Source organism: Ideonella sp. BN130291, assembly GCF_036231905.1.
Taxonomy (GTDB): domain Bacteria; phylum Pseudomonadota; class Gammaproteobacteria; order Burkholderiales; family Burkholderiaceae_C; genus CAMLIZ01.
Map to the genome: position 1 here is coordinate 1 of NZ_JAZARE010000003.1, position 225,467 is coordinate 225,467.

The following is a 225,467-nucleotide window of genomic DNA, read 5'->3' on the forward strand; positions in this document are numbered from 1 at the left end:
GCAAACGAGCTGCCAGAGCGCCAAGCACATGCCACTTCCCTTTTGCCAGAGCGGCGAACAAGCGCTGAGATGGTGCGTTGGGATTTCATGCGGCCGGGCGCCTAACGTTCGACATGAGCGGCAGCCGGAGGCTGTCCGCTCGATGGAGGGGTTAGATGCATGGTGAACAACGGCACAGCAGCCTCTCGAAGTGCTGAAGACCACACGATACCGCGCCTATCCTTGCCGCTAAAGCCTCGGTGCCACAACGACAAGCCAGCCTGACCGCAGCGCTCTTCTTTCGAGCCGATGTGTCGCAACGACCAGCGCTCGTTCAAAACGGCAGCTACGCGCCCTTCTGCTTTGGCGCGCTTGCAATGCGGCCCGCGCAACAGAACTCTCGCCACGGCACCGCGTCTCGTGTACATGGCATCTAACGTTCGACATGAGCGGCGGCTTCAAGCGCAGCTTGAAGACGTCCGCTCGATGGAGGGGTTATGCCACTCACAGCCACCGCGGGACCTTCTGTTGATACGCAGCGTATTGACTCCCAAAGCGCTCCAGCAGCGCACGCTCCTCAGGCCGAACCTGGAAGCGATTGATGTAAAGCACATACACGGGCACAAGCAAGGCAGCCAACGCATTGGACAAGAAGACCGCCCACCCTGCCAACTGCAAGAGGCGACCGAGGTACATTGGATTTCGGGTGTAACGATAGATGCCTGCGCTCACCAGTGCGGATGAGCCAGAGGGACTAAGGGGATTGATGGTGGTTCGGGCGCGAACGAATGACAGCTGGGCAATGGCTCGCACCGCAAAGCCAGCGACAAACAGGGCAAGGGTTCCGGCAACGCGATAGACGGCAGGCAACGCGAGATTGGGCGTGACTGCCGCAACAACCCACATGAACAGCGCGATCACCAGCGCTACCACCGGCGGCGGGACCTTCAGCTCAAGCGCGCTCACGGATCTGAGGGGCATAACGTTCGACATGAGCGGCAGTTGGCGGCTTGCCGACAACTGTCCGCTCGATGGAGGGGTTAGCCCCCTATTGGTGGAGTGTTCGCGACATGCCGATGCTTCCATAGGAAAACGATGGCTCCAATGGGAATGCAAAACGTGAGGCCCCACGGACCGACCCAGCCCGCCCGACCGAACCCAGCACTGAACAGATTGAAGGAAAGCGGATTGATTGATACGGCACCCGACGACCAGTTCAGAGTGAACGCGCAAAAGCCGAGCAGGGTGAATATGGCCCACAGCCACTTTCGACGGATACCTTTGGTGCGCAGACACTGCACGAACGCGTAGACGGACAACGCGAAAGCCGAAAGTGTGAATAGAAAGAAGGCGTAGTGCATTGCACCTTTGCCTTGGAACGTGAACGCGTTGAGTTGAGCCATTGGCGCTGGAAGCGGCTCGACGTTAAGGCGGAGGATACGGAAACTGCCTGCTTCTCCCGTCAGCTGCGCAGAGACCACGAACCATTTTGAGGACGGGTAGGCATACTCCGCCGCGACCGTTGCAGTGCGCGGGCCATTCGTGCTGACTCCCACACGCCAAGCGACTGGTTGTACCGCGGCCACTGCCTCTGCTGGTAATGCGGCGGCGGTTCGTTCCAACGCGGAACGAACGTCCGGCTCGACCAACTTTGGATCAAGTTGGCTTTCGATAAACGCAAATTCTCGGACAGCGAGCTTGTCGACGACAACGCGCAGAAACTGAGCTTCGGGCGTCTTGTTGAAGGCCTCGGGCGTTTGGGGAACACCACAGGCTGATAGCACGCATGCAAGCAATGGAATGAGGGCACCGAGTCGCATAAGGGGGCTAACGTTCGACATGAGCGGCGGCTTTGGGCTGGCGCAGCCAGCTCAGAGCCGTCCGCTCGATGGAGGGGTTAGGCGCCATCGACATCAATCAAGAACGATGCCCCATTTATAGCGGATGGCTTGCAGGAGCACTAGCCAAGTTAGCCCAGCAAAGAAGAGAGCACCTGGAGCCACAAACATAGGCACGATCTGTTGGTGAAGTGCAGGACGGCCCTTGATTTCAGCATCGAAGTTTTGAACACGCTGGATCATGTGTACGTGGTCAATCGCGTCATTGCTGCCGTTCATCAACCGCCATGCACCAAGTAACAGACAGAGCGCGCCCACATACGAGCCAATGTTGATGAGTGAAGGAACGCTACGACCAGCGAACAACGTCAGCACTACCGTAGCAATTGCACAAGTTCCAACAACGACAAGATACCGCTTCAAGTGCTCCATCAGACCCTCCTACGTTTTGATTAACTATCCTTTGGCGCCTAACGTTCGACATGAGCGGCGGCTTGCAGACGGCGCAGCCGGCTGTAAGACGTCCGCTCGATGGAGGGGTTAGCCGCCACGGTGCGCCTCGCCCCCCAACGGAAGAAGAGCCTGGGGAAGAAGAGCCGCTGACACCGCGCCAGCAAGACTGCCAAGAACGGCGATTAGAAAGCCGGTGCCCGAGAAATGCGTGCGAAGAACCAGGCTAGAGAAGAACTGCCACCCGAAAACGGCCACGAAACACGCAGCCCCAAGGGCTGCAATGCCGAACCGATTGACCTGCCGCCCTTGAACTTTGGACAAACCAAACAAGCTCGCAGCAAACAGCACCGACGCAACAGTTGTAGGCAACTTGACCTCGACGTATAGACCACCCAACTCGCGCATGTGAAACGGAAGCACTGCGGTTGAAGACGCCGACACGACCGCCCAGAAGCAAACGAAAGCGACGACTGGAGCGACCGCTGCAACGAAGCAGGCGGCTCCGCTTGACCTAGCCAGCGCGCGGGCGTTGTTCATGGTGGCTAACGTCGGACATGAGCGGCAGCCGAAGGCTGTCCGCTCGATGGACTGGTTAGGCTAAAGCGTGAAGCGGAGCCTTGGCGCACCAGAGGGCAAATACCTTCGCCACCGAACAAGACCATCAAACGCATAGCTCAGCGGCCTGACCAGACAAAGAAGGCAGCATACGAGAAAGCGCCCGGCTCGTGCCGGACCACGAAGAACGCTGCGCGGTGCACCTGGTTCTCGCGTGTGGCTGCCAAGCGCGCACCACAGCAGCCTTGCCAGACAAGGAATGCAGCGCAGCACATGCGCTCGACTCAACGCACCTCACCGCCAGGCTGCCAGAGCGCAGACCACGCGCTACTGCCCTTTTGCCAGAGCGCTGGACAAGCGCTGAGATCGTGCGTTGGGATTTCATGCGGCCTGGTGCCTAACGTCCGACATGAGCGGCATGACCCGGCTTGCCGGGGCATGTCCGCTCGATGGAGAGGTTAGGTGCCGGCCTCACGCGAGCGCTCCCTGCACGACTGCCGGACCGAAAACAAACGACGCGCTCCGGATAAGCCCTTGCTCGACCAAGTAGATGCAGACGAGTTCAATGTTGCCTGGGCCTTCTGGGAACGTCCGCGTTACGTCCTCGTGGTCGATGACCACACTGCCCATGACCGCGCGCTTGATGAGCTTGGCATGCAAATTCGGCTCGGTGAAGCGAGGGGCGGTGCGAGCCCGGATCTCAGCGCGACCGGAGGCGAGCAACTTCCCGGGATGCTCGTATTGCTTTGCGTCCGGCGCGTAGGTTGCGAGCCAGGCGTCAAGGTCTTTGGCGTTGTAGGCGTCGAGCTGACGTTGAACGACAACCTCAGGGGAAGACCAGCTTGGCATCGGAATGCTCGGAGTAATGAGGCTCGGATCGTAGCGCCGACCTGAGGCACCTAACGTTCGACATGAGCGGCGGCCGCAAGTGGGCGAAGCCCGCTTGTGGACGTCCGCTCGATGGAGGGGTTAGGCCACGGTGCGCTCACAACGTGCGACGACGACGTGCAATGCGGACTCACTAGTCTTTCCCTCCGGAAATGAGCTGCAGGATACCGGCCAGAAGCAGTGCAGCAGGCAGGACAACAAATGCCGCCAACAGCGCCCCCACAAACCCGCCAAGTACCAGCAAAGCGAGCGTGTCATTCAGTGGACCGCATCCGCTACAACCTGCGCCCTCATCGCATTTGCAGCCAGGAATAACAAACTGAAGGAGAAGGCCGACTAAGAAGCCGACAACTGGCACGGCGACGGCCCCCACGCCCAGTTTCACAATGGTGGATGGAGCGCTCATGGTGATTCGGGGCCTAACGTTTGACATGAGCGGCAGGCGACAGACGGCGAAGCCGGCTGTTGAGTGTCCGCTCGATGGAAGGGTTAGCCGGCACTGCGCCCAGCAGGCCAGTGCCAAAGCCACAGCGCTTGTGGCTCGGAAGATGGCCTTGCTTCCCTATGCAGTGCAAGTTCTGACTTGACTCCGCCCTGTAGCGACTGTTCCAGTTCATTTGCAAGTATGGATGCTGACTGCTCCGACAGCCGTACGTGAGCAGTGCTATGAGCGAATCGAACGAGCAGTGGGGAGGCTGTATAGGTGCGTTCGAAGTCAATCTTCCACCAGCTGCCGAAGTTCACTCCTGATGTGTATAGATCAAACCAAGCACGGCCGTCCGGAAGGCTGCATTGGTGGTGCAGAAGATCAGGGTTGCCGCGCGCCAAGCTAAGAAGTTGGCTCCGAACGTAGTCGCGGCCCTCGTCAGACAGCGCTATGTGAAGACCGCGCCATTGACAAATTGGGTCTTTGGCGCGAAGAACAAGAATTCCGGATTGGGTCGCAAGTTGTTCAAAGTAGTCGTAGGGCGTGATGTCTCCGATCCAGTTCTGAATCTGCTCGCGAGACGGAAGAGACTTCACTTTTGCAGGCTAACGTTCGACATGAGCGGCATGACCCGGCCTGCCGGGGCATGTCCGCTCGATGGAGGGGTTAGGTTCCATACGGAGCCACAACCTCGACTTTGATTCTGTTCGGGTCTTCACAGAACATCGCGTAGTAGTTGGGCCCGCCCGCATGAGGATGACGCTCCTTGTATAGCAAGGTGTAGCCGTTGCTCTGCACCCACTCGGCGATTTGATCGACCTGCTCGCGCGATTGGGCGTGAAACGCGAGATGGTTTAGGCCAACTCGCTTGCGGTGGAACCCGAGTGACAGGTGCGGCTCCTCTGCCTGAACCAGAACGATGTACGTTTCTCCGAGGATCATGCTGACACCGTTCGAGAACCGCTCCACCTCGTACCCGAAGTGAGCCAAGAACGGCTCCCAAAACGCGCACGACTCCTGGAGAGACGCTACGTAGACTTCGACGTGATGGAGAGCGCCCGGTGTTGCCATGGAACCTAACGTTCGACATGAGCGGCATGACCCGGCTTGCCGGGGCATGTCCGCTCGATGGAGGGGTTAGGTGCATGGTGAACAAAGGCACAGCAGCCTCTCGAATCGCTAAAGACCACACGATACCGCGCCTGCCTTTGCTGCTAAAGCCTCGATGCCACAACGACGAACCAGCTTGGCCGCAGTGCTCTTCTTTCGAACCGATATGTCGCAAGGAGAGGCGCTCGTTCAAGCTTTCGCAAACCGCACTTTCTCTCTGAGCGCTTGCAGCCTCACCCACGCAACGCCACCCTCGCGAGGGCACCACTCTCCGATGACATGGCACCTAACGTTCGACATGAGCGGCAGCCGAAGGCTGTCCGCTCGATGGACTGGTTAGGCCGAGGCGTGCAACGGAGCTTTGGCGCACCAGAGGGCACACGCTTGCGAAACCGAACAGGAACGTCAAAGGCATAGCTCAACAGCCTGACCAGACAAACGAGGCAGCATACGAGAGAGCGCTTGGCTCGTGGCAGGAACGCCTCGCGGTCCACGTTGCTCTCGCGCGCGGCTTCCAAGCGCGGACCACAGCAGCCTTGCCCAACAAAGAAGGCGGCGCATCACACGCGCTCAGTTCAAGGCGGCTCACCATCAGGCTGCCAGAGCATTGAACACGCGCTGCTGCCCTTCTGCCAGAGCGGCGAACAAGCGCTGTGATCGTGCGTGGGGTATTCATGCGGCCGGGCGCCTAACGTTCGACATGAGCGGCATGACCCGGCTTGCCGGGGCATGTCCGCTCGATGGAGGGGTTAGATGCTTGGCGAACAACGGCACGGAACAGCCCCGGTTGAGTGGTGAACAGACTGAACGATAGCGCCGCCCTCGCCTGGTGGAAAGCCTCGGTGTGCGAACTGCTCGCCACACCAGCCGAACGCTACTACTTCTGCGAGCCGATATGTCGCAACGAAGGCCGCTCGTTGACCACCCGACGACAAGCTCGCCAGCCTTACACGCTCTGTACAAAGCGGCGCGAAGAACAAACCCTCTCGCTGCGCCCACGCTCTTCGAACAACGTGGCATCTAACGTTCGACATGAGCGGCAGACGCAAGCGGCCGAAGGACGCTTGGGGCTGTCCGCTCGATGGAGGGGTTAGGTGCCAACCCTTCGCTTGAGCCTCCACTTCTTGGCAAGCGAGGGAACGACAACTAGCCACTGGATTAGACCGACGAGCAAGTAGACGCCCCACATGAACAGGTAGAACGTCGGATGGTGATCCCATGCAACGCCAAAGTAGACCCCAAACGGCAACGTTGCGACATCTGATCCAACGAACACTAGCAGGCCGAACGGGAAGGTTAGCAGAGTCATCCAAAAGTTCAGGCCCACATGAACGTCCTTGACATCCGCTGGCGATGGACTCGTGAGACCAAAGTAGAGAACCCACAAACATGCGGTAAGCCACAACGGAAGGAGGACAAGGCGAGGTCGCATGGCACCTAACGTGTTGTAGCCCCCATTGTCTCCTCCCACCCCTCCGCACGTCACCGTCCGCTTGCTCCGCACTCCCGTCCACCGTCCTCATAACACCTTCTCCGTACACCCGCTTCTTCCGCTTGCGACAAACACTTAGCACTCGTACACTGTTTTTTCATCCAGTCTATCGCCCCAGCAAAGTGGACAACCCCAACGCCCCACCACCGCGCTTGCTGCAGCAAGTCTCCGAGCGCGCTCGGTACCTGCATTACAGCTTGCGCACCGAGCAGGCGTATGCCTTGTGGGTGCGGCACTTCGTGCGCTGGGCGGGCATGCGGCATCCGTCGCACCTGGGGCGCACCGAGGTCGAAGGGTTCTTGAGCTATCTCGCCAATGAGCGGCGCGTCTCGCCGTCCACGCACCGGCAGGCGCTCAATGCGCTGGTGTTTCTCTACCAGGAGGTGCTGGGCATCCAGTTGCCCTGGCTGCAGGAGATCGGGCGTCCGTTGGCCAAGCGGCGGTTGCCGGTGGTGATGACGGTGCCGGAGGTGCAGCGCCTGCTGTCCCACATGAGCGGGGACACCGGCCTGGTGGCACGCCTGCTCTATGGCAGCGGCATGCGCCTGCTGGAAGGCGTGCGCTTGCGGGTGAAGGACGTGGACTTCACGCGCGGCGTCATCATCGTGCGCGACGGCAAGGGGGGCAAGGATCGGGTGGTCATGCTGCCGCGCTCGCTGGAAGCGCCCTTGCGCGAGCAACTGGCGCGCGCAAGGGTGGATTACGAAAGCGACCGCGTGCGTGCCCGGGCGGGCGTGCACCTGCCGCATGCGCTCTCGGTCAAGTTTCCCCGCGCTGCGCAATCCTGGAGCTGGCATTGGGTGTTTCCTTCGCGCAGCCTGTCCATCGACCCGCGCACCGGTGATGAGCGCCGGCACCACCTGCATGAAAAGCGGCTGCAGCGTGACTTGAAGGCCGCCGTGCAGCGGGCCGGCATTGACAAGCCGGTGACGGTGCACACGCTGCGCCATTCCTTCGCCACGCACCTGCTGCAGGCGGGCACCGACATCCGCACCGTGCAGGAACTGTTGGGCCACAGCGATGTGAGCACGACCATGGTCTACACCCACGTGCTCAAGATCGCCGCCGGCACCACCCGCAGCCCGCTGGACACCCTGCCAGCCGAGGCGGCCGCGCCCGCGCCCACCAGCGACGACGATGGCAACGACAACAGCGACCGCGGCATTCTCCCTGGCGGTCCGTCGGGCCCCTGGCAGGTGCGTGAACCCGCGCCCGCATGGCCGATCTTCCACGCGGTGTCTTCACGCGCGGGCGCGGCGCACTGCCGGGCCGCGCTCGCCTGACGCGCGTTCTGCCGTGGGGCAGCCCGTCCGCAGGCCCGTGCAGCGCCCGTGCGCTGCAGCCGTTTGCCAGCCGCGCTACCCTGCCCTTCCGACACCGCCGAACGGAGACGCCGCCATGCCAAGCAACGACACCCTGGAACGTTTCATCGCCCGGGTGGAATCCAACGCACATGCCGAAGCCTGCGAGGAGTTTTACACCGAACACGCCAGCATGCAGGAGAACCAGTCGCCGCCCCGGGTGGGCCGGGACGCGCACGTGGCCAACGAGCGCAAGGTGATGGCGCGGGCCCGCTCCGTCAGCTCCACCTGCGTGCGGCCGGTGTTCGTCAACGGCGACCATGTGGTGATCCGCTGGATCTTCCGCTTCGAGTGGCTGGATGGCACCGTCACCCGTATGGAGGAGCTGGCCTACCAGCGCTGGGAGGGCGAACGCATCGCCGAGGAAACCTTCTTCTACGACCCGGCCCAGCGTGTGCCGCGCGCTCCCTCCGACACCACCGGGGCGTGATCGTTCGGCCGCCTCGGGCGGCACAGCCGTCCGGCTGGTTCGTTGTGCCGCCTCAGCGGCCGGCGCGGCCCAGCCGTCCCGGCCCACGCAGCAGCCGCTCCCCCAGTTCGAACACAGCCTGCGTCAGCAGCGCCAGCACGGCGGCCGGTATCGCGCCCGCCAGCAGCGCCGCGTGGTCGTTGAGCGCCAAGCCGGTGGCGATGCGCTCACCAAAGCCACCCGCGCCGATGAAGGCCGCGATCGTGGCCGTGCCCACCGTGATGACGGCCGCGGTTTTCACGCCCGCCAGGATCACCGGCGCCGCCAGGGGCAGGTCCACGCTGCGCCAGCGCTGCCAGGGCGTCAGGCCGAGTGCAGTGCCGGCCTGGCGCAGTCCCGCGCTCACCTGTGCCAGGCCCGTGGTGGTGTTGCGCACGATCGGCAGCAGCGCGTAAAGCGACAAGGCCACCAGGGCCGGCACCGTGCCGATGCGGCCCAGCAGCGGGATGAGCATCGCAAACAAGGCGAGCGACGGAATGGTCTGCAGCAGGCCCACCGCGGCCATCACGCCTTGCTCCAGCCGGGGCAGCGCGGCCGCGGCCGCACCCAGGGGCACGCCCACCAGCGCCGCCGCCAACACCGCCACCAGCACGAGCTGCAGGTGTTGCGCCGCCAGCCGGCCCAGGTCCTCGCCCCACAGCCGGGCCCAGAGCCCCGCGCGCTGCTGCGAGCCGGCGCGTGCAGGCGCCACAAAATCCTGCGCGATCTCCGCAAACGGCCGGCCGCGCAGCTCCGCCTCGCCGTTCATCGCGATCATGGCGGCCGCGGGGATGCGGCCCTCCAGCCGGCCGATCGCCGCCCACGCCTGCGGAAAGCGCCGGGCCACGTCCAGCCGGTACAACAGCACCGCGTCATAGCGCGGAAAGTAGGCCGCATCGTCCTCCAGCACGCGCAGGCCGAGTTCGGCGATCTTGGCGTCGGTGGAATAGATGTCCGTCACCGCGATGCGGCCGCTCGCCAGCGCCTCGTAGGCAATCCCATGGTCGATGCCCACCGGCCGCTGCGGCAGCCGGTAGCGCGCCGCCAGGCCGGGCCAGCCGTCCGCGCGGCCGATGAACTCATGCGACAAACCCAGCACGAGCTCGGGACGTGCACGCAGGTCGCTGATGCGCTGCAGCCCCAGGCGCTGCGCGAGGTCGGCCTTGAGCGCCAGCGCATAACCGTTCACAAAACCCAGCGGCACCGCCACGCCCAGGCCCAGCGCCGCCAGCTCGCGCTGCATCGTCGCCATGTCGGTGGGCTTGGCGTGTTTCAGGATCTCGGCGTCAAGGGTGCCCAGGTACTCCGGGTACACGTCGATGGCGCCGGCCTTCAACGCCTCGAACACCACCGCGGTATTGCCGAGGCCCTGGCGGTGCTCGGCAACGGTGCCTTGCGCCTGCGCCGTCTGCTTGACGATCTCACCCAGGATGTAGGACTCGGTGAAGCGCTTGGAGCCCACCACCAGGCGGCCTTCGTCGGCGCCCGCCGTGCCGACCCACCCGATCGCGAGCACGCAAGCGAACGCATGAACGAGCACGGACCGAATGGCAACAGGCATGGCGCATTCTGGCCCGAGCTGCGCGCACTTCGCCAGCTCGGTCACTCAGTCACCCGGTCACCCAATGAATCAGTCGCCAGAGCACTCAGCGCATCGTTCCAGCGCGGATCCGGCTTTGCCGGGCCGCCAGCGGCGCCCCCTTGAGGGGGAGAGGGCGCCCGAGGGGGCAGCGCCGCAGGCGCTCCGGGGTGGGCCCTCCATCTCCGGGGGTGGGCCATTCAATATGCGTCGACCTTGCCCGTCACCGGCAGCACGATGCCGGTGATGTAGCCCGAGCACACCGGCGCGGCGAGGAACACATACGCCGGCGACAGCTCTTCGGGCTGGGCCGCGCGCTTCATGTCCGTGTCCGCACCGAACTGCGCCACCTTGTCCGCCGGCTGGTCGGCCGGGTTCAGCGGTGTCCACACCGGGCCGGGTGCCACCGCGTTGACGCGGATGCCTTTGTCGATCACGTTCTGCGCCAGCGACTTGGTGAACGCGTGGATCGCGCCCTTGGTGGTGGAATAGTCCAGCAGCTTGGGGCTGCCGCGCAGGCCCACCACAGAGCCGGTGTTGATGATGGAGGCGCCTTGCTTCAGGTGCGGCAGCGCGGCCTTGGCCATGTGGAAGTAGCCGTAGATGTTGGTGCGCATCGTTTCGTCGAAGCGCTCTTCGGTCAGGTCTTCCAGCGACTCGGCATGCTCCTGGAACGCGGCGTTGTTCACCAGGATGTCGAGCTTGCCAAACTGCTGCACCGTCTGCTCCACCGCCTGCTTGCAGAAGGCCGGGTCCTTCACGTCGCCGGGGATCAGCAGGCAGCGGGTGCCCTCGGCCTCGATGCAGCGCTGCGTCTCTTCGGCATCGGGCTGCTCGTCGGGCAGGTAGACCAATGCGACGTCCGCGCCCTCGCGCGCATACAGCACCGCCACCGCGCGGCCGATGCCGGAGTCGCCGCCCGTGATCAGCGCCGCCATGCCGCGCAGCTTGTTGCTGCCTTCGTAGTCGGGCGCCATGAACTGCGGCTTGAGCTGCATCTCGGCCTCGATGCCCGGCTTGGCATGGTGCTCGGCAGGCAGCTTGCCCGGCTGCTCGCGCGCGCCCGCCTGCACCGGCTGCTTCTTCTGCTGCGATTGCTCTTCGCCCTTGGCGGCAGAGTGTTCGCCGTCGCGTGCGTCCTGCTCGCGCTGGATCCGGCGTTGCTTGTCGGCCGTGCCGTCGGCGGACTGGCTGGTCGGTTTGCCCTTGTTGGCCATGGGATCTCCTTCATCAACTGCTGGGGGTCAACCCCTGCAGGGCAGCAGTCGACGTGCCCAGGCCCGTGTGGCCCACATCGGCGAAACAAAGGTTTCAGATCGGCGGCGGCAGCGCCTTCAGGCCCAGCCAGGCCACGCCGATCACCGCGTTCACCGGCACGCTGATCGCACCGGGCACGTAGAACAGCACCGACAGCACCGGCGAATTGAGCACCCATTCCACCAGCGCACCCAGGCCGTAGAGGATGGCGCCGCACCACAGCCAGCGCCGCATGTAGGTGAGCAGCCAGTGCGCCTGCGCCTGGTTGTGGCGCCACGCGGCTGCCCGCTCCAGCAGGTTGCCGCGGCTCACGTCGCGAAACAGCCAGCTGAAGAAGAAATAGCGATACAAAAGGGTGCGGAATGCGAGCGAATGCACGGACCGTTCTTCCTGCGCAGAAGCTTCCTCTGAACAGCGCGGCCCGTCACCAGGCCACTGCAAGCTGAGCAAGGCAAACCGTGTGCGAGGCGGCCTGCCAGGTGCTCAGGTGTCGCGCAGGCGGGCGCGCGCCTCGGCCGCCGTCTCGTACACGTGCGGCGCCACGCCACGCGCGGCCAGCGCCGGGCCCAGCTTGGCGCGCAGGAAGCCGCCGGTGCTGTAGCGGGTGACGTTCAGGTAATAGCGGTCGCACAGCTCGCGCACCATGGCGGCCCACAGGTCCTGCACCTCCGGGTCCAGGTGGAAGTGGTCGTAGTTCACCACCGCAAACACCTTGTGGCCCAGCGGCCGCAGCCTGCGTTCCACCTCGTGCCGCACGGCCTGCACGTCGTCGGGCGTGCGGATGGCCAGGCGCTCGAAGTTGATGAACAGTGTGCGCTGCTCGGCGTTGTAGGCCAGGCGTTCGGGCAAGGGCCGCATCAGCAGGCGCGCACGCAGGCCCATCGGCCCTTCGGCAAACAACTGCGTGTCCATCAGCGCCGGCGCTCGCTCGATCACCGGAGTGAAGCCCATCTGCGCCAGGATGTCGCGCTCCAGGTCCACGCCGGGTGCGATTTCCACCAGCGCCAGCCCGCGTTCATGCAGGCGGAACACGCAGCGCTCGGTGACGTACAGCACCTTCTGCCCGCGCTTGAAGGCCTCGCGCCCGCTGAAGGTGCGATGTTCCACCTGCGGCACGAACTTCTGTCCGCCTGCGCCTTCGCCCATCGTGCAGAAGGTGCCCACGAACACCACCTCCTTGGCGTTCTGGCTGATGTTGATGAAGCCGCCCGCGCCCGCCAGGCGCGAGCCGAACTTGCTCACGTTCACGTTGCCTTCGGCATCCGCCTGGGCCAGGCCGAGGAACGCGATGTCCAGGCCACCACCGTCGTAGAAGTCGAACTGATAGGGCTGGTCGATGATGGCCTGCGGGTTCACCGCCGCGCCGAAGTTCAGGCCACCGGCCGGTATGCCGCCAATGACACCCGGCTCCGCGGTGAGCGTGATCAGGTCGATCACCCGCTCCTCGGCGGCCACCGCGGCCACACCTTCGGGCATGCCGATGCCCAGGTTCACCACGCTGTTGGGCTTGAGCTCCAGCGCGGCACGGCGCGCGATCGTCTTGCGCGCGCCCGGTGCCATCGGCGCCACCTCGGCCAGCGGCGCACGCAGCTCGCCGGCGAAGGCGGCGCTGTAGTCGGTGGCAAAGGTCTGCGGGTGGTACTCGGGCTTCTCGGCCACCACCACGCAGTCCACCAGCACGCCGGGGATCTTGACCTCGCGCGGCTTGAGCGAGCCGCGTTCTGCCAGCCGCTCCACCTGCACGATCACGATGCCGCCGCTGTTGCGCGCGGCCATGGCGATCGCCAGCGCCTCCAGCGTGAGCGCCTCGCGCTCCATGGTGATGTTGCCGTCGGCATCCGCCGTGGTGCCCCGCACCAGCGCCACGTCGATCGGGAAGGCCTTGTAGAAGAGGTAGGGCTCGCCGTCCAGCTCCATCAGGCGCACCGGTGAGGTGGTGGTGCGCGCGTTCACCCGGCCACCGCCAAAGCGCGGGTCCACGAAGGTGCCCAGGCCCACGCGCGACAGATGGCCCGGCTTGCCGGCCGCGATGTCGCGGAACAGGTGGCTGATCACGCCCTGCGGCAAGTTCCACGCTTCGATCTCGCCGGCCACCGCCAGCTTCTGCAGCGCCGGTACCAGGCCCCAATGGCCGCCGATCACGCGCGCCACCAGCCCCGCATGGCCCAGGTGGTTCAGGCCCCGGCCCTTGCCGTCGCCCTGACCGGCGGCATACACCAGCGTCAGGCCGGTGGGCGCGGCGGTGGCGAGAAAGCGCTGCTCCAGCGCCACGGCCAGGTTTTCCGCAAAGCCGATGCCCACGAAGCCGCCGGTGGCCAGCGTGTCGCCATCGGCGATGAGCTGCACCGCGTCGGCGGCGCTCACCACCTTGCCTTTGTCGCCGCCGGTCACGCCGGCCAGCCGAGAATGGACGCTGTTGTGTTGCACGATGTGGCCTCCTCGGAACCATATTCGGGGAAGCGCCTCTTTTGATCTTGCGGGCAAACCCCACATGCACGGCAGGTCAGGCCGGTGGATTGCCTGAAAACGCCTGAACCCCAGGCAGGAGTCCAAGTGATGAGACAGTTATTGGTCGGTGTGTTGATCGCGGTGCTGGGCGCCAGCATGCTTGCGCCGGCGGCCGACGCGCGGCGGCTGGGCGGTGGCACCACCTCCGGCATGAAGCGCACGCTGCCGCCGCCCCGCACGCCGCAGCAGACCACCCCGCCGCAGCAGCAGGCGCAGCCCGGGCAGCAGGCCGCCGCACCGGCTGCCGCGCCCGGCGTGGCCGGTGCCGCCGCCGCAGCGCCCCGGCGCTCCTGGATGGGCCCGATCGCCGGCATCGCTGCCGGCCTGGGCCTGGCAGCGCTGTTCAGCCACTTCGGCATGGGCGCGGGCCTGGCCAACATGGTCACCATCCTGTTGATCGCGGCGCTGGCGTTCGTGGCCATCCGCTTCCTGCTGCGGCGCTTCCTGCCAGGGCGTCAGCTCGCCGGTGCCGCACCCGGCCTGCAGCGCGCGGGGGTGGAACCACGCATGGTGGAGCCCACGCCGCGCAGCTTCGACAGCCCCGCTTTCGGCGGCGCGCGTGAAGTGCCGCCGCCCGCCAACAGCGTGTCCTTGCCGCCCAACTTCGACGTGGCCGGCTTCGAGCGCGCCGCAAAGTTGATCTTCATTCGCATGCAGGCGGCCAACGATGCGGCCGACCTGGACGACCTGCGCCGCTTCACCACACCGGAAATGTTTGCCGCTGCCCGGCTGGACCTGCAGGATCGCCAGGGCCGCACGCAGAAGACCGACGTGGTGCAGCTCAACGCCGAGGTGATGGACCTGGCGCGCGAGGACGGCCGGGACGTCGTCAGCGTGCGCTACCACGGCCTGATCCGCGAAGACGAAGGCGGCACGGCCCAGTCCTTCGACGAGGTGTGGCACCTGGTGCGCCCGGCCGATGGCAGCGCCGACTGGGCCCTGGCGGGAATCGCGCAGCACGCCTGAGGCCGCCGCCATGCTGCTGGCCTGCCCCGCCTGCCTCACCACCAACCGGGTCCCGCAGGAGCGGCTGCTCGAAGAGCCGGTGTGCGGCCGCTGCGGCGTGGCGCTGATGCCCGCGCAGCCGGTGACCCTCACCGACGCCAGCCTGGCGCGTTACCTCGCCGGCACCGAGCTGCCGGTGGTGGTGGACTTCTGGGCGGCCTGGTGCGGCCCCTGCAAGACCATGGCGCCGCACTTCGCCAGCGCCGCCGGCCAGATGCCGGAGGTGCGCTTCGCCAAGGTGGACACCGATGCCTCGCCGCAGGCCAGCGCGCGCTACGGCATCCGCAGCATCCCCACGCTGATCCTGTTTCGCCAGGCTCAGGAGGTGGCGCGAGTGTCCGGTGCCCTGCCCGCCGGTGAGCTGATGAGCTGGCTGCGGCGCCAGGTGGGTGCCAGCGCCTCGCACTCCGGGCAGAGCAGCCGGTAGGGCTTGCGCAGCAGCTCGTCAGGTTCCAGGTCGCGCTCGCAGTCGGCGCACACCCCGTAGCGCCCCGCCTGCACCGCGTCCAGCGCCTGGAACACCTGGTGCAGCAGGCCGGCCGCCGCATCGCGCGTGCGGCCCGCCTCAGTGCCAGCGCCTTGCAGCTGCTGCTGCAGGCTGGATGCTGTATCCCACAACCGGCCCTGCAACAGGGCCAACATCATGGTGTTCATCCGAACCTCCTGATGGGGGAGCCGCTGGAGGCACCGTGGCCGGGTGCGCAGCGGCAGGGGATGTCCATCGTGCGCTTCCCCGGACACTTCGGCATGCGGGACAACCCGGCACTCCAAAGGGGGAGCCGATGCGGCGATGATGGCGGGATGACGACGCCCTTCCTCAATCTCTACAGCCACGGCTTCGCCCGCATGGCGGTGGCCGTGCCGCGCTGCCGGGTGGCCGATCCGGTGTTCAACGCCGAGCAAACGATTGCCCTGTTGCTTGACGCTGCGCAGCAAGGCGCCGCGCTGGTGGCGTTTCCGGAGCTCGGCCTGTCGGCCTACACCTGCGACGACCTGTTCCACCAGCGTGCCCTGCTGGACGGCTGCGAGGCGGCGCTGGCCCGCGTGGCCGAGGCCAGCGCGCAGTGCGACACCGTGGCCATCGTCGGCCTGCCGCTGCGGGTGGACCATTCGCTCTTCAACTGCGCGGCCGTGGTGCATCGCGGCCGGGTGCTGGGCATCGTGCCCAAGACCTATCTGCCCAACTACGGCGAGTTCTACGAGGCGCGCCAGTTCAACGCCGGCGACACCGCGCTGTCCAAGGAGATCCGCCTCAACGGGCAGATCATTCCCTTCGGCACCGACCTGCTGTTCGAAAGCAGCACGCTGGCCAACTTCAAGTTCCATGTCGAGATCTGCGAGGACGTGTGGGTGCCCATCCCGCCCTCCTCCTTCGCCGCGATGGCAGGCGCCACCGTGCTGGTGAACCTGTCGGCCTCCAACATCACGGTGGGCAAGTCGGAATACCGGCGCCGGCTGGTCAGCCTGCAGTCCGCACGCTGCATCGCGGCCTACCTGTACTCGTCGGCCGGGCTGGGGGAGTCCACCACCGACATGGCCTGGGACGGCCAGGCGCTGATCTGCGAGAACGGCGACCTGGTGGTCGAGTCCGAGCGCTTCGTGGACGGCTCGCACCTGATCACCGGGGACGTGGACCTGGAGCGCATGGTGCGCGAGCGCATGCGCCAGACCAGCTTCGGCCAGTCGGCCGCCCACCACAAGGCCGAGCTGCAGCGCTTTCGCACGGTGAGCTTTGAACACGCGGTGCCCGGCGGCGCGCTCGCGCTGCGGCGCCACCTCGAACAGTTCCCGTACGTGCCATCGGACCCGGCGCTGCGCGACGAGCGCTGCAACGAGGTCTTCAACATCCAGGTGCAGGCGCTGCTGCAGCGCCTGGCCGCCACCGGCATCCAGAAGCTGGTCATCGGTGTGTCCGGCGGGCTGGATTCCACCCACGCGCTGCTGGTGTGCGCCAAGGCGATGGACCGTCTGGGCCTGCCACGCAGCAACATCCTCGGCTTCACCATGCCGGGCTTTGCCACCAGCTCGCGCACGCTGGACCAGGCCTTGCGACTGATGGCCGCCATCGGCTGCTCGGCGCAGCAGGTCGACATCCGTCCCAGCTGCGAGCAGATGCTCAAGGACCTGGGCCACCCGTTCGCCGAGGGCAAGCCGCAGTACGACATCACCTTCGAGAACGTGCAGGCCGGCGAGCGCACCAGCCACCTGTTCCGCCTGGCCAACTTCCACAACGGCATCGTGGTGGGCACCGGCGATCTCTCCGAGCTTGCGCTCGGCTGGTGCACCTATGGCGTGGGCGACCACATGTCGCACTACAACGTGAACGCCAGCGTGCCCAAGACGCTGATCAAGCACCTGGTGCGCTGGGTGGCGGACAGCCGCCAAGTGGGCGCGCAGGGCAGCCAGGTGCTGATCGACATCCTCGACACCGAAGTGAGCCCCGAGCTGGTGCCGGGCGACGAAGCGGACCAGCCCGGCCAGAGCACCGAGGCCTCGGTGGGCCCCTACGAGCTGCAGGACTTCCACCTCTACTACACGCTGCGTTTCGGCTTCGCGCCGTCCAAGGTGGCCTTCCTCGCGCACCATGCATGGGGCGAGCGCTATCCGCTGGCGGAGATCAAGCGCCACCTGAAGAACTTCCTCTGGCGCTTCTTCAAGACCAGCCAGTTCAAGCGCAGCTGCGTGCCCAATTCGCCCAAGGTGGGCTCCGGCGGCTCGCTGTCGCCGCGCGGCGACTGGCGCGCGCCCAGCGATTCGGAAGCCGCCGTGTGGCTGGCGGACCTGGAGCGTGTGCCCGAGGCCTGACCACAAAGCACCCACCGTGTCGGCGCTTGCTGACAGGGCACGGGTGTTGCCCTGAAGGGGCAGACGCCGCGGCGCTCCAGCCGCAGCCCGGAGCGCCATGTCTGCCCTTCCTCCTGAGCCCGATTCCCCGAGCCGGCCCGCCGATGCCTGGCGCGCCTGGCTGTCCTCCTGGCGCGGCCGCGACGCCCTCTGGTACGTGGGCGCGCTCTTGCTCGCGCTGCTGGTCGGCGGCGTGCTCTACATCGCCGCGCTGGTGCCCCTGACACCTGGCATCGAGGACCTGAAGCAGGTGCAGACCGTCAAGCCCAGCGTGCTGCTGTCGGCCGACGGCAAGACACTCGCCACCTTCCGCCGCACGCAGCAGGAGCCGGTGAAGCTGGAGCAGGTGTCCCCGCATGTGGTGCAGGCCCTGCTGGCCACCGAGGACCGGCGCTTCTACGACCACCATGGCCTGGACATCCGCCGCACCTTCAGCGCGATGTTCCACACGCTCAAGGGCGACACCCAGGGCGGCTCCACCATCACCCAGCAGCTGGCACGCAACCTGTTCCCCGAGGACATCGGCCGCTCGCGCAACCTGCACCGCAAGTTCAAGGAGATGGTGACCGCGCTGCGCATCGAGCGCGTGTACACCAAGCAGCAGATCCTGGAGCACTACCTCAACAGCGCGCCCTTCCTCTACAACGCGGTGGGCATCGAGATGGCCGCGCGCACCTACTTCGACAAGTCCGCCAAGGCGCTGGACGCCGCCGAAGCCGCCACGCTGGTGGGCATGCTCAAGGGCACGCACTACTACAACCCGGTGCTGTTTCCCGAGCGGGCGCAGAAGCGTCGCAACCTGGTGCTGCAGCAACGGGTGAAGGCCGGTTCGCTCACCGAGGCGCAGTACGCGCAGCTGAAGGACGAGCCGCTGCATGTGACCCTGAAGCGCCAGGAAGAAGACCTGGGCGAAGCGCCCCACTTTGCGGCCTACGCGCGGCGCTGGCTGCTGGAATGGGCCGAGGCGCACGACGTGGACCTGTACAGCGATGGCCTGGTGATCGAGACCACGCTGGATTCGCGCCTGCAGAAGGCGGCCACCCAGGCGGTGGAGCGCCAGGCCAAGCTGCTGCAGCAGGTGGCGGACGTGGAATGGGGCGCGGCCGGCATCCCCACATCGACCTCGCCCGAGGCCTATGCCGGCATGGGCAAGAAGACCGAGCCCTTCCGCCACTTCTTCAGCAAGCGCCCCGACCTGCTGATGGCCTTCCTGCGCGAGTCGCCCGAATACAAGAAGGCGCGCCAGGCTGGCGCCACCGACGCGGCCGCCTTGCAGTCGCTCAAGGCCAACCCCGCGGTGCTGACCCGGCTGCGCCAGGACAAGACGCGCCTGGAGGCCGGCTTCATGGCCATGGACCCGACCAATGGCGAGATCAAGGCCTGGGTCGGCAGCCGCGATTTCGAACATGGGCAGTTCGACCATGTGGCCCAGGCCATGCGCCAACCGGGCTCCACCTTCAAGCCCATCGTCTACGGCGCGGCGCTGGAAGCCGGCGTCGGCCCGGAGCGGGCCTACATCGATGCGCCGGTGGAGGTGCGGCTGGACGCGCGCACCGTGTGGCGGCCCACCGACATGCATGGCTCCACCGGGGCGATGATGACCTTGCGCGACGGCCTGGTGTATTCCAAGAACACCATCACCGCGCAGGTGAGCCAGGAGGTGGGTGTGCCACGCATCGTGAGCCTGGCGCGCGCCATGGGCGTGGACCAGAGCAAGCTGGACCCGGTGCCCTCGATTGCCCTGGGCACCAGCCCGGTGACCCTGTTGGAGATGGTGAACGCCTATTGCACGATCGCAGCGCAAGGCGCGCGCCACAAGCCGGTGTTCGTGCGCCGCATCACCGGCCGCGGCGGCGAGGTGCTGGCCGAGTTCGGTTCGGAGACCGCGCGGGCGATGTCGCCCGACACCGCCGTGGACCTGATCGACATGATGCGCGGCGTGGTCAACCAGGGCACCGGCACCATGGTGAAGACCCGGTTCGGCCTGGTGGCCGACATCGCGGGCAAGACCGGCACCACCCAGAACAACACCGACGGCTGGTTCATCCTGATGCATCCCAACCTGGTGGCCGGCGCCTGGGTGGGCTTCGACGACCAGCGTGTCACCATGCGCAGCGACTACTGGGGCCAGGGCGGCCACAACGCGGTGCTGCTGGTGGGTGACTTCTTCCGCGACGCGCTCAAGGGCAAGCTGCTGGACGCCAAGGCCAGCTTCCCGCCGCCGCGGCGCCCGCCGGTGGTGACCACCTATGTGCCGCCAGCGGATGTGGAAGACAGCTACGGCGCCATCGACGACGTGGTGCCCGGCTCACCGGCACCGGCCGTGACGGTGGGCATGCCGGTGGAGCGCAGCACCAGCTCGGCCGGCGTGGTGGTGATCGGTGACGGCCCCGGTGTGGAGGCGATGCGTCGCAGCAGCGGCCCGCCCAAGAGCGCGGAGGAATTGGATCGCTTGTTCGGCCGCGGCAATGGGGCCTCCGGCGGCGCCGTGTCCACCAGCGGCACCGAGGCCAGCCAGCCGGCACCCACGGTGGAGCCGGCTTCCAGCAGTGATGGCGGCAACCCGCCGTCGAACTGAACATCGCGGTGAACACGGCATGTCACGCGGGCCGGCGCCGATTGCGGTGCACTGCGCTTGCCGTTAACGTGCTGCCAAGCACTTCGCCTGGACCTGCGTGATGCCCACCAGCGCCCCTTTCGACCTTGCCACCTTGCTGCGCGGCCTGGACCGCAGCGATCTGGGCATTGCGCTGTACGACCCCCAAGGCGAGCGCCAGTACGCCAACCGGGCTTTCCAGGCGCGGCACCCCGGCGCGCCGCCGGCCCAGGACGCGTCGCTGCACGAAACCCACTTCGATGGCTGGCGCCTGGTGGTCGACACCACGCCACCCGCCGCCACCGCGCAGGCCACACCCGCGCCGGCGCCGGCCGATGAGCCGGTGCTGCGCCGCGCCGCCGATGCGGTGGCCGAGGCGCGCGCACGCCATCGCCCCTTCACGCTGTCGCTGGTGATGCTGGATGAGGCGGCCGACCTTCCCACGCTGCACCGTTTTGCGCGCCACTGCCAGGGGCACCTGCGGCCAGGCGACCACCTGGCCCTGCGGCCGCAAGGTGAGCTCCTGCTGCTGCTGCCGGGCGCCGGCGCCCACATGGCCGCCAGCGTGATCCAGCGCCTGCGCTACTCGCTGCGCCTGCAGCCGGCGGCCGGCGGCCATGCGGACCCCCACACCACCTTCTGCGCCGGGCTGGCCGAACTGTCCGACGGCGAAGACGTGGACGCCCTGCTGCAGCGCGCCCGCCAGGCGCTGGCCACCGCCCGCCGCAAGGGCCGCAACAGCTCCGCGCTGGCACCACCCCCCTGAATCGCAACCGGCAAGGGAATGGGGCTTGCCTGACCCGGTTGACCCGCCAAAGCAGTACCGCCCCCGCCCCATGGATTGCAGTCTCCTGATCGGCCACCAGCTCGAGGCACTTCACCGGCTGACCCAGGCGTTGCAGGACGCCGAGGGCGATGCACTCGACCAGCAGGCCTGGCGCGAACTGCGCGACCGCGCCGCGGCCCATTTCCACATGCGCGAGCAAATCGTGCTGCCAGCTTTGCAGCGGCGCGGCTGGAAGGGCCTGAACAGCGAGGCCCTGGCCGCCCACATGGAGCTCAAGCGGGCGCTGGCCGCGCTGTGCATCTGCTCACCCGGGGAGCCGGATTTCGACCGCGTGCTGGCCGGCTTTGCCGACCGGCTGGCGCAGCAGCGCCTGGCCGATGAGCTGTGGACCGTGCCCACCCTGCGTCGCCTGATGAGCGCCGAGGAACGCCGCCTGATGTGCGAGGAGATCGAGCAGCTGCAGGACACCATGGTCCCGCCGCAAGAGCACTACCTCTGGTCAGCCGCCCGTGGCGACGGTGGCCCCGGCACCACGGTGGTGGAGGACGCCTCCCTGGTGCTGCGCTCGCTGGGCGATCCCGCCGCAGAGGCGGCGGTCGGCTGAGGCGGCGCCGCCGTGCCGGCTGGCTGGCTGATCACCGCCCCGTAACGCATTCGGCCATCAGCCGCAGCAGCGCCTGGGGGTCCAGCGGCTTGACCAGGTGCGCATCGAAGCCGGCACGCTCGCTGCGGGCGCGGTCCGCGGGCTGGCCGTAACCCGTGACCGCGACCAGCTGGCAGGGCGCGCCCTGCAGGCGGCCGCGCAGCTGGATGGCCAGCTCATAACCGTCCATCACCGGCAGGCCGATGTCCAGCAGCGCCACGTCGGGGGTGAAACCGTCCAGGGCCTCCAGTGCGGCAGCCGGGTCGTTCACCACCTTGACCCTGTGGCCCTCGGCGGCGAGCAGCTGGCCCAGCAGCTCGGCAGCGTCCAGGTTGTCGTCCACCACCAGCACCCGCGCGCCACCCGCCTCGGCCCCGGCATGGGCAGCGTGCAGTGCTTGCGTCGCCCCCCGCGCCGTGCCGCGGCGCTCCAGCGGCAGGCGCACGGTGAAGCAGCTGCCCCGGCCAGGGCCTTCGCTGTGGGCGTGCACCTCGCCGCCATGCATTTCCACCAGCGACTTCACCAGCGCCAGGCCCAGGCCCAGGCCGCCTTCCTTGCGCTCGATGCCGCGGCGGCCCTGGAAGAACATGTCGAACAGCTGGGGCAGCATCTCGGGCGAGATGCCGATGCCGTTGTCCTGCACCGTGACCACCACCCGCTCGCCCTCGCGGCGCGCCTGCAGGTGCACGTCGCCGGCCTCCGGCGTGTAGCGGGCGGCATTGGTCAGCAGGTTGGACACCACCTGCGCCAGCCGCACCGGATCGCCGTCGCAGCGCAGGCCGTCGGGCGGCACGTCCATCGTGAAGCGTTGGCGGCGCTGCTCCAGCAGCGGGCTGGCCATCTCCACCGCCTTCATCAGCACCTCGGCCATCTCCACCGGCTGGCGCCGCAGCTCCACCTTGCCGGTGGTGATGCGCGACACGTCCAGCAGGTCGTCCACCAGGCGCGTGAGGTGGTCCACCTGGCGTTCGATGATCGCCTGCTCGCGCGTGGTGGTGCTGTCGCCGCGCATCTTCATCAGCTGCAGCGCGGTGACGATGGGCGACAGCGGGTTGCGCAACTCATGCCCCAGCATCGCGAGGAACTCGTCCTTGGCGCGGCTGGCGGCCTCCAGCTCGCGCAGCAGCTGCTCGCGCTCCTGCGCGGCACGCAACTGCGCCGTCACGTCGCGGGTGAAGCAGCGGGTGTAGCGCAGCTCGTCACCATCGAAACACGCGTTCGAGTGGATGCAGACATGGCGGATGGAGCCGTCCTTGCAGCGCAGCTGCGCCGGCTCGTCCAGCAGGGTCTCGCCCGACCGCAGGCGCTGCAGGATGCGCTGTATGCCGGGGGTGTCGGCGTGGAACTCGCTGATGTGATGGCCGATGTATTCCTCCGGCGCGTAGCCCAGCAGGTCCAGCTCGGCCCGGTTGGCCCACAGGATGGTGCCGTCCGGCCCCACCCGGTGCAGGCACTCGACCGCGTTCTCCAGAAAGTCCATCAGCTCGTTCTCGCGCTGGCGCAAGGTGGCTTCGGCCTGGCGCCGGCGGGCCACTTCGGCCTCCAGCGCCGCGCAGCGCTGCTGCAGCGTGGCCAGGGCCAGCGGTGCGCCGCTGCCGCTGATGATGCCGGGCAGGGTTTCCACCGGCCGCACATGGCGATGGGTGGCGCACACGGCGCGGAAGCTGGCCGCATGCTCCTCGCTCGCAAACAGCTGCATCGGATAGGCGCAGAAGAGCGAAAAGCGATGCAGCTCGCCCAGCTGGTTCCACATCTCCTCGAGCCGCACCGCCGCGTCGTACCGGCCGTCAGCGCACAGCAGCGCCACCATTTCGCCGAAGGCGCGCACCTCGCGCGAGCCGGCAGCGGCGGCCGCCACCACGCTGCCCACCACCTCGCCGAACAGGCGCGCGTCGGGCATGCCGTCCACGATGAAACGGTCCAGCGTCTCGCGCGCGTCCAGCATGGTCAATTCACCGCCATGCCAGCCGGGCTGGCCCTTGGGGCGGCCGATGCCGCTCAGGCGCTTGTGCAGCTGGGCCCGGTGCTGCGGCGTGGCAATCACGATGGCCGCATCACCCGCACGCAGCGCGACGTCCAGGAAATCGGCCACTTCAGCAACGAGGAAGGAATCCTTGTCGTAGAAACGGACGAGGTGGTCGCCAGTGGGCTGGAGGGCGGCGTATGCGCCCTCGGCAGGGTTCAGCAAGGAAATCTCCGGTTGCAGTTCGAGAAGGCAAGCGGCATGCCGCACTGGCGCCGTTCTTGCTTGTAACCAGGCCGACAAAAGGACTGACCTGAGGCATGACAGACCCTGTATGCACCGTGCTCGTCGCCGATGACGACACGATGAACCGCCTGGTGGCGGTGGAGTCGCTGAAATACCTGGGCGCCCAGGCGACGGCCGTGAACACCGGCGTGGAGGTGCTGGAGGCGATGGCGAAGGAGAACTTCGACCTGCTGCTGCTGGACGTGCACATGCCCGACATGACCGGCATCGAAGCCACCTTGCGCATCCGGGCGCAGGAACGCGCCAGCGGCGCCCGCAGGCTGCCCATCGTGGCCTTGACGGCCAGCGCCACCGCCAAGGACCAGCAGACCTGCCTGGACGCCGGCATGGACGGGGTGCTCACCAAACCCTATCGCATCGAACAGCTGGACCAGGTCCTGAAGGAGTGGTGCGGCAAGCGCTGAGGCCGCGCCCTCGGCGCAGGCCCTTGCCGCGGCAGGCCGGGCGGCCTGCCGCTCAGGCACCGTCGGCCCCACCGGTGCGCTGACCGGCCTTGGCCGCCGCCGCCTTGCCCTTGCGCTCGGCGCGCTCCGTGCCCCGGCGCCACTGGGAAATCATGTCCGCCAGCAGCCGCGGATCGGCAGGTTTGACCAGGTGGCAGTCAAAACCTGCCTCCTCGGCCTGCTGCTTGTCGCCCTTCTGCCCGTAGCCGGTGAGCGCGATCAGCAGGGCCTCGCGGGTGGGCACCATGCCGCGCAGCCGGCGCGCCACCTGGTAGCCGTCCAGCAGGGGCAGGCCGATGTCCAGCACCACCACGTCGGGATGGAAGGTGGCCGCGCTGGTGAGGGCCTGCTGTCCGTCGGCCACGGTCTGCACCACATGGCCTTCGATCTCCAGGTACATGGCCACCGTGTCGGCCGCGTCCAGGTTGTCGTCCACCACCAGCACCCGGCAGGCACCCGCTTGCGCGCCGGCCTGGCTGCTGGTGGTCACCGGTTCGGTGGGCTGCACTTCGCTCAGGCACGGCAGCGTGACCACGAATTCCGAGCCATGGCCCTGGCCCGCGCTGCGCGCGACCACGGTACCGTTGTGCAGCTGCACCAGGCGCTGCACCAGCGTGAGCCCGATGCCCAGGCCGCCCTGGCTGCGGTCCAGCGAGCGCTTGCCCTGCTCGAACAGCTCGAACACATTGGGCAGCAGCTCCGGCTCGATGCCGATGCCGTTGTCGCGCACCGAGATCTGGGCCTGCCCGTCCTCGGCCGTGAGCATCAGCTGGATGCTGCCGCCCTCGGGCGTGTACTTGGCGGCGTTGTTGAGCAGGTTGGACACCACCTGCGACAGCCGCGCGAAGTCACCCCGCAGCCACACCGGCTGCGGCGGCACCTGCACCTGCAGGCGGTGGCCGCGTGCATCAAGCAGCGGCCGCGCGGTTTCCACGCTGTGCGAGAGCACCGTCTGCAGGTCCAGCGCCTCCTGCTGCAGCACGATCTTGCCCTGGCTGATGCGGGCCACGTCCAGCAGCTCTTCCACCAGCCGGGTCAGGTGGTTCACCTGCCGGTCGGTGACGTCGGTGGCCCAGATGAGCTTGGCATCGGGCGGGGCCACGCGGCGGATCACCTCCACCGCATTGCGGATGGGCGCCAGCGGATTGCGCAGTTCATGCGACAGCATCGCGAGGAACTCGTCCTTGCGCTGGTTGGACTCGCGCAGGCGCGCTTCGGCCTGGCGCCGCTCGTCGATCTCGACTTCCAGCGTGCGGTACAGGCGGGCATTCTCGAACGCGATGGCCGCGCGCCCGGCCAGCTCTTCCAGCATCGGCCAGTCCCGGGTGTCGCCCTTGCCAGCCACCAGCAGCGCGCCCAGCACCCGGTCACCATGCACCAGCGCAAACACCGCGCCGGCCGGCAGGCGCAGCGGCGCCATGGCGGCCGGGGTGGGTTCCAGCGCGCTGAGCTCCGGCGTCTCGGGCTGGTGCAGGTTGATGCGCACCCGCCCACCCAGCACCTCCTGGAAGGCCTGGCGCGCGGACACGGGCAGCTCGCTGAACGCATGCTCCACCGTGGCGGGCCTGCCGGTGCCGCTGGAGCGGCACACCAGGGCCTGGAGCGGCGTGTCGCCCGCTTCGGCCAGCACCAGCACTGCGCTTTCGGCCACCTCGGGCACCACCAGCTCCAGCAGCTGGCGCCGCGCCACCTCCACCTCCAGCGAGCCGCTGAGCACCCGGCTCACATGCGACAGGAAGTTGGAGCGCCGGGTGTTCTCTTCCGCCGCCCGCCGCGCCGCTTCGGACGCGGCCAGGGCCACCCGGTGCTCGGCCTGCCGGCGCACGCGCCGCTGCATGATGTGCAGGTCGACGAACACCTTGACCTTGCTGCGCAGCACCTCCGGCACCACCGGCGACAGGATGTAGTCCACCGCGCCCAGCGAGTAGCCGCGGTGGGTCTGCATCTCGTCCGCATAGGCGGTGATGAAGATGATGGGCGTGTGGGCCGAGCGTTTGTACTGCCGGATCAGGCTCGCGGTTTCGAAACCGTCGATGTCCGGCATGTTCACGTCGAGCAGGATCACCGCGAACTCGCGGTGCAGCACCTCGCGCAGCGCCTCGGCCCCCGAGCGCACGAACACCAGGTTCTGCCCCAGGTCCTCCAGCAGGGTGCCGAAGACCAGCAGCTTCTCCGGCAGGTCGTCGACGATCAGGATGCTCGACTTGTCGTCGGGCTCTCCTTCCGCCAACGGCTGCAGCGGCTGCAAGGGCATCGGCACTGTCGTCATCGGGTTCACCGGCAGAGCCAGCCTCGCAGCACCGCCAAGAGGTTGCTCGGGTCCACCGGCTTGGACAGGTAGTCCCAGGCCCCGGCCTCGATGCACTTCTGGCGGTCGCCCTTCATCGCCTTGGCGGTTACTGCCACCATCGGCAGCTCCTTGCCGCGCGGCAGCTTGCGGATCTCACCCATGGTGGTCAAGCCGTCCATCTCCGGCATCATGATGTCCATCAGCACGATGTCGATCGTGGGGTCGCTCTCCACCAGGCGGATCGCCTCGCGGCCGTTGTCGGCGGAGACGATCACCATGCCCTGGTCGTCCAGCACCGTGGCCAAGGCAAAGATGTTGCGCATGTCGTCGTCGACGATCAGCGCCTTCTTGCCCTCGAGCGTGCGGTGGCCGCCATGCACCGCCTCCACTGCCTGGCGCTCCGCCTCGGACATCGAGGCCGGATTGCGGTGCAGGAAGAACGCGGTGTCGTCCAGCAGCGTGTTCATCGAGCGTGCCTCGCGCAGCGCAAAGCCGCCGGTCTGGCGCGACCACGCGGTGCCGTCCACCTGGCCGTCGTTGTAGAGCACCACCGGCAGCTGCTGGGCCCCGCCGCGCTGCTCGATCGCGTCCAGCACGTCCTCCGGGCCCACGCCGGAGATGGTGCCGTCGACCACCAGGCAGTCGGCACCCGGCAGCGCCTTGCGGGCCTCGTCGCCGGAGTTCACCACCCAGGCCTCGACGTCGTTTTCCAGGCTGCCGAGCAGCTCGCGCCGCGCCGGGCCGTCGGGCATGGCCACCAGCAGCTTGCGCACCGGCCGGTCCACATACTGGTGCAGCCGCGCAAGCGCGTCCACCACCAGGTCCTTGGACTGCAGCGGCTTGGCAAGGAAGCCCACCGCACCGGCCTGCAATGCGCGATCGCGCGAGTCGTCGGTGGACACCACGCACACCGGGATGTGGCGGGTTTCCAGGTCGGTCTTCAGCCGGTCCAGGATGCGCCAGCCCTGCATGTCGGGCAGGTAGATGTCCAGCGTGATGACGGAAGGATGGAACTCCTTGGTCATGGACAGCGCGCCCGCGCCAGTGGTGCTCACCAGGCCCTTGAAGCCCGTCTCGCGGGCCGCCTCCAGCAGCACCTTGGCGAAGCCCAGGTCGTTCTCCACGATCAGCACCACGCGGTCGCCGGTGGTGATCTCGTGTCGGTCGTCGCCCGCCACGTTGAGGAACACACCGTCGTCGGCTTCCTGCGCGTCGGTGCCGTCCATCTGCCGCGCATCCAGGCGCGAACTGCTGGCGCTCTGGGCCGACTTCCAGTGCAGCTCGCCGCGCTGCACCACGTCCAGCGCCGGGGTGTCGGCGCCGGACATCTGGCGCTGGGCGGCCTCCTGCTGGTTGCGTGCATGGCGCTGGTTGCGCGACGGCATGTAGCTGGCCGGCAGGTAGAGCGTGAACGACGAGCCCTTGCCCGGTGCACTGACCAGGCGGATCTCACCGCCCAGCAGCTTGGACAGCTCGCGGCTGATCGCCAGGCCCAGGCCAGTGCCACCGTACTTGCGGCTGGTGGAGCCGTCGGCCTGCTGGAAGGCCTCGAAGATGATCTGCTGCTTGTCCGGCGAGATGCCGATGCCGGTGTCGGTGACCGTGAACGCGATCACCTGGCTGGCACGGTTCAGGTCCTCGTTGTCGGGCGACCAGCCGCTGGTGGCCTGCGCCACCGCGAAGGTCACGTTGCCCTGGTGGGTGAACTTGAAGGCGTTGGACAGCAGGTTCTTGATGATCTGCTGCAGCCGCTTCGCGTCCGTGACCATGGTCTTGGGCAGCGGGCCGTTGGCGTCGATGATGAAGTCCAGGTGCTTGGACTCGGCGAAGTGGCGGAAGCCGCGTTCGATGGAGCGCATCAGGTCGTCCACCCGCAGCTCGCTCACGTCCACCGCCACCGTGCCGGACTCGATCTTCGACAGGTCGAGGATGTCGTTGATCAGCATCAGCAGGTCGTTGCCCGACGAATGGATCGTCTTGGCGAACTCCACCTGCTTGCCGGAGAGGTTGCCCTCGGGGTTCTTGCAGAGCTGGTCACTCAGGATCAGCAGCGAGTTCAGCGGCGTGCGCAGTTCGTGCGACATGTTGGCCAGGAACTCGCTCTTGTACTTGGACGTCAGCGCGAGCTGCTCGGCTTTTTCTTCCAGCGCCTGGCGGGCCTGCTCCACCTCGCGGTTCTTGCGCTCCACTTCCTCGTTCTGGTGCGCCAGCAGGCGGGCCTTTTCCTGCAGCTCCTCGTTGGTCTGCTGCAGTTCCTGCTGCCGGCTTTGAAGCTCCTGCGCCAGGCTCTGCGACTGGGTCAGCAGGTCCTCGGTTCGGGTGTTGGCCTCGATCGTGTTGATCACGATGCCGATCGATTCGGTCAGCTGGTCCAGGAAGGCCTGGTGCGCCGGGTTGAAACGCTCCAGCGAGGCCAGCTCCATCACACCGCGCACCTGGCCTTCGAACACGATCGGCAGCACCAGCACGTCCATGGCCGCGCTTTCGCTCAGGCCCGAGGCCACGCGGAACGCTGCGCTGGGCACGTTGGTGAGCAGGATCTTCTCCTTGTCCAGCGCGCACTGGCCGACCAGGCCCTGGCCGAGCGCCACCTCCTTGCCGTGGGTGAGCTGGCCACCCGAGGCATAGCTGGCGAACAGCTTCAGGCGCGAGGTGTCCTGGTGCGTGTTCATCACGTAGAACTCGGCCTGCTGTGCGCCCACCACCGGCGCCAGCTCGGACAGGATCATCTGGCCCACCTGCACCAGGTCACGCTGGCCCTGCAGCATGCGGCTGAACTTGGCGAGGTTGGTCTTCAGCCAGTCCTGCTCGGTGTTCTTCTGCGTGGTGTCCTTCAGGTTGCGGATCATCTCGTTGATGGTGTCCTTGAGCGCCGCCACTTCGCCCTGGGCCTCCACCGTGATCGACCGTGTCAGGTCACCCTGCGTCACCGCGGTGGCCACTTCGGCAATCGCTCGCACCTGCGTCGTGAGGTTGGCCGCGAGCTGGTTCACGTTCTCCGTCAGGCCCTTCCAGGTGCCCGAGGCACCCGGCACCTTGGCCTGGCCGCCCAGCTTGCCTTCCACGCCCACCTCGCGTGCCACCGTGGTCACCTGGTCCGCAAACGTCGCCAGCGTGTCGGTCATCGAGTTGATGGTCTCGGCCAGCGCGGCGATCTCGCCCTTGGCCTCCACGGTGAGCTTCTGCTTCAGGTCGCCGTTGGCCACGGCGGTCACCACCTTGGCGATGCCTCGCACCTGGCCGGTCAGGTTGCCGGCCATGAAGTTCACGTTGTCGGTCAGGTCCTTCCAGGTACCCGACACGCCCTTCACCTGGGCCTGGCCGCCCAGGCGGCCTTCGGTGCCCACCTCGCGCGCCACGCGGGTCACTTCCGCCGCGAACGACGAGAGCTGGTCCACCATGGTGTTGATCACGTCCTTGATCTGCAGGATCTCGCCCCGCACGTCCACCGTGATCTTCTGCGTCAAGTCACCGCCGGCGATGGCGGCCGACACCTTGGACACGTCGCGCAGCTGCACCGTGAGGTTGGACGCCATGGAGTTCACCGACTCGGTCAAGTCCTTCCAGGTGCCTGCCACGCCCTGCACGTCGGCCTGGCCGCCCAGCTTGCCTTCGGTACCCACTTCCCGCGCCACGCGGGTCACTTCCGCCGCGAAGCTACGCAGCTGGTCCACCATGGTGTTGATGGTGTTCTTCAGCTCCAGGATCTCGCCCTTCACGTCCACCGTGATCTTCTTGGAGAGGTCACCCGCGGCCACCGCGGTGGTCACTTCCGCGATGTTGCGCACCTGAGAGGTCAGGTTGCCGGCCATGAAGTTCACCGACTCGGTCAGGTCCTTCCACGTACCCGCCACGCCCTGCACGTCGGCCTGGCCGCCCAGCTTGCCTTCGGTACCCACCTCGCGTGCCACGCGGGTCACTTCCGCGGCGAAGGATCGCAGCTGGTCCACCATGGTGTTCACGGTGTTCTTCAGCTCCAGGATCTCGCCCTTCACGTCCACCGTGATCTTCTTGGAGAGGTCACCGGCGGCCACCGCCTTGGTCACGTCCGCGATGTTGCGCACCTGAGAGGTCAGGTTGCCGGCCATGGAGTTCACCGAGTCGGTCAGGTCCTTCCAGGTACCCGCCACACCCTGCACGTCCGCCTGGCCACCCAGCTTGCCTTCGGTACCCACTTCCCGCGCCACGCGGGTCACTTCCGCCGCGAACGAGGAGAGCTGGTCCACCATCGTGTTGATGGTGTTCTTCAGCTCCAGGATCTCGCCCTTCACGTCCACGGTGATCTTCTTGGAGAGGTCACCCGCCGCCACCGCCTTCGTCACGTCGGCGATGTTGCGCACCTGGGACGTGAGGTTGCCGGCCATGAAGTTCACCGACTCGGTCAGGTCCTTCCACGTGCCGGCCACGCCCTGCACGTCAGCCTGGCCGCCGAGCTTGCCTTCGGTGCCCACCTCACGCGCCACGCGGGTCACTTCCGCGGCGAAGCTTCGCAGCTGGTCCACCATGGTGTTGATGGTGGCCTTGAGCTCCAGGATCTCGCCCTTCACGTCCACCGTGATCTTCTTGGAGAGGTCACCCGCGGCCACCGCCTTGGTCACGTCGGCGATGTTTCGCACCTGCGACGTCAAGTTACCGGCCATGGAGTTCACCGAGTCGGTCAAGTCCTTCCAGGTGCCAGACACGCCACGCACTTCCGCCTGACCACCCAGCTTGCCTTCCGTACCCACTTCCCGCGCCACGCGGGTCACTTCCGCCGCGAACGACGAGAGCTGGTCCACCATGGTGTTGATCGTGGCCTTGAGCTCCAGGATCTCGCCCTTCACGTCCACCGTGATCTTCTTGGAGAGGTCACCCGCGGCCACCGCCTTCGTCACGTCGGCGATGTTGCGCACCTGGCTGGTCAGGTTGCCGGCCATGGAGTTCACCGAATCGGTCAGGTCCTTCCAGGTGCCCGCCACGCCCTGCACGTCGGCCTGGCCGCCCAGCTTGCCTTCGGTACCCACTTCCCGCGCCACGCGGGTCACTTCCGCGGCGAAGCTTCGCAGCTGGTCCACCATGGTGTTGATGGTGTTCTTCAGCTCCAGGATCTCGCCCTTCACGTCCACCGTGATCTTCTTGGAGAGGTCACCCGCGGCCACCGCGGTGGTCACTTCCGCGATGTTGCGCACCTGAGAGGTCAGGTTGCCGGCCATGAAGTTCACCGACTCGGTCAGGTCCTTCCAGGTGCCGGCCACGCCCTGCACGTCGGCCTGGCCACCCAGCTTGCCTTCGGTACCCACCTCGCGCGCCACACGGGTCACCTCAGCCGCAAACGATCGCAGCTGGTCCACCATGGTGTTCACGGTGTTCTTCAGCTCCTGGATCTCGCCCTTCACGTCCACGGTGATCTTCTTGGACAAGTCACCGGCGGCCACCGCCTTCGTCACGTCGGCGATGTTGCGCACCTGGGACGTCAGGTTGCCGGCCATGGAGTTCACGGAATCGGTCAGGTCCTTCCAGGTGCCCGACACGCCTTCCACCCGCGCCTGGCCGCCCAGGATGCCTTCGGTGCCCACCTCGCGCGCCACCCGCGTCACTTCGGACGCGAAGGACCGCAGCTGGTCCACCATGGTGTTGATGGTGTTCTTGAGCGTGAGGAACTCGCCCTTCACGTCCACGTCGATCTTCTTCGAGAGGTCGCCCTTGGCCACCGCGGTGGTCACGTCGGCGATGTTGCGCACCTGGTCGGTCAGGTTGCCGGCCATGGAGTTCACCGAGTCGGTCAGGTCCTTCCAGGTGCCGGCCACGCCCTTCACCTTGGCCTGGCCGCCCAGCTTGCCTTCGGTGCCCACCTCGCGCGCCACGCGCGTCACTTCGGCAGAGAAGTTGCCCAGCTGCTCCACCATCTTGTTGATGGTCTTCGCGGTGCGCAGGAACTCACCTTCCAGCGGCCGGCCGTCCACCTCCAGCGCCATGCTCTTGGAGAGGTCACCCTGAGCCACCGCACCGATCACGCGGGCCACTTCGGAGGTGGGGTGCACCAGGTCGTCGATCAGCGAGTTGATGCAGTCGATCGACGCGCCCCAGAAGCCGCGGTTGGCGCGCAGCGAGGCGCGCTGCTTGAGCTTGCCTTCCTTGCCCACCACCTGCTGCAGGCGTGAGAGTTCGGCGGCCATTTCGGCGTTCTGCTCTACCACCTCGTTGAACACATCGGCCACCTTGCCGGCCACGCCCTGCCAGTGCAGCGGCAGCCTCACCCCGGCATCGCCATTGCGCAGCGCCGTCAGCGCCGCCAGCAAGGCGTTGAGTTCGTCTCCGGAGGCGATGTTCGGGTCTTCCAGGACTTTCATGCGCGTGTTCCCAATCGAGGTCGTCAAGAGATTGGAGGTGCGATCTCGCACGCGCGCAAGGCGGGCCATCCCGGTCGTGTGGGAACCCTGGCTGCGCCACGGACGTGCGGTGATCTTCCCTCCCAAGGGGGCCAATATGGCAAGTCCCGTGCCACTGCGCCAGGCGCAGCCAAAGGCATCGGCAGCCAACGGCCGACCCAGGCAGACCCGTGCAGGTGGAACCGGTTCCCTCGATTCAAGCGGCAGAAAGCGCCCACCCGCTTTGCAGGTGGCCGGCAAAATTTGCCGGCAACGGGCGCCGCCGCCGGCGTGTCAGCCGGCGGTGCGGATGGGGATCACGCGCGAGCGCTCAGCCGAAGGCGCTGTGACCGGCACGGATGCGACGGGCGTCGCACAGCCCTTGCAGCTGCTGCAGTCGCTGCAGCCGCCGCTCGTGGCGAGCACGGCTTCCAGGCGTTGTGCCTGCTCGGCGCGCAACCCCAAGCGCTGCACCAGACCTGCCATCAGCTTGCGGCGGGCTCCTGCCGGCAGCAAGCTCCACACGCTGTAGAGCGCGGCGCTCGCCACGATGAAGGCCACGATGAGGTGCTGGACCATCTTCAGGCTCCCCAGGCCAGCGCCAGCCGGTAGGTGATGAACGAGGCGGCGTAGGCCAGCGCAAACAGGTAGCCGGCCATCATCAGGGGATAGCGCCAGGTATTCGTCTCGCGCCGCACGGTGGCCAGCGTGGAGATGCACTGCGGCGCGAACACGTACCAGGCCAGCAGCGACAAGGCGGTGGCCACCGACCAGCTGCCGCCCAGCATGGGCGCCAGCTGCTCGGCCACGTTGTCACCGGCCGCGGACAGCGCGTACACCGTGCCCAGCGCGCCGACCGCGACTTCGCGTGCGGCCAAGCCGGGGATCAGCGCGATGCAGATCTGCCAGTTGAAGCCGATCGGCCGGAACACCGGCTCCAGCGCATGGCCCAGCATGCCGGCCAGGCTGTACTGCACCGCGGGGCCGGTGGCGCCGGCGGGCGGCGACGGGAAGGTGGAGATGAACCACAGCACGATCATCAGCGCGAGGATGATGCCGCCCACCCGCTTGAGGAACACCCGCGCGCGCTCCAGCAGCCCGACGGCCAGGTTGCGCAGGATGGGCAGCCGGTAGGCCGGCAGCTCCATCAGCAGCGGCGCCTGAGCCTTGCTGTGGCGCAGGTGCTTGAAGGTCCAGGCCACGCCCATGGCCGACAGGATGCCGGCGAAGTACAGCGCAAACAGCACCAGGCCCTGCAGGTTGAACAGCCCCAGCACCTGGCGCTGCGGGATGAAGGCGCCGATCAGCAGCGCATACACCGGCAGGCGCGCCGAGCAGGTCATCAGCGGCGCGATCATGATGGTGACCAGGCGGTCGCGCCAGTTGCTGATGGTGCGCGTGGCCATCACGCCGGGGATGGCGCAGGCAAAACTGGACAGCAGCGGAATGAACGAGCGCCCCGACAAGCCCACCGAGCCCATCACGCGGTCGAGCAGGAACGCTGCGCGCGGCAGGTAGCCGGAGTCTTCCAGCGCCAGGATGAAGAGGAACAGGATCAGGATCTGCGGCAGGAAGACCAGCACGCTGCCCGCCCCCGCGATCACGCCGTCCACCAGCAGGCTGCGCAGCAGGCCCTCCGGCATGGCGCCCTGCAGCAGCCCGCCCAGGCCTTCCATGCCGGACTTGATGGCGTCCATCGGCCACTGGGCCCAGCTGAACACCGCCTGGAACATCAGGAACAGCAGCACCGCCAGGATGGGCAGGCCCCAGACCGGGTGCAGCACCACGCGGTCGACCGCGTCGTCCACATGCGTGTCGACCACCGGCTCGCGCACGGCGGCCTGCAGGATGCGGCGCACCTGGGCCTGCGTGGCGAGCACATCCTGTACGGTGGGCGCGGCCCACGGCGCGGGCGTGGCCAGCGCCTGGGCCGGCACATGCGCCTCCAGGTGCGCCACCAGGGCGCGGGCGCCGTCGTGGCGCACGCCCACGGTTTCCACCACCGGCATGCCGAGCTCGCGCTCCAGGGCCGCGCGGTCGATCTGGATGCCGCGGCGCCGGGCCACGTCGCTCATGTTCAGCGCCACCACGATCGGCAGGCCGAGCTTCCGCGCCTCCAGCACCAGGCGCAGGTTGAGCTTGAGGTTGGTGGCGTCGGTCACGCACACCAGCAGGTCGGGCAGGTCCACGTCGCCGCGCGCGCCGGTGACGATGTCGCGCGTGATGGCTTCGTCGGCGCTCAGCGGGTTGAGGCTGTAGGCGCCCGGCAGGTCCAGCACGCGCACGCGCCGGCCCGAGGGGGTGCGCAGCAGGCCTTCCTTGCGCTCCACCGTGACGCCGGCGTAGTTGGCCACCTTCTGGCGGCTGCCGGTGAGCAGGTTGAACAGCGCCGTCTTGCCGCAGTTCGGGTTGCCCAGCAGGGCGACGTGCAGGTCAGTCATGTGGACCCCCGGCCGCCTGGCGGCCGCCCCCCGAGGGGGCTCGTGACGCGGCCGGGCAACCCGTCCGCGTCACGCCCATTTGCCGTGGCTGCCCCTGCCCGCTTTGCGGGCTGTCCCAGGGGGACGGCGGCGGTCTCTACCTGGATGAAGGCCGCTTCGAAGCGGCGCAGCGCGAACGTGGTGTGGCCCAGGCGAACGGCGATGGGCTCGTCGCCCGGCTGACCGCGCGCGATCACGCGCAGGCGTTCGCCGGGCAGGAAACCGATTTCGATCAGGCGCAGCACCAGCTCATCGTCCTGAGCATGGGCAGGCGCGATCACTTCAGCCACGGTGGCTTCGGTGCCGGTCGGCAGGCTGCTCAGGGGAAGGATGGACATCACGCCAGGTTGCGGCCGGCAACGGTGCGGCCCTCACGAATGAGAATAATTCTAAATTAGATTGCCGACAATGACGGCCATCAAGCCCAGGGGTGATTCACCCTGGGTTTGCGGCATCTCCTCACGCCAGGCAGTGCGCGCCCGGGACGGCCTAACCGACCATGTTCTCCGGCCGCACCCAGCGGTCGAACTCCTCCGCGCTCACATGACCCAGCGCGAGCGCGGCCTCGCGCAAGGTGCTGCCTTCCTTGTGCGCCTTCTTCGCGATCTGGGCGGCCTTGTCGTAGCCGATGTGCGGGTTCAGCGCGGTCACCAGCATCAGCGAGCGCTGCAGCAGCTCATCGATGCGCGCCTGGTTGGCCGCGATGCCGGCGGCGCAGTGTTCGTTGAAACTTGCCATGCCGTCTGCGAGCAAGCGCACCGACTGCAACAGGTTATGGGCCATCATCGGCCGGTACACGTTGAGCTCGAAGTTGCCGGAGGCGCCGCCGAAGTTCACCGCCACGTCGTTGCCGAACACCTGGGCGCAGACCATGGTGAGCGCCTCGCACTGGGTGGGGTTCACCTTGCCCGGCATGATGGAGCTGCCCGGCTCGTTCTCCGGGATGGTGATCTCCCCCAGGCCGCTGCGCGGGCCGCTGGCCAGCCAGCGCACATCGTTGGCGATCTTCATCAGGCCGGCAGCCAGGGTCTTGAGCGCGCCATGGGCGAACACCAGCGCATCGGCCGCGGCCATCACCTCGAACTTGTTGGGTGCGCTCACGAACGGCAGGCCCGTCAGGCGGGCGATGACGTCGGCCACCCGGTAGGCGAATTCCGGATGCGCGTTCAGCCCGGTGCCCACGGCCGTGCCGCCCTGGGCCAGCTCGTACAGGTGGGGCAAGGCGGACTGCACGTGCTTGAGCCCATGGTCCAGCTGGGCCACGTAGCCCGAGAACTCCTGCCCCAGCGTGAGCGGCGTGGCGTCCTGCAGGTGGGTGCGGCCGATCTTCACGATGCCGGCGAACTCCAGCGCCTTCGCATGCAGGGTGTCGCGCAGCACCCGCAGCGCCGGCACCAGCCGCTGCTCGATGGCACAGGCCGCGGCCACGTGCATCGCGGTGGGGAACACGTCGTTGGACGACTGCCCGCGGTTGACGTCGTCGTTGGGGTGCACGAGGCGCCCTTCCCCCCGCTCGCCGCCCAGCAGCTCGCTGGCGCGGTTGGCGATCACCTCGTTCAAGTTCATGTTGGTCTGGGTGCCCGAGCCGGTCTGCCACACCACCAGCGGAAATTCGGCGTCATGCCGGCCGGCGAGGATCTCGTCGGCCGCGGCGATGATGGCGTCGGCCTTGTCGGGCGGCAGCTGGCCCAGGGTGCGGTTCACCTCGGCGGCGGCGCGCTTGACCTGCGCCAGCGCGAGGATCAGCTCGCGCGGCTGGCGCTCGCTGGAGATGCGGAAGTTCTGCAGCGAGCGCTGCGTCTGCGCGCCCCACAGTGCGGAGGCCGGCACCTCGATGTCGCCGAAGGTGTCGCGTTCGATGCGGTGTGCGTCCATGGCAATGGTCCTCAAGCGTTGATCCGGCTGGCGACCCGCCAAGCGGCCAGGGCCACCAGCGCATTCAGCAGCGTGCCCCAGGCCACGTCCACCAGCACCAGCGTGGCAGGCCAGCCCTTCAGCGTAGCGAGGTTGGTCATGTCGTAGGTGTAGTAGGTGAAGAAGCCGTACAGCGCGCCCCACAGCAGCGCGTCACGCCCACGCCCCGATCGCAAGGCAGGCAGCACGCCGAACAGCAGCAGCCCCACCAGGTAGACGGCGTAGAAGGCCACGCCCGCGCTCCAGAGCGGGGCGGGCAACAGCAGCGGCCCGAGTTGCGCCTGGTACCAGCCCTTGGCAAACAGCCCCAGCCACGCCAGGTCCAGCGAACAGAACACCAGCACCGCCACCAGGTAGGCAGCCCCCGCACGAATCCACATCAGCGCCTCCAAGCCGGACAGCCACGCACCCGTAAGCAGTGCAGCCGCTGGTAAGGCTTACCTCATGCGAAGGGGCGCGATCAGATCCTGCCCATCAGGAACAACACAAGAACGATGAGCAGGGCCACGCTCAGGATACCGCTGGGTGCATAGCCCCAGCCGTGGCTGTACGGCCAGTTGGGCAGGGTGCCGATCACGAGCAGCAGCAGCGCGATCAGCAGCAGGGTGGCGACGGACATTGTGGTGAGTTCTCCCTTTGTCAGCAGATACGCACACGGCGTGCCCGGTGGCACACCGGTGTCGGCGGATCCCCACAACGCTGCGCCGGTATGGAGCTTGCAGTGAAGCAGCCAACGTCTGGACGAAAGGATGCCCACGCCCTGCGCGCTCTGCACAGGCGCGATCGCCTGACCCCCATGGCCAACGACAAGCTCGCCCGCTACCGCGCCAAGCGCGACTTCAAGGTCACCTCCGAGCCCGGCCCGGCACTGGGCAAGAGCGGCAAGACCCTGAGCTACGTGATCCAGAAGCACTGGGCCACGCGGCTGCACTACGACTTCCGGCTGGAACTCGATGGCACGCTGCTCAGCTGGGCCGTGCCCAAGGGCCCCAGCCTGGACCCGGCGGACAAGCGCCTGGCCGTGCATGTGGAGGACCACCCCATCAGCTACGGCGGCTTCGAAGGCACCATTCCCGCCGGCCAGTACGGCGCCGGCAAGGTGATCGTCTGGGACCGCGGTACCTGGACACCCGAGGGCGACCACCCGCAGCGCGACTACCACGCCGGCAAGATGAAGTTCCGCCTCGACGGCGAGAAGCTGCAGGGCCGCTGGACCCTGGTGCGCACCCGCCGCAGCGAGGACGAACGCCAGGAGCAGTGGCTGCTCATCAAGGAGCACGACGAGTTCGAGCGGCCGCATGCGGACTACGACATCACGGTGGCCCTGCCGGACAGCGTGATCCAGCACCCGCTGAAAGCCCAGGCGCATGAGCGACCGGCGGCCAAGGCGGCTGCCACGCCGGGGGCTGCTGCATCACCCAAGGCCGCCGCATCACCCAAGGCCGCCACTACCACCAAGGCAGGCGCCCTGCGGGCCGCCGACCTCGACGGCGCGCGCAAGGCCCCGCTGCCCACCAGCCTCTCGCCGCAGCTGGCCACGCTGGTGACCGAAGCACCACGGGAACGCGATGGCTGGCTCTATGAACTCAAGCTGGACGGCTACCGGATGCTCGCCCGCATCGACAAGGGCGAGGTGCGCCTGATCACCCGCGCGGGCAACGACTGGACCGACAAGCTCAAGCCGCAGGCCGAGGCGCTGAAGAAGCTCAAGCTCGCGAGTGCCTGGATCGACGGCGAGATCGTGGTGCTGGACGAGGACAACCGCCCCAGCTTCCAGCTGCTGCAGAACGCGTTCGAACACGCACGTGCCGGCAGCATCAGCTTCGTGGCCTTCGACCTGCCCTATGCCGACGGGCATGACCTGCGCAGGGTGCCGCTGCGCCAGCGCCGCGACCTGCTGCGCCAGCTGCTGGAGCCGCACCTGAGCGAGCGCCTGCGCTTCAGCGAGGAGGTGCAAGGTGCGCCCGAGCAGCTGTTGCAGGCCGCCTGCGGCCTCAAGCTCGAAGGCCTGATCGGCAAGCGCGCCGAAGGCACGTATGTGGAAGGCCGCACCAAGGGCTGGATCAAGCTGAAGTGCCAGCAGCGGCAGGAGTTCGTGATCGTCGGTTTCACCGAACCCAAGGGCTCACGCAGCGGGCTGGGCGCGCTGCTGCTGGCGGTGCACGACCACGGCGCGCTGCACTACGCCGGCCGCGTGGGCACCGGCTTCGACACCCAAGGCCTGCTCGCGTTGCGCAAGCAGCTCGATGCGGTGGAGACCAAGACCTCGGCCGTCGCCAAGGACCCGCGCGCCAAGCCGGCCGGCAACGAGGTGGTGCACTGGGTGAAGCCCGAGCTGGTGTGCGAGGTGGCCTTCGGCGAATGGACCGGCGACGGCTCCATCCGCCATGCCGTGTTCCAAGGCCTGCGCTCCGACAAGCCGGCCCGCGAGATCTCCAAGGAGAAAGCCGTGTCCCCACCCGATGCTCCCTCCACCCCGCGCGGCAAGGGCAGCGCGCCGGTGGTGCATGGCCTGAAGATCAGCAACCCCGACCGCGTGCTCGACCCGGCGAGCGGCATCACCAAGCTGGAGCTGGCGGAGTTCTACGAGCGCGTGGCGCCGCAGATCCTGCCGCACCTGAAGGCCCGGCCGGTGGCCCTGGTGCGCGCGCCCGACGGCATCACCGGCGAGCTGTTCTTCCAGAAGCACCTGCAGCAGCTCACCATCCCCAAGATCCGCCGCCTCGGGCCGGAGATCGACCCGCCGCATCCTTCGCTGATCGTGATCGACAACCCCACCGCGCTGGTGGGCGCGGCGCAGATGGGGGTGGTGGAGCTGCACACCTGGAATGCGGTGTACACCAACATCGAGAAACCCGACCGCATCGTGTTCGACCTGGACCCGGGCGAGGGCGTGGCCTGGGCGCAGATCGTCGAGTCGGCGGAGCTCACCAAGACCTTGCTCGACGAGCTGGGCCTGGTGAGCTTCCTCAAGACCAGCGGCGGCAAGGGCCTGCACCTGGTGGTGCCGCTGCAGCGCCGCCACGACTGGGATTTCTGCAAGGACTTCTCCCAGGCGGTGACCCTGCACCTGGCGCGCACCCTGCCCCAGCGCTTTGCGCCCAAGATGGGCGCCAAGAACCGCGTCGGCAAGGTGTTCGTCGACTACCTGCGCAACAACCGCGGCGCCACCTCCGCCTGTGCCTTCTCGGCCCGCGCCCGGCCCCACATGGGCGTGTCGGTGCCCGTGGCCTGGGATGAACTGGTGGAGCTGCGCGGCGGCGACCACTGGACCGTGCGCACCCTGCCCCAGCGCCTGGACGACCTCAAGGGCCACGACCCCTGGGCCGACTACGAAAAGAGCCGCCAGACCCTCACCGCCGCCAACCGCATGCTGCGCGACGAGAACCCCGCAGTGGGCGACGAGGACGACGACCAACCGCTGCCCCCGCCCACTGCGAGGGTGGGCACGCGCAACGCAAGAGCCCCCCGCCAACGCTGAGCACAAGCTGCCGGGCGCATCCCAACCGCGCCGGGCACGCCGACAGCCCCGCGGGGACAGGCCGAAGCCCAGGGGGAGCAGCCGTGAAAGACGAGCGATGCGCGTGCGGGTTTCCCGCGCGCGCATCGAGCCCCCATGGGGGGCGGCTGCCAGGCAGCCGGGGGCCAACAGCGATAAAAAAAGCGGGCCCGTAGGCCCGCTGGAATGCACAGCATCGATCCCCCGATCACGCACTCACTGGCGCGCCGTGCTCCTGCGCCACACGAGGCCGCCGATCACACCGAGGCCAGCGAGCAGCAGCAGATAGGTCTGCGGCTCGGGCACCGGCGGCGTGGCCACGTTGGCAATGAAGAAGGTCTCGAAGCCGCCCTGCGCGTTGTGTGCGCCGGCCGACAGACCAATGAGGTTGGCGCCGAAGTTGCCGCTGAAGGCGGCGGACTGGGCAGCCAGGATGGACGTGGCATCCAGCGCGAACACGGCGTCCGGCTGGCCGATGCCTTGTGTGGTGGTGCTGAACACCTGCTGCGCGGCCAGCGTGGTGTTGAACAGCACGCCGCCGGTGGGGCTGTAGATCGTGAGCACCAGGTCGCTCAGCGTGATGCCGCTGCCGCCGGGCTCGTTGGCATTGAAGACGATGCGCAGGTTCTCGGCGGACGTGAGCCCGAGTGAATCCAGGCTGAGCAGCTGCGTCTGCGATGCCCCCTTCTTGGCGTCGCCGCCGATCACCAGCTCGCCGGCCGCGGTGAGGCCAACGCTGCCATTTTCAGTACCGTCGCGACGGTGGCCCTGCAGCGTGAGCACGGTGTTCACCGCGCCAACGCCGGTGCCGTGCAAGTCGATCGGGGCGGTGGGCACCAGCGCAGCCTGCGCGGCGCCTGCTACCAGCAGGCTCAACGCGGTGGCCAGGCGGATGGCAAGCGGCTTCATGCAACTCCTTCTTGGGTAGTGAACGCGGGATCCCCCGCATGACAACTCCATGCTAGGCGCGCTTCAGCACCACAGAAACCCCGTGAGCCGGTGGACTTGCGCAGGGGGTTTGGGCATGGGCGTTGCGCAGCTGCAGGCTTTACCGCAGCAAGGGCCGACGCGGCTGCCGCACACCGCCTCAGGCTGAGAACAACGGCCGCAACAGCGTCACCGCCAGGCCCACCGCGGCACAGGCCGCCAGCAAGGGCATCACACCCACCTTGAAGCGGAACAGCGCCAGGCCCGCCGCCACCGCCACCGTGGCGGACACCGCATCGAAGCGGCCCTGGAAGCCCTGGGGCCACATCACGTGGTACGCGAAGAACAGCGCGAGGTTGAGGATGACACCCACCACCGCGGCGGTGATGGCGGTCAGCGGCGCGGTGAAGCCCAGCTTGCCATGCGTGGCTTCGACCAGCGGGCCGCCCGCGAGGATGAACACGAAGGACGGCAGGAAGGTGAAGAAGGTGACCACGGTGGCTGCGAGCGCACCCCCGAGGAACAAGGCGTCCGGCCCGACCACCTGCTTGAGCCAACCACCGACAAAACCGACGAAGGCCACCACCATGATCAGCGGGCCGGGGGTCGTTTCGCCGAGTGCGAGCCCGTCGATCATCTGCGCGCCGGAGAGCCAGTGGTGCTGCTCCACCGCGCCCTGGTAGACGTAGGGCAGCACGGCGTAGGCGCCGCCAAAGGTGAGCAGCGCCGTCTTGGTGAAGAACCACCCCATCTGCGTGAGCGTGTGCTGCACGCCGCCGTGCGCCAGCAGCAGCCCCATGGCACCCAGCCACAGGGCCGCGGCCCCGATCAGCACCTGGGCGAGCCAGCGGCGCGAGAAGCGGGCATGCGCCGGCGTGGGCGTGTCATCGTCGATCAGCGCCGGGCCATAACCGTGCTTCGCGGCTCCATGGCCACCCCCCATTGCAAACACGCCGGGCGCGCCCCGGCCGCCCACATGGCCGATCAGCCCGGCGGCCAGCACGATCGCGGGGAACGGTGTGTCGAACACGAAGATCGCGACGAATGCAGCCGCCGCGATGCCCCACAACCAGCGGTTCTTCAGCGCGCGCGTGCCGATGCGATGGGCCGCATGAACCACCAGCGCGGTGACCGCGGGCTTGATGCCGTAGAACAGCCCCGCCACCACCGGCACGTGGCCGAAGGCGAGGTAGATCCACGACAGTGCGACGAGGATGAACAGCGAGGGCAGCACGAACAGTGCGCCGGCCGCAAGGCCACCGGCCGTGCGGTGCATCAGCCAGCCGATGTAGGTGGCCAGTTGCTGCGCCTCCGGCCCGGGCAGCACCATGCAGTAGTTCAGCGCGTGCAGGAAGCGGTTTTCGCTGATCCAGCGCCGCCGCTCCACCAGCTCGGTGTGCATGATCGCGATCTGCCCCGCGGGGCCGCCGAAGCTGATGAAGCCCAGCTTGAGCCAGAACCGCAGGGCCTGCGCAAAGCTCACGGCAGCCGGCCGTGCGGGCATGTCGGGCACCACCGTGGGTGTGGCCAGGCTCATGGGTTCTCAAGCGGTGTGCCGGGCATCGGGCCCACCGCGCATGGGATGACGATGCCGGCATTACATCAGCCCACGGCGGGGCTGCGCGGGCCTCATCGGTCGCGCGCGGCTCCGGCCTGCGCCCTCAAGGCGCCCATCAGCCTCGGCACTTCGGCAGCGAGCTCGCGTGCCAGGTAGCCCAGCGGCCCGACGCGTTCGGCCAGCCGTTCGCCGGCCCGTGCATGCAGCGCCACGCCCCAGGCGGCCGCCTGCGCCGGCGGCGCGCCGCGTGCCAGCAAGCCAGCCACCAGGCCGGCCAGCACATCGCCCGAACCGGAGGTGGCCAGGCCCACATTGCCCCGTGCATGGCGCCAGCAGTCGCCGCCGGGCGTGGCAATCCAGGTCTCGGCCCCCTTGAGCGCCACCACGCATTGCCACTGGTGGGCTGCGCGCAGGGCGGTGTCGCGCGGGTCCTGCACCAGGGCCTCCTTCGCCTGCCCGAGCAGATGCGCCATCTCGCCGGCATGCGGCGTCAGCAGCGTGTGCGGGCCCAGCGCCGCCGGCGCGTCGCCGCCCTCGCGCACCGCCGCCATGGCCGCGGCATCCAGCAGCAGCGGGGTGTCGCCCAAGGCGGGCCGCAGCGCACGCACCAGCCGCACCGCCGCGGCCTCCGGCACCATGCCAGGGCCGACCAGCACCGCCGCTGTGCCGGCCAGCACGCCGTGCAGGCGTTCCAGTGCCTGCTCCGCCTGCAGCTCGCCGCGCTCGTCCTCCACCAGGCCGATCACGCGCGCTTCGGGCAGGCTGGCGGCCACCCAGGGCGCAATGCAGGCCGGCGTGGCCACCACCAGCTTGCCGGCGCCGGCACGCAAGGCGGCCGTGGCGGCCAGCACAGCAGCACCCGGCATCTCGGCGCAGCCGGCGATCACCAGCACGCGGCCGCGTTCCTCCTTGTCCGCACCATCGTCCGGCTCGGGGAGCGGCCAGGCCCGCAGCGCCGCATCGTCCAGCTCGTGTTGCCGCGCGCTCATGGCTTGGCCGCCGCCGGCGCATCGGGCTCGGCGGTCACCGGCGTGCCCTGGGCCTCCAGCGGCGCCACGAAGTTGGCCTGGCGCAGCACCAGCTTGCCGTGGCGGCCCTGGGTGCGATCGAACTCGTAGAGGGTGACGCCGCAGTTGGGCACGTCGGCCTGGCGGTCGATCTCCAGGATCTGGCGTTCGTCCAGCCGCTCCAACAGGTAGCGCAGGCAGTTCACGATCACCTGGTGCGCCACGATCAGCACCCGTTCGCCACGGTACTCGCGCGTCAGCGTGTCCAGCAGGCTGCGCAAGCGCAGGATCACGTCGCACCAGCTTTCTCCGCCGGGTGGGCGAAAGTAGAACTTGCCGACATGGCTGCGCTGTTCGGCCAGGTCGGGGTAACGGTCGCGGATGCCCTCGCGGGTCAGGCGGTCCAGCAGGCCGAATTCCTTTTCGCGCAGGCGCTCGTCGATCACCACGCTCAGGTCGCTGCGGTCCAACGCGCCGTGCGCCAGCACCGCCTCCATGGTGCCCACCGCGCGAAGGTAGGGCGATGCCATCAGCACATTGGGCCGCTGCGGCGCGGGCAGGCCGGCGACCCAGCGCGCCAGCGCGACCGCCTGCTGTTCCCCCAGCGGCGACAGCGGCACGTCCATGTCGCGGTGCGCGATGTCGATCACCTTCAGCCCGGCGGCTTCGGCGGCGTCGCGCGCCACGTTGCCCGCGCTCTGGCCATGGCGCGCCACCCACAGTTGCTGTGGCCATTTCTGCTCGCTGCTCGACATGCCGCCACTTCAGCCAGCGGCATGCCCGCGGGCCTGGAATGCGGATTGCCCAGCACGTCCAATTGCAAGGGATTGGCCATGATGAAACAGGGACGACGAAAACGGGTGCTGGTGGTCGACGACAACCGGGACGCCGCTGACACGCTGGTGATGCTGCTGCAGGCCGAAGGCTGCGACGCCGAGGCCGCTTATGGCGGGGACCAGGCGCTCAGCATGGCCGAACGCACCTGCCCGGACGTGGTGGTGATCGACCTGTTCATGCCGATGATGAGCGGCGACGAGCTCGCGCGCCGGTTGCGCGCCGGCCCGCGCGGCGACGACATGGTGCTGGTGGCCCACACGGCGATGAGCTCGGGCCTGCACCACGAGGCGATCGTGGACGCCGGCTTCGACCACCACCTGGTCAAGCCCGCCGCGCTGGACGACCTGCTGGCGCTGGCTGCGGACGATCCCGGTGCCCTGCCCGCGCTGTCGGGGCACAGCTCACCGCGCTGGCAACGCGCACAGCACAGCGGGCACACCGCCTAGGCTCAGAAGCTCGGCGCCGGCAGCAGCCGGCGCAGGTGGCGCTCCAGCCCGGCCAGGTCCAGCGGCTTGGGCAGGTGGGCATCCATGCCGGCCTGGGCGCAGGCGTCCTGCGAGGTGGTGTCGGCCGTCGAGGCCACGATGGGAAACGGCGGGATCGCGCCTTCGCGCTGCAGCAGGCGCAGGCGCCGCGTGGCCTCCAGCCCGTCCATGCCCGGCATGTGCAGGTCCATCAGCACCAGGTCGGGCGCCATGCGCATGCAGCTGTCGATGGCTTCCAGCCCGTCGCTGGCGGTGTCCACTTCGAAGCCCAGCACCTGCAGCATGCCGGTGGCCACCATCTGGTTCACGGCGTTGTCGTCCACCACCAGGGCGCGGCGGCGGTGCTCGAACCCGAGCGGGCTGGGCTGGGTATCGCCCGAAGGCGCATGCGGCTCGCCGGCCACCCGCTGGGTGATCTGGCGCAGTTCGGCGGGGCTGAAGGGATAGGGCCGCAGCTCGATGTCGCGCTCGTTGCCGGCCTGCTCCAGCGTGGGCGATCCCGGGGTAGCGGCCAGCACCACCTGGGTGGCAGGGGGCAGCAGGGCCCAGAGCCAGCGCAGCCGCGGCAAGGTCAGGCGCGCGCTTTCGCAGGCGAGCACCAGGGCCGGACGGCTGTGCGCCTGCGGCATGTGTTCGAGCTCGGCAGCCGCCTCTTCCACGCTGGAGAAGATGCGCGTGGCCCAGCCCAGGCGCTGCAGGCGCCGCTCCATGGAACGGCCGGTGTCCATCGCCTCGCAGATCAGCCAGGCGCGCGCACCGGCAGCGTCGGGCTCCGGCGCCGGCTCGCGCGCCTGCGGGTCGGCCGCCTCGAACTCCTGCTCCAGGCACAGCAGGGATCCTTCCTTGGGGTCGAAGCTGAAGCGCAAGCCCGCGCCCGTCCAGGCACAGATGCCCACCAGCGGCGCCTCTTCGGGCGCCCGCAAGGCCTGGTCCGTCATCGTGTCGACTCCCTGCAAACCGAGTTCACCGAATACCTGGCGCCACACCGCGGCGCTGGCGTAGTGCCCGCTCGCGGCGGCGGCAACGCTGGCCTTCCACCGCCCGGAGGGCACGCGCTCGACCTGTGCGGCAAAAAACACAAACCCGCCGTCCAGCAGATCGATGGCCGCACGGAACACCTGCTCGAGCGAGCGGGCCATCTGCAGGCGGTCGACGCGCAGCTGCACCGGCGGGCCGGTGTAGTCGAACAGCACCGACAAGCCCTTGTTGTGTGCCAGCCCTACACCCTGGCGCGCTGCGTGGGTGAACAGCTCTGCAAAGTCAAGGGCGGTTTCCAAGATGCCGGGCTCCCCGGAGGCGGACAACGACAACACGCAAGAGCCGTGCCGATGCGGGCAGGGCTTCACGCGTTCCTGCACTGAAGCCGCCCGGGAAGGGGAAGGCAACGGCAGTGCCGCAACCAGTGTGCCACTGTCCGGCGTGCGGCTTGCCGTGAGGCGGCATGGACACCACAGCCGTCTTGTTGCGCGACACCCTGCAATACCTGCTGATGCCCTTGTGGCTGCTGGCCGGCTTTGCCGACTGGTGCTGCCACCGGGCGCAGCGCATCGAGCGCACCGCCGGCCTGAAGGAAGCGCTGCTGCACTGGCTGATGCTGGCCGAGATGGGCGTCGCGGTGGCGGCCGCCGCGCTGCTGCAGGTGAACGCCGCGGTGCTGGTGCTGATGCTGGCCGCCTGCGTGGCCCACGAACTGACCACCTGGTGGGACCTGGCTTATGCCACCCGCCACCGGGCCATTCCGCCGGTCGAGCAATGGGTGCACAGCCTGCAGCTGGTGCTGCCCTGGGCCGCGTGGGTGGCGTTGGTGCTGCTGCACTGGCCCCAGGCGATGGCAGCGGTGGGCCTGGGCACGGCCGCGCCGGACTGGAGCTGGCGCCTCAAGGCACCCGCGCTGCCATGGGCGTACCTGCTGTCCGTGGCCTTGGCGGGGCTGGTGCTGGTGGCCGGGCCGTTTGCCGAGGAAACCTGGCGCTGCTGGCGCGCCGATGCCGCGCGCGGGCGCAGCCAGCGCGCGGCCCGGTGAGCACGCCCTCAGTGGATCCAGTGGCCGTCGTCGCGACGGCGCAACCAGGCGGCGCCCACCGCCATGGCCACCGGCGCCGCCATCGCCAGCAGCACGCCGCCACGATGCGAATGCTCGCGCTCCAGCGGCGGCGGTGTCATGTTCAGCGGCTCCAGCCCATCGTCGTCGCCCGGCAGCGCAGCCTCGGCGCGGCCCAGGGCACGGCCCACCCAGCCGCGCAGCTGCGCCGTCAGGCCGTGCAGGCGCTCGGAGGCGTCCTGCGAGCCGCCCTGCACCTGCTCCACGGCAGCGTCCTGCCATTGCGCCAGGCGCTCGCCCAGCGCGGCGCGGCGACGGGGGCCCTGCCGCGGATCAAGGAAGTAGACCGCTGCGGCGCCCGCGCCCAGGGCCACCAGGGCCAAGGTGAGTTTCTTCATGGCTCGTCTCCTTTGGATGCTGTTGCAGTCCGGCAAGCACCACGCCCGCCGGCCGGCGCGGGCACGGCGAGGTCAGCGGCGCCGCTGCGCCATCAAGCCGCCCAGGACCAGGCCGACCCCGAAGCTCAGGTACACCGACACCAGGGCCGGCGTGGACAACCGGCGCTCGAACCCGGGGGTGAACCGCTGCGGCACCAGCCGCAGGTCCACCAACGCAGCCGCCGCGGTGATCACCGCCGCATCGAGCACCGCGCTGGCCGGCGTAGGCTGGCGCCGGCGCGCCTGCAGCAGCCGGTAGAAGCCGGCCCACATCAGCGACGACGCATGGTGGATCGCGCTGCCCAGCGCGGTGTAGCGCAGGCTGGTGCGGTTGCGGTGCAAGGCCTCGCGGCCCCAGACCCAGTGGCTGGGCGCGTTCAGGGGCGCCATCGCGTGGCCGGTTTCGCGCCGGCCGCGCCAGGCGAGCACCACCCCGGACAACACACTGGCCAGGCTGCCGTCGATCAGCACACGCTGCAGGGTGCTCAGGTTCACACGGGACATCGGTGACATGCGTTTTCCTTTGTGCGCGTGGTGCCGGAACCGCGCTTGCCTGCAAGCAAGGCAACCACCGTACCCCACGATGCACCCACCCCCACGGCCGCGCCCTTCCGCCCCCTGCGAGGCGGCCCCATGAAGCTGCTGCTCACCGGTGCCACCGGTTTCATCGGGCGCCGCCTGCTGGCCGCCCTGCTGAACCAGGGCCATGAGGTGGTGTGTGCAGGCCGCAGGCCGGCCGGCCAGGGCGCCGCCTGGGTGGCGATGGACCTGGCACAAGCGCCGCCCGCAGTGGCGTGGCTGCCGCACCTGCGGGGGGTGGATGCGGTGGTCAACCTCGTGGGCATCTTCCGCGAGAGCGCCACCCAGCACTTCGACGCGCTGCATGCGCGCGGCCCCATCGCCTTGTTCGACGCCTGCGTGCAGGCCGGCGTGCCGCGCGTGGTGCAGCTGTCGGCACTGGGCGCCGACGCGCAGGCCGCCACGCCATACCACCTGAGCAAGCGGCAGGCGGACGAGCACCTGCTGGGCCTGCCGCTGCATGCCACGGTGGTGCAGCCCTCACTGGTGTTCGGCGAGGACGGGCCCAGCGCCGCGCTGTTCCTGCGCCTGGCCACCCTGCCCCTGCTGCCGCTGCCCGCCGGTGGACGGCAACTGCTGCAGCCGGTGCATGTGGACGACGTGGTGGCTGCCCTGCTCGCACTGTTGCAGGCACCCGCGGGCAGCTCGCAGGGCCGCATCCCGCTGGTGGGCCCGCGCGCCCTGACGCTGGCCGCTTACGTGCACGCATTGCGCCGCGCGCTGAACCTGCCCCGCGCAGCCGCTTTCCCGGTGCCGGCGGCCTGCGTGGCACTGGCCGCCCGCATGGGTGACCGCTGGCCCGGCGCCTGGCTGGACAGCGCCAGCTGGCAGATGCTGCAGCGGGGCAACAGCGCCGACCCCGCCGCCATCACCGCGCTGCTGGGCCACCCACCGCGAGAGGTACAGCAGTTCCTCGCGCCGGAGCGTGCGGCCGGCCTGCGCACGGCGGCGGCCTGGGGCTGGCTGCAGCCGCTGCTGCGCCTGTCGCTGGCGGCGGTGTGGCTGGCCACCGCAGCGGTCTCCTTCGGCCTGTACCCGGTGCCGCAGAGCCTGGAGCTGCTCGCACGCGCCGGCGTGCCGCAGGCGCTGCAGTTGCCGGCGCTGTACGGTGCGGCAGCGCTCGATCTGGCGCTCGGCATCGCCACCCTGCTGCCGCTGCCAGGGCGGCGCCGGCGCTGGCTGTGGCTGGCCCAGGCCGCGCTGATCGGCGGCTACAGCGTGATCATCAGCCTGCGGCTGCCCGAGTTCTGGCTGCATCCGTACGGGCCGATGACCAAGAACCTGCCCATCCTGGCCCTGCTGCTGATGCTGTATTCGCTGGAGGAGGACTGAATGGACTACCTGATCGCCAAGTGGCTGCACATCCTGTCGTCCACCCTGCTCTTCGGCACCGGGCTGGGCTCGGCGTACTACATGTTCTTTGCCAGCCGCACGCGCGACCCGGCCGTGGTGGCCGCGGTGGTGCGCTACGTGGTGCTGGCCGACTGGTTGTTCACCACCACCACCATCGTGTTCCAGCCACTCAGCGGGCTGTACATGGCGCACCTGGCGCAGATGCCGCTCACCAGCCGATGGATCGCCTGGTCCTTCGGCCTGTATTTGCTGGCCGGCGCCTGCTGGCTGCCGGTGGTGTGGCTTCAGCTGCGCATGCGCGACATGGCGCAGGCCGCGGCGAACGCCGGGCAGCCCCTGCCGCCGCTGTACGACCGCTACCTGCGCATCTGGGTGGCGCTGGGCATCCCGGCGTTCGTGGCCCTGGTGATCGTCTTCTACCTGATGGTCGCGAAGCCCGCCTGAACACGCGATGGCAGCCCACACCCCTCATTCAAGGGGGTATGTCGATTGCCGGCGGAAAGGCACTGAGGCGACGGCCGCGAGGCCCGCCGCTCAGCTCACAACGCTGAAAGGAGTACAGATGAACCAGCAAAGCAACCACGGCAGTGGCGACCAGCAGCGCAGCCAGAGCCAGCAGGGCACCCACGACGCCGGCAGCGAGGCGCGCTACGGGCAGTCGGGCCAGGCCCAGCAATCGCAGCAGTCGGGCCAGTCCGGCCAGTACGGCGGCGGATCCTCGGGCTCCTGGCAGGAACGCTCGGGCAGCCACGGCGGCGGACTCAGCGCCGGCGGCAACCAGGACCAGGACTGGTCGCGCCGCAGTGAATCCAGCGACTACGGGCGCAGCGGCGGTTACCAGGGCGGCACCCAGGGTGGCTCGCACGGCAGCGGTGGCTTCCAGCAAGGCCAGCAAGGCGCTGGCGGCAGCCAGTACGGCCAGGGCCAGGGCGGCAGCTTCAGCGGCGGCTACGGCGGGTCGCACCAGGGCGGCATGGGCGGCGGCTATGGCGGCAGCTATGGCAGCGGCCAGCAGGGCCAGGGCGGCGGTCAACAGTACAGCAACTATGGTCGTGACTCGGGCTACGGCGGCACGGGCCACCAGGGCGGCTATGGCGGCTCGCAAGGCGGCATGGGTGGTGGCTACGGCGGGCAGTACGGCTCGCAGCAGGGCGGGCAGTACGGTGGCTACGGCGGCAGCCAGTTCGGCGGCGGCCAGCAAGGCGGGCAGTACGGCGGCGGCTACGGCAGCCAGTACGGCCTGAGCCAAGGCGGCCAGGGCGGCCAGGGTGGCTACGCCGGATACGGCAATGCCAGCGGCCACGGCAGCATGGGCGCCGGCAGTGGCGGCCAGGGCGGCTGGCAAGGCGGCTGGGAAGGCGCCTTCGGCGGTGGCCAGCAAGGCGGCAGCCAGGGCCATGGCTCCCAGGGTGGCATGCAGGGCAGCCAGGGCTACGGGTCGCAAGGCGGCGGCATGCAGGGCGGCTATGGGTCCCAGGGCTTCGGCGGCAGCCAGTTCGGCGGCCACCAGGGTGGGATGCAGGGCGGCCAGGGTGGCTATGGCGGCGGTTATGGCGGCCAGTACGGCCTGAGCGGGGGCCAGCAGGGCAGCCACGGCTCGTCGCAGCAGCATCACTTTGGCGGCGGCGCGGGCCAGCACAGCGGCATGCACGGCTACGACCAGGGCAGCCAGGGGCAGTCGGGGCAAGGCCAGCACCATGACCCCGACTACCACCAGTGGCGCAGCGAGCAGTTGCGCAACCTCGACAAGGACTACGAGGAATGGCGCCAGGACCGCTACAAGAAGTTCAGCAGCGAGTTCGACCAGTGGCGCCGTGGCCGCGAGGGCTCGCAAGGCGGGTCGCAAGGCTCGCAGGGCGGGTCCCAGGGCTCGCAAGGCGGCATGGGCTCTCAGGGCGGCCTGCAGGGATCGCAGTCCGGCATCCAGGGCAACAGCGTGAGCGGCACCGGCAGCAGCAGCACCGGCCTGTCGGGCGCGATGTCGTCGGGCTCGGGCTCGTCCAGCGCGGGCGGCTCCAGCAGCGGCAGCACCAGCATCGGCTCGGGCAGCGGCGGCACGGGTGGCACGGGCAGCCCTTCCGGCAGCAGCGGCTCGTCGTCCGAGCGCAGCGGCGCTTCGCCGGGCTCGTCGAACCTGACCGGTTCGTCGCCCACCGGCTCGGGCAGCAGCAGCGGCGGCTCGTCGTCGTCGTCCAAGGGCGACAAGGCCAGCTGAGCGGCTGAGCCCCAATGAAAACGCCGGCCTGCGGGCCGGCGTTTTTTCATGGACCGAACGTTCGGCCCGGTGACGATTCAGGCGTGGCGGCGCCGCTTTTGTCTTCGGCCGGCGCTAAGCGCCTTGACTTCACCCTGCGAAGTCAGCCTTCGACGAAAACGACCCCGTCATGAATGACGGCGTCGTTTTTCAACCGCGGGCAGCTTCATCATCTGCCGGTACTTGGTGACGGTGCGGCGGGCCACGCTCAAACCCTGGCGCGCGAGCTGCCGCGCGATCTGTGCGTCGGACAGCGGATCGGACGCGTTCTCCGCCTCGATCATGTCGCGGATCATCCCGCGGATGGCGGTGGCCGACGCCGCGCCGCCACCCGGCGTGGGCAAGGCGCGCGAGAAGAAGTACTTCAGCTCGAACACGCCGGAGGGCGTGGCCATGTACTTGTTGTTGGTCACCCGGCACACGGTGGATTCGTGCAGCCCCAGCTCCTCGGCGATCTCGCGCAGGCCCAGCGGCTTCATCGCCAGCGGGCCGAACTCGAAGAAGTGGCACTGGCGCCGCACGATCGCGTCCGCCACATCCAGGATGGTGGAGAAGCGCTGCTCCACGTTGCGCACCGTCCAGCGCGCTTCGCGCAGGTGGGCGGCCAGCTCGGCATGGCCCGATTCACGGTGCTGCTGGAACAGCTCGGCATACATCTGGTTCAGGCGCACCTTGGGCACGACGTCCGGATTGAGCATCGTGATCCACTGGTTGTTCTTGCCCTTGCGCACGATGACGTCCGGCGTCACGTACTGCACGTTGGACGCGCCGAAGCGCCAGCCCGGGCGCGGGTCGAGATGGCGGATGCGTTCGCACACCGCCTCCACCACCGCCGGCGTGCTGCCGAGCGCGCGCGACAGGTGCGGGATGTCGCGCGTGGCCAGGCGCTCCAGGTGGTCGGTGACGATGCGCTGGGCGAGCTCGCGCTCGGTGGGGTCCTCGATGCTGCGCAGCTGCAGCAGCAGGCATTCGCGCACGTCGCGCGCGGCCACGCCGCTGGGGTCCAGCGACTGCACCATCTTCAGCGCGACGTTCATCTCGTCCATGTCGGCCGCGGGCTGCAGCGCGGCCATCTGAAGGATTTCGTCCAGGCCCACGCGCAGGTAGCCGTCCTCGTCGAGCGACTCGATGATGAGCGCGGTGAGCGCATGGTCACGCTGCGACAGCGGCATCACGTTGGCCTGGCTGTGCAGGTGGTCGCGCAGCGACACGTCGGCCGCCATCATCTCCACCAGGTCCAGGTCGCCGTCGGCATTGCCCTGGCGGCTGCCGGTGCCCACGTTGGCGGTCCAGCCGTCACGCTCCCAGTTGGGCTCGGCGGCGCTGCTGCTGTCGGCCGGCACCTCGGCCACGTTGTCCCAGGTGGGCGGCGCATCGGCAGCAGCCAGCCCGTCGGGCGGAGGGGCCACGGCGGCGGCCGCAGCGGCGTCGCCGTCTTCTTCGAGGAAGGGGTTGGTGTCCAGCGCCTGTTGCACTTCCTGTGCGAAATCCAGCGACGACAGCTGAAGCAGGCGCACGGCCTGTTGCAACCTGGGGGTCAGCGTCTGGTGTTGGCGCTGCTCTATGCGCAGCGCACTGGTTGGTGCGTTCATTCGTTCTCCCGCTGAGGACTCATTGCGGGCTCTAGACGCAACTCACGTGCCACTTATTTCACGCTTCGCTCGATCGTTACAAACCATGAGCGGCGCTACAAGACATGGCGCTTCTCACCCGGGCTTCTATAGAGTGAAAAGCGCGAGCGCCGCATTGCTGCGGCAGCGGCACTGAATCCCCTCAACCCGGGGGCAACCCGGGCTCGGCAATTGCTCGCAAAGTGCGGTGCGCTTGCCGCAAGAAATGCCGTCAGCGGCCGGGGCCTTTGCGCCCACCGGCACCTGACCGGTCCGGCGCCGCCGGCGCGGTGCCTGGCGCGCCGGCGCCCTTCTGCTGCTCGTAGGCGGCGTCCATCTCGGGCTTGCGGCTGGTGTCCTGCAGGCCGCGGTCCAGATCCTCCTTGCCTTGATGGATGACGCCCCGGACGCCCTGCGCCTGGCTGTCCGAGGATTCATCGCGCTCGTGCGGCAGGCGCGGCTCAGCGCGCTCGCCCTGCGTGCCGAGCTGGTCGCGCCGCTGGGAGGTGTGGCTGCGGCGGATGGAGTCGTCGTCTTGTGGCATGCGGTGCCTGTGTGTTGTCCGGGTGAGCAGAAGACCGGCAAGCCCCATGCCGCGACGATGCTGAAACGCAGGGAACGGCTTTTGCCAGATCGAGCAGGCCGATCCCCATCGCACCCACAAGGAGCCCCCATGCCAACCCGTAATTCCAGTGCCCGCGAACAGGTGCTCGAGCTGCTGAAGACGGACCACAAGCACGTGAAGAAGCACTTCCGCGAGTTCGAGAAGATGGACCCGGAGCAGGACCCGCAGGCCTGCCAGGAACTGGTGATGCGCGTGTGCGACGAGCTGGAGGTGCATGCGCAGATCGAGGAAGAGCTGTTCTATCCCGCGGCCCGCCAGGCCTTGGCCGAGAAGGAAGGCGAAGACCTGATCGACGAGGCCGAGGTGGAGCACAACAGCGTCAAGCAGCTGATCGCGGAACTGCGCAGCCTCACGCCGCAGGACGCCAAGTTCAAGGCCAACTTCACCGTGCTCAGCGAATACGTCAAGCACCATGTGAAGGAGGAAGAAGGCGAGATGTTCGAGCAGCTGGGCCGCGCCAAGATCGCGTGGGAGCCGCTGCTGCAGGACATGCTGGACCGCCAGCAGGAACTCAAGTCCGAGAAGGGCCTCACCGAAGCCACCGAGCCCGACGTGCAGGAGGCGATGCACGCCACCCGCGGCAAGGCCGGCAAGTCGTCGGCGTCGCCGCGTTCGGCCCGCTGAACCCCGAGGCGGCAGCGACCGATGGCGCGGGAGTCCTTGAGCGCAGACGCACGCAAGCCCGGTTCGCCGCGGCCCCGGTGGCGCTCGTTCTGGATGGCCGGCTTCGAAGGCGCAGACCATCGCAACCGCCGCGGCGAGCCGATCGACATGGCGCGCATCACCGGCCATGCGGCGCTGCTGGAAGCCGACTACGAGCACTGCGCCCGCATGGGGCTGCGCACCGTGCGCGAGAGCATCGGCTGGCGCCTGGCCGAGCCGCATCCGGGGGTGTATGACTTCACCCGCCTGCGCCGCATTGCGCAGGCTGCGCGCCGCCATGGCATGCAGGTGCTGTGGACGCTCATGCACTACGGCATGCCGGACGACCTGCATGTGCTGCACCCGGACTTCGTGCCGCGCTTCGTGCGCTTTGCAAGTGCGGCCGCGCGTGAGCTCGCCGCGCAGCAGGCCGATGAGCCGCCGGTGGTGACGCCCATCAACGAGATCGGCTTCCTGGCCTGGGTGCTGTCGGAGACCGAGCGGATTGCCGGCACGCCGCAGCGGGTGGGCGAGCAGGGGCATGAGTCGTCCCTGCACAGCGGCTATGCGATCAAGTGCCACCTGGTCCACGCGGCGCTGGAGGCGATGAAGGCGATGCGCGGCATCGAGCCGGCGATGCGCTTTTTGCACGTGGAGCCGCTGGTGCATGTGGTGGCGCCGCGCGAAGCGCCGCAGCTGCAGCCCCTGGCCGACCAGGTGGCGGGCTTCCAGTGGCAGGTGTGGGATCTGCTGTGTGGCCGTGCCGAGCCGCAGCTCGGCGGCGCGCCGCAGTGGCTGGACCTGCTGGGCCTGAACCACTATCACAACGGCCAGTGGGAAGTGGGCACCGAAAAGCGCCTGAAGTGGCACCTGCAGGACCCGCGCCGCCGCCCTTTTGGCGACCTGGCGCTCGCCGCCTGGGAGCGCTACCGCCACCCCATGATCGTGGCCGAGACCAGCCACGTCGGCATCGGCCGTGCAGCCTGGCTGCACGACATCGCACTCGAGGTGCAGCGCGTGCGGACGCTGGGCGTTCCGCTCGACGGGCTGTGCCTGTACCCCATCGTCGACCGTCCCGGCTGGGACGCGCTCGACCGTTGGCACAACAGCGGCCTGTGGGACGCCGCGGTGCCCGGCCAGACACCCCGGCCCACCGGCCGCGTGCTCTGCCGCCCCTACGCGAAAGCCTTGCGCCGCTGGCAACAGCGCATGGAGCTCGCTCCGACCACCTCCAACCTACAGCGAGAACACATCATGACCTCCCCCCTCATCGTCTTTTCCCACCTGCGCTGGGATTTCGTCTTCCAGCGTCCGCAGCACCTGCTCTCGCGCATTGCCCACCAGCACCGGGTGATCTTCATCGAGGAACCGATCTACCAACCGGATGCGACGCCGCACTTCGAGGTGCTCGACCCGTGCGACAACGTGCGCGTGCTGCGTCCGATCAGCAACGTGGAGGCGCCCGGCTTCCATGACGACCAGCTCGCGGTGCTCAAGCCGCTGGTCAAGCAGATGCTGCAGGACGAGGACCTGGAGGACTACCTGGTGTGGTTCTACACGCCGATGGCGCTGCCGCTGCTGGCCGGGCTGAACCCGGAGGCGGTGATCTACGACTGCATGGACGAGCTGTCGCTGTTCAAGGGCGCACCCAAGCAGATGCGCCAGCGCGAGTCGGCCCTGCTCAAGCGTGCCGACCTGGTGCTCACCGGCGGCCCCAGCCTCTACGAGAACAAGCGCGACCTGAACCCGAATGTGCACTGCCTGCCCAGCTCGGTGGACGCGGCCCACTACGCGCCCGAGCGCATCACCCAGGCGCACCAGGAATACCTGGCCGCCGAGCAGCTGCAGGGCCACATCCTGGCGCCACGCATCGGCTTCTTCGGCGTGATCGACGAGCGGCTGGACCTGGACCTGATCGCCCGCCTGGCCGAGTCGCGCCCCGACTGGCACGTCGTGATGGTGGGCCCGGTGGTCAAGGTGGACCCGGCCGCCCTGCCCCAGCGCGACAACATCCACTGGCTGGGCCAGCAGACCTACGCGCGCCTGCCCGCACTGGTGGCCGGCTGGGACGTCTGCATCCTGCCCTTTGCGCTCAATGAGCACACCCGCTTCATCAGCCCCACCAAGACGCTGGAGTACCTGGCGGCCGAGAAGCCCGTGGTCAGCACCCCGGTGAACGACGTGGTGGGCATGTACGGCCAGGTGGTGCGCATCGCCGCATCGCCCGAGGAGTTCGTGGCGGCGTGCGATGCGGCGCTGCAGGAGACGCCGGCCGCCCGCGCCGACCGCCTGGCGCAGGGTGCGGCCACGGTGGCGCGCTATTCGTGGGACGAGTCGGCCCGCACCGTGCTGCGCCTGATGGACGAAGCCGTGGCGCGCGCCGCCGCGGCGCAGGCGAGCGCGGACGCGGCCGACGACGAAGAGCCGCAACCCAGGGTGGCCGCGGCGGGCGGCGTGGCCTGACCGGAGCGTCACGCCCGCCGTGATCATCGACGCGCACCTGCACTGCACCGGCGACGAAAACGCCGCCGATGTGCTGCGCTCGCTGGACGGGGCCGGCATCGACATCGGTGTGCTGCTGGCGCCGTTCCTGAACAACGGCTACACGATGCACGACGCCGATTCGCTGCGCCAGGCCAATGCCTACCTGGCGCGGCTGGTGGGCGGCCATGCCGACCGGCTGATCGGCTTTGCGGTGCTCAACCCCTCGCTGCCCGGCGTGGTGGACGACCTGCAGCGTGCGGTGGACGCCGGCCTGCGCGGCGTGAAGATGGTGCCCAGCGGCTGGTACCCCTATGACGACGCGGTGCAGCCGCTGTTCGCCAAGGCCGCGGAGCTGAAGCTGCCGCTGCTGTTCCACAGCGGCATCTTCATCGACGGCCGCTCCGGGCGCTTCTGCCGCCCCACCTTCTTCGAAGCGCTGCGCGACCACCCCGGTGTGCGCGTCACGCTGGCGCACCTGTCCTGGCCGTGGACCGATGAAGCCATCGCGGTGGGCCTGATCGACCGCATCCACGGCGTGCCGGTGGAGCAGCTGATGTTCCGCTTCGACCTCAGCTTCGGCCCGCCGCCACCCTACCGGCTGGATGCGATCCGCAAGGCGCTGGATGTGCTGGGGGCCGACTGCCTGCAGTTCGGCAGCGACTGCTTCTTTCCGTGCAGCGGGGCGCACATCGCCGAGCGCAGGCGCTGGCTCGAAGACCTGCTGAGCGAGCTGGACGTCAGCCAGGCGGACCGCGAGCGCATCTTCTGCGGCACGGCCGCCACCTGGCTGGGCCTGCAGCAGCCGCTGAAGCCCCTGGTGAAGCCGCGGCGCCTCTTTGCAGGCCTGGATGACGCCTCCGCCGGGCAGCCGCAGCCTGCCGGCTGGAACCTGCGCTTCTGCTGCTGAAAGGCCCGCGACGTGTCCACCCTCGAATCCCTGGCGCCGACGCGCCGCACGCATGTGATGCAGTTCGTCGGCAACAACATCGTCGGCGGCATGGAGACCTATGTGCAGCGGCTGGTGGAGCGCCTGCCCAAGGACCGCTTCCGCGTCACCGTGGTGTGCCCCTACGAAAGCCGCTACAGCGAGCGCCTGCGCGGCCACGGCGCCGAGGTGCTGGTGCTGTCCATGCCGGAGGAGGACCCGTGCTGGACCTCGCTGTGCAGCGCGGTGGCCTACATCCGCGCCGAGCAGGTGGATGTGCTGCAGGCGCACCTGACCAATGCGCATGAACTCGCCGGCCTGGCGGGCCACCTCACCGGCACGCCGGTGGTCTACACCAACCATGGCCGGCGGCTGAGCTCGGAGGACCTGGAGGTGCACCGCCTCACCGGCACCCACATCGGCGTGGTGTGCAAGTACACCGAGATGCATGCGCTGGGGCTGGGCATCCCGCGCGACCACGTGCACCTGATTCCCAACGGCGTGGACACCGCGGTGTTCACGCCGCGCCGCGAGCGCCAGGGCGCGCTGCGCCGCCGCTTCGGCATTCCCGCGGAGGCGCCGGTGGTGGGGTTCGTCGGCCGGCTGTCGATCGAAAAAGGCCCGGAGACCTGCCTGCGCGCAATGCTGCTGGCGCACCAGGCGGTGCCGGAGATGCACATCGTGATGGTGGGTACCGGCCCCACCGAGCCCAATGTGCGCAACTTCGTCGCCAGCTTCCAGATGGAAAGCTACGCCCACCTCGCCGGCCTGCAGGACGACATGCCGGCGGTGATGTCGGAGTTCGACCTGTTCGTGTCCTCCTCGCACAGCGAGGCGATGCCGCTGTCGATGATGGAGGCCATGGCTGCCGGCCTGCCGGTGGTGGGCACGCGCGTGGGCGGCGTGCCCGACATGATCCAGCACGGCGGCTGTGGCTTCCTGGTGGAAAAGGGGGACATCAACGCCATCTCCTCGTCGGTGCGCACCCTGCTGCAGCAACCCGAGCTGCGCCAGCGCATGGGCGCCGCCGCTCGTGAACGCGCGATGACCCACTTCGCCCTGGCCGATTCGGTGAACGCCACCTGCGAGCTGCTGCAGCACCTGGCGCTGCAGCGTGCGATGGCCCGCAGCGCCACCGCGTCGGCCGCACCCAAGGCACCCGCGGCCAACGAGGCGATCGCGCCCAAGATGCTGGCCGCCAAAGGCAACGGGCGCACGGCCCGCACCGGCGCCACCAAGGCCAACTGAGCAAGCGAATCAGATCTGCACCCGCGTACCGAGTTCGACCACCAGGTTGTCGGGCAGCCGCAGGAACTCGGCCACGCTGCTGGCGTTGCGGTTCATCGCCGCAAAGAGCTTCTCGCGCCAATGCGCCATGCCGGTGCCGGGCATCGCGACCACGGTCTCCCGGCTCAGGAAGTAGCTGGTCTCGAAGGCAGGGATGTGCAGCCCCTGCGCCGCGCACAGCGCCAGCGCCGCCGGCACATCGGGCACGTCGAGGAAGCCGAAGCGCAGCATCACGCGCCAGAAGCCCTGGCCCAGCGGGGTGATCTCCAGGCGCTTGTCGGCAGGCACCCAGGGCACGTCGGCAAACGAGACGTTGAGCACCACGTTGGTCGCATGCAGCACCTGGTTGTGCTTCAGGTTGTGCAGCAAGGCCTGCGGCACCGAGTCCGGCGAGGCCACCGGGTACACCGCCGTGCGCGCGATGCGGTGCATGCCCTGGGTGTTCAAACCGGCCACAAAGGGCGCCAGATCCAGGCCGTCGCGGCCCAGGCTCTTCATCAGCAGCTCGCGGCCGCGCCGCCAGGTGCTCATCAGCACGAAGAGCAGCACCCCCAGCACCAGCGGGAACCAGCCACCGTCCAGCAGCTTCACGGAGCAGCCGGCCACCAGCAGGGCATCCACCGCGAGGAAGAAGCCGGTCGCGCCCAAGGCCACCGGCGCCGGCAGGCCCCAGCCATGGCGCACCACGAAGTAGGTGAGCACCGTGGTGATCAGCATGGTCACGGTGACGGCGATGCCGTAGGCGCCGGCCAGGCCGGAGGAGCTGCCGAACAGCAGCACCGCGCCCACCACGCCCGCCAGCAGCGCCCAGTTCACCACCGGCACGTAGATCTGCCCGGCTTCGCTGGCGGAGGTGTTGCGCACCACCATGCGCGGCAGGAAGCCGAGCTGGACGGCCTGGCGCGTCATCGAGTAGGCGCCCGAGATGACCGCCTGCGAGGCGATGATGGCCGCCAGCGTGGCCAGCACCAGCGCCGGCAGCAACCAGCTCTGCGGGAAGAGCCGGTAGAACGGGTTCTCGATCGCACCCGGGTCGCTCATCAGCAAGGCGCCCTGCCCCATGTAGTTCAAGGCGAGCGAGGGAAACACCAGGCCGGTCCAGGCCAGGCGGATCGGCGCGCGGCCGAAGTGGCCCATGTCCGCATACAGCGCCTCCGCCCCGGTGAGGGCCAGCACGATGGCGCCCACCGCCGCCAGCAGGTGCCACCCGCGTTCGGCGAGGAAGTGCCACGCGTGCATCGGGTTCAAGGCCGCCAGGATGGCCGGCTCACGCACGATGTGCACCAGCCCCACGGCCGCGAGCGTCACGAACCACAGCGTGATCACCGGGCCGAATACGCGGCCCACCGCATGGGTGCCCAGGCGCTGCACGAGAAAGAGCGCGAGCAGCACCGCCAGCGAGGCGGGCACCACGTAGGGCTTGAGCGCGGGTGTCAGGACCTCCAGCCCCTCCATCGCACCGAGCACCGAGATGGCAGGCGTGATCAGGCCGTCCCCATAGAACAGGGTGGCGCCGAACATGCCCAGCACCAGCAGCATCGTGCGCAGGCCCCTGCGTTCGCGCACCGAATGGCTGGCCAGGGCGGTGAGCGCGAGGATGCCCCCTTCGCCGCGGTTGTCGGCCCGCAGGATGAGCACCACGTACTTCAGCGTCACCACCAGCATCAGGGCCCAGAGGATCACCGACACCGCGCCCACCAGGTTGGCCGGGTTGAGCGCCACGCCGGTGGCCGGCGCGAACACCTCCTTCACGGTGTAGAGCGGGCTGGTACCGATGTCGCCATAGACCACGCCGATGGCGGCCAGCGCCAGGGCGGCCGTGCCGTGGCGCGCCGTGGTGGCCGCAGGGGCCCCGTGGCCTGGCACGGCGTGGTGTGTTGTTGTTGCGGTGGGCATGGACTGCGGGCAAGTGAAGAAGCCTGCAGCGTGCCGCGGCGCCCGTCAGGAACGCATAAGTGCGCCGTGCAGCCGGCTCAGGCGCTGCCCTCGGCCAGGCGATAGCCCACGCCGGGCTCGGTCAGCAGGCGCTGCGGCTCCGCGGGGTCGGCCTCGAGCTTGGCGCGCAGCTGGCCCATGTACAGGCGCAGGTAGTGGGTGTGCCCGGTGTACTCGGCGCCCCACACGTCGCACAGCAGCTGCCGGTGGGTGACCACCCTGCCGGCGCTGCGCACCAGCCGCGCCAGCAGCTTGAACTCGGTGGGCGTGAGATGCACCGCCTGGCCGTGCAGGCTGACCCGGTGGGCCGCCAGGTCCACCAGCAGCCCGTCGCGCTCGTAGCGGGTGACGGCCGGCGCCAGGTGGGTGCCGCGGTGCCGCACCGCCACCCGCATGCGGGCCAGCAGCTCGCCGATGCTGAAGGGCTTGACCAGGTAGTCGTCCGCCCCCGCATCCAGCAGGCGGATCTTCTGGCCGTCGCTGTGCCGGGCCGAGATCACGAGCACCGGCAGGCTCTGGCGCCGGCGCAGGTGGCTGAGCAGCTGCTCGCCGTCGCCGTCGGGCAGGCCCAGGTCCAGGATCACCAGCTCCAGCCCGGCGGTGTGGTCCGCCATCGCCACACTTTCCGACACGCTGGCCGCGGTGAGTACACGGTGGCCCTCCACTTCCAGGGCGTCGCGCAGGGTGGCGCGCAGCTCCCTGTCGTCTTCCACCAGCAGCACCGTCAGGCTCACGATGCGCTGCGCTCCTGCGCTTCCACCGCGGCCGGCGGGCCGGGCTCCAGCGCCAGCCAGCATTCGAAGCTGCTGCCGCCGTGGCTGCGCGCGCGCAGGCGCAGCTCGCCGCCGTGCGCCCGCGCGATGGCCCGGCACACCGCCAGCCCCACCCCGGCGCCCTGGCGCGGCGCGGCATCGTCGCCTGGTGGCGTGGGCGCGCGCTGGAAGACGTCGAACACCCGTTCGCGCCAGCCGGGCGCCACACCGGGCCCGCGGTCACGCACCGCCAGCACCATGTGCTGTTGCTGGCAGCGCGCCAGGATCTCCACCGGCGCGTCCTGCGGGCTGTACTTCAGCGCGTTGTCCACCAGGTTCTCCAGCATCTGGGCCAGCAGCAGCGCGTCGCAATGCAGCAGCGGCAGCCCCGGCTCCACACGGGCACGCACGCGGTGCTGCGGGTCGTGCTGGCGTGCACGGCGCAGCACGGCACCCACGATCTCTTCGGCAGATTCCCAGTCGCGCTGCAAGGTGGCGCCAGGGCTTTCCAGCCGGGCCAACTGCAGCGTGTTTTCGGTGAGATGGCGCAGGCGCGCGGTCTCCTCCAGCACGCTGGCCAGCAAACGCTGACGGTGCTCCGGGGTCAGCCGCGCGCCCTGCTCCTGCAGCGATGACGCCGCCGCCAGGATGGTGGCCAGCGGCGTGCGGTAGTCATGCGAGATGGCCGCCAGCATCGCATTGCGCACACCCTCGGCCTGGGCCTGCTCGCGCGCCGCACGGGCGGCCTGCTCGGTGCGTGCACGCTGCAGCGCCAGGCCCATCTGGTCGCACAAGGCCTGGGCGTGGGCCCGGAGGCTGGCATTCGACAGCTCGCCGGCCGGTGGCCGGACCACGGCCGCGCCGAAGCTGGCCTGCCGGCCGCGCAAGGGCAGGTACCACTCGCGCAAGCCCTCGTGCCGGCCGGTGCCGGGCCCGAAGGGCGTGGACTCGCGCATGCACAGCCACAAGCCGCCCAGCTGGTCCTCGTCCGGCTCGCCCAGCAGGGACACGGCCTGCGAATCGTTGGCCATTGGCAAGGGGCCCTTCAAGGCCATCAGCAGCACGGGGCCGCCGATCCGGCTCGCCAGCACTTCGCGCAGCACGCCGGTCTGGGACAGCGGCTCGCCGCCGTCGCGCAGCAGGTCGCTCAAGTAGCGCAGCTGCTGGGCCTCGTCCGCATGCTCCCTGGCCCGGCGGGCGAGCACCCGCTCGCGCGAGATCAGCACCGCCAGCACCGAGCTGACGCCCAGCATCGCGCCCAACAGCAAGGCGTTCTGCGGCGCGGCCACCGACAAGGTGCCCCGAGGCGGCACGAAGAACCAGTTGAAGGCCACCACCGAAGCTGCGCTCAAGGCCATGGACACGCCGGTCGGTGACCACAGCGAAGCGAGCGCCGAACACAGCACCAGCAGCATCGCCAGGTTGGCCAGGTCCACCCGCCCGTCCAGCAGCAGCATGGCCACCCAGCCGAGCGCCCACGCCAGCAGCGAGGGCCAGATCCGGTCGGCTGGAGAGCTGGGCGCCACAGGCAGACTGGCATTCATGCCGCCACCTTAGCAGCGCGGGCGTCAGGAAGGCATAAGCGGCCGGGGGGTCAGCCCAGCGCCGTGTCCAGCAGCATCATCAGCACAAAGCCCACGATCAGCCCGGTGGTGGCCGAAGCTTCGTGGCCGGCACGGTGCGACTCCGGGATGATCTCGTGGCTGATGACGAACAGCATCGCGCCGGCGGCGAAGGCCAGGCCCCAGGGCAGCAGCACCGCCGACAAGGTGATGACTGCGGCACCGAACACCGCCCCCACCGGCTCCACCAGCCCGGACAGCACGCCCAGCCCGGCGGACACCAGCCGGCCGTAGCCCACCGCGCGCAGGGCCAGCGCCACCACCAGGCCTTCCGGCACGTCCTGGATCGAGATGCCGGTGGTGAGGGCGCCCGCGCCCACCGGGTCGGTGCCGCCATAGGCCACGCCGATCGCCAGGCCTTCGGGCACGTTGTGCAGCGAGATCGCCAGCACGAAGAGCCAGGTGCGCTTCAGCGCCCTCGCCTGCGGCCCTTCCAGGCCCTTGATGAAGTGCTCATGCGGCACCCAGCGGTCGATGGCCAGCAGCAGCAGTGCGCCCAGCAGGATGCCGCCGCTGACGATGAGGCCCGCGCCCCAGTTGCCGGCCCCCTGGGCCTGCGCCGCCCGCAGCGCCGGCACCACCAGAGAGAACGAACTGGCCGCCAGCATCACACCGGCGCCAAAGCCCAGCAGCGTGTCGCGGAAACGCTCGGAGAACTGCTGCGACAGCAGCACCGGCAAGGTGCCCAGCGCGGTGGCGCCGGCCGCGACGCAGCCGCCCACCAGCGCCATCTGCACCCGTGGGTCCTGCCGCGCCAGCAGGCTGTACAGGTCCACGCCCAGCAGCGCGAGGCCGGCCACCACCACGGCCAGGCCGCAGGCGCGCCGGCAGTGGGCCCAGGGAAAGGGCCCGTCTCGCAGGCCGTCCCTCAGCGCGCGGGCGCGAGGGAAGTTCATCCCAGCAGGTCTTTCTGGCCCATGGTGCTGGCGTCCAGCGCCTCGCCCGCGCCCAGCTCGGCGCCGGTGAGCGGATCGCAATCGGGGTCGGAGCGCAGGCGCGTGGCCGCCTGTTGCAGCACCTGCTGGTCATCGGCCTTCATGCGCACCGAGGCCAGGCCATCGCCGCCGTCCACCGCGGGCTGGGCCTCGCGGTATTCGAAGTTCTCGTCGCTGTTCCACGGGCCGCGCATGTCGCCATCGCCTTGCGACATGTTGAAGTACACGTTGGTGAACTCCGGCATGCCCGGCAGCTTGCCCGGCGGGAAGTTGGGCTGCATGGAATACAGCGCCTTCTCGAAGGACTGCTGGTGCGCGATCTCGCGCGTCATCAGGAAGCCCAGGGCCTCCTTCACGCCGGGGTCGTCGGTGCAGTTGATCAGGCGCTCGTAGATGATCTTGGCGCGCGCTTCGGCCGCGATGTTCGAGCGCAGGTCGGCCGACGGGTCGCCGATGCTGTCGATGTAGCCCGCGTTCCACAGCTGGCCGGCCGAGTTGATGAGCGCCGGGCCGCCGCCGTAGAGCACCTGGGTGACGTGCGAATCGTTGCCGCCGCCGCTGATCTGGCGGTACATCTCGGCTTCGGTGTCCACGCCTTCGGCCAGGCGGCCCTTGGCGCTGCGGTTGAGCATGGCCACCAGCGTGCCGATCACCTCCAGGTGCGACAGCTCCTCGGTGGCGATGTCCATCAGCATGTCCTTGCGGCCCGGGTCTTCCTCGGCCAGCGCCTGGGTGAAGTAACGGCAGGCCGCAGCCAGCTCGCCCTGCGGGCCGCCGAATTGTTCGAGCAGCAGGTTGGCGAGGCCGGGGTTGGTGTCGGACACCCGGACGGTGTATTGCAGGCGCTTGTTGTGGGCAAACATGGGTACGGCTCCTTGGAATCGCAGTGGGGGTTCGTCCAACTGGGCAAGGGGCATTCCCGTGGCCGCCGCAGCTCACCCCGGAGACAGCGGCGTGGGCGCGGCGTCGCGCCCGGCGGCGGGTGTGGCCGTTGCAGGCGGCGCCACGGCCTGTTCCGGCGGCGCGGGTTGCGGATGCTCTGCCCGCACGCCGTCCAGCGCCCAGGCCAGGGCTGCGCCGAACAGCAGGATCTGCGAGGAGTAGTACACCCACAGCATCACCACCACCAGCGAGCCGGCGGCGCCGAAGCTGTCGATGGTGCTCACGCGGCCGAGGTAAAGCCCGATGAAGTGCTTGCCCAGCGCAAACAGCAGCGAGCTCACGATGGCGCCCACCAGGGCCGCACGCCGGCTGGGCCCCCGGTCGGGCAGCCAGCGCAGGAAGGCCCAGAACGCCGCGGCCAGCACGCACACCGAGAGCGCAAAGTCCGAGAAGGCCAGCACGCCGGCCAGCACCGGCATCACACGCGACAACCAGCCGCTCACCGCAGACAGCGCGGCGCTTGCCAGCAGCGACGCGACGATCAGGAAGCCGAAACCCAGCACCAGCGCAAAGGCGATCAGGCGGGCGCGCACGAAGGTGCCGATGGCCGACGCGCGCACCGGCACGCGCCCGATGCGGTTGAGCGCCTTGCGCAGCTCGGCGAACACGCCGCTCGCCCCCACCAGCAGGGTGAGCACACCCAGCACGGCCGCAAAGCCGCTGCGGTCGCTGCGCCAGGCCGAGGCGATCATGCTCTCGATGCTGCGGGCCGCATCGCGCCCCACCAGGCCGGCGATCTGGTCCACGATCTCGCCGCGCGCCGCATCGGCGCCGAACACCGCCCCCGCGATCGCGATGCCCACCACCAGCAACGGTGCCAGCGCAAAAAGCGAATAGAAGGCGATGGAGGCCCCCAGCTCGGTGCCGTCCTGGCTGATCCACAGGCGCAGCCCTTCGGTGGCCACCTGCAACCATCGGCGCACCGGCGCAGGCAGCTGCTCGAAGCGCGCCCGGGCCTTTTGCTTCACCACCTCCACACGTGTCATGCACAAGCGCAGGCACGGCGCGTGCCCAACCGCGAAAACCAAGCCCTTGTCATGGACCAGCCCCGCCCGCCCGTCACGCCGACCGCCCCTTTTGGTGTGCCCGCCTGGGTGGGCAAGGCGCTGCTGGCGATCGCCGCGTTGTTCCTGCTGCAGGCCGCCAAGCCGGTGCTGCTGCCGCTCACGATCGCGGTGCTGCTCACCTTCTTGCTCTTCGGGCCGGTGCGCGCCCTCACCCGCATCGGCCTGCCGCCCGCACTGGGCGCGGCCATTGTGGTCGTCACCCTGCTGGCTGCGCTGGGCGTGGCGGCCAGCGCGCTGGCCGGGCCGGCAGCCGACTGGTGGGATCGCGCGCCGCAGAACCTGCAGCAGATCACCGAAGCGATCGACAAGCTGCGTGCCAGCATCCCCGGCCTGGAGCCGCCACGCCGGCCCGCCCGCAGCGTGGCCCCACCCGCCGACCCGGTGAAGGAGCGCCTGGCCAGCGAAGGCTTCACGATGACACGCGCGGTGCTCACGCACTTCTGGCGCTTTGCGCTTTTTGGCGGCGTGACGGTGATCCTGCTGTACTTCCTGCTGGCGTCGGAATACCACCTGCTGTCGCGCACGGTGCAGGCCATACCGCGCCGGCGAACGCGTGCCGTGGTGCTGGCCGGCGTGCGCCAGGCGCAGCGTGAGGTGGGCCAGTACCTGGCCACCGCCGGCCTCATCAACATCTGCCTGGGCCTGCTCACCGGCGTGGTGCTGGCGCGCCTGGGCCTGGCCAATCCGCTGCTGTGGGGCACCATGGTGGCGGTGCTCAACTTCGTGCCCTACATCGGCCCGCTGCTGATGGTGGGCATGCTGGGGCTGGCCGGCATCCTCACCTACGGCGTGTCGTGGGCCATGCTGGCACCGGCCGGCGCCTTCCTCGGCCTGCACGCGATCGAGAGCAACGTGGTCACGCCGCTGGTGGTGGGCCGGCGCCTGAGGTTGAACCCGATGGCGGTGTTCCTCTCGGTGATGATCTGGGGCTGGATCTGGGGCATTGCCGGTGCCTTCATCGCGGTGCCCATGCTGCTGGCCATCCGCTCGGCCTGCCGGCGGGTGCGCAAGTGGCGGCTGCTGTACGGCTACCTGAACGACACGCTCACGCCGCCCACCAGCCTGCGCTCGCTGGTGCAGGCCAGAATCGGCCGTTCGCGCCCGCCCAAACATGCACGCCGCTGACCCCCACTCCCACGCCCTGTCGCACGACCATCAGTTCCACAGCGCCAACCCGGCGGCCGAACGTGGCACCCGGGTGGTGATGTGGATCACCCTGGCCACCATGGTGGTGGAGATCGCCGCGGGCCTGCGCTTCAACTCCATGGCGCTGCTGGCCGATGGCTGGCACATGAGCTCGCACGCGGTGGCCATCGGCGTGAGTGCGTTCGCCTATGCCGCCGCGCGCCGCCTGGCCACGGACGAGCGATTCGCCTTCGGCACCTGGAAGATCGAGGTGCTGGGCGGTTTTGCCAGCGCGCTGTTCCTGCTGGGCGTGGTGGCGCTGATGGTGGTGGGCTCGGTCGAGCGGCTGTTGTCGCCGCAGCCGATCGGCTATGCCGAGGCGATGGGGGTGGCCGGCATCGGCCTGGTGGTGAACCTGGCGTGCGCGTTCATCCTGCATCGTGCAGGTGGCCAGAGCGGCGGTCATGCCCATGCGCACCCGCACGAGCACGCACATTCACTTGGCCACGACCATGCGCACCACGACGCGCATTCACACCACCATCACGACCTCAACCTGAAGTCGGCCTACCTGCATGTGCTGGCCGACGCCGCCACCTCGGTGCTGGCGATCGCCGCGCTGGCCGGCGGCTGGTGGCTGGGCTGGGCGTGGCTGGACCCGGCCATCGGCCTGGCGGGTGCGCTGCTGGTGGCGGTATGGGCCTGGGGCCTGCTGCGCCAGACCGGCGCAGTGCTGCTCGACCGCGAGATGGACCATCCGGTGGTCGACGAGATCCGCGAAGCGCTGCAGGACAGCGCGGACCCGCAGGCCACGCGCATCACCGACCTGCATGTCTGGCGCGTGGGCCAGCGCGCCTATGCCTGCGCGCTCACGCTGCTCACGCGCGACCCGCAGCTCACGCCGGACGAAGTGCGCCGCCGCCTGGCGGTGCATGAGGAGATCGCGCACACCACGGTGGAGATCCACCGCGTGGCATGAGCCAGCGCGCTCAGATCTCCACCAGCCCCTCGCACAGCAGGTTCAGGCGCTCGTCGTCGCCCGCCGGCAGCTCGTCGCCAGCACGCAGGCGCGCGGCGCGCTGGATGGCATGCAGGCGGAACAGGAGCTCGGCCTCCACCGCTTCCACCTCGGCGGCGTCCTGCGCGGCCACGGCTTCGCGGCTCCACAACCCGCTCGCATTGAAGCCGGTGCGCAGGCGCGTTAGCAGGTGCTGCGCCAGGCCGAACGCGTCCTTCAGGGCGGGTGTCTCTGCGGCCAACATCAGCGAGCCGGCCTTGTTCTGCACGGCCTGCAGGTGCAGGTCCAGCCGGGTCAGCCGCTGCTGGATGTCGGCCAGGCTTTGCTCGGCCTGCAGCGGCGGCTGGGTGCGGGCGGTGTAGGACACCAGGCCCACCCACTTCAGGTCGAACTCGCCGGGCACGGCGCGCAAGGCCACGCTGGCGCGCGTGAGGTGAGGCTGCTCGCCGCGCAGCACGCTCAACACGCTGTCGGTCACCGCCAGCAGCCGCCCCAGCGGCGACACCTGGTCGCGCTGCAGGCAATGCGGATAACCGGAGCCGTCCAGCCGCTCGTGGTGCTCGGCCACCGCGCGCGCCACTTCGGCCGGGTAGTTGGTGAGCTGCTCGATCAGCAGCCGGCCTACGTGCGGATGCACCACCAGGTGCCGGTAGCTCTGCACATCCAGCACACGGTCGGCATCGAGCTCACCATGCAGCGGGTCGATGTACATCTCGCCCAGGTCGTGCAGCAGGCCGCACAGCATGGCCTGCCGCAGCTCGCGGGTGTCGCCGCCGCGGGCGATCATCAGCGCGCCGTTGAGCGCCATCGCCTGCACCGCATGTTCGAAGGATTCCGGGCGCGAAGCCTGGCCGGCGGTGAGCAGCAGCTGCGCCACCGGATGCAGCGGGATGTGCATCGCCGAGTGCACGATCTTGTCGTCGTGCCGGCGCAGCAGCGCCGACAGGGGCGTGTCGCGCGCCAGCAGTTGCTCCACCGCGTTGACCAGCGCGCGGCCGGTCACGCCGTCCTCCGCGTACAGGCAGGTCTCCAGCGGATGGCGCAGCTGGCGGTCGATCAGCTTGCGCTGCAGCGCCTGCGACACCGGCTGGTCGCGCGCCCACAGCTTGGTGCCGGAGATGTCGAAGATGTCGCGCGCCGCGATGATGGAGCGCGTCTCGCTGGCCTGCAGGATGGTGGCCAGCGCATGCGGGTTGGCAACTGAAAAACCGACGTTGGCGGCTGGCGAGCCCATGGCTGTCTCCCGTGAATCGTGTGTGCCTGTTTTTTCGGCGCCGCGCGCGGCGGCGATAGCGCTTCCATGTCACCAAGTGTTTTTGGTGTTACCGGTAGCTGCTGCCGCAAGCTTTGCCGGCCGGCCTGCGGGCGGCACACGCCGGCTGTGACGCAGTTCACTCTTCACCCGTGAAACGGGCGCAGGAACACGTGGTCTGGAAGTTGCAAATACAGACGCGCAAGACACCCGGAGCGACACACGTGCATCCCATCGCCATCGAACGGACCATCGCCTATGGCGACGTGAAAGTGGTGGTCGCCAGCGACCCGGACGAACGCATCTTCATCGGCGTGGGCCTGGGCCAGGGGCAGCGTGGCAACCTCGTGTTCATCCAGGTGGACCCGGACACCACCTTCCAGCTGGAAAACGGCGAAGTGGATCTCTTCACCGTCATCCGCCATCGCGGCACCGGGCTTGTCTTCGAGGCGCCGCGCATGGCGCTGGCGCCGCAGCCCTCGCACGCCTGAAGGCCCTCTCCAGGTCAGACCCGATACTTCGGGCGCCCGGGCCGCGGTACACCCTCGGGCCGGAGAGCCCATGAACGACGACTTCATCGAAATCTATGACGGCGCCCTGTCGGCGGCCAATTGCGCGGCCATCGTGGCGCGCGTGAACGCCAGCGACAAGCTCACCCGCGGCCGCACCGGCCAGGGCGTGGACCTCAGCAAGAAGGACAGCTACGACATCACGCTGGGCGACCAGGGCGAATGGGCCGACGTGAACCAGCTGCTGGCCCACACGGCGCTGAAGTACCTGCACGACTACATGCGCAAGTACCGCTTCCTGCTGATGGGCGCGCTCTCCCCCAGCCTGCCCGATCCGCAGACCGGGCAGCCGGTGGTGCTGTCGCCCGACAACTTCGAGCGCTGTGGCGAGCCGCACCTCACCGAGCTGATCCAGGCGATGTACCGCTGCGGGCGCATCAACCTGCAGAAGTACCTGGCCGGCAGCGGCGGTTATCACCACTGGCATTCCGAGCTGTACCCGCAGGACGCCACCTGCGAAAGCCTGCACCGGGTGCTGCTGTTCCAGTTCTACCTGAACGACGTGGCCGAGGGCGGCGAAACCGAGTTCTTCTACCAGCAGCGCAGCATCGCGCCCCAGGCCGGCCGGCTGGTGATTGCGCCGGCCGGTTTCACCCACACCCACAAGGGCCACGTGCCGCGCTCGGGCGACAAGCTGATCGCGACCTCGTGGATCCTGTTCAAGCGCGCGGAGCAGCTCTACGGTTGAGGTTGGGGCCGCGGCGCCTCGAGGTGCCGGGCTTCCGCAGGCGGGTTCCACCAGTTGTTGTGGCGGCCGTCCATGTAGCGCACCGGCGCGCTCGCCAGCTCGTCCGGCGCCACGTCGTCCAGGCAGGCCAGGTTGATCGAGACATACGCGCCGCCCACCTCCGGGATGTCGCCCTTGCCGAAGGCCCGCACGCCGCAGTGGCGGCAGAAATGGTGGTGCGCCTGTGCGGTGTTGAACTGGTAGTCCCCCAGTTCGCCCTCGCCTGCCAGCAGCCGGAAGGCGTCCGGCTTGATCGTGACGCCCCACCAGCGGGTCTTGGTGCAGAAGCTGCAGTTGCAGCGGCCGGTGCCCTCGGCCAAGTCGATGTCGGCTTCGTAGCGGACCGTGCCGCAGTGGCAGCTGCCGTGGTACGTCTTCTTCATTCGCGTCCCCTGTGATCGTGAAGACGCCACTCTAAGCAAAGCCTGCTGACAACGGAATGTCAGCAGGCGATGAAACGCCGCAACACCGCGAAGGCAGCGTCAGGCTGGTCGCGCCAGGCGCCATGGCCGGCGTTCGCGAAGCTCGCGAGCTCCGTCCACTGCGCCGGCAACGCGGCGGCGATGTCGCGCGCGTCCTCGATCGGGCACACAGGATCGTCTTCGCCGGCCATCACCAGCACCGGGCACTGCGCGTGGGCCAGCCCAGGCAGCAGGTTCATCGTCTGCTGCTCGCCACCGGCCGACGCAAACAGGATGGGCTCGTTGAACACGATGCGCGCCGCCGCATGTTCATCGGCCGGTGGCTGCGTGTTGTAGTGCTGCTTGCACACCCGGTTGTACTCGGCCCAGGTGGTTGCGTTGGGCGCGGTCCAGAAGGCTTCTGCCACCGCCCGGGCCTGCGCGCCACCCAGGCGCTCGAACATCGCCAGCTTGCGCGCCAGCCCCATGTGCGGCGAAGTGCTCGACAGGATCACCTTGGCGGGATGGGCCGGGTGGCGGGCGATGTAGCGCTGGGCCACGAAGCCGCCGAAGGACTGGCCCAGCACGATGGGTTTGACGATGCCCAGCGCGTCGCACAGGCGCACCACGTCGTCGGCAAAGGTATCCAGCGTCCACTCCTCGGGTGGCCGGCGGTCGCTGCGGCCATGGCCGCGGTGGTCGTAGTAGACGATCTGCGCCAGATCGCCCAAGCGGGAGAAGGCCGGCTTGAAGCCGGAATGGTCGTAGCCCGGGCCGCCGTGCAGCAGCACGAGCGTGGGTTTTTCGCGCATCACCGGGCCGTCAGGCACCAGCCCGGGCCCCTCGACGTCGACGAACAAACGGACTCCCGGCGCAATGGTGATGTGCATGCGGCCGATTCTGTCGCAGCCCCCGCCCAACACGTGCCGTAGCGAAAGTACACAACCCTGACGGACAACCACCATTGCGCTCATAGCTGAACAAGTAGTACAACTACATCGCCGGCACCCTCAATATCACAGGAGACAACATGATTCCTCTCGCCAGGAAGCCTTGGTGCTGGCCGCTCGCACGCTGGAGCAGTGCATTGCTGATGGCCGCTGGATTGGCGGCGCCTGCCCTTGCGGCCCCGGACACCGACGTGTCCAACAAGCAGGGTTTCAACACCGACGTGATCTACCAGATCGTCACGGACCGGTTCTCCGACGGCAACGCCGCCAACAACCCCGGCGGCTCCGCCTTCAGCTCGGATTGCTCCCAGCGCAAGCTCTACTGCGGCGGTGACTGGAAAGGCATCCAGAACAAGATCGAGGACGGCTACCTCACCGGCATGGGCGTGACCGCCATCTGGATCAGCCAGCCGGTGGAGAACATCACCGCGGTGATCAACTACTCGGGCGTGAACAGCACCGCCTACCACGGCTACTGGGCGCGCGACTTCAAGAAGACCAACCCGGCCTTCGGCAACTTCACCGACTTCAGCAACCTGATCGCCGCGGCGCACCTGAAGAACATCAAGGTCATCATCGACTTCGCGCCCAACCATTCGTCGCCGGCCTCCGCCACCGACACCACGTTCGCGGAGAACGGTCGGCTATACGACAACGGCACGCTGCTGGCCAGCTACGGCTCCGACCCCAACGGCTACTTCCACCACAACGGCGGCACCAGCTTCTCCAACCTGGAAGACGGCATCTACCGCAACCTCTTCGACCTGGCCGACTTGAACCACAACAAGGCCACCGTCGACGCCTACTTCAAGAACGCGATCAAGGCCTGGCTGGACCTCGGCATCGACGGCATCCGCTTCGACGCGGTCAAGCACATGCCCTTCGGCTGGCAGAAGAGCCTGATGTCCTATGTGCACGGCTACAAGCCGGTGTTCTCGTTCGGCGAATGGTTCCTGAGCGCCAACGAGGTGGACCCGGCGAACCACTACTTCGCCAACGCCAGTGGCATGAGCCTGCTGGACTTCCAGTTCGCGCAGAAGGTGCGCCAGGTGTTCAAGGAGGGCTCGGCCGACATGGTGGGCCTGAACCAGATGATCTCCGACACCGCGAGCCAGTACGCGCAGGTGAACGACCAGGTCACCTTCATCGACAACCACGACATGCCGCGCTTCCAGGTGGCGGGCGCCAGCGGCCGCAAGCTGGAGCAGGCGCTGGCCTTCACCCTCACCTCGCGCGGCGTGCCGGCCATCTACTACGGCACCGAGCAGTACATGACCGGCACCGGCGATCCGGACAACCGCGCCAAGATCAGCGCCTTCAGCACCACGACCACCGCCTACAAGGTGATCAAGGCGCTGGCGCCGCTGCGCAAGAGCAACCCGGCCATCGCCTACGGCAGCACCACGCAGCGCTGGATCAACAGCAACGTCTACATCTACGAGCGCAAGTTCGGCTCCAACGTGGCGGTGGTGGCCATCAACCGCGACCTGGTGAACACGGCCAGCATCGGCGGCCTCGTCACCTCGCTGCCCGCCGGCAGCTACACCGACAAGCTCACCGGCCTGCTGGGCGGCAACAGCATCACCGTGGGTTCAGGCGGCAGCGTGAGCAACTTCACCCTGGCCGCGGGCGGCGTGGCGGTGTGGCAATACACCACCGCGATCACCACGCCCACCGTGGCGCACGTGGGCCCGATGCTCGGCAAGAGCGGCAACACCATCACCATCGACGGCCGCGGCTTCGGCGCCACCAAGGGCACGGTGTACTTCGGCGCCAACCCGGTCACCGGCACCGCGATCACGCAGTGGGAGGACACCCAGATCAAGGTGCAGGTGCCCAGCATCACGCCGGGCAGCTACGGCGTGAGCGTGAAGACGGCGGCCTCGGTGGCCAGCGGCAGCTACAACGGCTTCCAGGTGCTCACCGGGCCGCAGGTGACGGTGCGCTTCGTGGTCAACAACGCGACCACCGTGCCGGGCGAGAGCGTGTACCTCACAGGCGACAAGTTCGAGCTCACCAACTGGAGCGCCGCCACGCCGCTGGGCCCGCTGTTCAACCAGGTGGTGTACAGCTATCCCAGCTGGTACACCGACGTGAACGTGCCGGCCGGCAGCGTGATCAACTTCAAGTTCATCAAGAAGAGCGCCGGCGGCACCACCTGGGAAGGGGGCAGCAACCATGTGTTCACCGCGCCGGCCAGCGGCACCGCCACCGTCACGGTGAACTGGCAGCCGTGATGGTTTGACGCGCAGCGCTAGAGTGCGGGCCTGGATCCCGCCCTCGGCCCCGGGCTTCACAGGCCCGGGGCTTGCTGCATCTGGAGCGCCATGAACCAACCCTATGTTTCCGAGGCGCCGGCCCGCGAAGAGGTGGACGCCCTGCCAGGACCGGCCGTCATCGAGTTCGGCACCAACTGGTGCGGCATCTGCCAGGCGGCCCAGCCCGCGATCGACCAGGCCTTTGCGGCCCACCCCGGCGTGCGGCGCCTGAAGATCGAGGACGGCAAGGGCCGGCCGTTGGGCCGCTCCTTCGGCGTGAAGCTCTGGCCGACGCTGGTGTTCCTGCGCGACGGGCAGGAAGTGGCACGCCTGGTGCGGCCCACCGACCCGCGCGCGATTGCGACGGCGCTGGAGCGCATCGCGGCTTGATGGGCCGGCTCAGGCGACCGGCTCGCCGAGCGTCACATCGCGCAGCGTCATCTGCGGCAGCGTCAGGCGCATCTGCGGTTGTCCGCGCAAGCCGGTCAGCTCCGCATGCACCTGCGCGAGCACGCTGCCGCAGCGGGCTGGCAGGCCGCCCAGGTCGAACGCGGCCTCGCTGGCGGTGAGCTCCGGAATGCTCGCGACCAGCTTGTGGCCCAACACTTCGGCCAGCAGGCTCACGCGGTTCTTGCCATGCGCCTGGCCCACCAGTGCCGCATGCTGGCGCGCCGTACCCAGCCAGCCGTCACCCAGGTGCAGCTCGCCGCTGAGGCGGGTGCGGTCCAGCGAGGCTTGCACCTCCTCGTTGGCCGGCTTGCCGATCGGTGCGGTGTCCGCCCGGCTGAGCAGCCCCTGCACCAGCCCGGCGAGGTCGATCGCGCCGCGTTCGCTGACACGTGCGCCGAACCCGGCACTGCGATGCTCGAAGCGGGCCCCCGGCACGTCGGCGCCGGTGAACAGCAGCAGGTAGCGCCGGCCGAGGTTGGGCGCGTCCACATACAGCCCGCCGCGGCTGATGCCCATCACGCTGTTCGGGCCCACGTGCTCGACCACCACGCGGTCGAAGTCCAGCACACCGGCCTGCAGCGGCAGCGTGATGTCCGCGTCCACGATCCAGGCCGCGTCGGTGACCAAGGCCCGCAGGGTGCCTTCCAGCCCGGCCAGCGGCTCCAGGCGCCAGGCTGCGGGCGACACCGGCACGGCAGGCAAGGCAGCCGCGCCGCCCGGCGTGATGTCCACGCCTTGCAGCAATACCTGGTCGATGTGGCCGCCGCGCAGCGGCCCTGCGCCTGGCGCACCAGGCACTGCGAGGAGCAGGTCCACGCCTTGGAGCTGCAGTTCGGCCACCGTGGCGTGCACGGCGCCCAGGCGCAGGCTCAGGCCGCGTGCGATGAACCGGTCGGCGCGAAGCGCCAAGCCGCCATCGGACGTGGTGTGGAGGTGGAGGCCTGTGGCCTCAGTCGCCGCGGCGGGAAGGCCCTCAGCGCTGGGCAGCTGCGGGCCGCGGGCGCCGGGCAGGAAGGAGGTGGCTTGCACGGTGCACTGCCGACGGCAGCCGCCATGCCCGGCGCGGGCAGGTCAGTGATGCAGCGCTGGATCGGCCGCCGCCTGCACCGCGGTGACGGGGCCATAGCATTCCTCGGTGCAGCGGCAGCTGACCGCCAAGGCGTCGAAGGTCAGCTCTTCACCGCAACCGGTGCACCGGTACACCCGGGATGAGGGCGCGCTGGTGCCCGCCAGCATGCCGCTGAAAAGGCTGCCGGCCGCCCGGCCAAAACTGCTGTGTTCATTGAGTGCCATGCTTCTCACTCCCGCGTCGGATGGGCCCAGTATGGGTGCCGCTTGCTGGGCCCACATCCCTTGCCTAGGGGGAAGCAGCCACCGGCCCCCTAACTTGGCGCCGGCCCGGATGGCCAACCGGCCATCGGAGCCGGGCGCGCGGATTGCTGCGCTGCAGCATCCCCTCACCACAGGAGCACTCATGCCCAGCCTTCCCCAGCCCGACTTCCAGCCTTTCGTGCGGCTTGCCCAATCGAACTTCGCGTCGCTCTCCGAGTTCTGGCTGTCGCCGGATGTGGTGCAACAGCCTCTCGCTGTCGCGCAGCGGCTGTTCAACCCGAACAGCGGCGGCACCGCCAACCTGGCGTCGACCGCGGAGCCGTTGTCGCGCCTGGTGCGGGGCCTGACCGAGAACTACAGCCGCTTCTTCAGCGAGCTCACCCAAAGCGGGATGTCGCTGTGGAACCAGGCCCAGGCAGCCGCCGGGGACGCCGCCGACAACGTGGTGAACGCCACAGAGGGCACCAGCCGCCGCTCGCGCGCCGCAGCCTGAGCCCCCACGGTGCCACGCCCGCGCGAGCCGCGCGGGCTGGGGCGTTGCCGGTCTTCCGGGCTCCGCCTGGATCGCTGTACCGCGCCTAACCGTTGCGCGCCACCCACTCGATGACCGCATCGAGTGCCGGCGTGCCGCGCGCGGCCTGCGGGTGGTTCACCATCGCGGCCACTGCGTAGACGCGGCCGCTTTTGCCGACCACGTAACCCGCCAGCGCGCGCGTGTCGCTCAGGGTGCCGGTCTTGAGGTAGGCGCGGCCACTGGCCGTCCCCCGGCGCAGGCGGTTCACCAGGGTGCCGTCCACGCCCGCCACCGGCAAGGAGTCCACCAGGCTCTGCGTGCCGCCGTTGCGCCAGGCGTTGTGCAGCAGCTGCACCATCGCGCGCGGCTTGCCGCGTTCGTTGTGCGACTGGCCCGAGCCGAGCTCGATCGTCACATCGTCGTCCTTCAGCCCCTCGTCCCGCAGCCAGCCCTGCAGGCGGCTGCGCGCCCGTGGCAGCGGGTCGCCGGTGCCGCTGCCGGCCAACGCCAGCAGCAGGCGCTGCGCACCCACATTGAGGCTGGGCTTGTTGATGTCACGCAGGCGGTCGGCCATGGAGGTGAAGAGCTGGCTCGACCAGCCGGCCGCAGCGGCGGGCGTGGGCTTGCGCGCTTCCACCACGCCACCGCGAACCCGCAGCCCCGCCTCGCGCCACAGCTGCGCCACCGTCGCCGCCGGGCTCACGGGCGCGGGCGGGAGGGCCGCGGCCACGCCGACAGGCAAGCCTTGCGGCAAGTTGAGCGTGGCCGCGTCGCGGCTGCCGCAGGTCTTGTCCCAGCGCCCACTCACCCACACCGCGGGTGTGGCGGTGCCCGCGCCCAGCGTGGTCTTCCAGCGCGCGTAGACGCTGCAGCCACCGCCCATGGCCACGTCGTTGATCACCTGCACGCCCACGGCCGGCCGCAACGCGATGCTGGCGCGCGGGCCGGCCGCTGGGGCCACCTGCACCACCAGCCGGCCGCCGCCGCGCGGCGTTGGCTCCGCGCCACCGCCATCGGCCGCGCTGGCGAGCGACAGGCTGGGTGGGTCCTGCAGCAGCGCCACATGGTCCAGCACGATGCGGCCGGACACCTCGCTCAAGCCCTCGCTGCGCATCTGCGCGAACCATCGCCGCAGGTCGGCCGGTGTGAGGCCGGCCTCCGCGCCGCCAATCACCAGGTCGCCGGCCAGGCGCCCGCGCACCATCGGCCCGGTGGCAAAGGCGTGCGAGCGCCACTGGTGGTCGCTGCCCAGCAGGCGCAAGGCGGCCAGCGAGGTCACCACCTTGGCGGTGGATGCGAGCTGGAACGGCTGCTCGGCATTCAGCTCCGCGAGCGCGGCCGGCAGCTCCGAATCCACCGGCCGCACGTACAGCCCGAAGCTCTTGAGCGGCAGGCCGGAGGCCTTGAGCGCCGCACTCACCTGCGGCGGCAAGCCTCCGCCGGCGCAGGCTGGAACGGCCAGGGCCAGGGTGGCGCCGAGGCTGAGCACGCGCAGCAGAAGTGACATCAAAAAGGTCCGGCAAGTAGCGGCAACCCAGCCTTGCCATCAATCCGCGTGCCGTCCCGCGAACCGGGGGGTGCGGGTACCACGCTTGCCGACTTGGCCACATGGCCATCGCATCAAGAGGATTCCCCATGACCCAGCCCCGCACACCCGAGCAAGCCAGCGACCGGCTGGAGGCCAAGGCCGAGAAGCCCGAGGACAAGCTGCCCACTTACCAGGAGCTGCTGGACGGCGCGGTGGAGGACACCTTCCCGGCCAGCGATCCGGTGGCCACCAGCGTCGGCCGGCATGCCGCACAACCGGTGAGTACCGGCATGGACGACAAGGACTGGAAGCTGGAGCCGGCCAGTGCACGCCATGCCCGCAATGCGGAGGTGGTGGCCGAGTTCGAGGACGAGGCCGCGGCGCGCCAGGCGCAGGACCATGCGCTGGCCGACGACATGCCCACCGCGCGCCTGGAGCTGCCGTCGCAGAGCCAGCGCGAAGGCCCCGCCGCCACGGTCACCGTGGTGGCCTGCAACAACACCCAGCGCGAGCGCGCGGTGGAGATCGTGCGCGAGGCGGGCGCGGCCCACGTGGAAGTGAAACGCTGAAGGCGCGGCAGCGCCGCATCGGCTGAGGTCGCGTGGGCGCAGGCCGGCCGCTAAGATCGGCGGCCACCCCACGCCAAGGAGGACCTTCCGATGCCCTACATGCTGCTCATCATGGAGCCCACCGGGCAGCGGCGCACCCGCAACGGGGCCGAAGGCCATGAGGTCTACGACCGCATGCTGCGCTTCGGCGCCGAACTGAAGTCGCGTGGCCAGCTGCTGGCGATGGAATCGCTCAAGATGGCCGAAGCCACCCGCGTGCAGGTGCGCCAGGGCGAACGCCGTTTTGTGGACGGCCCGTTCTCCGAGGCCAAGGAGCTGGTTGGCGGCTTTTTCCTGGTGGACGTGCCCACCCGGGAGCAGGCGCTGGCGCTCGCCGCCGAATGCCCGGCGGCCGAATGGTGCACGGTGGAAGTGCGATCGCTGGGCCCCTGCTACGAAGACGCATAGGTTTCGTGCGCCCGCATGTCGAATCAGGCGATCCTGGTTCGTCGTGGGATTGAGCGCCTGGACCAGGCGGCCTGAGCACCAAGGAGACCTCATGCGATTCATGATCATCGTGAAGGCCACGGCCGCGAGCGAAGCCGAAACCTCGCCCGCGCCCGCCGACGACAAGCTGATGGCCGCCATGGCCGACTACCACGAAGCGCTGGCCAAGGCCGGCGTGCTGCTGGACGGCGCCGGCCTGCAGCCCAGCGCGAAGGGCTGGCGCATCCACTACTCCAAGGGCCAGCGCACGCTGGTGGACGGCCCCTTCGCCGAAACCAAGGAGCTGGTGGCCGGCTACACGCTGATCCAGGTGAAGAGCCGCGAGGAAGCGCTGGAGTGGACGCGCCGCTTCCCGGCCCCCATGGGCGAGCTGGAAGACGGGCAGATCGAGGTGCGACAGTTGTACGAGCTGGACGACTTTCCGCCCGGCGAGGCCACCGAGCGCTTCAAGACCATCGGCGTGCTCTGAAGGCAGCGCCGGCTCCCCGACTGAAAAAGGACACCCACCATGGCCCAACAGATCTTCGTCAACCTGCCGGTCAAGAACCTGCCGCGCAGCATGGAGTTCTTCAGGCAGCTCGGTTTCGAGTTCAATCCGCAGTTCACCAACGACCAGGGCGCCTGCATGGTGATCAGCGACACCATCTACGCGATGCTGTTGACCGAGCCCTTCTTCCAGACCTTCACCAAGAAGCCGGTGGCCGACGCCACCAAGGGCACCGAAGTCATCGTGTGCCTGTCCTGCGACAGCCGCGAGAAGGTGGACCAGCTGGTGAGCAAGGCGCGCGCGGCTGGCGGCACGGTACCCAACCAGCCGCAGGACCACGGCTTCATGTACGGCCATGGATTCGAGGACCTGGATGGCCACGTGTGGGAGCTCGTCCATATGTCGAGCACCGATGGCGGCAAGGGCTGACGATCCAAAGCCTTTGCCCATGAGCGGAGCCACCCATGCCGCGATCGACGCCGTCTGGCGCATCGAGTCGGCCAAGATCATCGCCGGCGTGGCGCGGCTCACGCGCGACATCGGCCTGGCCGAGGAGCTGGCGCAGGATGCGCTGGTGGCCGCGCTGGAGCACTGGCCGCGCACCGGCGTGCCGGACAACCCGGGGGCCTGGCTGATGACCACCGCCAAGCACCGGGCGCTGGACCAGCTGCGGCGGCACAAGCTGCAGGCCGAGAAGCATGAGCAGATCGGCCATGAGCTGGAGGCGCAGGAGGCGCTGGTGGTGCCCGACTTCGTGGACGCGCTGGACGCCGCGCGCAACGATGAGATCGGCGACGACCTGCTGCGGCTGATCTTCACCGCCTGCCATCCGGTGCTGTCCACCGAGGCCCGCGTGGCGCTCACGCTGCGCCTGCTGGGCGGGCTCACCACCGCCGAGATCTCTCGCGCCTTCCTGGTGCCCGAGCCCACCATCGCGCAGCGCATCGTGCGCGCCAAGAAGACGCTGGCCGCCGCCCGCGTGCCCTACGAGCTGCCGCGCGGCGAGGCGATCGCGCCTCGCCTGGCCTCGGTGCTGGAAGTGATCTACCTGATCTTCAACGAGGGCTACACCGCCACCGCGGGCGAGGACTGGATGCGCCCTGCCCTGTGCGGCGAGGCCCAGCGCCTGGGCCGCATCCTGGCCGAGCTGGCGCCCCAGGAGCCGGAGGTGCATGGCCTGGTCGCCCTGATGGAGCTGCAGGCCTCGCGCGCCGGTACCCGGGTGGACGCACAGGGCCGCCCGGTGCTGCTGCTGGACCAGAACCGGGCGCGCTGGGACCAGCTGCTCATCCGCCGGGGCCTGGCCGCGCTGGAGCGTGCCGAGGCGCTGGGCGGCGCGATGGGGCCGTATGCGCTGCAGGGTGCGATCGCGGCCTGCCATGCGCGGGCGCGCACGCCGGAAGCCACCGACTGGGAACGCATCGCCGCGCTGTACGACGCGCTGGCGCAGGTGGCACCCTCGCCGGTGGTGGAGCTCAACCGCGCGGTCGCGGTGGCCATGGCCTTCGGCCCGGCCAGCGGGCTGGAGATCGTGGATGCGCTGTGCGCCGAGCCCACCCTCAAGCATTACCACTGGCTGCCCAGCGTGCGCGCCGACCTGCTGGCCAAGCTGGGCCGCCATGCCGAAGCGCGCGCCGAATTCGAGCGTGCGGCCGGGCTGGCACGCAATGCGCGCGAGCGCGAGCTGCTGCTGGAGCGCGCCCGCGCACTGGGCCACTAAGGCCCGTCAACCCGCCTCGCGGGCGCCCGGCTCCATCAGCTTCACCAGCGTGTGCAAGACCCGGTTGGCCGGCGTGGGAACACCCAGCGCCTGGCCCTTGCGCAGCACCAGTCCGTTGAGGTGGTCGATCTCGCTGGGCCGACCACGCGCCAGGTCCTGCGCGGTGGATGACAGCTGCGTCGGCATGGTGTGGGCGATGCGCTCCACCGCCGCCCACACGTCGCCCGGTACGTCCACGCCCGACGCGCGAGCCACCGCCAGGCACTCGGCCACCACGTCGCGCATCACAGCCTCCACGCCCACGCCCTGCACCAGCCGGCCATAGGGCAGCTGCGTGATCGCCGACAGCGCGTTGTAGGCGCAGTTCAGGATGAGCTTGGCCCACAGCGCACCCGCCACATTGCCGGATACCTGCAGTGGTACGCCGGCCGCGCCAAAGGTGGCCACCAGCTCGTCGCTGCGCGCCGACGGCCCGATCACCAGCTCGCCGCGCCCATGGTGCTTCACATGGCCCGGCCCCGCCATCTCGGTGGCCACATACACCACCGCCGGCAGCACCGGCCGCCCCAGCACCGCCTGCAGGCGCTCGGCGTTGTCCACGCCGTTCTGCAGGCTGAGCACCAGGGCGTCCGGCGCGAGGTGGGGTTGGATTTCGAGGCCGGCGGTTTCGGTGTCGGTGGACTTCACGCAGAACAGCACCAGCTCAGCGCCGCTCACGCCGCGGGCATCCGTGCTCGCCTGCATGGTCACGTGCTCGTCAAAGGTCTGCGTGTCCAGCCGCAGGCCGTGCTGCCGGATCGCCTCCACATGCGCCTGCCGGCCCACCACGCAGACCTCATGCCCCGCTCGCGCCAGCATGCCGCCGTAGTAGCAGCCCACCGCGCCTGCGCCCATCACCGCAACATTCATCACCGATCCCCCTGCGCTGCCAGCTGCACTGCCCGCGCCACCAGTGCCATGACGGCGTTGTTGTGCGCCATCAATTCGGAGGCCGGCGGCGCCGACGCCATGGTGACGACCGCCAAACGCAGGCGGGGCACCATCAATGCGTACTGCGCCCCGTGGCCCCAGGCCCAGGCCACCGCTTCGCCATGCAGCCGACCGGTGAACCAGAGGTACCCGTAGCCAATGTCGGTCACCGGCTCCACGCGCCAGCCGGCCGGTCCGTGCGATGCCGTGCTCTGCGCCACCCAGGGCGCCGGCACCACCTGGCGGCCACGCCAGCGCCCGCCGTCGAGCGTCATCCACGCCAGCTTCAGCAGGTCGCGCGGTCGCAACGAGACGCCGCCATAGGCGAGGGGCAAGTCCGCGCGATCCCGGCGCCAGCCGAAGTGCGTAATCCCCAGCGGCGCGAACAGGTCCCGGCGGGCCAGGTCCGCAAGGTCGCTGCCTTCAACGCGCGCGAGGATCGGCGAGAGCAGGGAAATCGCAGCGTCGTTGTAGGTCCACCGGCCCGCACCTTGGGCGTCCGCCGGCAAGGCCAGGGCATAGCGCACCGGGTCGCTCGCCTGCTCCAGCTCGCGCATCTGCCGGCTCCAGTCGTAGGCCACCGCGCTGCGGCCGGTCAGCAGCTGGCGCAGGCTGGCCCGCGCGGCAGCGGACGGCTGGTCGGCGCCCGGCTGCGACAGCAGCTCGCCCACGGTGGCGTCCAGGCCGGGCAATGTTCCGCGCTCCAAGGCCTGGCCCACGAGGAGCGAGCACAGGCTCTTGGTGCAGGAATGGATGGGCTGCAGCTCGTTGGCGCCCGTCCTGTCGTAGTAACGCTCGCCCACGAGCACACCATCGCGCGCGACCAACAGGCTGCGCATGCCGCGCACTGCGGCCGCGTCCGACAGCAGCTGTTCCAGCGCAACGGCGTCCAGACCGTGGGCCTGGGGCGGCTCGACGCCCCACTCGGTGCTCTGTGCGTCCTCCAGTCTTGCCGACGCAGGAGCGGACGGGCCTGCCAACGCCCCGCGCAGCGCGACCGCCCCCGCGGCTGCGGCCGCGGTTCCAAGCACGATGTGTCGCCTCGTTGCCATCAATCCTCCGCTATTGCGTCCTGCCCCATTCAAGCATGTCGGCTGTCGATTTGGCATCTCCAGCTTCGTCGTTGCGATGAGGACGCCAGAACCCTCGCCTCGCAGCCACCAACCACAGGAGTGCACCATGCTCAAGACCCTTGCCCTTGCCCTCGCCCTCGCCGCCGCCCTCGCCTTCCTGCTCATCGTGGCAGCCGCCAGGCCGGACACCTTCGAAGTGCAGCGCAGCGCCAGCATCCAGGCCCCGCCGGACACGGTGTTCGGGCTCATCAACGACCTGCGCGCCTTCAGCACCTGGTCGCCGTATGAGAAAAAGGATCCGGCCATGAAGAAGCACTACAGCGGCCCGGTCGCCGGCCGCGGGGCAGCGCAGGCCTGGGAAGGCAACCGCGAGGTTGGCAAGGGCCGGCTCGAGATCACCGACGTGGCCGCACCGTCGCGTGTGACGATGGAGCTGCACATGATCGAGCCGCTGGAAGGCCGCAACACCGTGGTCTTCACCCTGCAGCCGCACGCCGGCGCGACGCATGTCACCTGGTCGATGCACGGCCCCGCGCCCTACATCTCCAAGCTGATGGGCATGTTCTTCGACATGGACAGCATGATCGGGCGCGACTTCGAGGCCGGCCTGGCCGAGCTCAAGCGCGTGGCCGAAGCCCGCTGAGCGCTACGATGGCAAGCTGTTTGAATCGCCCTGCCATGCCCGAGCCTTCCATCGACGACGACCCGCCACCCAAGGAGCCCGTGCGGCCCGACGACGACGCCTGTTGCGGCAACGGTTGCGACCCTTGCGTGTTCGATTTCTACGAGCAGGAACGGCAGCAGTACTTTGCCCAGATGCGCGCCTGGTGCGCGCGCCGTGCTGCGGCCCAGGCCGACGCGCCGGCGCCGGGCAACGCGGCCTCCGCCGGTTGAACCGCGCTGCCCGGCGCACGCCATGCCCACCCGCCGCGCCGCGCGCCACCGGCACCATGTGTACGTGGTAGCCCTCGATGACCGGGTGTGGAACGAGCCGAGCTTCCGCAAGGCCAACCCGGAGTACCGGCATGAAAAGCCGCTGGTCTACGTGGGCATGACCGGCCTGGACCCGGACCTGCGCTTCGACCGCCACAAGGCCGGCATCCAGGCCAACCGCTTCGTGCTGGCCTATGGCGTGCGCCTGATGCCGGAGCTGTACGCCGTGTACAACCCGATGCCGTACGAGGCCGCACGCGAGATGGAGGTGGAGCTGGCCATCGGCCTGCGCGAGGCCGGCTACGCGGTCTGGCAGGCCTGAACGGCGGCTCGGGCTTTCAGCGTTGCGGCGGCTGGCCCAGCGCCTCCAGCATCAAGGCCAGCTCCATCGTGATGGTGGCGTCCACCGCGGGCTGGTCGATGCCGGCGGAAAAGGCTTCCATCACCTGGGCCGCATCGGCGCGCAGCTGGTCCGCGAGTGTGGCCGCCTCCGGCGCTGGCACCAGCGCCAGCAGGCGTCGCAGAGCGCATTCCTGCATCGCCTGCTTCACGGCGGTCTGTTGCATCAGCTTGGCCAGGCTCTTCAGCACGTCGGGGGTCATGCAGGCACCTTACCATCCCGCGCCGCGTGGCACCCGGCTTGCCGCGCAGACCGCGCTGCCAAGGAGATCGCGATGCGCACCTGGAACCTGCCTGTCTTGTCCGCCCTGTGGATGGCTACCGCTACCGCCACCGCGCAACCGCAGGCCGCGAGCGCGATGCCCACGCACTTTCCGCAGGCCACCACGGCGCCCGATGCCGCCGACGTCCAGGTCGACACGGTCGCCAGCGGGCTGCAGCACCCCTGGTCGCTGGCTTTCCTGCCGGACGGCCGCATGCTGGTCACCGAGCGGCCGGGGCGTTTGCGCATCGTGTCGGCGGACGGCCGCGTGTCGCCGCCGGTGCAGGGTGTGCCGCCGGTGCAGGCCCAGGGCCAGGGCGGCCTGCTGGACGTGGCGCTGGATCCGGCCTTTGCCACCAACCGCACGCTGTACCTCTCCTTTGCCGAGCCCGGCGAGGGTGGCGCCGGCACGGCGGTGGCGCGTGCAGTGCTGGACGGTGCGGCCCTGAAGGACCTGCGGGTCATCTACCGCCAGACGCCGAAGGTGGGCGGCGGCAACCACTTCGGCTCGCGCCTGGTGTTCGGGCGCGACGGCACCCTGTTCATCACCCAGGGCGATCGCTTCAGCGAGCGCGAGCGTGCGCAGGACCTGAGCGTGACCATCGGCAAGATCGTGCGCATCCGCACCGATGGTTCCATCCCGCCGGACAACCCCTTCGTGCAGCGCAAGGGCGCCCGCCCGGAGATCTGGTCCTACGGCCACCGCAACGTGCAGGGTGCGGCGCTCGATCCCAACGGTCAGCTCTGGACTGCCGAGCACGGCGCACAAGGTGGCGACGAGATCAACCGCCCGGGCGCCGGCCGCAACCACGGCTGGCCGGTGATCACCTACGGCCGCGACTACTCGGGTGCAAAGATCGGAATCGGCACCGCAGCTGCCGGCATGGAGCAGCCGGTGCACTACTTCGATCCCTCCATCGCGCCCTCGGGCATGGCGTTCTACACCGGCGACAAGTTCCCGGGCTGGAAGGGCGACCTGCTGGTGGGCTCGCTGAAGTTCACCCATCTCGCGCGCCTGCAGCTGCGCGACGGCCGCGTGGTGGCCGAGATGCGCTACCTGGAGGACCTGCAGGAGCGCATCCGCGACGTGCGCCAGGGGCCCGACGGGTTCGTCTACCTGCTCACCGACAGCGCCGACGGCCGCCTGCTGCGCCTGCGGCCCGCGCGCTAAAGCCGGCACTGAGCGCGGCATCCGTCACACCGCGCGCACGAAGGCGCGCGAAGGCTGACGAATGTCTCGAAACGCCTTGCTTTTCCGGCGCCACCCCGGCGCCCGCGGCTTGCATGATGGCCGCAGGGAAGAGAAGGAGATGCAGTGGGTTTGCAGACACAAGGGCTGCGTGCCATCGTGGCCGCATGGGCGGTTGTGTGCCTGGCGCCGCTGGCCCAGGCCGGCGAGCGCGAGCTGGCGCTGGCCGAAGTGGAGCGCATCAGCGCGTCCGCCGACACGCGCCAGGTGGCGCGCTGGGTGCTGGCCTCTGGCGACAACGCCGGCCTGCCCTTCGCCATCGTCGACAAGAAGGACGCCCGGCTGTTCGTGTTCGGGCCGCAGGGCCGCATGCTGGGCACCGCGCCTGCCTTGATCGGCCAGGCGCCCGGCGACCACACCGTGCCCGGCGTCGGCGACAAGCCGCCTTCGCAGGTGCTGCCCGACGAACGCACCACGCCGGCCGGCCGCTTCGTGTCGGAGCCGGGCCGCAACCTCGACGGCGAACGCGTGGTGTGGGTGGAGTACGACTCCGGCTTTGCCATCCACCGCGTGCGGCCCGACCGTGCACAGCAGCGTCGCCTGCAGCAACTGGCCAGCACCAGCCCCGACGACAACCGCGCGACGCTGGGCTGCGTGGTGGTGGACGACGACTTCTACGCCGGCGTGGTGCTGCCCCAGCTGGGGCGCGGGTCCGCGGTGGTGTACGTGCTGCCGGAAACGCGGCCGGTCAGCAGCCTGTTCGGCGGCGTGCGCCTGGCCAGCAGCGGCAGCAGCAGCGCGGCGCCGCCTCAGCCGAGGTAGGCAAAACGCGGCTGGGGCACGCCGTCGATCTCCACCGTGCCGGCGAACATCGTGGCCGGCCGCACCCACAGGCTGAAGTCGCCGTAGAGCGTGCGGTAGACCACCATCCACTCCTCGGTTTCCGAGTGGCGCGCCAGCGCGATCACCTCGTAGTCCTGGCCCTTGTAGTGGCGGTAGCGGCCGGGAAGGATCGCCGGAGCATCGTGGTCTGCGCTCATTTGCGGCCCCGCAGGCGCTGCACCAGCGTCACCGCCGCCAGCACCACCACGCCTGCCACCACGCCGATCAGCGCATTGGCAAGGAACGAAGCCAGCGGGCCCAGCACCGGGCCGATGCCCGCCACCGCGCCGGCCGCATGGGCCACATCGTCCACGCCATGGTGCAGCGCCGGCACGCCGTGGGCCAGGATGCCGCCGCCCACGAGGAACATGGCCGCGGTGCCGGCCACGGACAAGGTCTTCATCAACCAGGGTGCCGCCCGCAGGATCCAATCGCCGATGCGCTGTTGCAGCGCGCCGCCACGGCGGCTGAGGTACAGGCCCAGGTCATCCAGCTTCACGATGCCGGCCACCAGGCCGTAGACGCCCACGGTCATCAGCACCGCCACGCCGACCAGCACGCCCACCTGCACGCTGAAGGCCGCGCCCGCCACCGAGCCGAGCGCGATGGTGACGATCTCCGCCGAGAGGATGAAGTCGGTGCGCACCGCGCCCTTGATCTTGTCCTTTTCAACCGCGACCAGGTCGACGCTGGGGTCCACCAGCGCGCGCCTCAGCTCGTCGTGGTGCTGCGCGTCCTCGCTGGGGTCATGCAGGAACTTGTGCGCCAGCTTCTCCACGCCTTCGAAGCAGAGGTAGGCGCCGCCCACCATCAGCAGCGGCGTGATGGCCCAGGGCGCCAGCGCGCTGATGGCCAGCGCGGCCGGCACCAGGATGGCCTTGTTCACCGCCGAGCCCTTGGCCACCGCCCACACCACCGGCAGCTCGCGCTCGGCATGCACGCCGGACACCTGCTGCGCATTGAGCGCGAGGTCGTCGCCCAGCACGCCGGCGGTCTTCTTGGCCGCCACCTTGGTGAGCAGGCTCACGTCGTCCAGGATGGTGGCGATGTCGTCGATCAATGCAAACAGGCTGCTGGCGGCCACGGTGGGAAGGCTTTCGTTGAAGTGGAGATGAGGCCCGGCATCGTAACGGCGTTGCGGGCCGGCATCGACAATGCGCGCATGGAACACGGCCGCACGCTAGAAAACCGCCTGATGGAGCTGGAGGTCAAGGCCAGCTTCGCCGACGACCTGCTGGACCATCTGAACGCCCAGGTCGCGCGGCAGCAGGAGCAGATCGACCTGCTGCTGCGCGAGGTGGCCCAGCTGCGGCGCCAGCGGCCGGATGACACCACCCCGGGCGCCACCAACCCGGTGGACGAGCGCCCGCCGCACTATTGACCGCGCGCCCTGGGCTTGCTGGTTCAGCGCGGCGCACCCTGGTGCGCGACACCCTTGAAGAAGGTGTAGCAGAACACCCCGTCGGGCTCGGCGGTGCGGTGCAGGTCGCGCACGCCGGCATCAAAGGCCTGGGCGCTGCTCAGGCCCGCCGCGACGGCAGCGCCACGCACGCCCTCGATCATCGCCGTGAAGGTCTTGCGCGTGAAACCGTCGACCAGCTGCGGCCGGCTGCCGTCCACGTACACCATGCGCGGCAGCACCCGCACGCTGTCGAAACCGGCCTGCACCAGCAAGGGGTAGAGCTGCCGGCCGATCAACGCATTGCCGCCCGCGCGCTGCTGCAGCGTCACCTGGCATTGCACCGCGGCCTGCGCTGCCGCGCTGGCCGGGTGGAAGCAGGTGGAGCCGTGGTCGCCCTCGATCACCGTGAGCGTGCCCCCCGGCTTGAGCAGGCGCTTGAGCAGGGCCAGCGCCCGCGCCGGCTGGGCCAGGTGCTCCAGCACGAAGCAGACGAACACATGGTCGAAGGACGCCGCCTCGAACGGCAGGTGGAAGATGTCGCCCTGCTGCACCGCCACGTTGTGCAGCCCGGCCGCCTGCAGCCGTCGCCGCGCTTCGGCCACCGAGGCGGCGGAGATGTCCACCGAGGTGAAGTGCGCACCGGGGCTGCGCTGGGCCAGCGTCACCGTCTGGGCACCGACGCCGCAGCCGGCTTCCAGCACCCTGCTGCCGGCGGGGTACTGCGTGTCGCCATGCAGCAGCTCCACCAGGGTGCCGGCCTGGTCCTGCAGGCGCTCGTTTTCGCGCGGGTCGTAGCCGTGCACATAGGCGGGGGTCATGGTGTGCCTGCGGTTGCAAAGAGGGTGGCAGTCTCCCGCCCCCGCCGGTCGGCGTCTTGAACGCGATTGCAGGCGCCGCCCGCCTGCGGGGGCCGCCGCGTGGCCTTGGTCAACCGGCAGCGCCCGGGCACACCGCCTTGCGCCACGCGCCAGGCGTGAAGCCGAACAGGCGCATGAAGCAGCGCGTCATGTGGCTCTGGTCTGCAAAGCCGCACGCGGTGGCGGCCTCGGCCAGGCCCGCACCCCGGCGTATCAAGGCCCTGGCGCGCTCGGCCCGCTGCTGCTGCAGCCAGGCATGCGGCGGCAGGCCGTAGGCCTTCTCGAAACGGCGCAGCAGCTGGTATTTGCTCAAGCCCGACATCCCGGCCAGCTCCTCCAGCGTGGGCGGGCCCAGCAGCTCATCGGCCAAGCGGTCGCGTGCCTGCCTCACCTCGCCCGCCACCTCGCGCGCCGGCGCAGCGCTGCCATGGCGCCGCAGCAGCAGGTGGCCGCTGCGCGCCAGCGCCTCCTCGCAGGCCAACAGCACGGCGCGGTCGGCACACGGGGCGGACCGCCAGGCGTCCAGCCGGGAAAACAACTGCAGCAGCGCCCGCTTGAGCGCCGGGTCCTGGATGACCGGGCGGGTGAGCGCGACGTCCGCGCCGGCGCTGGCGCCGTCCGTGAGCAGCCCGAAGGCCGATGGATCGACGTACAGCATGCGCCAGCGGCGCGAGGGCCCACCCAGCGGGCGCCCGTCATGCACCTCGCCGGGGTTGGTGGTGATCACGTCGCCGGCATAGGCGTCCACCACGCCGCACCCGCTGGCGGAGGTTTGTGCGCCGTCCACCAGCAGGCCCACACCGTAGGTGGCATGCCAGTGGCGCCCGAAGTGGCGGGCGCTGTCGGTCACGGTGCCATGCACTCCGGGCCAGGGAGCACCGGCCACCTGGCATCGGTGCGTGGGGGCGGGTGTCATGCGGGGGGCGCAGCCAGAGGGATCACCCGCGCAATGTAGCGAGTGCGCGGCCCGCGGTTCAGCGCGCCTGCATCTGCGCCCCGTCGTTCGCCGCCGCCGGCACGCCCTCCTCCGGCACGAAGATCCACAGCAGCAGGTACAGGCCCACGCCCGTGCCGGCGCACAGCGCGAGCAGCGTGAACAGCAGCCGCCACATCCAGGCCGCGATGCCGGTGGCCAGCGACAGGCCGCCACACACCCCGCCCAGCCACCGGTCGCCCCGGCTTCGGCGCAGCGCGTTGACCGCCGCCACCGCGGGCGGCGGGTCAGCCGGCTCGCCTGCCGTGCCGAGCACACGTTGCTTGGCGCGCATGAATTCGTCGTCGGACAGCTGGCCGCGCTGATGCAGCTCGCCCAGGCGGGCCAGTTCGTCGGTGAGGCTCATGGTGTGGCTCCTGAAGGGGACTCGATGCCTTCAGCGTAACGATGCGGGCGGCCCGCGCCAGCGCGGTGCGACGAACTGCACCGGCAGCGCAACAGGGCGGCAATCGGCCGCACCGGCCGCAAGAATCTGTTGCGCCCCACCCCCCGGAACAGGGGGGCGGCGTGCCGTTCCAGGGGCATGTGCCTTGCCGTGTGGATCACGTCGAATTCAAATCGGGGAAGCAGTGAAGTCGTATAAAGCTGCGGCACCAGGCACGCTTGGCCGCTCGCGCCCCTTGGGCCTGGGCGCCCTGATCGCCACGGTGTTCCTCTGCGCGTGCGGTGGCGGCGGTGGTGGGGACGGCGGCGAGGAGACCTCGGTCACCCCGCCACCACCTGCGCCGACGCCCGCACCCGCCCCGGCGCCTGCGCCTGCGCCTGCGCCCGCACCGGAGCCAGCACCGGCACCGGCACCTGCTCCAGCACCAGCACCGGCACCTGCTCCAGCACCGGCACCTGCTCCCGCTCCGGCACCGGCGCCTGCTCCCGCTCCGGCACCTGCTCCAGCACCACCGCCGCCACCGCCACCGCCACCGCCACCGCCGCCACCGCCCGAGCCGGAGATGGACGGCATGGGGATGCTGCAGGATGCCCAGATCGCGGCGCTTTCCGCCCTGCCCCCGAGCACGGTCGCGCCGGTCGATCCGCGTCGCTCGCTGGTGGTCACCGACCAGGCGATCCTGGCGAGCTTCAGCTTCGACGAGTTCATGAGCACGCTGGCGTCGCAGAGCCCCACGCCGATCACCAAGCAGGTGCTGTTCAACCAGTGGATGGACACCAACAACCGCAAGCCCGGCCTGGCGCTGGGACCGCATTGCGACGACACGGTGGATACCAACGGCTCGCCCACGGTCAACGGCTTCGTCATCCAGTGCCCGCGCGCCGAGGGCAACCAGATCGGTGCCAGCGCCTTCGACCCCAGTTCACCGGACTCCTATGTCGCGGTGGCGCTGGTCAACCGGATCGACCTCGCCAGCCTGCCCACCCAGGGCGACGACTGCGGCGAATACCGCATCGTGTTCGCCAAGAAGAGCGGCCTCACGGTGGAGGGCCGCTTGAACCGCAACCTGGTGGTGTTCGAGGGCGTGCTGCCGAACCCGAAGCACAACGGCAAGGACCTGAGCGGTTGTGTGCCGCTGGCCCAGTTCTGGGCCGGCCTGAGCAACATCGCCGACCCTGCGCAGCGCGCCACCCAGCTGCACGACTTCTACTACAAGGGGCTCACCGGCTTCCAGCCCGTGGTGCGGGCGGCCGCTTATGGCAACGCGTCCACCCGGGCCAAGGGCCAGGTGCGCACCAACCAGTTCATGCAGCAGAACTGGCTGATGCGGCAGTACACCTTGCAGGTGGACAGCGGCTTCCTCAAGTTCATGCCCATGCCCGGCAGGAACAACCCCGAAGGCCTGCTGTTCAACGAGACGGCCAACCATGCCAAGAGCGCCGACTTCCGCGCGGCGTTCCTCAACGTGGTGGGCTCGTTGAAGGTGAACGACGTCTACCGCTTCAACATGACTGCGCTGTCCGACGCCTTCAGCGCCTTCGACAGCGACGCGCAGAGCACGACGAAGACCAATTACGCGAAGCAGTTCGAGAGCTCGCCGAACTTCTCGGCCGCCATCCAGGCCAAGCTCTCCGAAGGCACCGCGTCCAGCCTCACGCCGCAGGACATCGTGGCGCGCGCGCAGGCCATGTCCTGCGCGGGCTGCCACCAGCTGAGCAATGGCGCGTCGTTGGGCGGCGGCCTCACCTGGCCGGCATCGGCGGGTTTTGCCCACACCCCGGAAAACAAGACGGAACCCAGCCCTGACGGGCCCACCGGTGCCGTGCGCTACGTGGTGTCGCCGGCCATGAACGAGCTGTTCCTGCCGCGGCGCAAGCAGGTGATGGAGCTGTTCCTCGGCGGCTCGTCCAACCCCGGTGCGCTGGCCACCCTGCCGCGGGCAAAGGCCAAGTCCTCCGGCGGCGGGCACGGGCGCTGACGCGCGCAGCGCCGGCATCCGCTGACGCGTCAGAAGTCGAGGCTGAACAGGGCGCTGTCGCCCTCGGGCAGTTGCATCAGGCGCTGGTAGCGCAGGCCCAGCTTTTCCAGCAGCGCCATGGACGGCAGGTTGTCGGGCGCCGTGATGGCCAGCAGGCGCTGCAGGCCGATGTCGTTGGGTGCATGCGCCAGCACCGCCCGGCCGGCCTCCAGCGCATAACCCCGGCCCCAATGCCGCTCCAGCAGCGCATAGCCGATGTCCACTTCCGGCAGGCTGTCGCGCTTGACCAGCCCGCAGATGCCCACCGGCTCGCCGCTGGCCTTGAGTTCCACCACGTACATGCCGAAGCCGTGCCGGTCGTAGGCCGCGCGCACCCGGTCGGTGATGTAGGCGCGTGCGCCCGCCAGGTCGCGCGCGCCGCGGTCGCCGATGTTGCGGATGAACGAGGGCTGGTTCAGCAAGGCGAGCATGAAGGCCGCGTCGCCGGTGTGCATGCGGCGCAGGCGCAGACGCTCGGTGTGGATCACGCGGAAGGTCACGCGCATGGCCGGCGGCGGATCTCGCGTTGCGCCCGTCAGGCGGTTTGTGGGCTGCGCCAGAGGCTGGCGTTCCACAGGCGGGGCGCCTGCGGCGCACCGGGCGCGTCGCCCAACGGCCGCTGCCACCAGCCCACGTCGCGCCAGGCCCCGTGTTTGAACCCCACGTTGCGGTACACGCCCAGCGGCTTGAAGCCCACCGACTCGTGCAGCCCGACGCTGCCCGCATTCGGCAGTGCGATCCCGGCAAACGCCTGGCAATAGCCCAGCTCGGCCAGCTCGCGGAACAAGGCCAGGTACAACCGCTTGCCCACGCCCTGCCCGCGCGCGTCGTCGCGCACATAGGCGGACACGTCCACCGACCACTGGTACGCCGCGCGTTCGCGATGCCGGCTGGCATAGACATAGCCGTTCACCGCGCCGGCGGCATCCAGGCTCACCAGCCAGGGCAGGCGCTGCACCGTCGCCTCGATGCGCGAGCGGATCTCATCCACGCTGGGCGGCTCGAGCTCGAACGAGATGGCGGTGTGTTCGACGATGGGCGCGTAGATCGCCGCAATGGCGGCGGCGTCGCTGGACAAGGCGGGGCGAAGCGTCATGGCAGGTCGGATGGCAGCGGTGGTGATCGACAAGCGAGCATACCGGCGGCTGCCCGGGCCGTGAAAACCGGCACCCGCCGCGCCCGGCGCCACGGTGAGCGGCCCCGCGTCGGCACGCACTGACAGCCGCGCCACTGCAGCGCCGACAAGGCACAGGCCTTGCCCGGACTCGAGGCACCATGCCCGAGCGTCCCTCCAAGCCGTCCTTCCAGCCGATGGTTGACGCAGCACCCACAGCGGATGCTGCGCCCTCACCCGCGTCGCCCCCCGCGGCTGCCGCAGCCGCGCCGCAGCCGCGCGAGCGTGCACCCTGGCGCGCGGTGCGGCGGCACCTGGCCCTGCTGCGGCGCAACGCGTCCGTGGCGCCCGCCCAGCCGCAGGCGCCACGCGACGCCCTGGCGCGCCATGCCACCGCGCTGGCCGCCGCCCTGCCGCACGAGCTGACCGAAGGCAACCAGGTCGAAGTGCTGGTCGACGGGCCGGCCACCTACGCCGCCATGTTCCAGGCCATCGACGCGGCACGCGACCACATCAACATCGAAAGCTACATCGTCGAAGCGGAAGGGCCCGGGCGCGAGCTGGCCAGGCGCCTGATCGCCAAGCGCCGCGAAGGCGTGAAGGTGAACTTGCTGTTCGACCACTTCGGCTCGCTGCAGACCCGCAGCAGCTACTTCGACGCGCTGCGCGAGGCGGGCGTGCAGATGTGCTGCTACAACCCGCTGCTGCGCGGCTTCAAGGAGACCTTTCGCCGCGCGATGCACCTGCGCGACCACCGCAAGCTGCTGATCGTGGACGGCCGCGTGGCCTTCACCGGCGGCATCAACATCTCCAACGTGTATGCCGTGCGGCCCGGCGCAGGGCGTCGCCCCTGGCAGGCCCAGCCCGCCCCCTGGCGCGACACCCATGTGAAGGTGCAAGGCCCGGTGGTGGCACAGCTGCAGCAGCTGTTCATCGACCACTGGATCAGCCAGACGGGGCAGCGGCCGTACCTGGCGCACTACTTCCCGCGCCTGCCGAAGATGGGCCCGCACCGCGTGGGCGTGGCCGCCTGCGAGGCCGGCCGCCGGCGCAACCCCTTCTACCGCTCGCTCCTGCGCGCAATCGAGCTCGCGCAGCATCGCATCTGCATCACCGCCGCCTACTTCGTGCCGCCGCGCCGGCTGCTGCGCGCGCTGTGCCAGGCCGCCCAGCGCGGGGTGCGGGTGGAGCTGCTGCTGCCCAGCATGAGCGACGCCTGGGCGCCGCTGCATGCCGGGCGTTCGCACTACAGCCGGCTGCTGCGCAGCGGCGTGCACATCCACGAGCGGCTGGATGCGCTGCTGCATGCCAAGACCGCGGTGATCGACGGCGTGTGGGCCACCGTCGGTTCTAGCAACCTCGACTGGCGCAGCTTCCTGCACAACGCCGAGGCCAACGTCGTGGTGCTCGGCGAAGCCTTCGCGGCCCGCCTGGAGCAGGTGTTCGCCGACGACCTGGCGCGCAGCGAGGCGATCGCGCTGGAGGACTGGCGCAGGCGTGGGCGCCGCCAGCGGCTGCTGGAGTGGGCGGCTCGCAAGGTGGAGTTCTTTCTCTGAACCAGCGCGCGATCACGCGCTGCGGATGTCGCTGCCCTGCAGCAGGCTGCCGATCGCAAAGTACAGCCGGCTCAGCACCTGCTGCTTGCTGCAGGCCTGCCCGTCGTACCACACCAGCAGCTCGAAGCCGAGGGCGGCGCCACCCAGCGAGGTGAGCACCACCTCGGGGGCCGGCTGCTTCTGCACCTGCGGCTCGGCCGCGGCCGCCTGCAGCAGCAGTTGCTCCACCTGGCGCACGTCGGCGCCCTGCGCCACGCTCACCGGCACGCGCAGCCGGATGGTGCGGTCGAGGTAGACGTAGTTGGTGACGTTGTCGGTGATGAAGCGCTGGTTGGGCACCAGGATCGCGATGCGGTCGTTGGTGACCACCGTGGTGCGGCGAGCGCCGATCGCATGGACCACGCCTTCCACGCCGGCCAGCTCGATGCGGTCGCCCACCTCGATGGGGCGCTCCAGCATGATGATCAGCCCGCTGATGAAGTTGCTGATGATGTTCTGCAGGCCGAAGCCCACGCCCACGCCCAGGGCGCTGGCCACCACCGCAAACGCGGTGAGGTTGATGCCCGCGTTCTGCAGGATCACCACCGCGCCCACCACCAGCACCACGTAGTGCACCAGCCCGGTCACGGCCTCGCGCTGGCCCGCCTGCATGGCGGTGTGGCGCAGCAGCCGGCCCAGCGTCCAGCGGCTGAAGCGCCCGGCCAGCAGGTACAGCAGCGCGCCCAGCACCAGCAGCTTGATGACCGACGACACGGTGATCACCGCGCCGCCCAGCGTGAGCAGCGGGATGTCGTAGGTGTGCAATTCAGTCCGTAGGAACTGCCAATCCATCAGGCGCGCGCGGACGAGGGTGCGCGAAACGCGGCGGGCACCGCGTCCGGCCGCGCCAGCGCGGGCTGCCAGGACTGCACCACGCGCGTGAGCGTCTGTGCCTGCCGGCAGCTCAGGTGGCGATGCAGGCAGTGCTGCCAGGCGCGCCGCACGGCCCCGTGGTCAGCGGCATCGGGGGTGAGCTCCAGGCGCACCAGCGGTGCGGCGTCCTGCCCCAGCCGGCCCGGCCATGCGTTCCAGGCGAGCGACAGCGCCCGGCGCGCCGGGCCTGCGGTGTGGTGCACGATGCTGTGGCTGGGCATGGCCTCGTCGCGGGCCAGTGCATGCAGGCCGTCGCGCGTGAGCGTGTACAGGAACGGCGTGAGCTGCAGGGCCGCCCAGGCGCCCGGCCCCAGGGCCCAGTGCGGCGCCACAAAGCCGCCCAGCGGCCAGCCATTGGCCGCGAACCAGCGCATGCCGGCATGCAGGCGCTGCAGCGCATCGTCGCAGCGCAGCCTCTGGAACTCGGCTTCTCCGCGGTGCAGGCGCCGGCGCAGGCGGTCCAGCGGCCCGAGGGTGGGGCTGTCCTCCTCGTGCATGTAGCCGTGCAGCGCGAGTTCGTCGCCCAGGGCCAGCCGGCGTGTCAAGGCGTTGTCGAAACGCAGGTTGTAGGGCTCGCCGTGCAGGCGCGGCACCACCAGCAGCGTCACCGGCACGGCCGCGACCTCACGCACCGCCGCCAGCACGCGCTGGCTGGCGCTCCAGTTGGACGGTGCCACGCCACGCAACAGCACCACGAAGGAAGGAATCATCACCAGGCCCTGTTAACGCCATCCGCAGCCTGAGGCCCGATAGCCCGGCGCGCCTTGCACCGGTGTGCGCTTGCGGCAAGCGGCATGCCGAACGCGCGCGGCCCTGGCACGCCAACTGCCGTGGAACGAAGCAATGACCTTCCCCCCTACAAGGAGCCGGCAATGAGCAATGACGATGTGGTGGACGTGCTGAATGAACTGATCGAAACCTCCAAGGACGGCGAATACGGCTTCAGGGAGTGCGCCGAGCACACCAAGTCAGCCGAGCTCAAGAGCGTGTTCCTGGCCCGCTCGGAAGAATGCCGCCGTGCCGCCGAGGAGCTGCAGCAGCAGGTGGTGGCCGCCGGCGGGCAGCCCGAGGACAGCGGCACCGCCGCCGGCGCGGTGCACCGCGGCTGGGTGGCCGCGCGCGGCACGCTCTCGGGCTACAGCGACCACTCGATGCTGGAAGAGTGCGAGCGTGGCGAGGACGTGGCGGTGAAGAAGTACCGTACCGCGTTGGAGAAGACGCTGCCGGAAGGCGTCCGCAACCTGGTGGAGCGCCACCTGCAGGGCGCGCAGCGCAACCACGACCAGATCAAGGCCCTGCGCGACCGCTACCCGGCCACTACCTGATGGAGCGGGCTGCCATGTCGCTGAAAGCGCCACGGGCGCTGCTGCCCGGCGTGTGCCTGGCTGTGCTGGCGGCGCTCTCGGCGTGCGACCGCAGCAAGGGCCCCACCCCGCCCAAGCCCAGCACCGCCAGCACCGAAACCGGCACGCCCAAGGGCATCCTCACCGAGCGCTCGCCTGCGGCCGACGTGCCGGCCGCCGCCCACGGCGAGGGCGGCCGCGGCAGGAACGTGGCCGGCGCCACCGACAGCGGCCCGGCCTCGGCCGCAGCGGCCACCCTGCCAGGCGGCGGGCTGCCGCAGCCCGGCAGCGCCGGCTCCGCAGCGCGCTGAGGCCGGCCGTGGCGCGCGGCACGGCCCCCACCGCCGCCGCGCCGTCTGCCGCCGCGCTGGCGCTCAAGGCCGCGCTGGAGCAGGACGAGCGCGCCGCCATCGAACGGCTGGTGTATGTAGACGACAGCCAGCCGGGCTGGCGCCGCCTCAAGCGCGGCAGCGGCTTCCGCTATGTCGACAGCCAGGGCCGCGGCATCACCGACCCCGACCAGCTGAGCCGCATCCGCCGGCTGGCGATTCCGCCGGCCTACACCGACGTGTGGATCTGCCCGCTGGAGCACGGCCACATCCAGGCCACCGGGCGCGACGCGCGCGGGCGCAAGCAGTACCGCTACCACGAGCTCTGGCAGGCCATGCGTGGGGCCACCAAGTTCGCCCGCATGCGAGAGTTCGGCCTCGCGCTGCCGCGCATCCGGCGCCGGGTGGAACGCGACCTGGCCCTGCCCGGGCTGCCGCGCGACAAGGTGCTGGCCACTCTCGTGCGGCTGCTCGACACCACCTACCTGCGCGTGGGCAACGACGAATACGCCCGCACCAACGGCTCCTATGGCCTGACCACGCTGCGCAACCGCCATGTGGCGGTGAAGGGCGGCACGCTGCGCCTGTCGTTCCGCGGCAAGAGCGGCGTGCACCAGCGGGTGGAGCTGGACGATCCCAAGGTGGCGCGCATCTGCGCCCGGCTGCAGGAGCTGCCCGGCCAGGAGCTGTTCCAGTGCGTGGACGAGGACGGCGAGCTGCACACCATCGGCTCGGCCGATGTCAACGACTACATTGCCGCGGCAGCCTCACCGGCGCGCCGTGCCGGCACGCGCACCGTGCCCGATGCGCCGGATGCACAGCGCTTCACGGCCAAGGACTTTCGCACCTGGCACGCCAGCGCGCTGGCGCTGGAGCGGCTGCACCCCTGCGAAGCAGGCAGCGCCGCCGACGCCAGGCGCCGTGTGAAGGAGGTGATCGCCGAGGTGGCCAGGCAGCTGGGGCACACGCTCAGCGTGTGCCGCAAGTCCTATGTGCACCCCGACGTGCTGTCGCACTTCGCCGAAGGCCGGCTGCAGGCGGTGTGCGAAGGCGGCGCGCAGCTGCCGCCTGGCCAGGTGCGCGGCCTGAAGCCGGCCGAGAAGCAGCTGCTGGCGCTGCTCAGCGCGGCGGCCCGCCCTGCTCGTAGCGCGGCCCGCCGCCCTGTTCCAGCGGCCCCTGGCCGGAAAACGGCTCGCCGGCCTGCGCCTGCGCAGACGACGGCGTGACCTGCTGCGCGGTGCGGCCGGTGCGCAAGGGCACCGCCCCGCCTTCACCTTCCCAGGTCTGCAGCGGCTCCGGCTTCACGCGCAGGGTCCGGCGCTCGGCTTCGCGCCGGCGGTGGGTGCTCAGGCTGATGCCGGCCAGCAGGCCGGCCAGGCCGGCAAGCCACACGAGGCCACGGGTCGATTTCATGTTCTCACTCCCAGTAAAGCGGTGCACGGTAGTAGGCGTGCAGGTCGCGATGCCATTGTTCGTCGGCCTGCTCGGGCCAGTGCTCCTTGTCGAAGCCGGGTGCGTCCTTGAAGCGCTCCGCACCGGCGTCGAGGATGAAACAGCGGCGGTCGGTGTCCAGCACCAGCGCATGCCAGGGGATCGCAAAGAGCTTCTGCCCCACGCCCAGCACGCCGCCGGCGGACATCACCGCATAGGCCACCCGGCCACGCGGCACGTCGATCATGATCTCTTCCAGCTCGCCCAGCGTGTCGCCGCTGCGGTTGATCACCTTGTCCCCGGTGAGGGTGCTCGCGGTCATCAGGCGCGGGCCGGGGCCGCTCATGTTCGAGTGCAGGCCGGAGCCCTGGATGTGCGCGCCGTTGTCCGGGCCGGGTTGCGTGCTGGGATTCATGGACGATCCTTGTGACGGGTTGGCGGCTGCGCGCGGCGCCGTTCAACGTTGGGGGTTGGCATAGAAGCCGCGGGTCTCGCTGTTCCAGCGCTCCTCCGCCATGTTGGGCCAGTGCCGCGAGTCGAAGCCGGGCGCCTTCTTCAGGCGCTCCTTGTCGATGTCCAGCACCAGGTGCGCCTTGTCGCCGTCCTTCTGCAGCGCGGCCCAGGGGATGGCATGCAGCCGGTCGCCCATGCCGAGGAAGCCGCCGGTGGACACCACCGCGTAGGCGATCTGCCCGCGGTCGTCGAGCACCACGTCCTTGATGTCGCCGATCTTCTGGCCCTGACGGTTGCGCACATCGGTGCCGATGATCCTGCTCACGCGATGCGTGCGCTCCCAGCCGCGCTCGGCGTTGCGGTCCTGCGCCGCGCGTTCGCCGCTGGTGGTGGTGGTGCCGGAGCTGGCAGGGGCCGCAGTCGCTGGGGTGGAGACGCCGCCTTGTGCCTGCGCGCCGTGGCCCGCAAGCAGCAAAGCCGACAGGGGAAGCGCAACGAGTTGCAACTTCATGGATTTTCCTTTTTTGGGGGATGCGCCTCTCGCAAGAGGACAGCGCTCCCCCCGCCAGGGCAACTGGCATGCCCAAACTGGACAGACTGCTACGTACAGCGCTTGACGCTGCTTCCGGGGCGGCTAGGCTCCATAGATCCGTCCCCACCTCGTGCCTGTGTCCCTCTCCTCGCTTTTCCGTCTGCAACGGCCGCGCTGGCTGCGTTGGCCCGTTTCCTCGCTGCGCGCCTACCTGGCCGCGGTGATCGTGGTGGCCACCGTGCCGCTGGCGTGTTTTGCCCTGTACCTGCTGCACCAGCAGGCGGAGGACGCACGCAGCGAACGCCAGGCGGCGCTGTACCGGCTGGTCAATTCGCTGGCCCTGGTGGTCGAGCGCGAGATGGCTTCGTCGACCGATGCACTCACCCTGCTGTCGCACGACGCGGCGCTGCAGCGCGGCGATGCGGCCGAGTTCCAGCTCAACCTGCTGCGCTGGCCGCTTGCGCGCCCCAGCTGGAGCGCAGTGATGCTGGTGGACCGCAACGGGCGGGTGCTGGCGTCGTCGCCTCCCGGCCAGCCAGCGATCGGGCCATCACCGGCCGGCACCGCCAGCGCCCGGCCCGGCGACCTGGTGCGCGCCGCGGGCACGGCGCGGTTTGCCACCACGGTGGAAGTGCCGGTCGTGCTGCCCAGCGGCCCGCACCGGCTGGTGGCGCGCATCGCGGCCAGCCAGTGGCAAACCCTGATCGAGCAGGCCAGCGTGCCACGCGACGGCTTCGTGTCGCTGGTGGACGGCAGCTCGCGTGTCATCGCCACCAGCCGGGAACCCGAGCGCCATGTCGGCCGGGTGCTGCCCATCGAGCGCCAGGCGCAGCTGCTGCGCCAGCAGCAGGGCGGCCTGCGGCTGCCCGAGCGCGCCGCGCAGCCGCTGGTCACCCTGCAGCAGGTGGCGGCCACCGGCTGGTGGGTGGGTGCGGGGGTCAGCACGCCCGATGTCGCCTGGGCCGAGGTGGCCACGCTGTCGTCGGCCCTGATGGCCGGGCTGCTGTCGCTGTCGCTCGGGTTGCTGCTGGCACTGCGGGTGGCCCGGCGCGTGAGCGAACCGCTGCGCCGCCTGGCCCATGAAGGCCCCGCGGCGGCGCAGCACGGCATCGTGGTGCGGGAGATCGCGGCACTGCGTGACGCGCTGAAGGCGGCCGACGCCGAGCGCGCCGCTGCCATGCAGGCGCTGCAGGCCAAGGCCGATGAGTACCAGGCGCTGCTGAGCGAACGGCTGGCGCTGATGGAGCGGGAGCAGGCCGCCCGCCGCACCGCCGAGGAGGCCAACCGCAGCAAGGACGAGTTCCTCGCGATGCTGGGCCATGAGCTGCGCAACCCGCTCAGTGCGATCGGCGCGGCGGTGGAAGTGATCAACCGGGTGGACCCGCAGCACGAAACCGCCGTCAGCGCGCGCCGCATCATCGGCCGGCAGACGCAGCAGCTGGTCGGCCTGATGAACGACCTGATGGACATGGCGCGGGCCACCGCGGGCAAGATCCAGCTCACCCGCCAGCCCTTGAACCTGGCGCGCCTGGTGTGGCGCACCCATGCGGCGCTGCGCCTGGCGGGCCGCTTCGAACACCAGTCCCTCACGCTGGAGCTCGACGAGGTGTGGGCCGAGGTGGACACCATGCGCATCGAGCAAGTGGTGAGCAACCTGCTCACCAATGCGGCCAAGTACACGCCGCCGGACGGCCGCATCAGCGTCACGCTGCGCGCTGTGGACGGCATGGCCGAGCTCGTGGTGGACGACACCGGCATGGGCATACCCACCACCCTGCTGCCGCGTGTGTTCGACCTGTTCGTGCAAGGCGAGCGCACCCATGAGCGGCGCCAGGGCGGCCTGGGCCTGGGCCTGACGCTGGTGCGCCGCATGGTGGAGCTGCATGGCGGAACCGTCACCGCCCACAGCCCGGGCAGCGGGTTGGGGAGCCGCTTCACCGTTCGGCTGGCGGCCACGCGCAGCACACCGCCACCGCAGCACCGCCCCAGGCCGCTGGTGCTGCTGGGCACCGCCACCCAGGCGCTGCAGCCGCTGGAAAGCCTGCTGGAGCAGCAGGTTCAGCGCATCACCACCTGCCCCAACGCGCCCGCCGCGCTGGCGCTGCTGCGCAACGACATCGACTTCGAAGGTGCGCTGGTGGTCGTGGACCCTTCGGCGCTGGCGCCCGAGCTCGATGCCGGGCTGCTGGCCCTGCGTGCTGCCCGTACGCAACTGCGCCTGGTGGCGCTGTGCCCGGAACCTGCGGACCTGGCCTTCTGCCAGCGCGCAGGTTTTGATGCCTGCATCGCGGTGCCGCTCACCCTGGCGGTGCTGCGGGAGCAGCTGGCGCTGGGTGACACGCCCACGTTCGCGGCCTAATGGTGCTGCGGGTGCGGCGCCACTGTCGCGCGGCCCTCCTGGCCTGGGATCGCATCGGTGGATGGCGTGTGCTCGGTGCGCAGCAGCCGGTCGGTGTCGAAGCCATGGCGCAGTGCCAGGGACTTCAGCGCCTCCAGGTCGGCGGTCTCCACGGCGGGCGTGCGCGACAGGATCCACAAGCCGTCGCGCTCGGGTGTGCCCACCAGCGCCATGCTGTAGTCCTCGTCCACGAACAGCACCCAGTAGTCGGCCCAGGCGCCGGGCCACCAGCGCATCGCCGCGGGGGCAAAGGCCACTTCGAGCTGGCCGGGGAAGCGGGTGTCCGGCATGCGTACTTTGCCCTCCGCCTGCTCGACGCTGCCGTCCTCGCGCACGCAGCGGTTGGTGACCGTCATGCCGCCGTCGTCGTCCGCCGTGTACTCGGCGGTCACGTCGCGCCGGCAGCGCTCTTCCTGCTTCAACGGCATGCGTGCGATCTCATACCAGCGGCCGGCATAGCGGCGCAGGTCGATCTCGGTCACGGTGGGCAACGGCGGCGTGGGTTTCATGCCCACCGGCACGCCCAGGCCGGACAGGAACTGCGCCACCTTGCGGTCCAGCAAGGGGGTGAGCAAGGGCATGAGCAGGGGGCTCCAGCGCGCCAGCAGGTCCGGCACGCCGCGCTCGCGCCGGCGTGACGCACGCAGGCCGTCCCGGTAGCCGGCGCGGTAGTCGGCGTGCTGTGCACCCCGGTGTGCGTGGTGCCGCGAGCGGCGCCACCACAGGCCGGCCACGGTGCCCAGCAGCGCGCCGCCGGCCATCACCGCCTTGCCGCTGGCCGCATGGGCCAGCTCACCCTTCAACGCGCGCGCGCCGCCGCTCAAGCGGTTGTCGTGCAGCTTGACGCGCGCTTCGCAATCCTGGATTTCGTCTTCGATGCGTTTCAGGTGATTTCTGAGCATGGTCCGCGCCTGTTCACGCTAGCGTTTGTTGAAGCCACGCAGGCTGGCCGGCATGCCGATGCGTTCGATCATCTTCAGCATGCTGCGCACCAGCCAGGCCGCCACACCCAGGTTGATGACGATGCCCAGCGCCAGCGCAAACCCCCAGTGCAGGCCCGCGCTGACAAAGCCCGCCACCACGCCCGCGACCAGCCCCAGCCAGGCGGTGACCACGAGCACGGCCACGATGACCGCCTGCACCACCACCTGCACCAGCGTCAGGCCCGCCAGCCGCAGCTCCAGGCCGACGAGCTTGAAGCGCTCGGTGATGGCGCCGTGCAGGTCGCCCCACAAGGCACGGGCCAGCGCCATGAAGCCGGCCGCGTCGGCGGCCGGCATGTCGGTGCCGGCCGCCGGGCTGGCCGCTTCGGGCGCCTCCGGCACGAACGCAGCGGCCGCCGGGGCGGTCGCGGTTGCTGCTTCGGGGTTCACGAAGCGGTCCGGGTCAGTCGGAGCGGCCCATGCGGCCGATCACCAGCCCGGCCAGCACGCCGATGGTGATGGCGGTGATCGGGTTCTCGCGCACGTAGTTGCGCGCGCTGGTGATCCACTCTTCCTGCATCGCACCGAGCTGGTCCGCCTTGGATTGCAGGGTTTCCTGCGCGCCGGTGGTCTTGGTGCGCAGCTTTTCCAGGGCCGGGCCGGCGGCAGCCGCCACGCGGTCCACCGTGTCATGGGCCGTCTGGGCCACGCGCTCTACCAGTTTTTGCGGATTGCCCGCGGCACCGTTGGTCACGGTGGAAGAAGTCGACGACGAGCTGCTGGGGGTGTCCATGGAAGCCTCCTGTAGAAAGTACAAAACGCGGCACCGATTTCCGGACGCTGCGGCCGTTCACCCGCCTCCGGTCAAACGCCTGAAGCGACCGGACGCGGAGCCGGCACGAGCCGCTCACGCTGGGCGTGGCGCGGTTCGCGGCTGCTGAAGGCTTGGGCAACCGCCGTGCCTTGGCGCCAGGGTGTAGGCGGCCAAGTGGGCAGGCATGGGTCTTGCGCCTTGGACGGGCCGGACACCCCGTGGCGGCCTGCCGCGGCTGCCTGCCTGCAAGGAGCTTTCACCCATGGCCCACATGACCGCCACCGCCGTCGAGCGCGCCGCACGCGAGATGGCTGCTCACCGGCACGAGCTGGATGTCGAGCGTCGCCGCGCCCACCCCGGCGAGCCGCGCCGCACGGTCGTCACCGACCGTCCACCCGCCCGCGAAGACCGCCGTGGCGCCCACGGTTATGCCCGAGGCGGACGCTGACACAGAACCCGCGGTGATCGGCTTTCCTGCTTTCCACGAGGGCGTGGCGGGCCTCGGCTTGGCCGCCGCCCCGCTGGCAGCACCCGGCCCTTCGTCGGACGCCGGCCGGCCGGCCGCGGGCGAGCGCACGCGCCTGCTGCTGCTCGAAGAGGCGCTGCCGGGCGCCCTGCCCTGGGCCGCGCTGGCGCATGCGACGCCGGCCCTGCTGTTCGCCTGCTCGCCGGACGGCCGCACCCTGTATGTCAATCGCCACTGGTTCGAGTACACCGGCCTGCACGACACGCCTTCGTTGGCGGAACGCTGGCATGAGCTGCTGCATCCCGAGGACCAGCTCCGGCTGCTGCGCCAGTGGCAGCACCCGCCCGCCGCTGGCGCCGACGAGGTGGTCGAATCGCAGTTCCGCCTGCGCCATGCGAGCGGCGAGTTCCGCTGGCACCTGTCGCGCGCCCGCCTGCTGCGCGGGGCCGACGGCCAGCCGCAGCTGTGGGCTGGCAGCGCCACCGAGATCGAACGCCAGAAGCGGGTGGAAGACGCGCTGGACCGGCGTGAGCGCGAGTTCCGCACCCTGGTGGACAACGCGCCCGACGGCATCACCCGGCTGGACCGCCAGTTGCGCCATGTGTATGCCAACCAGGCGATCCGCCAGGCGTTCGGCATCGCGCCCAACGAGCTCATCGGCCACACCGCCGCCGAGGCCGGTCTGCCCGCCGTGGTGGCCGAGGGCTGGCGCGACGGTGCGCTGCGGGTGCTGATCGACCGCGAGGAGCAGGAGTGCGAGTTCAGCACCCCCTCGGCCTCGGGCGATGAACGCCACTACGTCTGCCGCCTCATCCCCGAGACCGATGCCGCGGGCCGGGTCGAGAGCGTGCTGTGCATCGCCTACGACGTGACCCATCGCCGGCGCGCGCTGATGGCGCTGAAGGACAGCGAGCAGCGCTTCCGCCAGTTTGCCCAGAGCAGCGACGACGTGTTCTGGTTCGCCGACCTGGCGCGCGGCGAGCTGTTGTACGTGAGCCCGGCGTTCGAGCGCCTGTGGGGCACCGACGCATCCAGCCTGCAGGCCGACCCGGACGGCTGGCGCCAGACGGTGCAGCCGGAAGACCGGCATGCCCTGCCCACACCGTTCTACGCCAGTGCAGCGGGTCCGGACGGGCATGAGCCGGTGCGCGAATACCGGCTGCTGCGCCGCGACGGCAGCACCCTGTGGATCCGCGACCGCCGCTTCCACCTGCAGACCGCCGACGGCCGCGTGTTGCGCATCGGCGGCATCGCCGAGGACATCACGGAGCGCAAGCTGCGCGACCTGGAACGCGAAGGGCTGCTCGCGCGCGAGCGCGCCGCACGCAGCGAGGCCGAAGCGCTGGCCTCGGCGAAGGACGAATTCCTCGCCGTGGTCTCGCACGAGCTGCGCTCGCCGCTGAATGCCATCCGCGGCTGGGCCCATGTGCTGCGCAAGACGGCCAACCTGCCGGAGAGCCAGCTCCGGCCGCTGGATGCCATCGACCGCAACGTGGCGGCGCAGGCGCGCATGGTCGACGACCTGCTGGACACCCAGCGCCTGCTGCGCGGCAAGGTGGCGCTGGAAAAGCGCCGCTCGCCGCTGGCGCCCCTGCTGGAGCAGGCGGTGGACACCTTCCGCCCGCAGGCCACCGAAAAACAACTGCAGCTGCAGCTGCAGCACGCGGCCGACGTGCCCATGGTCGACGTGGATCCGGAGCGGCTGCGCCAGGCGCTGGTGAACCTGCTGTCCAACGCGGTGAAGTTCACCCCGACCGGCGGGCGCATCGACGTGCGCAGCCGGCGCACCGCACCGGACCGCGTGAGCATCGACGTGGCCGACACCGGCGTCGGGCTGGAGCCCACACAGGCTGCCCGCGTGTTCGAGCCCTTCCGCCAGGCCAGCGGCACCTCGAGCACCCGGCGCCAGGGCGGCCTGGGCCTGGGCCTGGCGCTGGCGCGCCAGCTGGTGGAGCTGCACGGCGGGCGCCTGGGCGTGCGCAGCGACGGCCCCGACCGCGGCGCCACCTTCACGATGGAGCTGCCCGCGCCGCCCCTGGAAGAATCCGCGGCCGGCGCCGACGCACAAGCGACCGTGCCCGCCCCTGCGTTCAGCCTGCGTGGCCGCCGCGTGGCGGTGGTGGAAGACGATCCGGAAGGCCGGCAGATCCTGGAGCTGCTGCTGCGCGACGAAGCAGTGGAAGCGGCATTTTTCTCCAATGCCGACGAAGGCTTTGCCTACCTCTGCTCGGTGAGCGAGCAGCAGCGGCCTGAAGTGCTGATCTCCGACATCGCGATGCCGGGCGAAGACGGCTACAGCTTCATCCGGCGCGTGCGCGAGCTGCACCGCGAGCGCGGCGAGCCCGCGCTGCCGGCCGTCGCGGTGACCGCCTTCGCCAGCCCGAGCGACCGCGTGCGCGTGCTCGCCGCCGGCTTCGACGCCCACCTCGGCAAGCCGATGGACCCGGACCTGCTGCGCGGCACCCTCAAGGAGCTGCTGCGGGAGACCCCGGCGGCCATGCCGGCTTCACCTGCGCCTTGAGGACACGCTTCATGTACTCCAGGGCTTGTTCATGCGCCTGCGGCGTTTCGGCTGCCGCACAGTCGGCCGGCACCCAGAGCTTGTACCCGCGCAGGAACGCGTCCATCGCGGTGAAGAGCACGCACATGTCGGTGGCCAGGCCCACGACCACCAGGCGCTTTGCCTTCAACTGGCCCAGCAGCAGCTCCAGCGGCGTGCTGAAGAACGCGGAGTGGCGCGGCTTCAGGATGGCCAGGTCCTGCGGCCCGGGCTTCAGCGCCTGCGCCATCCGGCGCGATGCCCCTTGCAAAGACCGGCAATGACGCCACGTTTCATGGAAATTCGAATGCCAGGTTCCATAATTGTCATTCGCGTAGATCGCCTGCACGCCCTCCGCGGCAAGCCGGCGCTTCAACCGCGCCGTCGCGACTGCAGCCGCTTCGGCCGGCCCCGCCAGTGCGCCGCCCTCGGGGAACTGCAACGGGTTGATGAAATCGACCAGGAGCAGCACAGTCGGACTGTGCTGCAACCCATCGGCCAACACCTGGGCCGAGTGACGACGTTTGTGACGAACGGGAGCTTCGAGCTTCATTCCAGGGCACAGCGCAAGCTGCATGCCCACGCTTAAGGCACAGGACTCCACACCAGAGGGACACATGGGACACGCACTCATCGTCGAAGACGATGCCGACTCCGCCGAAATGATGGCTGCGCTGATTGCCAGCGAAGGCTTCACTGCGGCCACGGCCCACACCTTGCGCGACGCGCGCCGCCACCTCGCCATGCGCGAGCCCGACATCGTGCTGCTCGACCTGATGCTGCCCGACGGCAGCGGGATGGAGCTGTTCAAGGAACCCGAAACGCTGGCCAACACCGAGGTGGTGCTGATCACCGGTCATGCGAGCCTGGAGACATCCATCCAGGCGCTGCGCATGGGCGCGGCCGACTACCTCATCAAGCCGATCAACATCAAGCAGCTGCAGGGCATCCTGTCGCGCGTGATGCGGCCCTCGGCGCTCAAGGCGGAGCTGGCCGACCTCAAGAGCGAGTTCGAGAAGACCGGCCGCTTCGGGCAGATGTGGGGCCGCTCCGGCGCCATGCAGCGGGTGTACGAGCAGATCTCGCGCGTGGCCGGCACGGCCGTCACCGTGCTGATCACCGGCGAAAGCGGAACCGGCAAGGAAGTGGCCGCGCGCACCATCCACGACCTGTCGCGCCGGCGCAAGCAGCCCTTCCTCGCGGTGAACTGCGGCGCCATCTCGCCGCACCTGATCGAAAGCGAAATCTTCGGCCACGAAAAAGGCAGCTTCACCGGTGCAGACCGTCAGCACCTGGGCTTCTTCGAGCGCGCCCACGGCGGCACGCTGTTCCTCGACGAAATCACCGAGATGCCGCTGGAGCTGCAGGTCAAGCTGCTGCGCGTGCTCGAAACCGGCACCTTCATGCGCGTGGGCTCCACCAATGCGCTGGAGACCGACGTGCGCGTGATCGCGGCCACCAACCGCGTGCCCGAGCAGGCGGTGGCCTCCGGCAAGCTGCGCGAAGACTTGCTGTACCGTCTGAACGTCTTCCCGATCCACCTGCCGCCGCTGCAGGACCGGCTGGATGACATTCCGCTGCTGGCCGACCACTTCCTGCAGGACATCTGCCGCCGCGAGGGCCAGAACAAGCGCTTTGCACAGCGCGCGGTCGACAAGCTGAAGCAGTACCGCTGGCCAGGCAACGTGCGCGAGTTGCGCAACGTGGTGCAGCGCATCTACCTGATGGAAGAAGGCCACGAGATCGGCGACGAGTGGCTGCAGTTCGAGGCGCCCAAGGCGTCCTCTGGCGACGGCGCCACCATCACCGTGCGCGTGGGCACCCCGCTGGCGGAAGTGGAACGCACGCTGATCCTGGCCACCTTGCAGCGCTTTGGCAACCACAAGGAAAAGACGGCTGCCGCACTGGGTGTGAGCCTGAAGACCCTGTACAACCGGCTGAAGGAATATTCCCAGGAGAGCGCGTCGCCCAGCGACGAGGCTGCTGCCAGCCGTTGAGCTGCATGGCATGACGGCGCGCCGCGTTCATCGCGCGGCGCGCCGTTTCCTTTGTGATGGACGCCAGCGGCGATGGTGCGCCTGCGCCGACGCTTCAGTGGCGTGCGCCGCCCGGTGTGGAGTTCGGCGAAGGCGCCCTCGCCTTGGGCGCTGCGGCCGGCTGGATGGCTGGCTTCAGGGCGCCGCTGGTGCCCGCCGCCTGCACCTTGGGCGGCTCCACACCACGTGCGCGGGTGCCGCGCAGGTGCTCCAGGGCCTGCTGGCAGCCCACCGCCACCTTCTTGCCAGGGTCCACCAGCGGAATCAGCGCGGCCAGCGGATTGATCGCGCCGAGCACCACCGCGGCCACGGCCTTCATCGCGATCGGCTTGGTCTCCAGTCGCACGTGCGGCTTGCTGAAGGAGCCTTCCAGATGGATGGGTGATCGCAACGCGATGGGCGAAAAGTCCTTCGGGTTGGCGTGCGCCACCAGGGCCAGCTGTTCCTTTGCGAGGGACACGTCGCCGTTGATGATCATCGTGGTGTCTTCGGTGTCGATGAGGCCCACGTCCGCATGCAGCTCGCCATTGCGGGCGGTGAACTGCGTCACCGCGCACTGCATCGGCAGGGAGTCGTCGCCTCGCACCAGCACCCCCAGCGCCTGCGCGATGTCGATGCCCGCCGCCTCCAGCGCCAGGTGCGACACACGGCCGTCGTTGACCCAGGCGGCGATGGTGCCGTCGAGCGAACTCACCATGTCGGCCACGGAGCGCCCGCTGCCGGTGAACTGGATGCGCCCGCCCAGGCTGCCGCTCACATAGGTGGTGGCCGGTGTCTTGCCCATGGCGCTGGTCGTTTCCGGCTTGGCCTGCTTGTTGCGCATGCGCAGCCATTGCTCCAGGCGCACGCCGGCGATGCGCAGGTCGCCGTTCCAGCGCGGGCTCTTCACCTGCCGGCCATCGAGCGCCAGACGGCCCTGGACCTCACCACCCGAGGTGGTGGCCACCAGCTGGTCGACGCTGAGCACGCCGTTCTGCAGCCGGATGCGACCGCGCAGGGGCGACAGCGGCTCCAGCAGCGCGGTGTGGAGATCCGCACGCGCCAGGTCCACCCGCACATCGGCATTCATCTGCTGCAGCGAGGGGATGTCGAATTCGCGGTCCGGAAACACGCGGCCGCTCGGTTTCGCCGGATTGCCGGTGCCAGGCGCCGGGTTGCCGAAGGCAGGGCCCAGGTCCTTCAGGTCGAGATTGCGCCCGCGCAGCACGCCGGTGAGCAGCGGCACCGCCTGCCGGCGATCGAAGGCGAACTCACCGGCCAGTTGGCTGGAGCCGACCTTGAAGTTGGCGATGTCGGCTTTCCACACCTGGCCATCCTTGGCAAGCTTGCCTTGCGACTCGAAAGGCGCGGTGGTGGGCAGCGTCACGCCAAAGGGCTCGCCCACCTTCGCCAGCGAGGTGCCGCCGATGCGGAAACTGCCGGTCAGCGCTTCCAGGTGGATGATGTCGCGCGCCTGGCCTTCGAACTTCACATGGCCGTTGGGCGTCTTGCCTTGCAAGGTGATGGGCACCGGCGGCATGTCGGCGCTCTTGCCGGCGATCAGCGGCAGCACCCCGTTGGAGCGCATCGTGAAGTTGAAATCGCCTTCGCGATAGTGGCCATCGCCCTTGATCTGCAGGCCGCTCTCGCCGCCGGCGGCCTGGCCTTCGCTGGTGCTGGCTTCCGCGCGCAGCTTGAGCGTGGTGGGCGCGTCGTCCAGGGACAGGCGCCCGTTGCGCACCAGCAGGCGGTCGAACTCGGGCAGGTCGGCCGGCTGGTCCGTCTTCTTCTTCGGGAGCTGGAACTCCCAATTGGCATGCCCATCGGCGCGTCGCCACAGCACGGCGTCGAAGCTGCCCACCTCGAGCGCGGACACCTGCAGCGGGCGCGGCTCCTTGGTGACAGCAAGGTTCCACAGCGTGCTCCACGGCAGCTCGAGGAAGACCTCGCGCGCATCGAAGAAGCGGTCGTTGGGCCCTTGCGGCGCCCAGCGGGGCGGGCCGACGTGCAACGAATCGCTGCGCACACGCAGAGCGCCCAGCAGGTGCAGGTCGAACTCCTGCCCCACCTGGACATCCCGGTCCAGCCGTTTCGACAGGGTGTTCTGCAAGGGTTGGCGCAGGAAAGGCCAACCGCGCCATTCGCACAGCGCAAAAGCCACCACCAGCGTCAGCAGCAGCAGCCCCAGCCCGGTGAGGACCGGATGCGCGCGCAACGTGGGCAGCGGCTTCATCGGAGCATGGGCCGCAGAAGGCGGCGCAGCGTGTGGCGATTCAATGGACGATGACGTGCGGCACCGGCCCGTATTCCGGCGGCTCCGGGGTCAGGTCGTCATCGTCGTCGGTGTCCAGGTCACTTGGAAAAGGCAGCTCGTCCATCAAGGGCATCTTGTTGGGGCGCCAGCTGGGAATGGGCGGAACGGAATGGCACAGCATGGGGCAGGTCTCCTGGGGTCAGCCCACGCAGTCAGGCAGCCGGCGTGCCCGCCCGTTCGAGGGGGGGCCGGCACAGGAGCGCGGGTACGCCCATTGCCCGATGAAAGGAACTGTAAAACCGCGGGAGAGACGACCATGCCGGCTGAGCTCAAGTCCATCGGCAGCCCTGAACGCCAGCGCCAGCTGCAGCTGAAGCCGCGCGGCAGTGGCGCCGTACGTGTGAGCGAACCCCGAAGCGAACAAGCGGCCCCGGTTGCGGCTGGCCGCATCCGCCCCAGCGACGCCGTGCCGCCAGTGGCCATTCCCCCCGGCCATGTGGGGCCGGTGGTGTTGCCAGGCACGGGGCGGCTGGTGTACTGGACGGGCCGTGTGGCCATCGGCCTGCGCCACCAGCGCTCGCCGCTGGCCGAACCGGTGTCGCAATCGGCCCTGTGGGTGCAGGACCTGATGCTTGGCAAGGGGGCCAGCGTGGCGGCCTGACCACAGAGAAGCTCGGTGGTTTCCTGGGCCCTCTTCAGAGGGATAACACGAGCGAGAAACGACCTGCTACCGTTCGTACGCGCATTCACAGGAGTACACATGAAGCGTGCAGTCGTTCCCTTCGCCATCGCGACCATCCTGGCCGCTCCCCTCGCCCACGCAGCCACCTGGCAATTCGAATATTCCGGACTCAACGATCCCAACTCCAGCTTCCCACCCATCATCAGCTCCGCCAAGGGCAGCTTCACCGCCACCGATGGCAACGCCGACGGCGTGATCAGCCTTGGCGAAGTCAGCAGCCTCCAGTTCTTCGACAGGCAGGTTCTACCGACCGTTGAAACCTGGGTGCCCATGGGCTTCTTCGTGAGCTCGCAGCTGAGCAGCTTCAGCTACACCGTGGGCACGAACAACCTGCTGTTCAGTGCCTCCGCCGGTGAATGGGGCGACGCCTACACCAAGACCGAGACCACGCTGTTCTGGACCACCGGCATCGGGAACTTCGCCTACGACCTCACCGCACCGGGTGTGCAGTTCAGCATCTTGGACGACGGCACCTCGGCCATCGCCGCGGCGCCCGTGCCGGAGCCGCAGACCTGGGCGATGGCGTTGATGGGCTTGGCTGGCATCGGCGTGGCCCGGCGTCGCTTGGCCACCAGACGAGCAGCCTGAGCACTTGCTTGCCATCGTGCAGACAGAAGCCGCCCTCGGGCGGCTTCTTCGTTATGGATCGCCTGCACTTATGGCCTGCATTCCATGCAGCCAGCCGTTGGTGCGGACAAAAAAGCAAAACGGGCCGCAAGGGCCCGTTTTCCATACTGCTCAGTTGGCGGAGTCGGAGGGATTCGAACCCTCGATGCAGGTTTTGCCCACATACTCCCTTAGCAGGGGAGCACCTTCGGCCACTCGGTCACGACTCCAGCACGAAGCTGCGCATTCTAGCCCGAAAAATTCTCAGGTCGTCTGAAGTTCGAGGTCAAAAGCCTTGTGCAGCGCGCGCACCGCGAGCTCCATGTACTTCTCGTCGATGACCACGCTGGTCTTGATCTCGCTGGTGCTGATCATCTGGATGTTGATGCCCTCTTCGCTCAGGGCGCGGAACATCTTGCTGGCCACGCCCACATGGCTGCGCATGCCGATGCCCACGATGCTCACCTTGCAGATCTTGGGATCGCCCACCACCTGCGCGGCGTTGCAGGCGGGGCCCACCTGGGTTTTCAGCAGATCCAGCGCGCGAGCGTAGTCGTTGCGGTGCACGGTGAACGAGAAGTCCGTCTTGCCGTCGTGCGACACGTTCTGGATGATCACGTCGATGTCGATGTTGGCATCGGCGATCGGCCCGAGGATCTGGTAGGCGATGCCGGGCTTGTCCGGCACGCCCATGACGGTGAGCTTGGCTTCGTCGCGGTTGAACGCGATGCCCGAGACAACGGCTTGTTCCATTTTTACGTCTTCCTCAAAGGTGATCAGCGTGCCCGACCGGGCTTCCTCGTCGATGTCGATGTCCCAGGGCGTGAAGCTGGACAGCACACGCAACGGTACACGGTACTTGCCCGCAAACTCCACCGAGCGGATCTGCAGCACCTTGGAGCCGAGGCTGGCCATCTCCAGCATCTCTTCGAAGGTGATGGTGTGCAGGCGGCGCGCTTCCGGCACCACGCGCGGGTCGGTGGTGTAGACGCCGTCGACGTCGGTGTAGATCAGGCACTCGGCCGCCTTCATCGCCGCCGCCACCGCCACCGCCGAGGTGTCGGAGCCGCCACGGCCCAGCGTGGTGATATGGCCATCAGAATCGATGCCCTGGAAGCCGGTGATGATGACCACCTTGCCAGCCGCCAGGTCGGCACGCACACGCTCGTCGTCGATGCTTTCGATGCGCGCCTTGGTATAGGCGGAGTCGGTCTTGATCGGCACCTGCCAGCCGGTGTAGCTGACCGCCTGCATGCCCTCGGCCTGCAGGGCGATCGCCAGCAGGCCCACGGACACCTGCTCGCCGGTGGCCGCAATCATGTCCAGCTCGCGCATGAGCGCGGGCGTGGGAATTTCGGGCGAGAGCTCCTTGGCCAGGCCGAGCAGCCGATTGGTCTCCCCGCTCATCGCGGAGGGCACCACCACCATCTGGTGTCCGGCGCGGGCCCACTTGGCCACCCGTTTCGCGACATTGCGAATGCGCTCCGTGGAGCCCATCGAGGTGCCGCCGTACTTGTGAACGATCAATGCCATGGCTTGCTGGGGGAACGCAGTGGAAAAGCCGCGCGGCGTCTGGGCCGCAAACCGTCGATTCTAAGGGCGCGCTCAGGGCTTTCCCGGGGTGGCGCCAGGCGCGCCTTCGGTCGGCTCCCAGCGCAGCATCACCTGCGGAACACCCTCTGGCGCGAGGGCGCGGCCATCGATGCCGAGGCCGGGCACGAACACCAACTCGCCCCCTTCGCCATACAGCAAGGGTGCGTTGCGTTCCCACGCAGCAAGGCCGGCGGCCTGGTACTGCTTCTTGAGCGAACGGGCCACTCCCCGCGCGCCACGCTGGAAGCGTTCGCCGCCCGCCCGGGGGCGCAGCTGCGCGCCCGCAAGACACGACAAGGCCACGCCACCTTGGGCCACCGGCAGCACATGCAGCACGCCCTGCCAGGAGGGCACGGCATAGCGCCCGGGCGAAGTGATCCGCAGCGGCGTGGCATGAGGCTCCGACCGGTCCGATGCCGGCTCCGGCCACCAGCGCAGCACGCCGCGATAGCGCCTCAGCTCACCGCCCTCGCCCGGCCAGCGGGCCGGCGCCGCGCCGGCCGGCAGCTCTTTCAGCAGGCGTTGAAGAAACGGCTCAGCCGGACCCGCCCCACAACGGCGGCGCAGCCAGGCACGTAGCGCATTGGCACGCCGCGCAACCGACAGGCGGCACCAGCTGTCGATCAGAAGGCCATCGCCAGCCTCGATGTCGGCAAGGTCGGCCTGCGCCAGCTCGACGAGGCAGGCCGCCTCCTGCTGGGCCCGTGTGGCCGCCGCCACGAGGCAAGCTTCGGCGTCGGTGAACGCCCCGGTCAGCGCCGGCCAGACCTGCAAGCGGAGCCGGTTGCGGGCATACCGGGGATCGTCGTTGCTCGCATCGTCGATGAAGCGCAGCCGGTGCCGGCGCACATAGGACTCGATCGCCTCGCGGGGCAGGTGCAGCCAGGGCCGGGCCCAGGTGAGCCCGTCGCGCATCGCGGTGGCCGGCATGCCGGACAGGCCGGCGGCCCCGCCACCACGCAAGGCCTGGAGCAGGAAGGTCTCCGCCTGGTCACGCCGGTGATGGGCCAGCAGCACCAGCGAGCAGCCCGCTGCGTTCGCCATCTCGGCCAGGGCTGCATAACGGCCGCGCCGGGCCCAGGCTTCCACGCTTTCCCCGGGGCCTGGTTGCCCCGGCAAGCGCCTGGCATCGAACTCCAGGGGAGCGCCCTGCCTGGCCCACCCGGCGCACCGGCGGCGCAGCTGTGCGAGCCAGGCATCCGCCCGCGGCTGCAACCCGTGGTGCACATGCAAGGCGGCGACACGTAGCCCGCTCGCGGCCGCCTGGCGCAGCACAACGTGCAGCAAGGCGGTGGAATCGCGCCCGCCGCTGAAGGCCACTGCAACGCAGGGCCGTTCGCCCATGGTGGCGCCGCGCGCCACGGGAGCGCTCAGCGTTCCTTGGTGTCGCTGAAGCGGCCGTAGGACTGCAGGCGCTCATAGCGGCGCTGCAGCAGCTCCTTGGGCTTCAGGTCGACCACCTGGCGCAGCGCGTCGTTGAGCGCGCGCTTGAGCTGGGCCGACATGTACTTGGGGTCGCGATGCGCGCCCCCCACCGGCTCGCTGACGATCTTGTCGATCAGGCCCAGGGCCTTCAGCCGATGGGCGGTGATGCCCAGCGCCTCGGCCGCCTCGGAGGCACGCTCCGAGGTCTTCCAGAGGATGGAGGCGCAGCCCTCGGGCGAGATCACCGAATACACCGAAAACTGCAGCATCAGCACCTGGTCACCCACGCTGATGGCCAGCGCGCCGCCGGAGCCGCCTTCGCCGATGATGGTGGTGATGATGGGCACTTCCAGCTGCGCCATCTCGAAGATGTTGCGGCCGATGGCCTCGGACTGGCCGCGCTCCTCGGCGCCGATGCCGGGGTAGGCGCCGGGCGTGTCCACGAAGGTGAACACCGGCAGGCCGAACTTCTCGGCCAGCTTCATCAGGCGCAGCGCCTTGCGGTAGCCCTCGGGGCGCGACATGCCGAAATTGCGCGCTGCACGCTCCTTGGTGTCACGGCCCTTCTGGTGCCCCAGCACCATGCAGGCCTGGCCGTTGAAACGCGCGAGGCCGCCGACGATGGAGAGGTCGTCCGCGAAGGCGCGGTCGCCGTGCAGTTCCTCGAAGTCGGTGAAGATGTCGTTGACGTAGTCCAGCGTGTACGGCCGCTGCGGATGGCGCGCGATCTGCGTCACCTGCCAGGGCGTCAGGCTGGAGTAGATGTCCTTGGTGAGCTGGGTGCTCTTCTTGTCCAGCCGTTCGATCTCTTCGGAGATGTCGACGGCCGACTCGCTTTGCACATAGCGCAGCTCTTCGATCTTCGACTCCAGTTCGGCGATCGGCTGCTCGAACTCCAGGAAATGTCGTTTGCTCATCCGTGTCCTCATGTCGAGGTTGATGCAGGCGCTGCGGCTGAAGGCGCGCCGCCGAGGCGGTCAGTAATCGACCGGCAGGGGATCGAGACTGCGCCAAATATACCAAGTCGCAACGGATCGAAACGGCGCCCAGCCCTCGCCCAGCTCGCGGGCCTCGGCGCGGGACACCGGCTCGCCGCTGAAGTAGTTGAGCGAGATGCCCTTGAGCAGGCCCAGGTCGTCCAGCGGCAGCACGTTGGGGCGCATCAGGTGGAAGATGAGGAACATCTCCGCCGTCCAGCGGCCGATGCCCCGGATGGCCACCAGCTCCTCGATGATGGCCTCGTCGTCCATCTGTTGCCACTGGCGCACGTGCACCTGGCCGGTTTCGAAGTGCTGCGCCAGGTCCAGCAGGTAGTCGGCCTTGCGGGCCGACAGGCCCACCGCCCGCAGCTGGGTGGTGTCCAGCGCGAGCACCGCGCCCGGTGCGACGCGGGTGGACAGCCCGCCGACCACGTCGGCAAAACGGCCCCACACCGATTGGGCTGCCTTCACCGAGATCTGCTGGCCGACGATGGAGCGCGCCAGCGTGGTGAAGGCGTCGCCGCGGCTTTGCAGGCGCGCCTCGCCGAACTGGGGAATCAGTTTTTTCATCACACGGTCGCGCCGCGCGAGATGCTTGCACGCATCGTCCCAGTAGTCGGGCGTGACACCCGCCGCGCTCGGCCGTGCCACCGGTCAGGCCTTGACCCAGGTGGTGCCGGTGGGCGAGTCCTGCAGCACGATGCCCTGGTCGGCCAGCTCCTTGCGGATGCGGTCGGCTTCGGCAAAGTCGCGCGCCTTCTTGGCGGCCGCGCGCGCAGCGATGCGCTCCTGGATGGTTGCGTCGTCCAGCGACGTACCGGCCTGCAGGTAGCTGCGCGGCGGCTGCTGCAGGATGCCCAGGCTGGCGCCCAGGCCCTTGAGGAGGGCCGCGGTGGCGGCATCGCGTGTGCGGTTGAGGTCGCCCGCCAGCTCGAAGAGCACGGCCACGGCGCCCGGCGTGTTGAAGTCCTCGTTCATCGCGGCGCGGAAGGCCGCCGCGGCCGGCTGCTGCCAGTCCACCTCGCCAGCCGGCACCTCAATGCCATCGAGCGCGGTGTACAGGCGGCGCAAGGCGTTGCGCGCGTCGTCGAGATTCACATCGCTGAAGTTGAACGGGCTGCGGTAGTGCGTGCGCAGCATGAAGAAACGCAGCGTCTCGCCGTCGTAGCGCTGGAGCACATCGCGGATGGTGAAGAAGTTGCCCAGTGACTTGGACATCTTCTCGTTGTCCACATTCAGGAAGCCGTTGTGCATCCACACCTTGACGAAGGGCTTGCCGAGCGCGCCCTCGCTCTGTGCGATCTCGTTCTCGTGATGGGGAAACTGCAGGTCCATGCCACCGCCGTGAATGTCGAAGGGCGCGCCCAGCAGCGCGCAGCTCATGGCGGAGCATTCGATATGCCATCCGGGGCGGCCCGCGCCGAAGGGCGCGTCCCACTTGGCGTCGGCCGGCTCGCTCGGTTTGGCGGCTTTCCATAGCACGAAGTCCAGGGGGTCTTCCTTGCCGTCCAGCACGGCCACGCGCTCGCCCGCGCGCAGCTCGTCCAGCGACTTGCCCGAGAGCTTGCCGTAGCCGGGGAACTTGCGCACGGCGTAGTTCACGTCGCCGCTGGGGGCGCGATAGGCCAGGCCCTTGCGTTCGAGAGCACCCACCATGTCCAGCATCTGCGGCACGTATTCCGTGGCACGCGGCTCATGCGTGGGCCGGGCGATGCCCAGGCTGCCGATGTCGGCGTGCATCGCGGCGATCATCTCGTCGGTGAGCGCGCGGATCGACATGTTGCGCTCGAGCGCACGCTTGATGATCTTGTCGTCGATGTCGGTGATGTTGCGCGCGTAGGTGACCTGGTAGCCCAGCGTCTGCAGCCAACGGTAGACGATGTCGAAGGCCATCATCATGCGCGCATGGCCCACGTGGCACAGGTCGTAGATCGTCATGCCGCACACATACATGCGCACATGGCCCGGCTCGATCGGTTCAAACGGTTCCAGCTCTCGCGAGAGCGTGTTGTAGATGCGCAGGGTCATCGGCCGACGGCAGTGTGTGGAGGGCGCAGGGACCCGGTGTTGCAGGGTGAACCGAGCGCAGGCGACGGGCGTCGCTACAATCGAATCAGTATAGCGGCTGCCCCATTTTCGGGCAGGCGGCCCACGGGCCCGCGCCCGGCAGGCCCGCATCCAGCCGCCGCTCACATCCGACCCCGATGCTCCCTTCCCTTCGCTTCTGTCTGGCTGCCGTGTGCTGCGCGCTGTGCAACGTGGTGGCCGCGCAGAACGAGTCGGCCAGGGACATCGAGCGGGCGTATCGCGCAGGCGACCGCGTGCAAGCGACTGAGCGGCTAGACCGCGCGATCCAGGCCCAGCCGCAGGACGCCCAGCTGCGTTTCCTGAAGGCCGTGCTGCTGGCGGAAACCGGCCGAAGCGCCGAAGCGGCCGACATCTACCAACGCCTGACGCAGGAATACCCCGAGCTGCCGGAGCCGTACAACAACCTCGCGGTCCTGTATGCCGCGCAAGGTCAGCTCGACAAGGCGCGCGACGCCCTCGAAACCGCGTTGCGCAACGATCCCGCCTACGCGACCGCGCATGAGAACCTGGGCGACGTGTACGTGCAGCTGGCCCTTCAATCGTATGAACGCGCCGGCGCACGCGGCGCCGAGCTCCAGCGCAAGCTCCAGCTCGCACGCCAGTTGGTGGCCCGCTCACCGCGCGGCTCCTGATATTCCACCGCCCGGCCAACCGGGCATTGCAAGGAGACTCCCCATCATGAAGCTGCCCCACCGCCTGGTTGCCACCGCCGTGCTCAGCGGCTTTGGCCTGCTGGCCGCCCTGCCCGCCTGGGCGCAGAAGGTCCGCCTGGCCACCAGCCTGGGTGACATCGTTGTCCAGCTGGACGCGGAGAAAGCGCCCAAGTCGGTGGCCAACTTCGTGCAATACGTGAAGGCCGGCCACTACAACGGCACGATCTTCCACCGCGTGATCGAGAACTTCATGATCCAGGGCGGTGGCATGACCGCCGACATGAAGGAAAAGCCGACCAAGGCACCCATCCCGCTGGAAAGCAGGAACGGCCTGAACAACGAGCGCGGCACGCTGGCGATGGCGCGCACCATGGACCCCAATTCGGCCACCTCGCAGTTCTTCATCAACGTGAAGGACAACCCCTTCCTCGATGCCGCCAATGCCCGCGACGGCAATGGCTACGCCGTGTTCGGCAAGGTGATCGAAGGCATGGACGTGGTCGACAAGATCAAGGCCGTGCCCACGGGCGACAAGGGCGGGCACCAGAACGTGCCGCTGCAACCGGTGACCATCAAGAAAGCCACCCTGGAGAAATGACATGACCAAGACCGTAGAACTCACCACCAACAAAGGCACGATCCGCATCGAGCTCGACGACGCCAAGGCGCCGGCCACGGTGGAGAACTTCCTCGCCTATGTGCGCAAGGGCCACTACGACGGCACGGTGTTCCACCGCGTCATCCCCGGCTTCATGATCCAGGGCGGCGGCTTCGAGCCCGGCATGAAGCAGAAGCCCACCGACGCCCCGGTGGCCAACGAATCGGCCAATGGCCTGAAGAACGAGCACTACACGCTGGCCATGGCCCGCACCTCGGCGCCGCATTCGGCCACCGCTCAGTTCTTCATCAACACCACCAACAACAGCTTCCTCGACAAGGACCGCTCGCAGGACGGCTGGGGCTATGCGGTGTTCGGCCGCGTGGTGGCCGGCCAGGACGTGGTGGACGCGATCGAGAAGGTGGCCACCACCCGCAAGGCCGGCCATGGCGACGTGCCGGCCGAGGACGTGATCATCGAGCGCGCGGTCGAGGTTGCCTGAGTGAGCCTGGCGCCTGGGCAGATCGGCCGATTCGAGGCGCCGGCGCACTGGCGCGCGATCGACTTCATCTCCGACCTGCACCTGGATGCCGAGCATCCGCGGACCTTCGACGCCTGGGAGCGCCAGCTGCTGCACACCACCGCCGACGCGGTGTGGCTGCTCGGCGATGTGTTCGAAGCCTGGGTGGGCGACGATGCCCGCCACAGCGGCTTCGAGCAGCGTTGCGCCCAGGTGCTGAAGGCCGCCGCCGGCCGGCGCCACATCGCCTTCATGGCGGGCAACCGCGACTTCCTGGTGGGCGAGGCCTTGTTGGCCGACTGTGGCATGCACCGGCTGGCCGACCCGACGCTGCTGCAGGCCTGGGGTCAAACGCTGCTGCTCACCCATGGCGACGCCCTGTGCATCGCCGACACTGAATACCAGCGCTTTCGCGCCATGGTCCGGGATCCCGCCTGGCAACAAGCCTTCCTGGCCCGCGGATTGGCCGAGCGGCAGGCGCTCGCGCGGCAGATGCGCGACGCGAGCGAAGCCAACAAGCGTGGCCAGATGCCCACCGACTGGGCGGATGTGGACGCCGGCACAGCGGTGCAGTGGCTACAGGCGGCTGGCGCCGCGCAGATGCTCCACGGCCATACCCATCGCCCAGGCCACGACATCCTGGCGCCGGGTTTTGAACGCCACGTGCTCAGCGACTGGGATCTCGATGGCACCCACCCCAGAGCGGAGGTGCTGCGCCTCACCCGCGAGGGCCTGGTCCGCCTTGCGCCCGAGCTGGCGCTGGCGCTGGCGTGATGCTCGCGCGCTGGTGGCAGCGCTGGCAGCTGCAGCGCGAATCCAGGGCGCTCCAGCGGCGCGCCATCCCGGACGCACTGTGGCAGCTGACGCTGCTGCGCTATCCCTTCCTTGCCCAGCGTCCGGACGCCGACGTGCAGGCCTTGCGCCGCCTCACCAGCCTGTTCCTCGACCGCAAGGAATTCCACGGCGTCGACGGCCTGGAGGTGAGCGACGACATTGCCGTGGCCGTGGCCGCGCAGGCCTGCCTGCCCGTGCTGCGGTTGGGACTGTCGGCCTACGATGGCTTCGTCAGCGTGGTGCTGCATGCCGACGAGGTGGTTGCCCGGCGTGTGGTGACCGACGAGGACGGCGTGGTGCATGAATACGATGAGCCGCTGGTGGGCGAGGCGTCCATCGACACCGGCCAGGTGATGCTGAGCTGGACTGACGTGCGCGACGCCCAGGAGCTCACCGACTGGGGCTACAACGTCGTCATCCATGAGTTTGCCCACGTGCTGGACGCGCTCAATGGCGAGATCGACGGCATTCCCGGCCTGGCCAGCACCGAGGCATATGAACAGTGGGCGGCGGTGCTGGACGAGGAGTACGAACGCTTCTGCGGCTGGGTGGACGCCGGCCGGGAGACCGTGCTGGACCCGTATGGCGCGCAGGCGCCGGAGGAGTTCTTTGCCGTGGCGTCCGAGGCGTTTTTTGTCGCTCCGCAGCCCATGAAAAAAGAGCAGCCGGCGTTGTACCGGCTGCTCTCGGGTTACTTCCAGCAGGACCCTGCGGCCCCGCTCGCGACTTAAGCGGTCGCCGGCTCTGCCTTCGGCTTGTCGCTCTTGCGCGGCGGCTGGATGTCCAGGATGGGGTTGCCTTCGTCGTCCACATCCACCGTGAGGCGGCCGCCATCGACCAGGCGCCCGAACAGCAGCTCGTCGGCCAGCGCACGACGGATGGTGTCCTGGATCAGGCGCTGCATCGGCCGTGCACCCATCAGCGGATCGAAGCCCTTCTTGGCCAGGTGCTTGCGCAGGCCGTCGGTGAAGGTGACCTCCACCTTCTTCTCGGCCAGCTGGCTTTCCAGCTGCAGCAGGAACTTGTCGACCACCCGCAGGATGATCTCCTCGTCCAGGCCCTTGAAGCTGACGATCGCGTCCAGGCGGTTGCGGAACTCCGGCGTGAACAGGCGTTTGATGTCGGCCATCTCGTCGCCCGACTCGCGGGCGTTGGTGAAGCCGATGGTCGCCTTGCCCATCATCTCGGCGCCCGCGTTCGTCGTCATGATGATGATGACGTTGCGGAAGTCGGCCTTGCGGCCGTTGTTGTCGGTCAGCGTGCCGTGGTCCATCACCTGCAGCAGCACGTTGAAGACGTCCGGATGCGCCTTCTCGATCTCGTCGAGCAGCAGCACCGCATGCGGCTTCTTGGTCACCGCCTCGGTCAGCAGGCCGCCCTGGTCAAAGCCGACGTAACCGGGGGGCGCGCCGATCAGGCGGCTGACCGCATGGCGCTCCATGTACTCGGACATGTCGAAGCGGATCAGCTCGATGCCCAGGATGTAGGCCAGTTGCTTGGCCACTTCCGTCTTGCCCACACCCGTGGGGCCGCTGAACAGGAAGGAGCCGATCGGCTTGTCCGGCTTGCCAAGGCCCGAGCGGGCCATCTTGATGGCGGCTGCCAGGGCGTCGATGGCCGGGTCCTGCCCGAACACCACGCTCTTCAGGTCACGGTCCAGGCTCTTCAGCTTGCCGCGGTCGTCGCTGGACACGCTGGCCGGCGGGATGCGTGCGATCTTGGAGACGATCTCTTCCACTTCTGTGCGGGTGATCGTCTTCTTCTGCTTGCTCTTGGGCAGGATGCGCTGGGCCGCGCCGGCTTCGTCGATGACGTCGATCGCCTTGTCAGGCAGGTGACGGTCATTGATGAACTTGGCGGACAGCTCCGCGGCCGCCTGCAGGGCGCCCAGCGCGTACTTCACGCTGTGGTGCTCCTCGAAGCGCGACTTCAGGCCCTTGAGGATCTCGATGGTCTGCTCCACCGACGGCTCCACCACGTCGACCTTCTGGAAGCGCCGCGACAGCGCCGCGTCCTTCTCGAAGATGCCACGGTACTCGGTGAAGGTGGTCGCGCCGATGCACTTCATCTGGCCGCTGCTCAAGGCGGGCTTGAGCAGGTTGCTGGCGTCCAGCGTGCCGCCCGATGCTGCGCCGGCACCGATCAGTGTGTGGATCTCATCGATGAAGAGGATGGCGTTGGGCTGGTCCTTCAGCTGCTTGAGCACGCCCTTCAGGCGCTGCTCGAAGTCGCCGCGGTACTTGGTGCCGGCCAGCAGCGCGCCCATGTCCAGGGTGTAGACGGTGGAGTCGATCAGCACCTCGGGCACGTCGCCCTCGGTGATGCGCCAGGCCAGGCCTTCGGCAATCGCCGTCTTCCCCACGCCCGCCTCACCCACCAGCAGCGGATTGTTCTTGCGCCGGCGGCACAGCACCTGGATGACACGTTCCACTTCCAGCTCGCGGCCGATCAGCGGATCGATCTTGCCTTCGCGGGCGAGCTGGTTCAGGTTCTGGGTGAACTGGTCGAGCGGGGAGCCCTTGCCCTCGCCGCCCTCTTCCTTCTCACCCTCGCCGCCCTGGCTGCTGCCCTCGCTCGGCTTGGCCGGCTCGGGCGGGTCGGACTTCTTGATGCCATGGGCGATGTAGTTCACCACGTCCAGGCGGGTGACACCCTGCTGGTGCAGGTAGTACACCGCATGGGAATCCTTCTCGCCGAAGATCGCCACCAGCACGTTGGCGCCGGTGACTTCCTTCTTGCCGCTGCCCGTGCTCTGCACGTGCATGATGGCCCGCTGGATCACGCGCTGGAAACCCAGCGTGGGCTGGGTGTCCACCTCGTCGGAGCCACCCACGGTGGGCGTGTTCTCCTTGATGAAGGTGGTCAGGCTCTTCCGCAGGTCGTCGATGTTGGCGGCGCAGGCGCGCAGCACTTCGGCGGCTGAGGGGTTGTCGAGCAATGCCATCAGCAAATGCTCGACAGTGATGAATTCATGCCGCTGCTGGCGCGCTTCCACGAACGCCATGTGCAGGCTGACTTCCAATTCTTGCGCGATCATGCGGCCTCCATAATGCACTGCAACGGATGACCGGCGCGGCGGGCCGCGGCGAGCACCAGTTCGACTTTCGTGGCCGCAACGTCCTTGGTGTAGACACCGCAGACGCCACGACCCTCGTGATGGATCTTCAACATGATCTGGGTGGCAGTCTCCAGATCACGCTTGAAGTACTCCTGCAAGACCATCACCACAAACTCCATCGGCGTGTAGTCGTCATTGAGCATGACGACCTGGTACATCGGGGGAGGCTCGGTTTTGGCTGTTTTCCGTTCCGCCACGACAGCGCCCTGCCCGTCATCCTGACGGGGCGTCTCGGGCGGCGTCACCGGCGGTTGGGGGGGGTCCACTGGCATGGATTGATTCTATAGATTCAGAGTTCCTGCAGTGGATGAGCAACTGCAATGCCACTCATATTGCACCGACCTGGGCCAGATCAAGCCGCGGATAAGAACGGCCACTGCGGGTTTGATGATTTTTTTCCGTCCGGCCGCACCCTGCCGGCCCCCGTGTCAGCGGCTTGACACCTTGTTGAGCGCCACTTCACAATCCGCGCGCAAACAGGCGTCAGCCCTGGAGGAGAGAGACTCATGCCCATCGGCACAGTAAAGTGGTTCAATGACGCCAAGGGGTTTGGTTTCATTGAGCCGGAAGGCGGCGGAGCGGACGTTTTCGCCCATTTTTCCGCCATCGTCATGGACGGCTTTCGCACCTTGAAGCAAGGCAGCCAGGTCAGCTATGAACTGGTGCAGGGCCCCAAGGGTGACCTCGCCCAGAACATTCGCCCGGTGGAAAAGGCCGCGCCGCTCGCGGAACGCCCTGCCCTCTCGGTGCCGGGCGATGGCTCGCTGGCCATGGCCGGCTGAAGTCTCGCCGAAATGACAAAGCCCGCCTTCCGGCGGGCTTTTTTGTGGCCGCCCACCGGAAGGCGGGCGTTGGCGCCATCACATGTTGTCGATCATAACCTGGCCGAAGCCGGAGCACGACACCTGGGTGGCACCGTCCATCAGGCGTGCAAAGTCGTAGGTGACCTTCTTGGACAGGATCGCCTTTTCCATCGCGCTGATGATCAGGTCGGCCGCTTCGGTCCAGCCCATGTGGCGCAGCATCATTTCCGCGGACAGGATCTCGGAGCCCGGGTTGACATAGTCCTTGCCGGCGTACTTGGGCGCGGTGCCATGGGTGGCCTCGAACATCGCCACCGAGTCGCTCATGTTGGCGCCGGGCGCGATGCCGATGCCACCCACCTGCGCCGCCAGCGCGTCGGACACGTAGTCGCCGTTGAGGTTCAGCGTCGCGATCACCGAGTACTCCGCCGGCCGCAGCAGGATCTGCTGCAGGAAGGCGTCCGCGATCGAATCCTTGATCACGATGTCGCGGCCGGTCTTCGGGTTCTTGAACTTGCACCACGGGCCGCCGTCGATCGGCTGGGCGCCGAATTCGCGCTGTGCCAAGGCATAACCCCAGTCCCGGAAGCCGCCTTCCGTGAACTTCATGATGTTGCCCTTGTGCACCAGGGTCACCGAAGGCTTGTCGTTGTCCACGGCGTACTGGATGGCCTTGCGCACCAGGCGCTCGGTGCCTTCGCGCGAAACTGGCTTGATGCCGATGCCCGAGGTATTCGGGAAGCGGATCTTCTTGACGCCCATCTCCTTGATCAGGAAATCGATCAGCTTCTTCGCCTTGTCGCTTTCGGCTTCGTATTCGATGCCGGCATAAATGTCTTCCGAGTTCTCGCGGAAGATCACCATGTGGGTCTTTTCCGGCTCCTTCACGGGAGACGGCACGCCCTTGAAATACTGGATCGGCCGCAGGCAGACGTAGAGGTCGAGTTCCTGGCGCAGCGCCACGTTGAGCGAGCGGATGCCACCGCCCACCGGGGTGGTGAGCGGGCCCTTGATGGACACCACGTAGTCCTTCAGGACCTGCAGTGTTTCCTCGGGCAGCCAGACGTCCGGGCCGTAGACCTTGGTGGACTTCTCACCGGCGTACACCTCCATCCAGTGGATCTGGCGCTTGCCGCCGTACGACTTGGCCACCGCGGCGTCCACCACCTTGATCATCACCGGCGTGATGTCGAAGCCGGTGCCGTCCCCTTCAATGTAGGGAATGATCGGCTGGTCGGGCACGTTGAGCGAGAAGTCGGCGTTGACGGTGATCTTCTGCCCGCCCTCGGGCACCTTGATGTGCTGGTACATGTGTCTGCTGGCTCTGGGAGTTGACTGCGGCTAGAGGAAAAAGTCTAAGCGGCGGATTCTATGCCAGCGAGGCTTTCAGCCCGCTGTCGCGAGATTCCCTTGCGGCGTGTCAACCGTTCGCAACCCGCCCGCGTTCTCACCTCGCCTCCCAGTTGGAGGGGGGCGAAATCCAAAACTTTCGAAAGGTATTCCAAAATGAACAAGCTCCTGGCCGCCCTGATCGCTGCTGCTTTCGCTACCGGCGCCTTCGCCGCTGACGCCAAGAAGGAAGAGAAGAAGGCTGAAGCCGCCCCGGCCGCCGCCTCCGCTGCTTCCGGCGCCAAGGCCGAGAAGAAGGCCGAGAAGGCCGCCGCCAAGGACGAAAAGAAGGCCGAGAAGAAGGAAGAAGCCAAGAAGTAATTGGCTTCCAGCTTCTTGAGGCGGCCGGTTTCGGCTGACCTCTGAGCCCCGACGCCCGGCCCTGGCCGGGCGTCGTCGTTTCAGCGCGCGGCGGCGTTCAATAATCTGCGCCTCTCGCCCACCCCATCGAATGCTCACCACCATGTTCGCCTCCACGCTGGCCCGCTGCTTGTCAGCCCTTGCCCTGGCCGCCGCTACCCTGCATTGCGCCGCCCAGACGGAGCCCCAGCCCAAGCTGGACACCGTGACGCTGACTGCGGGCATGCACAACATCCGTGCCGAGGTGGCCCGTACGGACGAACAGCGGCAGATGGGCCTGATGCTGCGGCAGGAGATGGCCCAGCACGAAGGCATGCTGTTCGTCTTCGAGGAGCCGGCGCTGCACTGCTTCTGGATGAAGAACACGTTGCTGCCCCTGTCGATCGCCTTCCTGGGCGACGACGGCAGCATCGTCAACATCGTCGACATGAGGCCGCAGACCACGGCTTCCAACTGCCCGCTGAAGCCGGTGCGCTATGCGCTGGAGATGAACCAGGGCTGGTTCGCCAAGCGCGGCATCAAGGCCGGTTTCCGCCTCAGCGGCGCACCGTTCCGCCCCTGAAGCCGCCGCCGCATCATGCGGCCAGCCGGACGGTGAACCGGATCCCCGGGAACGACGGCCGGCTGCTCACGTCGAGCCGCCCCCCGAGCCGCTCGACGATTTCACGTGCGATGGCCAGGCCCAGGCCAGTGCCGCCGTCATTGCGCAGGTCGGCCCGCTCGCCGCGCCAGAACGGCTCGAACATGCGGCCCAGCTGCTCGGGCGCCACACCTTCGCCGTCGTCCTCCACCTGCACCTCGGCGCCACCACCGGACAGCGGGCGAACCCGCACGACGATGTGCTGCCCCCCATAGCGGCGGGCGTTGTCCAGCAGGTTGGTGAGCACCTCGCCCAGCCACAAGGGGTGAGCCCGGGCCACCACGGGTTCGTCCGGCGCGTCCAGTGCGACTGAACGCCCCTCCCGCAAGCCCTGCAGCACCATCGGTTCGGCCGATTCGCGCACCAGCGGCACGATGTCCATCGGCACCTGCTCGGCGTTCACCGACAAGGCCGTCTCCGACCGCGCCAGGCTGAGCAGTTGGCCGATCAGGCGCGACAGGCGCTCGCTGGAGCGCAGCAGCTGTTGCAGCAGCGGCTGCCATGGCAGATCGCCCGCCGCCGGCTGGGGCAGCGCCAGCAGTTCCTGCTCGAGCTCCTGCGCCAGCACCCGGATGCCGGCCACCGGGGTGCGCAGCTGATGGGCGGCGTCGGCGACAAAGCGCCGCTGCAGTGACACCGACTGCTGCACGTCGGCCAGCAGCATGTTGATGCGCTCGATGAGCGGCACCGCTTCCGCGGGCACCTGCTGCAGCGGCAAGGGGCTCCAGTCAGCGGCGTCGCGGCGGGCCACATCGGCCGCCACTTCGCGCAGGGGCTGCAGCCCGCGCCGGATGCCCCAGCCCAGCAGCACGAAGGTCAGCGTACCGAGCGCAAAGGCGGGCAGCATGATGCCCAGCTGGATGTCGCGCACCAGCACGTTGCGCTTGCGGGTGGTTTCCACCACCACGATGGATACCGAGCGGTCCAGCATCGGCGACGCCACGGAGAACACCGCACCGCGCACGGGCTCGTTCTCATACTCGGCGTCGAACAGCACCGGCTGCTCGAAGGTCTTGCGGTTGCGCATAGGCGGAATCGGCACCGTGGCGTCCCCAGCCAGCACATTGCCGTCTGCATCCACCATGGCAAAGCTGTTGCGGTCCTCGGTGTCCCAGGTGACCAGCTCGCGCGCCTGGCGCGTGAGGTCCAGCAGGGGCCCGCGGTCGCTCCACACCACCTTGGCCGCCAGCGCCGTGGCTTCGTCCTGGAGGCTGCGGTCGAAGGCGGCGTTGGCGCTGTTGCGCGCAAGCAGGTAGGCGCCTCCGACGGCGGCCGCAGTGCCCAGCAGCCAGATCCACAGCAGGGGCTGCAGCAGCTGGCGGCGGATGCTGGGGCCGTGGCGGCGCGGCTGGCTCACGCGTTGCCGCTGTCCTGCGGCGGAGCGGCCTCCATCACATAACCGAACCCACGCACCGTCTTGATCACCACGCCGAGTTCCGCAAAGCGCTTGCGCAGGCGGTGCACGTACACCTCCACCGAGTTTTCGCTGAAGTCGGCCTCCCAGCTCGACAAGGTGGCAACGATCGTCTCCTTGGGCACCACGCGGCCCGCCTTGTGCATCAGCAGTTCGGTGAGCGCCATCTCGCGCGGGCTCATGCGCACCCGCTCGCCGCGGTAGGTGAGCTCCCGGTGCGCGATGTCCAGCACCAGGTCGGCCAGGCTGATGGTTTCGCTGATGCGCCCTTCGGCGCGCCGCTTCAGCGCCCGCAGCCGCGCCACCAGCTCAGGCACATCGAAGGGCTTGACCAGGTAGTCGTCGGCGCCGGCGTTCAGGCCCTGCACACGGTCGGTGAGCTCGTCGCGCGCGGTGAGCAGCAGCACCGGCAGCTTGGCCCCGCGGCTGCGCCAATGGCGCAGCACTTCCATGCCGTCCTTGCGCGGCAGGCCGAGGTCCAGCACGGCGAGGTCGAACTGGCCGATCAGCCCTTCGGCGCAGGCCTGCACACCGTCGGCCAGCACATCCACCCGCCAGCCCTCACGCTCCAGCGCCCGGGCCACGCCGAGGCTCAATGCGGGATCGTCTTCGACCAGCAGGATGCGCATGGCGCCGGATTGTGCCGCGTGGACATGAAAAAACCGGCCCTCGGGCCGGTGTGGCGCTGCGCGAAGTGTCGCTTCAGGCGAAGTTCTTCTCGGCGAACTCCCAGTTCACCAGCTTGTCCAGGAAGGTCTCGACAAACTTGGGGCGCAGGTTGCGGAAGTCGATGTAGTAGGCGTGCTCCCACACGTCGATGGTGAGCAGCGCCTTGTCGCCGGTGGTCAGCGGCGTGCCGGCGGCGCCCATGTTGACGATGTCCACCGTGCCGTCCGCCTTTTTCACCAGCCAGGTCCAGCCGGAGCCGAAGTTGCCCACCGCCGACTTGGTGAAGGCCTCCTTGAAGGCAGCGTAGGAGCCCCACTTGGCGCTGATCGCCTGGCCCAGCGCGCCTTGCGGCTCGCCGCCGCCGTTCGGCTTGAGGCAGTTCCAGAAGAAGGTGTGGTTCCAGACCTGCGCCGCGTTGTTGTAGATGCCGCCGGAGGACTTCTTGATGATGTCCTCCAGGCCCATGTTCTCGAACTCGGTGCCCTTCTGGAGGTTGTTCAGGTTCACGACATAGGCGTTGTGGTGCTTGTCGTGGTGGTACTCCAAGGTCTCGCGGCTCATGTGCGGGGCCAGCGCGTCATGGGGGTACGGCAACGGGGGCAGCGTGTGTTCCATCTGGGTTCCTTTCGACTTGTGAGTGCGCTCGGGCAGGAGCGGTCCCTGGGACAGGAGAGCGGGCCATTGTAGGCAGCTTGCAGGCTGCGGCGGCGCGACCGGACACGCAAGGCCCTGCTGCCGTCAACGCCCGGTGCGATGCCCCGCGCTGGGCGCCACCTGCACATCCAGCACCTGGGCCGTCGCCTGGCCATCGGCCCACACCGCCTGCAGCGTCTGGCCGGGCTGCACCTGCTGGGCCGACACCAGCGGGAGCCCGCCTGCGTCGGTGACCCAGGCATACCCGCGGGCGAGCACGCGGGACGGATCAAGTGCCTCCAGCCGCGCCTGCAAGGCATCCAGCCAGGCAGACGCCCTGCGCTGCTGGGATCGCCCGCCGCGCAGCAGTCGGCCGGCCAGCTCCTGCTGGCTGCGCTGCTGCAGGCGCAGCGCGGTCGCCAGCGCGGTGCGGCGCCGCTCGTCCTGCGCCCGCAAGGCATGGGCGTGGCGGGCCAGTGCCTGCGCGGGCCGAAGAAAGCGCAGCGACAACTGGTCGAGCCGCATCGCCCTGCCCTCCAGCTGACGCTGCACCGCACGCTGCAGGCGCCACTGCAGCCCCGCCAACGCATCCTCCAGCTCGGCGCTGGCCGCCGACACCAGCTCTGCCGCGGCCGTGGGCGTGGGTGCCCGCAGGTCGGCCGCCAGATCGGCCAGCGTCACGTCCGACTCGTGGCCCACGCCACACACCACCGGCAGCGGCGATGCCGCCACCGCACGCACCAGGCGCTCGTCGTTGAAGGCCCACAGGTCCTCCAGCGAGCCTCCGCCACGGCAGAGGATGAGCACCTCGGCCTCCGCGCGGGCCGCGGCCAGCGCCAGCGCGTCGACCAGCGCCGCAGGCGCTTCGGCGCCCTGCACAAGGCTCGGGTAGACCACCACTTCCACATGCGGCACCCGGCGCGCCAGCGTGGTGAGCACATCGCGCAGCGCCGCAGCACCCAGCGAGGTGACCACGCCCACGCGGCGCGGATGCAAGGGCAGCGGACGCTTGCGTGCCGGGTCGAACACACCTTGCGCCTCCAGCCGCGCCTTGAGGCGCAGGAACTCCTCGTACAGCGTGCCGGCCCCCACGCGCTGCATGGCTTCCACCACGAGTTGCAGCTCGCCGCGGGCTTCGTACACCGCGATGCGGCCACGCAGTTGCACCTGCAGCCCGTCACGCGGCGCAAAGTCCAGCAGGCCGGCGGCGCGACGGAACATGGCGCAGCGCAAAGAGCCCCCCCCCTCGGGATCCTTGAGGGTGAAGTAGCAGTGCCCGCTGCCCGCGCGCGTGAAGCCGGACAGCTCGCCACGCACCGCGCAGGCCCCGAAACGCGCCTGCAGCTGGTCGTTCGCTGCCAGCAGCAAGGCGGAAACGCTCCACACCAGCCGGCCCGCGCCTACGAGGTCGTTGCCCTCGGTCACGCCGCTATCCCAATGCCGGCGCGGCTGCAGAACTCCACAAGCGCGCCAATGCTGGGCTGGCAGGCCACTATGCCTGTCACCATGTCGTCACAATGAAGCAAGTGATTGATTTTCAAAGAGTTTTCCGTGCCCAAACTTTGAGCAAACTGAGGCAAGGCGAGAAAAATCGCGGCTTTGCGGCCGTCGGAGCCGACTTGCCCACAAAGTTGTCCACAGCTGCGGTGGATGGATTGCGGCGGCTCTTGACGCAACACGACAACGACCGGTCCCACCGCTGGACCGCCAGGCGCAACACGCCATAATCGCGCCTCGCCAAAGCCGCCCACCCTGAAGAGGACCGCGTTGTTTTCGATCATACAAGCCGCCGGTTGGCCGATTTACCCGTTGATCCTCTGCTCGATCGTGGCGCTTGCGCTGATCATCGAGCGGCTGTCCACCCTGCGCCCGTCCCGCGTGGCGCCGCCGTCGCTCACTGACGAAGTGGTGACCGTCACGCGCAACACCCTGCCGGCCGCGGACGTGGTGAACAAGCTCGCACAGACCTCGGTGCTGGGCCAGGTGCTGGCCAGCGGGCTGCGTGCGGTGATCGCCGAGCCGCGCATCACCGAGCAGGCGCTGCGCCAGGCCTTCGAAAGCGCCGGCCGCGCCGCGGTGCACCGGCTGGAACGCTACCTCAACACGCTGGGCAGCATCGCCGCCGTGGCGCCCTTGCTGGGCTTGTTCGGCACGGTGGTGGGCATGATCGAGATCTTCGGCTCCCAGGCACCCACCGGGGGCACCAACCCGGCGCTGCTGGCGCACGGCATCTCGGTGGCGCTGTACAACACGGCGCTGGGCCTGATCGTCGCCGTGCCGTCGCTCATGTTCTACCGCTACTTCCGCGGCCGCATCGACGAGTTCGCGATCGAGATGGAGCAGTCGGCCGAACGCCTGGTGCCGCACTTGATGCGCTTCGCGGTACGCACGCCGCCGCAGCACGCTGTTGCACCATGAACTTCCGCAGGCGCCACCCTGAGGAACCGGAGATCAACCTGATCCCGTTCATCGACGTGCTGCTGGTGATCCTCATCTTCCTGATGTTGTCGACCACCTACTCCAAGTTCACCGAGTTGCAGGTCACCCTGCCCAGCGCGGACGCCGAGCAGTTGCGCGACCGGCCCGCCGAGATCGTGGTGGCGGTGTCCGCCGATGGCCGCTATGCGGTGAACCGCAAGGCGGTGGAAGGCCGCAGCGTGGAGCTGCTGACCGCCGAGCTGGCCGCGGCCGCCGCGGGGCAGAAGGATGCGGTGGTGATCGTCTCCGCCGACGCCACCGCCGCCCACCAGTCGGTGGTCAACGTGCTGGACGCCGCGCGCCGGGCCGGCCTGCCGCGCCTGACGTTCGCCACGCAGACCAGCGGTGGCACCGCCCCTGGACGCTGAAGCCGCCAGGCTTTTTGCATGACCTTGGCCGATCGCCTGCAGCACGGCTGGTGGCGGCGCGGCTTCACCGCCTTGACCCTGGCGCTGCTGCCGCTCACCGGCGTCTACGCCGGCGTCACGCGGGTGCGCCAGGGCCTCTACCGGCTCGGTGCGCTGCGCTCGCGCAAGCTGCCGGTGCCGGTGGTGGTGGTGGGCAACCTGATCGTGGGCGGTGCCGGCAAGACACCCACCGTGATCGCCCTGACGCGTGAGCTGGCCGCGGCCGGTTGGACACCCGGCGTGATTTCGCGCGGGTATGGCCGCAGCAGCGACGCCATCGCGCCGGTGGATGCCAGCAGCGACCCGGCCGAGGTGGGCGACGAGCCCTTGCTGATCCACCTGCGCACCGGCCTGCCGGTCACCGTGGGCCGCGATCGGGTCAGTGCCGCTGCGGCTTTGCTCGCGCGCCACCCGGACGTGGACGTGATCGTCTCGGACGACGGCCTGCAGCACCTGCGCCTGGAGCGCGACCTGCAGGTGCTGGTGTTCGACGAGCGCGGTGCGGGCAATGGCTGGCTGCTGCCGTCCGGCCCGCTGCGGGAGCGCCTGCCATCCCGGCTGCCAGCCCGCACGCTGGTGCTCTACAACGCCGCTGCGCCCACCACCCCCCTGCCCGGCTGGCCCATGCAGCGTGCGCTCGCAGGGGCAGTGGCGCTGGACGACTGGTGGCAGGGCCGGCCCCCGGCGTTGGCCGTGCTGCATGCACTGCGCGATCGCCCCGTATGGGCCTGCGCCGGGATGGCGAACCCCGAGCGCTTTTTTGCCATGCTGCGCGCCCAGGGGTTGACGCTGCACCGCGTGCCCCTGCCCGATCACCATGACTATCGCAGCCTGCCCTGGCCCGCGGATGCGGGCGACGTGCTGGTCACCGAGAAGGACGCGGTGAAGCTGCCGCCGCATCGCGCGGCCGGGGTCCGGGTCTGGGTGGTGGCGCTAGACTTGCGCCTCCCCGCCGCATTCACCGCGGCAGTGCACCGCGCGCTGCCCTTGCCCCGCCGCCATGACCGTTGACCACCGCTTGCTCGAACTGCTGGTTTGTCCCCTCTGCAAAGGCCCGCTGGAACTGCAGCGTGGTGCGGATGGCAAGGCAGCCGAACTGGTGTGCCACGCCGACCGCCTGGCGTTCCCGGTGCGGGATGGCATCCCGGTGATGCTGGAACAGGAAGCGCGCCACGTCGAACCGGGCGACGCGGTGCCACCGTCCCCGCTGCCGCTGCCCTGAGCCCATGAGCTTCGGCGTGCTCATCCCGGCGCGGCTGGCATCGACCCGGCTGCCCAACAAACCCCTGGCGGACATTGCCGGCTTGCCGATGGTGGTGCGTGTTGCGGAGCGCGCGGCGTTGTCGCAGGCCTCGGACATCGTGGTCGCCGCTGACGACGCCTTGATCGTGGACGCCTGCACCGCGCACGGCGTGCGTGTCGTCCTCACGCGCAAGGACCATCCCAGCGGCAGCGACCGGCTGGCCGAAGCCTGCGAGCAACTCGGATGGCAGGGCGACCACCGCGTGGTGAACGTGCAAGGCGACGAACCGCTGATCGACCCGGCCCTCATCGACGCCTGCGCCGCCTTGCTGGACCAGCGCCCCGACTGCATGGTGAGCACGGTGGCCCACCCGATTCAGGACCCGGCCGACTTCTCGAACCCCAATGTGGTGAAGGTGGTGCTGGACGCCGCGAACCGTGCGCTGTATTTCAGCCGGGCCAGCATTCCGTGGTGGCGCGACGGTCCACAAGCAGCCGGCGTGAGCGCCCTGCCCTCGCCCGCGCCGCTGCGGCATGTGGGCCTGTATGGCTACCGGGCGGGTTTTCTGCGTGGCTTTCCGCAACTGGCGCCAGCCCCGCTGGAGCGCATGGAATCGCTGGAGCAACTGCGGGTGCTGTGGCATGGCGAGCGCATTGCCGTGCACGTGAGCCCGCACGCGCCCGGCATCGGCGTGGACACGCCAGAGGACCTGGCCCGCGTACGCGCGATGTTTGCCTGACACCGCAACGCGGCGTCCAGGTCGTTCGTCGGTTGCGGCGTCAGCTTTGCGCAGGGGGCCGCGTGATATTCTCCAAAGCCACTGCTCTGCACGCGCCCCCTGCGGCCGCAAGGGCACGCATCACAACATCTGAGGACACCGATGAGACTGATTCTGCTGGGGGCGCCGGGCGCCGGCAAAGGCACGCAAGCGGCCTTTATCTGCCAGAAATACGGCATCCCGCAAATCTCCACCGGCGACATGCTGCGCGCCGCGGTGAAGGCCGGCACGCCGCTGGGCGTGGCAGCCAAGAAGGTGATGGACGCCGGCGGCCTGGTGAGTGACGACCTGATCATCGCGCTGGTGAAGGAACGCATCGCCCAGCCGGACTGCGCCGGTGGCTTTCTCTTCGACGGCTTTCCGCGCACCATCCCGCAGGCCGAAGCCATGAAGACCGCCGGTGTGAAGCTCGACTACGTGCTGGAGATCGACGTGCCCGATGCTGCGATCATCGAACGCATGAGCGGCCGCCGTGTGCATGCCGCTTCCGGCCGCACGTATCACCTGAAGTTCAATCCGCCCAAGGTGGCCGGCAAGGACGACCTCACCGGTGAAGAACTGATCCAGCGCGTGGACGACCACGAGGACACCGTGCGCAAGCGCCTGGAGGTGTACCAGAGCCAGACGCGGCCGCTGGTGGACTACTACTCGCAGTGGGCGGCCACCGGCGACTCGCAGGCCCCCAAGTACCGTCGCATCTCGGGCATGGGGAGCGTCGAGGACATCACGGCGCGTGCGATGCAGGCCTTGGCCTGAGCCCACCAGACACCAGCCGCCGCCTGCATGCCCAGGCGGCTTTTTTTCGCCGAGAATTGACGTTTACGTCAACGTCAACCGACAGACAGGAGAACTTCCATGGAGATCGCAGGCAAGGTATTCATCGTCACCGGAGGGGCATCCGGGCTGGGCGAAGGCACGGCGCGCATGCTGGCGGCACACGGCGGCAAGGTCGTCATCGCCGACTTGCAAGCTGACAAGGGCGAGGCGCTGGCACGTGAATTGGACGGGGCCTTCGTCAAGTGCGACGTGAGCCAGGAGGCGGATGGCCAGGCCGTGGTGGCCAAGGCCACGTCACTCGGCAAGCTGATGGGCCTGGTGAACTGCGCCGGCATCGCGCCCGCCGCCAAGACGGTGGGCAAGGAAGGCGCTCACTCGCTGGCCCTGTTCAGCAAGGTGATCACGGTCAACCTGATCGGCAGCTTCAACATGATCCGCCTGGCGGCTGAGGCGATGTGCAAGAACGAGCCGGAAGCCACCGGGGAGCGCGGCGTGATGATCAGCACCGCCAGCGTCGCCGCGTATGACGGCCAGATCGGGCAGGCGGCTTATTCAGCGTCCAAGGGTGGCGTGGTGGGTATGACCTTGCCGATCGCACGCGACCTGGCCCGCAATGGCATTCGCAACATGACCATTGCGCCGGGGATCTTCGGCACACCGATGCTGTTTGGCATGCCCAAGGAGGTGCAGGACGCACTGGCGGCAAGCGTTCCCTTCCCCAGCCGGCTGGGGACACCGGAGGATTACGCCAAGCTGGTGCACCAGATCGTCATCAACGAGATGCTGAATGGGGAGGTGATTCGGTTGGATGGGGCGATTCGGTTGGCGCCGAAGTGACCTGACATGCGGAGCAGGACTGGTCGATCTTGCACAAAGTCGGACGGGCTCCGGCTGGGGGCACACTTGGCACTTTCCGTCCAGCCGATTTGCCATGTCGAATCACGCCCCACCAATCCTTCCTTCTGATGTCAAACAGGCGCTGCGCGACGCGAAGCGCCTGGCAGAAAATGGATCAACAGCGATCGCTGAGGGTGTGCTGGCGCGTCTTGTCGAGGCGCATCCGGAGCTTCCGGTTGCGGCCATCTGGCTGGCGCGTCTGCTCAACGAGCGGGGGAACGGCGTAGATGCCGAGCGGGTGCTACGCACCGCACTCGCCCACCAACCCGACGATCCACAACTGCACATGGACCTCGCCGTCCTGTTGGGCGAGAGAGGGCAGCCACAGGTGGCCGCCTCGCTGCTGGAATCGCACCTCAACAAGGTGCCTGACAACCTGATGGGCTGGCTGCTGCTAAGTCAGCTGGCGGCGGACCTCGGAAGGATCGCTCAATCGCTGCAGGCGGCCTTCGAGGCTGTCACGAGAGCCCAAGCCCAGGGGAACTGGACCTCGCCGTCCACCACGCCGGAACATCTACGCCCCTTGGTTGCCCGCGCGGTGGGCCAGGTGCGAGAAGGCAGGCCTGCGTTGTTCCACCATGCGGTTGATCAACTGAAACATCTCCATCCCGGCGCCTCGCTAAAGCGTCTCGAACGGGCCGTCGCAGGCTACCTCGGCAAGGTCGACATAAAGCCGCCTCACCCGCGGCAGCGTCCGCTGGCACTCTACATTCCGGACTTGCCGGAGCAGCCCTTTCTCGACCCGCAGTTGCAGCCGTGGGCGCCGCGCCTGCTTCAAGCCTACGGGGCGATCCGCCAGGAGGCACTGGGGCTGTTGGCGGAAGACACGGGTTTCGAGGATTTTGTACGTCTGCGCCCCGGCGATCGGATGGACCGCTACCTACAAGGTCCGACGCCGAGTTGGGAAGCCTACTTCTTCTATCGGCACGGCGAGCGGTACGACGAGCATCACGCTCGCTGTCCGGTCACGAGCGCCACGCTGGAGTCACTGGAGCTGTTCCGGGTGCCCGGACAGGCGCCCGAGATCTGTTTTTCGTTGCTAAAGCCGAAGACGGAGATCCTTCCCCATCACGGCGTTTGCAATGCCCGGGTCGTGATGCACCTCCCGCTGCTGGTCCCCCCGGAATGCGCACTGAACCTCGTCGACATAGAGGCCCGTGCCTGGCGAGAAGGCGAACTGCTGATGTTCGATGACACCTACCTGCACTCGGCCTGGAACCGTTCCAACGAACTCCGCGTCATCCTGCTGATGGACTGCTGGAATCCCCACCTGAGTGTGGCGGAGCGGGACGGTGTCGTCCGAATCACGCAACTGATCGGTGCGCTGGACTTCCTCTTCAGCGACGAAGGCTGGGCAGCGGCAAGCTGAGGTTCCCCGAGGAACGGAGTGAATCACCAATGAAGGTTCCTCACCCAACTGCGTGATGGATGGGGTGGGCGCACGGCGCTCGCCTGCTAATGTGTTGGTCACCAAGACAGCAAGACCGCAGGAGGGCGACCGTGGCCCAGGAGCATCGACCGTGGCCCAGGAGCATCTTATGGCGCAGCTGGGAGGCTGGACCGGATATGACGTTGTGCAAGCCGAGCACGAGTACCGTGGCGGGCAGTCGTGGCGGGTACTGAGGCTGCAGGCGGTGCCTGGCTCGCCACGCCAGTGCAGCCGGTGCGGTGCCGTCACGCGTGCGGTCCATGACCACAGAGAGCGACGGGTTCGGGATCTGCCGATCTTCCAGCACCGTGTGGAGTTGATCGTGCCGAGGCTGCGCGTGGCGTGCGACGGCTGCGGTCCGAAGTAACCGCTGTCGTGGCTGGAGCCGTACGCACGCGTCACGCGGCGGCTGGCTGACTCGGTGGCCAAGCTGTGCAGGGTGGCGTCGATCCGGCACGTGGCGCAGTTCTTCGGCTTGGACTGGAAGACAGTCAAGGCGGTGGACTTTGCCAGCCTGCAACGCGAGCTCCGCCCGGTGGACCTTGATGAGCTGAAGGTCATCGGGATGGAGGAGTTGGCCATCCAAAAGGGCCACCGCTATGCCACGGTCATCGTCGAGCCGACGCAAACGCGTGCTGTGGGTCGGCCGTGGCCGGGGGCGAGCCGACGTCAGGCCTTTCTCTGAGATGCTGGGCCCGCAGCGCTGCCGGCGCCTGCGCACGGCTGTCATGGATTGAATGCGGACTACGAGATCGAGGTCGAGCACCGCTGGCCGCAAGCGGCTATCGTCAACAACAAGATCAAGGTCATCAAGCGCATGGCCTATGGCTTCCGCGACGACAACTACTTCTTCCTTAAGATCGGCGCCGCCTTTACGGGAGTCGGGTGAAGAGCCAAAAAAGGCCACCCTCACGGGCGGCCTTTGCTTGCGCGACGATGAATCAGAACTTGAAGCTCGCGTTGACGTAGTAGGTGCGGCCACGGATGTCGTGGTAGCGGTCATCGTAGCCGAACATCTGGCCCTTGCCGGCACCGCCTTCAGCGAGCGTCAGCGGAACCTTCGTGTCCGTCAGGTTCAGCACACCGAGGGTGAAGGTCAGCCGGCTGTTGAGCGCGTACTGGGTCTGCCAGTCCCAGGTCACATAGTTCTTAATCTTCAGCTGGACGTCTTCGAACTCGCCGGTGTTGGCGTCGTTCGGGCCGAGCACCTCCACGCTTGCGATGGCGTCTCGATAGCCGGATTTGAAGTTTGCGGCCAGCGAGTTCAGCCATTTGCCGGTCTGCAGCTCTGCGGAAGCGCGCCCCTGCCAGCGGAAGGTAACGTAAGACAGGCTCGGTTCGTTCACGCCGACGGGGTTGAAATACTGCCCCCCCTCCTGGAGCTGCACCTTCTCGGCCAGCATGTATGTGGCGACCAAGCGGCCACCCAGGCGCCCAATCGGCGTGTTGTAGCGGCCCTGTACGTCGAAGTCGATGCCGCTGTAGTACGCCTTGCCTAGGTTCAGGTTCGCCTGGTTGTACGCCAGGAAGTCGATGCCTGTGGCGATGTCGCGCTGCGTCGTCCAAGCGCCTGGGTAACGCTGTGGGTTGTCGAACGCTTCCTGCTCGCTGATCTGGCCGAAGGCATCCTTGATACCTACCCACCACCAGTCCACGCCCACCGACATCGCCTGAACCGGCTCGAACACCATGCCGACGTGCGCCTGGCGGGACTTCTCAGGCTTCAGCTTTGGATTGCCGCCGGCGACTACGTCATACTGCCGGCCACGCGGCTGGCACTGTGCATTCAAACTTGTGGCAACCGCCTGCAGCTCCGGCGTGCAGTCATAGGGCGACGACGTCACGCCGAACGACTGAGGAGCTGCCTTCAGCTGCGGCACCGTCGGTGCCTTGAAGCCGGTGCCGAGCGAGCCGCGCAGAGCGAGGCCAGTGGTCGGGCGCCACTTCATCATCAGCTTGCCGTTCGTGGTGCTGCCGAAGTCGCTGTAGTCGTCGTATCGGACCGAGCCGGTCAGTTCCAGCGTCTTGGTGACCGGTGCGACCACTTCGGTGAACACGCCCCAGGCCTTACGGTCAGCGCTGTAGGGAATGATGGCCGCGGCGTCACCGAAACGCTGGTCGCATTGCAGGTTGGGGTCGGCGGAATCCGGGTCGCAGAGTGTGCCGGCCACCGGGTCTGCCAGCTTAGCTTGTGCGAACAGGCTCGGCTTTCCCTGGAACTTTTCCTGATAGTAGTTCACGCCCAGAGCCATCTGAAGCGGCCCCCCTGCCAGATTCATCAGCGAGCGTGACACACGGCCATCGAGGCTGGCCAATTCGGACGTGCCACCATCCCAGTAGCCGTTGTAGACGATGTTGCGCACCGCGGCGAGCGACTCCGCCGGCATCTCCCCCGGGCCGACGAATGGGTTAAGCAGGCCGCTGCTCCGCAGCCGCGACAGTGCGAGAGCACCCGGATAGCCGGAGATGTCATTCTTGAAGTCGCTCTTCGAATAGGACAAACCCGTCTCGTAGTCCCACTCGCCGAAGACACCACGCACGCCAATGACGCCGTTGCTGAACTCGGACTTGTTCTTGTCGGCACGCCGGCCCAGGTCGGCGACCCGGTAGAAGGCCGTCGTGTCCTGCGTAAAGGTGCTGCCCTGCATGCCGCTGACCGGCGTGAGGTACTGGTCGTACAGCGGCGAGCTCCGCGGGATGGAGATGCTGCCAGGCACAGGCGCGATGATGCCGGTGCTTTCTGTGCGGGAGAGCAGGACGTCAGCAAACAGCGTGTGGTTCTGGCCCAATTTGAGGTCACCGCTAACCATGGCCTGCTGGCGCTCCCGCTCGGGGAAAATCTCCAGCGCCGCCACGAAGTCGAAATAACAGGCGGTCTTCCCGGTGGCCGGATCGGTGGACCTGACATTGCCTGGCGCACAACTGCCATTGGCCAGGAAATAGGGGCTGACGATGTCCCCGTCGTCGTCGAGCACGTTGCCGGGGATCGCGCTGGGGGAGCCGAGGAACGCTTGGTAGCGCTTGCCGTTGTGATTGAAGTTGATTACGCCGGTCTTCGAGGCCTCGCGCTGCGTCGCGTTCAACGGGTCGCGCTTGTCAGCACCGATTGCGAAGAAGACGTTGAAGCCGTCCTCTTCCAGCGAGCCGAAACCCTTGCTGAGGCTGAAGCGCTTTTCCTCCGCACCGCCCTTCTGAGGTTTCGACGCGCCGAGCGTCAGGTCGCCTTCCGTAGAGTTGCGACGGGTGATGAAGTTCACCACGCCTGCGATGGCGTCCGAGCCGTATAGGGAGGATGCGCCGGTGGCCAGCACTTCGACCCGTTCGATAGCACTCAGTGGCAGCGTGTTCAGGTCGATAGCTGCCCCGAACCCGGTTAGAGTCTGCCCGCCGAACTGAGCGAGTCGACGACCGTTCAGCAGGACAAGCGTGCGCGTCTCACCGATGTTGTGCACCGATGCGCCTGAAAAACCGCCGCCGCCGCCGCCAACACTGGCAGACTCCGTCGTAGCCCCCTGCATGGCGGGCAGACGCTGGATCAGGTCGGTGACCGAGGTTGCACCACTGCGCTGGATAGCCTCACGGTTGATCACCTGGACCGGCAGAGCGCCTTCGGCGTCCACGCGCTTGATCGCGGAACCGGTGACTTCAACTCGCTGCACCGAACTGTCCTGTGCATGCGCTGGTAGCACACCCAATGCACCGCCACCGCCGAACGCGACTATCAGCGCGGCCGATATCTTTGTTTTCTGGAACATGATGACTCCTCTGACCCGAAAGTTGATCGATAGACCTGGCTCTGAAGCAAGCTAGAGGCCACCTTGTAGACTGGCTGCTAGCATCACGTCGGAGCACGAAAACTGATTTTCCGGCTGGAAAGTACCTTCCCTCTCCCAGGGAAACCCTGCGGCCTCATCGACAGGCTCGGACTTAGCGGGCCGTAGTCGCCTATACAAGTGCCGCCCACCTCTGAATACGAGCCGCTATATCTCGACCGCCAGCGTACGCTACACGTGTCAAGTCCAGGATGCGCGTCATGGGCAGTGTTGGTTTCCGCCGACAGTCATCGCGAATCGCTGCCAGAAGAACCCGGCATGACCCGGGTTCCTATGTCGCAAACGGGTCAGGAAAGTACTTGAGGGCTCCGTGGAAGCCGCCGCTGGCGTACTGGTTCTGTGCGGCGCGCCGAGAGAACGGCGGATCCTGTCCAGTAAGTTTTGACGTGGCCGGCCAGCGCAACGCCTTGGAGCTCTCTACGCCCCAACCCGCGGCACCGCCGCCAGCAGCGTCTTCGTGTAGGCACTCTGCGGCCGCTCCAGCACCTCCGCACACGCCCCCTGCTCTTCCACCCTGCCCGCCCGCATCACTGCCACGTTGTCGGCGATGTACTCCACCACACCAATGTTGTGCGTGATGAAGAGGTAGGACACACCGAGCTGGTGCTGCAGTTGTCTAAGCAGGTTCAAGATCTGCGCCTGCACCGACACGTCCAGCGCGGAAGTCGGCTCGTCGCAGATGATCAGCTTCGGCCGCACCGCCAGCGCGCGGGCGATGGCGATGCGCTGGCGCTGGCCACCGGAGAACTCGTGGGGGTAGCGGCCCAGTGCATCGCGCCGCAGGCCGACCTGGTCGGCCAACTCTTCCAGACGCGTGCGGCGCTGACCTGCGTCGAGCTCCGGGCGCAAAGCGAGCAGCCCCTCTTCCAGCACCTCAAACACCCGCATGCGCGGGTTCAACGACGCAAACGGGTCCTGGAAGATGATCTGGATGTCACGCCGGGCGCTGCGCAGGGCGTCACCGTCCAGCGCGAAAAGGTTCTGCCCTTCCAGGCGCGCCTCGCCATCGATGGTGGCCGTGCCGCGCAGCAATTGAACGATCGCCTTGCCGGTGGTGGTCTTGCCGCAACCGGACTCGCCCACCAAGGCCAGGGTCTGCCCGGCCGCGATGCGGAAGGACACGCCGTCTACCGCGTTGAAGTAGGCGTGCGTGCGCTGGAGCAGGCCTTTGCGGATCGGGAAGCGGACGTTGAGCTTGTCCACGTCCAGCAGCGGCACCAGCGGCGCCCCGCTGGCCGGCCGCACCACCGGTGCGGGCTCGCCCACCGGCGCCGGCTGTGGCGTGGCCGCCTGCATGGCCTGTGGGTCGCTGTACCAAAGGCAGCGCACGCTGTGGTGCGGCCGGTCGGGGTGCAGCGGCGGCGGCGTGCTGGGGCACAGTGACGTGGCACGGTCGCAGCGGGGCGCAAACCGGCAGCCGGCGAAATCCATCCACAGCGGCGGCACCGTGCCGGGAATGGCGGCCAGCGACTGGCCGCGCTTGTCCGCGTCCGGCAGGGCTTTGAGCAACAGCCGGGCGTACGGGTGCTTGGGCTGGGCGAAGAACTCGTCCGCGGGAGCCACCTCGATGATCTGCCCGGCGTACATCAGCGCGACACGGTGCGCCATGCCGGCCACCACGCCCAGGTCGTGCGTGATCAGCAGCAGGCCCAGGCCGCGCTCGCGCTGCAGGTCCTTCAGCAGGTCGAGGATCTGCTTCTGGATGGTGACGTCCAGCGCCGTGGTCGGCTCGTCGGCGACCAGGAACTCCGGTTCGGCCGCCAGCGCGATCGCGATCATCACGCGCTGCTTCTGGCCGCCGGAGAGCCGGAACGGGTATTCGTCGATGCGGCGCTCGGGGTGGGGGATGCCCACGCGCTCCAGCCACTCGATGGCCTTTTCGCGGGCGGCGGCGCCCCGCAGGTCGGTGTGGGCCTCGATCGCCTCCACGATCTGGTCGCCCACCTTCATCACCGGGTTCAGGCTGGTGGACGGCTCCTGGAAGATCATGCCGATGCGCCCGCCGCGGATGCTGCGCATGCGGGATTCCGGCAGCGCCAGCACGTCCTCGCCCTCGAGCTCGTAGCTGCCTTGCGTGATGCGGCCGTTTTCCGGCAGCAGCCGCATCAGCGCCAGCGCGGTCATGCTCTTGCCGCAGCCGGATTCGCCCACCAGCGCAAAGGTCTCGCCACGCTGCAGCGCCAGGCGCAGGCCGTCCAGCGCTTTCACCATGCCGGCGTCGGCGTCCAGGCTCACCTTCAAGTCATCGATCAACAGCATCTGAGTACCTTGCCGGTTATTTGGTCAACGCCGGCTCGCCGGCGGCACCGGCGGGCGCCTTCAGCAGCCGTTTGACCAGCCGCGGCCGGAAGCTGCGCGAGCGCGGATCGAAGGCATCGCGCACGCCATCGGCAAACAGGTTGGCCGCCAGCACCAGCACCACCATGAAGGTGAAGGCCGCGGCGAACGACCACCACACCACCGGGTTGCGCGACATCTCGCTGCGGGCCAGGTTGATCATGCCGCCGAAGCTGTTCATCGACGGGTCCACGCCCACGCCGATGTACGTAAGCACGGCCTCGAACAGGATGAGGTCGGAGAACGACAGCACCGTGGTGATCAGCACCAGGTGCATCACGTTGGGCAGGATGTGGCGCGACATGATGCGCGCATGGCTCACGCCGAAGGCGGTGGCCGCCTGCACGTAGTCCAGCTCCCGCAGCTTGAGCGTTTCACCGCGCACCAGCCGGCACAAGGTGGCCCAGCCGGTGAGCCCCAGGATCACGCACAGCAGGAAGATCTTGATGTCCGAGCGCTCGGCACCGGTTTCAAACAGCTCCGGATGCTTGTCGAGGAACACCTGCATCATCAGCACGCAGGCCGCGATCAGCAACACGCTGGGCACCGCGGTGAGCGTGGTGTAGATGTACTGGATCAGCTCGTCCACCCAGCCCTTGAAGTAGCCGCCCAGGATGCCGAGCACGATGGCGAACGGCAGCGTGGCAATCGTGGCCAGCGTGCCGATGACGAACGCGGTGCGCACGCTCTTCATCGCCTGGTACAGCACGTCGTTGCCGGTGCGGTCGGTGCCGAACACGTGGTACACGTCCATCAGCGCGATCACCGGGCCGCACAGCAGGCAGATCACCAGCAGGGTGATCATCAGCGGCCGCAGCGGGTAGTCGGTGTGGCCGCGTGCGAGGTCGGACAAGGCATTGCTGAAGCCGCCGTGCGAGCGCGCCAGCAACGCGCCGGCCGCCAGCACACACAGCGCAAAGGCGACTGCGCCACCGAGCAGGCCCCTCGCCGTGCGGGCCATCACGTCGCCCTGCCACTCCTGCTCCGGGTTCTTCAAGTGCGAGCCGCCGTGGCCGAGGCGGGCGTATTCGCGCACGATGTCGGCGCCCTTCTGCACCGGCTCCTTGGCGAAGCCCTGGTAGGCCAGCGGCGCGGACCACGACACTTCGCGCATGCGAACCTGGTTGGCCAGCGCGACGTCGAGCAGCGACTCGGTGCGGGTGCCGTAGTACACCTGCGCGTCGGGCGCGGAGTTGCCGGCAAAGTCGAGCTGGCGCCGGAAGTGCACGCTGTCCAGCACCGCCACGGCCACGAACAGCAGCAGCACCGCCAGCGAACAAAGCGCCGCCGGATCGCGCAGCACCTTCATCCAGTTGGCCTTGGAGTTGGGCTGATGGCGGATGCGCCACACGTAGAACACCAGGCCGGCCACCAGCGCATACAGCGCCACGTCGGTCCACAGCAGAACGAACTTGAATCCCATGGTCTGCCTCTAGCCCAGGCGCACGCGCGGATCGACCAGCGTGTACAGGATGTCGATGAGCACGTAGCTCGCGATGTAAAGCACCGCGCCCAGGAACACCATGGAGCGCACGATCGCGAAGTCCTGCCCGGTGATGGCCTCGATGACAAAGGCGCCCAGCCCCGGAATGCCGAAGAAGCTTTCGAACACCAGGCTGCCGAGGAACACATACGGCAGGTAGGAGCCCGCGCTGGTGATGATGGGAATCATGGCGTTGCGCAGCACGTGGCGGAACAGCACCACATGTTCGGCCAGGCCCTTGGCACGCGCGGTGCGCACATAGTCCTTGCCGATCTCTTCCAGGAACATCGCGCGGTACAGCCGCGCTTCACCGCCCAGGCGGGACAGCAGCGACAGCAGCACCGGCAGGATCAGGAACTTCACCGCGTCCAGCCCCGGTGCATAGCCGGAGATCGGCACCAGCTTGAACAGGCGCGAGAACAGGAACTGGCCGACGATGATGTAGAAGAGGCTGGAGATCGACAGCATCAGCACGCACAGCACCACGCCCCAGAAGTCGATGCGCGAGTTACGGAAGAACACCAGCAGCAGCGCGAACGCCGTGCTCGCAAACACCTGCAGCACGAACAGCGGCACCGCAAGCTGAAGGCTCACCCACATGCGGGTCCGGATCTCGTGGCCGATGTCCACGGCATTGCGGGCATCCGAGCGGCCGAAGTCCAGCGCGAGCAGCGAGACCGAGCGTTCCCACACGATGGTGTTGGTGAGCTTCTCCGGCCCCTCTTCCCGGTCGTTCCAGTACAGCGGCTTGTCGTAGCCGCGCTCGGCCTTCCACTTCTGGATCTGCTCTTGCGTGATGCGCTTGCCGCCGATGTTCAGCCGCGCCATGTCGTCGGGCGTGTTCACCGTGAAGAACAGGACGAAGGTGAACAGGTTCACCCCAAGCAGGATGAGCACGCCGTAACCGAGCCGGCGGACGATGTAGTTGATCATCGAGTCTCTTTCAGCGCCGCGGCGCTCAGGCGGCGCTGGGCGCCTGCACCGGCTTGGCGGTCACACGTTCACGCGCCTTGTAGCCACGGCGGGCGACCCACACCATCAGTGCGAGGCCGGCGAACAAGGCCAGCACCGGCCACCACACCGGATCGTTCCACTCGCGCTGGCGCTGCGTGCGCAGGGCCGGATCGACGCGGTAGTACTTGGCCAGGTCACGTACCACGATGGTGGGCTTGCCGTTGTGCACCCAGGACTGGAACGCCACGCCCACATAGGGAAAGTAGCCCCAGGCCCAGGGCGAATCCTGCTGGGCGATCTTGACCATCTGGTCGATCACCTTCTGCTTCTCGGGCCCGTCGTCCATGGTCTGCATCTGGCGATACAGCTTGTCGTACTCGGGGTTCTCGTAGTTGGCCGCGTTTTCGCCCTCGTGCTTGGCCTTGGAGTTCGGCCCGTAGAGCAGGAAGAGGAAGTTCTCGGCATCCGGATAGTCCGCCAGCCAGCCCCACCAGAAGATTTGCTGCTTGCCCTTGAGCACCTTGTCCTGGAACTGGTTGTAGTCGGTGGCCCGGATCTCCAGCTGCACCCCCAGCTTGGCGAACTGCCGCACCATCCAGTCGAGCTCGGCCTTGATTTCCGGCGTGGGCGTGCGCTGGTAGTCGTAGTTCAGCACCAGCGGCTTGCCGGTCCTGGCATCGCGGCCATCGGGGTAGCCGGCTTCGGCGAGCAGCTGTTTTGCTTCCTCGATCGAGCGGCGCACCACGCGGCCGTTTTCCAGCTTGTGGGTGACCGGGTTCATGCCCTCCACCGTGCCATGGCGCGAACCGAACACACCCGGTGGCAGCGGGCCTTCGGCTGCCTCGCCACCCTTGTTGCGGAAGATGCGGCCATAGCCTTCTTCCCAGTCGATCGCGATCGACAGCGCCTGGCGCAGCTTGCGGTTCTTGACCTGCTGCTCGGGCGTGTCGCCCTTGCCCACCACCGGGTCCAGCCAGTTGAAGCCGAGGTACCAGTTGTTGATGTCGGTGGTCACCGGGAAGCTGAAGCCCTTGTCGTCGTATTCCTTGCGGGTCTCGTCGGAGTCTTCCATGTCCACGCGGAACTCGATGCCCCACTCGGGCCGCTCGATTTCCGGCACGTCGAGGAAGCCCTGCTTGAACATCTCCTTGCGGGGCGTGCGCTCCTTGACGATGGTGGACACCACCGTATCGACGAAGGGCATCATCTTTCCGCAGTCGGCGAGCAGGCCCTTCTCCTTGTCGCCCGGCATGCCTTCACAGGGGTAGGGTTCGCCACGGAAGTTGGGGTTGCGCTTGAGCACGTGGCGGCGGTCCTGCACGTACTCCGTCATCATGAACGGCCCGGTGCCCACCGGCCACTGGTTCCATGACAGGCTGTTCTCCGACATGCCCGGCTGCGAGTAGAAGGCGTCCACTTCCCAGGGCACCGGCGCGGTGAAGCTCATCGCCAGCCAGTACTTCCACTGCGGGTACTTGCCTTTGATGCGGATGCGCAGCGTGTACTTGTCGAGTGCACTCACACCCTCGAGCGGCCACTTGCGGAAGTCCAGGAAGGGCTTGTCGCGGGCGGATTCCGACAGGCCGGCGCGCAACTTCGCGTCTTCCGCCTTGATCAGCTTGCTGTAGTCCTTCAACCCGATGATGTATTCGGAGAAGGTGGCAAAGGCGGGGGCTTCGATACGGGTGGTGGCGTGGCGCTTGAAGCCGTAGACATAGTCATCAGCCACGAGCTCCCGCGTGCCCATGTGCTTGAAGTCGAAGGGCGAACGCTTGTCGCCCACGTCCTCGCGCGTCATGCGGTGGTAGAGGTAGCTTCCCTTTTCGTCCTTGGCGAACGCAGGGTGCGGCGCATACAGGATCCCGTGTTTGATGGGAATGTCGTACACGCTTTCGGCAATCTGCTCGGGCGCCACGGCCTGCGGCAGCCGGGTGCCCTTCGCGTCCAGGTAGTACGGCTGCACCACCGCGGCAGCCGCCTTCGGGATCAGCTCGTAGGGACGCTTGAGGTAGTGGTAGCCGTACAGCGGCTCGTAGATCGAGTAGGTGTACGGCGTCTCCGGGTTGCTGTAGGACCCGGTGGGATCGAGGTAGCGGGGCGAGCGCTCGTCGAAGGAGTTGAACAGCGTGTTCTCCTTCTCCGCGCCAGCCGGCCAGGGGCTGTTGTTGCAAGCCGCCAGCGCCAACAGGGACGCGATCAGCATCACGGCCGTCAGCCAACGGGTGGGCGACATCGGATGTCTAGACATGTGGCCCGATCCTTCACTACGCATCATGTTCGCCAGCTGGATCCCAGGTGGCATTCCCCAAAAAACAAACGGCCTCCGTTGCAGCCGGGCTTGTGGCCCTGCCGTACGCGAGGCAGCCGCGAATAATACGCCCGGTGACACACACGGGCGCTCAGGGTTTCACCCGCTTTTGGGTGGGCTCACCAGCCGATGAAGGCGTCCTTGCCCTGCACGGCCAGTGTCACGCGGCGCCCCACCGGCAGGCACACCTTGGTCGGCACGTGGCCGAAGGGCAGGCCGGTGAGGATGGGCACCGGGACGGTGGCGCGCAGGTGCGCAATGGCTGACTTCAGCGTGTAGCCCCGATCCAGCGGCGACTTCTTGTAGTCGGTGAACTGGCCCAGCACCACCGCCTTCTGTGCGCCCAGTACGCCTGCCTGGTGCAATTGCAGCAGCATCCGCTCCACCCGATACGGATGTTCGGCCACGTCCTCCAGGAACAGCACTCCGCCTTTCACGCGGGGGAAGTGCGGCGTGCCGAGCAGCGATGCCACCACACAGAGGTTGCCGCCCCACAGGCGGCCCGTGACGTCGAGGCCGTCGAACTCCGGCTCGGTGCGGAAGCCCACCGCCTCCAACTCGCCGCCCATGGCCTCCACGAAGCAGGCTTCGGTCACGTCGTCGAGGTCGGCCGGTTCGCGCCCGAAGTCGTCGTTCGCCATGGGCCCGTGCCACCAGCCACCCGCATGGCTGCAGTGCTCACCATGCTGGTGGTCATGGTCGTGCGCATGGGCCACCCGTTCAGGGCCCGCTGCGCCGTGCGCCATCGCCGCCAGCTGCAAGGCGGTGAGGTCGCTGTAGCCCACCCAACGCAGCCCGTGTTCCAGGCTGCGCGCGAGCAAGGGCCAGTCGATGCCATCCAGCAGCCGCGTGAGGCCGTAGCCACCGCGCGTGGCGAGCGCCACGCACGCCTCGCCGGCGATGCCGGCCTGGGCCACCCGGTGCAGCGCCTGCAGCCGGAGCTCATCGGTGCCCGCGAAGCGCTGGTGGCGGGCCAGCGCCGTCTCGTCCAGGCGCACGGCAAAGCCGTGCTGCGCCAGCCGCTTGGCCGCGCGCCGCACCCGCGCCGGCTCCGGCACCACGCCGGACGGCGAGAAGATGATGAGTTGCTGCTGTTCGCTCATGGGCTGGCCGGCGGCGCGCCAGCGTCCTTGTTGTCGTTGTCGTCGGCCTCGATGATCTGGCCCACGGGGATGGGCTCTTCGGCGGGTGCGGCGCCGACCGGCGCAACCGCAGCGCCGGCCGTTTGCAGCGCCCTCTGCTGCGCGCGTCGCTCGGCGAAGAACTCGCGCAGCAGTGCGCCGCACGCCTCTTCCATGACCCCGCCCTGCACGGCCGTGTGGTGGTTGAGGCGCCGTTCACCGAAGAGATCGAGCACCGACCCGGCCACACCGGTCTTCGGGTCGCGCGCGCCGAACACCACGCGCTTGAAGCGCGCATGCATCAGCGCCATCGCACACATGGCACACGGCTCCAGGGTGACGAAGATCTCGCACTCCGGCAGGCGGTAGTTCTCCAGCAGCTGCGCGGCGTGGCGCAGCGCCACGATCTCCGCATGCGCGGTCGGGTCGTGGGTGGTGATCGGCCGGTTGTAGCCGGTGGCGATCACCTGTCCATTGCGCAGGATGACGGCGCCGACCGGGACCTCGCCCACCAACCAGGCGTTCTGCGCCTGATCCAGCGCAAGGCGCATGCCGTAGTCGTCGCTGGTCATCTCAGGGCTCGGCGTCGGAGGCGCGGGCTGCGCCCTGCTGCAGGGCACGTTCCACATCCTGCCTGACCTGCTGCTGCATCTGCGCCGGAGAGCCGCCGGGTGCAGCGGCCGTCGAGCCCGATGCGGGAGGTGCAACGCCGGCGGCAGCACCGGCCTGCAGTTGTTTGCGCACGATCATGCCGACGATCAGCACGACGACCAGCAAGCCCAGTACGCTGAAGATGCCTCTCATGCCATGCCGGTGCCGAGTGGCCACCGCCCTAGCGGAATGTGGGTCGTCTGGCCAAGCAGGCTGTGCACCAGCACGAGCTCCCGCGCGGTCCAGCGGACCGGCTCGATCGAATGATCGGGCACCTCACGTTGCGCATACATCGTGGTCACGTGTGGCGTGAAGCTTTTGTCGCCGCGGATGCCTTGGTACGCCATGGCCATCCCGAGCTTGCGCTGGAACGCCACGACTGCTTCAGTGTTCTGCGACGCCTTGAGCACGTAAGGAAAACTGCGTCCATTGGGGAAGCTGCCCGCCCCATCGAAGATCAGTTCGAACGGCTCCGCTGTCACTGCGTCTGCCGCGCGACTGGCGGCCTCGACCACGCCAAGCGGCAAGCTCGCGAAGTCGCCGAGGTGATGCAGTGTCACGTGCAGATGCTCGGGCTTGACTTGCTTTCCGGACAACCCGTGTTGCTGCTTCAAGCTGTGCGTCAACCGATGGATACCTTCGCCCACCGGTGAAGGCACACAGAGCGCGAAGAACAAGCGATCAAGCGCCGGCTTTTCCTCGAACCCCATCAACGACAGTTGGCCAGGCACACCGCGCATGACATCACTCCCATTCAATCGTCGCAGGCGGCTTGGACGACACGTCGTAGGTCACCCGGTTGATGCCGCGCACCTCGTTGATGATGCGGCTGGACACGCGCTTGAGCAGGCTGTATGGCAGCTCGGCCCAGTCCGCCGTCATGAAGTCGCTGGTCTGCACCGCGCGCAGCGCCACCACGTAGTCATAGGTGCGGCCGTCGCCCATCACGCCCACGCTCTTGACCGGCAGGAACACCGCGAAGGCCTGGCTGGTGAGGTCGTACCAGCTCTTGTCGGTGGCTTCGTCGCGCGCCTTGCGCAGCTCCTCGATGAAAATGGCATCCGCCCGGCGCAGCAGGTCGGCGTATTCACGCTTCACTTCGCCGAGGATGCGCACACCCAGGCCCGGGCCGGGGAACGGATGGCGATACACCATCTCCGGCGGCAGGCCCAGCGCCACGCCGAGTTCGCGCACCTCGTCCTTGAACAGGTCGCGCAGCGGCTCCAGCAGCTTCAGGCCCAGCGTCTCCGGCAGGCCGCCCACGTTGTGGTGGCTCTTGATGGTGGTGGCCTTCTTGGTCTTGGCGCCACCGGACTCGATCACGTCGGGATAAATGGTGCCCTGGGCCAGCCACTTGGCGCCCTTGAGCTTCTTGGCCTCGGCCTGGAACACCTCCACGAACTCGCGGCCGATGATCTTGCGCTTGGCCTCGGGGTCGCTCACGCCCTTCAGGTGGCCGAGGAACTGATCGCTGGCGTCCACGTGGATCACTTTCGCATGCAGGCGGCCGGCGAACATCTCCATCACCATGCGGCCTTCGTCCAGGCGCAGCAGGCCGTGGTCGACGAACACGCAGGTGAGCTGGTCACCGATCGCGCGGTGGATCAGCGCCGCAGCCACGCTGGAATCCACGCCACCCGACAGGCCGAGGATCACTTCCTCGTCACCCACCTGGGCCCGGATCTTCTGCACCGCCTCTTCGATGTGGTCGCGCATGATCCAGTCGGGCCGCGCGCCGGCGATCTTGAGCACGAAACGCTCCAGCAGCTGGCGCCCTTGCAAGGTGTGGGTCACCTCCGGATGGAACTGCACCGCGTAGTAGCCGCGCGCCTCGTCTGCCATGCCGGCAATCGGGCAGCTGGGCGTGCTGGCCAGCAGCTTGAAGCCGGGCGGCAGCTCGGTCACCTTGTCGCCGTGGCTCATCCAGACCTTGAGCATGCCGTGGCCTTCGGGGCTGCGGAAATCCTCGATGCCCTCCAGCAGCCGGGTGTGGCCGCGCGCCCTCACCTCGGCGTAGCCGAACTCCCGGTGGTCGCTGTACTCCACCTTGCCGCCTAGCTGCGCGGCCATGGTCTGCATGCCGTAGCAGATGCCCAGCACCGGCACACCCAGGTCCCACACCGCCTGCGGCGCGCGCAGGTCTTCCTCCTCATAGGTGCTGGCGTGGCTGCCCGAGAGGATCACCGCCTTGGGCGCGAAATCGCGCACGAACTGGTCGGAGACGTCGTTCGGATGGATCTCGCAGTACACATGCGCCTCGCGCACACGGCGCGCGATCAGCTGCGTGACCTGGGAACCGAAATCGAGGATGAGGACTTTGTCGTGCTGCATGGTGCGGCGCTGGGTGGGCGAGTCAGGAAGCGGGGCCGGCGGCGCCGGGCGTGGCCGCGCTGCGCAGATGGCGCGCGCGGGCGAAGTGGCGGACAGCGACGATGGTGGCCAGCGCCTGCAGCACCGCGCACAGGTAGTAGGGTGCGCCGATGCGCCAGTCGCCCCGGGGCAGATGCGACACGAAGCCGAGGATGGACGGCCCGATCACCGGTGCCGCCACGGCCATCAGGCTGTTCAGCGACGCCACCGCGCCCATGGTCTGGCCCTGGCTGCGCGGATCCGCCGCGTTGGACACCAAAGCCTGGATGGCCGCCTGTGCCGCAAACCCCAGCACGTTGAAGAAGATGACGGCATACATCATCCAGCCTTCGGTGGCGGCGCCCCACAAGGCATAACAGGCGGTGGAGGACACCAGCCCCAGCACGGCCAACCGCTGGGCGGACCACCGCTTGAGCATCTTGCCCACCAGCACGCCCTGCACCAGCGCGGACATCACACCCACCGCGAACAGCGACCAGCCGTTCTCCTTGGGGCCCCAGCCGAACTTCAGCTGCGTGTACAGCACCCAGGTGGTGTGCAGGATGAACTGGGCCAGGCTGGCCAGCCCGATCACCACCACCAGCGCACCGACACCCCGCAGTTGGCCCAGAGCCTTGAGCGAGCCCACCGGGTTGGCCTTGCGCCATTCGAAGGCCTGCCGGCGCTCCTTGGGCAGCGACTCCGGCAGCACGAAAAAGCCGTAGAGCCAGTTCAGCAACGCCAGCGTGCCGGCCGCGTAGAACGGCCAGTGCAGGTCGATGGAGCCCAGCAGGCCGCCCATCACCGGGCCCAGGATGAAGCCGATGCCGAACATGGCGCCGAGCAGGCCGAAGCGCTTGGCGCGCTGCTCGGGCGGCGTGATGTCGGCCACGTAGGCGTTCGCCACCGCCGCGTTGGCCATCAGCGCCCCGGCCACCAGCCGCACGGCAATCAGCATCCACAGCGCGGTGGCCATGGCGGTGACAAAGAAGCTCAGCGCCAGGCCGGAAAAGCCCAGCAGCAGCACCGGCCGGCGGCCGTAGCGGTCCGATAGCGCGCCCAGGATGGGCGAGCCAAAGAAGCTGGCGATGCCGAATGCAAAGGCCACCACACCGAACCAGTGCGCCTGCTCGGACGGGTTGCTGGTGAAGGTGCCCACCAGCGCCGGCAGCACCGGGATGATCAGCCCGATCGACACCATGTCGATCAGGACCGTCAACATGATGAACGGCATGCTGGCGGAACGGCCGGCGTGGCTGCCGGCCGGTGCGGTGCTGGTGTCTTGGATGGTCATGCAGTCCCTGTAAGCACCGCCGCCCGGCATGGAGCCGGGCGGACGGGTCGATCTTTCAAAGGCAGATCAGTCGGCGCGGTAGTTCGGCGCCTCCTTGGTGATCTGCACATCGTGCACATGGCTCTCGCGGATGCCGGCCGAGGTGATCTCCACGAACTCGGCGCGCTCGCGCATCTCGTCGATGGTGGCGCAGCCGCAGTAGCCCATGGAGGCCCGCACACCGCCGGCCATCTGGAAGATGATGGCCACCAGCGAGCCCTTGTAGGGCACCCGGCCTTCGATGCCTTCGGGCACCAGCTTGTCGGCATTGGGGTTGGCGCCGCTGGAATCCTGGAAGTAGCGGTCGGCGCTGCCTTGCTGCATGGCGCCGATGGAGCCCATGCCGCGGTAGCTCTTGTAGCTGCGGCCCTGGTAGAGGATGACTTCACCGGGTGCCTCTTCGGTGCCGGCGAACATGCCGCCCATCATCACGGTGTGCGCGCCCGCGGCGATGGCCTTGGCGATGTCGCCGGAGTAGCGGATGCCGCCGTCGGCGATCAGCGGCACGCCGGTGCCGCGCAGCGCGGTGGCCACGTTGTCGATCGCCATGATCTGCGGCACGCCCACACCCGCGACGATGCGGGTGGTGCAGATGGAGCCGGGGCCGATGCCGACCTTCACCGCGTCAGCGCCGGCTTCCACCAGCGCCAGCGCCGCGGCCCCGGTGGCGATGTTGCCGCCGATCACGTCCACCTGCGGATAGTTGCGCTTGACCCAGCGCACCCGCTCGATCACGCCCGCGGAGTGCCCGTGGGCGGTGTCGACCACGATCGCGTCCACACCGGCCTTGGCCAGCAGCTCCACGCGTTCCTCGGTGCCCTCGCCCACGCCGACCGCCGCGCCCACGCGCAGCTTGCCCTGGGCATCGCGGGCGGCGTTGGGGAAGCTGGTCTGCTTGGTGATGTCCTTCACCGTGAACAGGCCGCGCAGTTCGAAGGCGTCATTGACCACCAGCACGCGCTCCAGCTTGTGCTTGTGCATCAGCGCCTTGGCTTCGGCCAGCGACGCGCCTTCCTTCACGGTGATGAGCTTCTCGCGCGGCGTCATGATCTCGCGCACCGGCGCGTCCATGCGGGTCTCGAAGCGCAGGTCGCGGTTGGTGACGATGCCCACCACCTTCGGGCCTTCGAGCACTGGGAAGCCGGACACGCCGTGCTGCCGCGACAGCTCCACCACCTCGCGCACCGTGGTGCCCAGGCCGATGGTGATCGGGTCACGCAGCACGCCGGACTCGTAGCGCTTGACACGCGCCACCTCGGCAGCCTGCTGCCGGGCGGTCATGTTCTTATGGACGATGCCGATGCCACCCTCCTGCGCGATGGCGATCGCCAGGCGCGCCTCCGTCACGGTGTCCATGGCGGCGGACACCAGCGGCAGGTTCAACGTGATGTTGCGGGAGAGGCGGGTGGAGAGGTTGGTGTCGCGCGGCAACACCTGGGAGTACGCTGGCACCAACAACACATCGTCGAAGGTGAGCGCTTTTCCGAGAAGGCGCATGAGAGGAAGCTCCAGACGCAAAAGCAGATTATACGGACGTGCGCAGCGTGCGGAATTCACGCTGGCACGCCGCCTGCCCTGCAAGGCCGGCCAGGGGGCCGCCGCTACACTGCCGGATGAGCGTTTTTCGCGTTTCCAACATCATGATGCGTCGTCTGGGTTGCATGGTTGTGGCAGGCCTGCTGGCCACCTCGTTCAGCGTGGCAGCGCATGCCCAATGGAAGTGGCGCGACAAGAGCGGCCAGATGCACCTGAGCGACCTGCCGCCGCCCGCCGACGTGGCGGAGAAGGATGTGCTGCAGCGCCCCGACACGGCCAAGTTCAAGGCAGCGCCCGCGCCCTCCCCGGCGTCCGCTTCAGTCGCTGCCAGTGCGCCCCGCGCGGCAGTGGACCCGGAGCTCGAAGCGCGCATGAAACGCACCGAGCAGGAGCGCACCGCGCAGCAGAAGAAGGAAGAAGAGCGCGTCGCTGCCGTGAAGGCCGAAAACTGCGCACGCGCCAAGGAACACTTGCGCTCGCTGGACAGCGGCATCCGCCTGAGCCGCGTGAACGAAAAGGGCGAGCGCGAGATCCTGGACGACAAGCAGCGCGCCGAGGAAGCGCAGCGCAGCCGCAACGTGGTGGCCTCCGAGTGCCGCTGAAGCTTCAGCGCCCCTGCCGGCGATAACGCTGGCGGCGCGCTTCCTTCGGGTCCACGGTGAGCGGCCGGTAGACCTCCACCCGGTCCATGTCGCGCAGCACGCTGTCCAGCGGCTGCTTGCGGCCCCAGATGCCGGCGCACAGCTCCGTATTGCGCAGCTCGCCATGACGCTCGGCCAGGCCACTGGCCTGCAGCGCCTGCTGCAGCGTGGTGCCGGGCGGCAGGTCCAGCAGGCTGCGATCGACCACGCCGGGCGCCGGGCTGTAGGCCACTTCGATGCGCATGCCGTCAGCGCGCCCCGTACACCTGCTCGGCCCGCTTGACGAAGGAATCGACGAAGGTGTTGGCCACCCGGTCGAACACCGGGCTGATCACCGCCTCCAGCGCCTTGCTGGCAAAGGCATAACAGAGATCGAATTCGATCTTGCAGGCGTCACCGCCCTGCCCCTGCGCCGCGGCCTGGCCCAGCGGCGTGAACAGCCAGGTGCCGTCCAGGCGCGAAAACGGGCCGTCGACCAGCCGCACCACCACCGAGCGGCCGGGCACATGCTCATTGCGGGTGGTGAAGGCATGGCGCACGCCGGCGTAGGACAGGGTCAGCCGTGCCGTCATGGTGTCGGACTGCTCCTGCAGCACCTCGGCGCGTTCGCACCACGGCAGGAACTTCGGATAGTCCTGCACCCGGGTGACCAGCTGGTACATCTCGAGGGGGGAATACCACAGCAGCACGGACTTCTTGACGTGCTTCATGGCGCCGTGCTGCGAGCCCTGGGGGAAGGGGCGAAGTGCCGTTGCCAGGGCCGGCGGGGAAGGAACGCGTTCGGGTCCATACAATGATTCGATTATGTCGTCGCTCATTGCAGAGAACCGCCGCGCCCGTTTCGAATACCACATCGAAGAACAGTACGAGGCCGGCGTGGTGCTGACCGGCTGGGAGATCAAGGCCATTCGCGCGGGCCAGGTGCAGCTCACCGACGGCTACGTGGTCATCCGGGACGGCGAACTCCAGCTGATCGGCTGCCGCATCAACGCGCTGCGCAGTGCCTCCACCCACGTCACGCCGGAAGCCGACCGCACCAAGAAGCTGCTGATGCACAAGGAGGAGATCCGCCGCCTCATCGGCAAGGTGGAGCAGAAGGGCTTCACCCTCGTGCCCTTGAACCTCCACTACAAGGGCGGCCGGGTGAAGGCCGAGATCGCGCTGGCCAAGGGCAAGGCCCAGCACGACAAGCGCAACACCGAGAAGCAGCGCGATTGGGAACGTGAAAAGGGCCGATTGATGAGACACAAGGTCTCATCCAAGGCCTGACAGCGCCTGCTCCAGGTCGGCGATCAGGTCCTGGGGGTCTTCCAGGCCGATGGAAAAGCGCACCAGCACACCGGCATGCCCATGCGGCAGGCTGCGCATGGGCTGAAGCTCGTAGGGCACCACCAGGCTCATCGCCCCGCCCCAGGAGTAGCCGATGCGAAACAGCTTCAGGGCATCGACGAAGCGGTCCACCTGTGCGACCGTGAAGCGCTCATCGAACAGCACCGAGAACAGGCCGGCGGCCGCGGTGCAGTGCGCAGCCCAGTGCTCGTGGCCGGGCGAGCCTTCAAAGGCCGGATGCAGCAGGCGGCCAATTTCCGGCCGCTGCTGCAGCCACTTCGCCACCACGCGAGCCGCATCGTCCTGCGCCCGGTAGCGCAAGGCCACCGAAGGCAAGGCGCGCAGCAGGGCTTCGGCGTCGTTGGCGCCCACGCCCCAGCCCCAGCGCATGTGGGTCTGCGCCAGCCTCGCGTACAGCGCGTCGTCCCGGGTGGTCACCGCGCCCATCAGCACGTCACCGCCGCCCGACGGGTACTTGGTGAGGGCATGCATGGAGACGTCCACGGACTGGCCGTTGCCCAGATCGAAGGGGTTGAACGCGATGCCGGCACCCCAGGTGTTGTCCAGCACGGTGAGCACGCCGCGTGCACGCGCGATGCGCGCCAGGGCCCGCAGGTCCGGGAACTCCATGGTCACCGAGCCGGCCGCCTCCAGCCAGGCCAGGCGGGTGTCGGGGCCGATGGCACGCTCGAACGCAGCCGGATCCATCGCATCGTAGAAGCGGTGCTTGATGCCCCAGCGGGCCAGCTCGGCCTGCGCCAGCTCCTTGCCCGGGCCATAGCCGTTGTCCGGCACCAATACCTCGTCGCCGCTGCGCAGGAAGGCGGCATCGACGAGGCCCACGGCCGCGAGGCCGCTGGGCACCAGCAGGGTGAAGCGCCCGCCCTCGAGGGTGGCGACGCGTTCTTCCAGCGTGAAGGTGGTCGGCGTGCCATGCAGGCCGTAGGTGTAGCCTTGCTTGTCCTTCCAGCGCCGCGCGCGCATGGCCGCGACGTTGGCAAAGATGACAGTCGAAGCCTTGAAGACGCCCGGCACGGGCGCTTCGAAGCCGGCCGGCGGCTTGTAGGGATGGTGGATCAGGTCAGTGGCAGAACGGCGCGTCATGCCGCCAGTGTAGGCACCCTGTCAGTACCCGCGCTGCCGGTCCACCTGCTGGGGCGGCGGCTCGCCGCGCAGCAGGCAGCGCAGCCCCGCGACGAACTGCGTGGCGATGGTGTCCACCGAGGACTGCGCCGCGATGTGCGGTGTGATCGTGATGCCCTCCACGCCCCACAGCGGATGGTCCGGTGGCAGCGGCTCCTGCTGCTGCACGTCCAGCGCCGCACCGGCCAGGTGGCCGCTGCGCACCGCGTCGACGAGGTCGGCTTCGACCACGTGGTGGCCGCGCGCGATGTTGATCAGGTAGGCACCCTTGCGCATGCAGGCCAGCCGGCGCGCGTCGAGCAGGCCATGGGTCTGCGGCGTGAGCGGGAGCGCGCACACCACGATGTCGGCCGCCGCCAGCGCGTCGTCCAGCGCCCCGCCCTGCTGGCGGCTCCAGCCGCGCACGTCAAAGCCCACCGAACGCAGCATGTCGGCCACCGCACTGCCCATGGCGCCGGTGCCCAGCACCAGCACCGTGCTGCGCACCGCGGCCACCGGATGGCGGCGCCACTGGTGATCGCGGGCCTGGCGCTCGTACAGCGGCAGCTGCCGCGCATGGCGCAGCGCCATCAGCGCCACGAACTGTGCAATGCCCTGCCCCTGCTCCGGATCGACGATGCGCGACACCGGCACATCGGGATGCAATTCAGGCACCAGCAGCTTGTCCACGCCCGCGGACACCGCGCACACCCAGCGCAGCCGCTTCAGGCGCCCAGCCACACCGGGCGGGAAGGACCAGGCCAGCACCGCGTCCACTTCCGCGAGCTCCGCATCGCCGAGCTGCGGCGTGTACTCCACCGCTGTCACGTCGGGCAGCGCCTCCAGCAGCGCGGTGCCGTAGGGCGACGCCGGCATGGGGTGCGTCAGCAGCAGCACCTTCATGGCGTAGGCCTCGTCAGACCGGCACGCCGATCAGGTCGTGGCCTTGCACATCGACGATGCGCGCCTTGGTGAAGTCGCCCACCTTGAAGGTCTTGGAGGCCTTTTCCGGCGGCAGCAGCTTCACCGTGCCGTCGATCTCGGGCGCGTCGGCATAGCTGCGCCCCACCCCGCCCTTGCGGCCCAGTGCAGGTGCGGCGTCCACCAGAACCTGCATGGTTGCGCCCACGCGGCGGCGCAGGCGCTCGATTGACACCCGTTCGGCCACCGCCATGAAGCGGGCGCGGCGTTCCTCGCGCACCTCCATGGGCAGCATGCCGGGGATGTCGTTCGCCGCGGCGCCCTCCACCGGCGAATAGGCAAAACAACCGGCGCGGTCGATCTGCGCTTCCTCCACAAAGTCCAGCAGGGTCTGGAACTCGGCTTCGGTTTCGCCCGGGAAGCCGGCGATGAAGGTGCTGCGGATCACCAGCTCGGGGCTGATCTCGCGCCAGCGCTGGATGCGTTCCAGGTTGCGCTCGCCGCTGGCCGGCCGCTTCATGCGCTTGAGCACGTCCGGATGCGCGTGCTGGAACGGCACGTCCAGGTACGGGAGGATGCGGCCCGAGGCCATCAGCGGGATCACCTCGTCCACGTGCGGATAGGGGTACACGTAGTGCAGGCGCACCCAGCTGCCGTAGCGGTCGGCCAGCACGGCGAGCTGCTCGCACAGGTCGAACATGCGGGTCTTCACCGGCTTGCCGTCCCAGAAACCGGTGCGGTACTTCACGTCCACGCCATAGGCGGACGTGTCCTGGCTCACCACCAGCAGCTCCTTCACGCCGGCTTCGAACAGCCGTTGCGCCTCGCCGAGCACGTCGCCGATCGGGCGCGACACCAGGTCGCCTCGCATGCTGGGAATGATGCAGAAGGTGCAGCGGTGGTTGCAGCCTTCGCTGATCTTCAGGTACGCGTAGTGCCGGGGCGTGAGCTTCACACCCTGCGGCGGCACCAGGTCCACGAAGGGGTCGTGCGGCTTGGGCACGTGCAGGTGCACCGCATCCATCACTTCCTGGGTGGCGTGCGGGCCGGTCACCGCCAGCACCTTAGGGTGCACTTCCTGCACCAGGTTGCCGCCGGTGGTGCCCGCCTTGGCGCCCAGGCAGCCGGTGACGATGACCTTGCCGTTGTCGGCCAGCGCCTCGCCGATGGTGTCCAGGCTTTCCTTCACCGCGTCGTCGATGAAGCCGCAGGTGTTCACGATCACCAGGTCGGCACCGGCGAAGGTCTTGGCGGTGTCATAGCCTTCGGCGCGCAGCTGGGTGAGGATCAGTTCGGAATCGGTCAGGGCCTTGGGGCAGCCGAGCGACACGAACCCGATCTTGGGCGCCTTGGCGGCAGGATCAGGGACAACGGGGGAGGCAAGGACTTCGCTCATCCGCCGATTGTCCCAAATCGGGCAGTGCCCTTATTTCTTGGTATTACCAGTGCCGGTCGCGCCCGGGTTGCCGAACCCCGGCATGCCGGGAAACAGCGATCCGGCCTGCTTGGTCATCTGCTCCTGCATCTGGGTGAACAGGTTCTTGGACTGTTCCAGGTAGCTGCCCATCAGGCCCTGGGCCAGCGGCGCCTGACCGTTGAGGAACTGGGTCCACATCTCCGGGGTGAAGCTCTTGGGGTCGTAGATGCCTTTGGACTGCTCGGCGAAGCGGCGCTGCAGCTCCACGAAGGTCTGCAGGTTCTTCTCGAGGTACGAACCCATCATCCCCTGCAGCGCATGGCCGTAGAAACGGATGATGTTGGCCAGCAGGTCAGTGCTGAACATCGGCACGCCGCCGGTCTCTTCTTCAAGGATGATCTGCAGCAGGATGCTGCGGGTGAGGTCTTCGCCGGTCTTGGCGTCGCGCACCACGAAATCCTGGCCGCCCAGCACCATGGTCTTCACGTCGGCCAGGGTGATGTAGCTGCTGGTCTGGGTGTCGTAGAGGCGCCGGTTGGGGTATTTCTTGAGCACACGCGGGCCGCTCTGGGCGGACTCCGCGCCCGCGTTCGCCTGGGAGGCGCGGCGCGATTGAACCATCGAATGGACTCCTGTTGGATGCGTTTGTGCGCGTGCACAAATTCTAGGAGCCGCCTGAAAGCGGCCCGGAAGGGGTTTACCCCGCCACGCCGGCCGGCAGCGGCACGCCCACGCTGCGCAGGAATCTGTCCACCGCGTCGGTGTAGGCACCGGGCAGGCCCAACGCGTCGTTGAGCTCGCGGTGGTCCAGCGCCACCGGCAGCACCGTCGCCTGGCCGCCGAACGCCCGGGCCCGCGCCGCGAAGTCGTTGGCCGCTGCGAGCGAGTCCTCGCGGCCTTCTGCGCACACCAGCAGCAGCGGCGCCTGCGGTGGCCCGCTGAGCCGATGCGCCGGTGAGGCTTGGCGCCAGAACGCAGGATCGTCGCCGAACACCGGATCGTAGAAACGGTAGTGCGGCCGGCTCATCACCGCCTGCATGTCGAGCGCTGCGGTGTCCACCACCACGGTGGCCAACCAGGGCCGCACACCCTGGCGCTGCGCGATGTCGGCCGCGGCCGTCACCAGCGCAGCCAGGTGCGCACCCGCCGAATGGCCCACCAGAACCACCCGTTGCGGATCGGCACCCCACGCGGTGGCACGCGACTGCACGAAAGCCAGGGCACGCGCCGCGTCTTTTGCCTGTGCCAGCACGTCCGCTTGCGGCAGCAGGCGGTAGTTGGCGGAGGCGAACACCGCACCCTGCCGGGTCCAATGCGGCGCCTTGTGGTTCACCATCTGCGGCATGGCCTTGTCGCCATTGCGCCAGCCGCCGCCGTGCAGGTACAGGATCAGCGGCGCGCCCTTGGCATCCACCGGCCGGTAGACGTCCAGGCGCTGCGCCGGATCGATGCCATAAGCGAGGTCAGGATCCAGCGCCACACCCGGCGGCAACTCCAGCGGAGCCGCCCTGCCGGCGCGCTCTGCCGCGATGTCCGGCCACCCTTGCTCTGTACGTTGCTGCAGCCGTTCGCCGAGCCGCTCGCGTAGCCGTTCGGCCAGCCGGGGCCGGCTCGCAGCCCACGCAGCAAGCGGCCCCAGGCGCTTCATGGTGCGTGCAGCCCCAGCACCGCGGCCACCGACTCAGCGGCTGGTAGGCCAGCGGCCTAGAAAGACCTCACAGCCACCGCGCGGGTTGAAGACATAGTCGTCGCCGTCCAACGGCATGACCTTGGGACCCCAAGGATTGGCGGTACCGAAGAACAGGCCATAGGGCGTGGACTGGAAGGTGCGCAGGCCCATGTTGTACGGGTTACCCATGCCGTTGACGGTGACCGGCACCCAGTTCTCGCCGTCGTTGGTACGGTACATGTCGAAGCCCGAGTGGTTCTCGAACATCATCTTGGGCGTCACGTACGCGAGCACGTTGGAGAATGCTCCCGGCCAGCGGCTGTGTTTCACGAAGCCCAGCCAGGCGCTCCACTCGAAGGTGCCGGTGTAGAGCCAGCCATCGTGCACGCACATGCGCCAGATGTAGCCGTTGAAGAAGTTGTCGAAGCCCGCCAGGCGCCCCGACAGCGGCTCCTTGCGGCCATCGGGCGTGTCGCGCGGATCCCCCACCAGCAGATCCCAGGATTTGTCCTCACGCACGCGCAGCACCTCGGCCGGCGCAGGGCCCACCTTGTTCTGCTTGTCGATGCCGCCGCCCTGGATGCCGGTGCCGATGTACAACGCGTCCTTGAACGGCGCCATGCTGAGCACCCCCTGGTTCAGCGGGCCGCGCCAGGCGCCCTTCTGCAGCACCAGCTCCCATTCATAGGGCGGCTCGCCTTCGCAGCGGCTGCGCCAGAGCTGGAAGCCTTCCAGGTTGAGCGTGCCGGCGTAGAGGTAGTCGCCCCAGGCGCACATCTCGTGCACCGACTTGTTGCTGAGATCACCGAAGCCGAAGTCGCACACCGGCTCCCACTGGCCGGCCGCCGGGTCGCGGCTTTCGTAGATGACCACGTGCCCTGAAATGTTGGTGTTCCCGCCCCGGGAGCCCGCCGGGGTGGTGTACAGCCGGCCCTTGAAGGACACCATCGTGCGGATGGTCGTGACGGGCAAGCCCACCAGGCCCGGTTCGCAGGTCGGCTCGAAATGCCGGCCGTCGGCCGACCGCAGCACGATGGGCCCCGGCCCCTTCGCGGGCGACCAGGTGCACACATAGAGCGCAGGCTTGGCCTCGCCGGGCTCCTGGTGGACCACCATGCTGCGGTAGGCGAAGTCGCGCGGGATGGTGCTGCCGTCGCTGGCGGTGATCAGCGGCGCCTTGTAGGCGCGCTCCCAGAGATCGATGCGCGGGTCGTAGGCCCAGATTTCGGCGCACAGGTCCACGTCGTAGGGGTCGGCAGGCACCTCCACCGGCCACACGTCCAGCCCCAGGCTGGCGGACTGGCGCCGGCGCATCAGCGCGAAGGCGCCCCGGATGGTGCTCACATACAGCTTGCCGTCGAACCACGCCATGCCCTGGGCATAGGAGTTGTGGCCGTCGCCGAAGCCCCCGTAGGCGACCAGCTTGAAGTGGTCGCGGCCCAGGCCCGGCTGGATGCCGAGACGATTGACGGCGGCGTGCATCAGCCCTGCACCGCGGAAAGAAACGACGCGAGTTGTTCGGCGGCCTCTTCGGCAGCGGCAAACGGGCCCACCCGCTGCTCATCGCGGGTGGTGAAGTACCACTGTCCGTCCACCATGAACACCCGGTCACTGCGGAAGTAGCTGCGGCGCGGCTCGCCCGCACGATGCCGGCGCGGCTGGGCGGCGAATTCACCGTCCCAGAACCGGTGGCACGCCTGCAGCGTCTCCGTGGGTTTCAGCGTGGGGAAAAAGTGGCCCGCGTCGCGCACGCGGCGGAACTCCGCATGCGGCCAGATGTCCAGCAGCTCAGCGCCGGACAAGCGTGCCGGCGAGTTGTCGCCATACATCGCCACGATGGGGAATCGCAGGGTGCGCAGGCGCTCCAGCGTCAGGCCGTCGTCGGTCATCATCTCCGAGGCCGCGGACGTGCTGTTCATCAGCTTCAGCCAGTCGGCCGAGGTGCGCTTGCCGGTCTTGCCCAGCAGCGGGCTCACCATCTGGGCCACTTCGGCCGGGATGGCGCGACCTTCGAGCTGCCATTCCGCCACCCGCGTCAGCAGCTTCGGACCGAAGTAGCGGTCATTGGTATCCAGGTCGAGCTGGTGGCGGTCGAGGATGGGCTGGAAGCCCCGGCCGAAGGACCACTCAGCGCGTGCCTGCCCATTGCGGCCGGCGGAGAAATGGCTGTCGGCCAGCACCAGGCTGCTCACCCGGTGCGGCTGTTCGCAGGCCAAGTTCAAGGTAACCACGCCGCCAAAGCTGTGCGCCATGAAATGGGCACGGCTGATCTTCAGGTGGTCCAGCAGCCCGGACAGGTCGCGCGCCATGTCGGCCGGCCGGTAGCCGGAGTCCGTCATGTCCGAGCGGCCATGGCCGCGCAGGTCGTACAGCGTCACCCGGAAGCGCTTGCTCAGCGCCACGCCATAGTTGAAGTACCAGAAGGCCATGTTGGTGGCCAGCCCGTGCACCATCACCAGGTCTTCACGCGGGGCGCCCTCGCCTTCGTCCAGCTGGACGTAGTTGAGCTTGACCCCGTTGACGTTCGCCATCGGCATCGCCGATCACTCCATGTAGCCGAGCATCTGCAGCTGCTCGAGGATCTGTTTCTTCTCGTCCTCGTCCATCGCCTCCATGTCCACCTTGTCGCTGGTGGCCGTGGGCGCGCCGATGTGGATCGGGTGCGTGGCCTTGCGCTCGGCGGTGAACATGTTGGGCGGCACCACGCCTTCAAAGTCGGACGGCACCGGCAGGCCCAGGCTGTAGAGCAAGGTGGACGCCACGTCGGTGATGTGCCGGCGGCCCAGCAGCTTGCCCTTCTCGATGCCCGGCCCGTAGGCCAGGAACACACCGTCGGGATGATGGGTGCCGACGATGTAGTTGCGCTTCTGCACGATCGGCAGGATGTTGCGCACCGACACGAAACCGAAGTCGCGCAGCACCAGCTGCAGGTCGGGCGCATCGCCCATCGCCGAGCCCGGGAACACGTCCTCGCGCTTGTGGATCTCGGTGATGATGCGTTCGCCAGTCTGCGGATCCTTCAGCTCTTCCAGATCACGGATCAGCTGGGCGCGCACCTTCTCGTAGTCCTTGGGGTCGATGCCGGTTTCGCCCGGGTTGCGGGCCACGCGGATGGTGATGCCGTTGCACGAGGGCGTGCGGCAGTACGCGGTGGTCTTGGTCCAGTCCAGGTAGGCGAAGTAGCTCTTGGTGATGTTGGCACCCTGCTCGTCGTCAGGGATCGGCTTGAAGTGCACATAGCCCTTCTCCGCCAGGTACGCGTTGATCCGCACGATCTCGTCCGAGGCAGTAAAGCCGTGGTCGGACGCGAAGAACACCTGCACGTCCGGGCCGGCCGCGGTGACCAGGCGTTCGATGAAGCTGTCGAGCTGGCCGAAGTAGCTGAGCGACAGCTTGCGCATGCGCATGTGGAACTCACCCATCTCGGCATGCGGCACGCTGGGGTCCAGGTATTGCCACGCCTGGTGCTGCAGCTTGTCCACGCCATCGAACAGCACCGCCATCAGGTCAGGCGACTCCTCCGACATGATGTATTCGGCCACGCGGAACCACTGCATCTCGCGTGGCAGGTGGTAGCGCACCCAGTTCTCGCGGTCGTTGTCGCTGAGTTCGTTGCCGGCCTGCTGCTCCTGGTCGAAATCCCAGGCCAGCTCGCTCGCATTGAAGTCGGGAATGGTCTTCAGGCGGTCGTACAGGTCCACCGGATGGGTGTTGCGCCGCAGGTGGCGCCAGGGCACGAAGCCGGGCACGATGAAACCGTTGAGATCCTTGGGAGGCGGCGCGGTGAACGGGAAGTTGAGCGCCGCCACACGCTTGCCCTGGCGGCTGGCGATCGACCAGATCGTTTCCACGCGGCAGTCGCGCGCGTCGTACAGGGTCATGAAGACCTTGTCGCCACGCTCCTCGGCGCGCACGAAGTCGTACACCCCATGGTGGCCCGGCCCGCGGCCGGTCATCAGCGACACCCAGGCGGGCGGCGTCAGCGGGTTGGGGGTGGAGCGCAGCTTGGCGCGCGTGCCCTCGGCGAAGATCTTGCCCAGGAAGGGCATCACCGGGCCGTCGGCCCCGGGTTGCGCGACGGTCAGTTCGTTGAGCACGGTGAACGTGGCACCGTCCATGCCGATGAAGAGGGTGCGTACGGTCATGTCGTGGGTCCTTCCTTGGTGTGCAGGGCAGCGGCGGGTGCGCCTCTGCCAAAAGTGTTGTGCCGTGCCAGCCCGGGGGGTGCCGGCAGCAGGCCGATGCGGTCGGTGATGCGAGCGGTCATGCGTGCACCTCAAGCCCACGATGTTCCTGGGACGCGACGGCCACGATGCTGCGGTCGCGGCGCACCACGCGGGTTTCCACCGCGCCCATTGCATGACGCACGACGAGCTTCTCGAAGCCGGCATCCGCGCGCTCGACCACGAAACCGCTGGGCTGGCCCTGCAGGCCGATGCCCAGGCATTTGGAGGCGGCCTCCTTGGCGCACCACAGGCGCAGCAGGCGCTCGTCCAGCGCCTCGCCGTGCAGGCCCGCGACCAACGGGCGCTCGGCGTCGGCCAGGGACTCCACCAGCAATTCCGGCTGGCGGATACGGCCCAGCTCCTCGAGGTCCACGCCCACCGGCTGGTCGGGTGCGGCCAGGGCCACCAGGCAGGCGTTGGCGTTGTGTGACAGCGATACCTGCGGCGCTGCAATGAGCGTGTCGGTCCACAGGCCACCCACCACCGGGGCACCCTGCTGGTCGTGCCGCACCCAGATGTCGGTGGGGTACAGCAGGTGGCCGGTCTGCTGGTGGACCCAGGCCCGCACCGCCTCCTTCAGGGCCGCGCGGCCGAACAGCCATTCACGGCGGCGCCGCAGGTGCCCCTGGAGCGCACGCCACTCATCGCGCTCCACCGGGCCCAGCACCGCGTGCGCCAGGATGCGCATGCAGATCGCACCGGACTGCGCGCAGAACTCCTCCGACATCAGCGGCACTTCCCACAGCGTGAGCCCGGGCACCTCCAGCAGCGCCAGCGGTGCGCCCAGCCAGCCGTTGAGCGGATCCATGCGCACTTCGTGGTACGCCGTGGGCACCTGGAAGAACAGGTTGATCAGGTTCTGGCCGCGCATCAGCACTTGGCCTTCCGCGTCCACGCACTCCAGGTGCCAGGCCCGCGGTGCGCCGATCGCGGTGGCGCGGCCGTCGACCGGCTGCTGCCGCATGCGCATCGTCAGGCCGGGGTAGTCCGCCGGGCACGGCTCGTACAGCTCGATGCGCTCGATGGTCGACGGGAATGCGTGGAACTCGGTGCCCACGTACTGCACCAACCAGCACGCCACCACCTGCCCCATCGCATCCAGCAGCACCGGATTGAGCACCAGCCGAGGCGCATGTCCGGCAGTGAAGAAGCCGGACAGGCTGACGTCGGACAGCTCGACGTCGATGCCGCTGTCGTCCCAGGCATCGACATAGGTCATGCTCTGGAACACCGGGCCATGGAACATGCCGGTGGCGTAGAGGTGGGGCGAGTTGAGGTACGACTCGCGGCGCTCCACCAACGGTGCCACACCGGGCAGGCGCCAGTCGGCTTCGAAACGGAACTCCGCCGTCAACACCGGGCCGCGCGCGGTGAGCACGCGGGCGGCGTAGTGGCCCTGGGCGCGGTCGATCACCTCGGCCCGCACCTCGAAGCTGAGTTCGCCGTCGTCCAGCGCCACCCAGTCGAAGGCCTTCACGTTCTCGATCACCTTCACGTCCACCCGGCCGGCCAGCAGGGCACAGGCCTCGGCCATCACCTCCAGGCTCACGGTGAAGGGCACGCAGGACAGCCCGAAAAGTTCCGGGTCCGTGTCGGACACCGGGCCGGACATCACATGGTCGCGGATGAAGGCGTCGTTGAGCAGGCTGACGCGGCAGCGGGCCAGCACGTGCAAGTCGTCAATCTCCACCACCTCGTCCAGCAGCGGCGTGACGCTGTTGGACGCGTGGCTGGACGGCCAGGCCGGTTGGGCCGGCGGCGCCAGTGGCACCGGCGATGCTTCGCCCTGCGCTGCCGTCGGCATCGGCAGCCGCTCCACCAAGGCCCGCTGCTGGTCGAGGAAGCCGCGCATCAGGTCGAAATACTCGCCCATCACGCGCTCGCGGTCATCGGCCACGGGCTGCGAGTGAGCCGCCGGTAGAGCTTCACCCTGCCCTGGCTGGGTGGTTGGCATGGCGGACGTGGGGCGCGTGGCGGGCGTTGCCGACGGTGCCGGTGTTGCAGGCGCCGGTGCTGCGGGCGTGATGGCGGCCGGTGCGCTGGCCAGCCGGTGCACCGTGGCCCGGTCAGCGTCGCTCAAGCGCACCATCGGCATGGTGTTGTCCAGCAGCACGCCACGCGGCGGCTGCGGCTGGGCGTCGAAATCGATGGCCGCGATGGCACGGCGTTCGAACAGCCGCTCCAGCGTCGGGCCCCGCCCGGCCACATAGAGCTGGCCCAACACAGCCAGCAACTGGTCCATTCCGCCCTTGCGCCGGGCATTGCTGGCCAGAGCCACGAACTCCCGGTCGATCAGGATGTCGTTGACAAAGGACGTGAGGTTGCCCGAAGGGCCCACTTCCAGGAACAGGCGCACGCCGTCGTCGTGCATCTTCAGCACGGTTTCGCGGAAGCGCACCTTCTGCGACCACTGTGCGGCCGCCAGCTTGCGCACCGCGGCTGCGTTGCCCGGGAACAGGTCGGCCGATGCGCAGGAATACAGCGGCACCTTGGGCACGCCGAGCTTGACGTTCTTGTAGTACGTGTGGAACGCGGCGCTGGCATCGGCGAACGCCGCCGTGTGATAACCGCGATCGAACGGCAGGGGCAGGCAGATGCCACCCAGGTCACCCAGCCGCTTCTGCACGGCGGCAATGCCCTCGGGCGGCCCGTACAGCACCATCTGGTTGCTGCAGTTGTCCATCGCGATCACCACGTCGGGCACCGCGGCCACTTCCGCCTCCACGGCATCCGGCGGCAGCGCCCCTACGGCCAGCAGCGCGCCGGTGGGGATCTTGCCCTCGCGCAGCAGCCGCTCGTAGGCCTCATAGTGCTGGCTGATGCAGGCCGCGCGCTCCTGCGGCGTGCGCGCCGGGTTGGCACCGGAGGCGCCCAGCGCGGCGGACTCGCCGGAGCTGTGGCCCACCATCACGTCGGCATGCACGCCCAGGGACACCAGCAGTTCGTGCATCGCCATGCCGCCGATGAACACCGACTCGGAGCCGACGTCCATGTCGTGCATGCGGTGTTCGAGCTGCTTGCGGCGCTCGCCATCCACCTCGCAGGAGGGGAACACGATGTCGGTGCGCGTCTGGCCCACCGGCAGGCCGTACAGGCCGTGCCAGAAGTCCAGCCACTCCTGCATCTCGTCAAAGCACAGTGCCAGGTCCGCGAACATCTCCGGATACTGCGAGCCCTCGCCGGGGAACAGGAAGGCCAGCTTGCCTTCGACACGGCGGCTGGCGTAGGCCACCGCGCCGCGCGTGGCACGCGGGCGGGAGGCTGCCGCGGCCGGGTCACGCAGGCGCGGAATCACCTGCGCGATGGTCTTGGCGAGACCCGGGAGGTCCTTGGCGACGATCGCCAGGCGGTGCTGGGCGCCAGCGTCGGCACGGGCCAGCGCAGCAGCCACTTCGGCGATGCGCCAGGTGCTGTTGCGGGCGATCGCCTCGGCCAGGTGCTGCAGTTTGGCGATGAGCGCTTCCGCGGTGTCAGCCGACAGCACGCACAGCTCCACCGGCCAGGCGGTCAGGCCTTTGTGCACGCGGGCCCCTTCGGGCGCCTGCTCCACGATGGCGTGGGAATTCGTGCCGCCGAAGCCGAAGGCATTCACCGCGGCACGGCGCGGCTGGCCGAGCGGCGCGATCCAGGGCGCCGTGCGGGTGTTGATGTAGAACGGCGTCTTGTCGATGCCCAGTTCCGGGTTCACCTGCTCGCACAGCGTGGGCGGGAGCACCTTGTGGTGCACCGCCAACGACATCTTGATCAGGCTGGCCACGCCGGCTGCAGGAATGCAGTGGCTGATCATGGATTTCACCGACCCCAGCGCCTTGGTGCCGATCGGTGTATCGCGCTCGCCGAACACCGACTTCAAGGAGGCGATCTCGGTCTTGTCGCCCAGCGGAATCCCGGTGCCATGGGCTTCCACCAGGCCGATGCTGGCAGGGTCGACGCCGGTGGCCTGGTAGGTGCGGCGGATGGCGAGGGTTTCCCCGTCGTGGCTGGGGGCCAGCAGCCCGGTGCCACGGCCGTCGCTCGACTGGCCCACGCCCCGCAACACGGCATAGAGGCGGTCGCCATCCGAGAGCGCATCCTCCAGCCGCTTGAGCACCACCACGCCCAGGCCTTCGCCGAGCAGGGTGCCGTCGCTGCCCGCCTCGAAGGGCCGGACGCGGCCGCGGGCGCTCAGGGCCCCCAGCTGCGTGAAGATGGTGGACACGTCCGCCGGCAGCGACGCGTTCACGCCGCCGGCGAGCATCATGCGGCTGCGGCCAGCGCGGAGTTCATCGATCGCCGCGCCCACGGCGAGCAGCGACGAAGAGCACGCGGCATCGACCAGGTAGTTGGGGCCGCGCAGGTTCAGCCGGTTGGCGATGCGGCCGGTCATCACGTTGGGCACCAGCCCTGGCGCCGTGTCCGCATTGGTGGGCGGCAGCTTGCGGCGCATGGTCTCCCGGATCTCAGCCAGCGCGGCATCGTCCAGGTGCGGGAGGGCGGCCTTCACCAGCGCCATCGTCTGGTCCAGCACGATATTGTTCTGGATCACGGTGACCTGCCCGCGGTGCAGGTAGGTGCTGTGGCCCAGGATCACGCCGGTGTCGGTGTGGTCGACATCGGAACCGAGGTAGCCGGCATCGGCCAGCGCGTCACGCGCGACCCGCAGGGCCAGGAACTGGTCGGGTTCGCCGCCGTCCATCGAGTTGGGCATGATGCCGAACTCGCGCGGGTCGAAGCGGTACAGGTCCTTCAGGTAGCCGCCGTGCTGCGTCTTGATGCGGCCGGATTCGAGATAGCGCTGGGCGTCCCAGCGCTCCACCGGCTCGCCCACCGCATCCACCCCGTTCAGGATGTTGTTCCAGAACGCCTGCAGGTCCGGCGCCTGCGGAAAGATGCAGGCCATGCCGATGATCGCGATCGGCGCCGGCACGGCCTGCGGTACTGCCTTGCTCGTCATGCCGCTGCGTCCTCCACGGCGGCACGCGCCGTGCCACCCAGTCGGTTGAGGGCGGCGCTGGCCACGCTGTCCAGCTCCTCGATGGCCATCACAGGCTCGCCCTGCTCATCGAAGAACACCACGTTGCCACGGATCAGGGTGGGATCGTCGGTCGCGACGCGTTGGTACTCCATGTGCATCCGTTCTGGCAGGGTCTCGCGGTAGCGCACCACACGGCCAAACCGGGTTGGCAGTGCCGATTCGTCGCGGTAGGCGCGCGACCACAGCCACGCCATCTGCGCGGCGGCATCCAGCAGCGCCGGGTCGAACACCCAGGTCGCGGCCGCGTCGGTACGGGCCAGCCATTGCGCCGGCTGTGACGCACGCACCCGGGCACCGGAGCCTTCGGCGGACAGGCCGTCGATGTGCTCGATCACCTGGAAGCGCGGCCCATGGAACAGCCACTCGCCGTACGCCTTGGCGACGCTCAGCGGCTTGTCGTCGTGCACCGCGCGGGCGGCAGGCATGGCAGCCGGCATCATCTGTTCGAGGCGCACCACGCAACGGTAGTGCGTCATGGCCCGGCCGTTGCCGAGCTCGCTCTGCAGCGCCGCGCTGACATCGAAGCCCTCGCTGCTGCCATAAGGCGGCGGGCTGAGGAAGACCTGCAGGTCACGCGGCGCACCAGCCAGGTCCACGCCCTTGAGCAGCTTGTGCTCGCGCACTTCCACCACGCGCCAGCCAGGCCACAGGCTGCGCACCGCCTCCGCCATGATCTCCAGCGCCGCCGCGGCCGGCAGCACCAGCTTGCCGTCCAGTGCGTGCTCCTGCAGGTACAGATGCCGCACGCCATCCAGGCGAACCGGCACGATGCGTTCGCCAGTGGGACGCGACTGTGCGGTGGTGCGGCCCAGCAGCGGGCCCAGCTCCGGCGCCTGGGGCGCAGGCGGTGCGCTGCGGATGGCGCCCAGGGCGGCCTCGCGGCTGTCCCAAGGTGCTTCGCCACAGACCACTTCCACCGGCGTGCCAGCCACGCGCACCAGCTCCTGGCGGAACAGGCGGCGGCCCAGTGTCGCCGACACCAGGCGCACACCCTTCTCCGCAAACTTGGCTTCGGTCTCGGCGGTCACCATGCCGGCGCCGAACTTCGTGGCGCCCCAGGGGCCCCAGCACAGCGCGCTCACAGCCACCCGCTCGCCCCAGCGCGCCTGCAGCGACATGCACAGCCGGTTCATCAGTTCATTGGCGGTCGCGTAGTCGGATTGGCCGCTGTTGCCATAACGGCCTGCCACGGAGCTGAAGACGGTGAAGAACTTCAGCGCGGCTGGGTCGATGTGCTTCTGCAGCAGCAGCAGGCCGATCACCTTGGTATCCACCACGCGCGACCAGCTGTCGCTTCGTTTGTCAGCCAGCCGCTTGTCCTCGATGACACCGGCGCCGTGCACCACGCCATCGATGCGGCCATGGCGGGCCACGATGCCGCGCACCAGTGCCGAGACTGCCGCTTCGTCGGTGACATCCACCGCGTGGTACTCCACCGTGGCGCCCGCCGCGCGGAAGTCAGCCAAGTTGGCCTGCATCTCGCGCTGGCCCAGCAGCGCCTGCACCTGACGCTGGATCTCGCCCGGCGTGAGCTTGAGGCGGCCGGCACGGACCGCATCCACGAAGTGCTGGCGCAAGGCAGCAGCGTCGCGCAGCCCGGCGAGGTCGGCGGGCTCGTCGACCAGCGCGCTGCGCCCGGTGAGCACCAGCGTGTTGCCCGGCCTGGCCAGCTCACGCAGCACTTCCGCGGTGATGCCGCGGGCGCCGCCGGTGGCCAGCACGACCAAGGGCGCCAACGCCGCCTCGCGCGCCGGATCGGCCACCACGTCTTCGGCGATGGTGACGAACACCGTGCGTTGCCCGCCCGGATACCCCACCTCCTGGCGGCCGCCGTCGAGCTCCATCTCGCCCAGCAGGTCCAAGGCCAGCGCCGCCGGCGCGCGCGCCGGATCCAGGTCAATGGCCTTCACGCGCAGGCCGGGCTGCTCTTCCAGCAGCGACTTCACCGCACCGACGGCCCCGGACTGCAAGCGCAACTCCGGGCGCGAGCTGCCCTCGCGGCCGAACAGGCCGCCCAGGTCGCTGGCCGCAACCACATGCGTGCCCCCGGTCAACGCGGGATGCAGTTCCCGCAGCAGCAGGAACAGCGACTTTTCATGGCGCAGCAGCGCCTGGCGCCATTCGGCCGGCGAGTCGGTGTCGGCCACGCCCGGCGCGCCGACCGGGCCGAGGTGCACCACGCCCGCGAGCGGGGTGGCACTGCCGATCTCGGCACAGCGTTGCAGCAGCGCCGCTTCGTCGGCCAGCTCTTCAGCGCCGAGCATCAGCACCTCGCAGCCGCGTGCCGCCAGCAGCGCCGCCAGTTCGTCCGCCACGCCGAGCGCGTCGCGCGTGAGCACGAAACGCCCGGGCGAGAAGCGCCGGGCCATCGCCTCCGTCAGCGGCTCGTGCAGCGGACGCATCACCAGCCGGGGCGGGTGGTTGGCAGCAGCGCCAACCGGTGATCCCACCCCGGCCACATCAAAAGGGACAGCGACCGCGCCTCCCACCTTGACTTGGGTGACCAGGTCCAGCATGCCGTTGAGCGTGGCCTGCGTGTTCAGCTTGCTGCGTGCTTCGGTCAAGGCCTCGCGATGGCTGGCCGGCAGCATCTGCAACATCGCACCCACCACCTCGATGCGCTTGATGGAATCGATGCCGAGGTCGGCTTCCAGGTTCTGGTCCAGGCCCACCATGTCGCGCGGGTAACCGGTCTTTTCTTCCACGATGCCAAGCAGCATGTTGACCAGCTTCTCGCGGGTCAGCGCTTCGCCGGCAGCCGGGGCAGGAACCGCGGCTGAGGCAACGGGGGCGGCTGCGGCCGGCTTCGGCACCGCAGGTGCTTCAGCCGGTTTCACCATGGGAGCCACCGGTGCAGCGGCCAGGGGTGCTGCGGCCACGGGGGCAGCGGCGACGGACGCAGCCACCACCGCTGGCGCCACGGGGACGACCGCTGGTGCAACTTCCGCCACGCGGGGCAGCGCCATCGGCGGGCGTGCCCGCAGCGCGGGCCGGGCCGGCGCCCCACCCTCGCCGAGGAACGCCGACATCACACGCTCCTGGGTTTCCAGGAACTGGCGCATCGTTGCGAAGTAGTCCGAGAGGACGGCGGATTCCACCGTCCCTGGTGCCGTTCGTCGTTCATCCATGGATCGACCCCTTGTCCAGGTGTGTTGTGTTGATGCAGAAGAAGACCTTGCAGGCATGGCGGTGACCGCCACGACAGCCGGTGCGGCGGACGCGGCCGGTGCGGAGCTGGGGGCAGCCGCCACAGCCGCTGCCACGGCGGGCGTTGCTTGCGCGCGGGCCTGTGCTTGTTCCAGGGTGACGCCGATCTGGCGCACCGGCTCGGCATGGCGGCGGGCACCGCTGCCATTGAGCATCCAGGCGTGCTTGGGCACGGGCCTGGTGCGCAGCAGTGCGGCCGGCTCGGCGGGGTCGCCGATGCGGCAATCCCGGCGCGCGAACAGGCGCGTGACGTCCAGCGACACGCCCGCGCACAGCAGTTGGGCGACACCACCCAGCAGGCCGGCCAGCCCGCTGCCGTCGTCGATGGACACGGCGACGTGGGGCTGCCCTTCCAGGATGCGCGAGGTCAGCCGCGACAGCACGGCCTTCGGGCCCACTTCGACGAAGACGCGGGCGCCGTCCTTGTACATGTCCTCGATCTGCGCCACGAACTCCACCGGCCGCACCAGGTGCTCGGCCATCTGGCGCTTCACCCGCGAGACCTCGGCGGAATGCGGCCGCGCCGTGGTGTTGGAATAAACCGGCGTCTGCAGCGGGGCCCACGCGGTCGCCTCGATCAGCTCGGACAGCGCCTGCTGCGCGGGCTTCACGAGCGCGGAGTGGAAAGCGGCCGCCACAGGGATCTCGGTGACCTCCACTCCCGCCTGGACCAGCTTGGCCGCCGCGGCCTTCACCGCCTCGCGTGTGCCGGAGATGATGCTCTGCAGCGGCGCGTTGTGGTTGGCGATGATGACGTCGTCGATATCGGCGATCGCGTCCTCCACCGTCTTGCGCGGTGCGGCCACGGCAGCCATGGTGCCCAGCTCCGCACCGTCGGCAGATGCCGCATCGATGATGAAGCGCCCGCGGGCGGCGGACAGTGCCATCAGTGCATCGAAGTCGAACGCGCCGGCGGCGAACAAGGCCACGAACTCACCGTAGCTGTGGCCCGCGAACATGTCGGCCTGCAGACCCAGCTGCTGCATCACGCGCAACATGCCCGCCTCGACGGCACCCAGCGCGGGCTGGGCGACGTCGGTGCTGGTCAGGCGCTGTCGCGCCTCGGCCTTGGCGGCGTCGTCGTAAGCACCGCGTGGCAGGATGAATTGCGACAGCCGCGTGCCTGCGCCGAAGCGCTGGCCGAAGGCCTCCAGCAACGCCGCGTCGGCCGCGCCCAGCGCTTCGGCCATCGGCTCGAAGTGCAGTGCAGCCTCGCGTGCCATGCCGGGGTACTGCGACCCCTGGCCAGGGAACAGCACCGCGAGCTTGCCCGCCGGCGCCGTGGCAGTGCCATGGAACACGCCCGGCGGCAGCGGCTTGGCGTCGCCATTGAGGTGGCCCAGTGCGGCAGACAGCTTGGCACGCAAGTCGTCGACGCTGCGCGCGACGATGGCCAGTGTTTCGCCCCGCGGACGCCAGCGCGCGGCCAGGCTGGCGGCCAGGTCGCGCAGCGCCAGCCCGTCCACGGCGGTCAGCTTGTCAGCCAGGGCGGACAGGCGGGTTGCCAACGCGGTGCGATCGACGTCGCTCCACAGCAGCAGCTCGGCGCTCCAGACATCGCCCGCCACCGGGCGCAGCCAGTCGCGGTACTCCTCGCCGTACTCCTCCATCACCACATGGAAGTTGGTACCGCCGAAGCCAAACGCGCTGCAGGCAGCGCGGCGCGGCACGTCGATCGGCGCCACCCACGGGGTGGGCTCGTCGACCAGGTACAGCGGGGCGGCAGGATCGGCCAGCACCCGGTTGGGCGTGGTGACGTTGCGGTGCGGCGGGAGCACCCGATGGTGCAGCGCGAGGGCGGCCTTCACCAGCCCCGCCACGCCGGCGCAGGCCTTGGTGTGGCCGATGTTGGTCTTCACCGAGCCGATGACGGCGCGCCGTGCACCGGCGCCCTCTTCCTTCATCAGCCGCGTGGTGCTTTCCAGCTCCGCGGTGTCGCCAGCCACCGTGCCGGTGCCGTGCGCCTCGAACAGGCCCACGGTCGAGGGCCCGAAGCCCGCCATGGCATAAGCACGCCGCATGGCACGCAACTGCCCGGCCGGCAGCGGCGCGGTCAGCCCCTTGGCGTTGCCGTCGCTGCTGGCACCCACGCCCTTGATCACGGCATAGATGCGGTCGCCGTCGCGCTGCGCATCGGCCAGGCGCTTCAGCGCGACCATCGCGATGCCTTCGCTGATCACGATGCCGTCGCCGGCTGCGTCGAAGGTGGAGCAGCGGCCGCGCGGCGACAGCGCCTGCGTCTTGCTGAAGCAGAGGTAGCCGAAGGGGCCCTGCACGGTGTCCACGCCACCGGCAATGACGAAGTCGCTGCGGCCGGCCGCCAGCTCGTTCACACCCTGGTACACCGCCGCCAGCGAAGAGGCGCAGGCCGCGTCGACGGCCACGTTCACGCCGCCGAAGTTCAGGCGGTTGGCAATCCGGCCGGCGACCACGTTGGGCAGGATGCCGGCGAAGGAATCCTCGGTCCATTCAGGCAGCCGTTCGGCCACTTCACCAGGCAGCTCGCCGCTGAAACGGGGCAGCTCCGAGCGCAGGCCGTACTGCAGCCCATAGTCGCCGGCGCCACCGCTGGCGCCGATGATCACGGATGCCTTCTCGCGGTTGAACGCCCGCTCGTGGTAGCCCGAGTCCACCAGCGTGCGATGCGCCACCTCCAGGCCCATCAGCTGCATCGGGTCCACCGCCTCGATGGACTTGGGCGGCATGCCGTACTGCGTGGGGTCGAAGGGCAGGTCGTCGAGGAAGCCGCCCCATTTGGAGTAGATCTTGTCCTTGGCGGTGCGGTCGGCGTCGAAGTACAGGCGCCAGTCCCATCGATGCGCGGGGATCTCGGTGATGGCATCGACCTTGGCGAGGATGTTTTCCCAGAAGGCCTGCGCGTCGTTGGCCTGGGGCACGACCGTGGCCACGCCGATGATGGCCACGTCGGCCGGAGGCTCCGCCCGGTGCACGGCGGCGTCGATGCCCGCGCCCTGCGGCTGCAGCAACGCGGCGGCGCCCTCGGTCACCTCCTGGTGCAGCGCGTCGATCTGGGTGACGGTGTGGCGCAGGGTGGCCACCTGCCCGAGCATGTACATGCCCTCGGCACGCTGCTGCTCGGCGTCCAGCTTTTGCAGTGGTGCGTTCAGGCCTTCGCGCTTGCTCCCCTTGGACGCAATGCGCAGCCGGCCGAGGATCAGGTCGTCCAGCACGCGACGGCTTTCGTCCGCCGGTACCCCATCACGGCGCAGCGCCACGCGCTGGCTGAAGAAGTCGCGCGCAAACGGCGTGTAGGCGCAGCGGCTGGCGTGGCCAGGGCCGGACTCCAGGTTCACCGTGCGTTGGCAGTCCACCACCTCCTGCTGGAACTGCGGCACGATGGCGCCACTTTCCACGATTTCCCGCGTGAACAGGTAGGCGCTGCCCATCAGGATGCCGACCTTGGCGCCCAGGGCCACCAGCGGGGCCACGAGCACCTGCACCATGGCCGACGACACGTCGTCATGAATGCCGCCGGCAAAGATCAGCTCGACCTCCTCGCCCTTGACCTTGCCCTGGCCCAGTTCGACCAGCAGCTTGTCCACCATGGAGCTCCACAGCACGAAGCTCGACAGGGGGCCGATGTGGCCGCCGCACTCGCGCCCCTCGAAGATGAAGCGCCGTGCGCCCTCCTGCAAGAAGGTGGGCACCAGGCTGGCGGCCGGCACGTGCAGGAACGTGGGCACGCCGGCCCGCTCCAGGTGCACCGCCTGGTCGGGGCGCCCCCCGGCAATGATCGCGTACCGAGGCGCATGGCGGGTGGCGATGGCCAACTGCTCATCCAGCAGTTCCTGGGGTGCGAAACCCAACAGGCCGATGCCCCAGGGCCGGTCGCCCAGCAGTTCGGCGGTGCGAGCCAGCAATGCGTCCAGCGGCTCCCCCTTGAGCATGGCCAGTGCCACCATGGGCAGGGCACCGCCCTGGGCCACCGCCAGCGCAAATTCCGCGGTATCCGACACGCGTGTCATCGGCCCCTGGATGATCGGGAAGCGCAACCCGAGCTCGCGTGCCAGGGCTGAGCCTTCAGCGATCGGCGGTGCGCTGGCCACCGCCTGGGCGTGGCGGTCGACTGCTTCCCCGATTGCCGCCAGAACGCCGGCCACCGTGCCGTGACGCTTGCGCCAAGGCGCAGCAAACGCCACGTCGTGCCCGATGGGCATGAGCGACCGCGAAGGATCGCTCCAAGCCACCTTGCCCGTCACCCACGCGCGCAGTTGCGCGCTGCGCAGGCCGTCGCCGTCGGTGACGAACTGCCGTGCGGCCGTGTGGCCGGGCCGCACCAGCAGGCGGAAATACTCGCCCTCCTCGCCGTGGCCCACCGCCACCGTTTCGCTGCCGGCCAGGTTGCCCAGCAAGGTGCGAAGCGCAGCCGGCAGGCGCACCTCGTCCATCATGAGCAATTGCGAATCGAGCACACCGCCCAGCACACCAACTGCGTGGCATGCCGCCGCGACGTGAGGCGTGAGCCCACCGCGCACCACCAGCGGCAGCGCGGTCTGCTTGCGCCACTTCTGCAGCAGGATGAAGGACGCGTCCTCGCCGACAAAACCGCCGGACTCGTTGCCCTTGACGACCAGCCCATCGACCACGGCGTCCAGCGGCTCGCCGGGCCAGGCCGCGGTGCGCACCTCGGCCAGCACGCGCACGCCCTGGCCGCGCAGTTCATCGATCAGCGCGCGGCAACCGGGCACCTGCTCGGCGTCGACGATCAGCCAGCCCAGGCCGGTGCCGGCATGTGAACGCAGCGCTGCGGCCAGTGCGGGCCCTGGCGGCGCGTCGAGCTTGACACCGAATGCGCTGCGCACATTGCGGCCCAGGGCCGCCAGTGCGTGCACCACTGCCTCCGGATCCGCAGCGAGCTCGCCGTTGAGCACACCGACACCACCGGCTCGGCAGGCAGCGATGGCAAGGGCCGGATCCATCAGGCCGGCAGGCGTGAAGGCGAACGTGATGAAGCGTGTCATGCGTCAGACCTGTGAAGCGCGAGCGGACATGGGGAGCGCGGGGCGGCGGCAGCCGGCTGCTGCGCCGGCAAGCCCGGACAGCACCATGTGCTTGCGGCTCGCAGTGCAGAGCGCTGCATTCGACGCGTGAGGGGCGTCTTCCCCAGCCGTGACATGGCGCACAAACATGACCCTCGACCCATGATGTTGCAAGGGGTGACAGGGGCCACACCGTGCGTTTATGTTGTTCACGCAGCGCCGTGGCGCCGCATTCGCCTGCATTGGCGCACATGCCGAGCCTGCAGGCCATCCCACGAATGGGGCCTCACAAGATCACGCGCCTGTTACTTCTCATGCCCCGTGCGCCCCTCGCAGACCCAGTCCACTCCCACCGCAGCAAGCCGCAGCGGTGCGATCGCGGGTCGCCAGTCGCACGAGCTCAACGACGGTTGAAAAAGTCCCACATCAGCTCATTGGCGGAAATTGCCTGCGACGCCGGCTCACCGCGGGTCTTTGGCGCGCCCGGCCAGGAATGCCCACCCGTCTCGGTGACGCACAGCTGCACCTGCACGTTGTCGCGACAGCCGGGATAGGCCTCGCAGTAGGCACCCGGCTTCTCGAGCACCCGCTTGGGCGTGGCGCTGCAGCCGTTCATGCGTGCCCACTTGGCCATCGAATCCGGCACCGGCGTGAAATCCGTCACCATGTCCTTGCGCTTCGAATTCGGGCCGGCTCCGCCCGTGAACACCTCGTTGGGGTCGTTGCGGGCGTGGAAGTGAAGCACCGACACCGGCCGCTTGGGCTCGCAGTGGCGGGTGTTGTCCGTGCCGGCGACCGGCGCGATGCCGCGGAACAGGTCGGACGCCTCGCACGCCAGCCGGTAGGCCATCAAGGCGCCGTTGGACATGCCGGTGGCATAGACGCGGTTGCGGTCGATGTTCATCTGCCGCATGAGGTTCTCGACGGCCTGGCGGATGAAGCCCACGTCATCCACGTTTTCATCGCGTGCGGGCCCGCAGCAGTTGCCGGCATTCCAGGTGGCGAACTTTCCCGAGGCCATCTTGCTGTAGCCATTGGGGAACAGCGCAACGAAGCCTTCGCGGTCGGACTTGCTGATCTGGCCGTAGTTGGCGTCGTTGGCCTGGTAATCCATGCTTCCGCCGCCGCCATGCAGCGCGACCATCAGCGGCGCGGGCGTGTCCGGGTTGTACTTCGGTGGCACATGCACGCGGTACATGCGGGTGAGCCCGTCGTGCTGCACCTTGAAGGTGTAGTCGCCTGGCTTGGTGATCTTGGTGTCGACCTCGGCGTTGGCTTCGGGGGCCGGCGCTTTCTGCTGGCGTTGCAGGATGCGCTCGCGGATGCGCTCGCGCAGCGTCCCCTCCTGGGCCACCAGCGGCAATGACAGGCTGCCGATGGCAGCAGCCACCAGGGCGAAGGCAACGGTGCGCAATGCAAGTCGTTTCATGGTGGTCCTTTGCGGAAGATCGGCAGCGCGGCCGGCTGGCCGTACCTCTGTGCCCAACGCGGCGGCCGCCGGCGCCGCCTACGCATGGCGCACTATTCAGCGCTGGCCGGCTTGGCGGCGGCCTTGCGGCGACGCGCACCCAGCGGCGCGATCACCGGCCCCACCAGGATGGTGTCCTCGGGCTGCAGCAGCATGAAGATGATCAGGTCGGCCACCCGCTCCGGCGGCACCGCATCGCTGGGCATGGGCGCGGGCAGGTTCTGCTCCCACATCGGCGTGGCCACTGCCGCGGGCATGAGGGCCTGCACCTTGACGCCGTAGCTGCGCACCTCCTCGGCGACTGCCTGCGACAGGCCGATGACGCCGAACTTGGATGCGCAGTACGGGCCGTCATAGGCTCGGCCCTGCAGGCCCTGCACCGACGACAGGTTGATGATCATGCCGCTGCGCTGCGAGATCATCGTGGGGAGCACCGCGCGGTTGGCGAGGAACACGCCGCGCAGGTTGATGCCGATGACGTCGTCGAATTCGTCGGTCGACACGTCCACCAGCACCTTGGGCGGCGTGCCGCGTTTGCGCAGGATGCCGGCGCAGGAGATCAGCGCATCGATGCGTCCAAAGCGGTCCAGCGTGGCCTGCACCAGGCGGGCATGGTCCTCCTCGCGGCGCACATCGATCGCGACGCCGATGCAGGCGGCCTCGCCACCGGCGGCGATCTCGGTGACCACGCTGTCCACCCGCGCAGCGTCGATGTCGGCCACCACCACCGAGGCGCCCAGCGAGGCCGCGGCGCGCGCGGTCGCCAGGCCGATGCCGCCGGTGCCCCCGGTCACGATGACGACCTTGCCACGAAGGTCCTGGGCGCCGCCCAAAAAGGATGTGCTCATTGTTTGCTCCTTGGTGGCCACTGCGGGCCGTGCTGATCGTGGGGTGGTGGTGCTTGCTTCCGGCTTGCCGGTCCAGCCGCTGCCGCCCAGGCGCTGCAGCGGCTCGATCACCGGGGACAGCAGGCGCGTGTCCTCCGGCATGCCCAGCATCCAGACGATGGTGTCGGCCACCCGCTCCGGCGGCGGGATGTCGCCCGGCTGCGGCAACGGCCCCGTCTGCGCCAGCACCTCGGTGTCGAACTTGCCGGGCGACAGGGTCTGCACCCGCACGCCGAACGGCCGGGCTTCGTCGGCCAGTGCCTGGCTCAGGCCCATCACGCCGAACTTGGAGGCGCAGTACGGGGCATCGAACGCGATCCCCGCGTGGCCGGATTTCGACGACAGGTTGAGGATGTCGCCGCGCCGGGCCGCCAGCATGGCCGGCAGCACCGCCCGGTTGGCGAGAAAGGTGCCACGCAGGTTGATGTCGACCACGTCGTCCCATTCCTGCGCCGGCAACTGCGCCAGTGTGCGCAGGGTCTGGCTCTGGGCCCTCAGGATGCCGGCCGCATGCACCAGGATGTCGATCGCACCGAACCGGTCCAGCGCACGTTGCGCCATCTCGGCCATGTCGGCCTCGGACCGCACATCCAGCGGCAAGGCGAGCGATTCCGCCAGGCCGTCGGTGGCATCGGCCATGCGCGCCGCCGTGTCCGCCAGGCGCTGCGCATCACGGCCCACCAGCACCAGCCGGGCCCCCGTGCGCGCCAGCGCCACGGCGGTCGCACGCCCGATGCCGCTGCTGGCACCAGTGACAATGGCGACGCGGCCGGTCAGCGGATGCTGGCGCATGCCGTGTGGTGGCTCAACCTGGGCAGCGGCCGCACCGTCACTCGGCGAGCTGCTTCTCGAGGAAAGAGACGATCTCCTTGACCTGCAGTTCCTGCACGTAGCGGCCGTCCACCATCATGAGCTGCTCGAAGTGCATCTTGCGGCGCTGGAAGTGGGCTTCGATCGCCACCACCAGCTGCACCACGTCGATCGATTCGAACGCCAGGTCGGCCATCAGGCGAGTGTCGGGCTGGATGCCGCCGGTGAACGGCAGGTCCCAGTCCTGGGTCATGTCGGTCAGGATGGCGATCAGGTCGCGCTCGATCTGCTCGCGGGTGAACTTGGCAGTGGTGGTGGCGTCGGACATGGTGTTGAACCTCTTGGCTGATGTGAAGGTGGTGTCGTTGTTCTATGCGGCTGCGGTCTTCAGCTGGCCCGGCGCACGGCGCAGATCTCGAGCCAGTTGTGCTGCACGCTGGTGACGTTGGCGCTTTCCAGGGCGAGCGCCGCGGTGTTGGCCAGCGCCTGCGACGCCAGCTCCACCGGATAACCGGCCAGCTGCGCTTCGGCCAACCCGCTGTAGGCGCCCACGGAGGCCAGCGAGTGGTGGTCGAACATGACGGCGCGCTCGTTCAGGTCCAGCACTTCGAAGCCCTTGGCATTCAGCAGCTCGCGCCATTCCGCCGGCGTGAGCCAGCGGTTCTGGTAGGCCACGGGCGACAGGTAGGACTTGCCGCGCACGCGGCGGATCGGCGGCTCGCCGGCAGCCACCCGTTCCGCGCTGAAGCGCGCGATCCACGCGGTGGCTTCCTTCAGCCATTCGTAATAGACCTGCTGGGTCACGGGCGGCCAGCAGCCGGCGTAGAAGCCCGAGCTGAACGCGAAGATGCCGCCCGGCTGCAACACGCGTGCGATGGAGCCGGCCAGCCCGTCCTTGTCGGCGATGAGATGGATCGCGTTGGCGATGGTCACGCAATCGAAGGTGGCCTGCGGAAAAGGCAGCACCTCGGCCGAACCCACCACCAGGCTCACGGTGCGCTGGGCACCGGCCGGTGGCGTGGCGAGCGCCTCGTCGCCCACGCGCACCGTGTACCCCAGGCGCGCATAGTTCTCGGCCGCCAGGCCGATCTGCACGGGGTCCAGGTCGATGCCATGCAAGCTGGCCTTCGGCGCACGCGCCATCAGCAGCTGGCCCACGGCCCCGGTGCCGCACGCGAGATCCAGGATGCGGGTCACCGGCGCCAGCGGAAGCCGCTCGACGAAGGCGTTGTTGGCTTGCACGTAAGCCTGGTCTTCGGCGAAACGGGTGTAGGTGGTATCGGTCGGCGCGATCACGGACATGGGGTTCCCTCCCTGTTGGTAGCGTGGCAGTCGGCTGTCAAGGAATCCAGGACCACATCTGGATCTTGATGAAGCGCGTGATGGACAGCGTGAACGCCTTCCACACGGGCATGGTGTCGGCGCTGATCTTGGCCTGGCCCGTCATGCCGGTGCGCAGCAGCCCCTTCTGGTTGTCGAAGGTGGCGATCACCTTCACCACGTTGCCGAAGGACTTGGGCGTGACGTTGCGGTCGATCAGCGTGACCTTGCCCTCGAATTCCTCGTTGAAGAAGGAGACCGCACGGGCGCGGACCACCGAGCCGAGCTTCACGTACTGCAAGTCCGACTCCACGATCTCCATCTCGGCAGTGACGTGTCCGGTGTTTTCCACCGACGCGAAGGAAACGCCCTTGTCGAGGTAGCTGTTGATGCGGTCCTTCAGGTGCAGCGACAGGATGTTGCCGTCGAAGGGCATGCGCAGCACGGTGCGGTCGATCTTGCCCGCGTAGGCGGCGCGCTCCTGCTGCAGGCTGGCCAGCTTGGCCTCCGCAGCGGCCACCTGCTCCTTCGTGGGGCCGGTCCTTGCGAGCGTGAGCGCTGCCGTCTTCTCGGCCACCTGCATCTGGTCGATCATGTGGTCCTTGCGGGCCTTGTCGAGCTCCTCGAAGGTCACCGCGCCCGCTTCGTACAGCTTCTCCAGGCGCGGCACGCGCTGGCGGCTGAACGGCTCGTGGGCACGGGCCACTTCCAGCTGCTGTTCGGCCACTTTCACCTCTTCAGGCTTGGGCAGCGACTTGAGGTTGGCGATGATGTGCTTCTGCTCCTCGATCTGGGCGTCCAGCACCTTCAGCTGGGCCTGGTAGTCGTCGTGCGCCAGGCGGGCCAGCACCGTGCCCTGCTTGACGAACTCGCCACCGTCGAAATACACGTCGGTGATCACCCCCGGCGTATCGGTGGTGATCGCCGCCTTGCGCAGCGGGAAGATCGAGAACGTGCCGCCCGGCTCGTAGGGATAGGGGATGAACAGCGCCAGCACGGCACACACCAGCAGGGCGCGCTTCCAGTAGCTGGTCTTGGGCTTGGCGATCTCGCCCTCGGCTTCCACTGCGAGCGTGCGGGTGCGCCAGCGGTCGAACTGCACCTGGCGCTCATAGGTCTCGCCGAAACGCTTGAGGCCGACGTAGTTGCGCCACAGCATGTAGCTGGCAAAGCCCACGGCCACCAGCATGGCCGAGCCACCGATGTCCAGGTGCCCGGTCATCCAGCGTTCGAGTGCCAATGCCAGCGTGAGCACCAGCAGCACCACGTAGGTGGTGGACGCGGTGGCATACAGGGCCAGCAGGTTGTTGTCCGCCGCGCGGTACACCCCGCCGTTGAACTTGTTCTTCAGCGCGGCATAAGCCTTGCCGCGCAGATGCGGCTCGTTGAGGTAGGCGCTCAGCAGGTAGTAGGCGTTGCCCTTGATCAGCGGGTTGCCCGACTCCAGCAGCAGGCCGACGGCGCAGCTGCCGGCCAGCAGCAGGCCCACCTCGTACAGCGCCGACTGGCTGTCCCGGGTGTTGTACCAGAGCAGGACGCCAACGCTGAACATCACCATGCGCATCAGCAGCGTCGAGCCGTGCAACCACATGGTCTGGCGCCGGTTGAGCTGGTCCGCGCCCTCCATCTGGACGATGAAGCGCGGCATGAACCCGAAGAACAGCGCAATGCCGAACTTGTTGACCGTGGCCTTGTAGTGATGGGCCACCACGGCCACCGTCCACTGCACCACCAGGTGCACGGTGACCATCACGAACACCAGGTGTTCGAACAGCGAGATCTGCGGATGGAGCTTGGCCAGATCCTCCACCACCAGGTGGAAATACTGCGCGCCGAGGAACAGCGCGATCGCAAGCATCAGCGGCACCAGGTAGACCGCATGCCGCAGCGGCAAGAGGGCCGGCGTCACGACCTTCAGCACCGGCCGTGGATCGAACAGCGTGACCATGCGGGTGACGGTGCGCCAGTCCAGGCCAAAGGCGTCCTGGATGCCAGGCGGCAAGTCGACCTGGGCGTCCTTGGCGGCCGCCGGCGGCGCAGCGGGTGGGGTCGCCGGCGCCTTGGCGCTGGGTGCGGGCGCCGGGGACGGCACGGGCACAGGCGCAGCCACCGTGGCGGCCGAGCCACCGGCCGCGGCCACCGCGGCACTGTAGGACTTGGGTTCCGCCTTGCCGCCCTCCACCACCTCGTAGGTGCGGCGGGTGAACGGCGCCAGCACCGGATGCTGCGCCGCGGACTCGTCGAACAGCTTCTGGTCCGCGATGGAGGCGAAGAACTCGTCGAGCTCCTGCTTGGTGATGCTGCGGTCGAAGCGGTCCTGGAAGGCCCGCTGCAGCTTCTCCACCGTGTCGTAGCCGGGCAGCGCCTCCAGAATGAAGAACTGCCAGGCGTCGAAGTCGTAGGTCTTGCCGCGTACCTTGTCCCGGATCAGGTAGCTGATCTGGTCGCCCTTGACGAGACGGAAGGCCTCGAAGCGCCGCATCAGGTAGACGGGCAGCACCACCTTTTTGGTTTGCTCGCTCATTTCAGTGTCCCATCTTGGGTTGCGGCCGCGACCGGCCCGTTGTCCGCCGTGACCGCCGCCGGCGCGTCGTCCGCCGGTTTCGTCGCTTTCAGCTTGTCCTGCTCGACCATCCAGCCACCCCCCATGGCCTTGTAGAGGGCCACCAGGGCGAGATAGCGGTCACGCCAGCCCTGCGCCTGCTGGGTTTGTGAGGCGAACACCTCGCGCTCCGCGTCCAGCACTTCCAGGAAGGTCGATTCCCCGCCTTCATAACGCATGCGCGACAGGCGCAACACCTCGTCGCGCGACTCGACCTGGCGCTTCAGCGCTGCATATTGCTCGTCGGCCTTGGCATGGAAGACCAAGGCGTCAGCCGTTTCCTGCAGCGCCGACTGCACCGCCTGGAGATAGCGCTCCACCATCTGCTTTTGCACCGCCTCCGCCTGGCGCACGTCGCCCGCGATGCGCGCACCATCAAACAGCGGGCCGGTGAGGCTGCGGCTGAGTTCGCCGGTGCGCGCCGTCTTGGCCAGCAGCCAACGGAGCTGGTCGCTGGCCAGGCCCATGGCGCCGGTGATCGACACGGTCGGAAAGTACTGCGCCTTGGCCAGGCCGATGCGCGCATTCGCAGCCACCAGCGTCTGCTCGGCGGCCATCACGTCAGGGCGCCGGATCAGCACGTCCGATGGCACGCCAGCCGGCACCGTCGGCAAGGTCAGGGCCTCGATGGAACGCCGCTGCACCGGCCCCGGATTGCGGCCGGCCAGCACGGACAGGGCGTTTTCCAACGTCGCGATCTGGCGCTCGATCTGCGGGATCTGCGCTGCCACCTCGTCCATCAGCGCGCGAGCCTGGGCCACGGACAGCTTGGTGGCCGAGCCGCCGCGCGCCTTGGTGTCCAGCAGCTTGTAGGCCGACTCCCGGTTCTTCAGCGTCTGGCGCGCGATCGACAGCTGCTGGTCGTAGCCCAGCAGCTGCACGTAGGTGGTGGCGACGTTGGACACCACCGTCAGCATCACCGCCCTGCGCGCTTCTTCTGTGGACAGCAGTTCCGCCCGGGCGGCTTCGTTGGAACGCTTCACCTTGCCCCAGAGGTCCACCTCCCAGCTGTAGTTCAACCCCATCGAGAAGGAGTTGTAGGTGGGCGGCGTGCCGGGGCGCAGCAGGGCGGGCTGCTCCTGGCTGCGCTGCTGGCGCAGGCCGGACACGTTGTAGCTGACCTGCGGGTAGGCGGCGGCTGCGGCCACCTGGAGGTGCGCATCGAACTCCTCCACGCGGTAAGCCGCGATGCGAAGGTCCTTGTTGGCCTCCAGGGCCGAATCGATCAGGGCGCTGAGGTCGGGGTCGCCGAACATGCGCCACCAGGCGGTGTTGGTGACATCAGCCGCCGGCGTGGGCGCAGCGGCGGGCGGAACAGGCGCGTGCCACGCGGCCGGCAACGGCACCTCGGGACGCTTGTAGTCCGGGCCGACGGCGCAGCCGGCACAAGCCGCTGAGATCAGCAGCGCGCCCAGCCGCGGACAGCGTGCGACTGCGCGCCGCAGCAGGCCGGCTGGCGCATTGCCGGGGTGGTGAGGTGCGAATGGCATGGCGATCCGTTCAGTCATCCGGCATCGCCCGGGACAGCATCTCGAGGGCATAGTCCTCGACTTCCTTCACGCGGATGAGGCGGCTGCGAAGCTCCAGCAGGATGCCCTCGAACCACTTGATCTGGTACTCGATGCGCCGGCGCTCGTCGACGATGTCCTCCAGCGGCGCATTCGGCGGCGGCCGCCCGTGCTCGTCGAACAGGAACTTGATCCCGTCCGCGAGATCGCGGTTCATGCTGATGTGCTTGACCTGCTTCTCGACGAACTTGCGCGCCTTCTTGGCATTGAAGGCGTCCACCACGGCGGTGCGCAGCGCCTGCTGGTGCGGCGACAGCAGCGCGGGGTCGGGCCGGCCGGTGGCCGGGTTCTCCGGCACGGCGGTCAGCCGCTTGCGCACCGGCTTGTCGGGATCGGGGGTGTCGCTCATGGGCGGGGCGGGCGGGCGGCTCTCAGACATAGCCGAACTCGTTGGCAAGCTGCACCACTTCCGGATGCAGGCCCTTGCCGTCATCGCGCCAGGGCACCGGCTTGGACAAGGGCGGGATCTTCGGCGTGTGTGGCCGGAAGGTCGGGCCGGCGAGGAAGTTGGGATCGTTGCCGAACAGCGCATTGATCGGCCCGAAGCAGGCGAACGGCGAACGCTCGGGGTGCATCATCTGATCGACGGCCTCGGCGTCGTCACGCAAGCCGGCCCAGCGGGCGATCTCCGCCAGGCGCTGCTCGGGCTGGGCCATGATGTCCTCGCCCCGCATGCGCATCTGCTGCGCCGGCGGCACCTTGTCCAGGAAATCGAGGATGTTGAGGTTGATGTCGTGCCAGGCGATCTGCGGCTCCATCAGCGCATAGTCCTCGCCGATCTCGAACGCGTTCACCTTAATCGTGAAAGCACCGTCGTTGATGGCCAGCAGCGACTTGGCCTGGGCCACCGGATGCCGCACCAGGTGCAGGAAGCGGGCATCGGGAAAGGTGTCCAGCATCGCGCGCATGCGCTTGACGGAGATGGTGTACGAGGGACTCTTCTCCACTGCCACCAGCGGATGGATCTTGTCCACGATCTCCTGGAACACCTGGCCGGTGGTCCAGTGCTCACGCACCGACGCCCAGCGCAGCGCCATGTTCACCGTGGCCGTGCTCTGCTCGCCGCAATAGATCTCGGCCACCGCGCGCAGCAGGCCATGGCGCGCCATGGGCCCGTTCTCGGAGATTTCCGCCGCCGAGCCGCGCCACAGGTCCACCAGCGTGTCCACATTGAACAGGCAAAGCTCCGGCAGGCCAAAGCACTGCGGGTGCTGGCCCAGCATGGCGTTCACCAGCGAGGTGTAGGACCTCGGCGGCGCCAGCAGGAACAGGGGAGCGGCCATCGCGTGTCGTGGGACCCGAGCCTCAGGAGAGGCGGCCTTCCACGAAGGGCACTTCGAAGCACTTCTCGTGCATGATGGGTCCGTGGCCGAAATAGCCGTCCTCGCCGAAGAGCTCGCCGTGGTCGGCGGTCACGATGAAGTGGGTGTTGGGCGGCGTGATCTCCATCAGGTGGCCCACCTGCTTGTCGATGTACTCCACGCACTTCACCTGCTGCTGGTGCAGCATCTTCATCTGCTCGGCGTCGAAGGTCTGCTTCTCGGCCTTCGCCGGCACGTCGTCCATCGACTTCAGCGCACCGTGCACGCCGGAGATGTGCGGCAGGTTCTCGCCCGAGAGCATGTAGGGGTAGTGCGTTTCGCCGAGGTTCAGGAAGTAGTAATGGGGTTCGTCGGGGAACTCCATCTCGCGGATCATCCCGGCGAAATCGTTGTGGTTCTTCATCAGCTTGTATTCGTCGAAGTCACGACTGATGAGGGTGTCCTTGTTGAGCACCGGCATGGACACCTTGGCCACCGTGCGATAGCCGATGTTGCGCAGCACGCGTGGAAGCGACAGGTGCGGCAGGAACTCCTTGAAGGCGATCTCGGCATGGCCGGTGCGATCCTTCCACTGCGCGAACTCTTCCTTGTAGACCTCGGAGGCAAACACCTCCTTCGGGCTGCCGTGCGGCAGCATGCCCATGGCAAAGGCATGGTGCGACGGGGCCGTCCATGACGCATAGGAGTAGCGCTTCTGCGCCTCGCCCAGGCGGTCGATGTTGGGCGTGGCAGCTGCCATGAAGCTGTCGTAGCGGCAGCTGTCCATGACGATGAAGACGATGTGGTTGCAGGTCATGGGTTCCCTCGAATCGGTGCGGTAATGGACCTGGGATCAAATCGATGTCGACATGGCGGCAGCTGGCTCACTGAATGCCCAGTTGCATCAGCCCGCTGTCGGTGCCGGTCGGGTCGCCCACGGTGATCATGAACGGCAAGGCCTGCAGGACGTCGATCTTCTGGCCGTTGCTGGCACGCGTACCCTGCCGCAAGTTGAAGGGCCCGCCGGTGGGGGCCGCGATCAGGCTCGCGGTGTCGCTAGTGCCGGACAGGCCGGTGAATCCATAGGTGCTGGCACCCCCCGTGAGTGCCATCGTCACCCAGTCACCGGTGGTGCTCGCGCCCGCTACGCTCACGTCCGCCAGGCCGGATCCGTCGGGCAGCCCGATGCGCAACTGAGGCGTTCCGTCGGCCGCCTTGTCAGCCGTGAGCAGCACTCGCAAGGCGCCGATCCGCGCGATCACGAAAGTGAAGCGGTCGTTCGGGTCGGTGGTGCCGACGGCTGTGAATGCGTTTCCGGACGGACCGCTCAAGGTATAGCTCTTGAGCGCAGTGCCACAGTTCGAGGCCCGCGTGATGGAGCCGTCGATCTGGCAGATGGCCAGCGTGTTGCCGTTGACCGTGAGCGTGCCCACATGCGTGGCGGGACCCGAGGCCAGGATGTTGCGGGAGGCGATGTTGAAGCCGCCCGACTGCAGGTTGGTCGCGAAGCTGCGCACCGCGATGTACGGCGTGACGGTCGAGCCACCTAGAGTGTCTCCGCCTACGATCAGGTCGGTCGAGAGGCGGAACCGCGCGCTGCCGCTCACCACGAAGTCGCTGCCGGAGGTCGTGAAGCTGCGCGTGAGAACCTGCCCGTTACCCTGCAGGGTGTAGCTGCCCGCGTCGAAATCGACGTTCAGGTCGTACTGGTGCCCGTCGGCAGCAAAGGCCGTGTACAGCCCGCTGCTGGCGTTGACGGCCTGCGTGGTGACCAAAGCCGTGTTGTTGGACGCGTTGGTATCCCCTGCCGCTGCGATCTGCACCGTGCTCGTGATCGCATCCCGCTTGCTGGCCTCGACCGGCACGGTGTAGGTGAGCACCAGGTAATCGCCCGCGTGCAGCGAAGGGATGGTCATGCTGGTGCCCAGCGTGCCCGGGCAGGCCGCGCCCGACGACGGCGCACAGGCCACCGTGGCCATGTATCCGGACGGCGACAGCGTCTGCGTGACGGTGATGTTGCTCGCGATGTTGGGACCGGGGTTGGCGACGACCGCGGTGAACACCGCCGAGCTGCCGCCCGCCACCGTCTGGGCACCGGTCTGCGACACACCGAGGTCAGCGCTGAGCGCATTGATCGTCGCGGTGGCTGAGTTGTCGACCGGACGCGATTCGCCCGGCACGCTGGCGGTGAGCGTGTTGCTGAGCGCGCCGGAACTGCCGGCCGCGACGGTGGCCTGCACGGTGAAGACCAGCGTGCTGTTCACCGGCATCGAGGGCGCCGTCATGGCGGGACCCATGCTCACAGGGCACACCGCCCCGCCGGTAGCCGCGCAGCCGATGCTGCCCAGGGTGAGCCCGGCACTCGCGGTGTCGGTGATCGCGATGTCGGTGGCCGTGCCGGGGCCCTTGTTGAGCACCGTCATGGTGAAACTGGTCACCGCACCGCCCGGCACGGTGCCCGACGCCGCGGAGGCGGTCACGGTCAGGTCCTGCGCCACCGTGGTGCCGGACGCCACGGCCGAGTTGTCGCTGCGGTTCGAATCGTTGTCCGGCGTGGCGGTCATGGTGTTGCGCACCGTGCCGTTGAAGCCGGACTTCACCACGGCACCCACGCTGAAGACCAACGAACCACCGGCCGGGATGCTGGGAACGTCCATCAGCTGGCCAGGGGCGTCCGGGCACACCGCGGCGCCACTGGCCTGGCAGCTCATACCTGTATAGACAAGTTGGCTGTCGACGCTGTCGACGATGCGCACATTGGTGGCGGCATCCGGCCCAGAGTTCTCCACGGTCATCGTGAAGCTGGTTGCGGTGCCGGCGGCCACCGTGGCGGTCGGCCCCACGCCGGTCACGAAGACGCCGGACTGGGCGGTGTAGGCGGAGCCCTCCGCGATGAAGGAGTTGTTGGACGTGTCCGAATCGTTGTCCAGCGTCACCAGCATCTTGTTGGCGAACGGCGCTGCCGCTCCGCGCGGCGGGGTGGCCACCGCAGACACCGTGAACTGCAGGGCGCTGCCGGCCGGCAGCTCATCGACCGCGGTCTTGAAACCGATGGTGGTCGGGCACACCGCGTTGCCGACCGCGGTGCACACGATGCCGGTGAGCGTGAGCGGGCCCTGGACGTTGTTGTCGATCGACAGGTGAGTGGCGGTGTCCGGGCCGTTGTTGGCCACGGTCATCAGGAACTGGGCCGTGCCCCCGCCAGGCACAACACCTTGCGGCCCTACGCCGGTGACCACCACATCCGCGGTCGAGAAAAACGCCGTGGCGGTGGCCGTGGCCGAGTTGTTGCCGGTGGAGACGTCCGCACTGAAGCTGGCCGACATGGTGTTGGAGACTTGCACCGCGCCGGTGCCGCCCCCACTCGCCAGATGGGTGGTGACGGTGAAGGTCAGCTGTGCGCCGGACGGGAGGCTGGGTATTGCCATGGGCGCCGTGGTGGACGTGCTGGGGCACACCGCGCCGCCGGTGGCCTCACACGTGATGCTGTCCAGCACCAGGGGATAGGCGAGCTGATTGCGCACCGTGACGTCGGTAGCCGGGCCGTCGCCCTCGTTGGCCACCGTCATGGTGAATACGGCGGTCTCTCCGCGCAGGATCTGCGCCGAGGGCCCCACACCGGAGACAACCACATCGGTCCCCGAACGCCCGCTGCCACCGCCGCAGGAAGCCAGCAGCAATGCCAACGAAAGCGAGACCACGCTGGCCAGGCCCCGGATTCCCATGTGCCGTTCCCTCAGAAAAGTTGTAATCCCACCGACCGGGCACGCCTGTTCGCGGCAGGCAGGCCGGCCAACTCAGGAATACCTCATTGTTTTATCGCCAGTTTTGGCGAAAACCCGGGAACGGGTTTTCGATACTGGACAAGAAGGCCCCGCCGATACTCCTGAGCTGAGCTCCCTGATATTGCCCCGGTCGCCGCATTCGGGCGAATACGGGCACGGGTTGCAATATCAGCTGACTCTATCACTCCCCCCTGTTGTGCACATCCCCTAACTCCGGTGTTGGACTGTTACGTCGCCGTCAGGGAAGCACACGCACGGCCCGTGCCCGGCAGATGCCGAGCACTACAGGCCAGAGGCTACGAAATAGGGATTGGCAAAGTCGGGTTTTCCGTACATCAACGGTTGGCCATTCAGCTCGCTCACGCTTCCGCCTGCTGCCGCCAGCACCGCGTGGCCCGCGGCGATGTCCCATTCCATGGTCCGGCCCAGCCTGGGGTAGAGGTCCGCTTCTCCGGCGGCCACCAGGCACAGTTTGAGAGACGAGCCCGCGTTGCGCAGCGCTGCCACGGTGCGGCCGCCAAGAAAGGCGTCCAGTGCCGCGGCGTCGCCGTGCGAGCGGCTGGCCACCACGGTCAGGCCCTCGGCGGGCACTGGCCGGCAGCGCATGGCGCGGCGCTGGCTCCCTTCGACCACAAAGGCACCCTGCCCCACCACGCCGGCGAAAAGCCGGTCCTGCGCAGGGGCGAGCACCACACCCAGCACCGGCGTACCGCGCTCGATCAGCGCGATGTTGACGGTGAACTCGCCGTTGCGGCTGATGAACTCCTTGGTGCCGTCGAGCGGGTCCACCAGCCAGAAGCGGTCGCCCACCGTGGGGCACTGGCCGGCGGCCACCGCCTCCTCGGCCACCACCGGAATGTCCGGGGTGAGCGCCTGCAACGCCGGCACGATCACCGCCTCGGCCTGTTCGTCGGCCTCGGTGACCGGCGAGGCGTCCTGCTTGCCACGCACGGCGATCTCGCCCGCGTAGACAGACATCACGACCGCACCGGCGCGCTGCGCGATGCGGATCACGGATTCAAGCAAGTCGGCCGGCATCCTGGATTCGTTCACTGCGTCCCTCTCATTGCGTGGCGCCATGGCGGCGCGGTGCGGAATGTACTTCGAGGTTCGTGCAGCAGTGGATGCAACGCGCGGCCGGACGCCGACTTGAGGGGGTGTCAGGCCTGCACGTTCAATGTGGCGCCCGCAACACCGCCCGTGCTGGACGTGGCGACGGGTGGCACCGGCATGGTGCCGGGCGGCGGTACGGTTCCGGGGCTTCGGTGGCGCGCGCCCTGCACCATCTCGGTGAAAGCGCCCTGGGCTGCCGGGATGTCGCCGGCGCGCAACGCCTTGCCGAGGTCTGCGAACGGGCTGTCCGGCTTCCAGGTGGCACCCTCGGGGGCATTGCGCAGCATGGTGGCGTAGGCCTGTTTGGCGCCATCGAGGTCGCCTTGGGACAGCGCCTGGGACATCTGCTTCACCGTGGCCAGCCGCTGGCCGCGGTCGGACCCCGCGGCAGCTGTGGCCGTGGACAGGCCGCCAATTGAAATGCTCATCAGGGACTCCTTTGAACGAAGCTGAGGAACCTTCACTGTGGATCCGGCCCGATTCCTGCGAACGCGGGATTTGCCGGCCCAAACCCCCCTAGTTTTCGTCTGCGCACCCATATAGGTGTAGACAAATGCGGTGGCCGAGGCTTCCAATCCGCCGGTTCCTACCGGATAAAAACATGCTGATACACCCAAAGGACATGGCGGCGCTAGGAAAGTCGGCGACGGAGAAGACGCTGGACGACTCATTGCGCCTGACCCACCTGCAACGCCTGGAGGCCGAGAGCATCCACATCATGCGGGAGGTGGTGGCCGAGTGCGACAACCCGGTGATGCTGTATTCCATCGGCAAGGACAGCGCCGTGATGCTGCACCTGGCCAAGAAGGCGTTTTTCCCCTCGCCCCCGCCTTTCCCGCTGCTGCACGTGGACACCACCTGGAAGTTCCGCGCGATGTACGAGATGCGCGAACGCATGGCACGCGAGCTCGGCATGCGGTTGCTGGTGCACCAGAACCCGGAGGCGGCCGCGCTGAAGATCAACCCCTTCGAACACGGTTCGCAGATCCACACCGACATGTGGAAGACGCAGGGGCTGAAGCAGGCGCTGGACATGCACGGTTTTGACGCCGCCTTTGGTGGCGCCCGCCGCGATGAAGAGAAGTCGCGCGCCAAGGAGCGCATCTTCTCCTTCCGCAGCGCCCAGCACCGCTGGGATCCCAAGAGCCAGCGGCCCGAGCTCTGGCATCAGTACAACGCGCGCAAGCACAAGGGCGAATCGATCCGCGTGTTCCCGCTGTCCAACTGGACCGAGCTGGACATCTGGCAATACATCTACCTGGAGAACGTGCCCATCGTCCCGCTGTACTTCGCGGCCGTGCGGCCGGTGGTGGAACGCGACGGCACGCTGATCATGGTGGACGACGACCGCATGCCGCTGCGAGCCGGCGAGCAGCCGATGATGAAGAAGGTGCGCTTCCGCACGCTGGGCTGCTACCCGCTCACCGGCGCGGTGGAGTCAGAAGCCGACACGCTCACCGGGATCATCCAGGAGATGCTGCTGGCACGCACGTCGGAGCGGCAGGGCCGCATGATCGACCACGACACCTCGGCGTCGATGGAGAAGAAGAAGCAAGAGGGATATTTCTAATGGCCCACGTCTCCGACCTCATCGCGACCGACATCGACCAGTACCTGCGCCAGCACGAGACCAAGAGCCTGCTGCGCTTCATCACCTGCGGCAGCGTGGACGACGGCAAGAGCACGCTGATCGGGCGCCTGCTGTACGAATCCAAGATGCTGTTCGAGGACCAGCTCGCCGCCGTGGAAGCGGATTCCAAGAAATGGGGCACGCAAGGCGGAGAGATCGACTTCGCCCTGCTGGTGGACGGCCTGGCTGCCGAGCGTGAGCAGGGCATCACCATCGACGTGGCCTACCGCTTCTTCTCCACCGACAAGCGCAAGTTCATCGTGGCCGACACCCCCGGCCATGAGCAGTACACGCGCAACATGATCACCGGCGCCTCCACCGCGGATGTGGCCGTGATCCTGATCGACGCGCGCAAGGGCGTGCTCACGCAGACGCGCCGCCACAGCTTCCTGGTGTCGCTGATCGGCATCCGCAAGGTGGTGCTGGCCATCAACAAGATGGACCTGATGGACTACTCCGAGAAGGTGTTCCGCACCATCGAGGACGAGTACCGTGAGTTCGCCAAGCAGATCGGCCTGGAGGACATCACCGCCATGCCCTTGTCCGCCCTGCGCGGCGACAACATGCTGGCGCCCAGCGACCGCATGCCCTGGTACCACGGCCCCACCCTGCTGGGCTACCTGGAAACGGTGGAGCTGGACGAGACCCGGCTGCAGGGCGGCTCCTTCCGCCTGCCGGTGCAGTGGGTGAACCGGCCCAACCTGGACTTCCGTGGCTTCAGCGGCACCATCGCCAGCGGCATGGTGAAGCCGGGCGACCGCATCCGCGCCCAGCCTTCGGGCCGGGAGAGCACCGTCACGCGCATCGTCACCGCCAACGGTGACCTGCCGATCGCCGTGGCCGGCCAGTCCATCACCCTGACGCTGGCCGACGAGATCGACATCTCGCGCGGCGACGTGATCTCGGCCGCCGAAGCGCCGGCGGAAGTGGCCGACCAGTTCGAGGCCACCATCGTCTGGATGTCCGACGAACCCATGCTGCCGGGCCGGCCCTACCTGCTGAAGCTGGGTACGCGCACCGTGAGCGCGACCATCACCGAGCCGAAGTACAAGGTGAACGTCAACACGATGGAGCACCTGGCCGCCAAGAAGCTGGACCTGAACGAGATCGGGGTGGTGAACCTCGCGCTGGACCGGCCGGTCGCCTTCGATGCCTACAACGCCAACCGCGACACCGGCGGCTTCATCCTGATCGACCGGATGAGCAACAACACCGTGGGCGCCGGCATGTTGCACTTCGCGCTGCGCCGTGCCCACAACATCCACCTGCAGCATGTGGATGTGGACAAGACCGCGCGCGCCCGCCAGAAGGGCCAGCGGCCGATGGTGCTGTGGTTCACCGGCCTGTCGGGCGCCGGCAAGTCCACCATCGCCAACCTGGTGGAGAAGAAGCTGCACGCCATGGGCCGGCACTCCTACCTGCTGGACGGCGACAACGTGCGGCACGGCCTGAACAAGGACCTGGGCTTCACCGAAGCGGACCGGGTGGAAAACATCCGCCGCGTGGCCGAAGTGGCGCGCCTGATGGTCGACGCCGGCCTGATCGTGCTCACCGCGTTCATCTCCCCCTTCCGATCGGAGCGCGCCATGGCGCGGGCCCTGCTGGCCGAGGGCGAGTTCGTGGAGATCTTCGTGGACACGCCGCTGGAGGTGGCGGAGACGCGCGACGTGAAGGGCCTGTACCGCAAGGCGCGCCGCGGTGAGCTGCGCAACTTCACCGGCATCGACTCGCCGTACGAGGAGCCAGAGAACGCCGAGCTGCGGGTCAATACCGTGGGCTGCACACCCGAGGAGGCGGCCGACCAGGTGATCGCGCGCCTGCGCGAGTTCGGCCTCATCCATTGATCCCGCACTGACATGGACTGGCTCAATCCCGTGGCCGGCTTCGGTGTCGGTGTGATGGTCGGCATGACGGGCGTCGGCGGCGGCTCGCTGATGACGCCCATCCTGGTGCTGCTGTTCGGCGTGGCGCCGGCGGCGGCGGTGGGCACCGACCTCTGGTTTGCCGCGATCACCAAGAGCGCTGGCGGCCTGGTGCACCACAAGCGCGGCAGCGTGGACTGGCAGGTTTTCCGGCGCCTGTGCCTGGGCAGCCTGCCGGCGTCGGTGGTCACGCTGGTGTGGTTGCACCAGAGCGGCATCGGCCAGATGAAACAGGGCTTCATCGTGTCGGCGCTCGGCGTGGTGCTGCTGCTCACCGCGGTGGCCATGCTGATGCGCAAGAGGCTGCTGGCGCTGGGGCAGTCGTACCGCACCAACGATCCCGACCGCTTCAAGGGCGTGCAGCCGGTGCTCACCGTGGTGGCCGGCGCCATCCTCGGGTTCCTGGTCACCCTCACCTCGGTGGGCGGCGGGGCGCTGGGCACCGTGATGCTGCTGTTCCTTTACCCGTTCCGCATGAAGCCCACCACGCTGGTGGGCACGGACATCGTGCATGCGATTCCGCTCACCATCGTGGCCGGCATCGGCCACCTGGTGATGGGCAACGTGAACCTCGGCCTTCTGGGCGGCCTGTTGCTGGGCTCCATCCCCGGCATCGTGCTGGGCTCACTGCTGGCCACCCGCGCACCCGAGGGGTTGCTGCGCGGCAGCATCGCCACCGTGCTGGCGCTGGTGGCGGGCAAGCTCCTGCTGGCTTGAGCGCGGGCGCTGTCGCCCGGAGCGAAGCGTCGAGCCGCGGCGCGTGCGCTACAGCAGGCTCTCCGGCACAAAGGGCGACAGCAGCCACTGCTTGAAGCGCAGCCAGGGTGAGCTGTCGGGCTCGGTGTCCAGCACCATCTCGGCATCTTCGCCTTCGGTGATCCACTCCAGGCCGGCACCATTGGCCTTGATGCGCACCATGTAGGCGCTTTGCAGGCGGTCGATGTCGATCACGCGGGTGAGCTCGCGCGCGAGCTGAGGGCTGCGGATCACCGCGCCGAGCTCGGTGTTGATGGTGGCCGAGCGCGGGTCCAGGTTCATCGATCCCACGAAGCAGGTCCCGCGGTCGATCACCACCAGCTTGGCATGCAGCCGCCCGAGCGACTTGCCGAACAGGAACATGCGCTTGTTGGTCTTGACCCGCGACGAACTCAGCTCGTACAGGTGAACGCCCATGCGCAGCATCTCCTCGCGGTAGCGGCTGTAGCCCAGGTGCACCACCGGCTCGTCGGTGGAGCCCAGCGAATTGGTGAGCACCGTCACATCCACCCCGCGACCGCGCAGCTCGCGCAGCAGCTCCATGCCGTGCGGCCCGGGCACGAAGTACGGCGACGACGCGAGCAGGCTCTTCTTGGCCTTGCGGATCGCCTCGAACACGTTGTAGGTAACGCTGGTTTCCAGCAGCTCGCCACCCACCTCCCCTTCGAAAGGCTTGTCGGGGTGGTCGGCGAACACATAGGCGTCACCCCAGATCAGGCCGAGCCGGCCGCCGTCCAGGTCGTCGGCGATCGGGCCATAGCCCAGGATGTCGTTGGACGGCAGCGGCTCGGGCTCCGGCGTGTGGGCCGGACCGGTGGCCCGCTCGAAGCGCGCGCGCAACTCTTCGGGGCTGAGCGGGCTGTGGGCCACCGCATGCAGCGGGTACACCGGATCGCTGTTCCAGTAGCGGTCGAACAGGGCCTGCAACGGCGGGATCACCCAGCCCACCGTGAAGGCGTCCAGGTCGATGAAGTTGTCGTTCATGCCGCGCAGGTAGTACTCGTTGGCCACGTTGCGCCCGCCGATCACCGCCATCGCGCCATCGGCGATGAACAGCTTGTTGTGCATGCGGTGGTTCACGCGGCCGAAGTCGTTCAGCGACACCAGGAAGCGGGTGTTCTGGCCACTGTCGCGGGCGCAACAAAAGGGGTTGAAGATCCGCACCTCCACATTCCGGTAGGCGGCCAGCCCGAGGAACAGCTCGTCCTCGCCGCTGGTGTAGTAGTCGTCCACCAGCAGGCGCACCCGCACGCCACGCTCGGCCGCGTCGCGCAGTGCGCGCAGCAGCCAGCGCCCGGTCTCGTCGTTTTCGATGTGGTAGTACTGGACGTCCAGCGAGGCTTCGGCGCGGCGGGCCAGCTGCACCCGCGTGTCCAGCGAGAAGGAGCCCAGCGGCATCAAACGGAAGCCCGACAGCGCCGGGTCCGGCTGCGATTCCTTTGCGATGCGGCCCAGCGTGGTGCCGGTTGACAGCTCGATCGCGGTGCTGGCGATGGCGTCGCGGTCCACCCGTGGCAGCGGTGTGGCGCAGCCGGCAAGCAGCAGCCCGGCCAGCAGGCCCAGGCATGCGACGGCCCCACGCCCCATGGCGCGCCATGCCGCCTTCCGCCCGCCGGCCATGCTCATCGTCTCTCCCATGCTGCAGGTCCTTCGAAGTGTTGCCCGCACTCAGTCGCGCCAGCGGAAGTTTTCTGACACCTGGGCACGGCCACGGCCCGGTCGCCCCAAGGATGATCCGGCGGGCGCACCCGAAAGCGGGGACAAACCCGAAGCCGCCACGCCACGCGACCGGCAGCGCTGAACGGCCGCCGCCGCGGCAGCGTGTCGTATGCTGCCACGGTGAACTCCCCTGCCCTGCGTGTTGGCCTGCTCGGTTTCGGCTACGCCAGCCAAACTTTCCACGCACCGCTGATCCAGGCCACACCCGGCCTGGCGCTGGTGGCCGTGAGCAGCAGCCAGCCGGACAAGGTGCAAGCTGCGCTCGGCCCCGGGGTGGTGGTGTATGCACAGGCCGAGGCCTTGATCCGGCAGGCCGAGATCGACCTGGTCGTCATCCCCACCCCCAACGACACCCACCACCCGCTGGCTCACGCTGCACTGCAGGCGGGCCGCCATGTGGTGGTGGACAAGCCCTTCACCCTGGACACCGCACAGGCCGAGGCCTTGGTGCAGCTGGCGCAGCAACGCGGTCGCCTGCTCAGCGTGTTCCACAACCGGCGCTGGGACGGCGATTTCCTGCGCGTGAAGCAGTTGCTCGCCGACGCCACGCGGGGCAGGGTGCACGTGGCCGCGCTGCATTTCGCCCGCTACCGCCCCGAGGTGCGCCAGCGCTGGCGCGAAGCCGATTTGCCCGGCGCCGGCATCTGGATGGACCTGGCGCCTCACCTGCTGGACCAGGCGCTGCAGCTGTTCGGTTGGCCGGTGGCCCTGCAGGCCGACATCGCAGCGCTGCGCGCCGGCGCGCGCACCGACGACTTCTTCCACGCCAGCCTGCGTTATGCGGACGGGCTGCGTGTCAGCCTGCATGCCAGCATGCTCTGCGCCGCCCCCGGCCCGCGCTTTGTTTTGCATGGCAGCCGGGGCAGCTACGTCAAACAGGGTGCGGATCCCCAGGAAGAGGCGCTCAAGGCGGGCCAGCGGCCCGATGCCGCGGCCCTGCAGGAGTGGGGGCACGATGCGCAGGCCGGCGAGCTGACGCTCGCCGACGGGGCTGGCGGCGGCCTGGCGACGCGCCCGGTGCCCAACGAGCGCGGCAACTACCTCGGCTACTACCAGCAGCTGCGAGAGGCCACGCGCGGCCGGGCGCCCAACCCGGTGCCGGCCTGGCAGGCGGTGCAGGTGATGCAGTTGCTGGACCTCGGCCGGTGCAGCGCCGCCCAGCGTTGCGAACTGCCCTGCCCCACGGCATTCACCGCCGGCGCCTGAGCCGCACTACGCCTTCAGCGCCTGCTGCAGCAGTTCTGCCACCAGCCCGTTGAGGCCTTGCGGATGCGTGGCGGCGCGCTCGCGCAGCGTGGTGGCCAGGGCCGACGGCAGCTTGCAGGCAAAAGGCACCAGGCCGGCCGCCGCATCCAGCCGGCGCTGCTCGCGCTTGTCCGGGGCGGCTGCCGCCGCACCAAACCGCTCGGGCGCCGCCGCGCCCTTCATGCGGCCCTCGATCTTCGAGCTCAGCTGGCGTGCCAGATCGGTCTTCTTCATCGTCATCGCGGGTTCCCTGTTGGCATCCGGGCCGCGATTGTGCCCGCTGCCCCGGCGCCGCTAGCGCGACGCGGGCGAGGCGGCCGCCTCGGCCACCGCTTCCACCTGGATGCGCAAGCCGACCGCCATGTTGAAGCCGTATTCCTTGCCCGCCGCCAGGCCGAACTCGTCGCGCTGGAAGCTGCCTTCGGCGTCGGCACCACAGAGCTCGCGCTTGAACAGCGGATGCGGGATGCACTTGAACGAGTTGATCTTCAGCGTCATCGGCCTCGTGACACCATGCAGGGTGAGCTCGCCCACCGCCTGGGTGGGCGCACCGTTGGCAAAGCCTTGCAGCGCGCCCTTGAAGCGCGCCTTGGGGTGCTTCTTCACGTCGAAGAAGTCCTTGCCCCGTGCCCAGGCGCTGAGCGCGTCCTGCCCGAAGTCGATGCTGGCCAGGTCGACGGACACATCGACCTGGCCGGTGCCGGCCTCCTTGTCGAGCGTCACGCTGCCGGCGCTCTTGTTCAGCTTGCCGCGCCACACGGAGATGCCCATGTGGTCGGCCTCGAAGCTGGGGAAGGTATGGGCCGGGTCGATCTTGTACGTGACGGGGGCGGCCCACGCGGGGCTGGCCAGCGGCAGGCCCAGGGCGAGGAGCAGGTGGCAAAGGTGTTTCATGTCGGTGTGCGAGGGTGAGTGGTTGGTCGTGGCTACATGAACACGACGAACGGGCGCCCGGTGAATCGACAGCGCCGGCTCCGATTGTGTAACCGCGCCGGAACCCAAGCATTTGGCTCTGCCGGCCATTCACGCGCGGCCGCCAAGGCCCTTCAATGCAGCCCTTGCTTGAAGAGGGATGTGATGAACCGAAGTGCCTGGGCCCTGGCGCCCCTGCTGGTGTGCAGCTTCGCCGCTGCTGCAATGGAGCCGCTGCCCGCCGGCCAGATGGACGAGCCGCAACCCTTCCGCGTGGAAGTGCTGCAGGTCACTGACATCGAGCCCTACCAGAAGTCGCTGGAGGGCTTCCTGCAGGGCCTCCAGGCCCATGGCATCGAACAGGGCCGCAACCTGGTGGTGCGCCGCACCAAGGTGGACTTCGATGTTGAACGTGGCGGCTTCTGGGACCGCGTGGGCGTGCTGTTCCGCATCCGCGACGAAGCGCGGCGCATCGCCCACGCCAAGCCGGACCTGGTGTTGACCATCGGCACGCCGGCCACCAAATATGCCCGCGGCATCCTGGACGAGGCGCACATCCCGGTGGTGTTCACCGCGGTGGCCAATCCGCAGGACGCCGGCTGCACCTCGCTCACCGACGCCGGCCCCGGGGCCACCGGCGCCACGCTGTACACCGACATGACGCAGTCGCTGAAGATCGTGAAGGAGATCTTCCCCAGCGTGCACCGCATCGGCATGGTGCACACCGACGACGAGAACGGCGTGGCCCATGTGGAGGCCGCCAAGGCCACCGCCAAGGACGTGGGCATCAGCATCGCGTCGCGCCAGGTGAGCAAGAACGACGGCATCGTGCCCTCGCTGAAGCAGCTGTTCGAGCAGGGCAACGGCGCGCAGATGTTCGCCGTGCCGCTGGACACCTACTACGGCCTGCGCAACTACGAACCGGCGCGCGACCTGGGCGACTTCGGCACCGAGTACAAGGTGCCGGTGGTCGCCTTTGCGCTGGTGCGCGTGCCGGGCGCCATGCTCTACGTGGGCGCCGATTTTGCGGCCGTGGGGCAGCTGTCGGGGCAGCAGGCGGCCAAGATCCTCAAACGCCGCATGAAGCCCGACGTGCTGCCCATCCTGCGCCAGGACAAGCCCACCGTGCTGATCGACCCGGAGCGCGCCCAGGCGCTGCATGTGTCGCTGCCGGCCTCCCTGGTGGAGCGCCGCACGCCCGGCGCGGACGGCTTCTGGCAGATCGGGTTGTAGCCGCGCGCCTGCAAGGCCGGCTTCAGCGCAGGCGCAGCCGCAAGCCGTCCAGGTAGGTGCGGCTGCAGGGCACCTCGGCGCCGTCCTTCATGCGCAGGCGGGCATCCCCCGCCTCGGTGGGCTCGATCACTTCCACCATCGCCAGGTTGACCAGGTAGCTGCGGTGCACCCGGGCAAAGCGGGCGGCGTCCAGGCGCCGCTCCATCGCCGCCAGCGTGGAGCGCAGCGGGTAGTCGTGCTGGCGCCGGTGCAGGTTGACATAGTTGCCGCAGGCCTGCAGCCATTCGATCTCGTCGGTGGGCAGCAGGAACTCCTTGCCGAGTTTCTTGACGAGAAAGCGCTCTGGCGGTGCCGCCTGCGGCGGCTCGGCCGGCTCTGCATCGGCCGGCAGCCCCTCGCCTGGCTGTGCATCGGCCGGCCGGGCTTCGGCGGCCGGCGGGTCGTCGTCCGGTGGCTGCAACAGCGAGGCCTCGCCCTGCAGCCGCCACAGCAGCAGCCGGTAGCTCAAGGCCAGGAGCACGAACAGCGTGTAGCTGCGCACGTCCTTCAGCGCCTCGTAGGCCAGCTCGGTGGGCCAGTGGCCGAAGTCATAGCGCGCGCCGTGCGCGGCGTACACGGCATGGCGCACCGCCACCATCGCCACCACGTGCACGACACTGACCAGCAGGCTGGCGGCCAGGTGCACCGGCAGATGGGCGCGCAGCACGCCCCAGTGCAGCGGCCAGCGCTCCAGCACCGCCAGGATCACCGGCACCAGGGCCAGCCAGACGAAATTGCTGCTGGCCTCCCAGGTGAGCGGTTCCCACAGGGCGAACGGCAGGTGCATGCGCCGCACATCGATCCACACCGTGATCGTGTTGGCGACGGTCTGCACGCTGAACAGCAGGCACCAGAAGCCCACCTCGAACACCCGCCTTCGGGCGAGAAAGCGCTGCAGCAGGTCGGGGTCCGGCGTGCTCATCGGGCCGCAGTGTAGGTGCGGCCGGCGCCTGGTGCGCGCGGCTGGTCACAGGGACGGGGCGGCTCGTCACATCACCCGCCGGAAGACGCCGCGGGCGGTCACGCTGGCGCCTTCCGTACCGGCCCTGGACGCTGCAATGACCCTGGATCACCCTCCCCCCGCCCATCCCCACCCCGGCCGGCTCACCGAGCTCGACTGGCTGCGCATCGCCGCCTTCGGGCTGCTGATCCTCTACCACGTCGGCATGTTCTACGTGAGCTGGGACTGGCATGTGAAGTCGCCCCGCCTGGTGCCCGAATTGGAAGCCTTGATGCGGCTGAGCAGCCCCTGGCGCATGTCGCTGCTGTTCGTGGTGTCGGGCGCGGCCACCGCGCTGATGGCCGGCGCAGGGCGCCCGCTGGCCGGCCCGCGCACGCTGCGCCTGCTGCCGCCGCTGCTGTTCGGCATGGCGGTGGTGGTGCCGCCGCAGGCCTACCTGGAGGTCGTGGAGAAAGTGGCCTACGCCGGCAGCTACGCCGACTTCATGCGCCTGTATGTGCAGGGCTATCACGGCTTCTGCCGCGGCAGCGACTGCCTCGTCCTGCCGACCTGGAACCACCTGTGGTTCGTGGCCTACCTCTGGGTGTACACGATGGTGCTGGCGCTGGTGCTGCGAACGGCCGGCACCGCATGGCGCGATGCCGGCGGGTGGGGCTGGCTGTCGCACGGCGGCCGGCTGCTGTGGGCACCCTGGCTGCTGTTTGCGCTGGCGCGCATCCTGCTGGTGGCACGCTTTCCCACCACCCACGACCTGCTGCACGACGCCTACAACCATGTGCTGTACGGCGCGATGTTCCTGCTCGGCTTCGTGCTCTTCGGCCGTGCGGACGACGCCCACGGCGCCTGGGCGGCGGCGGTGCGGCTGCGCTGGTGGGCACTGGCGGTGGCGCTGGCCGCCATGGTGGTGTCCGACCGCTGGAGCGCCGCCTATGCCGGCCCGGTGGACCCGTCCGACACGGTGCTGATGGCCCTGCGCGCGCTCAATGCGGTGAAACAGTGGGCGCCCATCGTGGCACTGCTCGGGTTTGCCCGGCGCCACCTCGCCGGCCGCGACGGTGCCACGCGGCGCTGGCTGACCGAAGGCATCTTTCCCTTCTACATCCTGCACCAGACGGTGATCGTGGTCGCGGCGCACCTGCTCGCCCGTGCGGCGCTGCCGCTGGCGCTGGAAGCCCTGCTGCTGGTGGCCATCACGGCGGCCGCCTGCGTACTGGGCTTCGAAGCAGTGCGCCGCGTCCCGTGGCTGCGGCCGCTGTTCGGCCTGGCGCCAAGGGCCGGCCGGCAGCCCGGCAAGCGCGCGGACGGCCAGCCCGTTGGCGTACGCTAGCGGCTCTTTCCGGCCAGCAGCGGCCGCCCCCGGACAGGACCTGCCGTGACCCTCACCGATTACCAGCCGCCCCTGGTCGCCATCCTGCGCGGCCTCACGCCCGCCGAGGTGCCCGCCGTCGCCCGCCTGCTGTTCGACGCCGGCTGGCGCCTGATCGAAGTGCCGCTGAACCGGCCGCAGGCCTTGCAGTGCATCGCGCAGCTGGTGGCGATGGCGCCCGCCGACGCGCTGGTGGGCGGCGGCACGATGCTGAGCGCACAGGACGTGGACGACGTGCACGCAGCCGGCGGCCGGCTGATGGTGGCGCCCAACTGCGACCCGGCGGTGATCGAGCGCGGCGTGCAGCGCGGCATGCAGTGCCTGCCGGGTGTGGCAACCCCCACCGAGGCCCTGCTCGCGCTGCGCAGCGGCGCGCATGCGCTGAAGCTCTTCCCGGCGGACATGGTGCAGCCGGCCGGCATGAAAGCCATGGCGTCCATCCTGCCGCCGGGCACCGGCCTGTGGCCGGTGGGCGGCATCACGCCGCAGAACATGGGGGCCTGGCGCGCCGCCGGCGCGGCGGGTTTTGGCATCGGCGGCAGCCTCTACCAGCCCGGCAAGGGGTTGGCCGAGCTGGAACGCTCAGCCCGCGCCTTCATGGCGGCCTGGCAGGCGGGCCCCGCATGAGGCGCCGCACTGCGCCGCTGGACAATCAGGCGCGCTGACCCGCCGCCTCGGCCAACCGGAAGACGCTCACCGCGGCCACCAGGTTGGCCGCCTGCTGGCTCAGGCTTTCGGCGGCGGCGGAGCTTTGTTCCACCAGCGCGGCGTTCTGCTGCGTCACCTGGTCCAGCTGCGTCACCGCATCGCCCACCTGGTTGATGCCCTCGGTCTGCTCGTGCGTGGCCGAGCTGATCTCGGCAATCAGGTCGTTGACGCGCCGCACCTGGGCCACGATGTCCTCCATCGTGCGGCCCGCCTCGCCCACCTGCTGGCTGCCGGTCTGCACCTTGGCCACGCTGTCGGTGATCAGGCCCTTGATCTCCTTGGCCGCCTGGGCCGAGCGCTGCGCCAGGGTGCGCACCTCACCGGCCACCACGGCGAAACCGCGGCCCTGCTCGCCGGCTCGCGCGGCCTCCACCGCCGCGTTGAGCGCCAGGATGTTGGTCTGGAAGGCGATGCCATCGATCACGCCGATGATGTCGGCGATCTTCTTGCTGGACGCGGTGATCGCTTCCATGGTGCTCACCACCTCGCCCACCACCGCACCGCCCTGCGCGGCCACGGCGCTGGCCGAGTTGGCCAGCTGCGCCGCCTGGCGCGCGGTGTCCGCGTTGTTCTGCACCGTCGAGGTCAGCTGCTCCATGGACGCTGCGGTCTGCTCCAGGTTGGCGGCCTGCTCCTCGGTGCGCTGGCTGAGGTCGGCGTTGCCGGTGGCGATCTGGCTGGAGCCGGTGGCAATGCTGTCGCTGCTCTGGCGCACCTGGCCCACGATGCCGGCCAGGCTGTCGCGCATGCGCTTCATCCCCGCCAGCAGGCTGGTGCTGTCGCCGGCGCGCAGCTGCACGTCCACGCAGAGGTTGCCGGCAGCGATCTCGCTCGCGACACTGGCTGCGTAGGCGGGCTCGCCGCCGAGTTGGCGGATGATGCCGCGCGTCAGCCACAGCGCCACGCCGGCACCCACGGCCAGGCAGGCCAGGCCCAGCACGACCATGAATACACGCGCGGTGCTGATGTCGTTGTGAACCGATGCGCCGCTGGCCTCTGCCAGCTGCTTTTGCAACACCGAGACCTCGTCCACCCGCAGCTGCAAGTTGTCCAGCGCCGGCAGCGTCTCGGCGAGCATCAGCTTGGTGGCGTCGTCCCGCTTGCCGTCCTGAACCAGCGCCAGCACCTTGCTGAAGGAGCCCACATACGCGGCACGCGCCTCCTTCAGTGCGGCGAGCAGCGTCTTGCCCTTGGGGCTGTACACCAGCCGGTCCAGCACCTCGATGGAGGTGTCCACCTGCTTGCGGTTGTCGGCGATCGCCTGCTTCGCCTTGTCGACGAGCGCCTTGTCGTCGACCAGCAGCAGCTCCAGCGTGCGGCGGGCATTGTCGCGGGTGGCGGACTCGATGTCGGCGGCGGCTTCGGCTTTCACCCAGTCGCGCATGACCATGCGGTCGGTGGCTTCGCCGACGCTGCCGAAGCGTACTGCTGCGACGGCGATCATGATGCCCATCAGGGCGAGCACCGCCCCGAAGCCGGCGCCCAGGCGGGCACCCAAAGTCATGGTCTTGGCGGTTTTCACGTGGAATCCTTGAAGGCAGTGGCAGGGTCGGCCTGCACACGCCCGGCCGAAAGGCGAAGATGTCCCGTTTTCGGCCAACCCCTCACCCGCTTGAGCGCGGAAAACCCGGAGCTTCGATCGGCCCGCCTTCCCGCGGCGTTGCGGCGCCGTGTTACAGCCGGCGCACGCGCACCGACTTGCCCTTGACCTTGCCGGCATTGAGCTTGGCGCATGCCCGGTCCGCAATGCCGCGTTCCACCGCCACGTAGGTGGAGAAATCGTTCACGTTGATCTTGCCGATCTGCGCGGCGGCGAAGCCGAGATCCTTGGTCAATGCACCCAGCACGTCGCCGGGGCGGATCTTTTCCTTGCGGCCGCCCATGATCTGCAAGGTGACCATCGGCGGGTGCAGCGGCTCGGCGCCCGGCGGCGGCGTGAGCTCGCTCAGCGGATGCCATTCGCTGGCGCGGCCCTGCATCTCGTCGATGCGCCCCACCCGGCCCATCTCCTCCATGCTGGCCAGGCTGAAGGCCCAGCCGGCCTCGTCGCCGCGCCCGGTGCGGCCCACACGGTGGGTGTGCACCTCCACGTCCGGCGTGATGTCCACATTGATCACGGCTTCGAGCTGCGCGATGTCCAGCCCGCGTGCGGCCACGTCGGTGGCCACCAGCACGCTGCAGCTGCGGTTGGCGAACTGGATCAGCACCTGGTCGCGGTCGCGCTGGTCCAGGTCGCCATGCAGCTCCAGCGCCACGATGCCTTCGGCCTGCAGCACCGCCACCAGGTCGCGGCACTGCTGCTTGGTGTTGCAGAAGGCCAGCGTGCTCACCGGCCGGTAGTGGTTGAGCAGCAGGCCCACCGCATGCAGGCGGTTGCTCTCGGTCACCTCGTAGAAGCGCTGGCGGATCTTGCTGGTGGCATGGCGCTCGGTGAGCTTCACCTCCTGCGGCTCGCGCATGTAGCGGCGCGCCAGCTGGGTCACGCCCTCGGGGTAGGTGGCGGAGAACAGCAAGGTCTGGCGCTGCTTGGGCGCGTGCTGGATCACCTGCGCGATGTCCTCGGCGAAGCCCATGTCCAGCATGCGGTCCGCCTCGTCCAGCACCAGGGTGTTCAGCGCCTCCAGGGTCAGCGATTCGCGCCCCAGGTGGTCGAGGATGCGGCCGGGCGTGCCCACCACCACATGGGCGCCGTGGGCCAGGCTGGCCGTCTGCGGCCGCAGGGTGGCGCCACCGGTGAGCGTGAGCACCTTGATGTTGTCCTCGGCGCGCGCCAGGCGGCGGATCTCCTGCGTCACCTGCTCGGCCAGCTCGCGTGTGGGGCACAGCACCAGCGCCTGCACCGCAAAGCGCCGCGGGTTCAGGTTGGCGAGCAGCGGCAGTGCAAAGGCCGCCGTCTTCCCGCTGCCGGTCTTGGCCTGGCAGATCAGGTCCTTGCCGGCCAGGGCCAGCGGCAGGCTGGCCGCCTGGATGGGCGTCATGCGCTCGTAGCCCAGGCTCGCCAGGTTGGCCAGCACGGCGGGAGACAGCGGCAGGCTGCTGAAGTCGGAGGCGGCCGGTGTGCCGGCGGTGGATTCGGTCATGCCGGATTGTCGCGTGAGCGTGCCGCTGCTTCGCGCAGCTTGTCCTTCTTGCTCTTGCGCTGGCCTTTCACGCCGCCGGCGGCGGGTCGCTCGGGCGGCGCCTCGGTGGGCTCGAAGCCGGCGATCTGCTCGCGCGGCACCCGCTGGCCCTGGCGCTTTTCGATCAGGCGGAAGTGTGCCTCGGTGTCGGCACTGACGAAGCTCACCGCCAGCCCTCGTGCGCCCGCGCGCCCGGTGCGGCCGATGCGGTGCACGTGGTCCACCGGCGAGCGCGGCAGGTCGTAGTTCACCACCACCGGCAGGCCTTCCACATGGATGCCGCGCGCCGCCAGGTCGGTGGCCACCAGCACCTGCAGCCGCGCATCCTGAAAGTCCGCCAGCACCTGGCTGCGGGTGCGCTGGCCCAGGTCGCCATGGAAGGCGGCCGCCGATATGCCCTGCCGGCGCAGCTTGTCCGCCACATGCTCGGTGGCGTACTGCGTGGCCACGAACACCAGCACCCGGCTCCAGTCTCCGGCGCGCAGCATGTGGGCCAGCAGCTGGGTGCGGCGCGGCGCGTCCACCTGCACGGCGTGCTGTTCGATGGCGGCGAGCGTGTGGGCAGTTGCTGGCGTTCCCTCTTCCGCGGCCGCTGCCTCGGGTGCAGGCTCGGCAGCCGGCTGCTCCGGCACGTCGACACGCACCGGCTGGTTCAGCAGCGTCTGCGCCAGGGCCGTCACCGCCGCCGGGAAGGTGGCCGAGAACATCAGCGTCTGCCGGCGTGCCGGCAGCAGCGACATGACGCGCCGCAGCTCGTCGGCAAAGCCGCTGTCCAGCAGCCGGTCCGCCTCGTCCAGCACCAGCAGCGCCACCCGGCGAAGGTCCAGCGCGTTGTGATCCACCAGGTCCAGCAGCCGGCCGGGCGTGGCCACCACCACGTCGGCACCGCCGCGCAGGCGCATCAGCTGCGGGTTGATGGACACGCCGCCCACCGCGGTGACCACCTTCAGCGGCTGCGGCAGGTGGCGCGCGAAGCCATGCACCGTCTCGCCCACCTGCACCGCCAGCTCGCGCGTGGGCACCAGCACCAGCGCCCAGCCGCGCTGGCGCGCGGGGCCCTGCAGCCGCTGCAGCAGCGGCAACACGAAGGCCGCCGTCTTGCCCGAGCCGGTGTGGGCGCAGGCCACCAGGTCGCGCCCGGCCAGGGCGGCAGGGATGGCGGCGGCCTGCACCGCGGTGGGCTCTGCGTGGCCGCGCTCTCTCACGGCACGGAGCAGCGCGGGCGACAGCCCGAGGGAGGTGAATGACATGGTTCAGGCGCGCTGGCGGCAGCGCGTGGAGCAAGGAGGGCAACCGCGCAGCAAGGCCACGGCGTGGCGGCTGCAAGGGGCAGGCATCGTACCGCCTGCGCCGGCGGTGGCCGCAAGCGTGAGGTATGTCATGCGGTCTGCGCCCTGCCGGGCGGCACGGCCGATGACAATCGGTGTCCGCCCTCTCCGCCTGCCTCAGCACCCACCATGACCAGCCCCATTGCCGCCGACGTCGACACCACGCCCTCCAGCGGCCTGCTGATCGACGAGAACGACGAAGCGGAACTGGCGTTCTGGTCGGCCCTGTTCGGCGTGAGCGCGCTGGAGATCCGCCACGCCATCGGCATGGTGGGCCGGGCCGAGTACGCGGTGCACTGCTACCTCACCGGCTTCCGCAAGGCGGGCGGGCGGCCGCACTGAACCGCAGCGGCTGCGGGTTCAGGCAGCCACCCCGGGCGCCGCACGGCCCGCACCACCGAGCATCGCCGCGACCGTTCCCTGCTCGTCCATCCCGCCTTCGATGAGGGGCGCCGTGGGCAGCAGCACGGAGAAGGTCGTTCCCTCGCCGACGGTGCTGCGCACCTGGATCTGCCCGCCCATGGCAGTGACCAGTTCCTTGCAGATCACCAGGCCCAGGCCATGGCCCGCCACGCCGGACGCCTCTGCACCGCAGCGGTCGAAGGGTCGGTACAGGCGCGCGAGCTGGTCTTCGGTGAGCCCTGGGCCGTTGTCCTCGATCTCGATGCGGGCCGGCTCATCGGCCACGACGCGCACGCCGATCCATCCGCCTTCGCGGTTGTACTTGATCGCGTTGCTGAGCAGGTTCACCACCACCTGCGACACGGCCCGGGGGTCGACCCGGGCAGACACCGGCGCTGGCGCATGCAGCGACATGCGGATCGAGCGCCCCTGCGCCTGCGCCTCCACCATGCGCCAGGCTTCCCGCACCCGCTCCACCAGGTCGACAGGGCCGCTCCAGGCACGGCGCTGCGGCGCGCCGGCGCGGCCCGTCTCCAGCAGCAGGTCCAGCACGTCCACCATGTGCCAGCCGGTCTTGGCGATCTGCGCCACCCAGCGCTCGATGGCCGGGTTTTCTTCCGGCAGCGCGCGCGACTGGATCAGCTGCGCCAGGCCGACGATGGCGTTCAGCGGCGTGCGCAACTCGTGGCCCACCTTGGACACGAGCATGGACTTCGCCTGGCTGCACGCCTCGGCTTCGTTCTTGGCGCGCTGCAAGGCCTTCTCGCGCTGCCACAGCTGGGCCTTGGCCTCCAGGCTCTGCGTCACGTCCCGCGCCGAGCCGCGAAAGCCGCGCAGGCTGCCGTCCGGGTTGAGCAGGGGGACGGCGCTGCGCGACACGTAGCGCGAGCGACCGTACGCATACTCCCGCGTGACCGTGCGCACCACCGGCTCGCCCTTGCGCAGCACGGCATGGAAGTCGCACAGGGGCGACTCCGGCTCGCCATGCCAGTCCACCACCAGCCCGGAGGGGATCAGCTCCCCGATGGCCGGCGGCCGCACGCTGGGCTGCGCCTGCGCCGTCGGCGCGCCGTGCACCCAGGTGTAGCGGTGATGTTCGTCGGTCTCCCAGCTCCAGTCGCCGGAAGCGCGCGCCACGTCCTCCAACCGCTGCGTCAGCAGCGCCGCCCCGCGCATGCGCGCCAGCACCTGGGCCTGCTCGCGCAGCGATTGCGCGATGGCCATCAGCTGGCTGGACGGACCTTCACCTGCCGTGCCACCGGCCGGATTCACCAGCACCAGCCAGGCGCGCTGCCCGTGCGAGCCGTCGCGCCAATGCATCTGCCACAGGCTCTGCAGGCCCCATGGCTGTGTGAGCGCGGCCAGATCCGGGCAGGCCTGTTCACCGTGGCTGGCGCGCACCGAGACGCCACAAGCATCAGAGCGCAGGGCCATCGCCGCCAGCGCCTGCTGCAGGCCCGGCGCCAAGCCCTCGCCACACACCAGCAGTGTCGGGTCGGCAGCGGTGCGCAGGAGGGCGGCGTCGGCGCCGGCCAGAACGCGTGCGCAGTCGAGCAGCCCGCGCCAGTGGACGAAGGCGCTGCTTTGCGTGGCATCGATGCGCGGGCGGTTCTGCGCCCGCAGCGCTTCGTCCTGGTCGACCTTGATGCACATGGCTGTTCTCCTGCAGCAGTGGCTGCGAGGCCTGCTCAATCGGCAGGAGTGCTCCCTGGGGCCGTGGAACCGCCCGCACCCCGGCGCTCCAGCCGGTGTGCGCAGCGCGCGGCGGCCTGGCAGACCGCGAGAAATTCGGCCGGCGCAAGCGACGCGCCGCCGACCAGCAAGCCACCCACGCCCTGGCGGGCGAGGATGGCGTCCGCATTGTTCGGCGTGACGCTGCCGCCGTAGACGATCCGCACGGCGCGCGCCGACAGGCCGGTGTGGAACAGCAGCGTGTCGGCGATGAAGGCATGCGCGTCCTCGATCAGCCCGGGCGTGGCGGCGTCCTTGCTGCCGATGGCCCACACCGGCTCGTAGGCGATCACCACCGAGGCGAGGTCGCGCCCCAGCCCGCGCATCAGGGGCAGCAGCTGGCGCCGCAGGGTGGCGGCGGTCTGGTCACCATCGCGTTCCTCGGCCTTCTCGCCCACGCAGACGATCGGCGTCAGCCCTTCGGCCAGGGCGCGCTGCGCCTTGGCGGCCACTTGCCCATCCGTCTCGCCATGGCGGTCGCGCCGTTCCGAATGGCCGACGATGACGAAGCGCGCGCCGAAATGGCGGATCAGGCCGGGCGCCACCTCGCCGGTGAAAGGCCCCTCCGCTTCGCAGGAGCAATCCTGGGCGCCCCAGCGCAGCGGCGTGCCGGCGAAGGCCATCTGCGCCGCCGCGAGCAGCGGATGAGGCAGGCACACCGCCGCCTCGCAGGCCGGCCAGCCCTGCCGGGCCAGGTCGGCCAGCGCACGCACCAGCGCGGTGGATCCGTGCATCTTCCAGTTGCCGACGACCAGCGGTGGCGCGCTCATTTGACGAACTTCCCGTTGCGCGTGAACACGGTGAGGTCCACCTGCGCCGGCACGCGGCGCGTCTTGCCATAGAACGCGCCGACCCAGCCGCCAAAGTCGCGCGGCGGCAGGTTGTCCAGTGCCTCGGCCAGGCGGGCCGGCGACAGCTCACGGGCGCGACGCAGCGCATCCACCAGCAGCGTGGCGCCCAGATAGGCCTCCATGCTGGCAAACGACGCCTCCAGCTTGTGGCGTGCGCAGAAGGCCTGGAAGTGGCGCCCGATCGGCGAGGACGAAGACCACGGGAAAGGTGCCACCTGCGTCACAGACAGGCCTGCGGCCTGCGCGCCCAGCATGTCGGTGAGCGCATGGCCCCCCACGGTGGACAGGGTGTAGAACAGGCCGGTGTAGCCCGCCTGGCGCACCGCATCCACGAAGCGCGCCGTGGCCACGTAGTCGGCGCCCAGCACGATCGCCTGCGGGTTGCCCGCCAGCACCGACGACACAGCGCCCGGCAGGCTGTAGCGGCTGCCTTCGTGGTCGATGCTGGTGATGGCCGCCAGGCTCTGGCCGCGCTGCTCCACCGACGCCATCAGCGCGTCGCGCAGCTCCCAGCCCTGGGAGTTGTATTCGGCCACCAGCCCGACGCGGCGGATGCCGATCTGGTGGGTGTGGCGGGCGATGTACTCGATCTCGTCCACATGGCCGGCGCGCAGGTTGTAGATCCACGGCAGCGCACCGGAGCGCAGCTCCTGCGACCCGCTGAAGGGGGCGACGTACGGCAGGCCCTCCTCGGCCGCACCCCGCGCACCTGCGCGGTGGGCACCCGCGCCGACGAAGCCGAACAAGGCGATCGCCTGATGCTGCGCGGCCAGCAGCTTGACGTTGACCGCGGTGCGCTCGGCATGGTCCTCGTCGTCCAGCGTGATCAGCTCGATGTCGCGCCCGCCGATGCCGCCCTGGGCGTTGGCGTCGGCGAACACCGCGAGGGTGGTTTCGCGCACGGCAGTCCCCACCCGGGCGAGCGGGCCGGACACCGGCGCCGACTGGCCGATGCGCACCGGCGGCAAGGCGGCCGTGCGCGCCGGAAGCGCGCGAGCCGGAAGGCTGCGGGCTGCCAGCGCGGCAGCGGGCAGGCCGAGTAGCAGCGAACGGCGCCGCATGGTGGCCTCACCAGCGCAGCGCCGCGGTGTGCACCGGCGCATCCCACAAGGCCTTCATCTCGTCGTCGAGCACCGTCACGGTGAGCGATGCACCGGCCATTTCCAGCGAGGTGGTGTAGTTGCCCACCAGCGAGCGCACTGGCGCGAGCCCTTGCCCGCGCAGTGCCTTGGCGGCGCTGTGGTACAGCAGGTACAGCTCCATCAGTGGCGTGCCGCCGAAGCCGTTCACGTGCAGCAGCACCTCGCGGCCGCGCGCGGGCTTCAGGTCGGCCAGGATGGCGCCCAGCAACTCGTCGACGATCAGGTTGGCGGGCTTGACCTTCTCGCGCCGCCGCCCGGGCTCGCCATGGATGCCCACGCCGATTTCCATCTCGTCGGCGTCGATGTCGAAGGTGGCGCGGCCGGCGGCCGGCACGGTGCAGCTGGTGAAGGCCACGCCCATGGACGCGGTGGCGGCGTTCACGCGGTCACCAACGGCCTTGCACTCCAGCAGCGCGGCACCGGCTTCAGCCGCGGCGCCCACCATCTTCTCCACCATCAGGGTGCCCGCCACGCCGCGCCGCCCGGTGGTGTGCTTGGAGTTCTCGACCGCGACATCGTCGTTCACCAGCACGGTGGCGTTCTCCAGGTCCAGCATCTCGCTGGCGATCTGGAAGTTCATCATGTCGCCGGCGTAGTTCTTCACGATGAACAGCACGCCGCGCCCGGAATGGGTGGCGGCCGCCGCGGCCAGCATCTGGTCGGGCGTGGGCGAGGTGAACACCTGGCCGGCGCAGGCCGCGTCCAGCATGCCAACCCCCACGAAGCCCGCGTGCAGCGGCTCATGGCCCGAGCCACCGCCCGACAGCAGCGCCACCTTCTTGCTGGCGCGCTCGGCACGCGCGACGAAGGTCGGCTCGAACTCGACCCGCAGCAGCCCCGGATGGGCCTCCACCAGCCCGCCGAGCGACTCGCGCATCACCGAGTCGATGTCATTGATGAACTTCTTCATGCTGTCTCCGTGTGGGGTGAAGGGGCTTACTGGAGCACGGTGTCGCAGACGGCCGCGATCGCGACCTCGCAGGTCTTGCAGCCGGGGTCGATGTGGCCCAGGGCCCGCTCGCCGAGGAAGGACGCGCGGCCCTTGCTGGCGATCATGTCCTTGGTGGCCAGCATGTTGCGGCTGGCCTCGTCCTTCAGGTGGGCGCACAGCTCGGGCAGCGGCAGCCCTTGTTCGGTGAGCTTGAGCAGCAGGCGCGACACCGGGATCAGCACGTCCAGCATGGTCTTCTCGCCAACGTCGGCCTTGCCGCGCAGCTTGATGGCCTCCACGCCGTTGGCGAACGCCGCCGCGAACTGGCGCCGGTCGGGCTCGTCGGTGTCCTGCAGGGCCTGGCCCATCGCCATGAAGAAGCTGGAGATCAGCGGGCCGGAGGCCCCGCCGATGGTGCCCAGCAGCTTCATGCCGATCTTGTGCAGCGCCAGGCCCGGCGGCATGCCCTTGAGGTCGGGGCTCAGCACCACCAGCACCTCGCAGCCGCGGCGCACGTTGATGAAGTGGTCGCCATCGCCGATGGCCCGGTCGAGCGATTCGATCTGGGCCTCGTTGGCGAGGATGGCGCGCTGCACCGCGGTGAGCGCTTCGATGATCATGGGCGTGTTCAAGGTGTCTCCTTGTCTCGTGAAGGAAAGGCGCGTCAGGCGGCGATGCGCTGCCCGGCGGCGTCGAAGTACAGGCAGCGCTCGGGCGGGAAGCTCAGGCGCACGCGGGCGCCCGGCGTGAGGGCCTGGTCGAGCATGGTCCGCGCCCGCACCTCCACCCCGGAGCGTTCGGCCACCACCAGGTGCTTGACCAGCGAGCACTCGATGACCGAATACGCCTGCGACCCGTCGTCGGGCAGCAGCACCACGTCTTCAGGGCGGATCGCCACGTGAGCGGCTGCCGGGGTGGCGCTGCCGCTGAACCACTCCGCCGGCAGCACGTTGACGGCGGGCGATCCCAGGCGCTGGGCCACGTCCAGCGAATGCGGCTGGTCGTAGATCTGCAGCGGCGTGCCGACCTGGCGGATGCGGCCGTGCTCCAGGATCGCGATGCGGTCGGCCAGCGTGGTCGCTTCCACCTGGTCATGGGTCACGTACACCACGGTGGCACCGCTGCTGCGCTGCAGCCGCTTGAGCTCCACGCGCAGCTCCTCGCGCAGGCCGGCGTCCAGCGAGGACAGCGGTTCGTCCATCAGGTACACGCGCGGCTCGCGCACCAGCGCGCGGCCGATCGCCACGCGCTGCATCTCGCCGCCCGACAGCGCGGTGGCCTTGCGCTGCAGCTTGCCCTCGATGTGCAGCATCGCGGCCACCTTCTCGACGCGGCGGCGCACCTCCGCCTCGTGCAGCCGGCGCATCGGCGCACGCAGCGGGAAGGCCATGTTGTCGTACACCGTGAGGTGCGGGTACAGCGAGTACTGCTGGAACACGAAGGCGCAGTCGCGCAGCGCGGGCGCCATGCTGGTCAGGTCGGCGCCATTCATGCGCACGCTGCCGGCGTCGGGCGTCTCCAGCCCCGCGATCAGGCGCAGCGTGGTGGTCTTGCCTGCGCCGCTGGGGCCCAGCAGCACGAAGAATTCGCCGTCCGCAATGTCCAGCCGCAGGTCGTCGACCGCGGTGACACCGGGGAATCGCTTGGTGAGGCCTTGAAGTGAAATGCTAGCCATGGCGCATGCTCGGTTGGTGGGCACGGGTGGTGACGCTGGGTACCAGGCGCTCGGAGTCGGCGTCGAACAGCACCAGGCGCGCGGTGTCGAAACCCACGCCGACGCACTCGCCTTCGGCCGGACGGGTCGCCTTGTCCACCACGGCCTTGAGCACGCCGGCGTCGGTGTGCAGCTCGGCGATCCAGTGGGAGCCGAAGTACTCCACACGCTCGACACGGCCGCCCAGCCCTTCGCCGGCAGGCAGCAGCCGCACGTGTTCCGGCCGGGCGCCCAGCAGCGCGCGCGCCGCGCTTCCGCGCACCGCGGGCACGTCCACATAGCGGCCATCGACCTGCACGCACTGCGCACCGTCGGGCAGCTCGCCACGCACCTCCAGCAGGTTCATCGGCGGGCGGCCGATGAAGCGGGCCACGAACACGCAGGAGGGGAAGTTGTAGATGCCGTGCGGGTCGTCGGCCTGCAGGATCTCGCCCTTGTTCATCACCACGATGTGGTCGGCCAGCGCCATCGCCTCGTTCTGGTCGTGGGTGACGAACACGGTGGTGGTCTTCAGGCGTTCGTGCAGCTTGCGCAGCTCCACGCACATCAGCTCGCGGAATTCGGCGTCCAGCGTGCCCAGCGGCTCGTCCATCAAAAAGGCCTTGGGCTCGCGCACGATGGCGCGGCCCAGCGCCACCCGCTGGCGGTCACCGCCGGCCAGGCCGCCGACGCGCGAGCCCAGGAGGTGCTCGATGCGCAGGATGGAAGCGACCTGCTGCACACGGCGGTCGATGTCGGCACGCGGCACGCCCTCGTTGCGCAATGGGAACTCCAGGTTGTCGCGCACGCCCATGTGCGGGTAGAGCGCGAAGAGCTGGAACACCATCGCGATGTCGCGCTCGCGCGGGCGCAGGTAGGTGACGTCGTCGCCATCGAGGGTGATGGAGCCCGCGGTGGGGAACTCCAGCCCCGCGATCATGCGCAGCGTGGTCGTCTTGCCGCAGCCCGAGGGGCCGAGCAGCACGACGAACTTGCCGTCTTCGAGCACCAGCGAGGAGTCGCGCACCGCGGTGAAGTCGGCAAAGCGCTTCTGCAGGTTCCGGATTCGGATTTCAGCCATGGTGATGCTCAATTACTTTTGCGGCAGGCGGCCGGAGATGTCGTAGCCGATCACACCGACCAGCAACACGGTGAAGCCGTAGCTGTAGACGGCTATGGACCACGGCTGCATCAGCATCAGCAGGCCCAGGCCGATGAGGCCGCCGGCGCCGGCTTCCCAGGGCGCACGCCGCAGCCACTTCCGGTGGGGGGGTTGGGTGGTGGTCATTTGCGGATCGCTCCGAAGGTGACGCCGCGCAGCAGGTGCTTGCGCAGCAGCACGGTGAAGGTGAGCACCGGCAGCAGGAACAGCGTGGTGCCGGCCGCCATCGCGGGCCAGTCCAGGCCGCCCTCGCCGATGATGGTCGGGATGAACGGCGGTGAGGTCTGCGCCGTCCCGCTGGTCAGCAGCAGCGCGAAGGCGTACTCGTTCCACGCGAAGATCAGGCAGAAGATCGCGGTGGTGGCGATGCCGGTGGCCGCCTGCGGCAGCACCACCTTCACGAAGGCCTGCCAGCGCGTGTAGCCGTCGACCATGGCGGCCTCCTCGTACTCGCGCGGGATCTCGTCCATGAAGCCCTGCAGCAGCCACACCGACAGCGAGAGGTTCACCACCGTGTAGAGCAGGATCAGGCCCACGTGCGTGTCGTTCAGGCCGACATGGCGGAACATCAGGTACACGGGAATAGCGATCGCGATCGGCGGCATCATCCGCGTCGAGAGGATGAAGAAAAGCAGGTCCTGCTTGCCCGGCACGCGAAAGCGCGAGAACGCATATGCGGCGAGCGTGCCCAGCACCACCGACACCAGCGTCGAGCCGAAGCCGATGAGCAGCGAGTTGCTGTAGCGGTCGATGAAGCGCGAGGGGCCCGCGAGGATCATCTGCTGGTCGCGCACCAGGCCTTCGTACCAGGTGGCCGGCGGCGGCAGCGACGCCAGCTCCTCGGCCGAGACACGCGAGCGCGTGGTGAAGAGGTTGACGTAACCGACCAGCGACGCTTCAGTCACCACCTTGGGCGGGTAGGCGATCGCATCGTTGGGCGTGCGAAAGCTCGTCATGAAGATCCAGGCCAGCGGGATCAGCGAGATCACGGCATACGTGATCACGACAATCCCGGCGAACCATTTGGCGCGAGCGCTCGGCTCGAGCGGGCTGTGTGGGATGGTTCTCATCGCTGCTTCACCTTGTCAAGGAAACGCACCGCGACCTGCGACAACCCGTAGATGGACACGAACATGATGATCGCCAGGGCGGACGCATAGCCGGTGCGCCATTTCTCGAAGGCCTCGCGCTTGAGCTTGATGGACGCGAGCTCGGTCACCGAGCCGGGGCCGCCGTTGGTGAGCTGGTCCACCAGGTCGAACATCTTGAAGTTCTCGATGGTGCGGAACAGCAGCGCAAGGATGATGAAGGGCATCACCATCGGCAGCGTGATGCGCCAGAACGTGGTCCAGGCCGAGGCGCGGTCGATCTCGGCGGCCTCGTACAGGTAGGACGGGATGGAGCGCAGCCCGGCCAGCAGCAGCAGCATCACGTACGGGGTCCACATCCAGGTGTCCACCAGCACGATGGCCCAGGGCGACAGCTGCGTGTCGCCCAGCATCGTGAAGGCGCCCGGGCCGCCGAAGAAATTGACGATGTAGTTGAAGATGCCGTATTGCGGCTCGAAGAAGTACTTCCAGAAGGTGCCCACGACCGCCGGCGCCAGCATCATCGGCAGCAGGATCGCGGTGCTCCAGAAACTGTGCGAACGGAATCGGCGGTTGAGCAGCAGCGCGAGCGCGAAGCCCAACAGCAGCTGCAGCGTGATGGAGCACACGAGGAAGTGCGCGGTGGCGCGCATGTTTTCCCAGATCGCCTCGTCGCCCAGCACCCGCTGGTAGTTGGAGATGCCCACCCACACGGTGTCGGCATTCGGCCGGTTGGCCCGGAAGTTGGTGAACGACAGGTAGATCGTCCACAGCAGCGGGAAGATGTTGAAGGCCAGCAGCAGCACGATGGTGGGCCCCACGAACAGCCAGGCGAGCGCCCGGTCCGAGAGTCCTTGTGCTGACAGCAGGCGAAATCGCATGGGATTCGAGGCGATGGGCCCCGCTTGGACGTAACTCATGACGGCTCTCAGTTGAAACACACGGGAGCTTGCGAACCTCGGTCGGAACCAAGCGGCTGCCGCGGAACCGGCTTTGCCGGGCCGCCGGCAGCGCCCCCTTGAGGGGGAGCGCCGAAGGCGCTCCGGGGGTGGTCAGGGTTTGAGTTTTCCGTCTTCCTTGAAGACCTCGGTCCAGTCCTTGAGCAGTCCGTCGAGCGCTTCCTGCGGCGTGCCCTTGCCGGCCACCACGTAGTCATGCGTGCGCTTCTGCATCGCCAGCAGCAGCTGCGCATAGCTCGGCTCGGCCCAGAAGTCCTTGACGATCTTCATCGAGTCCTGGAACACCTGCGCGTACGAGGTGCTGGTGGCGAAGCCCGGCTGATTGAGGATGGAGTTCAGGCAGGTGAAGCCGCCGCCTTCCCACCACTTCTGCTGGATGGCGGGCTGGGCGAACCACTTCATGTACTCCAGCGCCATGTCCTTCTTGTCGGAGTACTTCACGACCGAGATGCCCTGCCCGCCCAGCTGCGCGTGCTGCACCGTGCCCTTGGGGATCGGGAAGAAGCCGGTCTTCTCGCCACCGACCTGCGGGTCCTTCGAGATGCCCGGGAAGAAGGCGATGAAGTTCATCTGCATCGCCACCTGGCCGGACTTGTAGGCGTCCAGGTCCTCGGTCATGTACGCGTTGGAGTGCCCCGGCGGCGTGCAGCAGTCGTACAGGTCCTTGTAGAGCGCCAGGCCCTTGACGGCGCCGGGCCCGTTGATGAAGCCTTTCATGTCGTACGGCTTCTTCGGGTTGTCGTAGTCCATGCCATAGGCGTACATCGTGTTGGTCACGCCCATGGTGATGCCCTCGGAGCCCCGCTCGGTGTAGAGCGCCGCGCCGTACACCTTCTTCCCGTCGATGTTGCGGTTCTGGAAGAACTGGCCCACCTGCTTGAACTCGTCCCAGGTCTTGGGCGGTGCCAGCTCACGGCCGTACTTCTGCTTGAACTCGGCGCGCAGCTCGGGCCGGGAGAACCAGTCCTTGCGGTAGGTGAAGGCCACCGCGTCGCCCATGGCCGGCAGCGCGTAGTAGTTCTTCGTGCCCTTGGGCCAGGTGGCGTAG

At 68.6% G+C, this 225,467-nt stretch carries 207 protein-coding genes, 1 tRNA gene and 1 pseudogene (1 of these 209 running past the window's edge); 77 read left to right on the plus strand and 132 right to left on the minus strand.

Annotated elements, in window-relative coordinates; translation table 11 throughout:
• Positions 1–483: 483 nt before the first annotated feature.
• The 7 genes from VPH43_RS06435 to VPH43_RS06465 all read right to left on the minus strand — a co-directional run bounded on the left by VPH43_RS06435 (position 484) and on the right by VPH43_RS06465 (position 5,259).
• Positions 484–945, minus strand: a complete 462-nt coding sequence (locus tag VPH43_RS06435) for a methyltransferase family protein (RefSeq protein WP_328576851.1) — start codon at positions 943–945, stop codon at positions 484–486.
• Positions 946–1,019: 74 nt separating this feature from the next.
• Positions 1,020–1,799, minus strand: coding sequence for a hypothetical protein (locus tag VPH43_RS06440; protein ID WP_328576852.1), 780 nt, complete (start codon positions 1,797–1,799; stop codon positions 1,020–1,022).
• Positions 1,800–1,892: 93 nt separating this feature from the next.
• Positions 1,893–2,249: a hypothetical protein gene (locus VPH43_RS06445; protein ID WP_328576853.1), complete on the minus strand. Its 357-nt coding sequence runs from the start codon at positions 2,247–2,249 to the stop codon at positions 1,893–1,895.
• A 108-nt stretch (positions 2,250–2,357) separates the two neighbouring features.
• Positions 2,358–2,807 (minus strand): hypothetical protein, encoded by a 450-nt coding sequence (locus tag VPH43_RS06450; protein WP_328576854.1) that lies wholly within the window; start codon positions 2,805–2,807, stop codon positions 2,358–2,360.
• Positions 2,808–3,296: 489 nt separating this feature from the next.
• Positions 3,297–3,674 (minus strand): nuclear transport factor 2 family protein, encoded by a 378-nt coding sequence (locus VPH43_RS06455; RefSeq protein WP_328576855.1) that lies wholly within the window; start codon positions 3,672–3,674, stop codon positions 3,297–3,299.
• Between the two features lie 172 nt (positions 3,675–3,846).
• Complete coding sequence (locus VPH43_RS06460; protein ID WP_328576856.1) at positions 3,847–4,119, minus strand: hypothetical protein; 273 nt, start codon at positions 4,117–4,119, stop codon at positions 3,847–3,849.
• 687 nt (positions 4,120–4,806) lie between these two features.
• Positions 4,807–5,259, minus strand: a complete 453-nt coding sequence (locus VPH43_RS06465) for a VOC family protein (protein WP_328576857.1) — start codon at positions 5,257–5,259, stop codon at positions 4,807–4,809.
• Positions 5,260–6,894: 1,635 nt separating this feature from the next.
• On the opposite strand from VPH43_RS06465, the gene VPH43_RS06470 reads away from it, so the two are divergent.
• Both VPH43_RS06470 and VPH43_RS06475 read left to right on the plus strand, forming a co-directional pair.
• Complete coding sequence (locus VPH43_RS06470; protein ID WP_442909227.1) at positions 6,895–8,025, plus strand: integron integrase; 1,131 nt, start codon at positions 6,895–6,897, stop codon at positions 8,023–8,025.
• A gap of 115 nt (positions 8,026–8,140) precedes the next feature.
• Positions 8,141–8,533: a nuclear transport factor 2 family protein gene (locus VPH43_RS06475; protein ID WP_328576858.1), complete on the plus strand. Its 393-nt coding sequence runs from the start codon at positions 8,141–8,143 to the stop codon at positions 8,531–8,533.
• A gap of 52 nt (positions 8,534–8,585) precedes the next feature.
• On the opposite strand, the gene VPH43_RS06480 is transcribed toward VPH43_RS06475, so the two are convergent.
• The 4 genes from VPH43_RS06480 to VPH43_RS06495 form a co-directional block, all read right to left on the minus strand.
• The gene (locus VPH43_RS06480; protein ID WP_328576859.1) at positions 8,586–10,112 is read right to left on the minus strand and encodes an ABC transporter permease/substrate-binding protein; all 1,527 of its coding nucleotides are present in this window, start codon (positions 10,110–10,112) and stop codon (positions 8,586–8,588) included.
• A gap of 218 nt (positions 10,113–10,330) precedes the next feature.
• A complete protein-coding gene (locus VPH43_RS06485; protein ID WP_328576860.1) occupies positions 10,331–11,347 on the minus strand; it encodes an SDR family oxidoreductase in 1,017 nt (338 codons plus the stop codon).
• Positions 11,348–11,441: 94 nt separating this feature from the next.
• Positions 11,442–11,765, minus strand: coding sequence for a hypothetical protein (locus VPH43_RS06490; protein ID WP_328576861.1), 324 nt, complete (start codon positions 11,763–11,765; stop codon positions 11,442–11,444).
• A 105-nt stretch (positions 11,766–11,870) separates the two neighbouring features.
• Positions 11,871–13,814, minus strand: coding sequence for an acyl CoA:acetate/3-ketoacid CoA transferase (locus VPH43_RS06495; protein WP_328576862.1), 1,944 nt, complete (start codon positions 13,812–13,814; stop codon positions 11,871–11,873).
• A gap of 129 nt (positions 13,815–13,943) precedes the next feature.
• Between VPH43_RS06495 and VPH43_RS06500 the strand changes: the two genes are divergently transcribed.
• Both VPH43_RS06500 and trxC read left to right on the plus strand, forming a co-directional pair.
• Entirely contained in the window at positions 13,944–14,861 is a 918-nt protein-coding gene (locus tag VPH43_RS06500; protein ID WP_328576863.1) for a Tim44 domain-containing protein, read from the plus strand.
• A gap of 10 nt (positions 14,862–14,871) precedes the next feature.
• Positions 14,872–15,327: a thioredoxin TrxC gene (gene trxC, locus VPH43_RS06505; RefSeq protein ID WP_328576864.1), complete on the plus strand. Its 456-nt coding sequence runs from the start codon at positions 14,872–14,874 to the stop codon at positions 15,325–15,327.
• On the opposite strand, the gene VPH43_RS06510 is transcribed toward trxC, so the two are convergent.
• Positions 15,219–15,554, minus strand: a complete 336-nt coding sequence (locus VPH43_RS06510; RefSeq protein WP_328576865.1) for a TraR/DksA C4-type zinc finger protein — start codon at positions 15,552–15,554, stop codon at positions 15,219–15,221. The two genes, trxC and VPH43_RS06510, sit on opposite strands and share 109 nt — an antisense overlap.
• A gap of 147 nt (positions 15,555–15,701) precedes the next feature.
• Here VPH43_RS06510 and VPH43_RS06515 point away from each other — a divergent pair, with 147 nt between their 5' ends.
• From VPH43_RS06515 to VPH43_RS06530, 4 genes are all read left to right on the plus strand, one after another.
• On the plus strand, positions 15,702–17,705 hold the full coding sequence (locus VPH43_RS06515) for an NAD(+) synthase (RefSeq protein ID WP_328576866.1): 2,004 nt from the start codon (positions 15,702–15,704) through the stop codon (positions 17,703–17,705).
• A gap of 97 nt (positions 17,706–17,802) precedes the next feature.
• Entirely contained in the window at positions 17,803–20,322 is a 2,520-nt protein-coding gene (locus VPH43_RS06520; protein WP_328576867.1) for a penicillin-binding protein 1A, read from the plus strand.
• 100 nt (positions 20,323–20,422) lie between these two features.
• Positions 20,423–21,106 carry a diguanylate cyclase domain-containing protein gene (locus tag VPH43_RS06525; RefSeq protein ID WP_328576868.1) on the plus strand — a complete coding sequence of 228 codons (684 nt, stop codon included), beginning with the start codon at positions 20,423–20,425 and terminating at the stop codon, positions 21,104–21,106.
• Between the two features lie 70 nt (positions 21,107–21,176).
• A complete protein-coding gene (locus VPH43_RS06530; RefSeq protein ID WP_328576869.1) occupies positions 21,177–21,731 on the plus strand; it encodes a hypothetical protein in 555 nt (184 codons plus the stop codon).
• A gap of 31 nt (positions 21,732–21,762) precedes the next feature.
• Here the strand turns inward: VPH43_RS06530 and VPH43_RS06535 are convergent, their stop codons facing one another.
• Positions 21,763–23,958, minus strand: a complete 2,196-nt coding sequence (locus VPH43_RS06535; RefSeq protein ID WP_328576870.1) for a hybrid sensor histidine kinase/response regulator — start codon at positions 23,956–23,958, stop codon at positions 21,763–21,765.
• 95 nt (positions 23,959–24,053) lie between these two features.
• Between VPH43_RS06535 and VPH43_RS06540 the strand changes: the two genes are divergently transcribed.
• Complete coding sequence (locus tag VPH43_RS06540) at positions 24,054–24,443, plus strand: response regulator (RefSeq protein ID WP_328576871.1); 390 nt, start codon at positions 24,054–24,056, stop codon at positions 24,441–24,443.
• Positions 24,444–24,495: 52 nt separating this feature from the next.
• On the opposite strand, the gene VPH43_RS06545 is transcribed toward VPH43_RS06540, so the two are convergent.
• The 8 genes from VPH43_RS06545 to VPH43_RS06580 form a co-directional block, all read right to left on the minus strand.
• Positions 24,496–26,751, minus strand: a complete 2,256-nt coding sequence (locus VPH43_RS06545; RefSeq protein WP_328576872.1) for a hybrid sensor histidine kinase/response regulator — start codon at positions 26,749–26,751, stop codon at positions 24,496–24,498.
• Positions 26,752–26,756: 5 nt separating this feature from the next.
• Entirely contained in the window at positions 26,757–33,101 is a 6,345-nt protein-coding gene (locus VPH43_RS06550) for a HAMP domain-containing protein (RefSeq protein WP_328576873.1), read from the minus strand.
• A gap of 312 nt (positions 33,102–33,413) precedes the next feature.
• On the minus strand, positions 33,414–33,698 hold the full coding sequence (locus VPH43_RS06555) for a DUF6587 family protein (protein ID WP_328576874.1): 285 nt from the start codon (positions 33,696–33,698) through the stop codon (positions 33,414–33,416).
• Positions 33,699–33,700: 2 nt separating this feature from the next.
• Positions 33,701–35,560 carry a ferrous iron transporter B gene (gene feoB, locus VPH43_RS06560; protein ID WP_328576875.1) on the minus strand — a complete coding sequence of 620 codons (1,860 nt, stop codon included), beginning with the start codon at positions 35,558–35,560 and terminating at the stop codon, positions 33,701–33,703.
• On the minus strand, positions 35,557–35,937 hold the full coding sequence (locus VPH43_RS06565; RefSeq protein ID WP_328576876.1) for a FeoA family protein: 381 nt from the start codon (positions 35,935–35,937) through the stop codon (positions 35,557–35,559). The genes feoB and VPH43_RS06565 overlap by 4 nt, the downstream gene beginning before the upstream one ends.
• Positions 35,938–36,088: 151 nt before the next feature.
• On the minus strand, positions 36,089–37,474 hold the full coding sequence (gene fumC, locus VPH43_RS06570; protein ID WP_328576877.1) for a class II fumarate hydratase: 1,386 nt from the start codon (positions 37,472–37,474) through the stop codon (positions 36,089–36,091).
• Positions 37,475–37,485: 11 nt separating this feature from the next.
• A complete protein-coding gene (locus VPH43_RS06575) occupies positions 37,486–37,893 on the minus strand; it encodes a DUF2177 family protein (RefSeq protein WP_328576878.1) in 408 nt (135 codons plus the stop codon).
• An 80-nt stretch (positions 37,894–37,973) separates the two neighbouring features.
• The gene (locus VPH43_RS06580; RefSeq protein ID WP_328576879.1) at positions 37,974–38,132 is read right to left on the minus strand and encodes a DUF3309 domain-containing protein; all 159 of its coding nucleotides are present in this window, start codon (positions 38,130–38,132) and stop codon (positions 37,974–37,976) included.
• Between the two features lie 177 nt (positions 38,133–38,309).
• Between VPH43_RS06580 and ligD the strand changes: the two genes are divergently transcribed.
• A complete protein-coding gene (gene ligD, locus VPH43_RS06585) occupies positions 38,310–40,994 on the plus strand; it encodes a DNA ligase D (RefSeq protein ID WP_328576880.1) in 2,685 nt (894 codons plus the stop codon).
• Between the two features lie 234 nt (positions 40,995–41,228).
• On the opposite strand, the gene VPH43_RS06590 is transcribed toward ligD, so the two are convergent.
• From VPH43_RS06590 to VPH43_RS06605, 4 genes are all read right to left on the minus strand, one after another.
• Positions 41,229–41,921 carry a PEP-CTERM sorting domain-containing protein gene (locus tag VPH43_RS06590; RefSeq protein WP_328576881.1) on the minus strand — a complete coding sequence of 231 codons (693 nt, stop codon included), beginning with the start codon at positions 41,919–41,921 and terminating at the stop codon, positions 41,229–41,231.
• Positions 41,922–42,099: 178 nt separating this feature from the next.
• Entirely contained in the window at positions 42,100–43,476 is a 1,377-nt protein-coding gene (gene chrA, locus VPH43_RS06595) for a chromate efflux transporter (protein WP_328576882.1), read from the minus strand.
• 92 nt (positions 43,477–43,568) lie between these two features.
• A complete protein-coding gene (locus tag VPH43_RS06600) occupies positions 43,569–44,486 on the minus strand; it encodes an NAD(P)H-hydrate dehydratase (RefSeq protein ID WP_328576883.1) in 918 nt (305 codons plus the stop codon).
• The gene (locus VPH43_RS06605; protein WP_328576884.1) at positions 44,483–45,259 is read right to left on the minus strand and encodes a histidine phosphatase family protein; all 777 of its coding nucleotides are present in this window, start codon (positions 45,257–45,259) and stop codon (positions 44,483–44,485) included. Before VPH43_RS06605 ends, VPH43_RS06600 begins: the two co-directional genes overlap by 4 nt.
• Before the next feature lie 78 nt (positions 45,260–45,337).
• On the opposite strand from VPH43_RS06605, the gene VPH43_RS06610 reads away from it, so the two are divergent.
• A complete protein-coding gene (locus tag VPH43_RS06610; RefSeq protein WP_328576885.1) occupies positions 45,338–45,787 on the plus strand; it encodes a response regulator in 450 nt (149 codons plus the stop codon).
• 2 nt (positions 45,788–45,789) lie between these two features.
• Here the strand turns inward: VPH43_RS06610 and VPH43_RS06615 are convergent, their stop codons facing one another.
• Positions 45,790–47,103, minus strand: coding sequence for a response regulator (locus tag VPH43_RS06615; RefSeq protein ID WP_328576886.1), 1,314 nt, complete (start codon positions 47,101–47,103; stop codon positions 45,790–45,792).
• A gap of 164 nt (positions 47,104–47,267) precedes the next feature.
• Between VPH43_RS06615 and VPH43_RS06620 the strand changes: the two genes are divergently transcribed.
• Positions 47,268–47,849, plus strand: coding sequence for a diguanylate cyclase (locus tag VPH43_RS06620; RefSeq protein WP_328576887.1), 582 nt, complete (start codon positions 47,268–47,270; stop codon positions 47,847–47,849).
• A gap of 8 nt (positions 47,850–47,857) precedes the next feature.
• Here the strand turns inward: VPH43_RS06620 and VPH43_RS06625 are convergent, their stop codons facing one another.
• On the minus strand, positions 47,858–48,265 hold the full coding sequence (locus tag VPH43_RS06625) for a hypothetical protein (RefSeq protein ID WP_328576888.1): 408 nt from the start codon (positions 48,263–48,265) through the stop codon (positions 47,858–47,860).
• A gap of 72 nt (positions 48,266–48,337) precedes the next feature.
• Positions 48,338–48,817: a hypothetical protein gene (locus VPH43_RS06630; RefSeq protein WP_328576889.1), complete on the minus strand. Its 480-nt coding sequence runs from the start codon at positions 48,815–48,817 to the stop codon at positions 48,338–48,340.
• 120 nt (positions 48,818–48,937) lie between these two features.
• On the opposite strand from VPH43_RS06630, the gene VPH43_RS06635 reads away from it, so the two are divergent.
• From VPH43_RS06635 to VPH43_RS06645, 3 genes are all read left to right on the plus strand, one after another.
• A complete protein-coding gene (locus VPH43_RS06635; RefSeq protein ID WP_328576890.1) occupies positions 48,938–50,215 on the plus strand; it encodes an SDR family oxidoreductase in 1,278 nt (425 codons plus the stop codon).
• On the plus strand, positions 50,216–50,680 hold the full coding sequence (locus VPH43_RS06640; protein WP_328576891.1) for a DUF2269 family protein: 465 nt from the start codon (positions 50,216–50,218) through the stop codon (positions 50,678–50,680).
• 118 nt (positions 50,681–50,798) lie between these two features.
• Positions 50,799–52,451: a hypothetical protein gene (locus VPH43_RS06645; RefSeq protein WP_328576892.1), complete on the plus strand. Its 1,653-nt coding sequence runs from the start codon at positions 50,799–50,801 to the stop codon at positions 52,449–52,451.
• Between the two features lie 167 nt (positions 52,452–52,618).
• Here VPH43_RS06645 and VPH43_RS06650 read toward each other — a convergent pair whose 3' ends face one another.
• Both VPH43_RS06650 and VPH43_RS06655 read right to left on the minus strand, forming a co-directional pair.
• Entirely contained in the window at positions 52,619–54,082 is a 1,464-nt protein-coding gene (locus VPH43_RS06650) for an RNA polymerase factor sigma-54 (protein WP_328576893.1), read from the minus strand.
• 250 nt (positions 54,083–54,332) lie between these two features.
• Positions 54,333–54,644 carry a hypothetical protein gene (locus VPH43_RS06655; protein ID WP_328576894.1) on the minus strand — a complete coding sequence of 104 codons (312 nt, stop codon included), beginning with the start codon at positions 54,642–54,644 and terminating at the stop codon, positions 54,333–54,335.
• Between the two features lie 129 nt (positions 54,645–54,773).
• Here VPH43_RS06655 and VPH43_RS06660 point away from each other — a divergent pair, with 129 nt between their 5' ends.
• From VPH43_RS06660 to VPH43_RS06675, 4 genes are read left to right on the plus strand one after another with little or no spacing between them, the layout of a single operon-like run.
• Positions 54,774–55,349: a hemerythrin domain-containing protein gene (locus VPH43_RS06660; protein WP_328576895.1), complete on the plus strand. Its 576-nt coding sequence runs from the start codon at positions 54,774–54,776 to the stop codon at positions 55,347–55,349.
• Positions 55,350–55,385: 36 nt separating this feature from the next.
• Complete coding sequence (locus VPH43_RS06665) at positions 55,386–57,830, plus strand: glycosyltransferase (RefSeq protein ID WP_328576896.1); 2,445 nt, start codon at positions 55,386–55,388, stop codon at positions 57,828–57,830.
• Between the two features lie 19 nt (positions 57,831–57,849).
• The gene (locus VPH43_RS06670) at positions 57,850–58,758 is read left to right on the plus strand and encodes an amidohydrolase family protein (protein ID WP_328576897.1); all 909 of its coding nucleotides are present in this window, start codon (positions 57,850–57,852) and stop codon (positions 58,756–58,758) included.
• Positions 58,759–58,770: 12 nt separating this feature from the next.
• Positions 58,771–60,024, plus strand: coding sequence for a glycosyltransferase (locus VPH43_RS06675; protein ID WP_328576898.1), 1,254 nt, complete (start codon positions 58,771–58,773; stop codon positions 60,022–60,024).
• A gap of 9 nt (positions 60,025–60,033) precedes the next feature.
• Here VPH43_RS06675 and VPH43_RS06680 read toward each other — a convergent pair whose 3' ends face one another.
• The 6 genes from VPH43_RS06680 to VPH43_RS06705 form a co-directional block, all read right to left on the minus strand.
• Positions 60,034–61,959, minus strand: a complete 1,926-nt coding sequence (locus VPH43_RS06680) for a potassium transporter Kup (RefSeq protein ID WP_328576899.1) — start codon at positions 61,957–61,959, stop codon at positions 60,034–60,036.
• 77 nt (positions 61,960–62,036) lie between these two features.
• Complete coding sequence (locus VPH43_RS06685; protein ID WP_328576900.1) at positions 62,037–62,732, minus strand: response regulator; 696 nt, start codon at positions 62,730–62,732, stop codon at positions 62,037–62,039.
• Positions 62,729–64,294: an ATP-binding protein gene (locus VPH43_RS06690; protein ID WP_328576901.1), complete on the minus strand. Its 1,566-nt coding sequence runs from the start codon at positions 64,292–64,294 to the stop codon at positions 62,729–62,731. The genes VPH43_RS06685 and VPH43_RS06690 overlap by 4 nt, the downstream gene beginning before the upstream one ends.
• 50 nt (positions 64,295–64,344) lie before the next feature.
• A complete protein-coding gene (locus tag VPH43_RS06695; RefSeq protein ID WP_328576902.1) occupies positions 64,345–65,268 on the minus strand; it encodes a ZIP family metal transporter in 924 nt (307 codons plus the stop codon).
• Complete coding sequence (locus VPH43_RS06700; protein WP_328576903.1) at positions 65,265–66,170, minus strand: manganese catalase family protein; 906 nt, start codon at positions 66,168–66,170, stop codon at positions 65,265–65,267. The genes VPH43_RS06695 and VPH43_RS06700 overlap by 4 nt, the downstream gene beginning before the upstream one ends.
• A gap of 72 nt (positions 66,171–66,242) precedes the next feature.
• Positions 66,243–67,235, minus strand: a complete 993-nt coding sequence (locus VPH43_RS06705) for a YihY/virulence factor BrkB family protein (protein ID WP_328576904.1) — start codon at positions 67,233–67,235, stop codon at positions 66,243–66,245.
• A 51-nt stretch (positions 67,236–67,286) separates the two neighbouring features.
• Here VPH43_RS06705 and VPH43_RS06710 point away from each other — a divergent pair, with 51 nt between their 5' ends.
• On the plus strand, positions 67,287–68,441 hold the full coding sequence (locus VPH43_RS06710; RefSeq protein ID WP_328576905.1) for an AI-2E family transporter: 1,155 nt from the start codon (positions 67,287–67,289) through the stop codon (positions 68,439–68,441).
• Positions 68,428–69,420, plus strand: coding sequence for a CDF family Co(II)/Ni(II) efflux transporter DmeF (gene dmeF, locus VPH43_RS06715; RefSeq protein WP_328576906.1), 993 nt, complete (start codon positions 68,428–68,430; stop codon positions 69,418–69,420). Before VPH43_RS06710 ends, dmeF begins: the two co-directional genes overlap by 14 nt.
• Before the next feature lie 10 nt (positions 69,421–69,430).
• Here dmeF and VPH43_RS06720 read toward each other — a convergent pair whose 3' ends face one another.
• Entirely contained in the window at positions 69,431–70,693 is a 1,263-nt protein-coding gene (locus VPH43_RS06720; RefSeq protein ID WP_328576907.1) for an HD-GYP domain-containing protein, read from the minus strand.
• 242 nt (positions 70,694–70,935) lie between these two features.
• Between VPH43_RS06720 and VPH43_RS06725 the strand changes: the two genes are divergently transcribed.
• Both VPH43_RS06725 and VPH43_RS06730 read left to right on the plus strand, forming a co-directional pair.
• Complete coding sequence (locus VPH43_RS06725) at positions 70,936–71,202, plus strand: hypothetical protein (protein ID WP_328576908.1); 267 nt, start codon at positions 70,936–70,938, stop codon at positions 71,200–71,202.
• A 70-nt stretch (positions 71,203–71,272) separates the two neighbouring features.
• A complete protein-coding gene (locus tag VPH43_RS06730; RefSeq protein WP_328576909.1) occupies positions 71,273–71,968 on the plus strand; it encodes a 2OG-Fe(II) oxygenase in 696 nt (231 codons plus the stop codon).
• Here the strand turns inward: VPH43_RS06730 and VPH43_RS06735 are convergent.
• Positions 71,959–72,390: a GFA family protein gene (locus VPH43_RS06735; RefSeq protein ID WP_328576910.1), complete on the minus strand. Its 432-nt coding sequence runs from the start codon at positions 72,388–72,390 to the stop codon at positions 71,959–71,961. The genes VPH43_RS06730 and VPH43_RS06735 overlap by 10 nt on opposite strands.
• 59 nt (positions 72,391–72,449) lie before the next feature.
• Positions 72,450–73,298, minus strand: a complete 849-nt coding sequence (locus VPH43_RS06740; protein WP_328576911.1) for an alpha/beta fold hydrolase — start codon at positions 73,296–73,298, stop codon at positions 72,450–72,452.
• A gap of 140 nt (positions 73,299–73,438) precedes the next feature.
• Between VPH43_RS06740 and VPH43_RS06745 the strand changes: the two genes are divergently transcribed.
• Positions 73,439–75,595, plus strand: coding sequence for an alpha-amylase family glycosyl hydrolase (locus VPH43_RS06745; protein WP_328576912.1), 2,157 nt, complete (start codon positions 73,439–73,441; stop codon positions 75,593–75,595).
• Positions 75,596–75,685: 90 nt separating this feature from the next.
• Positions 75,686–76,006 (plus strand): thioredoxin family protein, encoded by a 321-nt coding sequence (locus VPH43_RS06750; RefSeq protein ID WP_328576913.1) that lies wholly within the window; start codon positions 75,686–75,688, stop codon positions 76,004–76,006.
• Between the two features lie 9 nt (positions 76,007–76,015).
• On the opposite strand, the gene VPH43_RS06755 is transcribed toward VPH43_RS06750, so the two are convergent.
• Both VPH43_RS06755 and VPH43_RS06760 read right to left on the minus strand, forming a co-directional pair.
• Positions 76,016–76,975: a hypothetical protein gene (locus VPH43_RS06755; RefSeq protein ID WP_328576914.1), complete on the minus strand. Its 960-nt coding sequence runs from the start codon at positions 76,973–76,975 to the stop codon at positions 76,016–76,018.
• Positions 76,976–77,137: 162 nt separating this feature from the next.
• The gene (locus tag VPH43_RS06760) at positions 77,138–77,359 is read right to left on the minus strand and encodes a hypothetical protein (protein WP_328576915.1); all 222 of its coding nucleotides are present in this window, start codon (positions 77,357–77,359) and stop codon (positions 77,138–77,140) included.
• 181 nt (positions 77,360–77,540) lie between these two features.
• On the opposite strand from VPH43_RS06760, the gene VPH43_RS06765 reads away from it, so the two are divergent.
• Positions 77,541–77,891, plus strand: a complete 351-nt coding sequence (locus VPH43_RS06765; protein WP_328576916.1) for a hypothetical protein — start codon at positions 77,541–77,543, stop codon at positions 77,889–77,891.
• 85 nt (positions 77,892–77,976) lie between these two features.
• Here VPH43_RS06765 and VPH43_RS06770 read toward each other — a convergent pair whose 3' ends face one another.
• Positions 77,977–79,419, minus strand: a complete 1,443-nt coding sequence (locus VPH43_RS06770) for a D-alanyl-D-alanine carboxypeptidase/D-alanyl-D-alanine-endopeptidase (RefSeq protein WP_328576917.1) — start codon at positions 79,417–79,419, stop codon at positions 77,977–77,979.
• A 128-nt stretch (positions 79,420–79,547) separates the two neighbouring features.
• On the opposite strand from VPH43_RS06770, the gene VPH43_RS06775 reads away from it, so the two are divergent.
• From VPH43_RS06775 to VPH43_RS06795, 5 genes are all read left to right on the plus strand, one after another.
• Entirely contained in the window at positions 79,548–80,009 is a 462-nt protein-coding gene (locus VPH43_RS06775) for a hypothetical protein (protein WP_328576918.1), read from the plus strand.
• A 90-nt stretch (positions 80,010–80,099) separates the two neighbouring features.
• Entirely contained in the window at positions 80,100–80,456 is a 357-nt protein-coding gene (locus VPH43_RS06780) for a YciI family protein (protein ID WP_328576919.1), read from the plus strand.
• A gap of 91 nt (positions 80,457–80,547) precedes the next feature.
• Positions 80,548–80,964 (plus strand): YciI family protein, encoded by a 417-nt coding sequence (locus VPH43_RS06785; protein ID WP_328576920.1) that lies wholly within the window; start codon positions 80,548–80,550, stop codon positions 80,962–80,964.
• Between the two features lie 39 nt (positions 80,965–81,003).
• Complete coding sequence (locus VPH43_RS06790) at positions 81,004–81,411, plus strand: VOC family protein (protein ID WP_328576921.1); 408 nt, start codon at positions 81,004–81,006, stop codon at positions 81,409–81,411.
• Positions 81,412–81,430: 19 nt separating this feature from the next.
• A complete protein-coding gene (locus VPH43_RS06795; protein ID WP_328576922.1) occupies positions 81,431–82,702 on the plus strand; it encodes an RNA polymerase sigma factor in 1,272 nt (423 codons plus the stop codon).
• Positions 82,703–82,708: 6 nt separating this feature from the next.
• On the opposite strand, the gene VPH43_RS06800 is transcribed toward VPH43_RS06795, so the two are convergent.
• Positions 82,709–83,611 carry a ketopantoate reductase family protein gene (locus tag VPH43_RS06800; RefSeq protein ID WP_328576923.1) on the minus strand — a complete coding sequence of 301 codons (903 nt, stop codon included), beginning with the start codon at positions 83,609–83,611 and terminating at the stop codon, positions 82,709–82,711.
• A complete protein-coding gene (locus VPH43_RS06805; RefSeq protein ID WP_328576924.1) occupies positions 83,611–84,723 on the minus strand; it encodes a serine hydrolase domain-containing protein in 1,113 nt (370 codons plus the stop codon). The genes VPH43_RS06800 and VPH43_RS06805 overlap by 1 nt, the downstream gene beginning before the upstream one ends.
• A 127-nt stretch (positions 84,724–84,850) precedes the next feature.
• Between VPH43_RS06805 and VPH43_RS06810 the strand changes: the two genes are divergently transcribed.
• From VPH43_RS06810 to VPH43_RS06820, 3 genes are read left to right on the plus strand one after another with little or no spacing between them, the layout of a single operon-like run.
• Positions 84,851–85,387, plus strand: a complete 537-nt coding sequence (locus tag VPH43_RS06810) for an SRPBCC family protein (protein WP_328576925.1) — start codon at positions 84,851–84,853, stop codon at positions 85,385–85,387.
• A 35-nt stretch (positions 85,388–85,422) separates the two neighbouring features.
• Complete coding sequence (locus tag VPH43_RS06815; protein ID WP_328576926.1) at positions 85,423–85,638, plus strand: oxidoreductase-like domain-containing protein; 216 nt, start codon at positions 85,423–85,425, stop codon at positions 85,636–85,638.
• A gap of 22 nt (positions 85,639–85,660) precedes the next feature.
• Positions 85,661–85,999: a hypothetical protein gene (locus VPH43_RS06820; protein ID WP_328576927.1), complete on the plus strand. Its 339-nt coding sequence runs from the start codon at positions 85,661–85,663 to the stop codon at positions 85,997–85,999.
• 16 nt (positions 86,000–86,015) lie between these two features.
• On the opposite strand, the gene VPH43_RS06825 is transcribed toward VPH43_RS06820, so the two are convergent.
• Positions 86,016–86,279: a hypothetical protein gene (locus tag VPH43_RS06825; protein ID WP_328576928.1), complete on the minus strand. Its 264-nt coding sequence runs from the start codon at positions 86,277–86,279 to the stop codon at positions 86,016–86,018.
• 156 nt (positions 86,280–86,435) lie between these two features.
• On the opposite strand from VPH43_RS06825, the gene VPH43_RS06830 reads away from it, so the two are divergent.
• Together VPH43_RS06830 and VPH43_RS06835 are read left to right on the plus strand one after the other, a co-directional pair.
• Entirely contained in the window at positions 86,436–87,509 is a 1,074-nt protein-coding gene (locus VPH43_RS06830; RefSeq protein ID WP_328577382.1) for a PQQ-dependent sugar dehydrogenase, read from the plus strand.
• Between the two features lie 144 nt (positions 87,510–87,653).
• Positions 87,654–88,349 (plus strand): hypothetical protein, encoded by a 696-nt coding sequence (locus VPH43_RS06835; RefSeq protein WP_328576929.1) that lies wholly within the window; start codon positions 87,654–87,656, stop codon positions 88,347–88,349.
• On the opposite strand, the gene VPH43_RS06840 is transcribed toward VPH43_RS06835, so the two are convergent.
• Positions 88,337–88,567 (minus strand): DUF1653 domain-containing protein, encoded by a 231-nt coding sequence (locus tag VPH43_RS06840; RefSeq protein WP_328576930.1) that lies wholly within the window; start codon positions 88,565–88,567, stop codon positions 88,337–88,339. The two genes, VPH43_RS06835 and VPH43_RS06840, sit on opposite strands and share 13 nt — an antisense overlap.
• Positions 88,564–89,493 (minus strand): DUF808 domain-containing protein, encoded by a 930-nt coding sequence (locus VPH43_RS06845; protein ID WP_328576931.1) that lies wholly within the window; start codon positions 89,491–89,493, stop codon positions 88,564–88,566. The genes VPH43_RS06840 and VPH43_RS06845 overlap by 4 nt, the downstream gene beginning before the upstream one ends.
• 78 nt (positions 89,494–89,571) lie before the next feature.
• Here VPH43_RS06845 and VPH43_RS06850 point away from each other — a divergent pair, with 78 nt between their 5' ends.
• Positions 89,572–89,790: a SlyX family protein gene (locus VPH43_RS06850; RefSeq protein WP_328576932.1), complete on the plus strand. Its 219-nt coding sequence runs from the start codon at positions 89,572–89,574 to the stop codon at positions 89,788–89,790.
• Between the two features lie 23 nt (positions 89,791–89,813).
• Here VPH43_RS06850 and VPH43_RS06855 read toward each other — a convergent pair whose 3' ends face one another.
• From VPH43_RS06855 to VPH43_RS06870, 4 genes are all read right to left on the minus strand, one after another.
• A complete protein-coding gene (locus VPH43_RS06855; protein ID WP_328576933.1) occupies positions 89,814–90,629 on the minus strand; it encodes a class I SAM-dependent methyltransferase in 816 nt (271 codons plus the stop codon).
• 109 nt (positions 90,630–90,738) lie between these two features.
• Positions 90,739–91,518, minus strand: a complete 780-nt coding sequence (locus VPH43_RS06860) for a helix-turn-helix transcriptional regulator (protein ID WP_328576934.1) — start codon at positions 91,516–91,518, stop codon at positions 90,739–90,741.
• Positions 91,519–91,642: 124 nt separating this feature from the next.
• A complete protein-coding gene (locus tag VPH43_RS06865; RefSeq protein WP_328576935.1) occupies positions 91,643–92,008 on the minus strand; it encodes a PspC domain-containing protein in 366 nt (121 codons plus the stop codon).
• A gap of 359 nt (positions 92,009–92,367) precedes the next feature.
• Positions 92,368–92,595, minus strand: coding sequence for a hypothetical protein (locus VPH43_RS06870; RefSeq protein ID WP_328576936.1), 228 nt, complete (start codon positions 92,593–92,595; stop codon positions 92,368–92,370).
• A gap of 23 nt (positions 92,596–92,618) precedes the next feature.
• On the opposite strand from VPH43_RS06870, the gene VPH43_RS06875 reads away from it, so the two are divergent.
• The gene (locus VPH43_RS06875) at positions 92,619–94,025 is read left to right on the plus strand and encodes a hypothetical protein (RefSeq protein WP_328576937.1); all 1,407 of its coding nucleotides are present in this window, start codon (positions 92,619–92,621) and stop codon (positions 94,023–94,025) included.
• Between the two features lie 29 nt (positions 94,026–94,054).
• On the opposite strand, the gene VPH43_RS06880 is transcribed toward VPH43_RS06875, so the two are convergent.
• A complete protein-coding gene (locus tag VPH43_RS06880) occupies positions 94,055–94,570 on the minus strand; it encodes a GNAT family N-acetyltransferase (protein WP_328576938.1) in 516 nt (171 codons plus the stop codon).
• A 29-nt stretch (positions 94,571–94,599) separates the two neighbouring features.
• A complete protein-coding gene (locus VPH43_RS06885; protein ID WP_328576939.1) occupies positions 94,600–95,160 on the minus strand; it encodes an arsinothricin resistance N-acetyltransferase ArsN1 family B in 561 nt (186 codons plus the stop codon).
• A 179-nt stretch (positions 95,161–95,339) separates the two neighbouring features.
• Between VPH43_RS06885 and VPH43_RS06890 the strand changes: the two genes are divergently transcribed.
• Complete coding sequence (locus VPH43_RS06890) at positions 95,340–96,734, plus strand: phospholipase D-like domain-containing protein (protein ID WP_328576940.1); 1,395 nt, start codon at positions 95,340–95,342, stop codon at positions 96,732–96,734.
• Positions 96,735–96,746: 12 nt separating this feature from the next.
• Here the strand turns inward: VPH43_RS06890 and VPH43_RS06895 are convergent, their stop codons facing one another.
• Together VPH43_RS06895 and VPH43_RS06900 are read right to left on the minus strand one after the other, a co-directional pair.
• Positions 96,747–97,538: a mechanosensitive ion channel family protein gene (locus tag VPH43_RS06895; RefSeq protein WP_328576941.1), complete on the minus strand. Its 792-nt coding sequence runs from the start codon at positions 97,536–97,538 to the stop codon at positions 96,747–96,749.
• Positions 97,539–97,564: 26 nt separating this feature from the next.
• Positions 97,565–98,356, minus strand: coding sequence for a DUF2334 domain-containing protein (locus VPH43_RS06900; RefSeq protein ID WP_328576942.1), 792 nt, complete (start codon positions 98,354–98,356; stop codon positions 97,565–97,567).
• Between the two features lie 162 nt (positions 98,357–98,518).
• Between VPH43_RS06900 and VPH43_RS06905 the strand changes: the two genes are divergently transcribed.
• From VPH43_RS06905 to VPH43_RS06915, 3 genes are read left to right on the plus strand one after another with little or no spacing between them, the layout of a single operon-like run.
• Complete coding sequence (locus VPH43_RS06905) at positions 98,519–98,971, plus strand: ferritin-like domain-containing protein (RefSeq protein ID WP_328576943.1); 453 nt, start codon at positions 98,519–98,521, stop codon at positions 98,969–98,971.
• 14 nt (positions 98,972–98,985) lie between these two features.
• On the plus strand, positions 98,986–99,300 hold the full coding sequence (locus VPH43_RS06910; protein ID WP_328576944.1) for a hypothetical protein: 315 nt from the start codon (positions 98,986–98,988) through the stop codon (positions 99,298–99,300).
• Between the two features lie 8 nt (positions 99,301–99,308).
• Positions 99,309–100,544, plus strand: coding sequence for a DNA topoisomerase IB (locus VPH43_RS06915; RefSeq protein WP_328576945.1), 1,236 nt, complete (start codon positions 99,309–99,311; stop codon positions 100,542–100,544).
• Here the strand turns inward: VPH43_RS06915 and VPH43_RS06920 are convergent.
• From VPH43_RS06920 to VPH43_RS06930, 3 genes are read right to left on the minus strand one after another with little or no spacing between them, the layout of a single operon-like run.
• Entirely contained in the window at positions 100,438–100,731 is a 294-nt protein-coding gene (locus VPH43_RS06920) for a hypothetical protein (RefSeq protein ID WP_328576946.1), read from the minus strand. The two genes, VPH43_RS06915 and VPH43_RS06920, sit on opposite strands and share 107 nt — an antisense overlap.
• A gap of 4 nt (positions 100,732–100,735) precedes the next feature.
• Positions 100,736–101,164: a PRC-barrel domain-containing protein gene (locus tag VPH43_RS06925; protein WP_328576947.1), complete on the minus strand. Its 429-nt coding sequence runs from the start codon at positions 101,162–101,164 to the stop codon at positions 100,736–100,738.
• A 42-nt stretch (positions 101,165–101,206) separates the two neighbouring features.
• On the minus strand, positions 101,207–101,713 hold the full coding sequence (locus VPH43_RS06930; RefSeq protein ID WP_328576948.1) for a PRC-barrel domain-containing protein: 507 nt from the start codon (positions 101,711–101,713) through the stop codon (positions 101,207–101,209).
• Between the two features lie 151 nt (positions 101,714–101,864).
• On the opposite strand from VPH43_RS06930, the gene VPH43_RS06935 reads away from it, so the two are divergent.
• On the plus strand, positions 101,865–104,093 hold the full coding sequence (locus VPH43_RS06935) for a sensor histidine kinase (protein WP_328576949.1): 2,229 nt from the start codon (positions 101,865–101,867) through the stop codon (positions 104,091–104,093).
• On the opposite strand, the gene VPH43_RS06940 is transcribed toward VPH43_RS06935, so the two are convergent.
• From VPH43_RS06940 to VPH43_RS06950, 3 genes are read right to left on the minus strand one after another with little or no spacing between them, the layout of a single operon-like run.
• Entirely contained in the window at positions 104,090–105,034 is a 945-nt protein-coding gene (locus tag VPH43_RS06940; protein WP_328576950.1) for a lipocalin family protein, read from the minus strand. The genes VPH43_RS06935 and VPH43_RS06940 overlap by 4 nt on opposite strands.
• 18 nt (positions 105,035–105,052) lie before the next feature.
• Entirely contained in the window at positions 105,053–105,505 is a 453-nt protein-coding gene (locus tag VPH43_RS06945; RefSeq protein WP_328576951.1) for a hypothetical protein, read from the minus strand.
• A gap of 13 nt (positions 105,506–105,518) precedes the next feature.
• Positions 105,519–105,848 (minus strand): DUF883 family protein, encoded by a 330-nt coding sequence (locus tag VPH43_RS06950; protein WP_328576952.1) that lies wholly within the window; start codon positions 105,846–105,848, stop codon positions 105,519–105,521.
• A 283-nt stretch (positions 105,849–106,131) separates the two neighbouring features.
• Here VPH43_RS06950 and VPH43_RS06955 point away from each other — a divergent pair, with 283 nt between their 5' ends.
• Positions 106,132–106,317: a hypothetical protein gene (locus tag VPH43_RS06955; RefSeq protein WP_328576953.1), complete on the plus strand. Its 186-nt coding sequence runs from the start codon at positions 106,132–106,134 to the stop codon at positions 106,315–106,317.
• The gene (locus tag VPH43_RS06960) at positions 106,283–108,856 is read left to right on the plus strand and encodes a hybrid sensor histidine kinase/response regulator (protein WP_328576954.1); all 2,574 of its coding nucleotides are present in this window, start codon (positions 106,283–106,285) and stop codon (positions 108,854–108,856) included. Before VPH43_RS06955 ends, VPH43_RS06960 begins: the two co-directional genes overlap by 35 nt.
• Here VPH43_RS06960 and VPH43_RS06965 read toward each other — a convergent pair.
• Positions 108,801–109,451 (minus strand): cysteine hydrolase family protein, encoded by a 651-nt coding sequence (locus VPH43_RS06965; RefSeq protein WP_328576955.1) that lies wholly within the window; start codon positions 109,449–109,451, stop codon positions 108,801–108,803. The two genes, VPH43_RS06960 and VPH43_RS06965, sit on opposite strands and share 56 nt — an antisense overlap.
• Before the next feature lie 40 nt (positions 109,452–109,491).
• Between VPH43_RS06965 and VPH43_RS06970 the strand changes: the two genes are divergently transcribed.
• Positions 109,492–110,871 (plus strand): sigma-54-dependent transcriptional regulator, encoded by a 1,380-nt coding sequence (locus VPH43_RS06970; protein ID WP_328576956.1) that lies wholly within the window; start codon positions 109,492–109,494, stop codon positions 110,869–110,871.
• Between the two features lie 94 nt (positions 110,872–110,965).
• On the opposite strand, the gene VPH43_RS06975 is transcribed toward VPH43_RS06970, so the two are convergent.
• Positions 110,966–113,122 carry an AsmA family protein gene (locus VPH43_RS06975; protein ID WP_328576957.1) on the minus strand — a complete coding sequence of 719 codons (2,157 nt, stop codon included), beginning with the start codon at positions 113,120–113,122 and terminating at the stop codon, positions 110,966–110,968.
• Positions 113,123–113,162: 40 nt separating this feature from the next.
• Positions 113,163–113,324, minus strand: coding sequence for a hypothetical protein (locus tag VPH43_RS06980; protein ID WP_328576958.1), 162 nt, complete (start codon positions 113,322–113,324; stop codon positions 113,163–113,165).
• 135 nt (positions 113,325–113,459) lie between these two features.
• Here VPH43_RS06980 and VPH43_RS06985 point away from each other — a divergent pair, with 135 nt between their 5' ends.
• Both VPH43_RS06985 and VPH43_RS06990 read left to right on the plus strand, forming a co-directional pair.
• Positions 113,460–113,804, plus strand: a complete 345-nt coding sequence (locus VPH43_RS06985; RefSeq protein ID WP_328576959.1) for a hypothetical protein — start codon at positions 113,460–113,462, stop codon at positions 113,802–113,804.
• A 99-nt stretch (positions 113,805–113,903) separates the two neighbouring features.
• Entirely contained in the window at positions 113,904–114,473 is a 570-nt protein-coding gene (locus VPH43_RS06990; protein ID WP_328576960.1) for a PEP-CTERM sorting domain-containing protein, read from the plus strand.
• A 155-nt stretch (positions 114,474–114,628) separates the two neighbouring features.
• On the opposite strand, the gene VPH43_RS06995 is transcribed toward VPH43_RS06990, so the two are convergent.
• The 6 genes from VPH43_RS06995 to cysS form a co-directional block, all read right to left on the minus strand.
• Positions 114,629–114,721: transfer RNA gene (locus tag VPH43_RS06995), tRNA-Ser, on the minus strand.
• Between the two features lie 34 nt (positions 114,722–114,755).
• Positions 114,756–116,024, minus strand: coding sequence for an aspartate kinase (locus tag VPH43_RS07000; protein ID WP_328576961.1), 1,269 nt, complete (start codon positions 116,022–116,024; stop codon positions 114,756–114,758).
• Between the two features lie 72 nt (positions 116,025–116,096).
• Complete coding sequence (tilS, locus tag VPH43_RS07005; protein WP_328577383.1) at positions 116,097–117,428, minus strand: tRNA lysidine(34) synthetase TilS; 1,332 nt, start codon at positions 117,426–117,428, stop codon at positions 116,097–116,099.
• A gap of 26 nt (positions 117,429–117,454) precedes the next feature.
• Complete coding sequence (locus VPH43_RS07010; RefSeq protein WP_328576962.1) at positions 117,455–118,426, minus strand: acetyl-CoA carboxylase carboxyltransferase subunit alpha; 972 nt, start codon at positions 118,424–118,426, stop codon at positions 117,455–117,457.
• Positions 118,427–118,486: 60 nt separating this feature from the next.
• Positions 118,487–119,140 (minus strand): DNA-3-methyladenine glycosylase family protein, encoded by a 654-nt coding sequence (locus VPH43_RS07015; protein ID WP_328576963.1) that lies wholly within the window; start codon positions 119,138–119,140, stop codon positions 118,487–118,489.
• 3 nt (positions 119,141–119,143) lie between these two features.
• On the minus strand, positions 119,144–120,517 hold the full coding sequence (gene cysS, locus VPH43_RS07020; RefSeq protein ID WP_328576964.1) for a cysteine--tRNA ligase: 1,374 nt from the start codon (positions 120,515–120,517) through the stop codon (positions 119,144–119,146).
• 176 nt (positions 120,518–120,693) lie between these two features.
• Here cysS and VPH43_RS07025 point away from each other — a divergent pair, with 176 nt between their 5' ends.
• The 5 genes from VPH43_RS07025 to VPH43_RS07045 are packed head-to-tail and all read left to right on the plus strand — an operon-like array spanning position 120,694 to position 123,913.
• Positions 120,694–121,209: a tetratricopeptide repeat protein gene (locus VPH43_RS07025; RefSeq protein WP_328576965.1), complete on the plus strand. Its 516-nt coding sequence runs from the start codon at positions 120,694–120,696 to the stop codon at positions 121,207–121,209.
• 46 nt (positions 121,210–121,255) lie between these two features.
• A complete protein-coding gene (locus VPH43_RS07030) occupies positions 121,256–121,828 on the plus strand; it encodes a peptidylprolyl isomerase (protein WP_328576966.1) in 573 nt (190 codons plus the stop codon).
• A gap of 1 nt (position 121,829) precedes the next feature.
• On the plus strand, positions 121,830–122,330 hold the full coding sequence (locus VPH43_RS07035) for a peptidylprolyl isomerase (RefSeq protein ID WP_328576967.1): 501 nt from the start codon (positions 121,830–121,832) through the stop codon (positions 122,328–122,330).
• The gene (locus tag VPH43_RS07040) at positions 122,331–123,122 is read left to right on the plus strand and encodes a UDP-2,3-diacylglucosamine diphosphatase (RefSeq protein ID WP_442909228.1); all 792 of its coding nucleotides are present in this window, start codon (positions 122,331–122,333) and stop codon (positions 123,120–123,122) included.
• Positions 123,122–123,913 carry a zinc-dependent peptidase gene (locus tag VPH43_RS07045; protein WP_328576968.1) on the plus strand — a complete coding sequence of 264 codons (792 nt, stop codon included), beginning with the start codon at positions 123,122–123,124 and terminating at the stop codon, positions 123,911–123,913. The genes VPH43_RS07040 and VPH43_RS07045 overlap by 1 nt, the downstream gene beginning before the upstream one ends.
• Here the strand turns inward: VPH43_RS07045 and clpA are convergent.
• Both clpA and clpS read right to left on the minus strand, forming a co-directional pair.
• Positions 123,910–126,219 carry an ATP-dependent Clp protease ATP-binding subunit ClpA gene (clpA, locus tag VPH43_RS07050; protein ID WP_328576969.1) on the minus strand — a complete coding sequence of 770 codons (2,310 nt, stop codon included), beginning with the start codon at positions 126,217–126,219 and terminating at the stop codon, positions 123,910–123,912. The two genes, VPH43_RS07045 and clpA, sit on opposite strands and share 4 nt — an antisense overlap.
• A complete protein-coding gene (clpS, locus tag VPH43_RS07055) occupies positions 126,216–126,572 on the minus strand; it encodes an ATP-dependent Clp protease adapter ClpS (RefSeq protein WP_328576970.1) in 357 nt (118 codons plus the stop codon). The genes clpA and clpS overlap by 4 nt, the downstream gene beginning before the upstream one ends.
• 234 nt (positions 126,573–126,806) lie before the next feature.
• On the opposite strand from clpS, the gene VPH43_RS07060 reads away from it, so the two are divergent.
• The gene (locus VPH43_RS07060) at positions 126,807–127,082 is read left to right on the plus strand and encodes a cold shock domain-containing protein (RefSeq protein ID WP_328576971.1); all 276 of its coding nucleotides are present in this window, start codon (positions 126,807–126,809) and stop codon (positions 127,080–127,082) included.
• 78 nt (positions 127,083–127,160) lie between these two features.
• On the opposite strand, the gene icd is transcribed toward VPH43_RS07060, so the two are convergent.
• Positions 127,161–128,414, minus strand: coding sequence for an NADP-dependent isocitrate dehydrogenase (icd, locus tag VPH43_RS07065; RefSeq protein ID WP_328576972.1), 1,254 nt, complete (start codon positions 128,412–128,414; stop codon positions 127,161–127,163).
• Between the two features lie 195 nt (positions 128,415–128,609).
• Here icd and VPH43_RS07070 point away from each other — a divergent pair, with 195 nt between their 5' ends.
• Both VPH43_RS07070 and VPH43_RS07075 read left to right on the plus strand, forming a co-directional pair.
• Positions 128,610–128,813 carry a hypothetical protein gene (locus VPH43_RS07070; RefSeq protein WP_328576973.1) on the plus strand — a complete coding sequence of 68 codons (204 nt, stop codon included), beginning with the start codon at positions 128,610–128,612 and terminating at the stop codon, positions 128,811–128,813.
• A 130-nt stretch (positions 128,814–128,943) separates the two neighbouring features.
• Entirely contained in the window at positions 128,944–129,414 is a 471-nt protein-coding gene (locus VPH43_RS07075; RefSeq protein WP_328576974.1) for a DUF192 domain-containing protein, read from the plus strand.
• Between the two features lie 13 nt (positions 129,415–129,427).
• On the opposite strand, the gene VPH43_RS07080 is transcribed toward VPH43_RS07075, so the two are convergent.
• The 5 genes from VPH43_RS07080 to VPH43_RS07100 form a co-directional block, all read right to left on the minus strand.
• Positions 129,428–130,849 carry a sensor histidine kinase gene (locus VPH43_RS07080; RefSeq protein WP_328576975.1) on the minus strand — a complete coding sequence of 474 codons (1,422 nt, stop codon included), beginning with the start codon at positions 130,847–130,849 and terminating at the stop codon, positions 129,428–129,430.
• A complete protein-coding gene (locus VPH43_RS07085) occupies positions 130,846–131,535 on the minus strand; it encodes a response regulator transcription factor (RefSeq protein WP_328576976.1) in 690 nt (229 codons plus the stop codon). The genes VPH43_RS07080 and VPH43_RS07085 overlap by 4 nt, the downstream gene beginning before the upstream one ends.
• A gap of 73 nt (positions 131,536–131,608) precedes the next feature.
• Positions 131,609–132,190: a superoxide dismutase gene (locus tag VPH43_RS07090; RefSeq protein ID WP_328576977.1), complete on the minus strand. Its 582-nt coding sequence runs from the start codon at positions 132,188–132,190 to the stop codon at positions 131,609–131,611.
• A 123-nt stretch (positions 132,191–132,313) separates the two neighbouring features.
• The gene (gene xseA, locus VPH43_RS07095; RefSeq protein ID WP_328576978.1) at positions 132,314–133,633 is read right to left on the minus strand and encodes an exodeoxyribonuclease VII large subunit; all 1,320 of its coding nucleotides are present in this window, start codon (positions 133,631–133,633) and stop codon (positions 132,314–132,316) included.
• A complete protein-coding gene (locus VPH43_RS07100; RefSeq protein WP_328576979.1) occupies positions 133,630–133,989 on the minus strand; it encodes a hypothetical protein in 360 nt (119 codons plus the stop codon). The genes xseA and VPH43_RS07100 overlap by 4 nt, the downstream gene beginning before the upstream one ends.
• On the opposite strand from VPH43_RS07100, the gene VPH43_RS07105 reads away from it, so the two are divergent.
• From VPH43_RS07105 to VPH43_RS07150, 11 genes and pseudogenes are all read left to right on the plus strand, one after another.
• Positions 133,976–134,626 carry a MotA/TolQ/ExbB proton channel family protein gene (locus VPH43_RS07105; protein WP_328576980.1) on the plus strand — a complete coding sequence of 217 codons (651 nt, stop codon included), beginning with the start codon at positions 133,976–133,978 and terminating at the stop codon, positions 134,624–134,626. The two genes, VPH43_RS07100 and VPH43_RS07105, sit on opposite strands and share 14 nt — an antisense overlap.
• The gene (locus tag VPH43_RS07110; RefSeq protein ID WP_328576981.1) at positions 134,623–135,054 is read left to right on the plus strand and encodes an ExbD/TolR family protein; all 432 of its coding nucleotides are present in this window, start codon (positions 134,623–134,625) and stop codon (positions 135,052–135,054) included. Before VPH43_RS07105 ends, VPH43_RS07110 begins: the two co-directional genes overlap by 4 nt.
• Before the next feature lie 18 nt (positions 135,055–135,072).
• The gene (gene lpxK / locus VPH43_RS07115) at positions 135,073–136,104 is read left to right on the plus strand and encodes a tetraacyldisaccharide 4'-kinase (protein WP_328576982.1); all 1,032 of its coding nucleotides are present in this window, start codon (positions 135,073–135,075) and stop codon (positions 136,102–136,104) included.
• On the plus strand, positions 136,094–136,315 hold the full coding sequence (locus VPH43_RS07120) for a Trm112 family protein (protein WP_328576983.1): 222 nt from the start codon (positions 136,094–136,096) through the stop codon (positions 136,313–136,315). Before lpxK ends, VPH43_RS07120 begins: the two co-directional genes overlap by 11 nt.
• Before the next feature lie 4 nt (positions 136,316–136,319).
• A complete protein-coding gene (gene kdsB / locus VPH43_RS07125) occupies positions 136,320–137,075 on the plus strand; it encodes a 3-deoxy-manno-octulosonate cytidylyltransferase (RefSeq protein ID WP_328576984.1) in 756 nt (251 codons plus the stop codon).
• 141 nt (positions 137,076–137,216) lie between these two features.
• On the plus strand, positions 137,217–137,870 hold the full coding sequence (gene adk / locus VPH43_RS07130) for an adenylate kinase (RefSeq protein WP_328576985.1): 654 nt from the start codon (positions 137,217–137,219) through the stop codon (positions 137,868–137,870).
• Positions 137,871–137,969: 99 nt separating this feature from the next.
• Positions 137,970–138,728: a 3-hydroxyacyl-CoA dehydrogenase gene (locus tag VPH43_RS07135; RefSeq protein ID WP_328576986.1), complete on the plus strand. Its 759-nt coding sequence runs from the start codon at positions 137,970–137,972 to the stop codon at positions 138,726–138,728.
• A 94-nt stretch (positions 138,729–138,822) separates the two neighbouring features.
• Positions 138,823–140,157, plus strand: coding sequence for an aspartyl/asparaginyl beta-hydroxylase domain-containing protein (locus tag VPH43_RS07140; RefSeq protein WP_328576987.1), 1,335 nt, complete (start codon positions 138,823–138,825; stop codon positions 140,155–140,157).
• A 169-nt stretch (positions 140,158–140,326) separates the two neighbouring features.
• Positions 140,327–140,584: a transposase family protein gene (locus VPH43_RS24630; protein WP_442909230.1), complete on the plus strand. Its 258-nt coding sequence runs from the start codon at positions 140,327–140,329 to the stop codon at positions 140,582–140,584.
• Between the two features lie 12 nt (positions 140,585–140,596).
• Positions 140,597–140,902, plus strand: a complete 306-nt coding sequence (locus VPH43_RS07145) for a helix-turn-helix domain-containing protein (RefSeq protein WP_328577385.1) — start codon at positions 140,597–140,599, stop codon at positions 140,900–140,902.
• 102 nt (positions 140,903–141,004) lie between these two features.
• Positions 141,005–141,106, plus strand: a pseudogene (locus tag VPH43_RS07150) (transposase); the annotation flags it as partial.
• A gap of 52 nt (positions 141,107–141,158) precedes the next feature.
• Here the strand turns inward: VPH43_RS07150 and VPH43_RS07155 are convergent.
• The 12 genes from VPH43_RS07155 to guaB all read right to left on the minus strand — a co-directional run bounded on the left by VPH43_RS07155 (position 141,159) and on the right by guaB (position 158,083).
• Positions 141,159–143,972, minus strand: a complete 2,814-nt coding sequence (locus tag VPH43_RS07155) for a TonB-dependent receptor domain-containing protein (RefSeq protein ID WP_328576989.1) — start codon at positions 143,970–143,972, stop codon at positions 141,159–141,161.
• A 495-nt stretch (positions 143,973–144,467) separates the two neighbouring features.
• Positions 144,468–146,309: an ABC transporter ATP-binding protein gene (locus tag VPH43_RS07160; RefSeq protein WP_328576990.1), complete on the minus strand. Its 1,842-nt coding sequence runs from the start codon at positions 146,307–146,309 to the stop codon at positions 144,468–144,470.
• Between the two features lie 16 nt (positions 146,310–146,325).
• Positions 146,326–147,810, minus strand: coding sequence for an ABC transporter permease (locus tag VPH43_RS07165; protein ID WP_328576991.1), 1,485 nt, complete (start codon positions 147,808–147,810; stop codon positions 146,326–146,328).
• A 9-nt stretch (positions 147,811–147,819) separates the two neighbouring features.
• Complete coding sequence (locus VPH43_RS07170) at positions 147,820–148,803, minus strand: ABC transporter permease (RefSeq protein WP_328576992.1); 984 nt, start codon at positions 148,801–148,803, stop codon at positions 147,820–147,822.
• 25 nt (positions 148,804–148,828) lie between these two features.
• Positions 148,829–151,072 carry an ABC transporter substrate-binding protein gene (locus tag VPH43_RS07175; RefSeq protein WP_328576993.1) on the minus strand — a complete coding sequence of 748 codons (2,244 nt, stop codon included), beginning with the start codon at positions 151,070–151,072 and terminating at the stop codon, positions 148,829–148,831.
• 179 nt (positions 151,073–151,251) lie between these two features.
• Positions 151,252–152,235, minus strand: coding sequence for an LD-carboxypeptidase (locus VPH43_RS07180; RefSeq protein WP_328576994.1), 984 nt, complete (start codon positions 152,233–152,235; stop codon positions 151,252–151,254).
• Positions 152,232–152,825 (minus strand): tRNA adenosine(34) deaminase TadA, encoded by a 594-nt coding sequence (tadA, locus tag VPH43_RS07185; protein WP_328576995.1) that lies wholly within the window; start codon positions 152,823–152,825, stop codon positions 152,232–152,234. Before tadA ends, VPH43_RS07180 begins: the two co-directional genes overlap by 4 nt.
• A 1-nt stretch (position 152,826) precedes the next feature.
• On the minus strand, positions 152,827–153,057 hold the full coding sequence (locus tag VPH43_RS07190; RefSeq protein ID WP_328576996.1) for a hypothetical protein: 231 nt from the start codon (positions 153,055–153,057) through the stop codon (positions 152,827–152,829).
• Positions 153,054–153,644: an RNA 2',3'-cyclic phosphodiesterase gene (gene thpR, locus VPH43_RS07195; protein WP_328576997.1), complete on the minus strand. Its 591-nt coding sequence runs from the start codon at positions 153,642–153,644 to the stop codon at positions 153,054–153,056. The genes VPH43_RS07190 and thpR overlap by 4 nt, the downstream gene beginning before the upstream one ends.
• 4 nt (positions 153,645–153,648) lie before the next feature.
• On the minus strand, positions 153,649–155,235 hold the full coding sequence (gene guaA, locus VPH43_RS07200) for a glutamine-hydrolyzing GMP synthase (protein ID WP_328576998.1): 1,587 nt from the start codon (positions 155,233–155,235) through the stop codon (positions 153,649–153,651).
• 22 nt (positions 155,236–155,257) lie between these two features.
• Positions 155,258–156,547 carry a TCR/Tet family MFS transporter gene (locus tag VPH43_RS07205; RefSeq protein WP_328576999.1) on the minus strand — a complete coding sequence of 430 codons (1,290 nt, stop codon included), beginning with the start codon at positions 156,545–156,547 and terminating at the stop codon, positions 155,258–155,260.
• A gap of 66 nt (positions 156,548–156,613) precedes the next feature.
• Entirely contained in the window at positions 156,614–158,083 is a 1,470-nt protein-coding gene (gene guaB / locus VPH43_RS07210) for an IMP dehydrogenase (protein WP_328577000.1), read from the minus strand.
• Between the two features lie 164 nt (positions 158,084–158,247).
• Here guaB and VPH43_RS07215 point away from each other — a divergent pair, with 164 nt between their 5' ends.
• Positions 158,248–158,724, plus strand: coding sequence for a DUF4124 domain-containing protein (locus VPH43_RS07215; RefSeq protein WP_328577001.1), 477 nt, complete (start codon positions 158,248–158,250; stop codon positions 158,722–158,724).
• 4 nt (positions 158,725–158,728) lie between these two features.
• Here the strand turns inward: VPH43_RS07215 and VPH43_RS07220 are convergent, their stop codons facing one another.
• Together VPH43_RS07220 and VPH43_RS07225 are read right to left on the minus strand one after the other, a co-directional pair.
• The gene (locus tag VPH43_RS07220; protein ID WP_328577002.1) at positions 158,729–159,007 is read right to left on the minus strand and encodes an RnfH family protein; all 279 of its coding nucleotides are present in this window, start codon (positions 159,005–159,007) and stop codon (positions 158,729–158,731) included.
• Positions 159,008–159,011: 4 nt separating this feature from the next.
• Positions 159,012–159,473 carry a type II toxin-antitoxin system RatA family toxin gene (locus tag VPH43_RS07225; RefSeq protein WP_328577003.1) on the minus strand — a complete coding sequence of 154 codons (462 nt, stop codon included), beginning with the start codon at positions 159,471–159,473 and terminating at the stop codon, positions 159,012–159,014.
• A gap of 94 nt (positions 159,474–159,567) precedes the next feature.
• Between VPH43_RS07225 and smpB the strand changes: the two genes are divergently transcribed.
• Positions 159,568–160,032: an SsrA-binding protein SmpB gene (gene smpB / locus VPH43_RS07230; protein ID WP_328577004.1), complete on the plus strand. Its 465-nt coding sequence runs from the start codon at positions 159,568–159,570 to the stop codon at positions 160,030–160,032.
• Here the strand turns inward: smpB and VPH43_RS07235 are convergent.
• The 22 genes from VPH43_RS07235 to VPH43_RS07340 all read right to left on the minus strand — a co-directional run bounded on the left by VPH43_RS07235 (position 160,018) and on the right by VPH43_RS07340 (position 197,950).
• A complete protein-coding gene (locus VPH43_RS07235; protein WP_328577005.1) occupies positions 160,018–161,196 on the minus strand; it encodes a PLP-dependent transferase in 1,179 nt (392 codons plus the stop codon). The two genes, smpB and VPH43_RS07235, sit on opposite strands and share 15 nt — an antisense overlap.
• Before the next feature lie 21 nt (positions 161,197–161,217).
• Positions 161,218–162,117: an NAD(P)-dependent oxidoreductase gene (locus VPH43_RS07240; protein ID WP_328577006.1), complete on the minus strand. Its 900-nt coding sequence runs from the start codon at positions 162,115–162,117 to the stop codon at positions 161,218–161,220.
• Between the two features lie 13 nt (positions 162,118–162,130).
• Positions 162,131–163,531 carry a 30S ribosomal protein S12 methylthiotransferase RimO gene (gene rimO / locus VPH43_RS07245; RefSeq protein WP_328577007.1) on the minus strand — a complete coding sequence of 467 codons (1,401 nt, stop codon included), beginning with the start codon at positions 163,529–163,531 and terminating at the stop codon, positions 162,131–162,133.
• A gap of 30 nt (positions 163,532–163,561) precedes the next feature.
• Positions 163,562–164,173: a polyhydroxyalkanoate synthesis repressor PhaR gene (gene phaR / locus VPH43_RS07250; protein WP_328577008.1), complete on the minus strand. Its 612-nt coding sequence runs from the start codon at positions 164,171–164,173 to the stop codon at positions 163,562–163,564.
• Between the two features lie 76 nt (positions 164,174–164,249).
• Positions 164,250–165,032: an alpha/beta hydrolase gene (locus VPH43_RS07255; RefSeq protein WP_328577009.1), complete on the minus strand. Its 783-nt coding sequence runs from the start codon at positions 165,030–165,032 to the stop codon at positions 164,250–164,252.
• Positions 165,033–165,233: 201 nt separating this feature from the next.
• Positions 165,234–166,703 (minus strand): hypothetical protein, encoded by a 1,470-nt coding sequence (locus VPH43_RS07260; RefSeq protein WP_328577010.1) that lies wholly within the window; start codon positions 166,701–166,703, stop codon positions 165,234–165,236.
• A complete protein-coding gene (locus VPH43_RS07265; protein ID WP_328577011.1) occupies positions 166,703–167,758 on the minus strand; it encodes an alpha/beta fold hydrolase in 1,056 nt (351 codons plus the stop codon). The genes VPH43_RS07260 and VPH43_RS07265 overlap by 1 nt, the downstream gene beginning before the upstream one ends.
• A gap of 6 nt (positions 167,759–167,764) precedes the next feature.
• Positions 167,765–169,366 (minus strand): alkaline phosphatase family protein, encoded by a 1,602-nt coding sequence (locus VPH43_RS07270; protein ID WP_328577012.1) that lies wholly within the window; start codon positions 169,364–169,366, stop codon positions 167,765–167,767.
• 118 nt (positions 169,367–169,484) lie between these two features.
• Positions 169,485–174,380 (minus strand): polyketide synthase, encoded by a 4,896-nt coding sequence (locus VPH43_RS07275; RefSeq protein WP_328577013.1) that lies wholly within the window; start codon positions 174,378–174,380, stop codon positions 169,485–169,487.
• On the minus strand, positions 174,377–182,650 hold the full coding sequence (locus VPH43_RS07280) for an SDR family NAD(P)-dependent oxidoreductase (protein ID WP_328577014.1): 8,274 nt from the start codon (positions 182,648–182,650) through the stop codon (positions 174,377–174,379). The genes VPH43_RS07275 and VPH43_RS07280 overlap by 4 nt, the downstream gene beginning before the upstream one ends.
• Positions 182,651–183,068: 418 nt before the next feature.
• Positions 183,069–184,097 (minus strand): extracellular catalytic domain type 1 short-chain-length polyhydroxyalkanoate depolymerase, encoded by a 1,029-nt coding sequence (locus VPH43_RS07285; RefSeq protein ID WP_328577015.1) that lies wholly within the window; start codon positions 184,095–184,097, stop codon positions 183,069–183,071.
• 92 nt (positions 184,098–184,189) lie between these two features.
• Positions 184,190–185,815, minus strand: a complete 1,626-nt coding sequence (locus tag VPH43_RS07290) for an SDR family oxidoreductase (protein ID WP_328577016.1) — start codon at positions 185,813–185,815, stop codon at positions 184,190–184,192.
• 37 nt (positions 185,816–185,852) lie between these two features.
• A complete protein-coding gene (locus VPH43_RS07295; protein ID WP_328577017.1) occupies positions 185,853–186,161 on the minus strand; it encodes an acyl carrier protein in 309 nt (102 codons plus the stop codon).
• Between the two features lie 59 nt (positions 186,162–186,220).
• Entirely contained in the window at positions 186,221–187,135 is a 915-nt protein-coding gene (locus tag VPH43_RS07300; RefSeq protein WP_328577018.1) for a class I SAM-dependent methyltransferase, read from the minus strand.
• A 37-nt stretch (positions 187,136–187,172) separates the two neighbouring features.
• Positions 187,173–189,677 (minus strand): HlyD family secretion protein, encoded by a 2,505-nt coding sequence (locus VPH43_RS07305; protein ID WP_328577019.1) that lies wholly within the window; start codon positions 189,675–189,677, stop codon positions 187,173–187,175.
• A complete protein-coding gene (locus VPH43_RS07310) occupies positions 189,674–191,245 on the minus strand; it encodes an efflux transporter outer membrane subunit (protein WP_328577020.1) in 1,572 nt (523 codons plus the stop codon). Before VPH43_RS07310 ends, VPH43_RS07305 begins: the two co-directional genes overlap by 4 nt.
• A 10-nt stretch (positions 191,246–191,255) precedes the next feature.
• Positions 191,256–191,672 (minus strand): hypothetical protein, encoded by a 417-nt coding sequence (locus VPH43_RS07315; RefSeq protein ID WP_328577021.1) that lies wholly within the window; start codon positions 191,670–191,672, stop codon positions 191,256–191,258.
• A gap of 22 nt (positions 191,673–191,694) precedes the next feature.
• Positions 191,695–192,606, minus strand: coding sequence for a sulfotransferase family protein (locus VPH43_RS07320; RefSeq protein WP_328577022.1), 912 nt, complete (start codon positions 192,604–192,606; stop codon positions 191,695–191,697).
• 22 nt (positions 192,607–192,628) lie between these two features.
• Positions 192,629–193,441: a sulfatase-like hydrolase/transferase gene (locus tag VPH43_RS07325; RefSeq protein WP_328577023.1), complete on the minus strand. Its 813-nt coding sequence runs from the start codon at positions 193,439–193,441 to the stop codon at positions 192,629–192,631.
• Between the two features lie 67 nt (positions 193,442–193,508).
• On the minus strand, positions 193,509–196,349 hold the full coding sequence (locus tag VPH43_RS07330; protein WP_328577024.1) for a hypothetical protein: 2,841 nt from the start codon (positions 196,347–196,349) through the stop codon (positions 193,509–193,511).
• Between the two features lie 342 nt (positions 196,350–196,691).
• Positions 196,692–197,447: a 3'(2'),5'-bisphosphate nucleotidase CysQ gene (cysQ, locus tag VPH43_RS07335; protein WP_442909245.1), complete on the minus strand. Its 756-nt coding sequence runs from the start codon at positions 197,445–197,447 to the stop codon at positions 196,692–196,694.
• Between the two features lie 122 nt (positions 197,448–197,569).
• On the minus strand, positions 197,570–197,950 hold the full coding sequence (locus VPH43_RS07340) for a hypothetical protein (RefSeq protein ID WP_328577026.1): 381 nt from the start codon (positions 197,948–197,950) through the stop codon (positions 197,570–197,572).
• 194 nt (positions 197,951–198,144) lie between these two features.
• On the opposite strand from VPH43_RS07340, the gene cysD reads away from it, so the two are divergent.
• Genes cysD through VPH43_RS07355 form a run of 3 tightly spaced genes read left to right on the plus strand, consistent with a single transcriptional unit; the run spans position 198,145 to position 201,791 of the window.
• Positions 198,145–199,092, plus strand: coding sequence for a sulfate adenylyltransferase subunit CysD (gene cysD, locus VPH43_RS07345; protein ID WP_328577386.1), 948 nt, complete (start codon positions 198,145–198,147; stop codon positions 199,090–199,092).
• Positions 199,092–200,996, plus strand: coding sequence for a sulfate adenylyltransferase subunit CysN (gene cysN, locus VPH43_RS07350; protein WP_328577027.1), 1,905 nt, complete (start codon positions 199,092–199,094; stop codon positions 200,994–200,996). Before cysD ends, cysN begins: the two co-directional genes overlap by 1 nt.
• 12 nt (positions 200,997–201,008) lie before the next feature.
• Entirely contained in the window at positions 201,009–201,791 is a 783-nt protein-coding gene (locus VPH43_RS07355; protein WP_328577028.1) for a sulfite exporter TauE/SafE family protein, read from the plus strand.
• A gap of 48 nt (positions 201,792–201,839) precedes the next feature.
• Here the strand turns inward: VPH43_RS07355 and VPH43_RS07360 are convergent, their stop codons facing one another.
• The gene (locus tag VPH43_RS07360) at positions 201,840–203,468 is read right to left on the minus strand and encodes a phospholipase D family protein (RefSeq protein WP_328577029.1); all 1,629 of its coding nucleotides are present in this window, start codon (positions 203,466–203,468) and stop codon (positions 201,840–201,842) included.
• A gap of 201 nt (positions 203,469–203,669) precedes the next feature.
• Here VPH43_RS07360 and VPH43_RS07365 point away from each other — a divergent pair, with 201 nt between their 5' ends.
• Positions 203,670–204,755, plus strand: coding sequence for an oxidoreductase (locus VPH43_RS07365; RefSeq protein ID WP_328577030.1), 1,086 nt, complete (start codon positions 203,670–203,672; stop codon positions 204,753–204,755).
• Between the two features lie 6 nt (positions 204,756–204,761).
• On the opposite strand, the gene VPH43_RS07370 is transcribed toward VPH43_RS07365, so the two are convergent.
• Both VPH43_RS07370 and VPH43_RS07375 read right to left on the minus strand, forming a co-directional pair.
• Positions 204,762–205,034, minus strand: coding sequence for a hypothetical protein (locus VPH43_RS07370; RefSeq protein ID WP_328577031.1), 273 nt, complete (start codon positions 205,032–205,034; stop codon positions 204,762–204,764).
• 54 nt (positions 205,035–205,088) lie between these two features.
• Complete coding sequence (locus VPH43_RS07375) at positions 205,089–205,688, minus strand: YceI family protein (protein WP_328577032.1); 600 nt, start codon at positions 205,686–205,688, stop codon at positions 205,089–205,091.
• 183 nt (positions 205,689–205,871) lie between these two features.
• On the opposite strand from VPH43_RS07375, the gene VPH43_RS07380 reads away from it, so the two are divergent.
• Positions 205,872–206,939, plus strand: coding sequence for an ABC transporter substrate-binding protein (locus VPH43_RS07380; protein WP_328577033.1), 1,068 nt, complete (start codon positions 205,872–205,874; stop codon positions 206,937–206,939).
• A 22-nt stretch (positions 206,940–206,961) separates the two neighbouring features.
• Here the strand turns inward: VPH43_RS07380 and VPH43_RS07385 are convergent, their stop codons facing one another.
• A complete protein-coding gene (locus tag VPH43_RS07385; protein WP_328577034.1) occupies positions 206,962–207,900 on the minus strand; it encodes a LytTR family DNA-binding domain-containing protein in 939 nt (312 codons plus the stop codon).
• Positions 207,901–208,036: 136 nt separating this feature from the next.
• Between VPH43_RS07385 and VPH43_RS07390 the strand changes: the two genes are divergently transcribed.
• Together VPH43_RS07390 and VPH43_RS07395 are read left to right on the plus strand one after the other, a co-directional pair.
• Positions 208,037–209,266: an acyltransferase family protein gene (locus VPH43_RS07390; protein ID WP_328577035.1), complete on the plus strand. Its 1,230-nt coding sequence runs from the start codon at positions 208,037–208,039 to the stop codon at positions 209,264–209,266.
• A 45-nt stretch (positions 209,267–209,311) separates the two neighbouring features.
• Positions 209,312–209,932, plus strand: a complete 621-nt coding sequence (locus VPH43_RS07395) for a 2-dehydro-3-deoxy-6-phosphogalactonate aldolase (RefSeq protein WP_328577036.1) — start codon at positions 209,312–209,314, stop codon at positions 209,930–209,932.
• A gap of 25 nt (positions 209,933–209,957) precedes the next feature.
• On the opposite strand, the gene VPH43_RS07400 is transcribed toward VPH43_RS07395, so the two are convergent.
• From VPH43_RS07400 to VPH43_RS07410, 3 genes are all read right to left on the minus strand, one after another.
• Complete coding sequence (locus VPH43_RS07400; RefSeq protein WP_328577037.1) at positions 209,958–211,535, minus strand: methyl-accepting chemotaxis protein; 1,578 nt, start codon at positions 211,533–211,535, stop codon at positions 209,958–209,960.
• Positions 211,536–211,686: 151 nt separating this feature from the next.
• On the minus strand, positions 211,687–213,093 hold the full coding sequence (dbpA, locus tag VPH43_RS07405) for an ATP-dependent RNA helicase DbpA (protein WP_328577038.1): 1,407 nt from the start codon (positions 213,091–213,093) through the stop codon (positions 211,687–211,689).
• Positions 213,090–214,382 (minus strand): DEAD/DEAH box helicase, encoded by a 1,293-nt coding sequence (locus VPH43_RS07410; RefSeq protein WP_328577039.1) that lies wholly within the window; start codon positions 214,380–214,382, stop codon positions 213,090–213,092. The genes dbpA and VPH43_RS07410 overlap by 4 nt, the downstream gene beginning before the upstream one ends.
• 207 nt (positions 214,383–214,589) lie before the next feature.
• On the opposite strand from VPH43_RS07410, the gene VPH43_RS07415 reads away from it, so the two are divergent.
• Complete coding sequence (locus tag VPH43_RS07415) at positions 214,590–214,802, plus strand: DUF3606 domain-containing protein (protein WP_328577040.1); 213 nt, start codon at positions 214,590–214,592, stop codon at positions 214,800–214,802.
• An 18-nt stretch (positions 214,803–214,820) separates the two neighbouring features.
• Here the strand turns inward: VPH43_RS07415 and VPH43_RS07420 are convergent, their stop codons facing one another.
• From VPH43_RS07420 to VPH43_RS07470, 11 genes are all read right to left on the minus strand, one after another.
• Positions 214,821–216,515, minus strand: coding sequence for a sensor histidine kinase (locus VPH43_RS07420; RefSeq protein ID WP_328577041.1), 1,695 nt, complete (start codon positions 216,513–216,515; stop codon positions 214,821–214,823).
• Positions 216,516–216,550: 35 nt separating this feature from the next.
• Positions 216,551–217,363 carry a triose-phosphate isomerase gene (gene tpiA, locus VPH43_RS07425; protein ID WP_328577042.1) on the minus strand — a complete coding sequence of 271 codons (813 nt, stop codon included), beginning with the start codon at positions 217,361–217,363 and terminating at the stop codon, positions 216,551–216,553.
• Complete coding sequence (locus tag VPH43_RS07430) at positions 217,360–218,505, minus strand: ABC transporter substrate-binding protein (protein WP_328577043.1); 1,146 nt, start codon at positions 218,503–218,505, stop codon at positions 217,360–217,362. The genes tpiA and VPH43_RS07430 overlap by 4 nt, the downstream gene beginning before the upstream one ends.
• Positions 218,506–218,512: 7 nt before the next feature.
• The gene (gene dhaK, locus VPH43_RS07435) at positions 218,513–219,496 is read right to left on the minus strand and encodes a dihydroxyacetone kinase subunit DhaK (RefSeq protein ID WP_328577044.1); all 984 of its coding nucleotides are present in this window, start codon (positions 219,494–219,496) and stop codon (positions 218,513–218,515) included.
• Between the two features lie 26 nt (positions 219,497–219,522).
• Positions 219,523–220,149 (minus strand): dihydroxyacetone kinase subunit DhaL, encoded by a 627-nt coding sequence (gene dhaL / locus VPH43_RS07440; protein ID WP_328577045.1) that lies wholly within the window; start codon positions 220,147–220,149, stop codon positions 219,523–219,525.
• Between the two features lie 32 nt (positions 220,150–220,181).
• Positions 220,182–221,192: an ABC transporter ATP-binding protein gene (locus VPH43_RS07445; protein WP_328577046.1), complete on the minus strand. Its 1,011-nt coding sequence runs from the start codon at positions 221,190–221,192 to the stop codon at positions 220,182–220,184.
• The gene (locus tag VPH43_RS07450; protein ID WP_328577047.1) at positions 221,185–222,291 is read right to left on the minus strand and encodes an ABC transporter ATP-binding protein; all 1,107 of its coding nucleotides are present in this window, start codon (positions 222,289–222,291) and stop codon (positions 221,185–221,187) included. The genes VPH43_RS07445 and VPH43_RS07450 overlap by 8 nt, the downstream gene beginning before the upstream one ends.
• Before the next feature lie 12 nt (positions 222,292–222,303).
• On the minus strand, positions 222,304–222,498 hold the full coding sequence (locus tag VPH43_RS07455; RefSeq protein WP_328577048.1) for a hypothetical protein: 195 nt from the start codon (positions 222,496–222,498) through the stop codon (positions 222,304–222,306).
• Positions 222,495–223,442 (minus strand): carbohydrate ABC transporter permease, encoded by a 948-nt coding sequence (locus VPH43_RS07460; RefSeq protein WP_328577049.1) that lies wholly within the window; start codon positions 223,440–223,442, stop codon positions 222,495–222,497. The genes VPH43_RS07455 and VPH43_RS07460 overlap by 4 nt, the downstream gene beginning before the upstream one ends.
• Positions 223,439–224,341 (minus strand): carbohydrate ABC transporter permease, encoded by a 903-nt coding sequence (locus VPH43_RS07465; protein ID WP_328577050.1) that lies wholly within the window; start codon positions 224,339–224,341, stop codon positions 223,439–223,441. The genes VPH43_RS07460 and VPH43_RS07465 overlap by 4 nt, the downstream gene beginning before the upstream one ends.
• Positions 224,342–224,512: 171 nt before the next feature.
• Positions 224,513–225,467: the 3' portion of an ABC transporter substrate-binding protein gene (locus tag VPH43_RS07470; RefSeq protein WP_328577387.1), read on the minus strand. It continues 323 nt past the right edge of the window; the window shows 955 of its 1,278 coding nt (coding positions 324–1,278); the start codon falls outside the window, past its right edge — the gene reads right to left on this strand; its stop codon occupies positions 224,513–224,515.

What these genes read in the sequence shown, in the direction of transcription:
- VPH43_RS06440 (WP_328576852.1), bottom strand. Translation starts at nt 1,799, where the DNA reads ATGCGACTCGGTGCCCTCATTCCATTGCTTGCATGCGTGCTATCAGCC.
- VPH43_RS06445 (WP_328576853.1), bottom strand. Translation starts at nt 2,249, where the DNA reads ATGGAGCACTTGAAGCGGTATCTTGTCGTTGTTGGAACTTGTGCAATT.
- VPH43_RS06450 (WP_328576854.1), bottom strand. Translation starts at nt 2,807, where the DNA reads ATGAACAACGCCCGCGCGCTGGCTAGGTCAAGCGGAGCCGCCTGCTTC.
- VPH43_RS06455 (WP_328576855.1), bottom strand. Translation starts at nt 3,674, where the DNA reads ATGCCAAGCTGGTCTTCCCCTGAGGTTGTCGTTCAACGTCAGCTCGAC.
- VPH43_RS06460 (WP_328576856.1), bottom strand. Translation starts at nt 4,119, where the DNA reads ATGAGCGCTCCATCCACCATTGTGAAACTGGGCGTGGGGGCCGTCGCC.
- VPH43_RS06465 (WP_328576857.1), bottom strand. Translation starts at nt 5,259, where the DNA reads ATGCCCCGGCAAGCCGGGTCATGCCGCTCATGTCGAACGTTAGGTTCC.
- VPH43_RS06475 (WP_328576858.1), top strand. Translation starts at nt 8,141, where the DNA reads ATGCCAAGCAACGACACCCTGGAACGTTTCATCGCCCGGGTGGAATCC.
- VPH43_RS06480 (WP_328576859.1), bottom strand. Translation starts at nt 10,112, where the DNA reads ATGCCTGTTGCCATTCGGTCCGTGCTCGTTCATGCGTTCGCTTGCGTG.
- VPH43_RS06485 (WP_328576860.1), bottom strand. Translation starts at nt 11,347, where the DNA reads ATGGCCAACAAGGGCAAACCGACCAGCCAGTCCGCCGACGGCACGGCC.
- VPH43_RS06500 (WP_328576863.1), top strand. Translation starts at nt 13,944, where the DNA reads ATGAGACAGTTATTGGTCGGTGTGTTGATCGCGGTGCTGGGCGCCAGC.
- trxC (WP_328576864.1), top strand. Translation starts at nt 14,872, where the DNA reads ATGCTGCTGGCCTGCCCCGCCTGCCTCACCACCAACCGGGTCCCGCAG.
- VPH43_RS06510 (WP_328576865.1), bottom strand. Translation starts at nt 15,554, where the DNA reads ATGAACACCATGATGTTGGCCCTGTTGCAGGGCCGGTTGTGGGATACA.
- VPH43_RS06515 (WP_328576866.1), top strand. Translation starts at nt 15,702, where the DNA reads ATGACGACGCCCTTCCTCAATCTCTACAGCCACGGCTTCGCCCGCATG.
- VPH43_RS06520 (WP_328576867.1), top strand. Translation starts at nt 17,803, where the DNA reads ATGTCTGCCCTTCCTCCTGAGCCCGATTCCCCGAGCCGGCCCGCCGAT.
- VPH43_RS06525 (WP_328576868.1), top strand. Translation starts at nt 20,423, where the DNA reads ATGCCCACCAGCGCCCCTTTCGACCTTGCCACCTTGCTGCGCGGCCTG.
- VPH43_RS06530 (WP_328576869.1), top strand. Translation starts at nt 21,177, where the DNA reads ATGGATTGCAGTCTCCTGATCGGCCACCAGCTCGAGGCACTTCACCGG.
- VPH43_RS06540 (WP_328576871.1), top strand. Translation starts at nt 24,054, where the DNA reads ATGACAGACCCTGTATGCACCGTGCTCGTCGCCGATGACGACACGATG.
- VPH43_RS06545 (WP_328576872.1), bottom strand. Translation starts at nt 26,751, where the DNA reads ATGACGACAGTGCCGATGCCCTTGCAGCCGCTGCAGCCGTTGGCGGAA.
- VPH43_RS06550 (WP_328576873.1), bottom strand. Translation starts at nt 33,101, where the DNA reads ATGAAAGTCCTGGAAGACCCGAACATCGCCTCCGGAGACGAACTCAAC.
- VPH43_RS06555 (WP_328576874.1), bottom strand. Translation starts at nt 33,698, where the DNA reads ATGGTCCAGCACCTCATCGTGGCCTTCATCGTGGCGAGCGCCGCGCTC.
- feoB (WP_328576875.1), bottom strand. Translation starts at nt 35,560, where the DNA reads ATGACTGACCTGCACGTCGCCCTGCTGGGCAACCCGAACTGCGGCAAG.
- VPH43_RS06565 (WP_328576876.1), bottom strand. Translation starts at nt 35,937, where the DNA reads ATGTCCATCCTTCCCCTGAGCAGCCTGCCGACCGGCACCGAAGCCACC.
- fumC (WP_328576877.1), bottom strand. Translation starts at nt 37,474, where the DNA reads ATGGACGCACACCGCATCGAACGCGACACCTTCGGCGACATCGAGGTG.
- VPH43_RS06575 (WP_328576878.1), bottom strand. Translation starts at nt 37,893, where the DNA reads ATGTGGATTCGTGCGGGGGCTGCCTACCTGGTGGCGGTGCTGGTGTTC.
- VPH43_RS06580 (WP_328576879.1), bottom strand. Translation starts at nt 38,132, where the DNA reads ATGTCCGTCGCCACCCTGCTGCTGATCGCGCTGCTGCTGCTCGTGATC.
- ligD (WP_328576880.1), top strand. Translation starts at nt 38,310, where the DNA reads ATGGCCAACGACAAGCTCGCCCGCTACCGCGCCAAGCGCGACTTCAAG.
- VPH43_RS06590 (WP_328576881.1), bottom strand. Translation starts at nt 41,921, where the DNA reads ATGAAGCCGCTTGCCATCCGCCTGGCCACCGCGTTGAGCCTGCTGGTA.
- chrA (WP_328576882.1), bottom strand. Translation starts at nt 43,476, where the DNA reads ATGAGCCTGGCCACACCCACGGTGGTGCCCGACATGCCCGCACGGCCG.
- VPH43_RS06600 (WP_328576883.1), bottom strand. Translation starts at nt 44,486, where the DNA reads ATGAGCGCGCGGCAACACGAGCTGGACGATGCGGCGCTGCGGGCCTGG.
- VPH43_RS06605 (WP_328576884.1), bottom strand. Translation starts at nt 45,259, where the DNA reads ATGTCGAGCAGCGAGCAGAAATGGCCACAGCAACTGTGGGTGGCGCGC.
- VPH43_RS06610 (WP_328576885.1), top strand. Translation starts at nt 45,338, where the DNA reads ATGATGAAACAGGGACGACGAAAACGGGTGCTGGTGGTCGACGACAAC.
- VPH43_RS06620 (WP_328576887.1), top strand. Translation starts at nt 47,268, where the DNA reads ATGGACACCACAGCCGTCTTGTTGCGCGACACCCTGCAATACCTGCTG.
- VPH43_RS06625 (WP_328576888.1), bottom strand. Translation starts at nt 48,265, where the DNA reads ATGAAGAAACTCACCTTGGCCCTGGTGGCCCTGGGCGCGGGCGCCGCA.
- VPH43_RS06630 (WP_328576889.1), bottom strand. Translation starts at nt 48,817, where the DNA reads ATGTCACCGATGTCCCGTGTGAACCTGAGCACCCTGCAGCGTGTGCTG.
- VPH43_RS06635 (WP_328576890.1), top strand. Translation starts at nt 48,938, where the DNA reads ATGAAGCTGCTGCTCACCGGTGCCACCGGTTTCATCGGGCGCCGCCTG.
- VPH43_RS06640 (WP_328576891.1), top strand. Translation starts at nt 50,216, where the DNA reads ATGGACTACCTGATCGCCAAGTGGCTGCACATCCTGTCGTCCACCCTG.
- VPH43_RS06645 (WP_328576892.1), top strand. Translation starts at nt 50,799, where the DNA reads ATGAACCAGCAAAGCAACCACGGCAGTGGCGACCAGCAGCGCAGCCAG.
- VPH43_RS06650 (WP_328576893.1), bottom strand. Translation starts at nt 54,082, where the DNA reads ATGAACGCACCAACCAGTGCGCTGCGCATAGAGCAGCGCCAACACCAG.
- VPH43_RS06655 (WP_328576894.1), bottom strand. Translation starts at nt 54,644, where the DNA reads ATGCCACAAGACGACGACTCCATCCGCCGCAGCCACACCTCCCAGCGG.
- VPH43_RS06660 (WP_328576895.1), top strand. Translation starts at nt 54,774, where the DNA reads ATGCCAACCCGTAATTCCAGTGCCCGCGAACAGGTGCTCGAGCTGCTG.
- VPH43_RS06680 (WP_328576899.1), bottom strand. Translation starts at nt 61,959, where the DNA reads ATGCCCACCGCAACAACAACACACCACGCCGTGCCAGGCCACGGGGCC.
- VPH43_RS06690 (WP_328576901.1), bottom strand. Translation starts at nt 64,294, where the DNA reads ATGAATGCCAGTCTGCCTGTGGCGCCCAGCTCTCCAGCCGACCGGATC.
- VPH43_RS06695 (WP_328576902.1), bottom strand. Translation starts at nt 65,268, where the DNA reads ATGAACTTCCCTCGCGCCCGCGCGCTGAGGGACGGCCTGCGAGACGGG.
- VPH43_RS06700 (WP_328576903.1), bottom strand. Translation starts at nt 66,170, where the DNA reads ATGTTTGCCCACAACAAGCGCCTGCAATACACCGTCCGGGTGTCCGAC.
- VPH43_RS06705 (WP_328576904.1), bottom strand. Translation starts at nt 67,235, where the DNA reads ATGACACGTGTGGAGGTGGTGAAGCAAAAGGCCCGGGCGCGCTTCGAG.
- VPH43_RS06710 (WP_328576905.1), top strand. Translation starts at nt 67,287, where the DNA reads ATGGACCAGCCCCGCCCGCCCGTCACGCCGACCGCCCCTTTTGGTGTG.
- dmeF (WP_328576906.1), top strand. Translation starts at nt 68,428, where the DNA reads ATGCACGCCGCTGACCCCCACTCCCACGCCCTGTCGCACGACCATCAG.
- VPH43_RS06720 (WP_328576907.1), bottom strand. Translation starts at nt 70,693, where the DNA reads ATGGGCTCGCCAGCCGCCAACGTCGGTTTTTCAGTTGCCAACCCGCAT.
- VPH43_RS06730 (WP_328576909.1), top strand. Translation starts at nt 71,273, where the DNA reads ATGAACGACGACTTCATCGAAATCTATGACGGCGCCCTGTCGGCGGCC.
- VPH43_RS06735 (WP_328576910.1), bottom strand. Translation starts at nt 72,390, where the DNA reads ATGAAGAAGACGTACCACGGCAGCTGCCACTGCGGCACGGTCCGCTAC.
- VPH43_RS06740 (WP_328576911.1), bottom strand. Translation starts at nt 73,298, where the DNA reads ATGCACATCACCATTGCGCCGGGAGTCCGTTTGTTCGTCGACGTCGAG.
- VPH43_RS06745 (WP_328576912.1), top strand. Translation starts at nt 73,439, where the DNA reads ATGATTCCTCTCGCCAGGAAGCCTTGGTGCTGGCCGCTCGCACGCTGG.
- VPH43_RS06750 (WP_328576913.1), top strand. Translation starts at nt 75,686, where the DNA reads ATGAACCAACCCTATGTTTCCGAGGCGCCGGCCCGCGAAGAGGTGGAC.
- VPH43_RS06760 (WP_328576915.1), bottom strand. Translation starts at nt 77,359, where the DNA reads ATGGCACTCAATGAACACAGCAGTTTTGGCCGGGCGGCCGGCAGCCTT.
- VPH43_RS06765 (WP_328576916.1), top strand. Translation starts at nt 77,541, where the DNA reads ATGCCCAGCCTTCCCCAGCCCGACTTCCAGCCTTTCGTGCGGCTTGCC.
- VPH43_RS06770 (WP_328576917.1), bottom strand. Translation starts at nt 79,419, where the DNA reads ATGTCACTTCTGCTGCGCGTGCTCAGCCTCGGCGCCACCCTGGCCCTG.
- VPH43_RS06775 (WP_328576918.1), top strand. Translation starts at nt 79,548, where the DNA reads ATGACCCAGCCCCGCACACCCGAGCAAGCCAGCGACCGGCTGGAGGCC.
- VPH43_RS06780 (WP_328576919.1), top strand. Translation starts at nt 80,100, where the DNA reads ATGCCCTACATGCTGCTCATCATGGAGCCCACCGGGCAGCGGCGCACC.
- VPH43_RS06785 (WP_328576920.1), top strand. Translation starts at nt 80,548, where the DNA reads ATGCGATTCATGATCATCGTGAAGGCCACGGCCGCGAGCGAAGCCGAA.
- VPH43_RS06790 (WP_328576921.1), top strand. Translation starts at nt 81,004, where the DNA reads ATGGCCCAACAGATCTTCGTCAACCTGCCGGTCAAGAACCTGCCGCGC.
- VPH43_RS06795 (WP_328576922.1), top strand. Translation starts at nt 81,431, where the DNA reads ATGAGCGGAGCCACCCATGCCGCGATCGACGCCGTCTGGCGCATCGAG.
- VPH43_RS06800 (WP_328576923.1), bottom strand. Translation starts at nt 83,611, where the DNA reads ATGAATGTTGCGGTGATGGGCGCAGGCGCGGTGGGCTGCTACTACGGC.
- VPH43_RS06805 (WP_328576924.1), bottom strand. Translation starts at nt 84,723, where the DNA reads ATGGCAACGAGGCGACACATCGTGCTTGGAACCGCGGCCGCAGCCGCG.
- VPH43_RS06810 (WP_328576925.1), top strand. Translation starts at nt 84,851, where the DNA reads ATGCTCAAGACCCTTGCCCTTGCCCTCGCCCTCGCCGCCGCCCTCGCC.
- VPH43_RS06815 (WP_328576926.1), top strand. Translation starts at nt 85,423, where the DNA reads ATGCCCGAGCCTTCCATCGACGACGACCCGCCACCCAAGGAGCCCGTG.
- VPH43_RS06820 (WP_328576927.1), top strand. Translation starts at nt 85,661, where the DNA reads ATGCCCACCCGCCGCGCCGCGCGCCACCGGCACCATGTGTACGTGGTA.
- VPH43_RS06825 (WP_328576928.1), bottom strand. Translation starts at nt 86,279, where the DNA reads ATGACCCCCGACGTGCTGAAGAGCCTGGCCAAGCTGATGCAACAGACC.
- VPH43_RS06830 (WP_328577382.1), top strand. Translation starts at nt 86,436, where the DNA reads ATGCCCACGCACTTTCCGCAGGCCACCACGGCGCCCGATGCCGCCGAC.
- VPH43_RS06840 (WP_328576930.1), bottom strand. Translation starts at nt 88,567, where the DNA reads ATGAGCGCAGACCACGATGCTCCGGCGATCCTTCCCGGCCGCTACCGC.
- VPH43_RS06850 (WP_328576932.1), top strand. Translation starts at nt 89,572, where the DNA reads ATGGAACACGGCCGCACGCTAGAAAACCGCCTGATGGAGCTGGAGGTC.
- VPH43_RS06855 (WP_328576933.1), bottom strand. Translation starts at nt 90,629, where the DNA reads ATGACCCCCGCCTATGTGCACGGCTACGACCCGCGCGAAAACGAGCGC.
- VPH43_RS06865 (WP_328576935.1), bottom strand. Translation starts at nt 92,008, where the DNA reads ATGAGCCTCACCGACGAACTGGCCCGCCTGGGCGAGCTGCATCAGCGC.
- VPH43_RS06875 (WP_328576937.1), top strand. Translation starts at nt 92,619, where the DNA reads ATGGGGATGCTGCAGGATGCCCAGATCGCGGCGCTTTCCGCCCTGCCC.
- VPH43_RS06880 (WP_328576938.1), bottom strand. Translation starts at nt 94,570, where the DNA reads ATGCGCGTGACCTTCCGCGTGATCCACACCGAGCGTCTGCGCCTGCGC.
- VPH43_RS06885 (WP_328576939.1), bottom strand. Translation starts at nt 95,160, where the DNA reads ATGACGCTTCGCCCCGCCTTGTCCAGCGACGCCGCCGCCATTGCGGCG.
- VPH43_RS06890 (WP_328576940.1), top strand. Translation starts at nt 95,340, where the DNA reads ATGCCCGAGCGTCCCTCCAAGCCGTCCTTCCAGCCGATGGTTGACGCA.
- VPH43_RS06900 (WP_328576942.1), bottom strand. Translation starts at nt 98,356, where the DNA reads ATGATTCCTTCCTTCGTGGTGCTGTTGCGTGGCGTGGCACCGTCCAAC.
- VPH43_RS06905 (WP_328576943.1), top strand. Translation starts at nt 98,519, where the DNA reads ATGAGCAATGACGATGTGGTGGACGTGCTGAATGAACTGATCGAAACC.
- VPH43_RS06910 (WP_328576944.1), top strand. Translation starts at nt 98,986, where the DNA reads ATGTCGCTGAAAGCGCCACGGGCGCTGCTGCCCGGCGTGTGCCTGGCT.
- VPH43_RS06920 (WP_328576946.1), bottom strand. Translation starts at nt 100,731, where the DNA reads ATGAAATCGACCCGTGGCCTCGTGTGGCTTGCCGGCCTGGCCGGCCTG.
- VPH43_RS06925 (WP_328576947.1), bottom strand. Translation starts at nt 101,164, where the DNA reads ATGAATCCCAGCACGCAACCCGGCCCGGACAACGGCGCGCACATCCAG.
- VPH43_RS06930 (WP_328576948.1), bottom strand. Translation starts at nt 101,713, where the DNA reads ATGAAGTTGCAACTCGTTGCGCTTCCCCTGTCGGCTTTGCTGCTTGCG.
- VPH43_RS06940 (WP_328576950.1), bottom strand. Translation starts at nt 105,034, where the DNA reads ATGCTCAGAAATCACCTGAAACGCATCGAAGACGAAATCCAGGATTGC.
- VPH43_RS06950 (WP_328576952.1), bottom strand. Translation starts at nt 105,848, where the DNA reads ATGGACACCCCCAGCAGCTCGTCGTCGACTTCTTCCACCGTGACCAAC.
- VPH43_RS06955 (WP_328576953.1), top strand. Translation starts at nt 106,132, where the DNA reads ATGGCCCACATGACCGCCACCGCCGTCGAGCGCGCCGCACGCGAGATG.
- VPH43_RS06965 (WP_328576955.1), bottom strand. Translation starts at nt 109,451, where the DNA reads ATGCAGCTTGCGCTGTGCCCTGGAATGAAGCTCGAAGCTCCCGTTCGT.
- VPH43_RS06970 (WP_328576956.1), top strand. Translation starts at nt 109,492, where the DNA reads ATGGGACACGCACTCATCGTCGAAGACGATGCCGACTCCGCCGAAATG.
- VPH43_RS06975 (WP_328576957.1), bottom strand. Translation starts at nt 113,122, where the DNA reads ATGAAGCCGCTGCCCACGTTGCGCGCGCATCCGGTCCTCACCGGGCTG.
- VPH43_RS06980 (WP_328576958.1), bottom strand. Translation starts at nt 113,324, where the DNA reads ATGCTGTGCCATTCCGTTCCGCCCATTCCCAGCTGGCGCCCCAACAAG.
- VPH43_RS06985 (WP_328576959.1), top strand. Translation starts at nt 113,460, where the DNA reads ATGCCGGCTGAGCTCAAGTCCATCGGCAGCCCTGAACGCCAGCGCCAG.
- VPH43_RS06990 (WP_328576960.1), top strand. Translation starts at nt 113,904, where the DNA reads ATGAAGCGTGCAGTCGTTCCCTTCGCCATCGCGACCATCCTGGCCGCT.
- VPH43_RS07000 (WP_328576961.1), bottom strand. Translation starts at nt 116,024, where the DNA reads ATGGCATTGATCGTTCACAAGTACGGCGGCACCTCGATGGGCTCCACG.
- tilS (WP_328577383.1), bottom strand. Translation starts at nt 117,428, where the DNA reads ATGGGCGAACGGCCCTGCGTTGCAGTGGCCTTCAGCGGCGGGCGCGAT.
- VPH43_RS07010 (WP_328576962.1), bottom strand. Translation starts at nt 118,426, where the DNA reads ATGAGCAAACGACATTTCCTGGAGTTCGAGCAGCCGATCGCCGAACTG.
- cysS (WP_328576964.1), bottom strand. Translation starts at nt 120,517, where the DNA reads ATGACCCTGCGCATCTACAACACGCTCTCGCGAGAGCTGGAACCGTTT.
- VPH43_RS07025 (WP_328576965.1), top strand. Translation starts at nt 120,694, where the DNA reads ATGCTCCCTTCCCTTCGCTTCTGTCTGGCTGCCGTGTGCTGCGCGCTG.
- VPH43_RS07030 (WP_328576966.1), top strand. Translation starts at nt 121,256, where the DNA reads ATGAAGCTGCCCCACCGCCTGGTTGCCACCGCCGTGCTCAGCGGCTTT.
- VPH43_RS07035 (WP_328576967.1), top strand. Translation starts at nt 121,830, where the DNA reads ATGACCAAGACCGTAGAACTCACCACCAACAAAGGCACGATCCGCATC.
- VPH43_RS07045 (WP_328576968.1), top strand. Translation starts at nt 123,122, where the DNA reads ATGCTCGCGCGCTGGTGGCAGCGCTGGCAGCTGCAGCGCGAATCCAGG.
- clpA (WP_328576969.1), bottom strand. Translation starts at nt 126,219, where the DNA reads ATGATCGCGCAAGAATTGGAAGTCAGCCTGCACATGGCGTTCGTGGAA.
- clpS (WP_328576970.1), bottom strand. Translation starts at nt 126,572, where the DNA reads ATGCCAGTGGACCCCCCCCAACCGCCGGTGACGCCGCCCGAGACGCCC.
- VPH43_RS07060 (WP_328576971.1), top strand. Translation starts at nt 126,807, where the DNA reads ATGCCCATCGGCACAGTAAAGTGGTTCAATGACGCCAAGGGGTTTGGT.
- icd (WP_328576972.1), bottom strand. Translation starts at nt 128,414, where the DNA reads ATGTACCAGCACATCAAGGTGCCCGAGGGCGGGCAGAAGATCACCGTC.
- VPH43_RS07070 (WP_328576973.1), top strand. Translation starts at nt 128,610, where the DNA reads ATGAACAAGCTCCTGGCCGCCCTGATCGCTGCTGCTTTCGCTACCGGC.
- VPH43_RS07075 (WP_328576974.1), top strand. Translation starts at nt 128,944, where the DNA reads ATGCTCACCACCATGTTCGCCTCCACGCTGGCCCGCTGCTTGTCAGCC.
- VPH43_RS07085 (WP_328576976.1), bottom strand. Translation starts at nt 131,535, where the DNA reads ATGCGCATCCTGCTGGTCGAAGACGATCCCGCATTGAGCCTCGGCGTG.
- VPH43_RS07090 (WP_328576977.1), bottom strand. Translation starts at nt 132,190, where the DNA reads ATGGAACACACGCTGCCCCCGTTGCCGTACCCCCATGACGCGCTGGCC.
- VPH43_RS07100 (WP_328576979.1), bottom strand. Translation starts at nt 133,989, where the DNA reads ATGATCGAAAACAACGCGGTCCTCTTCAGGGTGGGCGGCTTTGGCGAG.
- VPH43_RS07110 (WP_328576981.1), top strand. Translation starts at nt 134,623, where the DNA reads ATGAACTTCCGCAGGCGCCACCCTGAGGAACCGGAGATCAACCTGATC.
- lpxK (WP_328576982.1), top strand. Translation starts at nt 135,073, where the DNA reads ATGACCTTGGCCGATCGCCTGCAGCACGGCTGGTGGCGGCGCGGCTTC.
- VPH43_RS07120 (WP_328576983.1), top strand. Translation starts at nt 136,094, where the DNA reads ATGACCGTTGACCACCGCTTGCTCGAACTGCTGGTTTGTCCCCTCTGC.
- kdsB (WP_328576984.1), top strand. Translation starts at nt 136,320, where the DNA reads ATGAGCTTCGGCGTGCTCATCCCGGCGCGGCTGGCATCGACCCGGCTG.
- adk (WP_328576985.1), top strand. Translation starts at nt 137,217, where the DNA reads ATGAGACTGATTCTGCTGGGGGCGCCGGGCGCCGGCAAAGGCACGCAA.
- VPH43_RS07135 (WP_328576986.1), top strand. Translation starts at nt 137,970, where the DNA reads ATGGAGATCGCAGGCAAGGTATTCATCGTCACCGGAGGGGCATCCGGG.
- VPH43_RS07140 (WP_328576987.1), top strand. Translation starts at nt 138,823, where the DNA reads ATGTCGAATCACGCCCCACCAATCCTTCCTTCTGATGTCAAACAGGCG.
- VPH43_RS24630 (WP_442909230.1), top strand. Translation starts at nt 140,327, where the DNA reads ATGGCGCAGCTGGGAGGCTGGACCGGATATGACGTTGTGCAAGCCGAG.
- VPH43_RS07155 (WP_328576989.1), bottom strand. Translation starts at nt 143,972, where the DNA reads ATGTTCCAGAAAACAAAGATATCGGCCGCGCTGATAGTCGCGTTCGGC.
- VPH43_RS07160 (WP_328576990.1), bottom strand. Translation starts at nt 146,309, where the DNA reads ATGCTGTTGATCGATGACTTGAAGGTGAGCCTGGACGCCGACGCCGGC.
- VPH43_RS07165 (WP_328576991.1), bottom strand. Translation starts at nt 147,810, where the DNA reads ATGGGATTCAAGTTCGTTCTGCTGTGGACCGACGTGGCGCTGTATGCG.
- VPH43_RS07170 (WP_328576992.1), bottom strand. Translation starts at nt 148,803, where the DNA reads ATGATCAACTACATCGTCCGCCGGCTCGGTTACGGCGTGCTCATCCTG.
- VPH43_RS07175 (WP_328576993.1), bottom strand. Translation starts at nt 151,072, where the DNA reads ATGTCTAGACATCCGATGTCGCCCACCCGTTGGCTGACGGCCGTGATG.
- VPH43_RS07180 (WP_328576994.1), bottom strand. Translation starts at nt 152,235, where the DNA reads ATGAGCGAACAGCAGCAACTCATCATCTTCTCGCCGTCCGGCGTGGTG.
- tadA (WP_328576995.1), bottom strand. Translation starts at nt 152,825, where the DNA reads ATGACCAGCGACGACTACGGCATGCGCCTTGCGCTGGATCAGGCGCAG.
- VPH43_RS07190 (WP_328576996.1), bottom strand. Translation starts at nt 153,057, where the DNA reads ATGAGAGGCATCTTCAGCGTACTGGGCTTGCTGGTCGTCGTGCTGATC.
- thpR (WP_328576997.1), bottom strand. Translation starts at nt 153,644, where the DNA reads ATGCGCGGTGTGCCTGGCCAACTGTCGTTGATGGGGTTCGAGGAAAAG.
- guaA (WP_328576998.1), bottom strand. Translation starts at nt 155,235, where the DNA reads ATGCAGCACGACAAAGTCCTCATCCTCGATTTCGGTTCCCAGGTCACG.
- VPH43_RS07205 (WP_328576999.1), bottom strand. Translation starts at nt 156,547, where the DNA reads ATGACCATCCAAGACACCAGCACCGCACCGGCCGGCAGCCACGCCGGC.
- guaB (WP_328577000.1), bottom strand. Translation starts at nt 158,083, where the DNA reads ATGCGCCTTCTCGGAAAAGCGCTCACCTTCGACGATGTGTTGTTGGTG.
- VPH43_RS07215 (WP_328577001.1), top strand. Translation starts at nt 158,248, where the DNA reads ATGGTTGTGGCAGGCCTGCTGGCCACCTCGTTCAGCGTGGCAGCGCAT.
- VPH43_RS07220 (WP_328577002.1), bottom strand. Translation starts at nt 159,007, where the DNA reads ATGCGCATCGAAGTGGCCTACAGCCCGGCGCCCGGCGTGGTCGATCGC.
- VPH43_RS07225 (WP_328577003.1), bottom strand. Translation starts at nt 159,473, where the DNA reads ATGAAGCACGTCAAGAAGTCCGTGCTGCTGTGGTATTCCCCCCTCGAG.
- smpB (WP_328577004.1), top strand. Translation starts at nt 159,568, where the DNA reads ATGTCGTCGCTCATTGCAGAGAACCGCCGCGCCCGTTTCGAATACCAC.
- VPH43_RS07235 (WP_328577005.1), bottom strand. Translation starts at nt 161,196, where the DNA reads ATGACGCGCCGTTCTGCCACTGACCTGATCCACCATCCCTACAAGCCG.
- VPH43_RS07240 (WP_328577006.1), bottom strand. Translation starts at nt 162,117, where the DNA reads ATGAAGGTGCTGCTGCTGACGCACCCCATGCCGGCGTCGCCCTACGGC.
- rimO (WP_328577007.1), bottom strand. Translation starts at nt 163,531, where the DNA reads ATGAGCGAAGTCCTTGCCTCCCCCGTTGTCCCTGATCCTGCCGCCAAG.
- phaR (WP_328577008.1), bottom strand. Translation starts at nt 164,173, where the DNA reads ATGGTTCAATCGCGCCGCGCCTCCCAGGCGAACGCGGGCGCGGAGTCC.
- VPH43_RS07260 (WP_328577010.1), bottom strand. Translation starts at nt 166,703, where the DNA reads ATGCACGCCGCCGTCAATCGTCTCGGCATCCAGCCGGGCCTGGGCCGC.
- VPH43_RS07265 (WP_328577011.1), bottom strand. Translation starts at nt 167,758, where the DNA reads ATGCCGATGGCGAACGTCAACGGGGTCAAGCTCAACTACGTCCAGCTG.
- VPH43_RS07270 (WP_328577012.1), bottom strand. Translation starts at nt 169,366, where the DNA reads ATGACCGTACGCACCCTCTTCATCGGCATGGACGGTGCCACGTTCACC.
- VPH43_RS07275 (WP_328577013.1), bottom strand. Translation starts at nt 174,380, where the DNA reads ATGACGAGCAAGGCAGTACCGCAGGCCGTGCCGGCGCCGATCGCGATC.
- VPH43_RS07280 (WP_328577014.1), bottom strand. Translation starts at nt 182,650, where the DNA reads ATGACACGCTTCATCACGTTCGCCTTCACGCCTGCCGGCCTGATGGAT.
- VPH43_RS07285 (WP_328577015.1), bottom strand. Translation starts at nt 184,097, where the DNA reads ATGAAACGACTTGCATTGCGCACCGTTGCCTTCGCCCTGGTGGCTGCT.
- VPH43_RS07290 (WP_328577016.1), bottom strand. Translation starts at nt 185,815, where the DNA reads ATGCGCCAGCATCCGCTGACCGGCCGCGTCGCCATTGTCACTGGTGCC.
- VPH43_RS07295 (WP_328577017.1), bottom strand. Translation starts at nt 186,161, where the DNA reads ATGTCCGACGCCACCACCACTGCCAAGTTCACCCGCGAGCAGATCGAG.
- VPH43_RS07300 (WP_328577018.1), bottom strand. Translation starts at nt 187,135, where the DNA reads ATGTCCGTGATCGCGCCGACCGATACCACCTACACCCGTTTCGCCGAA.
- VPH43_RS07305 (WP_328577019.1), bottom strand. Translation starts at nt 189,677, where the DNA reads ATGAGCGAGCAAACCAAAAAGGTGGTGCTGCCCGTCTACCTGATGCGG.
- VPH43_RS07310 (WP_328577020.1), bottom strand. Translation starts at nt 191,245, where the DNA reads ATGCCATTCGCACCTCACCACCCCGGCAATGCGCCAGCCGGCCTGCTG.
- VPH43_RS07315 (WP_328577021.1), bottom strand. Translation starts at nt 191,672, where the DNA reads ATGAGCGACACCCCCGATCCCGACAAGCCGGTGCGCAAGCGGCTGACC.
- VPH43_RS07320 (WP_328577022.1), bottom strand. Translation starts at nt 192,606, where the DNA reads ATGGCCGCTCCCCTGTTCCTGCTGGCGCCGCCGAGGTCCTACACCTCG.
- VPH43_RS07325 (WP_328577023.1), bottom strand. Translation starts at nt 193,441, where the DNA reads ATGACCTGCAACCACATCGTCTTCATCGTCATGGACAGCTGCCGCTAC.
- VPH43_RS07330 (WP_328577024.1), bottom strand. Translation starts at nt 196,349, where the DNA reads ATGGGAATCCGGGGCCTGGCCAGCGTGGTCTCGCTTTCGTTGGCATTG.
- cysQ (WP_442909245.1), bottom strand. Translation starts at nt 197,447, where the DNA reads ATGCCGGCCGACTTGCTTGAATCCGTGATCCGCATCGCGCAGCGCGCC.
- VPH43_RS07340 (WP_328577026.1), bottom strand. Translation starts at nt 197,950, where the DNA reads ATGAGCATTTCAATTGGCGGCCTGTCCACGGCCACAGCTGCCGCGGGG.
- cysD (WP_328577386.1), top strand. Translation starts at nt 198,145, where the DNA reads ATGGCGGCGCTAGGAAAGTCGGCGACGGAGAAGACGCTGGACGACTCA.
- cysN (WP_328577027.1), top strand. Translation starts at nt 199,092, where the DNA reads ATGGCCCACGTCTCCGACCTCATCGCGACCGACATCGACCAGTACCTG.
- VPH43_RS07355 (WP_328577028.1), top strand. Translation starts at nt 201,009, where the DNA reads ATGGACTGGCTCAATCCCGTGGCCGGCTTCGGTGTCGGTGTGATGGTC.
- VPH43_RS07360 (WP_328577029.1), bottom strand. Translation starts at nt 203,468, where the DNA reads ATGGGAGAGACGATGAGCATGGCCGGCGGGCGGAAGGCGGCATGGCGC.
- VPH43_RS07370 (WP_328577031.1), bottom strand. Translation starts at nt 205,034, where the DNA reads ATGACGATGAAGAAGACCGATCTGGCACGCCAGCTGAGCTCGAAGATC.
- VPH43_RS07375 (WP_328577032.1), bottom strand. Translation starts at nt 205,688, where the DNA reads ATGAAACACCTTTGCCACCTGCTCCTCGCCCTGGGCCTGCCGCTGGCC.
- VPH43_RS07380 (WP_328577033.1), top strand. Translation starts at nt 205,872, where the DNA reads ATGAACCGAAGTGCCTGGGCCCTGGCGCCCCTGCTGGTGTGCAGCTTC.
- VPH43_RS07385 (WP_328577034.1), bottom strand. Translation starts at nt 207,900, where the DNA reads ATGAGCACGCCGGACCCCGACCTGCTGCAGCGCTTTCTCGCCCGAAGG.
- VPH43_RS07390 (WP_328577035.1), top strand. Translation starts at nt 208,037, where the DNA reads ATGACCCTGGATCACCCTCCCCCCGCCCATCCCCACCCCGGCCGGCTC.
- dbpA (WP_328577038.1), bottom strand. Translation starts at nt 213,093, where the DNA reads ATGACCGAATCCACCGCCGGCACACCGGCCGCCTCCGACTTCAGCAGC.
- VPH43_RS07410 (WP_328577039.1), bottom strand. Translation starts at nt 214,382, where the DNA reads ATGTCATTCACCTCCCTCGGGCTGTCGCCCGCGCTGCTCCGTGCCGTG.
- VPH43_RS07415 (WP_328577040.1), top strand. Translation starts at nt 214,590, where the DNA reads ATGACCAGCCCCATTGCCGCCGACGTCGACACCACGCCCTCCAGCGGC.
- VPH43_RS07420 (WP_328577041.1), bottom strand. Translation starts at nt 216,515, where the DNA reads ATGTGCATCAAGGTCGACCAGGACGAAGCGCTGCGGGCGCAGAACCGC.
- tpiA (WP_328577042.1), bottom strand. Translation starts at nt 217,363, where the DNA reads ATGAGCGCGCCACCGCTGGTCGTCGGCAACTGGAAGATGCACGGATCC.
- VPH43_RS07430 (WP_328577043.1), bottom strand. Translation starts at nt 218,505, where the DNA reads ATGCGGCGCCGTTCGCTGCTACTCGGCCTGCCCGCTGCCGCGCTGGCA.
- dhaK (WP_328577044.1), bottom strand. Translation starts at nt 219,496, where the DNA reads ATGAAGAAGTTCATCAATGACATCGACTCGGTGATGCGCGAGTCGCTC.
- VPH43_RS07445 (WP_328577046.1), bottom strand. Translation starts at nt 221,192, where the DNA reads ATGGCTAGCATTTCACTTCAAGGCCTCACCAAGCGATTCCCCGGTGTC.
- VPH43_RS07450 (WP_328577047.1), bottom strand. Translation starts at nt 222,291, where the DNA reads ATGGCTGAAATCCGAATCCGGAACCTGCAGAAGCGCTTTGCCGACTTC.
- VPH43_RS07455 (WP_328577048.1), bottom strand. Translation starts at nt 222,498, where the DNA reads ATGACCACCACCCAACCCCCCCACCGGAAGTGGCTGCGGCGTGCGCCC.
- VPH43_RS07460 (WP_328577049.1), bottom strand. Translation starts at nt 223,442, where the DNA reads ATGAGAACCATCCCACACAGCCCGCTCGAGCCGAGCGCTCGCGCCAAA.
- VPH43_RS07465 (WP_328577050.1), bottom strand. Translation starts at nt 224,341, where the DNA reads ATGCGATTTCGCCTGCTGTCAGCACAAGGACTCTCGGACCGGGCGCTC.